Below are 201,892 nucleotides of genomic sequence, written 5' to 3'. Positions count from 1 at the left end.
GGCAATAGGTGTCTGCGGTGGCACGTTTACTGAGCTTCCGGCGTCAGGGTGGGGATGCGGCGGGCCTCCAGGCCGCTATTTCATGAAATTTCGGGCACGGAGTGCCCGCTCGATCGCTGCGGGTCCGGACCTCGACGCGGGAAGGTCAGTAAGAAGGTCGTTGTTGCGCTCACTGCTCTTTCGAGCCACCGGAAAGAGCAGTGAGCACAACAGCGATCTTTGCCAGGCTCTCGGCGGCGTCTGGAGACCTGCGGACCCCGTTCGGGCCGGCGCGGCGATCTGATCGTGGCCCGCGCCGCCTGAAGGGGGTGGTGTCGGCACTCGCGGCCTTGGGCCGACCCGCGCGAACCGGCTCCGACGGGGCGGGCAAAGCGGAGCGCCAGCGAAGTCTTTGCCTGCCCCGAGGTTTGCCCGCGGGAGCATGCGGGCCGGACCACGCCGGAAGCGGGAAGATGATCTTGTGGATTTTTGATCTTGAAGTTTAGGTTCGTCCTCGATTCAAATCCGCCTCGATCAGCCGGGCACGCCGTGCCCGAAATATCGTGATAAGGCGGCTGTCGATCCACACGCGTGGTCCACACGCGGGGATGCGACGGGTCAACACGAATGGATGTGGCCCCGGTCGCCCGGAACAACGGAGGCTCGGCCGGGGTCTGGTGGTGGATCAGGTGAGGCCGAGGGCGGCGGCGAAGTCGGCCAGGCCGGTGCGGTCGGTGTGGCCGGTCTTGGCCAGGAGGGCGGTGACGTGGCGTTCTACCGTGCGCGGGGACAGGAACAGGCGGCGGCCGATCTCGGCGTTGCCGAGGCGGGCCGCGACCAGGCCCAGCACCTCGAACTCGCGGACCGTGATGCCCCGCGCCCGCACGACCGGCGGCAGCGCGTCGCTGCCCTGCCGGTGCTGCGGCACCGGCGCGCCCACCCGGCGCAGCAGCCCGCGGCACGCCTGCGCGACCGGCGGCGCGGACACGTGGAAGAACGCCTCCGCGGTCCGCAGCCAGGACGCGGGCGCGCCCCAGCCGTCCTCGACCGCGGCCGGGACGACCAGGCGCAGCCCCAGGTGGTGGGCCAGCGGGTAGCGGACGGACAGCTCCAGGAACCGCGCGGCCGACTCCTCCGCCTCTGCCCGCGCGCCGCAGCGGCCGTGCAGGACCGCCTCGGCGAGCAGCAGGAACTGCCGGTTCCAGCCGGCCTGCACCTGCGCGGACTCGGCCAGCGCGGCGCACGCGTCCTTCCCGGAGCGGCCGGCCAGCACGGACAGCAGCAGCGCGGGGCCGTGCACGAACGACAGGTACGACGCGGGGCGCGCGGCCTCGTCCGCGACCGCGCGGTCCAGCTCGGCGGCGGCCAGGTCCGGTTCCTCGTGCAGCAGGTGCAGCACGCCCAGGCCGAAGCCGTGCACGGCGGTCGCGAGGTCGTCCTCGGCGCCGCCCGCCGCCCGGAACCGGTCCAGCAGCACGGCGGTCGCGGGCGCGTCTCCCCGGTGCGCGGTGGCGATGATCCGGATGCCGAGCGCGAGTAGCGCGGTGTGGGCCAGCCGCAGCCGCCCGGCCGTCTCCTCGCAGCGGGCCGTGGCGGCCAGCGCCGCCTCGTACTCGCCGCGGCAGATCCGGACGATCGCGGTCTCCAGCGCGATGTTCAGCGCGGTCACCACGGCACCGGCCTGCTGCGCCACCACCAGCGCGGACTCCAGGCCACGCGGGTCGGCGCCGCGGATCCCGTCGTGCGCGCCGAGGTGGTAGAGCATGGTGATCCGGTGGCTGAACAGGCCGTGTGCGACCGCGAGCGCCAAGCCACGTTCGTAGAGGCCGTCGGCCTCGTCCAGGTCCCGCAGCCGGGCGCACCGGCCCAGCATCTCCAGTGCGCCGCAGGCCACGTCCGGCTGGCCGCTGCGCTCGGCGGCCCGTAGCGCGCGGGCGGCCAGCCGTTCGGCCGCGACCCGGCGGCCGCGCGACGGGTGGCCGAACGCGAGCCGGGCCGCGACCACGTCCACGCGCGCGCTCAGCGCCGGATCCGCCGTGCGGCCGATCAGGCGCCGGACCTGGGACAATTCGCGCATGCCCCACTGCCATCGGCCGGCGGCGGCCGCGGTCCGGGCGAGACGCAGGTGCACGCTCGCGCGGCGGGCCGGGTCGGGGTGCGGGCGGAACCGTGCGCCCAGGCCGAGCGCCTCGGAGATCCGGCCGGCGTCGGCGTACCCGTCGATCAGCGCCTCGGTCAGGTCGGCCGTCAGGCTGTCGCGGACGTCGCCGTCGGCCAGCGACAGCGCGCGTTCCAGCAGCGTGACCTGGGTGGAGACGCCGCCCTGCACGGCCGCGCGCCCGGCGGCGGTCGCGAACATCCGCGCGGCCCGGTCCGGCTCGCCGGCGGATTCCCACAGCTCGCCGGTGAGGCGTTCGCCGCCGTCGATCAGTGCCGGGTCGGTCGTCTCCAGCGCCTCCGCGGCGCGCCGGGACAGCGTGGCGCGCTCGGCCGGCAGCAGCCGGTCCCGCAGCGCCTCCGCGGTCAGCGCGTGCCGGAACGCGTACTCGCCCGGCCCGCCGTCGGGCGTCAGCAATCGGGCCTCGACCGCTTCCCGCAGGCAGTCGGCGAGCGCGGCCTCGGTCAGGCCGGCGGCCAGGCCCGCGACCGTCGCCGGGAAGCGGCGGCCGAGCAGCGCGGACACGGTCAGCAGCGTCCGCGATCGGGTGCTCAGCCGGTCAGCCCTGCCGGTCAGCGTGGCGGCCAGCGTCGCCGGCACGGCGGCCGAGACCGCGCCCGGCACGAACCAGCGAGGGCCGGACCGGACCAGCGCCCGGTCGCTGACCATGCCGGCCAGCAGCTCCTCCACGTGCAGTGGCACGCCGTCCGCGGTGTCCAGCAGCCGTGTCAGCACCGGGCCGGGCACGTCCTCCGGCGGGACGTCCAGGCAGCCGGCGGCCAGCTCCCGGATCGCGCCGTCGGTCAGGCGCGGCAGCTCCAGCACGGTCGCGGACCGTCGCCGGCGGGCGGCCAGGACCAGTTCCAGCGCGGGGCCGGGATCCGGTCGGAGCGTGCCGAGCAGCAGCAACGGCTCCGGGCGGGCGTTGTCCACCAGGTAGTCGAGCACGGCCAGCGTGTCCGCGTCCGCGTCGTGCAGATCCTCCAGGATCAGCAGCGCGCCCCGCGAGTCGCCGATCCGGACGCACAGCCGCAGCACCGCCTCGGCCAGCACCACCAGCGAGTCGTCCGGGCCCGGCAGGCGTACCGACCGCAGCTCCGGCAGCAGCCGGGACAGTGCGGGGCGGTAGGGGAGCAGGTCCGGCGTGTCCGGGACACCGGTCCGGCGCAGCGCGGAGAACAGCGCCTCGCTCAGCGGCCGGAACTGCACCGCCGGGGCCGCGGCCCGGCCGCGCAGCACGCGCAGGCCGGCGGCGGTGGCCAGCAGGCCCGCCTCCGTCGCCAGGCGGGACTTGCCCATGCCGGGCTCGCCGACCACGAAGACGGCGCCGCCGGTGCCCTGCGAGGCGGCCTCGGCCAGACCGTGCAGCGTGGCCAGCTCGTCCTGCCTGCCGACCACGGCGGCGCCGCCAAGCCGCAGCCGGCCGACGGTCACCGGGTGGTCGTAGCGGGCGGTGGCGGCTGCGCTACCGCGCCGGAGCTGGCCGACCGTGGCCAGTTCGTCCTGGCCGGGCACGGCCGTGCCACCGCGCCCAAGTCGCTCGGTCGTGGCCAGGTCGTCCTGTTGGCCGGGCACGGCCGGGCCACCGAGCGGGGGCCGCCCGACCGAGGCGGCGCGCGGAGTGATCGGTGGCGCGGCGTCGAGGGACGGGTCCTGGCGCAGGACGGCGGCCTCGAGGTGGCGCAGCGGCGCGCTCGGGCCGATGCCGTGCTCGTCGCGGAGCATCATGGACAGCCGGCGGTACGTGGCGAGCGCGTCCGCCTGACGGCCGGCCCGGTACAGCGCCAGCATCAACTGGCCGTGCAGCCGCTCGTCGAGCGGATGATCCCGGATCAAGATCTCCAGCTCCGGTACGACCAGCGCATGCTCGCCACGGGCCAGCCGCGCGTCGGTCAGCGCCAGCCGCGCCCGCAGCCGCAGCCGCTCCAACGTGTCCGCCTGTGCGCGGAGCCACGGCACCTGCGCCACGTCGACCAGCGCACGGTCCCGCCAGAGCGCGAGCGCGGCGGTCAGACGGCGTACCCGCTGATCGGGGTCGGTCTGGTCGGTGCCCTGCGCGATCAACCGCTCGGCGTGCGCGACGTCGCTGCCGTCGTCGTCGCCGAACGCCAGCGCATAGCCGGGCGGGGCCGCCACGATCGACTCCCGGCTGCCCAGCACGCGCCGCAGGTGCGAGATCGTGCTCTGCAGCGTGTTGACCGCGGTCTGCGGCGCGGTGTCGCCCCAGACGAGATCGACCAGCCGCTCGGTGCCGACGACCTGCCCTCGGTGCAGTGCGAGGACGGCCAGCACGGCCTTGCGCCGCAGCCCGCGCAGCGGTCTCGGCACACCCCCGACCGTCACGTCGACGGGCCCGAGCAGCCTGACCTCCATCCCCGCCCCCGTCCCCCTGAGGCGAGAAATCTACCGGCGATGAACCGGCCACAATCGGCACAGTCACGGACCGGACTTTGTGTATTTTCCGGCGGCGGGGCCGGCACGGCCCGGGTAGGTCTGCAAAACGGGTCGCATCCGGGAAATGCGTGATGCTAGTTTTCGACGGCACCTCCCGGTGCGTGGTCCGCGGCTACTTCTGTGAAAAGGAAACGACGCCGCGGGCATGGTGAACTCGGGAGGAGCCGGCGGGTGTCCGGTGCGTAGATGTCGAGTTCTTCCACTACTAACGGGCGGGTTCCGGGTTCGAGTCCCGGTGCCGGTGTAACGACCGGTGTAGCTCAAATGGCAGAGCAGCAATGACGCGACATCGTCTCGATCTCGGGCATCCGCCGGCTTTTCCCGGTGTGAACGGGGAGCAATTCTGCAATGTCCAAGTTCAACAAGACCACCGCCCGGTCCGGCCCGCTCATTGCCCACCGTGACGCGGAGGCGGTCACCTATGAGGGCGCGATCGGCACCGCGCGCGACCTCAAGACCGAGCTGTTCCTGCTCGCGGTGGCGAACCTCGGCGTCGACACGTTCTACGAGAGCGCCGGTGCGCGTGACGACCGCTATACCCAGCTGGTACGTCAGGCGGCTGTGGCGTACCCCCGATGGACTGCTGCTTTTCTGGGTTGGCTCCGGCGTGACGCGAACATGCGCTCGGCCTCGATCGTCGGTGCTGCGGAGTACGTCCATGCGCGTCTGGCCGGTGCCGTCAGTTCTGAGGTGACGAATCGGCAGGTCATCGACTCGGTGCTGCGGCGGGCGGACGAGCCGGGCGAGCTGATCGCCTACTGGACCATGAGGCACGGGCGGGCGATCCCGAAGCCGGTCAAGCGTGGCATCGCGGACGCGATCGGGCGGCTCTACACCGAGAAGAACCTGCTCAAGTACGACACCGCGTCGAAGGGCTACCGGTTCGGCGACATCATCGAGCTGGTGCACCCGTCGCCGGTCGCGCCGTGGCAGGGCGACCTGTTCAAGAGCGCGATCGATCGCCGGCACGGCCGCGACAACGCCACCCCGGCGTCGCTGACGATGCTGCGGGCGAACGAGGTGCTGCGCGGCGATCCGGCCGGGCTCACCGACCCTGACCGGCTGGCCGAGGCGGGCATGACCTGGGAGGACGTGCTGTCGCTGGCGGGTGCGCGCGTCGACAAGCGGGTGCTGTGGGAGGCGCTGATCCCGGCGATGGGCCTGATGGCACTGGCGCGCAACCTGCGGAACTTCGACCAGGCCGGCGTCAGCGATGAGGTGGCGGCGCGGGTCATCGCGCGGTTCACCGATCCGGCGCAGGTCGCGCGGTCGCGGATGTTCCCGTTCCGGTGGCTGGCGGCGTACCGGCATGCGCCGTCGCTGCGGTGGGGGTACGCGCTGGAGCAGGCGCTCGCGGCGTCGCTTTCGCTGGTGCCGGCGCTCGACGGGCGGACGCTGATCCTGGTCGACCGGTCGCCGTCGATGTTCCCGGGCTACCACTACTCGACGTCCGCCAAGTCCGACATCAGCCTGGCAGACCAGGCCGCGATCTTCGGGTCCGCGCTGGCGGTGCGGGCGGCGGATCCGACGCTGGTCGAGTTCGGCGGCGAGTCGAAGCCGGTGGCGGTCACGGCGGGGGAGGGGGTGCTGACGCTGGTCGGGAAGTTCGGAGGCAGCAGCGGCACGGACATTCCGGGCGCGGTCCGGCGCCACTACGCCGGCCACGACCGGGTCGTCATCGTCACCGACGAGCAGACCCGGCCAGGGTGGCTGCCGTCGAACATGGCCTCCTTCGGGGGTTCGCGTGAGGCGCTCATCGACGACCTGATTCCGCGGGACGTGCCGGTGTACCTGTGGAACCTGGCGGGCTACAAGCCGGGTGTGCTCGACACCGGCACGAACCGTCATCTGCTGGGCGGGCTGACGGATCGGGCTTTCGGGATCATTCCGCTGCTGGAGCGGGGCCGGAACGCGTCCTGGCCGTTCGAGGTGCAGCCGGAGGGGTGAGTTCCGCCGGTCCGATCCCGCCCATCACCGAGTGTCACGTTCGGCGATGGGCGGGCGGTCCGTGCGTAGGTGACCGTACCCACACCGTTGTCGGCAGCAGGGCGGTGACCTGCGCAGTCGTCCCAGCCGGTGAAACGAGGGAACGCCTTCTCTCCCTCGACCGATGAACCCACTCCGTGGGCGTCACGTAGGAGGGTTTTCGTCCGGTCCGACGCAATGGGCCGGTGGCGGGGAGAGAAGGGCGGGCCACATGGCGGACAGCGGTGCATTCATGGTCCTCTGCGGGGACGGCCGTCTCGTCCCGGTCCCGGCCGGTGTGTTCTTTCACGACGGACCTATGACCCAACCGGTGGACCCGGCCGCACTCTACGACGCGGTCCAGATGCCCCGTCTTCCGCTTCTCACCACCGTGTTCGCGACCGAGGAGGCGCTGACCAGCCCGGTCGCGGTGGCGACGTTGCGGCGCGCGCTGGACCGGCTGCCCGCCGAGGCCCGCCATCGCACCGTGCTCGGCACGCTCCCCGGCGCCCGCACCGACATCGGCACGCTGCTGGAACGCGCGGACCTGTTCGGCCTGCCGGTCCACGCATCGGCGCCTGTGCGGGTGACCCCGTCCGCACGGGTCGCCGGCCTCGGTGCCGACGGTCTGGAGACCCAGGAGCAGATCCAGACGGTACGGGTCCTGCCGCGTGACCTGGCGGCGGGCCTCGAGGCGCTGCGCGCCGCCGTGACGCTTGCCGCTCGTGACGACCTCACGCCGTGGCAGCGACTGGCCGAGTGGCTGTCCGCGGTCTCGCGGATCCGCGACGAACTGCGCGTGCCGTCGTGGTCCCCGGCCGGAGCGCCGGCTGCGCCTGGGACGGACACGACGTACCAGTTGGGTCTCGGGGTGGTCTGGTCCGGCATCCCCACCGGTGTGAACCCGGCCGTGCTGTCCGGCGGGCTACGGCCCATCACGCTCGGCCGGACGCTCGGCCTGCTGGGCGCGCTGGACGGGGAACGCCTCGGCCCGGCCGCGCTGCTCGCCACGCCCGGCGCCGCCTCCCTGGTACGGCTTGCGACGCCGGGCGGGAGCCGGACCGGATGGGTCGTCGCCGACGGCGGCCGGCTGTGGTGGGCGGAGCCGCGCATCGACGGTCAGGCCGCGCTTCGCGAGCTGGACCCGGCCGCCCTCGAAGCCGACCTTCGCACCCCGGGCAGTGCGGTCCTGGCGTCCCCGGCCCGGCATCGTGCGCCGGACTCCGGCGCGCGGGCGGCCCTGGAACTGATCGTCGAACGGGTCGCCGGAATGGACGTGCCGGCCGACACCCGGTGTGAGATCCAGATCCGGGAACTCCGCGCGCTGCTGCACCCGTCGGTGCGACCGGCACGGGCGTTGGAGGAGGCGGATGCCGCCGAGGTGACGGCGCCGGCCCGGCTGCTTCCGTCCCACACCTGGCAGACGCAGGTGACCTGGGCAGAGGCGGAAGCCGCGATGCGGGAGGCGGCGCCCGGCTCGACCATGCTGTTCGTCTGGCAGCCACCGCACGGCATCGGGCACGCGTTCGCGCTGCACCGGACCGGTGCGGACATCTGGTGGCTCGAACCGGGCTCGGCCAGCCCTGCCGGTCGGGTCCGGTCGGGCCGGCCGGCGCTGGCGTCGATGCACACCCGGGCGGTGCTGATCGGCCCGGACGGCGGCGTACAGCCGATTCCGACAGCGCCGGGTGGCGGACTCGCGTCGGCACTGACGGACGCGCCGACCGGCCGGACGATCGGATACCTCGGATTCGAGGCGGAGACGCCGTTCCGGACGACCATCCCGAAGAGTGTGATCGAGGCCGACGGTGTCCAGGAACTCGCGTCGTCAGATGACCTGAGGGTCCATATCGACACGCGGGGTGAGAACTCGATCATCGAGTTGGTGTCGCCGCCGATCAACATCCTGGATGGCGAGACGCGACACCGGACTCGGGACGCTGTCCTGGCCGCGTTCCGGCGGGAGCTGAACCTGCTTGCCGACAACGCGCGCAAGCCGAACGCCAGGCCGAACCTGGAGCTCTTCTTCTCCCGGGATCGCGGATTCAGCGCCTCCGACGAGGTGGTCTCGCGATACCAGCTCAACGGCGTCCTGCCCCCGGGCCTCGGCGCAATCGACGAGCCCGACGGCGAAGATCCTCTCCGGGAGATCTATATGCAGTACACCGTCGGGGTGCCGCTGGCCGCGATGGATCAGTTCCTCGGGTTCGCCGCGCGGAATACCTGGGACGCTGAACGGGTCCCGCTCGTTACGGCGGCGCGCGGCTTCGCCATCACGCTGGCGCGGACATTCCAGCTCCAGACCGGGACGGCGGGCGCGGACCACACGGTGATCCGCGACGCCATGGAGCTTCGCGGTTTCCTCGCGATCACCTACACGAACGTAGTGGCGCTCGCCCTCGACCCGGTTCGGCACACGCAGGGGCTGCCTGAGATCCTGTCGAAGAATCACTTTCTCGCGGCCTCGCGCTTCTCAGTTGCGGCAATGCGCGGATTCCTTTCCGCCCGGGTACGAAGCTGGCTGGAGACGAACGCCACCGTCATCGCCGGCCGCTTCCTGGCCCATGCGGAAAACGCGATACCTGGGTTGCACGCGCTACGCCGGTTGCTGAACGTGCCCAGCTTCCTGCAGATGTCGGTACGACTGTCGGACAAATCGCGCCGCACGCCGGGGCACCTCCTGCTCAATGCCACGAGCCCACTGTCCGCGAACAACATGGAGTTGGACCAGGACCAGCTCTACGGAGTGCGCACCCACTTCCCGAGCTCCAGGGCTTTCCAGGACGGCGACGGGCTGGTCCAGATCGAGCTGCGCGCGTTCGGGCGGGCCGCGCGCATGGGCGTCGATGAGATCGAGCGCGACCTCCTCCGTGTCGAGGAGCACGTCAGCGAGTCGGCCAGGATGACCGCAGCGCTGACCGCGCCGCTGGCTCCGCCATCGCTGTCGTTCTCGTTCGGCAGAGGCCGGACCGAGCTCGACGACAACGGACTGCGGCAGGCGGACACCGTCGCGCAGTGGATCGTCCGGCGGAACCTATACGGCAGGAACGTCGCCCAAGCCGCCCAGTTCGACGTGGTGATCGAAGCTGGAGGAAGGAAAGCGAGCAGTGACGCCGCGACGATGCGTGCGGCCGCGGTAACCCAGGCGCTCACCACGGCCACCAGCCGCTGGCTGCGTGCGGCCGGAGTGCTGGGTGACCCGATCGCGCTCAGAAGCATCGTCCGGGGCAACGGTGCCAGTGCGAGCCCCGATCCCGTCCAGCGGCACGCCGCGAACCAGAACAACCGCCGCGCGCTGGTCTGGCTGGAACAGGCCACCGACCTCGGACCGTGGAACCTCGCGAGCACCCGCTTCGGTACGGCGCCGGACGACGGCCGGGAGCTGCCGTCCGACCACACCGGCGAATCGCTGCTCCGGGCCCACCCGTGGATCGTGGACATCAACCCCGGCCGTGAGGACGGTGGCGAGAACCTGAGCAACTGCGTCATCGCCGCGATCACGTTCGAGCTGGCCTGGCGTGAGCAGGGAGCACTGCAGGCGGCGACCACCGAGGAACTGCTCGGGATCGACCTCGTCAACTTTCACCGGCAGTCGCTGGGGCTGGCGGACGACAGGCACGAGGCGTACCGGATCCCGGACATCGCGGCGGCGGCGGAAGCCCTCAGGGCCTCCCCGGTGAACTCGCGCGTGCTGATCGCGGTCCGGAACTCCGCGAACGAGACCGGACACGTGCTCGTCGGTATCCACGACGAACGTGGAGTCTCGTTCGTCGACCCTCAGACCGGCGGGCTCGGCCGGTTACCGGCCGATGTGACGGCGCTCGCGCTTCTCCCGTTGACGCCGGGTGTGCCCGCGCCGCCGCGCTCCCGGCTCCTGACCTCGGCCGAGCTCACGCCGCTGACTCGGCCGCTGCCGGCCGCCACCGGGATCCGGGAGTTCGCGGACGGACGGCCGGTCACCCGCGTCGGCGCCGACGACGTGTTCGAGGCCGTGATCGGCAGCGCCGCGCAGCAGGGCCTGCACGAGTGGCTGCGTCCGCTCGGTGACCGGTCCGCGGCCTCGCTCCGGGACCGTCTGGCCGCACGGCTTGACGGGGAGCCGGACGTCTTCGACGAGCTCCGCGTACCGCTGGATCGGTTCCTGACGTCCGAGCAGCGCACCACGCCGGCATTCGACGCCGGGGATCCGGGGTCGGTCGCGTTGCGCTATCTGGCTGATGTCCGTCGGGAGACCGGCCGCCTGCCGTCCGCGCTCGCCGTCGTGCGGGCCGCGCTTGCCGACCCCGAGTTGCGCAGCGTGTGGACCGACGGCGTGTTGCTGCGCGCGGCCGGACTCGCGCTCGGGCTCACCGCGATCGAGGTTGACGGCCAGGACACCACCGTCGGTACGCCGCCGGCGCGCGATCAGTTGCCGCTGTACGTGCTGCGTGACCGCGACCGGTACGCCGCACTCGGCCGTGCGATCACACCGGGTGCGGCGCTGACGGAGGAGGAGACCGAGAAGGTACACGGCATGCCGGTCGAGACGCAGCGACTGCTCCAGCAGATCGCCGACCGGGAGAACGTCGTGCTGGACTTCCGCCCGACCAACCCGGAATCGGTGCGCTACCTGCGGGCCGGAGCCGCGCCCAAGCCGCAGCGGCTGAAGGCCAAGTCGATCGGTACACGGGACGCGTCGATCGGTGCGTCCGAGGCGGTACGCGGTCTGGTCGGCTCGTTCCGGCCGGTGCATCCGTCCGAGGTCGGGGCGGAGCAGCGGAAGCGGTACGAGACGATCAGCGAGGCCTGGGAGGCGAGCCGTTCGGGCGGCGACGGGGTGCGGGATCTCGGGGAGGGCCTTGTCGAGTACAACGGGCTCTACTATCTGGTCCGGCCGGGCCCCGACGCCCGCGTCACCTCGTTCGTGCCGATCGCGGCCGACCACGACCTGTTCGACATGTTCGACGCCGGCACCGGAGAGCGACTCACCGGCGAACGGTACGAGGATCTGCTGACGACGCTGAGGACGCTGAACGTCGCGGTGGAGCACGGTACACAGCTGAGCTGGGACTCCCCGGACAGTGCCGCCGTCACCCGGCAGTACTTCCAGGGCGAGGGCGTGGTGCGGATCCGGCCGTGGCCGGAGAGGCGAGACCCGGGCGGCCGGCCGTGGGAGGGCCACGAGGCACCGGCGTGGGCCGCGGAGCTACCGCCGGCGAACGTGTCCCTGGTGGACGGCGGCGGCGCTGCCTGGAGGCCCCGGCAGACGGCCCTGCCGAGGCAACAGACCCGATCGGGGCTGCCGGAGGCGCCCGCACCGGCGGTGCTGCCGGTGGAGGGACGACGCGGCTCGGTCCGCCTGGCCGACGACGGTACAGGGTCACCCGCGTCGTCGCGGCGTTCGTCGGTCTACGAGCCACAGCCGGCGTTCGGACGTCCCCCGGTACCGGACATCCGGCGAGCCTCGATCGCGGACCTGAGGCGTGCGTCGTTCGCCGAACCCGAGCCGGTGCTCCGCCGGTCTTCGCAGACCGGCTGGCCCGCGGACTCCCGGCGGGGCTCGGCCGCCTCGCTGTACCCGCCGTCGCCCGGCGCGAGCGCGCCGGGATCGGACTTGACGGAGTCGCGGACCGCGTCGCGCCGTCCCTCCGCCACCGGATGGGTCGACATGGCCGCGGCACTGGTCAGCCGCCGCCCGTCCGTGCTGGGCGGTATCAGGGCTCGGCAGCCGCTGCCGGCCTCCCCGCTGCCGCCTATCGGCCCCGGTGAGGCGATCTTCAACCCGGGCTTCACGTTCGGTACCGCCACCTCGCGGCCGGAGCCGCCCATCGCCCCGGACGCACCGGCATCTGACGCGCTCACGGCGCCGCCCCGCGCGTTCCTACGGGATGGGTCGGCGCCTTCCCGCCGCCCCTCCCTCGCGCCGCCGGTCCAGAACTCGGCCGCCGGGATGCTGGAGTTGAGCGCGCGGATCCGGCGCAGGATCGCCACAGCGGGTACGGACGTCGGCGAGGTCTACTGCGCGACCGCGGTTTCCCTGGCTCGGGACGAGTTGTTCGGCCGGCGCGGCGTGACGCTGACCCCACAGGACGGCCGGGCCCGCGACGACCTCACCGTCCGCGGCGACATGTGGGCGGGCTGGGGCACGCCGTCGACCTGGCCCCGGGCGAGCGACTGGGAGCAGATCGGCCGCCTGGTCGGCGGGGAGATCGGCCGCACCGCGTTTGTCCTGGCCGGGCGGCCCGGCTCGTACGGTCACGCATTTCTGGTCGTGAACACGGCGGACGGTGTGCTGTGGGTGGATCCGTCCGCGCACGCCGACGCGGACCGGGTGCGCTCGCACGCACAAATGACGGCGGGGGCAGGCCCGGCCGGGCTGACGCACGCGACCGGCGTCGTCGACCTGCGTGCGTGGGTGTTCGCGGCGAACGGCACTGCCGTCCCGGTTCCGGAGGCGGTGCCGATGTCCGCGCGGCCGGCCGCGGTGGCCCTGGCGCTGACTGACCCGCCCGAGCAGCGCTTCCGTGGCTCGGGGATCGAGGACGAGCAGACCGTGATGCTCTTCTTCGACAGCAAGGCAGGACGGGCCGAAGATCTGGCGAACAAGACTCTGGCCACGGCGGCGGACGGCTCCTACCGCTTCGAGGTGGAGACGAAGACGTTCTATCGTGCGGGCGGCCGGTACTACGCCACGCAGGAGCTGGCCGAAGCCACCGGGAGTGCCGTCAAGGAAGAGGTCGCCGGCATGATCGAGCGGGTCAGCGCGATCCTGAGCGCGCATCCGCACGAGGTGCATCGCGCCGCGCCGGGTCCGGTGTTCGACGCGTTCGCACGGGCGGCCGCGCGCGCCGACCTGATCGCCGGGGAGCAGGGCGCCGGTCCGGTCATGTCATTGACCGACTTCCTCGACGGGGAGGGACTGGTATTCGAGCGACTGGCCGGGAGGACCAGAGTCGGCCGCCCACCGATCGGTGACGTGCCCGGCTCGCACTATCACTACACGCACGGTGTGGTGCTGTCCGGGCTGCGGGAGTTCCTGGAGAACGTCCGGGACCATACGTGGCGTGACGAGGCGCGGGGGTATCTGACACAAGCGCACCTGAGCGACGGGCTGACGTTCGGCGACGTGCTCGCCGAACGGTTCCGGGCGTTCCTCCGCGCCGAGGGTGTCGCGCCGGTGCCGGACGAGCAGCGCGCGGTGACGGAGGTCGCCGGGTACGCCGCCCTTTTCTACGACAACTTCGCCGGCGTCGCGCACCAGGTGATCAATGAGCATGAGCTCAACAAGGTCAATATCGCGGTGCTGTCCCGGGCCGAGGCCTTCGCCGATCTGCTGGCCCTGCTGCCGGCCGCCGCGCAGGAGTTCTTCGCGCAGGACATGGCGAGGATCTGGGATCAGCTGGAGCAGACGTTCCGTACGCGGATGCCCGACTTCGACGAGCGGTATCGCGCGGAGTATGAGCTGGAGGAGACTGCGGACGTCGTTTTCGATGCCGTGGAACCCAGCGACGAATACCACCTGACGTTGCGGGAGTACGCCGAGAGCGCCTTCCGCAGCGGATCGCCGCGCGTTACGCAACGGCAGATGCTGCACGGCGTGATGAATGTGTCGCCGGACGTCGCGACGAGCGGTCTGCTGCGCCCGCACGCGGTTGTCGAGGTGCGTGCGTACGGCGCTCGCCGGGAGACAGCTGCGCAGGCCCGGCGCCACAACGCGACGCTGACCGCGCTGGCCAACCGCGCCTACGAGTCCGAACTCGCCGTTCCCGCCGTACAGCTCGCGGCCGACAGCGAGGCCTGGCTGCACCCGGGACCGGACCGTGCGCTTCGACGGGAGCCGGGCCTCGGCGCTGCCTCATCCCGGGCTGTTGCCCTGGGCGAGATCGCGGCGGGACGGGGGCATGCGCTGGTCCTGATCGAGGCCAGGGCGGTTCTGGCCCGACCCGGACGACGTACCGGCCAGGGTGGCGGCACCCCGAGCCGTGCGGCGGCCGCGCTCAGGCAGATCCTCGATGAGGCACCCCATCTGGCCCGCGACGCGATCATCGCGGTGCAGGATCTCGACGCCGAGATCAACGCGCTCCGTCACGAGCACCGGCTCACTCTCGTGCACGCGATCACACCGCCGGCCGTGACACCGTCCGGCGCTGCGGGCTCGCGCGTCTGGCGTCTGGCCACCGCCGCGAACACGGTGATCGAGCTGGGCACCGGTGAGTTGACCGCCGACCTGCTCGGGAAGGCCTTGGACGGCGCGGACGAGGCGGCCCTGGCCATCAGCCCGTTGCCGGCCGTGCTGACAGTCGGCGACTGGTCCGGTCCGGACACCGCCGGGTTGCGCGGGACGGTGGAGGCCCACGCCACACCGGGTCGGCCGGTGATCGCGGTCAACCTCGCCGCCGGTGGCGAGGACCCGACGACGGTGCTGCACAACGTCGACGAGAGGCTTCGGGCGTACCGCCGATTCGGGGTCTCGCCGGTGCTTCTGACAACCTTCGGCAGTGCGCAGACGGCGGACCTGTTCCAGCGGATCCGTGAGACGCACCGGCCGGTCGTGATCCGGCCGGTGCCGGCCGTCGTGAACACCACCTGGCAGGTTGAGCGTCCGGACGGCACGGTGGAGCTCGGCGGGCGGGCGGAGCCGGACCGAGTGCTGTTCGATCGCGCGATCTCGCTGCACGCCGTCCCGGCAGGTCCGCCGGTGGCGGGGATCCTGGCCCGGTGGCTCTTTGCCTCCGACTGGCCGGCGGCGGAGGCGTTCCAGCGCACACATCATGCGCGTCTGCGTGATCCGGAGATCGCACGGGCGCTGGCCGTGGAGGTCGAGGCCGACCCGGGGCTCGCCGTGTTCGGAGTGGCGCTGGAGCTGGCGGCGCGCCACGAGTCGCTGCCGGAGGAGCGTTTGCGGCCGGCGGCGACGATCGCGTTGGACGTGGAGCCGGTGTATGACGGGGGACCCGTACCGCCGTCGTTCGTCTTCGACTATCTCGCCACCCGCGGTGAGCGTCCGCACCGGTTCGCGATGGACGGTGTGCTCTTCCGGCTGCTGCTGGACGGTGCGATCAGCCGCGACCAGGCGATGACGCTGGTCCGCGCCACGGCTGACACCGCGGTCGACCGCGCGAACCTCACGGTGTTCGAGGTCGTCACCGCCCTCCGGGAGCTGCCGGTCGGACAACTCGGCGGCGACCCGCTGCGGCATCCGTTGATACGGCGGCTCGCGACCGTCAGCGGCTCCGGGGCGACCGGCTGCGTCCATCCGACCGACCGCACCGCATGGGTGTGGCGGATGGACGCACTCATGAACGTATTGCGGGCGGACGGGACAGGCACCGGGGCCGCCCGTGCCGACCTGTTGAACGTTGCCCTGACCACGCTGTCGAACTGCTGACGGCCGAGGGAGGTCAGGCGGGGGTACGCGGCATGGTGAGCACGGCGGCGGAGGTGAGCACCGCGGCGACGGCCACGGAGGTGAAGACCCAGGTGGAGGCGGACACGATGGTGTCGAAGTCGTGCTCGCCGGCGCCGGCCGCGATGATGCGGGTGGCGAGCGCACCGAAGATGGCGACGCCGATCGCGCTGCCGGCCGTACGCGCGAAGATGTTGACGCCCGTGACCACGCCGCGCTGGTTCCATGCGACGGAGGACTGCGCGGCGATGATGGTGGGCGGGGACGTCCAGCCCAGGCCGAAGCCGATGACGAACGTGACCCCGGCGACCGTGAGCGGGTTCGGCCAGGGCGCGACCAGGGCCAGCGCGATCGCGCCGAGCGTGGCGATGCCGACGCCCATCATGGCGGTGAAGCGGAAGCCGTACTTCAGGTAGATCCGGCCGGACGTGCTGGCGGCGAGCGGCCAGCCGATGGTGAACGCGGCGACCGCGAGGCCGGAGACCAGCGGGGCGGTCCCGATCGAGTTCTCCAGGTAGGTGGGCGCGAAGCTGGTGATGCCGGTCAGCATCGCGCCGACGCCGATCGCGACGCACGTGGTGCTGAGGATGATCGGGCGGCGCAGCAGCGTCAGGTCGATGATCGGCTCGGCGGCGCGGCGTTCGATCAGGACGAAGACGACCAGCGCGACCATGCCGATCGCGAACGTGGCGAGGCTGGGCGCGGAGAGCCACGCCCAGGCGTTGCCGCCCTCGAGGACGGCCAGGATCAGCGCGGTCAGCGCGACCGTGAGCGTGGCGGCACCGGCGTAGTCGATGCGGTGCTCGCGCTTCTCGACGGTCTCGCGGTGGGCGCGCAGCAGCATCCAGCCGGCGGCGAGGCAGAGCGGCACGTTGACCAGGAAGATCCAGCGCCACGACACGAACTGGGAGAACAGGCCGCCCATGGTCGGCCCGAGCACGGACGCGGTGGCCCAGACGCCGGCGATGTACCCCTGGACCTTCGCCCGCTCCTCGACCGTGTAGATGTCGCCGACGATCGTGACGGAGACCGGTGCGACCGCGCCCGCACCGAGGCCCTGCAGCGCGCGGAACACGATGAGCGCGGCCATGTTCCAGGCGACGGCGCACAGCACGGAGGAGATCAGGAAGACCGCGATGCCGATGAGGATGATCGGCTTGCGGCCCACGGTGTCGGCGAGCTTGGAGTAGATCGGGACCGAGACCGCCTGGGTGAGCAGGTAGACGGAGAACAGCCACGGGAACTGGTCGAAGCTGCCCAGATCCTTCACGATGCTGGGCACGGCCGTGGCCAGAATCGTGGTGTCGATCGCGATGAGCCCGGTGGAGAGCATGAGAGCCAGCAGGATCGGTCCACGCTGCGAACGCAGGCCGACGGTCGCGCCGCGGCTCGTATCAGTGGTCATAGGTGATCATCAGCCTAGACCTTGCCCTCCTTCGAGCCCCATCGGCAGGCATGCGCCTCAGGGGTAGAGGCCCGCCCGGAACGTGAACGAGACGAGCTGGGCCCGGTCGCGGGCGCCGACCTTGGTCATGGCGCGGACGGCGTGGGTCTTGACGGTGAACGGGGACACCGAGATGCGGGCGGCGATCTCGTCGTCGGTCATCGGGTTGAGCTTCTTCATGAACGCGGCCGGGACCGAGGTGTCCCTCGGCGGCCCGAACGGGTACGCCGTCGGCGGCGCGATCCTGTACCTGGTCTCCGCGTTCCGGCTGTACCGCAGCGCGCGTACGGAGAACGTCCCGGCCTGAACGATCGACCGGGTATGGTGCCGGGGCGGATCCGGTGTGGACCGGTGGCCGGACGGAGGGCAGGTCCGCCGTCAACGGTGATCCGCGGCCGGTGGCGGGTCCGAAGAATCGGGGACGTGGACACCGTGGATTCGGTTCTCGCGATCATCGCCAGCGTGGCCGGGATCATCGCCGCCGTGATCGGGATCGTGGGGGCGTCTTCTCCACCCGCTGGTGGGCGACCGCGCTGATCATCCAGGCGCTCCTGTTCCTGCTGATTGCGTCCGCCGGTGAGCTGGAGAACCTCTGACCCCGCGGGTCGCAGGCCGGACCCGCACGGCCGTCGCATCGGGGTGACCGGGCGGGCCGGAGGGGCGGGGTTTGGCTCTGGCACGGCGAAACCGGCAGGGAGGAGCGCCAGCGACGACCGGTGCCCGCGGGAGCGTGCGGACCGCAACCACCGCGTGAGCGGGAAAACGAACTGGATCTTGATCTTGGTTGATGGTTGGGAACCTCGAGAGCTTGCGGGCGGCGAACTCGATCGGCGCGGCGCGTTCAGGCGGGGCGTGCGGCTCGGGCCGCCAGCGTCAGCGCGAGCCGGCGGGGGAGCCGGCGCATGACCGCCAGGTTGACCCGGTTGATGGTGCCGGAGACGACCTCGGTGGGCGGGCGCCCGGCGTCCAGTGCCCGCATCCCGGTGGCGACCACCTGGGCCGGCGTCTGGAAGCGGACGCCCTCCTCAATGGTGCCCGAGGCGGCGAAGAATTCCGACCGGGTTGATCCGATGGTCAGCAGCAGGACCCGGACCGGCGAGTCGCGAAGCTCGTAGGCGAGCGCCTCCGTGAAACTGATGACGTACGCCTTACCGGCCGCGTACACCGCCATGCCGGGCACCGGTACGTGCCCGACCAGGCTTGCGATGTTGACGATCGCGCCGTCGCCGGCGTCGAGCACCTCCGGCAGGAACGCGCGGGTGAGGTCGGTCAGTGCCGTCACGTTGACCATGACCAGGTCGTGCACGGCGTCTTCGCCGGCCTCGGTCAGGGCGCTCGTGCCGCCGAGGCCGGCGCAGTTGATCAGGGTGGACACCCGGATGCCGCGTGCGGCGAGCGCGTCGCGCAGCGTGGCTCCGGCCCGGGGCCGGCTGAGGTCGGCGGGGAGCACGGTTACCCGCACCCCGTGGTCCCGGCGTAGCTCGGTGGCCAGTTCTTCGAGCCGCTCGGTGCGCCGGGCGGTCACCACGAGGTCGGCTCCGCGCGCCGCGAGCGTGGCCGCGAACTCCCGGCCGATTCCCGAACTGGCGCCGGTCACCAGCGCGGTCGTGCCTCGGTAGCGCATTCTTCTCCTTCGGCCGAATATTGCTCGGCCTACATTTTTTTCGTGGCTCACTTGACGGCCTCTTTATGCGTCCTGGCGTCAATAAACTGGCCGTTTGCTGGTGTCGGTCTAGGTTTTTGTCGTTCGTTTCGATCGATACCCGAAAACGGGGAACACCGTATGACCGCTCTTGTCACCACACCATTCGGTGCCACGTCGACCGCGGCCGACGTCATCGCCGGCGTCGACCTCTCCGGTCGCCGGGCGGTCGTCACCGGCGGCGCGTCCGGCATCGGGCTGACCACCGCGCGGGCCCTTGCCGGGGCCGGGGCGGAGGTCACGCTGGCCGTCCGTGACGTGGCGGCCGGCCGGCGTGCCGCCGACGAGCTCGGCGGCGCGGTGCGGGTCGCGCACCTCGACCTCGCCGACCTCGGCTCGGTCGGCGCCTTCACCGGTGACTGGGCCGGGCCGCTGCACATCCTGGTGAACAACGCCGGGGTCATGGCGACGCCCGAGGCGCGGACACGCCAGCGGCACGAGCTGCAGTTCGGCACCAACAGCCTCGGCCACTTCGCGCTCGCGGGCGGGCTGCACGGCGCGCTCGCCGCGGCCGGGAACGCCCGGGTCGTGGTGGTCAGCTCGGTGGCGCACGTCGACGCGGATGCCGACTTCGACGATCTCCACTTCGACCGCCGACCGTACGATCCGTGGGTCGCCTACGGCCAGTCGAAGACCGCCAACATCCTGTTCGCGGTCGAGGCCGCCAAGCGGTGGGCGCCGGACGGCATCACCGTCAACGCGCTCAATCCGGGTCGTATCGCGGGCACGGGTCTGGCCCGCCACGTGACCGCGCTGCCGCCGGCGGCCGATCCGACCGGCGCCACCGGGGTGTCGTGGAAGGACCCGGAGCAGGGTGCGGCCACCTCGGTTCTGCTGGCCGCCTCGCCGCTTCTCGACGGGGTCACCGGCCGCTATTTCGAGGACTGCCAGGAGGCGGGGCCGCACGTTCCCGGCATTCGCCGCGGGGTGGCCGCTTACGCACTCGACCCGGACCGGGCGGCACGTCTCTGGGAGATCTCCGCCGATCTGATCCGTTTCCAGAAACAGGGGAAAGAAAATGCTGAAAGCCACTGAGGCGGTCGACTGGGTCGATCCGGAGCGCTGGCGGAACACCTCGCCGGCCGAGCGGCTGGACCTGCTCAGGCGGGTGCGTCGCAACATCGACGCGCACTTCGACGAGCTGGTGGAGACGGACGTGCGCGCGAAGGGCTTCGCCCGCGGCACTCCCGCGCTGGCCCACCGGGAGGGCACCAGCGTCGGCACGGTCGTGGTGCCGATGGCCGCGAACGTGTCGGCCGCCATCGAGTTGTACGAGAGCCTGGTGCGCGCCCGCCCGCTGGAGCCGCTCGGGGTGACGCCGGCCGGCGAGGGCCGGTTCGACGTGCGGGTGTCGCCGCGCGGCAAGGACCGCCTGCTGTTCGGGGACCGCACCGACGTCCTGCGGGTCAAGGGCGATCCGCGCCGGGTCGGGCCGTACGAGAAGCCGGGCGGGATCATCGCTGTGCTCGGTGCGGGCAACTTCGCGTCGTCGTTCGAGGTGATCCGCGCGCTCTTCCTGGACAGCTGCGCGGTCGTGCACAAGCCGCACGCGCTGAACGAGGCCGTCGACGAGGTCTGGGAGAGGGTGCTCCAGCCGCTGGTGGACGCGCGGGCGCTGGCGTTCGTCGCGCACTCCGAGGGCCAGGCGCTGACCAAGGACCCGCGCCTGGCGAAGATCTACTTCACCGGCGGCGCGCCCACGGCGAAGGCGATCATGGAGGCCACCGACACCGAGCTGGTCTCCGAGTGCGGCGGCAACAATCCGTGCCTGGTCGTCCCGGGTGACCGGCCGTGGACGAAGAGCGAGATCCGGCACCAGGCGCTCCAGATCGCGAGCCTAACCAAGATCAACGGCGGTGCCGTGTGCGGCCGCGTCCAGACGCTGGTGACCAGCCGGAACTGGGGGCAGCGCCGCGAGTTCCTGGACGCCGTCACCGAGGCGCTGCGCGACGGGACGCCGGCGGACAGCTCCTACTATCCCGGCACCGACGAGACGTTCGCGGCGTTCCGCAGGGAGTACCCGAAGGCGCTGGTCATCGAGCCCCGTGATCTGGCCCCGTCCTCGGCGTTGCTGATGATCGAGGATGCCGGCACCGACGGCTTCGCACTGCGCAACGAGGCGTTCTCGCAGGTCATCTCCGAGGTGTCGCTCGACGTGGAGGCCACTGCCGAGGCGTTCCTGCCGGCCGCGACCGACTTCGCCAACGCGCATCTGCTCGGCACGCTGGCCGCGAGCATCATGGTCGACGAGGACACCCGGAAGGCGCACACCGGGGCGGTCGAGCGCGCGGTGAGCGACCTGCGCTACGGGGCCGTCGGCGTCAACGCGATGCCGCCTCAGGTGTGGACGAACGCGTACCTGACCTGGGGCGGCAACGAGGAAGGGCGCGAGTTCGTCTCCGGCCGGGGCAACTTCGGCAATCTCTTCGGCTACGACAACGTCGAGAAGTCCATCGTCTACAGCGGCTTCACGTCACCCGGCCACATGATCATCGACCACAAGCGGGGCTGGCGCGATCTGTCGTCGGGTCTCGCCCGGTACACGATCGAACCGACCTGGGCGCGGTTCTTCGCGCTCGCCGGCACCGTGCTGCGCGCCAGATTCCAGCGCCCCGACTTCTGAGGATCCCCATGTCCACTGCTGTCTCCACCACGACCGGTGCCCTGCGCCGGCTCTACCTCGCCCGGTGCGGCTTCGCCCTGATCTGGGCGGTCGCGCTGTTCGCTACCGGCGCGGACCTGAACCCGGTCAGCGTGACGCTGCTGGTGCTCTACCCGCTGTTCGACGTGGCCGCGGCCGTCGTCGACCTGCGGTCGTCCGGGCGGAACCCCGGGCTGTACGTGAACATCGCGATCAGCGCGCTCGCCGGCGTCGGCGTCGCGGTGGCCACCGGCTCCGGCATCCCGGCGGTCCTGCGGGTGTGGGGCGCCTGGGCGATCGTCTCGGGCCTGGTGCAGCTCGCCGTCGGAGTCGGCCGCCGGCGGCTCGGCGGCCAGTGGGCGATGATCCTCAGCGGCGGCCTGTCCGTGCTCGCCGGCGCCTCCTTCGTGGCGACGGCGGGGAGCGAGGCCACGCTGGCCAACCTGGCCGGCTACGCGACGCTGGGCGGCATCTTCTTCCTGATCTCGGCGGTACGGCTGCCCCGCGCCTGACGGTGGCGGCGACCGCCGCGTCACACTGGACGTCATGCCCATGTCCGAAGGCTCCCCGCGGGTGCAGATCCTCGGCCCGCTGCGCGTCTGGCACGACGGTGCGGAGTGTGACACCGGGCCACGCCAGCAGGCGTACCTGCTCGCGCTGCTGGCGGCGCGGGCCGGTCGCCTGGTACCCGTCAGCGAGCTGGTGGACCTGATCTGGGGCGACGAGGCCCCGGCCACCGCTGTCAACATCATCCACAAGTACATCGGCGTGTTGCGGCGGCTGCTGGAGCCGTCCCTGCCGCCCCGGGGCGTCGGAGCCTACCTGTTCCGGCGAAACCAGGGATACCTGTTCGAACCGGGTCCACCGATGCTCGACCTGGCCGACTTCCGGGATCGGGTCCGCAGCGCGGCAGCGATGTCGCGCCCGGAGGTCGCGCTGGCCCGGTACGTGGAGGCGCTCGCGTTGTGGAAGGGGCCGGCCGGCGACGGTCTCGCGCACAGCCCCGACGCGGCGCCGATCTTCGACGGGCTGAACGCCGAGTTCTTCGCCGCCTGCGTGGCCGCGGCCGACCTGGCCGTGCTCCTGGACCGGCCGGAGCAGGTGCGCCCCGCACTCGAACTGGCGGCGGCGATGGCGCCGCTGCACGAGCCGGTGCAGGCAGCGCTCATCTCCGTGCTGGGCGCGGCCGGCCGGCAGGCCGATGCGCTCGCGGCGTTCGGCGCGGTCCGGACCCGCCTGGCGGAGGAACTCGGCGTCGCACCCGGCCCTGAGCTGCGGGAGGCGCACCGGCGTGTGCTGGCCCAGACCGTGCCGCCGGCGGCCGGCCCGAGGACCGAGGGGCTGATCGGGCGCGAGGAGGAACTCGACGTGCTCCGGCAGGTGGTGCCGCCCGGCACCGGCGCGGCGCTCGTCCTGGTCGAGGGCGAGCCCGGCGTCGGCAAGACCCGGCTGCTGGAGGAGGCGGCCGCCGAGGCCGAGCGGGCGGGCGCGCTGGTGGTCCGGGGAACGTGTGTCGAGGGCGAGGGCACGCCGTCGATGTGGCCGTGGGTGCGGGCGATCGGCGTGGTCCTGCACAGCATGTCGCGCCCCGCGCGGGAACGGTGGCTCGCCGGTGAGATCGGCCGCCTGGTCGAGCCGCGGGACGACGTCGACATCGCCCGGGTGCTGCCGGACAGCGGCGCCCGGTTCCGCCTGTTCGAACGCGTCGTGGCCGTCGTCGGCGAGGCCGCGGCCCGGCGCCCGGTGATCCTGATCATCGACGATCTGCACTGGGCGGACGCGGCCTCGCTGCAGATGTTCGCCCACCTGGCGACCCGGCTGCCACCCGGCACGGCGATCCTGGGCGCGTTTCGCGACCGGGCGCCCGAGCCAGGACCGGAGCTGTCGCGCATGCTCGCCGCGGTGAGCCGGGCGCCGGGTCATCGGCGGCTGCGGCTCGGGCCGCTCGGCGTGGCCGAGGTGACCGAGCTCATTCGCCGGGAGACCGGCAAGGTTCCCGGGGTCGCCGCGGCGCGCGCCATCCATGCCCGTACCGCGGGAAATCCGTTCTTCGTCCGTGAACTGTCGCGGCTTCTGACCGACGGCGGGTCCAACAGCGATGACGCCGGCGTGCCGTCCACCGTCCTCGACGTGGTCCGGGACCGGATGACCGGGCTGGACGGCGAGGCCCGCGACCTGCTGCGGATCGCCGGTCTCATCGGGCGTGAGGGCAGCGTCGGCCTGCTCGCCGCGGTCGCCGGCCTCGATGCGGAGGCCTGCCTGGAACGGCTCGGGCCGGCGCGGGCACTCGGCCTGGTGGAGCTGGCGCCGCACGACCCGTTCACGTTCCGTTTCGCGCACGACCTGGTCCGCGAGTCGGTCGTCGCGACCACACCGGCCCACCTGATCAACCGGATGCACCTGCGCGTCGCGGACGCGCTGGAACGCACGGATCCGCACGCCGAGGCGTTCGCCGAGCGGCACGCCTACCACCTGTGGCAGGCCGGCCCGCTCGCGGATCCGGCCCGGTCCGCGAGCGCGCTGATCCAGGCGGGACGCCGCGCGACGGCCAAGGCCGCGGTGGAGGCGGCCGAGGGCCAGTTTCGCCTGGCCGTCCGGCTCGCGCGCACGGCCGGGCAGCCCGAACTGGAGCTGTCGGCGCTGGCGCTGCTCACCGCCGTCGTCGGGATGCGTGCGATGTACGTGTCGGCCACGTTCGACCTGCTGGAACGCGCGGAGCACCTGGCCCGGACGCTCGGGCGGGAACGCGAGGCCGCCGACTTCCTGTACTCGCGGTGGGCCGCCCGCGCGCAGGGTCTCGAACTCGACCTCAGCGGCCCGCTCGCCCGCCGGCTGCTCGACCAGGGCGCGGCCTCCACCGACCCGATCATCCGCGGGTACGGCCTGCACGCCTGGGGCATCCACCAGTGGGCGGTCGGCAACATCGGCGAGGCGTTCCGCCACCTGAGCTGCTCCGGCCGTGACCTGGTGACCCGGGCGGAACACCCGCTGCGGCACGACCTGCAGCTGCTGATCGCCGGCATGCTCGCCGAGACGACCGCGCTGCACGGTGATGTCGGCACGGCACGTGCCCTCGTCGACGAGCTCGAAGCCGCCGCGGGCGACGACGCGTACGTGACGACGATCTGGGCCACCTTCGCCACCCGGATCGCCGCGCTGATCGGCGACCCCGGCTGGGCGTTACGCGCCGCACAGCGCGGCATCGCCGCCGACCCGGAGTTCTCGTTCGCGTTCCTCGGCACCTATCAGCGGCTCGGCCGCTGCTGGGCACTGGCCATGACCGGCAACGATCCGGACCGCGCGGCGGCGGAGGCCCGGCAGCTGATCGACACGATGCTGCTCGATCCGCCGCGCGCCTGCGTGGCGACCTGGCATGCGCTGTTCGCCGAGATGCGGTTGTCGGCCGGCGCGCTGGACGAGGCCGAGGCCGCCCTCGACCGCGCCGCGGAACTGCTCGACACCTATGGCCAGCGGTACGCGGAGGGCCTGATCCTGCTGCTGCGGGCCCGGATCCTGCGGGCGCGCGGCGCGCCCGCCGACGTCGTGCGGGCCGCCGCGCTCCGGGCCAGGACGCTCGCGGTCGCGCGGGAAGCCCATCTCTTCGCGCGTCGCGCCGACGAATTCCTGGCCGGCTAGCCGTTTCACTCGGCTTCAACCCGTATTTCACTGACCCGGCATACGGTCCGGTAAACGTGCTATGCCGGGGGAGATCGACTGTGCTGCGCCTGCAGATCATGGGTCCGCTACGGGTCCGCCGCAGCGGTGTCGAGCTCGACGTCGGGCCTCGCCAGCAGCGTTCCCTGCTGGCGCTGCTGATCGCGCGGGTGGACCGGCCGATCAGCATGAACGGCCTGATCGAGCTGCTCTGGGGTGCGGACCCGCCGGCCAGCGCCGTGAACGTCATCCACAAGTACATCGGTGCCCTGCGCCGGGTGCTGGAGCCGGGCCTGGCGTCGCGCTCCGGCGGGTCGTACCTGATCCGGCACGACACCGGATACCGGTTCACCGCCGCTCCCGAGGAGCTCGACCTGCTGGCCTTCCGCCGGTCGGTCGCGCAGGCGAAGGAGAGCGCCGGCCAGGACCGGCCCGATGAGGCGCTCGACCACTACCTGCGCGCCCTGCGCCTCTGTCACGGGGCCGCGGGCGACAGCCTGGCCGACAGCGCCGAGGCGGCCTCGGCCTTCTCAGGCCTCGACGGCGAGTTCTTCGACGCCGCCGGTGAGGCCGCGGACATCGCCGTGCGGTTGCGCCGTCCGGCTCAGGTCATCGCGCCGCTGCGGCTCGCGGCCACGATCGGCCGGCTGCACGAACCGGTCTACGCGAGTTTGGTGCGCGTCCTCGCGGCGGCCGGCCAGCAGGCCGAGGCGCTGGAGACGTACCGCGAGATCCGCGACCGTCTCGCCGAGGAACTGGGCATCGATCCGGGCAGCGATCTCCGGGAGGCGCAGCAACGGGTGCTCGTCCCTGCGCCGGACCAGGCCGAGGCACCCGGCCCGGTCCCGCTGGTCCGCCCGGCCCAGCTTCCCCCGGACCCGCCGTTGTTCGTCGGCCGCAGGCACGAGCTGAGCGACCTGCACGACCTGGTGCGTGACCTGCGCGAGAGCCGGCGCACCAGCCCGATGACGATCGCCGTCGACGGCATGGGCGGCGTCGGCAAGTCGACCGTGGTCGCGCACTTCGCCCACCGGATCGCCGGCGAGTTCACCGACGGCGCGCTCTACCTCGACCTGCGCGGCCACGGCGACGAGGACGGCAGCGTCTCGGCCTCCGTCGCGCTGCGGTCGCTGCTGTACGCGCTGGGGCTGCGCTCGGCGGACGTGCCGGACACGTTCGAGGCGCTGCTCGGCACGTACCGGAGCCTGACCGTGGGCCGCCGGTTGCTGCTGCTGTTCGACGACGTCCGCGACGCGTCCCAGGTGCGACCGCTGCTGCCGAACTCCGCCGACAGCCTGGTGCTGATGACCAGCCGGCGACCCCTGGTCGGGCTGGCCGCGTCCGACGGCACCCGCCTCTACCGCGCCACCGTGCCGGAGCTGCCGGAGGCCCGCGAGATCCTCACGACGCGGCTGGCCGGCCCGAGGACCGGGGACGCCGCCACGCTCGACGAGATCGCCGAACTCTGCGGGCGCCTCCCGCTCGCGCTCGCGATCCTCGCCGCCCGGCTGGGCGTGCGCCCGAACCTGTCGCTGCGCGCTGTCGCCGCCGAGCTGCGGGACGGCGCCCGCCGGCTGGCGGCGTTCCACGAGGGCCGGGACGTGATCGGCCCCCGCACCGTCTTCTCCTGGTCCTACCGGCAGCTCAGCCCCGGCGCGGCCCGGCTGTTCCGGCTGCTCGGGGCCGCGCTGGCCCCGGAGATCACCCCGGAGGCCTGCATCAGCCTGTCCGGCGAGGACCCGGGCCGGACGAGGGCGGAGCTGGAGGAGCTGACCGAGGCGGCGCTGGTCGCCGAGGACGAGCACGGGCGGATCACCTCGCACGTGCTCGTCCGCGCCTACGCCCAGGAGTTGCTGGTGACGATCGACTCGGTCGCCGAGCAGCGGGCCGCGGTCGGCCGGCTGCTCCAGTACTACCTGCACAGCAGCTTCAACGCCCAGGTCGTGCTCTCGCCCGTGCGTACCCCGATCCCGCCGGCCCCGCCGGAGCCCGGCGTCGCGCCGGAACGGCCGACGACCTACCGGCAGGCGATCGGATGGTTCGCGGACAACCGGGACGTGCTCAAGGAGGCGGTACGCCTGGCCGCCGAGACCGGGTACGGCATCGTGCCCTGGCAGCTCGCGATCACCATGCAGCAGTACTTCGAGTGGTGCGGCTACTTCCAGGACTGGGACGCCGTCATGCGTCTTGCCCTGCGCGCCGCCCGCGAGAGCGGTGACGTGATCGGGGAGGCGCACGTGCTGCGCAGCCTGGCCGGCGCCCGCTGGTTCCTCGGGGCGAACGACGAGGCCCTCGACCTGCTCTCGGCCGCCCTTCGGGTCTTCGCCGACCGCGGCATGCGGCTGGAACAGGCGCTCATCCACATCAACCTCCACTCGGTCCACGCCGTGCTGGGCGACCACGAACGGGCACTGGAGTGCGCGGAGACCGCGGTCGCGCTCTGCCGCGAGGTCGGCAACGCCAAGCTGGAGATGTTCTGCCTGGCCTACCGGGGCAGGGCCTTGACCAGGCTGCGGCGGTATGACCAGGCGGCCCGGGTGCTCCAGCAGTCACTCGACCTGAACCGCAGGGTGGGGCGACGGCACGAGGAGGCGATGATCCGGGTCTACCTCGGCAACAACCTGGCCGAGCTGGGCCGCACCGGCGACGCGGCGACCGAGCTGCGGCGTGCGGTCGAGGCGGCCCGGTCGGTCGGCCAGGGCCCGTACCATTTCGAAGCCTTTCGCAGTCTTTCTGCACTGTTGCTGTCCGCGAGCGACCTCGGCGGGGCGAACGAGGCCTTCGACGGGGCGTGCGGGGTGCTGGAGACCTTCCAGGACGGCGGCCCGCGGCAGATGCAGGCGGAGTTGCGGCAGCTCGCGGCCAAGCTGCACCGGCCGCCCTCTTTATCGCGGATGGATCCGTGACCAACTGGCGATCAAGTGCGCGTCAGTACGTTCTCGCGGTGGCGGCGCCGTCCGGCCCGCCGGCGAGAGGAGTTTCCCATGGGCAACCAACTTGAGTCCCTGGAGGGCTGGGGCTTCCCGGTCCACGTGAGTCCCGGCGGCGCCGCCCGGGGCCGCGTCATCGCGGACCAGGCCGAGCGGATGGTGACCTGGCTCCGCTCGGTCACCGGCGAATTCAAGATCCCTCCGCTGTACGTCGTGGGCCGCGACGACTGGGACAGCGTGGCGGCGTTCCCGGTCTACGGCATGCCGCACGAGACGCCGGACCGCGTCGTCGTGGGCCAGGAACCCGCCGAGTTCTGGGACGTGGTCCTCGACTCGGTCGAGCCGTACCTGACCGCCGCCGACCGGGACGAGCTGCGCCGCGTCTACGGCGACCCGGTCAGCCTCGGCAGGTTCGCCGACCTGCTGGTGTCCCACGAGATCGGGCACTATCTGCACGGGCAGAGCGAGGGGACCGACCCGACGTCGTTCTGGCTGCGGGAGATGCTCGCCAACCTCGCGCTGCAGGGCTACGTCACGGAGGTCGAGCCCGCGCTGGAGGACCCGCTGCTCACCGTCGTACGGGTCGTGTGGCGCTCCACCGGATCGTCGTGGCAGTACAGCGCGCTGACCGACATGCACCACGCGGTCTCCGGCAGCGGGCCGAACTACGTCTGGTTCGAGTTCGGGCTCCAGACGCTCACCAAACGCCTGTGGCAGAGTTCGGGCGTCCTCGCCGTCCACACCCTGATCGACCTGCTGCACGGCCCGGTGCCGACCCAGGACGAGGCGATCGACGCGATCGGCAAGCTCGATCCCGAGGTCGCCGCGGACCTGCGGCGGTGGCCCGCCTTCCCGGCGAGTTGAGCCGACAGGTGCGCGGCCGGCGCCGGATCCCTGCGATCCGGCGCCGTTCTACGACACGGTGACCGCTTCCGCACGGTCGTCCGGGAGCGGTGCGGAGAGCCACAGCAGCGCGGGGATCAGCGCGACGAGGAGGCCGGTCAGGCCGACGAGGCTGATGGACGAGGCGGCGCCGATCCGGTCGGCGAGCACACCGGCCAGGAAGGCGCCGACGCCCTGTGCCGTCGCGTTCATCGAACCGGCGATTCCCATGCCGCGACCCCGTTGTTCATTGGGGAGCAGATCGGCGAAGGACGACGCGGCGACGACCGTGAGCACCGCCCAGAGGGCGCCGCTGAGGCCGAAGGCCAGGACGATCAGGAATGGGTTGCCGATCGTGAAGACCAGCAGCAGGGGTACGCACGGGGCGAGGCACACGATCGGGAAGATTCTCGGGTAGCGGTCGGCCTTTACCAGCCGGGCGAAGAAGGCCAGCGCCACCACCGCGAAAATGCCTTCCGAGGCCATGAAGATCCCGGTCCAGCCACCGTGCAGCCCCATGTCGAACACGAGCGGCGCGGCGAGGGCCTTCGGTGCGGTGAGGAATACGCCGGTCACGGTGGACAGCAGAATCGCGCGTCTGGCCGGGGACTGCCAGATGAAGGCGATGGTGGACGCGGTGCCCCCGCGCGCCCGCTCGGTCGTCGTGGCCGGGCGGGCGCGCACGAACAGGCGTACCACCAGGGCTGCTGTGGTGAACGTGAGACCGTCGACGATGAGGCAGGTCGCCGGGTCGAAGGCGGTGGCGATGAATCCGCCGGCGGCGAAGCCGACCAGCTGCCCGCCCTGGGACAGCGACTGCCGTACGGCCATGCCGGCGCCGTACTGCTCCTGCGGGAGCACGTCGCGCAGAAGTGCCAGCCGGGCCGCGGTGTAGGGCCCGCTCAGGAACGACGACGCGGCGACCAGGCAGCACAGGACGGCGAAGGGCATTCCCGGAAGGGCCATCGTCAGGACGATCGCGGCGCGCATCGCGTCGATCGCGACGGAGAGCTCACGCCGTGGCCGCCGGTCGGCCAAGGAGGAGAGCAGGAAACCGCCGGCGACGGTGGGCAGATAGGTCAGCGCATAGGTGAGTCCGCTCAGCCCGGCCGAGCGGGTCCGTTCGAAGACCAGAAGCGCGAGCGCCACCCGCGACAGTTGGTCGCCTATCACCGACAGCGCCTCGGCGACCGCGATCGCCCGGAATTCTCTGTTGCGGCTGAGAGCCATGGGACCTGACGGTTTCACAGTGGACTGAACTTTCTCTTCCGCGATTCTCGGGCCGGTTCGTGATGGCACGTTCCGCTTCACTTTCAGGGAAGTCGCGGCCTGTTCAATGAAATCTGTTCGGCCGAGCGCCCAGGCGCCATCGGCCGTCCCATCCACATCGGCGGAACACAGAGGGGGTGACCGACCATGAAGCTTGCCGACTGGTGACCTCGCTGATCGGTGTGGCCACCGCGCCAACACCATCGAGAAGGCCGTCCCGGACCCTGGTCCGGGACGGCCTTCGGCGGATCACCTCGTTCTGGCGTGCGCCTCGATGACGTCGGCCGCCCGGCGTGCCCCGCCGGTGCTGGTGCGGGGCCCGAAGCTGTCCTTCAGGACGTCCGCGATGCGGGCGTCGGCCGCGGTCCGCTCCACCAGGCCGCGAAGGCCCGCCGCGGTCAGCGTGCGGAGGTCGCCGACCTGACCGGCCCCGACCTCGGCGAGACGCTCGGCGTTGAGGCCCTGCTCGGCGGTCAGCGGCAGGGCGATCACCGGCACCTGTGCGACCAGCGCGTCCATCAGCGAGTTCATGCCCGCGTGCGAGACGAACGCGGCAGCACGGCGCAACACGTCACGCTGCGGGAACCACGGCCCGGCCTCGATGTTGGGGGCCGCCAGCGTACCCGGGTCGATGTGCTCTCCGACCGACATGATCACGTGCCAGCCGGTGTCCGCGAAGGCCTCGGCGCACAGGCGGTAGAAGTCGGGCCGGTTGCTCAGGATGCTGCCGAGCGAGACGTAGACCAGCTTCTCCGGCGTGCCGCGTTCCGCGTCGGGTGCCTCCGGGCCCACGAAGGTGAACGTGTCGTCGAAGGCGTCGCCGTCGATCTGGAAGCTGCGCGGGAGGAACACCAGCGACGGTACGGTGGCGGGGTCCCGCGGCGGCCCGGCCTCCTGGCTCAGCCGGAACGCATTCGCCCCGAACGCGCCCATCCGCGCGTCCAGCGGATCGAGCCCGTGCCGGACCATCCTGGCCCCCAGCGACACCTTCGCGTTCTCCGCGAAGTGCGGGACCACCCGGACCTCCGGCACACCGAGGTGCGCGGCCACCGACGATCCCACAAAGAACAGGCCGTCGTGACAGAGCACGTCGGGGCGGTCGGCCGACAGCGCGTCCACGACCTGCGGGGTGATCGCCCGGACGGCGTCGGCGAAGTGGTCGAGCATCTCGGCCATCCGCGTGGTGCTGAACCCGGCCTCGTCGACGATCAGATCCTCGACGGCGAGCGGGACCCTGATCGGTTCGGCGCCGGCCTGTTCCACCCGGTCGGCGGTCGCCGGCCCCGCCACGTAACGGACGCGGTGTCCACGCCCGATCAACTCGCGGACCAGAGGCAGGGTCGGGTTCACGTGTCCCACCGTGGGCGGCACCAGAAAGGCAACGGTCAAGCTCATGCGGCGCACGCTATCCACCGGTAGTGGAGATCCTCTTGACTCCCGGCCCCTGCCCGTCCACCTCGGCACCGTCACGCCACAGCCGAAGAGGTCCGAGGATGCTCAGCCGCAGGCCCGCCAACGTCGCGCTACCTCCGGGGCGTCTGGACAGTTCCGCCGCCTTTACGTCGCCAGGCCCGGCCTGGTTCACCGTGTTACCTCCGCGGTTACCTGGCCTTCATCGACGGTTTCGTTGGCGTCCCTGAACTGAGGATTTGCGGACGTCGTAAAGGAGGGCCGGCGAAGAGGAGCCCGCTATGCCCTTCCAGATCTGCGCGGACGGACGATTCATCCCGGTGCCGTCCGGGGTGTTCTTCCACGAAGGCCCGATGACGACCCCGGTCGACCTGGGGGCGCTGACCCGCGCGCTGACCGCGGACCGGGTCGCCGGCGGCGGCGCGGCGGTGTTCCTCACCGAGTCCGCGCTGGCGGATCCGGCCGTGGTGCACCGGGTCCGGCTCGCGCTCGACGACGTCCCGGAGATGGCGCGGCACGGGATGGTCCTCGGCTCGACCGAGGGCGAGACGCATGATCCGGCACGGTGGGAGACCGCGACCGAGACGATCGGGCTGCAGAAACAGGTGCCTTTTCGCGAGGGTACGCCGCGCAGCCCCCGGATCATCGGCGTGGACGCGCAGGGGCGGGAGACCGCCGGTGTGCCGGAGGCGATCCGGGTGCTGCCGCGCGCGCAGGCGGCCGCGCGGGAGACGCTCAAGGCCGCGGCCCGGCTGGCCGCGGATCCGGCACGGTCGCCGTGGGAGCGGCTGGAAACACTGCTGGCGGAGGCGTCGGCGCGGCGGGACGAGCTGGGCGTGCGGCGCACGTTCGCGGAGGATGTGCCGCAGACGGCGTACCAGATGGCGGTGGGTCTGGTGCTCCTGAACCCGGGCGTGGACCTGGACGCGCTGACGCGCGCGGTGCTGCCGCCGGCAGCGGCCGAGGTCGACGCGGTGTTCGGCGGCGGCGGCGAACGGATCGGGCCGGTGGCGCTGCACGCGCGGCTGGCGGCCGTGCCCGGCGCGTCCGCGTTGGTCCGGACCGGTGACCGGGCCCGCTGGCTGGTCTCCCGGGACGGCACCGTCTACTGGGTCGACGCGGCGCTGGACGTGGATCCGGTCGCGCGGTTCGACCCGACGGCGGACGATCCGCGCACCCGCGAGCTGACCAGGTCCGGGACCACGGTCACCGTGACCACGCCGACAGTACGGCCGGTCGCGACCGGCGTGCGGCCGGACGGGCAGGGCGGGTTCCTGGCCGACGCCGGTGGGGTCCCGGTCGAGCTGCTGATCCGCCAGGACCGCGTGGCCGGCCGGGACGTGATGGTGCTGCTCTCCGACGACGAGTGGGCGCGCCTGAGCGGGGGCGACTGGCTGCCGCCGTCGCGCGACGGGCTGCCGGTGGTCGCGGTGCACAACGAGCGTGGATACGTGCGGGTGCCGGCCCGGCGCAACGGCGTCGTCGTCGAGGTGCTGCTGGCGCCCGGCGAGCTGGCGGCCGTGACCGCGCGGCTCGGCGCCGACCAGACGCTGCTGTCCTGCGACACCGCGGTGCTGAACAGCGAATTCCTGCAGGGGTACGCGTCCGCGCTCCACGGCACGGTCCTGGCCGCGCAGGGTGATGTGCTGGCCGGGTCTAATGCGGGCAGCCCGGTCACCCGCGGCGGCGAGCCGTGGCTGCTGTTCACGGCGGAGGGCGCGGGCGAGCCGTGGGACACGCTGAACGAGGAGTACGCGCTCGACGGCTTCCGGTCCGTCGACGACCCGGAGGCGTTCCGCGCGTACGAGGCCGGCGAGCCCGGATCCGGCGTGCTGCTGCTGACGGCCGCCCAGGTGGGGGCGCGGGCGCAGGCCGCGGTCAGGGCGATCGGGGACTGGGAACAGGGTGTCGGCGACATGGACGCGCTGCGGGCGACGCTCGGCGGTGACCATGTGGCCCTCGCCCATCTGGAGAGGATCCTGAGCGGCTGGGCCGAACTCGACAGGCTCGGGAGGCGGGCCGGGGAGCTGGATCGTGGGCTCGGTTCGTCTGCTGGCTCGGCCGAGCCGGACCCGATGGCCGTGGCGAGTCTGGGCAGGGCCGTTCGGGCGCAGATCCGGAGCCACAACGACGCGGTGGAAGCGCTGCGGGACCGGCTCGGCAACCGGCCGCCGACGCTGTCGGAACAGACCGGCGCCGCGTCCGTTCCCACGGCGGCCCCGCAGCAGCCGGTGGCGGCACCCGTGGGAACGGTCGCGGAGGCTGTCCGGCAACTGTCCGGCCCGCCTGCGACGGCCGCACCGGTGACGGCAGAGCCGACGGCGGCCCTGCCAACACCGTCGGCGTCGGCGTCGGCAAGCGTGCCGGCGGCATCCGTGCGCGCGGCATCCGTGCCAATGGCATCCGTGCCAATGGCAGCTGAGCCCATTGCAGAAGGGCGAATGGCAGCCTGGCCGGCGGCGGTTGTGCCAGCGGCAGCCGGGCCGGCTCGCCAGCCCCATGGCTGGACCGTGACGCAGCTGACCGACCCGTCGGGTACGGTCCGGTTTACCCGCGACGGCCGGACGGTCGACCTGCGTGTGATCACCGGTGCGTTTCCCGAGTCCGAGCTGATCCTGGATCCGGACACCATCGCCGGCGCCCGGACCGCCGCGATTCCCGGCGCGCGACTGCACCTGCCGGACACCCTGCCCACCGATGGTCTCGCGCAGGAGCTGCTCTGGGCCGCGGAACAGGTCGACGCGGCCGGCCGCTCCCGGTTGGACCGCCGCCTCCGCCAGGTGGTCTGGAGCCGCTCACCCGCGGAACGCCTCGCGCCGGGCGGCCGCCCGCGACTGTTCCGATCGCTCGCGCCCGCGGACCGCGCCCGGGTGCGCACGCTCATCCACCTGCTCACCCCACCTGACCCGGCCGCGCGGGGCACCGACATCGCCGACGCGCTGGCCGAACTCGGCGTGCTCGGCGATCAGTCCGGCTCCGCACCCCGCGCGCAGGCCCTGGACGGCGAGCTGCGCGCCGCCGGCGTGCCCGAAGCCTCGATCCAGTTCGTCAGGGATCGCCTGTACGACACCCGGGCCGCCACCACACCGTCCGCGCTGCTGGAGTCGGCCCGGTCCGCGGCCGCGATCTTCGCCGAGACCACGCCCCGGATCATGGGCGCCGGCCTGACGAAGGAGGGCGATCACGATGTCCTGCGGCTGCGCCTGGACGGCCCGCACCCCCTCGTCGACGACGACGAGAACATCCTGCGCCTGCGCATCGTGGAGTCCCCACGGAACTGGCGGTCCCGGGACGTGGCCCGGCTCGACCTGACCGCGAAGACGCTCACGGTCAGCGGCCGGGCCGGCGACGCGGCCCTGCAGGTCACGATCGCCGGCCTGCTGGCCCGGGACCTGGTCGCCCCCGCAGTCAGGGGCCCGGTCGCACGGGGTGCAAGGGGCCCGGCCGCTGCGGCGGCTGGTGGCGTGGTCGCCCCTGGCGCTGGTGGCCTGGCCGGCTTCGGTGCCGGCGTCCCGGTCGCCTCCGGCAGCGGCGTCCCGGTCGCCTCCGGCGAGGCCGCACAGCGCGAGGCGCGCCGCCTGATGGCCGAGGAACAGGTGCTGCGCCGTCTCCGCAACGGCAGCGCGGGCCGGATCGCCCGGTGGGGGCGGGCGAAGGTCTGGCGCCTGACGCTGCACCAGCGGCTGTTCGACGCCCTGCTGGACCGCCACCTGACCGCCATGCGGGAGCACCTGCGGGAACACCGGGACGTGCTGCCGCTCGGCCTGCGCGCCGATCTGTGGGTCGCGACGCACCGGGCCACCTGGCGGGCCGATGAGGCCGCACCCCAGATCTCGGACAAGCCGGGCCTGGAGCTGCACGCGGCGCGCCGGGTGACGTCCGTACCGGTCGCCCTGATCAACACGATCGGCACCGGGCTGCTGGCCGGTCGTGCGCCCCACCTCTACGGCGCGAGCCTGGCCGGTCAGGGCGCTGCCGCGCTGCCGCAGGCCTGGTCGGACGCGGCGAACGCACGGATGAGCGCCGGCGTCGGCCCGGCGAAGGACCGGCTGACCGAGCCGGGCGCCGCCGACCCCACGTACGCGCTGTTCCGTGCGCCGGAGTGGGCGCTGCCGACCCAGAACGTGATCAAGCGGTCGCCGTCCGGTCTGGCGCAGTCGATCGCGTCGATGCTGGTGGCGGGCGGCGTCAGCGCCAAGTGGGACACCGGTGTCACGGCGCTCGGCCTGACCGTGCTGGCGAACCTGGTCCAGGCCGAGCTGGATCACGTGTTCGACAATCCCGAGGGTACGGCCGGGAAGCGCTACGCGTTCGAGCACGCCCGCACCTGGGACAAGCTGCGTAACGACAGCGTGGAGAGCGCGTACTACCGCCTCCGGGAGCTGATGAGGCGGGCCGGGACGAGCGCGCTGCACGATGCCGAGAAGGAGGCGCTGGAGGAGAGCCGCACGAAGATCAGCGACATGATGGCGGCGATCGGGCACGAGGTCGACATCGCGGTCGGTGAGATGGTGCGGCGCCGGAACAGCCCCTGGCGCGGTTCCGCGACGGCGGAGACGTTCGACCTGATCGCCCGCGGACTGGGCGACGGCAGTCCCAGCCGCACCCACAACGCGATGCGGGTGGGCGGTCAGCACGCGTCCGCGCAGCTGCCGTCGCTGGTGCTCGGCCTGCTGGCGAACAGCGCGGTCGACCTGGTGACCATGAACATCGGCGCGGCCGCGGCCAGCGGAGCGGTCTACGGCGCCGGATGGAGCGGACTCAAACGGCACGAGTTCGCCGACCTGGTCGCGATCGCCAGCTGGGACACGCTCCACCGGCTCCGGTACATGCAGGAGGCGATCGACTACCTGCTCGACGCGACGCGCGTGACCCCGGGCCCGAACGGCGCCGTTGCCCGGCCGCCGGTCGCGATCGACGAGCGGCCGGAGGCGAATCCCGCCAACTCGGTGACGTTGCGACTGACGCGCAAGATCGGCCTTCGTCGCCTGGCCGAGGCACGCGCGCAGGCCCGCGCCAACGCGAACGTCCAACGCCCCCGCGAGGTGTCCGGGACGTCGCAGATGCTCTACAAGCACGTCCCGTCGTTCCTCACGCACATGGTCGCGGCCGGCGTGATGGGCGCCGCGCTGCAGGCACCCGGTGCGGTGGTGGGCGTGGCCGTCGCCGTCGGCGGTGTGGCGAAGCTCGCGACCGGCGTGGGCGAGAACCTGCTGCGCGTGTCCGCGCCGCTGATGGCGCAGACCGCCGCGATCCAGCAGTCACGGGCCGAGACGTCGCGGATGACGACCACCCGGGACGAGATGGCCGGCGAGTTCGGGACGCTGATCGCCACCGCGGCGCGGGCTCAGGAACACATCCATTCCGCGCCGGTACGCGGCTGGACCGGGTTCAGCGGCACGGTCAGGTCGTTCCCCGGCGGCGTGACCGGCCGGTTCGGCACCGCCGTGCGCGCCACCACCCGGGCCGGTCTGCGCATCGGCGACATGACCTCCTGGAACGTGCCGCCGGCGCTGTCCCGGGCACCGGCGCCGGCCGGCCCGGTCACGCTGACACACCGCGACCGGATCGCGCTCAACGCGCTGCACGCGCTGGCCAGGGACCTGGAACACGCGCACGACCCGGCGCGGACCGCGCGCATCGACCTGACGCCGGAGGCGGTCAGCGCGGAGCTGTTCCTGGTGATGGACCGGCTCGGTCTTCGTGCGGGGCAGGACCCGGCCCGGCACCGCTGGGCGGCGGTCGTGACGGATCTGCGCCGGCGGCACGGCTACGAGATGTCGGATCAGGTCCGGGCGCTACGCGCTTCGCGGGAAACCTCGGGTCCGCCGCGCGTCGAGGCGACGGAGAACGCGGCCGAGCGGGCGCGCCAGGAGGTGCGTCTGGCGGAGTGGAAGGCGCACCAGGCGGGCTGGCAGGCGCTCCGGGCGGCCTGGGCGGCGGACCCGCTGACCGGGACGCTCTGGACGGTTGCGGCGCGGACCGAGTTCCAGCGACTGCGGATGGACGTGCGGCCGGACGGCTGGATCAAGATGTTCCCGGCGACGGGTCCTCGGTACCGGATCCGGGTGGTGGCGGGCGCGACCGGGCCGGACCTGGCACACCTGCGCCTCGCCCCGGACGACCTCTGGCACGCGATCCGGGGCAGCTTCCGCGACGACCCGCACACCCTCGTGGTCGACCCGGCGCACGTGGCCGACGAGGGGCAATTGGTGCTGATGCTGACCTGGGCCACCAGGGAGATCGAGCGTCTCCGGCTCCTCAACGGCCACCGCGTGCAGGACATCATGATCGGACCGAGGGAGTCGCTGCTCACGTACGTCCGCCCGCCGGTATCGCGCACGGGCACCGTCTCCACGCTGCAGGACGGAGGCGCTCCCGACGAGGCCCTGCCGGTGACGGCCGGGCCTCGCACGGCGGCGTTCGCCGCGGCGGGCCCCGACGCCGTCGCGCCGCCGTCGCCCATCCTGGACACGCTCGCGGCAGACGCGATCCCGCTCGCGGCAGACGCGATCCCGCTCGCGGCAGACGCGATCCCGCTCGCGGCAGACGCGATCCCGCTCGCGGCAGACACGATCCTCCCTGCGGCGGACACGAACCGTCCCACGACCGCCGCTTTCCTTCCGGCATCTGCCCTGTTCCCATCGGAGCTGCCCGAGCGCCTGCCCGAGCGCCTGCCCGAGCACCTGCCCGAGCACCTGCTCGGGCCCGCCGGCGTGCAGGCCGTTCCGCAGGCGCTCGCCGAGGCCGTCCGGAACCGAGGCGTCGGCGACGTCCCGGAGCCGGCGATCGCCCGGATGACCGCGCTGCTCCCGGCGCTGGCGTCGTCCGGCCCGGACGGGCTGGCCGCCTTCGTCGGCGGCGTCATGAACTGGGCTGACACTAGGCTGACGCCGCTCGCCGAACGGCTGGAGACCGGTTCCGGCGCCGACGTGTACCGGGTGGACGGCCCGGCCGAGACCGCGCCCGTGGTGATCAAGGTGTTTCCCGAGATGGGCCAGTTCGTGGAGGAGCTGTCCGCGCTGCAGCGGCTCGCCGACGCGGGCGTCACCGTGCCCCGGGTGCACGCGGTCGGCGCCGTCGACCGCAAGGGCACCCCGGTCGGCACGCTGGTCATGTCGTACGCCCGGGGCAGCACGCTCACCGACCTGCTTACCCGTCTCCACGATGAGGGGACCCCGCAGGCGCTGGCCGCGGTGACCGCGGCGGTCACCGCGCTGGGCCGGGCGCTGGGCGAGCTGCATCGGCAGGCCGGCCCGAGGGTGAGCGAGTCCTACCTGGACGGTCAGGTGACGTGGATCAGGCAGCAACTCGCACACCTGCTGCCGGAGAACGTGCTGACACAGACCGCGGAGCTCTACATCCGGGATGTCATGGCCGACCCTGGCACGGCCGGGCTGGTCCACGGCGACCTGCACCCCGGCAACGTCGTCTGGCACCCGGAGCACGGCATCACGTTCATCGACGTGGCCGGCGCGCACCGGTCGATCGGCGCGAACGGCACTCCGGTCGGCATGCCGGAGCGCGACGTGTCCACGTTCCTGTCCAAGCTCCGCAGCCAGGGCACCGCGCTCGGCCTGAGCATGACCGCGCAGCTCCTGCCGCTGCGCAGGGCGTTCCTCCGCGCGTACGAGGCCACCGGCGTCGAGCGCGCCGAACACGTCGTCGGCATGTACCGGGACGGGCGGCACGGCCGTCAGCTCCGCGAGAACGTCACCCAGCTCGCACCCGGCGTCGACCTGAAGGTGTTCCGGGCCGAGGTGCCGGACCAGCTCAAGCTCTCCGAGCCGGCCGCCGCGCCGAACCCGGTCGCGCTGCTCGGGCGGGCGGAGCTGCTCGGCCGCCGCTACCGTCAGCAGGTGGCCGGCCGGATCGCGACCGCGCTGATCGGGGCGGACGCGCCCGCGCGGGCCGCGATGATCACCGAGCTGCTGGACCGGTTCACCTCGGATCTCGCCGCGCTCACCGAGCGCCTCCGGGACCTGCTCGCGGCGGGCGGCGAGGCGACGCCGGCGTACCGTGGCGAGTTTTTGAAGGTCTTGGAGACCTATCGCGGCGCGCGCACCATGCTGGACCAGCTCGCGTTCGACACCGGCGACGGCGCACTGCGGCTGCCGCCCTGGGAAGACCTGGTCACCGTGCAGGCACCGCCCGCGCCGGCCGTCGCGCCGATCCTGCTCGGCGCCTGGAGCGGGCCGCCGGCCGCACGGGCCGCCGCCGACATCCGGGCGCACGCGTCGGCCGCGGGACGGCCGGTCGTCGCGGTCGACCTCGGCGGCCTGCCCGAGGTGTCCGGGCCGGTCGTGGCGGAGCTGCACCGGGTGCTGACCGGGTTCCGGCGGATGCGCGTCGCGCCGGTGCTGGTGGCGACGGAGGCCACGCGCGCGACCGGCGAGCTGTTCGCGGACATCCGCCGCGAGTTCGCGCCGACGCTGATCCAACCGGCCTCGGCCGGGTTCGACCGGGTGTGGGTGCTGCGGTCGCCGGACGGCGAGTCGCGGCAGATGGAATCCCGGCTGGAGGAGGCGATCTTCGAGGCGGCCGGGCCGCTGGCCGCGCAGGCGCCGACCCCGGTGGACGGCGTGCACCTGCCCGGCGCGCTCGGCACCTGGGCGATGTCCCGCACCTGGGCGGACGCGGCCGCGCTGCACCGCGCGCACGAGGCCGAGCTGCACGCGGACGCGGCGTTCGCGGCGCTGACGGACGCGGTCACGGCCGAGCCCGGCGACACGCGCCTGGCCGCGTTCCACACCGTGCTGGACGTGGCGCGCACGGCAGGCCGGCTGCCCGTCGACGGCGAGCCGCGACTGACACCGGTCGCACAGTCCATCCTGGACGTCGAGCCGCCACCTGCGATCGGGCCGCGTGACCCGGCCACGGCCGGGTTCGTCTACGACTATCTGTCCACGATGGGCGGACGGGCCGATCGGTTCGCCATGGACGGGATGCTCTTCGCGCTGATCATGGCCGGCGCGCTCAGCTGGGCGCAGGGCCTCTCGCTGGTACGGACCACCGCGACCACGCCGGTCGACCGCGCGAACCTGGCCGTGTTCGAGACGGTCGAGGCGCTGCTCGCGCTGGCCCCGGCGCTGACCGCGGAGAACCCGATGACCCACCCGGAGCTGCTGCCGATCATGCAGAGGCTCGGCGGCGTCACCGCGGGCGGGCGTAACCCGGACTGCCTCTCACCGAGCGACCGGGCCGCCTGGACCGGGCGGCTGGACGCGGTCCGCGACCGGCTGCGCGCCACCGAGCCGGACCGGGCCGCGCTGATCGAGACCGCCACCCACCTCCTGACCAACTGCTGACCGGAGACCCGACATGACGCTGCCGATCATTCCCCGCAGCATGGACGCGATCTGCCTCGACCACGTGGTGCCGACCGCGACCGGCAGCCACATCGTCAACGCGGCGCCGTCGAGCCTGGCCACGGACGGGCTGCTGGGCGAGGCGCTCGCGCTGCCCGCGGTGCCGGGGTACACGAACGTCTCGTTCGGGCGCGGCATGCGGGACGCGTTCGCGCTGACGGACCAGTATCTGCGCGGCATCCCGCCGGAGGCGATGGACCGGATCGTCGAACGGCCGCTGGCCGGCACGCCGATGAGCCTGGACGAGCTGGCCGCGCGCGCCGACCTGATGCGGCTGCCGGTGGAGATCCCGGTGGCACGGCTGCGGGCGACGCCGGCGACCGCGATCGACCTGCACCGCGTCCTGCACTTCGACGCGCAGGGGCGGCTCACCGCCCGGGACGGCGCGGCGATCGTCCGGGTGGTGCCGGCGGAGCCCCGGACGCCGGACCCGTACGCCACGACCGCGCCGGACGTGCGCGCGGCGGCGCTGCGCGGCGGCTACCCGAGCGCGCGAATCGTGCCGGTCGAGGAGGACAGGGTGCAGCTGGGCCTGCCGCCCGCACTCGTCGCGCACACGCACGGCGACGCGCTGCAGGGTGCCCGCCCGCTGCACGTCAGCGACCTGCCGTCCGCGCCGGTTTCCGTCGCCAGCTACGGCGACCTGCTCGCCCACATCGCCGCCGGGCCCGCGGCGCACGCGCTGGTCGAGGTACGCACGGCCGTGCCGAGCGGGTCCGACGTGCGCACGGCCGTGCCGAGCGGATTTGAGGCGCGCACGCCCGCGGTGAGCGGGTCCGACGTGCGCACGCCCGCGGTGAGCGGATCCGAGGCGCGCGCGGCGAGCACGACCGGGGCCAATGTGCGTGTCCCCGGCACGACCGAGCCCGAGGTGTTCCTGGCCGTGCATGATGCGGCCGGTGTCGCGTTCCTCGACCCGGGCACCGGCCGCGCCGCGCTCTTCCCGGCCGCGCCGGACCTGATCCGGGTGGCGGCGCTGCCCGGCGAGATGACGGTCGCGGAGCGGCTGCTCGACCTGTCCGCCGGTGGCGTGGCCACGCTGCCGATCCAGCGGCCGGCCGGCGTGGTCGCGCACCGCACGTTCGGGCCGTCCGGCCTGCGCGCGGTCGACGTGCTCGGACCCGTACCCCCGAAGATTGTGAATGTGGTGTCGTCAGCCGCCGAGGCGATCGGCCAGTCCGTGATCGTGGTCGGGCCGCAGCCGCGCACCGGGCCGTCGCGCCGTGACCTGCTCCGCGCCGAGAAGATGCTGTTCCAGCACCTGCAGAACGGGCCGGCGCCGATCGTGCTCGACTACGGCGGCGCCGGGCCGAAGCTGGCCGACATCGCGCGCCGGTGGGGCGCGCCGGTCATGCGGCAGTCGCTCGGCGGCGGGCTCGACCTGGCGCGCGCCTGGACCGGGGCCGGACCGGACGGCAGCGTCGCCGGGCCGCCGTTCACGGAGATCAACGCGGACACGCTCAAGGCGATCGGCGACCGGCAGCGCGTTCCTGCGAGTGTCCGGACCGATCCGAAGCTCGCCGCCTATCTGGCGATGACCCTGGAAGATCCCGCGGCGGTACGGGAGGCGCTCGCCGACGCCGGCACGCTCAAGACGCTGCGGGCCGGGATCGACGCGCTGCCCGCCGACCCGCAGCTGTTCGCGGCCCACACCGCGTTGCTGGACCTGGCCGACCGGCAGAGCCCGCTGCTCGACGTGGCGATCGACTACCTCGGCGAGACCAGGGGCGGCCAGGTGAGCACCCTGCCGGCCGTGCACACGGTGCTCAACCTTGAGCCGGAGGCGCGGTCCGGCGCGCTCGACGACCTCAAGAGCATCACCATGGGTACGCTCGACGACGGCGCCGGCCGGGCCATCCTCGACGCGATCCAGCTGCGGCTGAACGGCGCCGAGGCGGCCGCGGTCGAGCGCGCCGTCCACGCCCACTCGGTCTACCTGCCACACGGCGGTCGCGCCGACTTCATCCGCCGGCTCGGCGCCTGGAAGCGCGAGATGCCGGAACACGGCGCCGTTTTCGACGAGGTCGCGGTCTACGTGACCACCTGTCCGTGAGCCGGGCCCTCGGTGATCGGGGCGTCCCCCATGCTGTTCCAGCGACGTGGGGGACACCCCGATCACCCGGCGGGTGGCTGCGAAGCCGCTACCGGATCATCGGGTCGCTGTCGGACTCGGCGCCGGGTGGGGGATCGGACTGACCGGGTCCGTGTTCGGTGGCTACTCCTTCTCGTCGTCGATCCACTCGATCTCCACGCCGGGGCCCTCGTGGCCGGTCCAGGTCGCGCCGTCGTGCACGGTGACCCGGATGTCCTTCGGGCCGTCGCGCTCCTCGACCCAGCTCCACTCGCCCTTGACGACCTCGCCCTCCTTGAACCACGGATGCGAGTAGTCGCCGGTCGGCAGCGGCGTGTTGTTCGACGTGACCGGCGGCGCGTCCTGGTCCCGCTGGCCCTCCGGCAACGGTTCGCCCTCCGGCGGCAGGTCCCAGTCCGCGCCCAGCGGGATGTAGTTGTTCCGGTCGCCCTGCGGCGGTGCGAAGCCCTCCAGCGCGTCCGCGAACATCTCGAACGCCACGGCCAGCGCGGACTCGGTCTGCGCATATGCGTTTCCGGCGCCGATCAGGCCACCGGCGAACTGGCTCAGCAGCCCGATCTTCATGCCGTTCTCCGAACTCGCGCCCGGTTCGCCGAAGAAGTCCGTGATCGCGAGCATGTACTGGTTGGAGAAGTGCTCCGCGGTCGCCTTGGTCTGACCGGCCCAGCCCAGATGCAGCTCCTTCCACGCGTCGTCGATCCGGCCGAACGCGGCCGAGATGTCCAGGCCCAACTGCTTGACCCGTTTACCGGTCAGATAGAGCGAATACGGGTAGACGCTCAACATCACCGCCGCGTTGTTGTACGGCAGCTGGTCTCCTGTGGGAATGTTTCCGTGATCGGCCACATCCACCCCCTCATCCGGACGGAATACGCCACCCCAGAGCGTTCCGCCCACGCCCGGAAACGTCCACGTCCCCGAAACGGGGTCACGGTTTCCGGGTCTTGCCGACGCCCCCGCACCGGTCGCTAGCCTTCCACCGCTTCTTTCCGACTCCTCCGGACGGTGGACGATGAGCAGCTCCGACACGCCCGACCCCGGGGTCTCCTCCGTCGCCGGCCATCCGGACGGCAGCACCACCGAACTCGCGCCGGACGGCGGAATCGTCCGCCGGACCACCCCGGACGGCGTCGTCTTCAACGCGTTCGACCCGCGGCACCGGCCGACCGCCGGGCACACGGACGCGGCCCGGTTCACCATCGACTATCCGGAGGCGCCGAATGATCCCGCGGAAGGTGTCGAGTACACCCCGGACGGCCACCTATTACGGCAGCACACCGCCGACGGCGCCGTCTATGAGGCTTTTGATGCCCTCGGTCGCCCGCACCAGGGAGTCTCGGGCGATTCCCGCTTCGACATCGGCTACGGCGCCAACGGCCGCGTCATCAACACCTTCGACGACGGTACGGTCCTGGAGTACGACGGCGCCGGCCGCATTCTCCGCCATACCGCGCCCGACGGCACCGTCTACGATCTCTTCGACCCGCAGAACCGCCCCACGGCGGGTCATCGCGCCGCGGACTATTTCACCATCGATTACACGACGGATGACGGCTCGACCATTCGCTATGCCGACGGTTCAAGCGCGTCCTTCGATGCCGGCGGCGCGCTCGTCTCCCAGACCGGTCCCGCCGGATCTTCCTCAGGCGTAGCCGCCGGCACCTCCGCGGACGTGGCCTCGGAGCAGTCGTACGCGGACGGATCCTCGGCCGCGTTCGACGCCTCCGGCACGCTGGTCCGGCAGCGGACCGCGGACGGCACGGTCTTCTCGTCCTTCGACGCCGCCGGCCGGCCGCTGGTGGGGGAGACGGCGCAGGGCGAGCGGTTCACCATCGCCTACGACGCGGCCGGCGGGTCGGTGATGTCGTACGCGGCCGGCTCGTCCGCCGCGTTCGACGCCTCCGGCAGGCTGAGCCGCCAGACGACGGAGGACGGGACGGTCTTCTCGTCGTTCGACGGGGACGGCCGCCCGCTGCTGGGCGAGACACCGGACGGCGAGCGCTTCACGTTCGCCTACGACGCGTCCGGTGGCTCGGTGATGTCCTACGCGGACGGCGCGTCGGCGACGTTCACCGCTTCTGGCGCGCTCGCATCGCAGCGGCTGGCGGACGGCACGGTCTACGCCTCCTTCGACGCGGACGGCAACCCGCTCACCGGCACGACACCGGACGGCGAGCGCTTCACGATCGCCTATGACGCCAACGGCTCGGTGCTGTCCTATGCGGACGGTGCGTCGGTCGAGTTCGACGCCGCCGGTCACGTGGAGCGCCAGACGCTGGCCGACGGGACCGTCTTCTCGCTGTTCGACGGCGACGGCCGCCCGCTGGTGGGCCGGACGCCGGACGGCGACCCGTTCACGGTGTCGTACGACGCCGACGGCGGCTCGCTGATGACGTACGCCGATGGCACGTCGGTGGAGTTCGACGCCGCCGGTGTGCTGGCGCAGCAGCACCTCGCGGACGGCACGGTCTACTCGTCGTTCGACGGCGATGGTCGCCCGTTGATGGGCACGACGCCGGACGGCGACCGCTTCACCATCGCCTACGAGGATGACCACAGCTCGGTGCTGTCCTACGCCGACGGCTCCTCGGTCGAGTTCGACGCAGCCGGTCACGTGGCGCGGCAGAGGTTGGCCGACGGGACCGTGTTCACGTCGTTCGACAATGACGGAAATCCGCTGGCGGGCCGGACGCCGGAGGGCAGCCAGTTCACGGTGTCCTACGACGCCGACGGCGGCTCGGTCATGAGGTATGCCGACGGCACCACGGTCGAGTTCGACGCCGAAGGTGCGCTGGCACAGCAGCATCTGTCGGACGGCACGGTCTTCTCGTCGTTCGACGCGGACGGTAACCCGCTGACCGGTACGACGCCGGACGGCGACCGGTTCACGATCGCCTACGACGACGGCCACGGCTCGGTCATGTCCTACGAGGACGGGTCGTCCGTGCAGTTCGGCGCGGACGGCGAGGTCGAGCGTCAGACGCTGGCGGACGGGACCGTGTTCACGTCGTTCGACGACGACGGCAATCCGCTGGCGGGCCGGACGCCGGAGGGCAGCCAGTTCACGGTGTCGTACGACGCCGACGGTGGCTCGGTGATGAAATACGCCGACGGCACGACTGTCGAGTTCGACGCCGAAGGCGCACTGGAGCAACAGCGGCTGGCGGACGGCACCGTGTTCTCGTCGTTCGACGCGGACGGCAATCCGCTGACCGGCACGACGCCGGACGGCGAGCGCTTCACGATCGCCTACGACGACGGCGCCGGCTCGGTGATGACCTACGCCGACGGCGCGTCGGTGCAGTTCAACGCGGACGGCGACGTCGAACGGCAAACGCTTCCTGACGGGACCGTCTTCACGTCGTTCGACGACGACAGCAACCCGCTCGCAGGCAGGACGCCGGACGGCGAGACGTTCACGATCGAATACGACGCCGGTGGCGGCTCCACCATGTCGTACGCCGACGGCACGTTTGTGGTCTTCAATGCGGACGGTGACACGGTCCGGCAGGTGCTGGCCGACGGCACCCAGTTCACGCAGTTCGACGAGGACAGCAATCCGCTGGCCGGTAAGACCGCCGACGGCGAGACGTTCACGATCGAGTACGACGCCGACGGTGGTTCGGCCATGTCGTACGCCGGTGGCACGTGGGTGCAGTTCAACGCGGACGGCGACACGGTCAAGCAGGTGCTGGAGGACGGCACCGAGTTCACGCGGTTCGACGGCGACAGCAATCCGCTGGCCGGTAAGACGGCGGACGGCGAGACGTTCACGATCAGCTATGACGCTGATGGCGGGTCGACGATGTCGTACGCCAATGGCTCATTTGCTGTTTTCGACGCGGATGGCAACACCGTCCGGCAGACGCTGGAAGACGGCACCCAGTACACACAGTTCGACGATGACAGCAATCCGCTCGCTGGGAAAAACCCGGACGGCGAGACGTTCACGATCAGCTACGACGCCGACGGCAGCTCGACCATCTCCTACGCGAACGGCGCGTTCGCGGTCTTCGACACCGACGGCAAGACCGTCCGCCAGACGCTGGACGACGGCACCCAGTACACGCGCTTCGACGACGACAGCAACCCGCTCGCCGGCAAGACCCCGGACGGCGAGACGTTCACCATCGAATACGACCCCGACGGCAGTTCCGTCATGTCGTTCGCCAACGGCTCCTCCACCGGGTTCGACTCAGACGGCGACCTCGCGTGGCAGCTGCTCGAGAACGGCACCAGATACACCGACTTCGACGACGACAGCAATCCGCACGCGGGACGCACCGGGGACGGTGAGACGTTCACGATCGAATACGGGCCTGACGGCACTTCCGTCATGTCGTTCGCCAACGGCTCGTCGGCCACGTTCGACGCCGAGGGGAACACGGTCCGGCAGACGTCTGAGGACGGCACCGTCTTCACCGACTTCGACGCGGACGGCAACCCGCTGGAGGGCACCACCCCGGAAGGGCTGCACTTCACCACGACCTACGTCAAAGACGGCGGCTCGGTGATGACGTTCAGTGACGGCTCGTCGGCCACGTTCGGCGCGGACGGCGGGCTGACCGGGCAGCGGATGTCGAACGGCGCGGTCTACACCGCCTTCGACAGCGACAACAATCCGCTGGCCGGCCGGACGCCGGACGGCCGCGCGTTCACCATCTCCTACGACAGCGCAGGCGGCTCGGTGATGCGCTACCGGGACGGCGCGACCGCGTCGTTCGACGCGAACGGCACGCTGTTGTCGCAGCGGATGGCGGACGGCACCGTCTACACGCGGTTCAACACGGATGGCTACCCGGTGCAGGGCATCATGCCGGACGGCCGGTCGGTAATGATTACCTACAGCGACGACGGCCAGGTGATCAGCCACTTCGGCGACGGCAGCGTGGCGGTGACGAACGCGCACGGCGACCTGGTGCGGTACACCAGCGTCGACGGCAGCACGTTCACCGGGTTCGACGGCGATCGCCCGACGGTGGGCCGGACCGCGGACGGCGAGCGGTTCACGATGACCTACGACGACAGCGCGCACACGACCACGATCGTCTACGACAACGGCACCCGGGTCGTGCTGGACGCGAACGACCACCCGCTCTACCTGCGCAGCTCGGACGGGTCCGTGTTCCGGGACTTCTACCCGAACGGCCAGCCGCGGTCCGGCACCGGGCCGCACGGCGAGCACATCACGTTCACCTACGACGAGGCGTCCGGCACCACGACGGCCAGGATGGGTGGGCAGACGATCGTCTACGACGCCGACGGCAACCCGCTGCGCATGTCGACGGACGACGGCTGGGTCTTCGACACCTTTCAGAACGACAAACCCACCCGGGGGTACGACCCGGACCGCCATCGCCACTTCACCATCGACTACGGCGCGGACGGCGAGACGACGTGGCGCTACGGCGAGCACGACCTGGTCACGTTCGACCGGAACGGCAAGCCGACCTACTCGGAGTACCTGGACGAGAACGGGAAGCCCGTCCGGGTCGTCTACGCGATCCAGATCCCGCTTCTGAAGGAGACCGCGAACACCACGCAGCGGGAACGGAACACGATCGCGGCCCTGCTGACGGAGCTGATCGGTGAGGTGGACAGCGTCGACACGTTCGCGGTGAAGGTCGTGGAGAGCATGTTCCCCCACGACCTGATGCCGTTGGACCTCAAGTCCCCCAAGGACGTGGTGGTGTGGGACAGCCCGGCCGCGGACACGTACCGGGCGTACCGCGCGGCGGTGACCCAGGCCGCGGCGAATCTGCTGGGCGTGCTGGACGCCGCCGTCACCAAGCTGAACCTCACCTACGACAACTACGTCGGGTCGGAGACGCAGAACACCGACAATCTGACGCCGAAATAGTCCGCAGTTCGTCTTGAACCGGGGCAGGGGGAGCGCCGTAATCAGGGCGTCCGGGCCTCCGCGCCCGGTACACGCGCCGGCTCTGTCCGCCGGTGCGGGGACGGACCTGGAGGGGCCATGCTCACGATCGCGATCATCGACGACCACCCGGTGAAACGGGCCGGTCTGGAGAAGTTCGTCGCGGAGACGCCCGGCCTCGCGGTCGGCGCCTCCGTGCGCGCGGTCGAGGATCTGGCCGGTGACGTGCGCTTTGACGTCGCGATCCTGGACGTGCCGCTGCGGCCCGGCGGCCCGGCGCTGTCCGAGATCGAGCGCCTGGTGGCGCGCGGCCCGGTGGTGGTCAGCTCGACCTGGGAGCGGCCGCTGACGTTCGGCGCGGTGCTGCGGGCCGGCGCGCGCGGGTTCGTGGCCAGCCGTGCGGACGGCCGGAACATCGTGGCCGCGCTGATCACCGTGGGTGAGGGCGGCTTCTACGTCTGCCCGCAGCTCGCGGACCGGTTCCAGGCCGAGATGGTCCGCAGCGTGAACGAGGACCCGGCCGGCCTGGCGCCGCGCGAGGTGGAGACGCTGCGCTGGATCGCCCGCGGCCTGACGCACTCGCAGATCGCGGGCCGGATGGGCCTGACCGAGGCGACCGTGAACACCTATGCGAAGCGGATCCGCGCGAAGCTGAACGCGGGCAACAAGGCGGAGCTGACCCGGATGGCGATCGAGCTGGGCCACATGGCCGGCGAGGCCCGCCGCTTCCCGGCCGCGTAGGGGACCGCGCCGTCATGGACGAGCAGCAGCAGACGACGACGATCGCCCGACAGGGACCACCGCCTTCCCCGCACGCGGAGCGCCTGGAGTTCGTGCGCGCGTTCATCGACCACGCGCGCGCCCAGCCCAGCCCGGACCGGCTGGTGGCCCGACCGCACACCGCGATCTTCGTCGCGTCCGGCTGCGCGATCGCGGCGGTCCTGGTCGGGCTCGTCTACAGCCTGTTCACCGACGGCCGGCCGGGCGCGCAGACCACCGCGTCCGCGTCCGCGAGCCCGGGGCCGTCCACGTTCACGGCGGTCACCGGCTGGGACTGCCGGGGCGAGGAGCAGCACGTCTTCGAGGCGCGCGGGCGTACGCCGCAGTGGCAGGTCAACGCCGGTGGCGGCTGGGCGCAGGACGGCTGCCGCGGCGACTACGCGATCGTGCCGCTGAGCGGCGACAACGGCTACGACGACCCGGCCACGGTGCTGATCTGGGCGTTCACGCCCGGCACCGGCGTGGACAAGTGCGACGTGGCGGTCTACGCGCCGGCCGTGGACACCAAGGCGGTGACGCCGGCGGTGAAGGCACACTTCACGATCACGGCCGGCCGGGACGGCGACAACCTGGGCACGTTCGACCTGAACCAGGGCATCCGGTCCGGCGAGTGGCTGGAGGCCGGCTCGTTCCCGCTGTCCAACGGCAAGTTCACGGTCCGCCTCGGGAACCGGGGGAAGTCGGAGAACAGCCGCGAGCGGCTCATCGTCTCCCAGATCCGGGTCACCTGCGGGAAGGCCGACAGGTGACACAGACGGAGCGGGCGGCGCGGGTCGAGCGGGTCGGCGCCAAGGGCTGGGGCCGGCACCGGACCATCGGCGAGGCGGTCCGCGCCGCGCGGGACGGCGGGACCGTCTCCGTCGCCGCCGGCCGGTACGCCGAGTCCGTCGTGGCCGACCGGCCGGTGCGGATCGTCGCGGAAGCGGCCGGCGTGGAGATCGCACCGCCGGACGGCCCCGCGCTGGAGGTAAGGTCCGGCGCCGTCACCGTGCGGGGCGTGCGCCTGACGTCCGCGCACCGGACCCGGCCCGCGGTCACGGTCTCCGCGGGCACGCTCACGCTGGACACCTGCGAGGTCCAGGACGGGCGTGTCGAGGTGTCCGGGCAGGCGACCGTGGTCCTGACCGACTGTGTGGTCTCCGGCGCGGCCGGTGCCGGCGTGGACGTGGCCGATGCGGCCCGCGCGGACCTGACCGGCGGCGCGGTGCAGCGGATCGAGGGCGACGGGCTGCTGGTCCGCGGCGGGGGCAGAATCACGGTCTCCGGCACCGCGGTACGGCACGTGAGCGGGTCCGGCCTGCACCTGCGCGACGCGGCCGGCGCGGACGTCACGGGCGCCGAGTTCTCCCACGTGGCCGTGGCCGCGCTGCTGGCCGAGGACGAGGCGGCCGTCACGGTCCGGGACAGCCGGTTCTTCGACAACGACGGCGACGTGCTGCGCGCCACCGGCAGCGCCGCGTTCACGCCCGGCTGGTGGCCCGGCACGCTCCCGGACCGGCCGCAGCTCGACCCGCCGCCGCTCGGCGACGGCGCGCCCGGCGGCATCCGGCTGGAGCGCTGCACGGCGGACCGTACCGGCGGGACCGCCGTGCACCTGTCCGGGGCCGCGCACGCCGGCCTCGCGGACTGCCGGATCGACACGGTGACCGGCGCGGGCGTGGTGGCGAACGGCGACGCGCGGCTGGTGATGACGGACTCGCACGTCGTACGGTCCCGCAGCACCGGCCTGGCGCTGCTGGAACGCGCGCACGCCCGGATCGAGCGCTGCTCGGTCACCGACTCCGGCGCGAACGGCCTGTTCCTCGGCGGGGACTCGCGCGTGCTGCTGCGCGGGCTCGGCGTGAAGGAGACCCGGTACACGGCCGTGCACCTGGGCGGCACCGCGATCGCCACGCTCGCCGGCTGCGACCTCAGCGACACGCCGGAGTGCGGCGTCCGCGTGACCGGCCGCGCCATGGCCCGCGTCGACGGGGGCCGGGTGGACCGGGCCCGGCAGTTCGGCGTCGCGGTCGAGGAGACCGGCGACGTGCACCTCAGCGGCGTCACCGTGTCGGAGAGCGAGGTAGGCGTGCGGATCGACTCGCCGCACCGCGCGCTGATCGAGGGCTGCACCATCACCGCCATCGCGCAGACCGGGTTCGAGGTCGCGAAGGGCGCCGGCCCGACCGTGCGGGACACCGTGATCAGCGGCTGCGGCGGCGCCGGCCTGTTCGTCGACGCGGACGCCGCGCCGGTCGCGGACGGGCTGACGATCGACCGGATCGGCGGCACCGGCGTGGTCGTGTGGGCCGGCGCGTCGCCGCTGCTGCGCGCCACCGCGATCAAGAACTGCAAGAAGAACGGCCTCTACCTGGGCGCGGACGCGCGCGGCACGGCCGAGGACGTGGACGTCACCGGCACCGGCTATCCCGCGCTCTACATCGGCGCGGCCGCCACGCCGGTGCTGCGCCGCGTCCACGTGCACGACGTGGACGAGGACCTGACGCTGGTCGACGGCGCGGACCCGGTGTTCGAGCAGTGCACCGTGGACGCGGTCGGCACCTCCACCATGCCGGTCGACGGCGCGAACCCGCTGGTCCGCCGCGCGGTCGGTGCCACCCCGGACCGGCCGCGGCGACCGGCCCCGGCCGCGGACCCGGAGGCCGCCGAGACCCTTCCCGAGCTGCTGGAACAGTTGGAGCGGCTGGTCGGCCTGCACAAGGTCAAGCAGGACGTCGGGTCGCTGGTGAAGCTGGTCCAGATGGTGCAGAAGCGCCGCGACGCCGGCCTCAGCCCACCGCCGCTCTCCCGCCACCTGGTGTTCGCCGGCAACCCCGGCACCGGCAAGACCACGGTCGCCCGGCTGTACGGCCGGATCCTGCGCGCGCTCGGCATGCTCGGCAGCGGCCACCTGGTCGAGGTGGACCGCTCCGCGCTGGTCGGCGAGTACGTCGGCCACACCGCCCCGAAGACGCAGGCCGCGTTCCGGCGCGCGCTGCACGGCGTGCTGTTCATCGACGAGGCCTACGCGCTGACGCCGGACGGCTACGGCGCCGACTTCGGCCAGGAGGCGATCTCCACGCTGGTCAAGCTGATGGAGGACCACCGCGAGGAGGTGGTGGTGATCGTGGCCGGCTACCCGTCCGAGATGGTCCGGTTCATCAGCACCAACCCGGGCCTGTCCTCCCGGTTCTCCCGCACGCTCACGTTCGAGGACTACACCGCGGACGAGCTGGTCAGCATCGTGCAGTACCAGGCGGCCGACCACGAGTACCACCTCGGCCCGGAGACGGTCGAGAAGCTGCGTCGTTACTTCACGTCCGTCGTGCGCGACGAGGGCTTCGGTAACGGCCGGTTCGCCCGCGGCGTGTTCCAGCACATGACCGAGCAGCACGCGGCGCGCGTGGCGGAGCAGGTCGCGCCGACCACCGAGCACCTGACCCGGCTCGAGCCCGAAGACCTGCCCGACGTGCCCGAAGCACAGTAGGAGACCACCCTCGTGTCCCGAATCTCGTTCCACCGCCCGGCCCGGTTCCTGCCGCCGGCCGCCCCGCAGGACAAGGTGGTGCTGCCCGCGCCGCCGGAGCAGAAGCAGAGCGGCACCGGCTTCCTCAGCCTGCTGCTGCCGCTGCTGTCCAGCCTGGGCATCGCGGCGTACATGGTGTCGTACGGCAGGCCGATGCTCATCGCGCTCGCCATCATCTTCGCGGTCGTGTCGTTCGGTGCCACCATCGCGATGCGCGTGCAGAACAAGCACCTGGAACGCCGCACCGCGCTGCGCAAACGGGCCCGCTACCGGGCGCTGCTGATGGACGTGCGCACCAACGCCCGCCAGGTCGCGTCCACCCAGCGGATGCTCGGCGCGTGGGCGCACCCGGAGCCGGACCGGCTGCTGGCGATCGCGCACAGCGGCCGGCGCGTGTGGGAGCGCCGCCAGGGCGACCCGGACTTCCTCAAGGTCCGCATCGGGCTCGGCGACGCGGAGCTGTCCACGCCGATCCAGATCGGCACCCGCATCGACCCGCTCGCCGACTACGACTGGGAGTCGATGCGCGCGGCACGGCGGCTGGTCGACTCGATGAGCAAGGTCGCGGCGCAGCCGATCGTGATCGACCTGGGCACCGCGGGCGTGATCAGCGTGCTGGGCGCGCCGGAGGACACGGCCGCGATGACCCGGGCCATGCTCTGCCAGCTCGCGGTCCTGCACGCGCCGGACGACGTGCTGCTGGCGATCGAGGCGCCGGACGCGGACGGGTGGGAGTGGGCCAAGTGGCTGCCGCACACGTTCGAGCCCGGCTCCCGGCGGCGCCCGCGCGCGATGCCGCTGGTCAGCACGGAGCACGGCGGCCTGGCCGACGTGCTGGACCTGCAGCTGCGCCGCCGGGCCGAGGCGGCCGGCGCGCGACGCCTGCAGACCACGTTCGACCGTGGCGCGCCGCCGGCCCAGCAGCGGCTCGTGGTGGTGTTCACCGCGTTCGACCCGGTGTCCGAGTGGGGGCGCTCGCCGCAGCTGCGCGCGCTGCTGGAGGCCGCCGGCCCGCAGCTGGGCATCACGTTGATCTTCCTGGGCCGGCGTGAGTCGGAGGAGCCGGGCCGCGTCGACCTGCGGGTGGGCGTGACGGCCGACGGTGGCCTGTCGCTGACCGGCAGGACCGGCGGCGCGGTCACGTCCGAGCTGTCCGCGCCGGACCGGGTCAGCCTGCCGATGGCCGAGATGATCGCCCGGAAGCTGACGCCGCTGACGCTCACGGACGAGCAGGAGCAGGTGCTCGCCCGTACCGTGTCGCTGATCGAGACGCTCTTGAACGGCCGGGCGCTGGACTCCGCGCTGGGCGGGCTCTGGGAGGCACAGATGCCGCCGGAGCGGCTGCTGCGCGTGCCGATCGGCACGGACGGCGACGGGCAGAGCGTGGTGCTGGACATCAAGGAGTCCGCGCAGGGCGGCTCCGGGCCGCACGGGCTGATCGTGGGCGCGACCGGCTCCGGCAAGAGCGAGCTGCTGCGCACGCTGGTCGCCGGCCTGCTGGTCACGCACTCGCCGGAGGTGCTGAGCCTGGTCGTGGTCGACTTCAAGGGCGGCGCCACGTTCGCCCCGATGGCCGGCATGCCGCACGTGGCCGGGATGATCACCAACCTGGCGGACGACGCGATGCTGGTCGACCGCGTGCGGGTCGCGCTCGCCGGTGAGCAGCAGCGCCGCCAGCAGCTGCTGCGTCAGGCCGGGAACGTCGACTCGATCCGCGAGTACCAGCGCCGGCGCCTCAACGGCGACAACGGCATCGACGGTACGCCGCTGGAGCCGATGCCGTACCTGCTGGTCATCATCGACGAGTTCGCGGAGCTGCTCAGCGCGCACCCGGAGTTCGTGGACCTGTTCGTCCAGATCGGACGCGTCGGCCGCAGCCTCGGCATGCACCTGCTCTTCTCCACCCAGCGGCTGGAGGAGGGGCGGCTGCGCGGGCTGGACTCGCACCTGTCGTACCGGATCTGCCTGCGCACGTTCAGCGCCCAGGAGAGCCGGACCGTGATCGGCACGCAGGACGCGTACCGGCTGCCGCCGATCCCGGGCTCCGCCTACCTGAAGGTCGACGAGACGATCTACCGCCGGTTCCGGGTCGCGCACGTGTCCGCGCCGTTCGTCACGCCGGAGGAGCGCGACGCGGACGGCGCGGTCTCCACCTCGATCCTGCCGTACGACATGCGCAGCCTCGACCTGCATGAGGAGGAGGACGAGGAGGAGACGCCGGCCGTGACCGGCGACGGGCCGACCGAGCTGAGCGTGATCGTCGAGCGGCTGTCCGGGCGCGGCCTGCCGGCCCGCCAGGTGTGGCTGCCGCCGCTGCCCAAGGCCGTGCCGCTGGACGTGCTGCTCGGCCCGATCGCGGTGCAGTCCGGACGCGGCCTGTCCGCCACCATGTGGCCGGCCGCCGGAGACCTGCGCATCCCGGTCGGTGTCGTCGACCTGCCCGCCCAGCAGGCCCAGGAGCCGCTGCTGTTCGACTTCGGCGGCCCGCACGGGAACCTGGCGATCGTCGGCGCACCCCGGTCCGGGCGGAGCACGCTGCTGCGTACCCTCATGCTCGCCGGGATCCTGACCCACACGCCGGCCGAGGCGCAGTTCTACTGCATCGACTTCGGTGGCGAGACGCTGCACCCGTTCACGGCCGCGCCGCACGTCGGCGACGTCGCGGGCCGGGCGGACCGGGAGATGATCGGCCGGATGCTGGCCGACACGCGCGCGCTGATCGCCGGGCGGGAGAAGCTCTTCCGTGAGCTGGGCATCGACTCGATGGCGGAGTTCCGGTCCCGGCGCGACGCCGGGCGGCTGCCGGACGGGCTCCGCGCCGCGGACGTCTTCCTGATCGTCGACGGCTGGGGCGCGCTGCGCACCGAGATCGACACGCTCGAACCGATCATGATCGAGATCGCGTCCCGGGGCCTCGGCGTCGGCGTGCACCTGGTCCTGACCACGAACCGGTGGATGGAGATCCGCCCGGCGCTGCGCGAGAGCATCGGCACCCGCCTGGAGCTGCGGCTCAACGACTACAACGAGTCCGACATCCACCGGCGGATGGCGCAGGCCATGCCGCCCGGACTGCCCGGCCGGATGCTCTGCCCGCCCGGCGTCTACGGCCACGTGGTGCTGCCCCGCGTCGACGGCCGGGACACCGACGACGGCGTCCGCGACGCCCAGCAGGACATCCTCGCCAAGGTCGGCCCGTCCTGGTACGGCGCGACGGCCCCGCGCGTGCGCATGCTGCCGGAGACGATCGTCCGGCACGAGCTGGTCGCCACCGGCACCGCGCCGTCCGCGATCCCGTTCGGCATCGGCGAGCCGGACATCGCCACGGTCAGCCTCGACCTGGTCGAGGGCGACCCGCACTTCGTCGTGTTCGGCGACACCGCGTCCGGCAAGAGCACGTTCCTGCGGACCTGGCTGCGCAACCTCGTCGACCGGCAGACCGGCTGGGAGGCCCGCGTCGTCCTGGTCGACTACCGGCGCTCGCTGCTCGGCGTCGTCCCGGAGGAACACCTCGGCGCGTACGCCGCGGACGTGCAGACCACCAGGACGTACGCGCAGCAGATCGCCGGCAAGCTGAAGGAGCGCATGCCCCCGTCCACGATCACGCCGGACGAGCTCAAGTCGCGCAGCTGGTGGGAGGGCCCGGAGATCTACGTGGTCGTCGACGACTACGACCTGGTCGGCGGCGGTACGCAGTCCCCGCTCGCGCCGCTGATCGAGTTCGTCCCGCACGCCCGCGACATCGGCCTGCACCTGGTGCTGGCCCGGCGCACCGCGGGCGCGGGCCGCAGCGCGGTCGGCGACGTGCTCTTCTCCCGCGTCCGGGACCTGGGCGTCGGCGGCCTGATCCTCTCCGGCGACCCGCGCGAGGGCCCGCTGCTCGGCACCGAGAAGGCCGCGCCCCGCCCCGCCGGGCGCGGTGCGCTGGTCAGCCGCGGCCGGCCGGCGAGCCTGGTGCAGGTCGCGCTGGACGAGGCCGGCGACGTTCCCGCCGGGCCGGCCGCGTCGTCGGCGCGCTGAGCGGGGACACCCGAATCGGTCACTGTCGGCGTCCTGGCACCGGCTGGGACGCTGCCCTCAAACCCCGTCAACCCTGAGCAGAGGAGGACCTCATGCAGTTCGAGGTGACCCCGGAGTACGTGGCGGAGGCGGCACAGGACTGCTCGTTCGCCGCGGAGGACATCGAGACCCACCTGGGCGAGGTGCGGACCTACGTGGTGAGCCTGCGCGACCAGTGGGAGGGCACCGCGGCGCTCAGCTTCGACGCGCTGATGCACGACTTCGACGCGTACGGCGTGATGCTGCACAACGCGTTGATCAACATCAGTGACGGCCTCAAGGGCAACTTCAACAACTACGTCAGCGTCGAGGACTTCGCCAACAAGAACCTGGTCGAGGTCAACAACGAGATCCCGGGCGTCTACCTGTAAGGGAGTGCGGCATGTCCGACGTCTACAACTCACACATCAAGGTCCCGGAGACGCTGGAGGGCGCGGGGCCGTACATCAACGCGGTCTCGGCCGACGTCGTCGGTGACCTGATGCGCCTGGAAGCCAAGATCGCGCCGCTGGCCGACACCTGGCGGGCGAACTCCGCCACGTACTTCGAGGACCAGCGCCTCGCCTGGAACGTGGCGGCCGACGGGCTCTTCGGCCCCGAGGGCGTGATGGGCATGATCGCGCACGCGCTGAACGTCAACTACCAGAACTACAGCGATGCCGAACTCGCCAACGAGCACACCTGGAAGCACTAGATGGCAGACCAGCGCAGCCTCGTCACCGTCGTCGGCGCCCGCAAACGCGTCGACGTGGCGCTCCCCGCGGGCGCGCCGGTCGGCGAGTACGCGGGCCGCCTCGCCGACCTGTGCGGCCAGGACGGCCACGACGTGTTCCCGCCCGCCTGGTCCCTGACCCCGGCGGGCGGCGCGCCGATGGCGCTGGAGGACTCGCTCGCGGACGCGGGCGTGGCCGACGGCGCCGTGCTCTACCTGATCGACGTGGCCGGCGACCCGGGCGGCGAACCCGCGATCGAGGACATCGAGGAACTGGTCGCGGACCAGACCGCCGGCCTCCGCTCCACCGAACCGCCACGCGGCCTGATCGTGATCGCGCTGTCGCTGGCCTGGCTGGCCGCGACCGGCTACGTGCTGCTCCGCGCGCACGGCGGGCTCACCGCGGCGATCACCATGACGCTCGCGGCGCTGGTGCTGCTCGGCTCCTCCTGGGGGCTCCAGCAACGGCGCTCGGCCGTACCCCCGATGCTCTGCCTGGTCATGTCCTTGGCCTCGGCGGCGTGCATGGCCTCGGCCGGCGGGCTGCTGTTCGCGGAGCTGAGCCCGGCCCTGTGGTGGGTCGGCGTGATCGCCGGCGCCAACCTCGGCACCGTGATGGCGCTCGCCACCACGCCCGAGATCATCCTGTTCGCGGTCGAGCTGCAGCTGCTCGTCGCGAGCCTGCTCATCCCGCTCTTCCTGCCGCTGAAGGTGAACGCGGCCGAGGCGGCCGCCGCCACCGTGGTCGCGGCCGCGGCGCTGCTCGGCGGCGCGAAGTGGATCGCCGCCAGCATCACCGCGTGGGCCGGCCGCCCGCCGAAGTCCAGCGCGCCGATGGCCCAGGCCGTCACCGCCATGCTGATCCGCGCGCGGCGGCTGCTCACGGTCGTGATCGCCGGGCCGGTGCTCGCGCTGACCATCGCGCAGCCGGTGCTGGCGCTGTCCGGCAACTGGTGGGCGATCGCGCTGACCGTGATCTCCGGCGCGGCGCTGCTGGTCCGCGCGAAGCAGGCCGGGTTCCGCAGCGAGACGGTCGCGTTCGGCATCAGCGGCCTGACCGGCGTCTTCTCCGCGGTCGGCGCGGTCGCGCACCGGTTCGGCGGCACCGGCGGGGCCGCGATCACGCTGGCGCTGTGCGGGTTCGTGGTGCTGGCCATCGGCGTGCTGATCTCGCTGGTCCAGCTGCCGATCACGGAGTCGACCACGGACGTGTCGCTGGCCGGCGCGGCCGCGGCCGGACGGCGCTCGGTCGCGGAGGTGGTCGGGCTGTTGTGCAATCTCGCGGTCGCGCCGCTGGCGATGGGCGTGTACGGCGTCTACGGCGAGCTGATGGCGATCGGCGCGGGCATCATCCACTGAGGTGCGTCCCCCGCTCGCCGGGGGACGCACTCGGGTTCAGGTGAAGATCTCGACGATCTGCGGCGGGTCCGGGAACTGGCAGGCGTAGTCGATGTTGGCGTACGACTGGGCCGCCGAGTCCACGGACATGATGTACTGCCCGACCAGCGTGATCAGGTCGGCGCCCGCGGCCAGCAGCTGGTGCTGGTAGGTGTTGAGCTGGGTCACCTGCGCGGGAGTGGCGCCGTAGTAGTCGTCGACCTCGTCCTCGCTCCAGGGGGGTACGCCTTGATCGCTCTCGCCCTGGGTGTGCTCGATGCGCTTTCCGCCGTTGTACGGATTGCCGTCACCGCCGACGTCCGCCTCGCTGGAGACCGCGAAGATCCAGCTCTCGTCCTTCAGCACCTCGTTGCGGAACGTGGTGTAGAAGTCCACGCGGGGCCCGACGATCTTGAGCCCTTCGATCACCGCGTTGACCAGGTCACCGGTGCTGACGGCGAACGCCTCGATGTAGACGGTGTGGTCGGGCTCCTTGCCCTCGCCGCCGCCCTCCGGCGTCCGGATGGTGATCTCCGGACCGGGCATCCGGTCCGGGTCCGCCTCCGTGGGCTCCCAGTGATCCGCGAAGTCCAGTTCCGGCGGCATGACGTCGGGCGTCGGATCCTGCAACTGCTCCGGCTCTTTCTCCGCCATCCCGCCCCTCCTCGACCGACACCTGTCGCATCGTCACTCTTCAGGGCTCGGTACGTGCGGGCAACGTCCCTTTTCCGGTGACCGCCACCGGGGAGAACGTGGGCCTGTCGCGTGCCGGGTGACAGCACCTAGCGTCGACGGGGCACCTGGGGAGGTACGCACGTGGCGGACGGCGCCCTACATCCGGACCCGGCGAAGATCGATCATCTCGCCGACAGGTGGAACGAGTTCGGCAACGACCTCAACAACCTCCACGGTGCGGTCGACCTGCTCATCAACACGCGATGGAGTGGCCCGGCCGCCACCCAGTCCGACCGCGTCGGCACCGCCATCAAGGCCCGCATCACCGAGATCGTCGAGGGTTGTCACTCGATGGCCACCGGCCTGAAGGAGATGGCCGAGGAGGTCCGCAAGGCGATCCGGGCGCACAAGGCCGCGAAGCTGATCGAGCTACTGAACCTGATCCTGACCATCGTCGGCGCGGCCCTGATGATCCTGGCGCCGTTCTTCTCGATGATCGGCACCCTCGGCCGCCTCGGCCAGATCCTGACCGTGGTCGGCCGCGCGCTCAACGTCGTCGGCGACATGATCGCGTCCATCCTGAGCCGCCTCCCGATGGTGACGGCCGCGGTCGCGGAGAACATCGGCGCGTTCATCAACGGCGCGTTCTGGGCGGTCGGCATCAGCTTCGGCATCCAGGGCGGCGTCAACGCCGGCTACGGCGTGCCGTGGACGCCGGACGCGTGGAGCGAGATCTCCAACGTGCTGATCGGCGGGGCGACCGGCATCATGTTCGGCGGCATTCGACCGTACGGCTGGGCCCGCGGCCGTCCCTGGGGTCGTGCCACCTTCGACCCCTCGCAGATCAACAACAGCAACATGCCGCACGGCGTCCAGATCCCTGAGGGAGACTTCGGCGGCGCGTTACCGGCCGCGATCGGCGACGGCACGGGTCACCTCACGCCGCCGACGCTGGGCGCCGGCCCGGACCGGATCGGGTCGCCCACACCGGTCACCGCCATCGAGGGCAGCACCCGCCCGCCCTCGGTCGCCGGGATCCACGACGCCGGCGCACTGCCCGAGATGAGCTCACGCCCATCCGGCGGCGCGCTGACCGGCGGCGCCCGGACACCACCGCTGGACCACCAGAACCTCGTCGCGCTGCCGGGCCAGGACCGGGGGATCCCGCCGGTCGGCCGCCCGCAGTCGCACCTCGCCGACGGCGGCCCGCAGAGCCTCCTGCCACCGCGAAGCACCAGTCCGGACGGTTTTCCTGCCCTGCCGGAGAGCCGCCCCGGCAGCTCCCTGTCGCACCGCTCGGACGCGCCCACGCCGCACACACAGGTCCCGGGCCGGATCATGCCGGACTCACCCCGGACGCCGCCGCTCGCCGACGCCCACTCGCACGGGTCCGTCCGCGGCACGGTCCTGCCCGGTGACGCCGTCGTCGCACCGGGCGGCATCAAGGCGCCCCAGTCACCCGATGCCCCGCATCAGAGCACAGGCAAGATCCCGCAGCAGGGGTACGAGGTGGCGCTCCCCGGCACGACGAAGGCGCCGCAGGGCTCCGAGGCCGTCGTGCCGCCGGCCGGGTCGAAGCCGCAGAGCCTCGCCGCCGTGCCGCCCGCCGCGTCGAAGCCGCACGGTGCCGATGCGGTGCCGCCTGCCGCGTCGAGGCCTCCGCAGGGCGCCGACGCCGGGTCGCCCGGCACGCCGAAGGCACCGCAGGGCTCTGAGGCCGTGGTGCCCGCCGCGTCGAGGGCTTCGCAGGGCATCGACGCCGCGTCGCCCGGCACGCCGAAGGCGCCGCAGGCCCATGGGGCCGGGCCACAACGGCCGGCGGAGGCGGCGCGATCGTCGGCCTGGTCGACCGAGCCCATGAGCCCGAAGCCCGAGGCGCTGGACGCCTCCAGCCGTCCACAGGCATCATCCGCGGGAGGCCGGGCCAACCTCTTCGAGGAGTCGGCACCGCCGACACCGGTGCCGGGCCGGTCCGGGTCTGCCCAGTCGACCGTGCCGTATCTGTCGCTTGACGGGCCCAGCCAGCGGCCGTCGCCGTCCTCGTCGACGTCCTCCCTGCCGGACTCGGTGGCGCCGCGTAGCGGCGTCAAGGGCTCCGAGCCTCCGCCGCTGGGCGGCCGCGCCGGCGCGGAGATACCGAAGCCACCGGTCGTGCCGACGGCCGATGCGCCCGCGACACCGGTCAGTTCGCGCGCTGCCGACGGCCGGCCGGAGCTGGAGGCGTCCAGCGCTCCAGGCCGGGACACAGCGGCCGGAACGCGGTCGGCCGCGGATTCGCGCCTCCCGCGTCAGCCCAGGAGGCCGACGGTGGAGACGGATCCCGGCGGCTGGGCCGACCGCCGATACGACCAGTTGCGCGAGAATTACACGTATCGACTTCCGGCCCGTGATGGGTACGCCCAGGCCCGCGCCGACTTTGTCCGTGACGTGGAGGCGGTCCGGGACGGTAGATCACACCCGGACGGCACCACGATCGACAGCCTGGAGCAGAGCTTCGAGGACCGGCTGTACCGCGAGGCGGCGGTCGAACACCAGATGTTCTCGAGCAAGGCAGAGGTGCGAGCCTCCGTCACACGGTTCAACCAGGCCCGGCCGGACCTGGCCCGCTTCACGGAGGCAGTGGTCACGCGCGAGATCGTCCGGCTGCGCGAGGACATTCTCTCCGCGGACATCCCCGCGAGGGACATGTCGCTCACCTCGCCACAGGTAGAGTCGATCCGCGAGAGGTGGATCGCCGGACTCGACGAGCGCATGGTGCAGGAGGGTGACACCCTCCGGGCCGCTCATCTCGACGATGCCCCGGACACCGTGCACTCTGCCCATCTGGGCGACGACGGGCCGTTCCCCGGCTCGGCCGTGCCCCAGCAGCCGTTCGAGCGCAGCGCCGCGGCGGATCTGGGCGGCCATCGGGACTCTGCGAGCGCTCCGGGCGCAGTGCCGCCCGAGCCACCCGCCCGTCTGACGGATCCCGGTGCCTGGGCCGAAGGCCGTTACACAGAGCTGCTCAGACAGAACCGGAGCCGTGTCCCGTCCCTTCAGGGATACGCCCGTGCCCGCGCCGACTTCGTCCGTGAGATGACGGAGGTCCGCGGCGATACGTCGCACCCGGCCGACGCGGCCACCCGCGCGCGGGCCGACGAACTGGAGCGGAACTTCGGCGAGCGGCTGCACCGCGAGGCGCTGTACGAGATCCAGGTCATGGCCGGTGGCCGTGACCTGGACGCCGCCATCGCGCGGTTCACCGACGGAATGCAGGATCCAGGCGGCTTCGCCGCGCAGACGCGTGTGCGCGAGACCGCGCAGCTACGCGCGGACATCCTCGCGGCGGACGGCCCGTCCATCACGCCGACGCAGACGGTGAACATCCGCGAGGCGTGGCTCGACGGCCTCGAGACGCGCATCGCGCAGGCCGGTGAGGCGTTCCGGTCCGGTCGTCCCGTCGACCGCCCGGCCCCCGGGCACGCGGACCGCCGGCCGGATCAGCATGTCCAGGGCGCCGACGGCACGTCCCGCAGCCCTGCGCCGCGCGCGGCCGGCGTCGAGGCGCGGCGGACCGAGGCGGCCTGGGCGCACAGGCAGGACGTGCCGGGTCCGGACGGCGGTCCGGCGCCGTCCGGTGACGTGCTCCGTCGTGCGCGGGGTGATCACGCCGACGCGGTCCACGCGGAGTTCGGCAGGACGCTCGGTCACGACGACACCCCGGACAACCGCACCCTGTTCGAGAACGGCCGGGACCGGCTGCGGGAGGGGTTCGCCGCCAGGGCGTTGCGGGAGCAGCGACTCCAGGAGGTCTGGACGAGCACTGTCGAACCGGGGCTGCGCGAGCGCCTGACCAGGGCGGACGTTCCGGACAGCCGGCTGGACCGGATCCTCGGCGAGGAGTTCCAGTACTTCCGGGAGGAGCTGGCCAACCCGCTGAATCCGGCGCACGGCGACCCCGCCGTCCTTGCCGGGCGTCTGCACAACGGGATGGACGCGCGGATCACGGCCGGCAACCGAGGCCTCGGCCGGCTCGACGAGGGATACACCGAGTTCTTCACGCAGGACGTCGTCGGCCGGGTCCGCGACGGCCGCCACCTGACCGCGGAGGACATCGACGGCGCGTCAGCCACGATGCGCCCCCGGGCAGAGGCGTTGTACGACATCGCCTGGGAGCGGTCCGGCCCGTATGCGCGGGCCGCCGACGTCCGGCGGACGGTCCTGGAACGGCTCGCCCGGGAATCGGCTCCCGAGGCGGTCCGGCAGTTGCAGGTGCGCGCGGACGCGCGGACCGTAGTCGCCGAGCACCGTGCCGCGGACCTGCGGCACTTCGGGGACGCGGCCGAGACCGGCCGGCTGACGCTGCGGCCCGCGGAGCAGGCCGCGCTCTTCGACCGTGTCCACACGCGTGCCGCGCAGGAACCCGGCGACCACCTGCACGGGGCCTGGCGCGAGCGGATGGACCACGACCTGCGGGAGGCCACGGTCGCGTTCCGCCGGGAGCGGCTCGCGACCGACACCGCACCGGTGAGGCCGCGACGCGCGGGCGCCGACGGGGCGAGGACCGTCGACCTCGAGCAGCTGCCCCGGGTCGCGCGGGAGCGCGGCCGCCTGGAGCAGGAGCTGGTGCTGCGCGGCGACGACCCGGACACCGTGCTCGCCCGCAACCGGCGGCTCTGGGCGGAGGACAACCCGGAACTGGCCCCCTACCTGCACGAGCACGACGTGGAGAGCATCCGGGCCGGCGAGTACGGCCGGGACGTGCAGTCCATCCGCGACTACGCCTGGGGCCGGGGCAGCGAGGGCGTCGCCGCCCCGCGCGAGATCGGCGAGATGATCAACGCGCGGGGCACCGCGCTGCACGAGCGGTTCACCGAGCTCGCCCGGCACCGGCACTCACTGGTGCACGGTGGACCGGGTGGCCTCGGCATCACCGGTCGCGGTACGCAGCGCACGCACGAACCCATGCCGGACAACTGGCCCGGCACCGAGCGTTCCTGGCAGGAAGCGCAGCTGCTCACCCACCCCGAGATCCGCGGCCACGCGGTGGCGGCATTCCGGGTCACCTCCGCGAAGTACGCCGGCCCCCGTGGCCCGCTCGGCCGCACCATGGACCGCGCGGCGTTCGACCGGGCCGGGGTGGACTTCTTCCGCGACGCCCGGCGCACGCACGACGAGGTGCTCCTCGAGACCGGCGTGCGCGAGACCGAGGTCACCGCGTTCGAGAACCGGATGCCGGCACATCGCGACCGGCTCGCCGACGACCTGGCGCTGGCGCAGCTCAACGATCACGTGCTGGCCGCGGGCCCGGAGCATGCGCTGTTCGACGAACTGACCCCGGCCCAGCGCGAGCGCGTCCAGCAGCAGCTGCATGCGGCGCTGCGGCAGATCAGGGACGAGGTGTTCACGAAGGGCGCGGGCCAGTTCGCCCGCCGGCACGAGGAGAACAGGCACCCGATGGGGGAGTGGGACGGCCGGCTGGACGCGACCGTCGACGCGTTCTCCCGCCGGATCGCCCACGAGCAGACCTACACCGTGCTGCCCGGCCTGGCGGCCGAGGAGTTCGACCTGATCATGGGTTCGGGTACGCAGCGGACGTACCGGATCTCCGACGCCACCTACGACGCGCTGGCCGCACGGTTCCGGGACGACTACGTGAGCGGCCACCGGGAGGCGGACGGCGTCAGCCCGGCCGAGAACCGGGCCTGGCTGGCACACGAGGCCCTGCACGAGAACGCCTTCACCACCGGCCTCGACGCACTCGCCCGGCGGCATCCGGCCGAGCCCTGGGACGCCCCGTTCACCCGGGAGTCCGTCGGCGACGTGGTGCCGACCGGTAACACGCCGCTCGGCCGCGACGTCGCGCACCTGATCCCGGCCGGCTACGGCGGGCTCGACTGGGACACCGCTCCTGCCCCGGCGGTGCCCGGCCGGGGAGACGCGCCCGGCACCGCGCATCCGCTGCCCGCGGAGCGCACGGCGAGCCCGGAGGCCCAGGCCAGGTTCGATCGGAACATCGCCGACCTGACCGACGACCTGGGCCCGAAGATCGAACGCGCCGCCGAGGTCGTGCGGCTGCGGCCCGACTTCAATCGCGACTTCGACGCTGCCGTGACCGCCAGCCGTGACGCGTTCCACGGGCTGGGCGGCGAACGTCGGCACCGCGGCCTGCACGACCTGCCTGCCTCCGAGCTCGCCGCCGCACGCCACCGGATCATCACGCGTGGCAACACCGCGTTCGACCAGATCATGGACCCGGTGCTGCGCGGCGATGCGGCACCCGGATCCGGGACCTGGCAGCGGGCCGAAGGGCACTGGAAGCAGGCCTACGAGAAGCTGTGGGGCGAGTCGCGCCTGGACGCCTTCCAGCGGCACGAGATCGCCCGCCACCACCCCGACGTCGCGCGCGAGGTGCAGGTCGCGCGGAACAACGGCGCGTCCGATCGGGATCTCCGGCTCGGGGTGCGTACGTTCGTCCGCGACGTGCAGATGACCGTGGACTCGCTGGTCGCGGGCCCTTCGGGAGCCGGACGCGCCGGGACCGGGCGCACGTTCGGCGTCGACGACGCGTTCGCGCCCGGCCAGCGTGCGCGGTGGGACGCCGCCGACGTGGGTCTGCGCAGCCGCCTGCGCGAGTACCTGACCGGCGTGCCCGGCACGGCCACCGAGGCCGTGGTCGCGGCGCGGCAGCGGATCAGCCGTCAGCTGGAATCGTGGGATCACTCGCCCGGCATCGAGGGCGTGCCGGTCGACCGGCTGGCCCGCGAGACCGGCGAGCTGCGGGCCGCGGTGCAGGACGGCGTGCGGAACGCCGTCGTCGAGTCCTGGCTGCGCGGCCGGGGCGGCGCGAACACGCCGGGGCAGGGCGGGCACGCCGCCATCCGGGAGGACATCGGCGCGACGGCCGGGCGGATCACCGCGGAGCGGCTGCGCGGGTTCCTCGAGACGCACGGCGGCCCCGCGCCGCACGAGCGTGCCGCCTTCCACCGGCGGCGCGACACGATCGCCCGAGGCCTGATCGACGACCTGACGGCCACGGCCCGCCAGCCCGGCGTCACGCTGGACCAGGCTGCCGTGGATCGGATGGCGGCCGAGACCTACGACCGGCTCGCGCGGATCGAGTCCGAGCTGCGTCCCGGCCTGCAGACCGCCCGCTACTCGCCGGAGGCGGTCCGGGACGCGATCGGACGGCTGCGCGCCGAGGCCGACGCCATCAGCGGGGAGATGCCGGCCCGGGTCCGGTACGAGGAGCAGCTCACCCGCTCGCTCCGGGAGGCCGGCGACTTCTACGGCAACCTGATCGGGCACGACGGCCCGGTCCGGAGCCGCACGCTCGCCCACGACTTCGGCCACGAGTGGTTCAGGCACGTCGACGACGCGTTCGGCGGCGATGCGGCCGGCCTGACCGGGAGGCGGCCGGACCGTACCCTCGATGATCTTTCGAACGGTGTTCACGGCCGCGCGGAGGAGTATCTGCGCAACGATCCCGCGTGGACCCCTGCCCGGGTCCGCGAGATCGTGCTGTCCCGTCCGGCGCCGCCCGGCGGTGGCCTGGAGAGGAGCGACTCCGGCCTGGTCATCCACACCGGGATGGGCAACGCCGAGGTCCTCGCCTACGCGAACGCCGTGGAGGCGGCACCGCACGAGGTCCGGGTCGTACTGGCCGACCGGCACGCGGCCGGCGACGGGCTGCTCGACTACTACCTCGGTGACCTGCCGATCGCGGCCCGCCGTCACCTGCTGGTCGACATCCGGTATGCCGGCGACACCCCGGTGGCGACCGGCGTGCGTGTCGCCGACGTGTACGACGTCACGGTCATCGCGCCTGGGGAGGCCTTCGCGGGCTACGGCAGCAGCCTGCGGCTGTCCGGGCGCGGGCCGGGCGGCAGCAGGGTACCGCTGTCGTTCGCGGAGAGCGTCCACATCGTCCCGTGGGCCCGCCGGGCGGACAGCCCGGAACACTTCGGGATGACGCCGCACCCGGACGGCGGCTACGACCTCGGCGACGGCTGGACGCTCGACGTCACCCGGGACGCGAAGGGCACCCGGGGCACGCTGCGCATCGACGGCGAGTCCGAGGCGATGCCGGACGGGATCCACGCCCGGCTCACCGACCTGCGCGACCGCCTGACCGGGGCCGGTTTCGTCGAGGCGGCCGGCCCGGAGTTCACGGCACGGCTCACGGGGCCACCGAAGCCGCAGCCCAAGGACGGCCCCTGGCCGAGCGGTGCCGGCCGGACCATCGCCGACCGCTCGGTGCGGGTGAGGTGAGGGACCGGGTGGAGTCGGTCGCTGAGCAGCTCGCGCGGGATGACAAGGAGACGTGGGTCGCTCAGCAGCGTGCTCGGTGCGGGTGAGGTGAGGGACCGGGTGGAGTCGGTCGCTGAGCAGCTCGCGCGGGATGACAAGGAGACGTGGGTCGCTCAGCAGCGTGCACGGGTCCTCGCGGCCGATTCGGCGCCGCCGTCGGTGCTGAGGTCGCAGCCGAAGCCGGCCCGGACCGCGCCCGCTCCGCACGACACGCCGGACCACGGCAGCGGCCGGAGCGGATCGGACCACGGCGGGCCGAGCAGCGAGGCCGCCCGCGCGTTCCAGGCCCGGCAAGCGGCCCGGGGCAACCCTGCCGCCCTGCCTGGCCCCGAGCTCACCGGCGAACCGCCTGCCGGGGTGCACGGCGGCTATCACCGGCTGGGACTGCGCGGGCTCGCCGAGCCGGACGCACCGATGCCGACGCGTCCGGCCGGGACCGGCGACGCCGGCGCAACGCCCGGAACCGGCGGGACCCGCCGGTCCGGCCGCGGCCCGATGACGTTGGCGGACCTGGACGGGCACGTCGCGAGCAACGGACCACGCACGCGGCGCGGCGACGGGCCGGTCACCATCCGCGACCTGCTGGGCGACGACGGCCCGGCCACCGGGCGCTCGTGGAACCCCGCGGACGGCCCGATGACCTTCGCGGACCTGGACACCGGTGCCGGGAGCGGCCGGACGCCCCAACGAGGCAGCAGCCCGGCGCCGGCCGTCAAGCCGCCGAAGGCGGGCGGGGCCGACGACATGCCCGGGACCGGGCAGCTGCTCGGTGGTGAGGAGTTCGAGATCCGGGCTCAACGCCGGAAGCGCTTCGAGCCGGACCCGGCAGCAGAACCGGACGCGGCCACGAAGGCTGACGCCGGCACCAAGACTGACGCCGGCACCAAGGCCGGCACCGCGTCCACACCCGGCGCGAAGCCCCACACCACACCCGTCAAGCCCGATCCCAAGCCCGATACGCCACCCACGTTCGGCCCTCGTGACCTGATGGCCGACTACCGCGTGACCCGCACCTCGACCGGGCACGTGGTGACCGCCAGCGAGACGCCGACCCACACCACCGTGTCCTACGGTGACGCCCCCGGCTGGCGGCAGCTGACCGTGGGCTGGGACGTGAGTGACCTGCGCGTGCCCCAGCGCGTGGTCGGCAGGCTGCCGGAGAGCCAGCGCGGCAACCTGATGGTGGAAGCCCGGCTGAACCAGCGGTACACCGCGGCGGACGGGCTCTCCTACGCGGACCAGGTGCTGGTGGACCAGCACGGGCGGCCGATCGAGGGCCGGTCCGTGGTGCGGATCCCGCGAGCTCTGTTCGACACGCTGCCGGTGCCCGGCGAGCGCATCATCCCGGTGGACCGGAACGGGAACCCCACGTTCGCCGCCACCGCCGACGCGTTCCACTTCCGGCCCGACAACGAGTTCAGCAGGATGCCGGAGAACCAGGCCAGGCCGTTGGGGCTGCGCGAGGCCGAGGCGGGGACCCGCCGGTACGACATCCACAACGGCTGGCTGGTCGAGGAGTCGGACGGCGTGCTCCACTTCGGCCGGTCCGATCACCGCCCGTCGCCGGTGCGCACGGCGGACGAGGTGCTGGTGAACCACGCGGGCCTTCCGACGGGGGATCCGTTCCGGGCCACGCTGCCCTACGGCAGCGGCCTTCCGGCCGAGGTGCATACGGTGCTCCGGCAGATCCGCGAGGGCGGCGCGCGGCCGTTCGTCGCGGGCGAGATCGGCTACCGTCGTGCGGGCGCGGACCTGCCGGTCGCGCCGCAGCAGCAGCCGGTGCACCAGGCCGGGCACGCTCCGGACCCGCAGGTGACCGGCGGCGGGCACGCGCCAGGACATCAGGCGACCCAGGTCAGGGGTACGCAGTCCCGCACGATGACCGAGCTGGAATACCCGTCGGCGCACGGGCCCGCGCCGGAGCTGGGGCCGTGGGAGTCCGCGCCGGCGGAGCACACCCGCGGGCTGCGGACCGGCCACACGCTGCGCACCCGCGGCAACGAATGGGTGCTGAGCGGCCCGGACGGCCGGTACGTCCCGGATCCGCCGCGGCCGCCGCGGGCACCCGCGGACTCCGTCGTCCTGACCGTGATGCCGTCGGTGGCAGGCCGTCCCGCGCTGGCCGAGTTCGTCGCGGGCCTGCCCGCGGACGTGCAGCGCAGGCTCCTCGTGCGCATGTACGACCCCTACGACCTGACGGAGCTGCGCGGTATCGCCACCGCCGTGCTGGTGCGGGACGACGCCGACGGCGCGCGGGTGCCGATCGACGGCCCGGCCGCGGTCATCGTGCCGGTCTCGCAGGTGCCGGGCTGGCCGGTGACCGGGCAGACCGTCATCGCGTACGACGTGAACGGCCGTCCGACATTCGCCGCGGTGGGGGAGATGCTCCACATCCGGCCGGCCGGCAGCGCCTGGAACATGGATCCCGAGAATCGGGTCACCCCGCTCGGGCTGCCTGCCGTGCCCGGCACGCAGAGTCTCGACCTCGGTGAGAAAACGTGGGTGCAGGAGGCGGCCGATCAGGTCCATATCGGGCCGGAGGGCGAGTCTCCGGTGCCGAGGCCGGACCAGATCGTGGTCGGCAAGGACGGCAAGCCGTACGAGTTCGCGGTGATCACGTTGCCGGCCGGGATGGATCCGCAGGCGCCGCCCGTGCGGAATCTGCTGGACCGGCTGAACGTCGGCCGGGAGACGGACCTGTTCGGTGAGGAGCACATCGGCTGGCGCGTCGACGTACCGTCCACGGTGGACGACGCCGGTGTGCACGTGCCCGATGGGTCCACGCCCGCCCCGACGACGACCGGGACGAGCACGCACGCCGGAGCGGGTGCGGGGACGCGTACCGATGCGGGATCTTCTTCCGGCGTGCAGCCGGCCGCGGCCGCACCGGTGAGCCCGCCCAGGAGCCGGGCGACCGCACCGGACGGCGGGCGGCTCGGGACGATCGCGGCGGAGCTGACCAGGACCAAGACCGCGCTCGATGCCGCGCAGGAGGAGTTCGACGCCGCGACCGACGAGGTCGACTGGGCTGAAGCCGCGCCGGATGGGCCGGCGGCCACGCGAGCGGCCCGGGTCGTCGCGATCAACGCGGCCCGCACGCGGTACAACGCGGCCTCCGTCGCGCTGAACGTGGCGCAGGCCGCCCGCGCGTTCGCGGTGGAGCGGGAGCGGTTCTCCGGCGCGGTAGCTGTGGAGGAGGCCACGGTCCGGGAGGCGCGCGCCGAGGCGCTGACCAGGCAGGACGCGGTACGCGCGCGCGGTGACCTCCCCGAGGGCGGCGCACGGGACGCGGTGGTGCAGGCGGCCACGGCCTCGGTGCTCGCACTGCGCGCCGCCGAGCGGGAGCTGGCGCGTGTCCGGGCCCGGCTGGCGATGGCCGAGGCGGGCGCGCTGGCGCTGCGCGCGGACCGGGCCGTCGACGCCGCGGAGAACAACGTGCGCAAGGCCGAGGAGGCGCTGCGGCAGGCGCGGGCGATCCCGGCCGGCCGGACCGTCACCGCGCCGGGCGGCACCACGATGACACGGGACGCGGCCGTGCGGACGGCCACGTTCGACCGGGACGTGGCGCTGCGCCGGCTCGGCGAGACGCAGCGGATCCGCGACCTGGCCCACGCCCGGTTCAGGGTCGCTCAGGACGCGGTACGTAACCCGCGCCTGCCGCGTCCCGGCCGCGTGATCGACCCGGCGGTCTGGACGGCCGCGGCGACCGAGCCGGTGCCGGCCGTGCCCATGGCCCGGCCCGACGAGGGCGCGGCCACCGCGCACGCCCGCGCCGTCGCGGACGAGCGCCGGGCGGACACGTCCGTCGGCGCCGCACGGACCGAACGGAAACTGGCCGAGGCGGAGATCGCACGTGTCCGGCTGATGCCCGCCGGCGCCGACCGGAACGCGGCCGCGCAACGGGCCGCCGCCCGGCGCAATGCGGCCGACGGCGCACTGGAGCACGCGGTGGAACAGCGCGGCCACGCGCGGGGCCGGAAACGGGCCGCGAAGGCCGTGACCGATCAGCAGCGGGTCGTCGACGACGCGCGCACGGCCGCGATCGCGGCGGACGTGGCCTACCGGGAGGCGGCAGAGGCCGCCGCCGCAGAGGAAACGCCGCTGGCGGAGGGCCCGGTACGGGACGCGCTCGTCCGGGACGCCGACCGGACCAGGACCGTGTTGCACGAGGCCGAGGACGGTCTGGCGCTCCTGCAGGACCGGCTCCGGATGGCCGAGGCCGAGGACACGGCCGCCCGCGCACGGCACGCGGCCCGGGTCGCGCGCGCCAACGCGCGCCTCACCGCGGACGCGGTGAAACGCGCGGAGGAACTGCCCGAGAACGCCCCGGGCCGGGACGACACGGTGAAGCAGGCCCGCAAGACGGACGATCTCGCCCGGCTGCGGGCGGGCGAGGCGGCGCGGCAGGCGGAGACCGCGGAGGCCCGGTTCGGCGCGGCCCGCGACCGGGTGGAGCGCCCGCCGGCACGCCGCCGGGACCGGCCGATCGTGCCGGACTCCTGGCAGCGCGCCCACATGCTGCCGGTGAACCTGCCCACGGTGCCGCCGCTGCGCCGCGCCGGACACCGGTCACCGCAGGAGGCGAAGACACAGGCCGACCGCGACGTCCGCACCACCACCGCGGTACGCGACCGCGCGGGGATCGAGCATGACGCGGCCCTGAAGGAACGGAAGCGGGCGGAGGCGCTGCCACCGGGCGACGACCGGGACCGGGCGCTGGGACGGGCCGGGCACCGCGTGCGCGTCACGACCCTCCTGCTGCACGAGGCACGGCTGGCGCTCTCGCACGCGGAAGGCCGCTCCGCGGGCGCGCAGCAGGTCATCGACCGGCAGACCGAGGCCGACGCCGCGCGCGCCGAGGCGCTGCGGACCCGGACGGAGGACGCGGACAACCCGCCGCCCGCCGCGGTGGCGCGCGGGATCGAGGCGACGCGACAGCTGCGGCTCGCCGAAGGGCTGCTCGCCCGCGCCGAGGCGAACCTGGCGATGGCGGAGGCCGACGAGACCGCGTACCTGACCGGTGCGGCGGTGGAGCGGGCCCGCGCCAACGTCCGGAGCACGAGGGCGGCGCTGCAACGCGCCCAGGCCATGCCGGAGGACCCACCGGCCGCCACTACGGCCGGCACACCTGCTGCGCAAACGCCAGACGCGGCAACGCCTGAGGCGGGAACCTCTGCGACACCGACGGCCTCGACGGCAACGAAGGCGCCACGCCAGCCGGGCCCCAAGGAAAAGGCGCTGAAGACCGCGACCGAGGACGTGCAGCGGGCCACCCGCGAGCTGACCGCGGTGCTGAGCCGTCTGGACCTGACCCGCGGCAGGGGTGGCGTCGCGCACGACCAGGTGGCGAACCCGCGCGTCACCCGCCCGGACCGCCCACTGGACCCCACCACCTGGACACCCGCCGACACCGTGCCGGTACGGATCCCGTCGCTCCACCTGGACCCGGCCACGGTCCAGGCGCACGGCCGGCGTGCCGCGCTCGTCGAGGACGCGCTGCGGGCCGGCACGAGCGCGGAGGCCCGGACGATCGCCGCGGCGGAGGCGGCCGCCGCGGACACGGAAATCCGGACGGCCGAGCAGCAGCGCATCGCGGTGATGAGGGAACTCCGGCCGGACCTCAGTGTGGCGGCGGACTGGCGGACACACCTGCTCCTCCGGCGCGCCGACGCCCGCTACCTGGACGCGCTCCGGGACCTGCGCCTGGCCGTGTGGCGGTCGTCGCACGTGGAGAAGCGTGCGGATCTCGTGCAGGACGTCCACGACGCCCAGCGGGACCACGACCAGGCCCGGACGGCGCGTGAGGAGGCACGGGCCGCCTTCGAGTCGGCCGGCTCCGACGATGCCGCGCGGGAACGACTGGAACAGGCCTACCACACCGCGGACGAGGCGCTGGTGCGCGCCGAGGTCACGCGCGCGGCCCAGGAGGCCCGGCTGGTCCTGGCACACGGGGCCGACCTGGACCTTCAGGCCCGGCAGGCCCTGATCCGGGCCGAGGCGAACCGCCGGGCCACGCTGGCCGCGCTGAGGTCGGCCATGGAGATGCCGCGCACCCCGGCCGCCGCGGAAGAGGCCAGGACCACGGCGCTGACGGCGGCGACCGACGCGGACACGCTGGCCGCCCGGCAGCTCGGCGAGGCTCAGCAGGCCGCCCACGCGGCCGAGGTTCGTTTCCGGCTCGCCCAGGACAGTGCGCAGAACCCGCGCGTGCAGCGCACCGAGCGGCCGTTTACCGGTGAGCTGATCCGTCCGGTGCGGGTGGACGTTCCCCAGGTCGCCCCGTTGCGCGGCGAGCCCGGCGCGGCGAGCCCGGAGATCGAGGCCGGGCGCGCGCTGGAGGACGTTGCCCGCACCAAGGCCACGCTGGACCGCCTCACCACCGCGCTGGAGGCTGCGAAGGCGGCGCTGGCCAGGGCGAAGGAGATGCCGGAGGCTTCGCCGGACCGCGCCGGCGCGATCCGGCGGGCCGGCGTCAGGTCCGCCGCGATCGCCACCGCGGTCCTGGAGGCCGACCGGGCGCTGACCTTCGCACGGCACCGGGGCGCGGCCGCCCAGACCGTCCTCGACGCGCGCGACGAGCACGACCGGGCCCAGGCCGCCCACACGCTGGCGACCGACGCGTTCGAGGCGCCGGACCCGCGCACGGACGTGGAGGGGGAGGCTCTGTACCGCGAGATGCGCGCCGCCCGCCGCCGGTGGCACGAGTCCGAGCGGGAACTGGCGCTGGCGGAGGCGAAGCTCGGCCGGGAACTGGCCGTCGAGACCGCGGCCCTGGCGCGCCGGGCCGTCGAGGCGGCCGAGTCGAACGTCCACCTGATGCGGTCCCGGCTCCGGCGTGCGGCGCCCCTGCCCGAGTCCGAGACGGGTCCGCACCCGGCGGCGGTGGCGCTGCAGGACGCGGAGACCGTGCTGGCCGCGGCGGTCCGCGCCCGCGCGCTCGCCGAGCCCCGGGCCAGGATCGCGCAGGATCTGGTCGACAACCCGCGGGTACGCCGCACCGAGCGCCCGGACGCCGGCGAGGCCATGAGACCGGCCCCGGTGGACGTGCCGCCGGTCGTGTCGTTGGCCGCGCGGCCCGGCAGCACGCTGTCCCCGGCCGAGGAGGAGACACGTGCCCGCCGTGACCGGTCCCAGGCCGACCAGGCGCTGGCGACGCTCACGGCCGAGCACGACCGCGCCACCGAGGCGCTCCGGCGCGCGGAGAGCCTGCCGGACGGCGAGGAGCGGACACGTGCGGAGCGGCGCGTGCAGCGGCTGACCCGGGCCCGCCACGAGGTCGCCTGGACCGCGTCCAACGCGAAGGCGCGTGCCGAGGCCGCGACGGCGGTGCGGGAGGCGGAGCAGGCCGGACCCGGCGGCGAGGCCACGCTGCGCCGGGCACGGGCACAGCTCGCGCTGACGCTGGCGGAGGAGACGGTGCTCCGGGCCCGGCTGGCCGTGTCGATCGGCGAGTCGAACGTCGACGTCACCGAGGCGGCCCTGCGCCGCGCCCGGACCGGCGGCTCCCAGGAGCACATCACGGCCGCCACCACCGCGCGGGACCGGGCGGTCGTCGACCTGGCCGCGGCACAGCGCGCGCTGTCGCTCGCCGAGCCGCGCCTCAACCTGGCCCGGGACGCGGTCGCGAACCCGCGCGTGCCCCGGCCCCGCCCGGCCGACCCGGACACCTGGACCCCCGCGGCCGTGGAGCCGGTCGAGATCCTGCGGGTACCGCCTCTGCACGGCACCGGCATCACCCGGGCGACCACGCCCGCGGTGCCGCCCGCGCCGGACCCGGAGATGGCCGCGCTCACTGCGGGCCTTCGAGCCGGCTACGCCATGCGCCGCAGCACCCGGCGCGTGCTCATCCTGAGTGGCGACGGGCCGCTCATGATGACCGTGGGCTACCTGCCGGAGCCGCCCGGCACCTTCTGGAACCTGGTCGTGGCACCGGACGTGACCGACATGAACGTGGTCCGCGACGTGATCGCCGCGCTGCCCGCGCCGGTCCGCGCGAGGCTCATCGTGGACCTGCCGCACAATCGTGTCTACACCCTGGCCGAGGTGCGCGCGCTCGCGAACGCGCTGCTGGTCGACCCGGACCGGATCCGGACGCAGAGCCAGTCCGCACTGCGGCTGCCGCCGGACCGGTTCGCCACGCCGCCGCCCGCGAGCGCGCACGTCATCCCGGTCGACGCGGCGGGCCGGCCCACGTTCGGCGCGCTCGCCACCGCGTTCCACGTCCGGGCCGACACCGAGTTCAGCGGCGCGCGGGAGAACCAGCGCACACCGCACGGGCTGACCCCCAGGAAGGACACGCGCCGGTTGGAGGTCAAGGGCGAGGGCAACTGGGTGGCCGAGGAGTCGGACCGCATGGTCCACGTCGGGCAGGGCGACGGCTCGCCGCTGCCCACGGCGGACCAGGTGCTGGTCGATCAGGCCGGTGACCGGCTCCGGACGCCGGTCCTGTTCACGTTGCCCTACACCGGGAACAACGCTCGCCTGCCGCAGGACGTGGAGGCGTTGCTCGGCCTGATCAACGAGGGCAGGGAGACGCCGATCGGCCGGGGCGACATCGGCTTCCGGCGGCTCGGATCCGAGGTGCCGAAGGACCCGGAGACGCCGGTGACCGAGGACGGACCGCAGCTGGCCCCGCTGCAGGACGCGCCGGAGTTGCTCACCAAAGGGCTGCGCAAGGGCTATTCGCTGCGCGTCCGCGGCCGGCAGATGTTCCTCATCGCACCCGGCCGCTACACCACCGACCCGGTACCGCCACCGCCGGTGCCCCCGCACTTCTTCAACCTGGTCGTGGACGCGTCGGTGACCGACGAGGCGGCCGTGGCCGACCTGATCGCGGAGCTGCCGCCGAACGTCCGGAACCGGCTCGTCGTGGACCTGCCGCCCGGCGGCAGCTACGACATGCGGCAGATCCGCGGCGTCGCGGACCGCATCCTGGTGCAGGGCAAACCCGGAAACCGCACACCCATCAACGGCCCCTCCGTGGTACGCCTGCCGGCCTCGATGTTCCGGGACCAGCCGGTCGCCGGCCGGTACATCGTCCCGGTCGACCGCCACGGCAGACCGACGTTCGGCGCGACCGCGGACGCGTTCCACATCCGGTCCGGCCTCAACCCCTGGAGCAACGAGAAGCGAAACCAGGTCACCCCGCTCCACCTGCAGGTCGAGCCGGGCACCCGCCGCTTCACCACCGAGGAGGGCCTGGCGGCCGAGGAGCACGGCGGCATGGTCCACATCGGCCCGGCCGGCACGCCCGTGGTGCCGTCGCCGGAGCAGACCGTCGTCGGCCGGGACGGGAACCGCCTGACCCGGCCGGTCCGGATCACGCTGCCCGACGGCACGGACGTGAACGCCCCGGCGGTCCGGGCACTGCTCGACCGGATCGACCCGGCGCTCGGCGACGACGACATCGGCTTCCGCCGGGACACGTCCGCGCTGCCGGCGCTCCCGGAGCCCGACGCCGACCTGAGACGTCTGTCCGCGGGCCTGTCCGACGGGTACCGGCTGACAAAGGACGGCCTGCGGCTCCACCTGTCCGCCGACGGCGACGACGCACCCCCGCTCCTGCTGCTCCCGCCGCCGCGCAACGGCTTCTACCAGCTGATGGTGGGCCGGGGCGTGGACGTCGCGGTCATCCGCGAGCTGATCGCCGGCCTCCCGGACGACGTGAGCCGCCGCCTGGTGGTGGACCTGCCGATCGGCTACTACACCCGCGCGGACCTGCGCGCGATCGCCGATTACGTGCTGGTGGACGGCAGGTACCGGCCGATCGAGGGCCCGTCCGTGGTCCGCGTGCCGGTGCTGATGATCGACGGGCGGCCGGGCGCGGACCGGTTCCTCATCCCGGTCGACCAGAACAGCCTGCCGACGTTCGGCGCGGTCGCGACCGCGGTCCACGTCCGGCAGAGCCGCAGCGAATGGAGCCGGAATCCGGCTCACCAGAGAACACCTCACCGGCTCGACGTCACGCCGCGGACCCGCCGGTTCCGCACCGGTGACGCGTGGATCGCCCAGGAGGCGGGCGGCATGGTCCACTTCGGCGCGGAGAGCGACGGATCGCCGGTGCCCACCACGGATCAGGTCCTGGTGGACCGGGACGGGAACCGGCTGCGCGGCCCGGTCCTGATCACGCTGCCGTTCGGCACGGAGGACGTCGTGCCGTCCGTGGACGAGCTGCTGGAGGCGATCAGCGAGGGCCGCCACCGGGCGCTCGGCACGAGCGACTTCGGCTTCCGGCGCGCGAGATCCGAGATGCCGGCGACCCTGCCGGAGGACGACGAGCTCAGCGACAGCGACGAGTTCAGCGACAGCGACAGTGACAGCACGTGGGACCGGCCGGACGAGGACCGGCACCGCGCGATCTCAGGCTTCGGCGACCGGTCACCGTCCCGCCCCCGCACGCCCGGTACGCCCTCGGACACGTTCGAGGAACCTCCCGCGAAACCAGGGACGGCAGTGGACGCGCTCCACGAGCCCGCACCAGACAGAGCCGCGCAGGGATCCGCTCCGGAGATCGAGACCGATGCCGTTCCTGACACCACGCCCGCGGCCGTGCCGACTCCGGCTCCGGAGACGGCGCCCGGTCACCACGATCTGCCCGTCATCTGGCAGATCCGCCCCGCCGAGGCGCAGGGCCGTTCCCCGCGGCTGCCTCGGGGCATCGACGCGGGCGACGGCGTCATGGTCCTCGGCGATCCCGGCGACCGGTTCCGGGACCAGGTCCGCGCCGCTCACCGCGCCCTCACCGGCGCGGAGACACCGCGCGAGATCCCGCTCGTCGTGGTCGGCGCCGGCGACCACGCCATCGTCGCACGCATGCTCGGCGGCATCCTGGAGGCCTACTACGAGCTCGGCGTCCGCCCGGTCATCGCGCTCGACGACCGCATCAGCGCGGACCTGTTCCGGAACCTGATCGGCGACTACCAGGTCCCGGTGATCCAGCGTGGCCGCACGTCCGGCGGCGGCCTGGACAACCTCGGCCGGAGCTGGACCGTCCAGATACCGGACGCGCAGATCCGCACGGTGGTCCGGCACAGCGCGGCGGACGCGCTCACCGCGGCCGTGGACGCGCCGCCCAGGGACGGTGTCTACGGCGAGGTGCTCTCCGAGGAACTGCACCTGTGGCTCAGCCTCGGTGACTGGCCGGCGAAGCGGGAGTTCTTCCGCGGGCACCGCGGCCGGCTGGCCTTCCCGCGCAACGAGAACGCGCTTCGCAGCATGGCGATGCGGCGTCGGCCCCGGATCCTGGCCGATGGCCACGGGCAGGTCCGGGAGCTGCCGCCGCCGGTCACCACCGGCATCGAGGCCGGCGTGGACGCGATCGGCACCCACCAGGCGATCATGGACCTGGCCGTGGACGGCCGCGCCGAGATGGCGTTCGACTACCTGACCACGACCAGCGCGGTGAACCGGATCAGTACGATCGCCACCGAGGCGATCGCGCACCCGGAGTCGATTCCCACGCTCGTCGCGCTGGCGAACGGCGCCAACGACGACGTCACGCACGGCGCCAACGCGGCGGTGCTGGAGGCACTTCAGGTCACGCTGACCGCGGCCGACGGCGTACCCACGACGGCCAGGAATTTGATCCTGAACAACCGGATGTATCTGGCCGACGGCGAGCATCGCACCCGCTGGACCCGCCACCTCCGTGACATGTCCAAAGACATGCCGGAGAAGCGCAAGGCACAGCTCAGCGAGATCGCCAGACTGGTGATGACGTGCAACGACGAGCCGAACTGACCGGCGCACCCGCCGGAGAGGCGGGCGCGCCGGAGCCCGTTCAGAACCCGTTCAGCCCTTCACGGCCGATCACGGTCACGGCGCCGATCTGGTCGGTCACCGGCCGGAGCTGCGCCTCGGCCGCGTCCTGCATCGACGAGACGGCCTGGGTGACCGCCTCCGCCACCAGGGTCTCCAGCTCCTCCCGCTTGGCCGGGTCCAGCAGGCTCGAGTCGATGGAGACGCCGGAGACCCGGCCGTTCGCGCTCAGCCCGATGCTGACCAGGCCCTCGCCGGCCTCGCCGGTCGTCGTCATGTTCAGCAGCATGGCCTGCACCTGCGCCATCTGCTCCGCCATCTGGCGCGCGCGGGCGGCGAACTGGTCAAGGTTGTACGGCTCCACAAGGACTCCCTGTCGTGGTGCGGACGTCGGATCGGGCCTTCTACGAGCCCGGCCCGCCACCGGTTCAGGCAGGTCGCGGAGGGGGACACCTGAACGAGGGCGGTGACGGCGTCGGCGTCCGGCTGCTTGACTGTGCCGCGTCCCGAGACCCCCGCCCGGACCGTTCCCCGGTCCGAGACCTGTTCCTTGCCCCGTCGGAACGGCCCGGTTCGCCGCCGGGTGGTCGCGGACCGGCACGGCCCCGGGCGGGCCCGGGAGGAGGAGAGGCGACGATGAAGGCCCGAATCGTGCTCGCCGCGCTGATCGGCGTGGCGCTCATGCTGGCAGGCGCACCCGCGCGGGCGGAGCCGTCCGCCACCGGCAAGCACTACGTGGTCGGCCGGCCCGTGAACGGCCAGCGCGAATACCTGTACGCGATCGCGCTCAAGACGCTCGGCGACGGCAACCGCTACCGCGAGATCGTGGCGCTGAACACCGGCCGTACCCAGCCCGACGGCGGCACGCTCGGCGCCGGCGGTGAGGTCGAGCCCGGCTGGGTCCTGATCCTCCCGGCGGACGCGTCCGGCGAGGGCGTCCAGGACGGCCCGCTCCCGGTCTTCACACCGCGGGCTCGTCCCACGCCCGCCGCTGCCGAGACCGCACCCTCGCCCGACAACTCCGGCGTGATCCTGCTGTGGTGGGCCGCCGGCGTCCTGATCCTCTCGCTGGTGGGCGCGCTGCTCAACATCCTCCACAATGGAGCCCGCGCTGCCGCGACCGCCCGCGACGGTGCCGCCCCCGGCCCCGCCGATCCGCCGTCGCCTCCCGCGCCCCCGGGCTCTCCGGCCGCTGCCCCCGACGACGAGGATGCCGGCCTCGACCTGGCCATCTCCAGCACCGACGACGAGCGCACCCAGCCGGTCCCCGCCACCCGCGAGATGTGGGGCCCGCCCGCCGCCGAAACCCCACACCCCACAAGCGATCCGAGGGTACGCCCGGAGCCCTCCCCACCCGCGGCCGAGCGACCCCCCGTCCCCGCCGTGCCGCCTGCCGCCACCGCGCCGCCGCCTCCCGTGCCCGCGGCAGGTGTGCCTTCCCCGCCGGTAGCGGCCGTTCCGGAGGTCCCGCGGGTCTCTGATGCGGCTACTACCGTGTCGTTCGCGGCCGTGGCACCCGCGCGGCCCGCGGAGAAAGAGGCCGCCGCCCCGGCCGGCGAGTCCGTGTCGGCCGCGCCGATCCGGGAGTCCGTGCCGGCCGCGCCGATCCGCGGGTCCGTGTCGGCCGCGCCGATCCGCGAGTCCGTGCCGGGTGCGTCGGGACGTGATACCGCCGAGGTGGAGGCCGGCGCTACCACGGTGGTGACCGCGGCCGCGCGACCGGCGGAGTCGCCGTCCGGCACGTTCGCGACGGTCGTGCCGCGCGCGCCGGAGCCGAAGAACAGGACGTTCGCGGAGCCGGCCGTGACACCGTGGCAGAGCCGCACGCTCGTCACCGCAGGCGCACCCGCCGCCGGACGCTCCATCATGGACGTGCCGCTGCCGGACGCTCCGGCCACGCCCACGCTCACTCCTGCTCCCGCGCTCACTCCTGCTCCCGCGCTCGCGACAGCCACGCCTGTTCTGGACGTGCCCGCTCCCACCGCGCCGTTTCCAAGCCCGCCGGTCACGAACGCGCCGGTCGCAAGCCCGCCGGTCCCGAGCCCGCCGCCCGCCAGTGCGCCTGCTGCGAACGCGCCGTCCGCGAGTGTGCCGGCTGCGCACGTGCCGGTCACCGCCGCCTCCACCGGCACCTCCGGTCCGCTGCCGCCCCGCCCCTCGCCCGGCGGCCGCACCTCACCCGGCCCGAAGCCGTCCCTCCCGGAGCACGACGACCCCACCCCCGACCTGAACGAGGCGGTGCTGACGGACGAGGGCCCGGCCGGCGTGCGCCTGATCGGCGTCACGGCAACCAGGACCGCACCCGCCTACGCCTGGCTCACCGAGGACGACACCCCGATGGGCGGCACCGTTCCGCTGGTCCTGGGCCGCCGGGACGCCTGGTGGCTGCACGCCGACCTCAGCCGCGCCCCCGACGGCGTGGCGCTCACCGGCACGCTGGAGACGGTCCGTCGTCAGGCCGCCGTCTACGCCCGCCGCCTGCACGACACCGGCCACGAGGTGGCCGTGGTCGGCGACGCGCTCGGCGACGTGTTCGTCCCCGGCTTCCGCCTGGACCGGATCCCGGACCTGCCCGCCCCCGGCGCGCCGCTGCCCGCCCCGCAGGTGCTGTTCTGCGCCGAGGAGGACGTGGCCTCCACGCCCCGGATCCGCCAGCTGACCTCCGCCACCGGCGGCCGCGTCGTCCCCGTGATCCTGGGCCCGTCCGCCTCCGCCCGCTGGACCCTCCGGCTGCACGGCTGACGGCGGCCGACTGCGGCTGCGCGGTCGACCGATGCCGCACAGCTGATCGCGAGCGGTGCCCGCACCGCTGACCGCAGCTGCGGTCAGCGGTGTTCTGCGGCTGCACCGCTGACCGCGGCCGCACCGCTGACCGCGAGGCCCCGCGCGGAGCGGCCGTCAGGAGGCAGCGGCAGCCCCGGCCCGCCCGCTGCTCATCATTGGTAAATTGACTGCCCATGCCGGAAACCCGCCAGCCCACCTCGCCGCCCGCTCACCTGCTGGAGGACACACCCCGGGGCGCCGGCCGGCTGCCGCACGGCTTCCAGATGGACAGCCACGCCCACCGAGAGGGCCAACTGGTCTACGCGGCGACGGGCGCACTGGCGACCACGACCGAGCGCGGCACCTGGCTGGCCCCCGCCAACCGGGTCACCTGGACGCCACCGGGTTTCCCGCACGCCCACCGCATCTACGGCGAGACCGACGTCCGCCTCCTCGCGATCCCGGTCGTCCTGTGCCGCGAGCTGCCGGCACGCCCCGGCGTCTTCGCCGTCAGCCCCGTCCTCCGCGAAGTTCTGCTCGCGCTGACCGACCGCCCCGAGACCCGCCCCGGCGCCTACGACCGCCTGCGCGCTGTGGCCGTCGACGAACTCATCGAAGCCCCCGACCGGTCCCTGCACCTGCCCGAGCCCGACGACGACCGGCTCCGCGCCGTCACCGACCTCCTGCACGCCGACCCCGCCCACTCCGCCACCCTGGCAGAGCTAGGCCGGGAGGTCGGCGCCGGTGAACGCACGCTCAGCCGCCTGTTCCACACCGAACTCGGCATGAGCTTCCACCGCTGGCGCACCGTCCTGCGCATCCACCACGGCCTGATCCACCTCACCAACGGACTGTCCGTCACCGAGACCGCCACCGCGTGTGGCTGGTCGAACCCGACCAGCTTCATCGAGGCGTTCACCGAGATCGTCGGCCAGACCCCGGGCCGCTACCAGACAGACCTGCGTAGTCCTTCAGCGGCAGATCCTCGACCAGCGTCCCGAAGTCGACCAGATCGTCGGACTCGCGCCCGTTGACCTCGCGCGCGACCGCCTGACTGCGCAGCACGTACGCCCGGATCCCGTCCTCGTAGCGCGCGATGCCCGCCGACGGATCGTCACCCGCGGCCGCGATCTCCCCGGCCAGCACGTACGCGCCGGCCATCGCCATCGACGCCCCCTGCCCGGTGGTGAGCGAGACCGCGTAGCCGGCGTCGCCGACCAGCGCGACCCGCCCCTTCGTCCAGTGCTCCATGATCACCTGGATGCGCGCGTCGAAGTGGAACCCCGACGCGTCGCGCAGGTGCTCCAGGATCTGCGGTACGACCCAGCCCAGCCCTGCCGCCCGTTCGGTCAGCAGCCGCTTCTGCGCCGCCTCGTCGCGGTGGTCGAACGAGACCGGCTCCTCGCTCTCGAAGCCGAGATAGGCGCGCGCCGTCCCGCTGCCGTCCAGCCCGATCAGCCCCGCGCCCGCGCCTCCGTCGCCCATCAGGAACGTCTGCCACCGGTCCAGCCCGAGGAAGTTGGGGATCGTCATGATCGCCACGTAGCCGCCCATGTACCGCAGGAACGGCTCCTCCGGCCCGAACACCAGCCGCCGGACCCCCGAGTGCGCCCCGTCGGCGCCGATCACGACGTCGTACCGCGCCGTCCCCGCGTTGCCGAACTCCACGTCGATCCCGTACTCGTCCTGCGTCAGCGCGGTGATCCGGTCGTCGAAGACGAACCGCACGCCCGCCCCGCACGCGCCGTGCAGCACGTCCACCAGGTCGTCACGCAGCACCTCCAGGTCTTCCGAGTCCAGCCGGCCGCCGGTCAGTGTCCGTTCCGTACTGCGATAGATCTCCGCCCCGGAGCCGTCGACCATCGACATGCCGCGCAGCGCGGTGGTCCGCGCACGGAATGCGTCCAGCACACCCATCCGGCGCGCCACCTCGAGCGCCGGCCCGCGGAGGTCCAGCGCCTGCCCACCCGGGCGCAGCCCGGCGGCCCGTTCGACCACGGTGACGTCGTACCCGTAGCGGTCGAGCCAGTAGGCGGTGGTCAGCCCCGCCACGCTCGCGCCGGACACCAGGACCCCAGCTTTCGTCATGCCGCCACTATCGGCGCGCGGCCGCCGCTACCACCACCGGTGATCGACCGTCGGATACCGGAAACCCGCCAACCTCAGCCGACCGGATCGGGCGGCCCGGCCATGCTGGTCGGCGGTCATATCCGTCCGCGACCGGAAGGCTGCCGCCGATGAGGAATCGCCGTGGTCTCCTTCGACCGCGATGGTGAGCCGCTGCGTGTTCCCCGGGCGGACGGCTCGCTCGCCGAGGGCGTTGACCTGCGGCGACTACAGCGAACCGCGCGCACGCCGAGATCCCGCCACCCGGCCCGTGTTGCGACGCGATCCCCGGGGGCGACCGTAAGCTCATGCGTGCAGTAATGCACATGCTCAGAGCCTGCGGGGCGCGGAGTCGGCAGCGGCGGAAGAAGTGGTGAGTCGAGATGATCGTGCTGGGAGCGGCCTTGGCGGCCGGTGGTCTTCTGCTGACGGTACGGCCGTCCGCGGCGATGTCACTGGCCAGGGCGGTGTGCCGGGTGCCGACCGCGCGTGATGCTGATGCGGCCGGGTATCGGGCGAGCGGAGCGGCTATCGCCGTGATCGGCTTCGTCCTCATGGGTGCTGCCATGTTCGCCTGAGGCGAGACTATGGCAATTGGGTGCCATATGTCACTGAATTGAGACGGGATCTACCGGAGAGCGTCACCGCGGGCGGGCATGGTCTGCGTTGACCGAGGCGCCACGCGCCACGACGCCGGGAGGTTGAACGCCGTGCTGACCATGACCGACCACGCCGCCATGATCATTCGTGAGATCACTGTCGGGTACGAGGACACGACGGGGCTGAGAATCAGCCTCAACTCCGCCGATGGTGCGCTGGACGTGGCGGTGACGAGCGGCCCGGCCGTGGGTGATCAGGTGGTGCGGGAGGGCGGGGCGCAGGTGTTCGTGTCCGAGGAGGCCACCGCGCCGCTGGACGGACGGACGCTGGACGCCAGCATCGACGAGGCCGACGGCACCGTCACCTTCACCCTTACCGAACGTCACAGGTAGGAGGAACAGGATATGGGCGCCCGGATTCTGCCGGTCAGTGCCGGCAAGCCGTCCCGGGGCCGAGGCGGACGGCGCGGGCCTGTCGCGGCGGTGCTGGTGGTGCGCGGCGGGAGCTGGGTCGGCCGCCCGGCGGCGACCCGTCCCCGGTCGTCCCGCGGCCGGCCGCGCGTGGTCGCCTCCTGACCGCCGCGACGGTGGCCCGGGACTCTCTCCTCGGGAGCCGATGCCGGGCCGGTCGTTAGAGTGAGGGCATGACGGAGCAGCGGCTCAGCGCGGCTGAGGAAGAGGTCACGGACGCGCTGTTGGCTCTGAGCCGGGTGTTCGTCGGCACGGCGGCCCGTTCGCTGGCGCGCCTCGACGACGAGGTGACCCTGCCGCAGTTCCGGACGTTGGTGCTGCTGGTCTCGCATGGTCCGCAGCGCATCGCCGACCTCGCCGCCGAGCTGGCCGTCAGCTCCTCGACCGCGACCCGGATGTGTGACCGGCTGGTCCGCAAGGGCCTGGTCGCCCGGCATGTGCGCGACGACGACCGGCGGGCGGCGTGGGTCGGGCTGACCGTGCAGGGCCGGGACCTCGTCGGTGAGGCGATGGAGTTGCGGCGGGAGGCGATCGCGGATCTCGTGCGGGAGCTGGCGATCACCCGGCCGCTGAGCTTCGCCGCGGTGCTCACCGCTCTGGTCGAGGCCGCTGGTGAGGTGCCCGCGGCGGAGTGGCGCGAGCGGTGGGCGCAATCGGTGGTGCAGCCCGATTCCGCCGCACCCGCGCGGACCGCCTCGGCGCGGGACGGTCACGACGACGGCAGGACTCGGTTGGTGACCTGATCCGGGCTGCGGGTGCGGGCCCGCGCCGGTTCGTCCATTCCGGATCAGGCCACTCCTGTGCGGCGTTCGCCGAGGGACGCGAGGCTCGGAGTCTCGTGGGATGCCGATGATGTCAGCAGGGCAGACGTAGCCTCGGCGAGGTCGGCGCCGACGGCGTCCGGCGCGGGCCAGTGCGGCAGCGGCCGACGGCCCGCGCGGGCGACGAAGGCGGTCCGCATGCCCGCGGCATGAGCGCCGGCGATGTCCCAGTCGTGCGCGGCGACCATCGCCGTCCGCGCGGGATCGGTCTGCTCGGTGTCGAGGACGAGACGGTATGCGGCCGGCGACGGCTTCAGCGCCCGCACGGTCTCCGCGGAGTAGACCGCGTCGAAGAGCGGGGCGAGGCCGGCGTGGGCGAGCTGCGCGTCGACCGTCGCCTGCGGGGAGTTGGCGAGCGCCACGATGCGGTGCCCGTCGGCCCGGAGCGCGGTCAGCGTCGCCGCGACCTCGGGATGGGCGGGGAGGCCGCGCATGGTGCCGGCGACCTCACCGAGCGCGGCGTCATCGAGCGGGGTGCCGTGGGCGTCGGCGACCGCGCGGGCGCAGGCGCCGCCGATCTGGCCGAAGTCGCGGTACTCACCGGCTGCGGTGGTGGTCAGCGCGGTGCGGATGACGAGGTCGAACCAGGTCGCGCGTAGTTCGGCCGCGCCGGTGTGGCGTGCGAACACGTCGTCGAGCGGTGCGAGGTCGAGCAGGGTCTCGTTCACGTCGAACACCCACAGCATGACGCCTCCTGAAGTCGTGGTCTGTCGCACCCTACCGCCAAGGTACTATCGAAGTCGTACCTAAGGGGGACGTGTGGCGGGTGATTTCCCGATTCCCGAGATCGGCGAGGTGCGGCTGGACGACGTCCTGTCCGCACTGGCCGATCCGTTGCGCCGGGGTGTGGTGCTGGACCTGATGGGCCGCGACGACGGCGAGCATCCGTGCAGCTCGTTCACGCTGCCCAGGGCCAAGTCCACCCGGACGCATCACTGGCGGGTCCTGCGGCAGGCCGGGATCGTCCACCAGCGCGACGGCGGCAACGGCAGCTTCGTGCGGTTGCGTCCGGAGTTCGGCGCGCGGTTCCCCGGCCTGCTGGACGCGGTGCGTGCCGCCGAGCCCCCGGCTACGCCGTGAGCGGCCCACCGACCGGGCGCGGGCCACGGGGGAGGACCCCGCCCGGCCGGTGGGCCGCGGTCATCCCGTCGCCGCGACCGGCTCCGCGGCCGGGCGCTCGGCGGCACCCGACGGCAGCGACGACGACGGCGTCGACGGCGCCGAGGGCATGGTCATGCGTGCCTCCAGCGCCGGCGGCATCGACAGCCGGTAGAGCGGCATCGCCGCCGCGGTGGTGATCACGGCGACCATGACCAGCATCGAGAACACGTCCGGTGTGATCAAATTCTGTGCCAGGCCGATGTTGATGAAGATCAGGATCATCAGGCCGCGGGCGTTCATCAGGCTCCCGACGGCGAACGACTCCCGCCAGCTGAACCGGATGGTACGCAGGGCCAGCGCGCACCCCACGTACTTGCCGAGGAACCCGGCGAGCAGGATCAGGCCGAACTGCAGCAGTGCCGCCCCGCCGGCCAGCCCGCCGAGGTGCGTGTTGAGGCCGGAGAACGTGAAGAACGTGGGCAGCAGCAGCACCGAGACCAGGTCCATCATCCGGTCGTGCAGCGCCTTGCGGAACGCCGCCGTCTTCGGCATGGCAAGGCCCGCGATGAAGCCGCCGAAGACCGAGTAGATGCCGATCAGGTCGGTGGCGAACCCGGCCGCGACGACCACGATCAGCACCAGGTAGAGCCCGTCGTAGCCCAGCTTGCCGGTCTGCTGCACCCGTCGGCCGAGCGGCCGGAGCAGCCTCGCCACGACGGTCAGCATCACCAGCGCGAACCCACCGGCCATGGCCAGCGTGCGCAGCGCGTGCCCCGTCCCGGTCCCGGAGTGCAGGGCGAGCAGCACCGCGAGGAAGCACCACGCGGCGGCGTCGTCGATCGACGCGCCGAGCAGCGACAGCCGTCCCAGCCGGGTGTACTGCAGTCCGCGCTCGTAGAGGATCCGCGCCAGCATCGGGAACGCGGTGATGGACAGCGCGCCGCCCAGGAACAGCGCGAACTCCAGCCGGCCGACGTCCGGCCGGGAGAGCCGGTCGTAGAGCACCAGCGCGGCTCCGGCGCCGAGCAGCAGCGCCGGGATCATCCCGGACAGCGCCAGGACCGTCGCGTGCCGGGCGTCGCGGGCGCCGTTGCCGTCCGCGCCGTGGTCGAAGTCCGCGCCGACCAGGAACATGAACAGCGTGAGGCCGAGCGTGCTCAGCACGTAGAGCACCGGCTTGACCTCGGCTGGGAAGATCGTCTGCTGCAGGCCGGGCGCGAGCGCGCCGAAGAGCGTGGGGCCGAGCAGCACCCCGGCCACCATCTCGCCCAGGACCCTGGGCTGGCGCAGCGCGATCGCGAGCCGGCCGCACAGCGCCGAGGCCGCCAGGATCACCACGATGGCCGGCAGGACCTTGAGCACGAGCTCCAGATTCCTGTCGCCGGCCACGGTCAGTTCCGCCGCGAGCATCTCCGTTCTCCTCTCACCGCAGGGCCGACCGGGCACCGGGCCCGGTCGCCGGGATGTGCAGGGCCTCGCTCCAGCGTGGATCGTCGCCGTCGGCGACCAGCGACGTGGCGTACCGGCTGTCGAACCAGGACAGCGCGAACATCGGCAGCAGGCACCAGATCGCCACGTGCTCCAGCGGCGAGTCGCCGGTCAGCGCCGCGACGACCACGATCACGAAGACGTTCGGGTACGTCATGGCGAGGTAGTCGTCGAGTGCCTGCAGGTGATTGCGGCGGCGCAGCAGCATCGCGAGCAGGCGCAGCCCGACCGCGATCCCGATCGCGACCGGACCGTACTCGACGAAGCTGCCCAGCTCGATGCGCAGCGAGACCAGCACGATGAACGCGGTCAGGATCAGCACGGCCACGTACGCGTTGCGTTCGCCGAACTTCGCGGTCCGGATCGGCGCCCGTAACCGCAGCTGCCGGACCAGCAGATAGGCCACGACCACGATGCCGGTCGCCGCGGACGCCGCGATGGCGACCGCCCGGACTGCGTCGTCCGGGACCGTCACGGCCAGCACCACGCCGAAGCCGGCCGCGGCGGCGAGCGAGGAGAGCAGTACGTGCGCGAACGCGGGCATGATCATGCCGCCCAGGCATCGGCTGACCGTCATCGCCACCACCGAGCTCGGCGTGGCGAGGAAGACGGCCACGATCGCGGCCGTGCGGTGCTGCTCCGGGCCGAGCCAGGCCACCACGCCGGCGGCCAGGACCGGCAGGCCGAGATAGCGGACCACCGTCGTGCGGATGATTCCGGGATCGGTGAGGAACTCGCGGGCCCGTTCCAGCTCGATCCGGCACATGGTGATCACGCTGGCCGCGACGAGCAGAGCCAGCAGCAGGTACGGCGAGGCTGAGAACCGCAGCCCGGCCAGATTCCCGAGCAGGCCCGCCGCCAGGCCCAGGCAGAAGACCAGCGGATGGTTGACGACGATCCAGTCGTAGAGCATGTTCCGGTGCCGGTTCTCCGTGCGCACGTACCGGTGGATGCGGTCGCCGTGCAGCAGTTGCGAGTTGGGCAGTCGCAGATCGAAGGCGTCGGCTTCGGTACGGCCGAGGATGAAGCGGCAGATCAGCTCCACCACGTACTTGTGCGAGACCACGCAGACGGTCTCGCCCCGCCGCAGCGCGGGCAGCAGCTCCTCGTCGTAGAATTCGCGGACCCGGCCGGCGAACTCCGCCGCGGTCTGCCCGCCGGTCATGGTGTCGCTGTCGCCGTTCATCGCCCGCTCGTACTCGGCCACGCCGTGCCGGCGCTGCAGGATGGCCTTGCACTGCAACGTGTAGCTGCCGAAGTCCCGCTCCATCAGCCGTTCGTCGAGCACGATCCGCGGGTCCGTAGCGGCGTCGGCGCCGAAGATGATGTCCGCGGTCTCGGACGCGCGGGCCAGCGGTGAGACGTAGATCCGGTCGAATCCGGTCCGCCGCCCGTCATCGGCGGCCTGGCGTGCCTGTGCCCGGCCGAGGAAGGTCAGCGGCGCGTCCCGGGTACCGGCGATGCGGTGCACGGAGTTGCAGGTGGACTCGCCGTGGCGGACCAGGTACAGATTCTCGAACAACTCGGTCATGCCACCTCCCGGGACGGGCGGACCTGTGTGGCGTACTGCGAGCGCCACTCGGCCAGCTGGGTGATGTCGCACATGGTGTAGGCGACGTGCCGCTCGACCAGCACGGACATCAGCGTCGCCGCCCGGCGCGCGCGGGCCGGGTCGATGCCCTGCGCCGTGAGCGTGGCGGTGAGCGCGTCGAGGTCGTCCTGGATCGCCTGCCGGTGTTTGGCGCGGTCCGAACCCGTCCTCGAGGTCAGGTAGGTCCGCAACGACGGGATCAGCGTGCCCTCGGCGTACGCCCGGATGTCCTTGATCTGTTCCTCGCTCTCGATGCCGAGACGGCCGGCGAGCCGGTCGACGCCGTGCCCGAGATCCCGGTGCGCGCCCTCCGCGACCGCGCCGTAGTCGGCCTCGCCCTCGTGCCGGACCCGGCGCAGCAACTCCAGGGCGGTGTCGAAGCACTGGTTGCGCAGCGTGCCGATGCTGAACACGAACGCACCCAGCCGTCCGCGCCGGGTGGTCTCGTCACCCTGGCGCATCGGGCCCACGCAATAGAGGTTCTCCGCAGGGTGGCCGTCGGCGTCGACGAGCTGACCATGTTCGCCGACCTCCACACCGCGGAAGGTGCGCTCCTGGGGAACCGCCAGCCGGTGCCGTCCCACCAGGCGGCTCCACAGCGGGTGCCGCACCCGCGAGCAGCATCCGCACGTCGCCGGGCGGGAGGCGTTGCAGCAGCTCGATGACGTACGGCTCCCAGGCCTTCATCACCCGTTCGGCGAACACGCCCTCGTCGCAGCCGACGCCGGCGGTCTCGCGCAGGTGCAGGTACTCGGCACGGACGCCGGCGACGACGGAGCCGGCGGTGAGCGTCTCGTCGTCCAGGAACGGTGGGCGGCGTACCGACCAGATGTCGTGCTGGTGGTCCGCCGGGTATGTGCCGTGCATGTGCCCGCCCCGCGAGACGATCGTGATCTGGCCTCGGTGCCCGGCGCCGACCAGCGACACCACGGTGTCGAAGGCGGACAGGGCGGAACCGACGATCAGCACCGGCGCGTCCGGGTCGAGGGCGTCGAACACGGCGCGGGCACCGGCCGCGTACGGGTCGGCCACGAACCGGGCCGAGCCCTGTACGCGGTGGTAGAACGGCCGGTACACCGGTTCGAGGTGCCCGGTGGCCAGCACCACGTGGTCGGCGTTCAGCGTGGCCGCCGTGGCCTCCGGATCGGCCGGTGTGTACTTGAGGACGAATCCGTCGCCGCGCGGCGTAAGGTCGATCGCCTCGCCGTGCAGCAGCGTCAGCTCGACGCCCGGCTGCGCGTCGGCGGCCGCGCCGTGCAGCCGCTCCTTCAGGTACTGGCCGTAGATGCGGCGGGGAACGACGCAGCTGACGCCGAAGACGTGGTACTTCCAGCGCTGCGGCCAGCCGGTGCGGTCGGCCTCCTCGTTTGCCCACTCCAGGAAGTCCTCCGGCCGTTCCCGCCCGAAGGTGATCCGCCCGGCCTGGATGTTGAGCATGTGGTCCCAGGTGGTGCCGGTCTCGCCGAACGCGATCCCGCCGTACCGGGAGCCGTCGTCCCGTTCGAGCAGGCAGATCTCCATCGGTGTGTCGGCGAACTGAAGCAGCCTGGTCGCGGTCAGCGTGCCGGAGAACCCGCCGCCGACGACGACGGTCCGCCTCCTGGGTTGATCGTGGTACGCATGCATGGCCTGTCCTCCGTCGAGATGGATGGATCGACGCCTTCGGCCCGCACTACCGGACGTGATTAATGACGCCGTAACCTTTGCGCAACAAACACGTCGGGGAATGCGTTCGAGCCGTTGCACAGCGTCGGACGAAAGAGCGACCGAGCGTGCAGATCATGGACGTTCCTGGATGCATTCATATTTGACGGCGGCGGTTATTGCCTTGACATCGGCGAATGCGGGCGGGATCCTGAATTGGTCGTTCCAGGATTGGGGTGACTTCTGTCCATGGCGCTCCACGGGGGAGGACCGGACTGTGCTGCACCCGCCCGATCCGAGGCAGGCTCGGACCATCGACGACTTCATCGTCGCTCTACGCCTGCTCAAGTTATGGTCTGGCAACCCATCCATCACGCAGATCGCGCGTGACGTCTGCCGGCTCTGGCGGGCCGCAGGACGACCCGATACGGAACTACCGGCCCGGTCGACCGTCGGCAACTGCTTCCTGACCGGCAGGCGGCGGCCGAATCTCGACCTCCTGGCGGCGGTGATAAACGTTCTCGCCGATGACGAGAACACCGCCACCCAATGGATCGGCGTTTTGCGCACAATCATGCAGGACGCGCAGGCCTCGGAACGCGTGAGAATAGACCACCGGATCCCGGTTGACATACCTGGCCAGATATCTCGGCGGCGAGCCGGTCAATGGGCGTTGCCCGGCGCGCACCAGGCCGTGCTCTTCACGGGGATGCCCGGCGCCGGCAAGACCACCGCCGCGGTCCAGCTCGGCCGGCAGGTGCTCGACGCGGCAGGCGGCAGGCGGCGAGTCCTCTTCGCGCACCTCCGCGGCCTCCACGACGGACCTCCGGCAGCACCGGACGCGGTCCTCGCGGAGTTCCTCCGGCTGCTGGGCATCCCCGCCGAATCCATACCCCACTCGCTTCACGCGCGGGCCGCCCTGTATCAGCGGACGGTGTCCGGCACCGGCGCCATGGTGGTGCTGGATGACGCCACGGACGCCGAACACGTCCGCGACCTGTTGCCGCGGACGCCCGACACCAGGGCCATCATCACCGCACGGCGCGGCCTCGATGGGCTTCCGGGCATTCACACCGTGTCGTTGCCGCCGTTCTCCCGAGGCGAGGCGCGAGACCTGATGCACGCCGTGACTGGCGATGATCCGCATCCCGACGCGGTCGGCCGGATCAACGACACCCTGGGCGGGCTGCCGCTGGGCCTCGCAGCCGTCGCGGAGCACATCCGGCAGCACCCGCACTGGCATCCGGACGACTACTCCGCCGAGGCCGTCATCGACATCGCGATGGAAGGCGGGGTCCGTGCCAGTCTCGCTCGCGCCGACCGTGAGCTGCCGGCTGACCTGCGCCGGCTGCTCCGCGTGCTGGCCCTGTATCCCGGGCCCGGATTCGGTGCCTCATCCGTCGCCGCGCTCACCGATCTGCGCCTGACGCCGGTCAGGGTTGGACTCGACGAACTCGTGGCCCGGCATCTGCTGCACACCGACGGAGCCGGCCGGTACGACCTGCATCCACTGGCGCGCCGGTATGCGGAGGAGCGCCTGCGCCTCGACGAGCCGTTCAGCTGGACGCTGCGGGCCCGTCAGCGCCTCGATCGGCACCAGGCCACCAGGCCGGCTCGTCCGGTGGCTTCCGGCCTGAGGCAGACGGCGCTCTCATGCTGAGCCGGCGGCATCGAGGAGTGCCGCTGGCCGGGGCCCGCCGAGCATGAGCAGGACACCGTCCACCATGGCATCCAGCTCCTGCGGATCCGCACCGGCGCGTGAGCGCACGTTGATGCCGTAGGCCATCAGCGCCAGCACGCCGGCCGCGTCCGCCGGCGTGAGAGCACCGGACAGCTGCCCGAGACGATCGGCGTCGGTGAGCGCCGCCAGCAATGCCCTCTGCAGCCGCTCGTGGTGGCTGTCCAGAATCTCCCTGACGTGTACGTCCTCGATGTCCCCGGCAGCCTGCGCGTTGGAGGCCAGGCAACCCCATCGGGCGAATTCACCGGTGGACCGCACCGCGATGAGCCGCACGAAGAACTCGCGGACGGCGGGAAGGCCCCGGCCGTCCGCGGCCAGCCGGTCGAAATTGGGCACGGACCGCTTCTGCAGGTAACTGCGCAGAGCGGTGACGTAGAGCGCCTGCTTGTCACCGAACGTCGCATACAGACTCGACCGGCTGACACCCGTCGCATCCACGATGTCCTGAACGCCGGTGGAGACCACCCCGTCCCGCCAGAACAGGCGGACGATCGTCTCCAAGGCGGCGTCCGGATCGAAGTGCTTGATATCAGGCACGTCTATACTGTGCCAGGCTCAGGGCTGCGTTCCAAGACGTCGGTGCGCGTGTCAGAGGCTGACGAACGGGCGATGATCCGATACGGCCAGCCTGGTGAAGAAGCTGATCATGTGCACGACGGCGCGGGCCAGTAGCCGGACGGGAACCGGGCGCCGGGAATCGTAGGCGACGCTCCAGAATGCGGGGATTCGTTTCATGCCCGCAGAATCCCTTTCCCTCCCGGACGGGTGCCACAATCCTGGACAATCCTGGACGCCGCGCCGCTGCCGAGGACCAGTCCCTCGACCGGGCAGCCCGCGACCGCCGGCCTCGGCCAGGCCGACGGCCCGGGATCTACACGGCGTTGCGGTGGAGTGCCGCGTGAAGACCGTCGTCGTCGCGTGCGCCCTCCCATTGGACGGAGACGCCACTTCCGGTCTCGGCCGCGGCGGCGGCCGACGGGTCGGTTCCGGGCAGCACCGGCAGGTTGGTCACGAGGAGGAATCCACCGTCGAGCCCGGAGTCGCGGGCCTGGTCTGCGGCCCGCTGTACGTCACGGAGCCCGATCGCCGTCCCCATCCGGCTCTTGATCCTCACGTTGACGACCCCGTTGCCGACCCGCACCCGGGCATCCACACCGTGCAGGCCCGGCCGGGCGGGCCAGCGCCGTTCGATGGAGCCGCCAACTCGCTCGATCGCCTCCAGTACCGCATCCGCGTAAGCGGTCTGTGCGGAGTGCCGGAGCCGGGAGGACGGGGCCATGGACGCGACGGCCTCGGCGACGGCGACCGCCACCTCCGGCGGCTGCTCCCTGATCGCACGATCGGCGATCGACGCGGCCTGCTGCTCCAGCAGGGCGAATTCCACACTGCTCTCACCGTGTGTGATGCGGCTGAGCGGGGTCCCCTGGATCCCCAGCAGGAGCAGCCCCGCGCCGATGATCAGGAGCACGCCGGTGCCGACCTGGTTGGTGGAGCGGAAGACGGCCCAGACGCCGGCCGCCTCCATCGCGAGCCCGAGGAGCACCGCCGCTGTCCGGGCGGTCATCGGAATCGGCTGGGCGGGCGGGCGGTCGCCGGCCGGGACCATGTCACGAGCGGGATCTTCCACCGGTTGAACAGTCACGGCGAGATCCTAGGAGCAGCCCGGAACGACGTCACCTGCGGCGTCGATCGCCGACGTGGCGGATGAGCCGTGACCTGCCCGGACGATCGTGCAGCACCGGTTGGCAGGCGGGTGCAACCGTGGTCAGGCACCGCGACCGTCACTGTTGTCCACTCCGTGGTGTCAGGCCGTCCCTGCGGGCCGGCAGCAGCTCGTACGTGAGCACGTCGTCGAGGATCAGCGACCTGGACCCCGGCTCGCGGAGGCCAGGCGCGCACGGTGGCTGCGATAGAGCCGGGTCCCGATCGGGCGACCGGCATGCCAGACGACGGCGGGCACTGCGGCGCGCAGGAGCCGGGCCTGCTCCTCGCTCGCTCCGTGCAGGGCCATGCCCATCATCAGCAGACGCTGCGCGAAGGTCACCTTGCCGAAGGACGCCTCGACGGTCGCCTTCCATTCGCGTTCGGTCAGGTGGCGATCGATGAGCGGCAGGATCTGCTCCTCCTCCAGCGCCAGATGCTCGTACAGCGCCGGCAGCAGGCGCTCCGCGACGACGGCGACGGCATCCCGGTCGGTGGCGTCGGCGGAGGCCCGCCAACGCCGGCCGCCTGCGGTGAGCGCCTCGAGCTCTCCATGGATGAAGGCGTGCTGCCGGTCCATCGTCTCGATGAGCGGTGCGATGTCATCGGGGCAACGCTCCCGCAGCCGTGGCCACACGTGGTCGTCCTCGCTGGTGTGATGGGCGTGCAGGAAGCCGACCATCATCAGGACGTGACCGGCGACCACGGCGGTGCCGTTCTCGTCACGCGCCGGCACGCCGGCGATCAGCCCGGGTAGAGCGCTGAACTCCCGCCGCATGGCGTCGTGCGCGCCGATCATGTCGCGGCTGTCGGCCATCTTCTCGTTGTGCATGGAAGCAGCTTCGACGCCGTACCTTGCAAACCGCCTACAACAGGGATACGGCGCGGCGGACGCGCCGTTTGCCGCCGTCGGTGGCATCGGCTTACATGGTGCGGTGCTGACGTTTGCGGTGCTGGGTGCGTTGGAGGTCCGTTCGGGCGATCAGCCGGTCGATGTCGGTGGCAGGCTGCCCCGCAGGCTGCTGGCGATGCTGATCGCCGCGGAAGGGCGGCCGGTCCCGGCGGACAGCTTGGCTGAGGGACTCTGGGGTGACCGCCGGCCACGCGATCCCGGAGGCGCCCTGCAGGTGTACGTCTCCCGGCTGCGGCGGGTACTTCCGGGCACGGCGTTGCAGCGATCCGCCGGTGGCTACCGGCTCCTCGGCGCCGACACCGACGTCGAGCGGTTTCGCGGCCACCTCGTCCGCGCCCGTGCGTTGGCGGCCGGTGGCCGCTGCGCCGAGGCGCACGAGGCCTTCGACGCGGCGCTGCGGTGGTGGCGCGGGATCCCGTACGAGGATCTGGCCGATGACGAGTCGACGACCGCGGTCCGCGCCGCCCTGGTGGAAGAGCGCGACAGCGCCCAGGAGGAGGGCGTCGCGGCGCTGCTGGCCACCGGCGACCACACCGGCACGGTGGCCATGCTCGAGCTTCTGGTGCACGCCGCTCCGTACCGCGAACGCCGTTGGCAGCTGCTGGCGCTGGCGCTCTACCGTGCGGGACGTCAGGCCGAGGCCCTGAACTCGGTACGCCGGGTCCGGACCCTGCTGGCCGAGGAGCTGGGTGTCGACCTCGGACCGGAGTTGCGGCAGCTCGAAGGCCGGATCCTGACGCAGGACCCGACCCTGGCGGACATCGGCGTCACGGCCGCGACGCCCGGTGATCGTCCGCTGTCGTCGTTCATCGGTCGTGACGCCGATCTGGCCCTGCTGGACCGTCTCGTCGGCACACATCGGCTCGTCACCGTCGTCGGGCCGGCCGGGTCGGGCAAGACCCGCCTGGCCGTGGAGTGGGCCGGGCGTGACGCCGTCGTCCGGCTTGCCGACGTGGCCGATCCCGCCCACCTGGTCTCGGCGGTCGCCGCGGGGGCCGGCATCACCGGGTTCGCGGAGGACCCGTACGACGCGCTGATCAAGCGGCTGCGCCTGCGCGGAGGACCCCTGGTGCTCGACAACTGCGAGCACCTCGCCGGTGAGGTGGCCCGGCTCGTCGTCGATCTGCTCGATCGGATTCCCGCGTTGCGGGTGGTGGCCACGAGCCGCAGCCCGCTCGGCGCCGACGGTGAGCACACCCTGCCGCTCGGGACACTGGCTGTCGAGGATGCCGTGACGTTGCTGATCGATCGCATCCGCGCGGGCCAGCCCGGCTGGTCGGAGCAGGACGCCGACCGCCGGGATCTGCGTCGTCTCGCCGACGCGCTGGACCGGCTGCCACTGGCCCTGGAACTGGCGGCGGCGCGGGTACGGACCCTCGGGGTGCGGGCACTGATCGAACATCTGGACGACCGATTCACCGTGCTGGGCCGGATCCCGCACGGCACGATGACCCCGCACGCGACGTTGCAGGAGGCCGTCGCCTGGAGCTTCGAGCTTCTCTCCGGTGACGAGCGTGGCCTCGCGGTGCGGCTCTGGCCGTACGAGGGTGGCTTTCCCCTGGAGGCCGTGGCCGCTGCCGGGCTCGGCGCGCTCGTCTCGCTGGTCGAACAGTCCGTGGTCACTGCCGAGACCGGCGGCGGCACGGCGCGCTACCGGATGCTGGAGACGATCCGGGCGTACTGCCGGTCCGTGGACGGAGATCCGGCGGCGACCCGGGCCGCCCACGCCGCCTGGGTCCGCGAGCTGGTCGTCCGGGCTGCGGGCGATCTGCAGGGCGTCCGGTCCGCGGCCACGATGGCGATGCTCCGTCTGGAGTTGCCGAACCTTCGCGCGGGCCTCGCGCACGACCTGACGCATGCCCCGGTCGAGGCCTTGCGTACGGCCGCGCGGCTCATGTGGTTCTGGATCCGTAGTGGCCTGCTCGCGGAGGGTGGCCGGATGCTGGCCGCCGCCCTGGCCGCCGCGCCGGACGCCCCGCTCGGCGACATCGTGCGGGCCCAGGCCTCGTCGGCGGGCCTGTTGTACTTCACCGGCGACGTCACCACGGCGCGGCGCATCCTGTCCGAGGCGTTCCTGGCGGTGGGCCCGGAACCGGGGCATCGCAGCCTGCTCGCCGAGGTCCGCTACTACCAGGCTCTGGTCCAGCTGCCGGGAGGCGATCCGGCGATCGCGCTGACCGCGTCGGCCGAGGCGCACGCCATCGCCACCGAGACGCAGACCTCCTGGCTGATCGCGGCCACCGAAATGGCGTGGGGCGCCGCCCTGGTCATGGCCGGCCGGATCGCCGAAGGCCGGCACCGGTTGCGGGCCGCCGTGCACCTCGCCGACGCCTCCGGGCGGGTCTGGACGGCAGCGCTCAGCGAGCTCATGCTGGCCCAGACCCTGGTCGACGCAGGGGACGGCGAAGCGCTGCCGCTGCTGCGGAACTCGCTGCGGCGCTTCCTCGACGAAGGCGACCTGAGCAACCAGCTGGCCGTCCTGCACAACGGGGCCCTGGCCCTGGACGCGGCCGGGGATGCGGCCGGCGCCGCGCTGCTCCGCGACGTCGTCCATTCTCACCAGGCGCGCAGCGGCATCCGCCCGGCCGGCACCTACCTCCAGCCGATCGTGCCGGACGGCTGGTACGAAGGCGCCCCGGCCGCACAGCCGCCGACACTCGATGACGCCGTCACCGTCCTCACCGCACCGGGGCGCGCTGTCTGACGGTTGCAACCTGGCGGTTCGGGCATGTGGCCAGGATCCGGGGCGAGCCGGTCCACGGCCCGCGCAACGTCGGCACCCTCTCCTGCCGAGGCGCGTCTCGATGCGCATCGGTATCGGACCATCCGATCATGTCCGTGACGTCCACGCCCGGTGATCCCGCCCGGCCCGTCGCGCAGAGCCGGAACACCGCCCCGGAACGCGCCGCGCGGCGTTCGGCTGCACGTCGCCACGGGTGCCGAGGGTCAGGATCAGAACCTTCATGCGCGCACGATCACATCGTGCCGACCAGGATTCCCGGCTCACCGACCGACAGTGTCCGCCCGGAGCTGCCGCCACGGGTACGCCGCGACGGCGTGAGAACCGGTTTGTCAGGCAGCGCTTGTGGAGGAGCTGTGGACGCCGGCCGGATCGGGCGGCCCGGCCAGCAGACTCGCGCGCAGCAGCTGGTCGCGGACCGGCAGCGCGTGTCGCACCCGGGTCATCCGCGCGGCCAGGCCGGCCACCCGGGCCAGGCGCTGGGTGATCGGGCGGCGCTCCCGGTCGTACCCCGTGAGGCCGGTCTGGATTGTCGGGTGTGTGCGAACGCAAGCGGCGAGCGTGACCGCGTCGATGATGGCCTCGCAGGCGCCGCGGCCGAGGTCCGGCGTCATCGCGTGCGCTGCGTCGCCGATCAGCGCGACGCGTCCGTGCACGAAGGACGGCAGTGGCGGCGTGACGTACACGTCGTGGCGCAGCACGGTCCGCTCGTCGAGTGCCTCCAGGACGCCGCGCACCGGATCGGCCCATCCGCCGAACAGTCGTCGCAGCGCCGCGACCTCCCGCCCGGGGCTGAAGCTGCGCTCGGGCGCGGGTGCGGTGGCGAACCAGTTGGTCCGCCCGCCCTCCTGCGGTGTCACGCCGAACTTGATCCCGCGCCCCCACACCTCCGCGAACGTGTCGGTCGGCCTGTCGTCGACGACGCCGCGCCACGCGGTCCCGCCGGAGAAGCGCGCCGACACCCCGAAGATCTTCTCGCGGGTACGGCTGAAGACGCCGTCCGCGGCCACCACCAGCTCCGCGTCGACGTCGGCGTCGGCCGTCTCGCCCGCGCGCAGCTCCGCCCCGGCCCGTGCGGCGGCCCGGTGCAGGATGCCGAGCAGCGCGGGGCGGGAGATCAGGTGCACGTCGTCGCCGGTGCGCCGCCGCAGCCGGTCCATGTCGAGCGTGACGATGCGGGAGCCGTCCGGCCGCAGGAACGCGCCGGCCCGCTGCGGTCTGCCGACGGCTCGCACCTCGTCGCCGACGCCGATCGTGTCCAGCGCGCGCAGCGCGGACGGCCACATCCCGAGCGCGGTGCCGGTGACCGGCGGCGCCGCATCCCGTTCGTGGACCGTGACCCGCCGGCCGTCGCCGCGCAGCGCGATCGCCGCCGTCAGCCCGCCGATGCCGCCACCGATGATCACCGCGTGTCTCGTCATGCTCTCGACCGTACAACATCTGTAGTTGATTTACTACGCCCGTAGTGATCGGCTAGGCTGGGCGCGTGCCGTCCCGTCAAGAGCAACTCCTCGACGCCGCCATCGACGTCCTCGGCACGCAGGGGACACGCGCGCTGACACACCGGGCCGTCGACGCGGCCGCCTCGATGCCGGCCGGCTCCGCGACGAATTACTTCAAGACCCGCGACGCGCTGGTGAGCGCCGTCGTCGCCCGCTTCGTCGCGCGGGACCGGGCGGCCTGGCAGGCGATCGCCGGATTCGTGCAGCCCACGTCCGCGGATGGGCTCGCGGCCGCGCTGACCGGCTACGTCCGGCGCGCGCTCGGGCCGGAACGCGCGGTGACCGTGGCGCGCTACGCACTGTTCGTCGAGGCCGCACTGCGCCCCGAGCTGCGCGCGCCGCTCGCCGTGTCAGCCCAGGAGCTGCGGACCTGGGCGTCCGACCGGCTGCGCGCGATCGGCTCGGCCGACCCGGACCGCGAGTGTGCCGCGCTCCTCGACTACGTCGACGGCCTGCTCCTGCACCAGCTGTCGTTCCCGGGGCCGCCGGAGGCGCTGGAGCCCATGATCACGCGGGCCGTGCACGAGCTGTGCCCGACCGTCACCTCCGGCTGACGCACGTCACGGGCAGGTCTCCACGAAGATCGCCACCTGCTCGAAGAGCGCGCGATGCTGCGGGCTGCGACGGCTCAGATCCTGCAGCTCACGGATCCACCCGGTGCGCCCGCTGCGCGGCAGGTAGGCCGAATGCTGGTGGATCACGCGCTGTACCTCCTCCAGCGGCGCCCCCTCGACACCGGCCGTGATCGCGCCCAGGATCGCCCGGCCGGCCCCGTCGTCCAGCGGCCCCTTCGTCAGGTCGATCAGGTCGGCCAGGCCCTCACCCCGGGTCTCGGCACCCCTTTCCAGCAGCGACGGTACGGCCGAGAGCGCCGACTTCCCGGCCCCGAGGTAGTCGTAGGCGGCCTCGGCCAGCCCCGCGTCACCGCGCCCGTCGATGCGCAGGATCGCGGCCCACCCGGCGAACAGGTCCGGCTGCGTGGCCAGCCCGGTGACCGAGAGCGTTCTCAGGGCTGAGCCGTGCGCGGCCAGGATGTCCCGGATCGCGGCCACGTCGTCCAGCGGCGTGGACAGCAGATCGGCGAGCCGCTCGTCCACCTCCACCGGCCGTGGCGCCCGGGTGCGACCGGCACGTGCCACCGCGGTCAGGAGATCGCCGGTCACGGCCGGCGACGGCGGCGCGACCTGCCGCCCGCCCGGGTCCCGGGCCACCCACGGGTTGTCCAGGTTCAGGCCGAACCCGCCGGAGCCGAGCGCGGCACGCGGCTGCTGGACGGTCGCGAAGTCGTAGCGGTCCAGCAGCGCGGTGACCGCGGGCGGCGGGTCGCCGCGGACCACCACGATCGGCGCCGGACCGCCCGCCCGCTGGTTGCGCTGGTGCTGGAAGAGCAGCCACTCCAGCCGATGGAGCTGACCCGGCGACGGCGGCGCGGACGGCCGGTCCGTGGCGATCAGCACCACCGGCGCGTCCACCGCGGACGCCGCGGCCGCGATCCGGGTCAGGAAACCGCTGGTCAGCGCGCCGGCGCGGCCCACCACGTCGACCGTGCGCCCGGTGTCGCCGAGCGGGATCGGGTGGACGCCGGCGACGTGCCGGATCGGGCGCAGCCGCGTGCCGCCCGGCCGGCGGGCCGCGATCTCGCCGATCCAGGCGGTCAGGTCCGTGCCGTCCTCGACCGGGTGGAGCGTGATCCGGTCCGGGGCGGCCGGCAGGAGCGCGGCGCCGCCGGTGGCCGGGTCCAGCACGGACAGCCCGGTGTGGTCGTGGACCGCGAGCAGGACCGCGTCACCGGCCGTCACGAACGCGCGGGCCCCCGGCCGGTCCAGCGCCGCCAGCAGGTCACCGTAGCCCGCGACCGGCACACCGGCCGTCTCCGGCAGGTCGCGGGCGTCGAGCGGGCGGCGCAACCCGGCCAGCGCGACGCCGTGCGCGTGGGCGGCGAGCGCGGCGGGCAGCCCCAGGCGCACGCCGCCGTCGCCGTCGAGGACCACCCGCGCCGGTGGGTACGGCATGGTCAGCACCGCGGCCAGCGCCTCCGGGCCCGCCTCGGCATACGCCCCGGTCGCCCGGTGCCGGGCCGGCGTGACCCAGAGGATCTCCGCGTCCGCGACCGTGGTCAGCTCCCAGGCGGCGGTGAGACCGATCAGCCGGGCCGGGGCGATCGGCGGCTCGCCCGCCGGTGACGGCCGCAGGTCCGCGCGGGCGATCTCGATCGGCAGGCCGGCGAGGTCGGCGCGCGCCGCGGCCTGGAGCAGCGTCAGGCCGTGCGGGTCCAGCGGCCGGAGCACGACCCGGTCCGCGGCCTCGGCGGGCAGGCCGCGCAGGTACTGGAACAGCACGGCGCGGCCGCGGTTGCCGCGCGGGCCGTCCGCGCCGGCCAGCCCCGCGTCGATCTCCGCACCGAACGACACGTAGGTGTGCCCGGCCCGGCCGGGCATCGTGGCCAGCCGGCGTACCCGCGGATCGGTGTTGCGGGCCGAGATCGGCTCGGTGTGGACGTGGACGCCGCTGCGGGTCGGCAGGACGTGGTCGACGCAGATCGCGGCCTGGTGCCGCGGCGAGAGAGACAGTTCCATGCGGGTCCGTTCAGCAGTTGGACAGCGTGTAGGTGATCGCGTCGAGGACCGCGGCGCGCTCGCGTTCGACCGGATCCGGCGACGCCCGGAGCCGGTCGCGGAGGAAGTCCAGCCGGCCCACCCAGGCGGTCCGGTCGATCGGGTCGAGGCAGTCCTCCCGGAGCGTCCCCGGCCGTACGCCGGTCACCCGGCCCACCCGCGCGGTGAGCTCGCCCAGCAGCGCGGCCGCGTCGTCGAGCAGTCGGGCGCCGGGCGCCAGCATCAGGTCCGCGACCACCTCGAAGATCCGCGCGTTGGCCCGGTCCAGCGCGTTCACGGCGGCGGTCCGGGCCAGCGACGTGGTCTCCCCGGGGGTGAGCTGACCGGCCACCATCAGCTGGAAGAGCAGACCGTCCATCCGGAACCGGTCGCGGCGCGCGCCACCGGCGGAGGTCAGGTAGTCGTAGACGAACGTGGCCGGTGCCGGGCCGTGCACGGCCGCGTCGTAGGCCGGCTCGACCTCCAGGAACGACACGGCCGCGGGCGTCAGCCGGGTCTCCGGCACCCCGCCGGCCCGGTCCGCCATCGACAGCGCGGTCAGGAAGCCGGGCAGTCGCGGGTCGTCCGGGTACCGCTCGACGATCGCCCGCAGCTGGTCCAGGACGTCACCGGTCCGCAGCGCCACATCGTGTTCCCGCTGGTACGCCTCTGCCGCGGCCCAGTCCGGGCGGGTGAGCCACTCGGCCAGCGGGCGGATCTGCCGCAGGCCGGGTGCCGGTTCCGGCGGCGCGACCGCGAACATCTCCGGATGCGGTGCCGCGGCCTCGGCACCGGACCAGGTGGCCCGCCACACCCGGGAGAAGACGTCCATGCCCTCCTGCACGACCGGCACGTTCCAGGCGCGGACGACCTCGGCGAACGCGTCGCGCGTGACCCGGGTGCCGAGCGTCGCGGCCACGATCGGGGTCTCGCCCAGCCACGCGTGGCCGCGCAGCGTCCGGTCGAGCCGGGCGACCGCGTCGAGCGCGGCCTCCTGGCTGCCACCGAGGTGGATCGCCACGACCGGGCCGCCGGCCGCGCCGCGTACCGCGTGCTGGATCCGGTGCAGTGTCTTTTGCGCGTCCGCGCCGGTGAAGTCGCCGAGCGTGTGCACCTGCCGGTCCAGTCCGGCATCCGGTGCGGACACCGCACCGGTGATCGGCGAGGTGTCCACGCCGGTGCCGGGGATGCCCATGAACCGCAGCCGCACGCCGGGGCCGGGACGGGGCGCACGTGCCCGCGCACCGGTCTGCGGATCGTAGAACGCGACACCGTCGTGCGGGCCGTGCCCGGCGCGGGCCGGCGCGACACGCGTGGCCAGGAAGACGTGGCTCTGCCGGCCCGGTCCGCCGGCCGCGATCACCGTGCCGGTCGCGCCGGTCTCGCGGAGCGCGGCCGCCACGGTCGCGGTCCCGCCGACGTCCAGCATCGGGCTGCCGGCCCAGGAGGGCAGCAGGGACACCTCGGTCGCGACCGACGGCAGGGCCTGGTAGCGGCGGCCGGGCTCACGCATCTGGGAGACGGCCGCGATCGTCGCCAGCACGCAGTTCGTGGTCCCGCCCGGCCCGTTGATGTCGCGCAGCCGCGGGAAGCGCTCCAGCAGCAGGTCCACGTCCCGCTGCGTGCCCACCGGCTCCCAGTCCGACATGTCCGGTCCGGCCGCGCCGCTCGCCAGCCGCTCGTCGTCGGTGACGGCCGCCGCGGGCACGGTGCCGGCGATCTGCACCGCCCGGGACCAGGCGTCGGCGAAGTTCCGGTCAGGCAGCTCCGTCACGTCCCGGCCGTGGTAGAGCGCCCAGCCGGACACCTCGCTCATCGCGCGCTGGAATCCGTGCTTGCCGTCCTCGTCGCCGTGCTGCCGTACCTGGGCGAGCACCCAGCGGCCGGTGGCCTCGGCCAGCCGCTGCGCCGCGACCCGATGGTCGTCGCCGATCAGCGCCACCCCCCGGTCGGCCGGGAGCGAGTCCAGTTCCCGCCGGATCATGGCGGTGGTGCGCCCGCCCACCCGCGGCCCGGCGCCGGTCGTCGCGCCCCGGCCGATCAGCGCGACCCACCCGGGCAACACCGGCACCTCCCGGGCCGCGCGGTGGTCCGCCTCGGTGGTGTTGTCGCTGCCCAGGAACCGGCCCGCCGGCACCTCGTGCGAGGACCGCAGGTCGGACAGCGGGATGCGCACCTGCACGGTGGCCGCCACGTACACGGTCGACGTCACCGTGTCCGACTCGTGGACGCGTCTGGCCAGACCGGCCACCTTCTCGAAGGCGGTGGCGATTCCCCGGCCCACCCGGCCGAAGCCCCGCCCGACCGGGCCGGGAATAGCGCCGAGCGTGCTGCTCACCAGCCCGCCGAGCGTCCGGCCGGCACCGGTCAGCGTGTCGGCGATCTCGGCGACCGCGCGCGGGGTGGTGCCGGTGACCTCGTACAGCACGTCCCGCTCGCGCAGCACGTGCGGGACCTTGGCCTGCGGTGCGCCGTCCTTGTCCGGGGCGAGGCGCTGGCCGCGCCGGTCCGCGTGCGACACGCCCGCGGCCGAGCTGATCCGTTTGCCGCCCTCCACGGACAGGCCCGGGTAGATCGCGTTCAGGATCGTCTGGTTGCCGGGCGCGCCGCCGTACTCCGGGCGCACCGAGTAATAGCCGCCGCCGTCGGCGTCGCGGCGGGAGAGACCGCCTTTCTCGCCTCCGTCCACGGGCCGGAGGAACGACTGCATCGGCGCGAGGGACAGGTTGAAGAGCTGCGTCGTGCTCGCGGACGCGGTGGTGCCGGACGCGTAGATCGGGAAGTACTCCATCACGGCCGGCGCGAGCTCGGTGGGCGTGAACGGGACCGCCCGGCCGTGCTCGTCGAGCACCCGGTCGGACAACACGCGCCACGGGCTCGCCCGGACCGGCTTGATGTCCAGCGTCAGCTCGTGCGCCAGGCCCCAGGTGTGGTTCAGCAGCGTGTGCCGTACCCCGCCGCGGCTGGTCAGCGCGTACGCGTTGCCGCCGCCGACCTCGCTGTCCAGGAAGTCCTGCAGGTCCGGCAGGTAGGCGGTGGGCAGCACGGCCGCGGCCGCGTCGGCCAGCTCGTGCGCGGCGCTGAACCGGTTGACCCGGAACCGCTCGTTCAGGCCGTCGAACGGCTGCCAGCGGCCGATCTCGTCCGCCCTGAAGTGCGTCCGCCCTCCGGCCGCACGCACCATCTGTTCGTCGTCCGGCGCACGCGTGAACGCCTCCGGCGGCGCGGTGGTGGGAAGCACGGTGGCGGCGGCGCGTACCGGGGTCTGCCGGAACAGGGTCGGCAGGCGGTCCTGCTCGGCCGGCGGCTGCGGGGCCAGCCGCTGCCTGGTGCCGTCCTCCCTGAGGAACTCCAGCGTCACGTTCGCCGGCCGCCACCGCGGTGCCGGCGCCGGGGCGGCACGGCCGGTGGCGGCGGTCCACGCCGCGCTGACGCCCGCGAACGATATCGGCAGAGCCACCGACGGCAGCCACTCCTTCATCGGCGTCACCGTGACCCGCACCGCGACCTCCATCGGCACGGTGGCGCGGGCCACGTTGCCGGCGGACTTCACCGCGGGACGGTTGACCTGCTGGTCGCGCTGGGTGAAGCCGCGCTGGTGCTGCCGGCGCGCCTCGACCGACCCTGTGCCGCCGGTCAGCCGCAGCTTCTTGTCCGGCTTCGGCCTCGGGTGCGCGGTCGCCGTGAGCACGCCGTCCAGATTGGACCGGCTCTGGCCCTGCGAGCGCTGCCGGTGCGTACCCGACAGGTGGTAGGCCTCCAGGTCCGCGCCGTCGACCGGGGTGCCGTAGAGCTCGGTCGGGTGTGCGGTCGCCGGGGCGCCCCGGTAGCGCGCCGCGGGCCGGGCGATCGTCTCCACCTCGGCCACCACCTGGCCGTAGCCGGTGTCGACCACCTGGGACACCCGCCCCAGGCGTACCGGCGCGTCGGTGTCGCCCGCGCTGAAGAACCGGCGGACGCCGGTGCGCGTGCCGATCGACGAGGTCAGCGTGCTGATCGCCTCGTAGAAGCCGGCCGTGTAGGTGGCCGAGCCCGGCGTCAGCACGCCCGGCAGCTCGCGGGTGACCGCCGCCACGGCGTCGTCGAACAGCGCACGCGCCGGGTCGTTCAGCCGGACGTCGAGCACGGACGTGTCGCCCAGGCCCTGCCGGGCCGAGATCCGGCGCGGCAGGTAGCGGACCTCGGTGCCGGCCGGCGGCGCCGCGCCCGGCACGGGGAACAGCGTGTTCTTGGCATCGATGATCGCCTGGCGCAGGTCGGCCGGCAGATTCCGGATGAAGGTCCGGACCGGCCGGCCCTGGTCGTCGCGGTCCCCGACCTGCAATGGGCGCTGGTCCCCGGCCGGCCAGGTCCGCTCCAGCTCGTGCCAGATCGTGGCCAGGTCGTTGATGCTCACCAGAGCCTCGATCGCGTCCGGCACGTCCAGCGCGAACCTGCGGGACTCCGCCGGGTCCCGGCCGACCGCGGACGCGGCGCTCAGCACCGGGTTACGCGCGCCGAACGTCGCGGTGCCGACGAACGTCACCGGCACCGCGATCGAGTACACCGGCAACTCGTAGTCGTTGACCCGGTAGTCGCCGCCGAGCGCGGTTCTCGAGTCGCCCTCCCCGCGTCCCCGCGACACCCGCGCCTGCCCGCCGCCGGCGCCGTGCGCGCCGGAGAGCCCGCCGCCGCCACTGCTCGTGCGGTTGACGTCGTGCTGATGACCGAGCTCGTGGCCCTCGTGCAGCTGGGTGCCGTCCTCCACGTAGGTGTCCCGGTTCGCGCCGTCGCGCACCGGCAGCAGGCGTGGCAGGCCGCTCACGTACCCCTGAAGCTCGTTGCGCCCTTCCACGTCGGAGACCGCGCCCGGCTCGAGCGGCTGCTCGGTGACGTGTGACCCGCGCATGACCTGGTCGATCACGGCGATCAGCCGGGCCTCACTGAGGAACACCCGCCGGGCCTGCGCGGACATCGTCGCCTCGCTGCCCGGGGAGTTGCCGAACAGGCCGGGGAAGAACCGGGTGCCGTAGATCCCGTGGGTCAGACGATGGAACTCGCTGTTCAGTCGTGCGGAGCCGCGTACGCCGCTGACGCCGGACAGGTTCGGCAGCGTCGGCCCGGACGCCAGCCCGATGCGATCGATGTCCTCGAACGCCCGCAGCGCGAGGGGAGCGCGTACCTGGGGCTGGTCGAGCACCCTCATGTCCGGGATCCACGCCTCGACCGTGGCCGTCTGCCCGGGGCCGTCGCCGACCCGGTAGCGGGCGAACGGCGTGTCCGCGCCGGCCCGGTAGATCTCCGCGTTCAGGTCCATGGTGACGGTGAACTTGTGCACCGGCTGGCCCGCGCTGCTGGACAGGATCACCGACCGGGCCCGCGCCTGCCCGCTGATCGAGCTGACCGTGTCCTCCGCCGCCACCCCGATCGGTGTGCCGCTGATCGAGGCCGTGTTGAGCACGTGCGGGGGAATGTTCTTCTCGAGGAACTCCGGCACGTCCTCGGGTTTCAGGCCCTCCGGGATGGCCGGCGCCTTGACCAGCGGGACGTTGCCGGACAGGTCGGCGGTCCCGCGCTTCGAGGTGACGTGCTGCCGGACCGTCTCCCGCCGCATGAACGTGTCCACCGAGACGTTCATCCGCAGCTCGGGCGTGCTGCCGCCGTGGACCGGTGGCGCGCCGGCCACCTGACGCGCCGTGTAGTGCACCCACACCTGGTCGGTGCCCTGCTTCCCGTACGGCACCCAGAGCCCGGTGCCGCGCAGCTCGTCCGCGTACGCCTCCCGGTAGAAGCTCGTGCTGGTGTCCAGGAAACGGCGGAAGTTGATCGCCTGTGTCTCGTCGCCGGCACCGTCCCGGGCGAGATAGCCCTCGGCCATCAGCTTCTGCCGCACCCAGTCGTCCACGCCCACCGCCGCGGCGCCCCGCTCCTCGTCATTCACCGGCGGGCCCGGCCGGAAGAAGGAACCGGGCATCCGGAAGCTCGGGTCGTCCGGGTCCGGGGCCCGGGTCGGCGCGGACAGCGTCAGGTTCTGGTAGACGACCATGCCCGGCGCGTCACCGTCCACCACCCCGGCCGGCGGATGCAGCGCCGTCGACGCGCCGGTCGGCGTGTACCGCAGGTACCGGACCCGCGCGCCCGCCCGGTTGATGGCCCGGCCGTCCCATTCGTCGCGCTTGCTGCTGTCACCCGGGGTGAGCAGCTCAAGGGTGTAATGGATGTCCAGGTCGGCGACCATGCCGCGCTTGACCCTGCCGTCCCAGGTGTCATCGGTGTCGCGGCCGGCCCGCAGGCCACGGCCCAGGTCCGAGCTGGTGCCGGTGTTCGTACCCTGGACGACGGCCCGGCCGATCGCACCGCCGAACGAGAAACCCATCCAGCCGTACGTACCGGCGGCCGTGGTCTGCTCGATCGGCTTCCAGATCTTGGTGGCGCCCAGGTTCCCGCCGAACTCGAGGCCGTACCGCGACCGGGCCGTACCCCGCTCCTGCATCTTGACCTGGTGATAGATGCCCATCGTGTTGTACGTGCTCTGGGTGACGATCCGGCTCCCCACGCCCTCGGTCGGGACCGCCTTCAGCCGCAGGACACCGATCTCGTTCCCGTCGACGTCTCGCAGCGGGTTGGACAGCAGACCCTCGCGCCGCAGCCGGAGCAGGCTGGAGTGCGTGTTGCCGAAGCCGCTGAACTCCAGCACCTCACGCTGCGAGTCCGGGTCGAGCCGCAGGCCGTCGTTACCGGCAAGCCCCGGCAGGCGGCGCAGGATCTCCGGGCCGACCGAGCCCGGATCGTGGAGCGAGTCCAGCGACATCATCGCCTGGCTCAGCTGTTCGGCGTTCGGCAGCGCGGTGGGGTCGGCCGGCGGCCGGGGCACCGCGATGTGGTCGGGAAAATGCACGACCACCGGCGTGCGGACCGGATCGTCCGCCGGGGCGGCCCGCACCGTAGGCAGGTCGGCGGCAGGCTCGACCGACGCCCTCCACCCCACCGTGTACGAGTGCGCGTGCCCGGACCCGCGCATCCGTTCCAGCGTGCCCTGTCCCATGCCCAGGTCCACGGCCGTCGTCCGGGTGGACCGCCCGGCCGTGTACCGCGCCGTCCCGCCCACGTTGAGCACCCGGAACGGCCCCTTGGTCAGCGGCACGAACCACGGCAGCGTCACCGGCACGTCGCGGAAGTTCGACGACTGCTGGCCGGAGACGTTCGACGACGCGTGGTACTTGAGGCTCTCCGCCTGGATCATCGGCGACGTCGGGTGGTCCGGCAGCACGTCCGGCTGGTTGTCGCGGGTCATCGTGGCCCACAGCGTGACCCGCAGCGCGTGCGCGCCGGTGCCGATCACGCGCGTGCTGCCGGAGGTGCCGATCGCGCCGGCCAGGTCGCCGACCAGCGCGATCTGCGTGGTCATCCGGTCGACCTCCTCGCGCAGCGCGTCCCGGTGCTCCGCGTCGGCGACGGCCTCGACGTGCCGGCGGACCAGGTCCCGGACGTGGTCCGCGTCGTCGGACTCGATCAGCACCTCGGTCCGTACACCCAGATAGCTGTGCGCGCTCCCGTCGAACCGGGTCAGGTCCCGATCTTCCGGCGGCCGGAACGCGGCGTCCTCCGCGACCGCCACCGCGTGCTGGTCCGTTAGCTCCCGTTCGGCCTCCCGGGCTGCCGTCAGCCGGCCGAGGAGTCCGTCGAGCACCGTCTCCAGCTCGGCCGGAAGCGGGTGATTCTCGTAGGCCTGCTGAGCCGCCCGCAGCTCCGCCTCCGCCAGAGCTGCCGCGGCCTCGAGCTCGGTGAACAGCGCCAGCCGAGTCCGGGCGTTCTTGGCCTTGAACTCGCGCAGCGACGTCTCGCCGACGACTGTTTCGATCTCCCCGTTGATCCGGTTGATCTCGCTCTTGTCCGGCTCCGGCCCCTGGCTCGCGCCGAACTGCTGCAGCGCGTTCTGCCATGCGGTGTGGGCAGCGGCCAGGTCCTGTCGCAGGTCAACGAGCCTGCGGTTCGCCCGGTCCGGCGCCGCCACCTGGTCGCGCAGCTCCTGCAGATTCTCGGGCAACCTCTGCAACAGCGCCTGATGGGCTTCCGTCGCGGTGCGAAGCCGGTCGTTCGCGTCCTGCGCGGCCGTGATGAGCCGCTGGTGGTCGGTCAGCGCCGTCAGCGCCGCCGCGGTCTCCTCCACGGCCCGCGCGGCTTGCGTCTCGAGCGCACTACCGCGGGCTGCGGCCGCCTCCGCCAGCTGCATCAGCCGGGCGGACGTCGCTCCCGCCGGTGGGACCACCTGGGCCGGGGGAGCGGGCACCGGTCCGGCCACCGGAGCCAGCGCCTGCGCCGCGAACCCGGCCAGCCGCGCGTACTGCTCGGGATCCCGCATGCCCGCGACGTCCGCCGCGCCCGGATCGACCGGCCGCGAATCGCGCACCGCCGCCGGAGTCCGCCGCGGCGCCGCCTCGATCGGCGTCACGTCCACCCCGGTCCCCGGAATCCCGACGAACCGCAGCCGGGACGGCCGCAGTGGCGCCGCCGCGCGAGCGTCCGTCTGCGCGTCGTAGAACGCGACGCCGTCCATCGGATCCGACGGGTCGGCGATCGCCGTCACCCGCCGCGCCACGAACACGTGACCTGGCTGCCCGCGCTCCGCGTCCACGACGACCAGCCCGGTCGCACCGGGTACCGGCAGCGCGGCGGCGATCGTCGCCATCCGGTCGGTGTCCAGCATCGTGCCGCCGTCCACCACGGCCGTCAGGATGCTCACGTCGCTGACCACCATCGGCACGGCCCGGAACGCCTGCCCCCGGTCCAGCATCTGCGACACCGCCGCGATCGAGGAGATCACGCAGTTGGTGAGCCAGCCCGCGTCCGCGGCCGGATCGCGGTCCGCGTTGAGGCCGCTCAGCTCCGGGAACTGCGTGCGCAGCAGGTCCACCGCGTCGGCCCGGCCCACCGGCTGCCAGCGTGTGAGCGTCGCGGCCAGGCCCCGCGGCAGCACCCGTGCGAACGCGCCGTCCGCCGCCGGGCGCCCCTCCTCGTTCACCCGCACGACCCGCGCGGACGGCTCCATCCACGGCCGGTACGGCACGCTGACCGGCACGCCGACGCTGTCCGCCGCGTCCAGCCAGAGCGTCAGCGCGTCCGGTTCGCCGGGGACCGTGGCGATCCGCGCGGTCTGGTCCGCCGGCAGGTCGTCGATCACCCGGCGTACCGCGGCCAGCGCGTCCGGGTCGGCCAGCGCGTCCCGGCTCAGGAAGATCGCCGGCCCGGCCTCTCGCGGCGCCTGCATGGCGTGGGCGAACGCCACCAGGTCGATCGGCACGTCCATCCCGTACGGATGGAAGTACGCGCCGCTCCCGGTCGGGATGAGCCGCCCGTCCGGGCAGAGTGTCCCGGGGTCGAAGACCAGCGTGCCGGCCAAACCGCCCTCCCTCATCGGGGCAACGGAGTGACGTAGGCCACCCGCACCCCCGATGACGACCGAGTGTCAGGATCGGTTCACCGTAAGTTTGTTAACAATTCCATCTCATCAGATCACCGGAATGTCACGCCGGCGGACTATCCCGGCGTCGCGACAGATACGCCACCTCCGCGCTGTTCCCCGCCAGCCCGATCGCCCGGTCATACGCCGCCCGCGACTCCGCACCCCGCCCCAGCCGCCGCAGCAGATCGGCGCGCGTCGCGTGGAACGCGTGATACCCCGACAGCCCCGCCTCCAGCCGATCGACCGCCGCCAGCGCCACCTCCGGACCGTCCAGCTCCGCCACCGCCACCGCCCGGTTCAGCGCCACCACCGGCGACGGATCAAGGCCCACCAGCAGGTCATACAGCGCGACGATCTGCGACCAGTCCGTGTCCCGCACGTCCCGCGCCGACGTGTGCACCGCATTGATCGCCGCCAGGATCTGATAGCGCCCCGGCGGCACCCCCGACGCCAGCCGCTCCCGCATCAGCCGGTGCCCCTCCGCGATCAGCGCCGCATCCCACGCGCCACGGTCCTGCTCGTCCAGCGTCACCAGCTCACCGCCCGCCGACACCCGCGCCGTCCGTCGCGCCTCGGTGAGCAGCATCAACGCCAGCAGCCCCGCCACCTCGCCGTCCTCCGGCAGCAGCACCCGGATCAGCCGGGCCAGCCGGATCGCCTCCGCCGTCAGATGCGCGCGCACCGGATCGCTGTCGGGCCCGCTCGCCAGGTATCCCTCGTTGAACACCAGGAACAGCACCGCCAGCACGCCGGACACGCGCGCCGGCAGATCCGTCGCGCCCGGCACCCGATAGGGGATCCGCGCCGCCTTGATTTTGGCCTTCGCGCGCGTGATCCGCTGCCCCATCGCGGTTTCCTGCACCAGGAACGCGCGCGCGATCTCCGGCACGGTCAGCCCGCCGATCATGCGTAGCGTCAGCGCGATCCGGGCCTCCATCGCCAGCGCCGGGTGACAGCAGGTGAAGATCAACCGGAGGCGCTCGTCGTCGATCGGCCCGGGAGGCTCCGGCGGACTGTCGTCGTACACCATCTGCGCCTCTCTCTGCTTGTCATCCCGCTTGTTCTCGCGCCGCAGCCGATCGATCGCACGCCGATTCGCCGTCATGGTCAGCCAGGCCGCCGGATTCGGCGGCACACCGTCCCCCGGCCACCGCTCCACCGCGACCGCGAACGCCTCCGCCGCCGCCTCCTCCGCCACGTCCAGATCACCGAACCGCCTGGTCAGCCCCGCGACGATCCGGGCCCACTCATCACGGTGGGCCCGGACGATCGCCTCCGCGACGCTCACTCCCCGAAGAACGGCCGGACCTCGATCCGCCGGTTGCAGGCGCGCGACCCCTCCGCCCCGAGCTTGAGCGCCACATCCAGATCCGGCGCCTCGATCACCCAGAACCCGGCCAGGTACTCCTTCGTCTCCGCATACGGCCCGTCCGTGACCAGCGGTTCCCCGTCCCCGCGGTTGTCGATCACCGTGGCCGTGCTCGGCCAGTTCAGCCCACCGGCGAACACCCAGTGCCCCTCCGCCCGCAGCCGATCGTTGAACACGTCGATCGCCGCCATCTCCTCCGCCGGAGCCAGCTCAAACGTGTCGTGAAGCACCGAAAGCAGATACTGCATCGCACCCATCTCCTTGCTCGTCCTCAGGCATCTTTCACCCTGCCAACGAACACCCCCACCAGGATCCGACACCCCACCCCACAAAATCTTTCCCTGGGTACGCGTCCCCGCGCGACGATGCGCTCCGTGCCCGACGACGTCGACGTATCGTGCGGCAAGGCCGCGGCCTTGCCGACATCTCGCTGTTCCAGCACACCTGGCGGCGCACATCACCAGGGCCGGCGTCGCCGAGCTTTAGTCCGTCAGCCGATCGTCAGTCGCTCGATCAGCGCGACCGCGTCGTGCTCGGCATATACCTTGGCCAGCCGCTCGACGTTCTCGCGGATTCCGTCGTCGGTGAGCAGGGTGGTCACGGCCGAGGCCACCACGGACGGGGACGGCGTGGCGGTGCCGAGGTCGGCGCCGAGGCGGTGGTCGGCGATGCGGGCCGCGTTGGCGGGCTTGTCCTCGGTGGTGCCGGCCACGACGACCGGGACGCCGGCCGCCAGGGACTGGTGCAGGCCGCCGGCGCCGCCGTTCGTGACGAACACGTCGGTCAGCGGCAGCAGCCGGTCGAACGGGATGTAGCGGGAAACGCGCGCGTTCGCCGGGATCGGGACCGAGATCGCCTCCGGGTCCCGGCCGCCCAGCGCGACCACGACCGTGACGTCCGCGTCCGCGAGGCCGGTCAGTGTCGGCTCGACCAGCTGGGACAGGTCGCTGTTCATGAACGTGCCCTGCGTGACGGCGACGACCGGGCGTGAACCGTCCAGGTCGGACCACCACTCCGGCGGCGTCCAGTCGTCGCTGTCCGCGACCGGCAGTGAGCCGACCAGGTGCACGCTCGGCGGCATGTCGTCGCGGTGGAACTCGAAGCCGGGCACGGTCAGGATCGCGGTCGCGTCCGGTGCGAGGAAGATGGCGTCGAGCAGCGGCGCGACCTCGCCCTCGGCGCCGAGCTCGTGGAGCAGCTCGCTCATCCGGTCCCGTACGGTGCCGAGCGCGGACGCGAACTCCTCGTCCGCCGCGCGCTGGTCCCCGCCGGGCCGGACCGGCACCATGCCCATTCTGCCGGGGTTCTCGCCGTAGACCAGCGGCATCACGCTGACGGCCGCCCACCGCCGCGGCCGCGGGCCGGGCGCGCCCATCCCGATCGGGAACGCGCCCAGGAACAGGTTGTTGGTGATCAGGTACTGGTCCGGGTCGCGTTCCAGGATCGCCTGCAGCGACCGGTACTGGTCCGGTGCCGGCTCCACGAACAGGTGGATCCAGTCGAACGCGATCTGCCCGGCGCCCGGCGGCAGCCCGGACTCCTCCCGCGCGGCCATGAACTCGGCCATGCCGGAGTCCGCCTTCCCGCGCAGCGCCACGAACGTCAGCCCGGACCGTTCCGCCGCGTCCCGGAACTCGCTCCCGGCCAGCACGGTGATCTCGTGCCCGCGCGCGGCGAGCAGTCGTGCCAGCCGCAGCATCGGCAGCGTCTCACCCGGAATCGGCGGCGTCGCCACCACAATCTTCGCCATGCTCAGCACCGTCTCCCGTCGCACCCCAACAGCGACTGTCCAATCTAGACAGAAAAGCCACCATTGGTATTACGGGATTCTGTGAGAAAGTCGGTATTGCCCGGGAAGGGACGTTCATCTATGGTTCGCGGCGACTGGCCCAGCAGCCGATCGAGACAGAAGTCCAAGCCCGCCTCGAGGTGGTCGGCGGAGCCGGTGGAGATGAGCACGCTGACGCCGCCCTGGATCGCGGTGATCACGGCCGCGGCGGTCCGGTCCGCGTCCAGCGCGGGATCGGCCTCGCCGGCCGCCTGCGTGCGCTCGATGCCGGCCTTGATCGAGTCCTGCAGCTGCCGGATCAGCTGCGCCGTGACGGCCTGTGCGGCCGGGCTGTGCCGTCCCACGTCCGCGATCAGCACGCCGAGCGGGCACGGCAGCCCCCTGGCCGACGCCGCACGGGCCCACGCGGACATCGAATCCCGCACGACCACCGGCAAACTGTTGCTGTTCCCGTAGACCGAGGAGTGGCCGGTGGAGCTTCGACAGCTCGAGTACTTCGTCGCGGTGGCCGAGGAGGGTGGCTTCACCCGGGGCGCCCGGCGGGTGCGCGTCGCCCAGTCCGCCGTGTCCGCCACCATCCAGAAGCTGGAGCGGGAGCTGGGCCTGCCGCTGTTCGTCCGCGAGGCCGCCGGCGTCACGCTCACCGACGCCGGGGCCGCGCTGCTGCCCGAGGCGCGCGGGCTGCTCAGCGCGGAGCGGCGGGCCCGCGACACCGTGGACCAGGTGCGCGGCGGCCTGCGCGGCACGATCCGGATCGGCACGCTCACCTCGATCGGCGTGCGCCCGGCGTCCCGGGGGCTGCTCGTGGTGGACCTGCCGCTGGTGCTGGGCCGGTTCCACGTCACGCATCCGCTCGTCACGTTCCAGCTGCGCACGTCGCCGCGCGGCACGGCCGGTCACCTGGAGGCGATCCTCGCGGACGAGCTGGACCTGGCCATGGTCGGCACGGTCCACCACCCGGACGGCGTGAAGCTGCACCACCTGGGCGCCATCCCGTGGTGCTTCGTGTGCCCGCGCCGGCACCGGCTGGCGGACGCCACGTCGGTGAGCCTGGAGGATCTGGCGGACGAGACGTTCGTCGACTTCCCGCCGGGCTGGGGCAACCGGACCATGACGGACCGGGCGTTCGCCGCCGCCGGCATCGTGCGGAACGTGCCGTTCGAGGCCGCGGACCAGGAGACCGCGCTCGGCCTGGTCCGCAACGGTCTCGGCGTCACGCTGGCGCCGCGGGCCGGCAACGAGGACGAGGAGGGCATCGTGGTGATCGACATCGCGGACGAGACGATCCGCCTGCCGATCGCGATGGCCACCGCGAGCGACCGTCCACTCGCGGCGGCCCCGTCCGCGCTGCTGTCCGCCATCCTGCGCGCGGCCGTCCGCCAGCAGGCCGCCGCCGCGCCCCGCCCGTGAGAAACGGGCCTCAGGCGTTGACGGCCGCCAGAATGCCGGTGCCGTAGTGCTTGGTGGTCGCGTTCTCGACGCCCACGAGGATGTCGACGATCTCGAAGTAGTGGTCCCAGAACGGCGTCTCGCGCAACGCCTCGATGACCAGCTGGAAGGCGTCGTGATCGCGTGCCTCCCAGACCCAGATGTCGGTCACGCGGGCCGTGTAGAACTCGGTGTCGAAGTATCGCCACCGTACGTCCTCGGCCCTGTCCTTGATGGCGGGCAGAACGCGTTCCTGGAAGGCGGCGACGCGCTCCGGCACGGACAGTTCCAACCAGGCGCGATTGGTCTTGAGCAGGATGAACGCCGTGACGGCGGGCTCGAAGTCGGACATGGAAGATCTCCTCGCATGGTGCTGGACGGCGGTCGCGTTTCGGTTCACCGTGTACCGAAACCGTAGACAATTTCGGGACACGGTGTCCAGTAATTCGGCGGGGTAATAACTAGTCAGGCTGTCTCGCTACCATGGCGGGATGATCGAGGCGAAGGGCCGCGGTGGCCGGCCCCGCAGCGAGCAGGCGCGCCAGGCCGTCCTGTACGCGGTCGACGACCTGCTCCTCGAGGTCGGCTACGCGGCCCTGACCATGAAGGGCATCGCCGAGCGGGCGGGCGTCGGGCGGCAGACGGTCTACCGCTGGTGGTCGACGAAGGCAGAGATCCTCTTCGAGGCGAGCATGGACGACGCCGAGGAGGAGCTCGCCGTCGCGCCGTCGCGGACCCCGCTGGCCGAGATCACGTCCTACCTCGACGCGCTGGTGCGCTTCCTCACCCGCTCGCCGGCGGGGGCCGGCTACCGCGCGCTGCTCGCCGCCGCGCAGCACGATCCGGCGGTGAGGGAGTTGATCGCGACGAGGGACGTTCTCGGCGCCAGTGCGAGCGCCGTCCTGGATCGCATCGACCCGGACCGGCCCGCCGACGATCACGCGGCCGACCGGCTGATCGGACCGGCCTTCTTCTGGATCATGAGCGGGCGCGACCCGGCGCGGCTCGACACGCACGAGCTGGCGCGGAGCTTCCTCGGGTCCGGGAAATCCTGACGGTAGCCCGGGTCAGAGGTCGCCGAGGAGCGCCTTGACGACCTCCATGAGCTGTTCGCGCAGCTGATCGGTGGGCAGGTCCTGGTAGTGGTCGGAGAGCATGACCAGCGGTCCGAAGACCGCGCCCAGGGTGCTGCCGAGCCGGACCCGGACCCGCGGGTCGAGTCGCGGATCGGCGAAGAGGGCTGCCAGCTTCGTGTTCTGCTGCGCCATCCGCGCGCCGAGCTCGGGGTCGTCGGCGAACAGCGTGTGGAAGACATCCTCGTTGCGCTCGAGGACGACGAGCATCTCCCGGTGCCGCAGGGCGATGTCGATGATCTGGGGCAGAGCCCGCTGCCAGGCGCCCGGGTCGGTGCCGGCCACCACCAGCCGGTCGGACGCCTCGGTGAGCACGTCCAGGGCCCGGCCGACGACCGTGCGGGCGATGTCGCCCTTGGCGTGGAAGTGGTGGTACACCGCCGCCTTGCTGACGCCGAGCCGATCCGCGATGTGCCGCAGCGACGTGCCCTGGTAACCCTGCCGGGCGAACAGGTCGATGGCGACGTCGACGATGCGCTCGCGCATCGGCTTGAGGGCGGGGCTGGCGGCGGTCACGGCCACAGGGTATAACTTGCCGATCGACAAGACACTGCTTGCCGATCGGCAAGGGCGCGCCCTTGACCGCGATGCTGAGGGGTCGATCGTGAAGAGTCGTCTGCTCGACCGTCTGCTGGTCGCCGCCCAGGTCCACGCGATCGAGTCGCCGGGGCCGCGGATGCGGCTGGTCACGCTGACCGGGCCCCACCTGGCCGGACTCGACTGGGAGCCCGGCCAGCACGTGCGACTGCAGGTGGCCGCCGGGCCGGCCGCCGTCGACTGGCTGGTGGGCATGCTGCGCACCTACACGGTGTGGAGCTACCACGACCGGACCATGCAGCTCGTCGTCTTCGACCACGGGGACGGGCCCGGCGCCCACTGGGCCCGGACCGTCCGGCCGGGCGACGAGCTGCTGCTGATGAAACCGCAGGGCACCTTCGTCACCGCCGCTGCTCCGTACCACCTCTTCGCCGGGGAGGAGACCGCCCAGGCCGCCTACGGCCCGATGCTGCGGGCGCTGCCGCCCGGCACCCGGGTCTTCGGCGCCCTCGAAGTCGACTCGCCCGAGGAGCGCCTGGACCTGGGGCCGGGCACGAATCTGGAGTGGAGCTATCGCCGGGGGCGCTCGGCCGCCTCCTCCGAGACCCTGGTCGAGGCGGTCCGCCGGCTGGAACTGCCCGAGGAGCCCGGCCATGCCTACCTGGCAGGGGAGGCCCGGACCATCCAGCTGGTCCGGCGCCACCTGATCGAGGAGCGGAACTGGCCGCGCCGCAACGTGCTCACGAAGCCGTTCTGGACCCCGGGCCGCAAGGGCATGGACTAGCGGGTCAGGCCGCCGGCGGGATGTTGTGGTTGATCCGGAAGAGGTTCCGGGGGTCGACGGTGGCCTTGATCCGGCGCAGCCGCGCGTAACTGTCCGCTGTGTAGGCACGGGCGACCGCGGGGAGTTCCGAGTCGTACCCGGTGAGGAAGTTGATCTGGGTGTGGCCCGTCGCCCAGGGGGAGAACGCCTTGACCACGCCCTCCAGCGCCGGCCGGAACTCCTCGCCCATGCCGGGCGCGCCGACCGCGGCCGCGAACAGCTGGAAGCCGCCGCTGCGGTGCGGGACCGCGGAGGGCGTGCGCGGGGCGCGGGCGAGCGCGCCGCCGAGCTGGCGGATCTCGACCATGAGCACGGGCAGGTCCGCGCCCGGCCCGGCGACCGCGACCAGCGCGTCCGCCGCCTCCTGCGGGAAGTCTGCGAGCTCGGCCGAGGCCTCGTAGGTCGGCAGCGGGTCCACCGGGTCCGCATGGATGGCCGCGATCCCGGTGAACGGCATCTCGGCCACCGCGTCGATCAGCAGCGGCGCGGCGGCCCGCAGCCCGGCGATCAACGGTGCACCCTCGTCGGCGGTGCCCAGGTAGGCGATGCGCACGTGCACGGTGAATCGGCCACGCAGCGGCTCCGGGACGAACGGCGCCGGCGGCAGCCGCAGGAACGCGATCGACGCGGTCAGCTCCTCCGGCGCGCCGTCGATCAGCGCGCGGTAGGCGGCGACGACCTCGGCCGCGTGCTCACCCGGGAAGAACAGCCCGCCGCCGTAGAACCGGGTGACCGGGAACAGCGCGATCGTGAGCGAGGTGACGACGCCGAAGTTGCCCTTGCCGCCGCGGATCGCCCAGAACAGGTCCGGCGCGGTGTCCGCGTCGACGCGGCGCACCTCACCGTCCGGCGTGACGATCTCGGCGGCCAGCACGTGGTCGGCCGCGTAGCCGTGCGTGCGGCCGAACGTCGGGCTGATCCCGCCGCCGAGCGTGAAGCCGACCACGCCGACGTTCGGCGAGGAGCCGGCCATCGGCGCGAGCCCCTCCTCGGCCGCGGCGTCGACCAGCGCCTGCATCTCGACGGCCGCGCCGACCGTGGCCGTGCGGGCCTGCGCGTCGATCGTGACGCCGTCCATCCGGCGCACGTTGATCAGCACCGCCCCGTCCGCGGACACGAACGCGCCGTGCCCGGTCGCCACGACCGCGACCGGCAGATCCTGCGCGGCCGCGAACCGGACCGCCGCCTGCACATCGGCGACGCAGGTCGCACCGACCGCGACGACGGGCCGGTGGGGGAGCGCGAGGTTCCACGTGGCGGTCTCCTCGGCGTAGCGGTCGTCGCCGGGCGACAGCACCGGCCCGACCACCTGCGCGGTGAGGCGGTCAAGGTCCGTGGAATCGATGGTCATGTGATCCTCCTGTGTGGTGATGACCCAACGATCCCGGCCGTACGGTCCGCCGCCGAACGACGTTGACGCTGACCGCCATCGCGATCCGCGATGGGGTTGGGAGCGTGCCCTCGACGCCCGTCGATGTGCCCGGTTGGCACGACTAAAGTGCCTTAAAAGCAAAAAGGACCATTCGTCGGTGTACGCGACTGGCGCTCAACCCCCGCACAGGTTCGTAAATGCCGCGCCAGCCGGGCGCCCCGAGACCGCCCCTGCAGGTTCGAAAATGCGAGCGCCCGGTCTTGACGATCCGCCTGCTCGTGGCCACGCTGTCGCCTCATCGGCAAATGAACTACTTACGAACCTGGTTCGTGGATCGGGGCTTTCTGATGAACGTCCGGAGGTACGTCGCCGCCGGGACCGCCATGGTCCTTGCTGCCGCCCTGACCACCGGTTGCGGTGGTGATTCCGGGGCGGACGGCGGGGGCGAGCTGGTCTTCGCCAACTGGCAGTGGCTCGAGCCCGGCCGCGGCGAGCAGCTGTGGACCGCGGTGAGCGGCTACCCCGACGCCACGCTGAAACAGCAGGCGATCGCGCGCAAGGACTACGAGAGCACGCTCAAGACGCAGATCGGCGCGCGCGGCGGCCCCGACATCCTGATCATCCCGGACACGTTCCTGCCCGAGCTGGCCGACGCGGGCGCGCTCGAACCGCTGGACGACGTGCTGGACGACGCCGGGAAGTCCGCGCTCAACGCCACCAACGAGGCCGGCAAGTACGACGGCAAGCAGGTCGGCTACGCCTGGGAGATCGTCAACTACGCGCTGTTCTGGAACACCTCGATCCTGGACCAGGCCGGGGTGCAGCCGCCCACGGACATGCCCGGCCTGGTCGCGGCCGCGAAGGAGATCAAGGCCAAGACCGGTAACCCGGGCTTCGCGGTACGGCACCAGATCAACGAGGAGGCGCCCTGGTGGATCGACTTCTCCAACTGGACGTACGGCTTCGGCGGCGCCTGGTCCAAGGGCGGTCAGCTCACCATCGACAGCCCGGAGAACATCGCCGCGGTCACCGCGTTCCGTGACATGTACGCCAGCGGCGCCATGGCGGTCGGCGACGACGCGTCCACGTTCCGCTCCAAGTTCAAGGCCGGCAACGTCGGCATGATGATCGACAACAGCTCCGCGCTGGCCACCATGGTCACCGGCAACGACAAGGTGCCCAGCACCGGCGTCGGCGCGAGCGCGCTGCCGTTCCCGGTCAAGGCCAGCAGCCAGGCCGGGTTCTTCGTCGGCATCAACACGTTCTCGAAGAACAAGGCCGCGGCCAAGGACTGGCTGCGCTGGTTCTACACCGCCCCGGCGCAGCAGCAGGCCGCGGCCGCGCTCGGTGCCAGCGTGCTCGGCACGGACGCGAAGCCGCCGGCCGAGTTCGTCACCGCGAACCCGTGGGTGCCCACGTTCCAGGCCCAGGCCGCGACCTCGGCCGACGCCGTGATCGACGGCTTCGAGACGGCCACGCCGCTGATCCGGCACGCGGTGCTGACCGAGGTCGAGAAGGTGCTGGTCGACGGCGACGACCCGGCCACCGCGCTCGGCCGTGCCCAGGAGGCGGCGGAGAAGCTGCGGTGAGGCGCGCCGATCGATTCGCCCCCTACGTCTTCGCCGCGGCCGCGGCCCTGTACCTGCTCGTCTTCACCGCCTGGCCGCTGCTGGACGGGGTGTGGCTCTCCTTCACCGACACCCGGCTGCTCAACCCGGCGGGCGGCGAGTGGATCGGCACGGACAACTACACGGCGCTGTTCGAGGACGCGCGGTTCGCCGGCACGCTCGGCGTCACGCTGATCTACAGCCTGGCCACGGTCGCCGGCGCGCTGCTGATCGGCACGGCCGGCGCGGTGCTGCTGGACAGGGCGTTCCGCGGGCGTACCGCGCTGCGGGCGCTGCTCACGCTCCCGTGGGCAGCGCCGACCGTGGCGGTCGCGCTGATCTTCGTGTGGATGTTCAACACGGACGACGGCGTGTTCAACCACGTCACCGAGGCGGCCGGGCTGGGCCGGCACGGCTGGCTCACCGCGTACGCGCTGGCCACCGTCACCGCGGTCTCCATCTGGAAGGTGTTCCCGTTCGTGATGCTGGTGGCGCTGGCCGCGCTCCAGTCCGTCCCGAAGGAGCTGGTGGAGGCCGCGGTCGTCGACGGTGCCGGCCCGGCCACCGTGTTCCGCAGTGTGACGTGGCCGTTCCTGGTGCCCACGCTGCGCGTCGTGGCGCTGCTGATGACGATCTGGTCGTTCCGGCGCTTCGAGATCATCTGGCTGCTCACGCAGGGTGGCCCGGTCGACCGCACCACCACGCTCGTGATCGACGTCTACCGCACCGCGTTCCTGGAGTCCGACCTGGGCCGGTCCGCCGCGACCGGCACGGTCGGCCTCGGGCTCTCCGCGATCGCCACCGTCGTCTACGCGCTCGTCGAACGGCGTTCCGCCAGAAAGGACCTGGCATGAGGGTACGGTTCATCGTGCTCGCCGCGCTGGCCGTGGTCGCGGGCTTCCCGCTCTACTGGATGGTGGTCACCGCCACCCGTACCCAGGATGAGCTCTTCGGTGGTGATGTGCACTGGCTGCCGGACATGACCCGGCTCGGTGACGCGTTCACCGCGGCCGCCTCCGGGGCGCCGATGCTGCGCTGGCTCACCAACAGCGCGTTCGTGGCCGCCGGAACGACCGTGCTCAGCCTGGTGCTGGCCGTCCTCGCGGCGTACGCGCTGTCCCGCTTCTCCTGGCGCGGCAAGGGCGTCTTCGGTTTCGCGCTGTTCGCCACGCAGATGCTGCCCGAGGCGCTGATCGTGGTCCCGCTCTACGCGATCTTCCTGACGCTCGGCCTGCTCAACAACCTGTGGGGCCTGGTATTGGGCAACACCGCGTTCGCCATGCCGGTCGCGGTCTGGATCATCAAGACCGCGATGGACGGCGTGCCCCGGGAGCTGGAGGAGGCGGCCGCGCTGGACGGCTGCTCCCGCTACGCGATGCTGCGCCGTATCGTGCTCCCGCTGACCGCGCCGTCGCTGGCGGCCGCGGCCGTGCTGGCGTTCTTCGACAGCTGGAACGAGTTCCTGCTGGCCAACACGTTCATGGTCGACGAGGAGAAGTGGCCGGCGTCGAAGGGCCTGGCGTCGTTCGTGGGGGAGTTCGTCACGCCGCTGCCGACGGTGATGTCCGCCGCGCTGCTGTTCACGCTGCCGGCCGTGGTGTTCTTCCTGCTCGTGCAGCGGCACATCGTGGCCGGGCTGACGGCGGGGGCGGTCAAGGGCTGATCATCGGGTCAGGCATGATCGTCTGATGTCGACGGTGTTCGTGGTTCGCCGATGAGCAGGGCGGACCTGGTGAGCGTGTGGAGCCGCGGGTGGGCACGGGCTCGCGGCATCCGCGCGGTGGAGAACATCCCGGGCGGTTTCCGGTTCGACGTCGGCCGTCCCGGGCACCGCGTCCGGTACGTCCTGCACACCTGGGAGCCGGCCTATCTGCGCGAGATCGGCCGGCACATCGTCACGCCCGGCACCTGGCTGAAGATCGACGGCAGCGCGGACGACCTGCGCGCGGCGCTGGGGTCGCAGTGGCGCATGTTCGAGACGCACTATCTGATGTCCGCGCCGCTGTCGGCCGGTCCGGCTGCCGTGCCACGGTCCTACCGGGTCGAGGTCGAGGCGGACCAGTCGCGCGTGGTCACCGCGACGGTCGTGGACCGCACCGGCGCCGTGGCCGCGTCCGGCCGTCTCGCTCCGGCGGGTGGCTTCGGCGTGCTCGATCAGGTCGAGACGGATCCGGAGCACCGGCGCCTCGGGCTCGGCACCGCCGTCGTCCAGGCGCTGAGTGATCATGCGGCCCGGCGTGGTGTGCGGTTCGGCATCCTCGCCGCGACCGACGACGGGCATGCGCTCTATCGCGCGCTCGGATGGACCGCGCATACGGAATTGGCGAGCGCTTTCATCCCGGAATCCTGACCGTATTCGCATTGCTGCGGTGAATCCGCGATGGTGCCTCCGAACTGCGCGGGGACGCTTATTCTTCGGTGCCGGTTTTCCGTTCTGAAGGATTGACTCTGCGTTCCCGCTCCTCGGCCGGAATCCTCGGAGAAGCTTTTCCCACGAAGCGCGTCCGGACTTCCCCAAGTTCCTGTGATTTCTGGATATATCGGACGTGGATACCCGCGTCTCAACGTTGCCGCGATTCCCATCCCCGCGCTCACCGCAACACTCCGTGACTGAGACGATCCTCACAGTAGCTCCACCGTGCCGCCTATTGCCTACAGTGGATTCCGTGGTTTATGAGCCAAAGTTCAACAACCCGGCATTGCCTATTGTCATTTGATAAGAGTGCGCGCGATGATCTCCTGCGGATCGCGCCCGGAACCACCCGGACCGGTCGGAAGGGATGCGCCGTGAAGAAAAAGAACGATGGTCCCGAGCTGCCCGGCGAGGGTGACACCGACTATGCGCGCTACATGCGCACCGATGTCCTGCTCGGCCTGCAAAGGGGCCCCGAAGAGGTCATTCACCGCGATGAACTGCTCTTTCAGGTAACCCACCAGTCGACTGAGCTGTGGCTCAAGCTCGCCGCTTCCGAACTGACCGAGGCGATCGCCCGGATCAACGCGGGCGAGCCGTCCGCGGCCGAACTGCTGCTCGCCCGCGCGACGCACACCGTCCGGCTCGTCACCGACCAGCTCGACATGCTCGGCTACCTCCGGCCGGAGGACTTCCAGGCGATGCAGCCCGCGCTCGGCAACGGCTCCGGTGCGGAGTCGCCGGGCTGGAAGCAGACCCAGACCGCGGGCCGCCGGCTCGGCCTGGCGTTCACCGCCTACCTCAACGACCGCGGCACCGACCTGAAGGCGGTCTACGCCGGGGAGCCGTCCGACCCCGCGTACCGTCTCGGTGAGGCGATGGTGGACTTCGACGACCGCGTGTCGAACTGGCGCGTGCGCCACTACAAGCTCGCGATCCGGGTCGGCAGCCACGGCGGCATCGGCACCGCGGGCAGCCCGTCCGGCATGCTCGCCAAGCTCATCGACTACCGCTTCTTCCCCGAGCTGTGGGAGGCGCGCACGCAGCGCGCCCTGGTCAGCCGATGAACACGGAGACGCTGCGCGCCGAGTTCCCGGTGCTGGACACCGCGGTCTACCTCGCCAGCAACTCCACCGGCGCGATCCCGCGCGGCGCCGAAGCGGTCCTGACCGGCTACTGGGACACGCTGCGCACCTGGCGGGACAGCGCCTGGGACGGCTGGCACGACGGCCTGGACACCTACATCGCCGGGCTGTCCGCGTTCATCGGTGCGGCGCCGGGCAGCGTGGCCGTCGACGCGAACCTGAGCACGCTGCTGTCCCGCGTCGCCTCCTGCTTCGACTACGAGGCCCCGCGCAACCGGGTCGTCACCACCGACCTGGAGTTCCCGACCATCCCGTTCATCTGGAACGCGTTCCGCCGCTACGGCGCCGCGCCGGACGTGGTCGGCTCCGGCGGCCCGCACATCGACGAGGACGAGCTGCTGCGCCGCATCGACGAGCGCACGCTGCTCGTCTGCGTGCCGCACGCCAGCTTCTCCTCCGGCGCCACCATCGACCTGGACCGCCTGGTCAAGCACGCGCACAGCGTCGGCGCGCTGGTGATCGTCGACGCGTTCCAGAGCGTCGGCATCATGCCGATCGACGTCACCGCGCTCAACGTGGACTTCCTGCTCGGCGGCGCGCACAAGTGGATGTGCGGCGTCGGCACCGCGTTCCTCTACGCCCGCCCCGACCTGCTGCCCGGCCTCGCACCCGCCGCGACCGGCTGGCAGGCGGGCGACGTCGCGATGACGTTCCAGCCGTCCAGCGACTACGCCCCCGACGCGCGCCGGCTCGGCGGCGGCACCCCGTTCCCGCTCACGTCGCTCATCTCCCAGGTCGGCCTGGACCTGCTCAGCGGCATCGGCATCGAGGCGATCCGCGCGCACTCGCTGCGCTGCACGGACCGGATCCTCGCCCGCGCCGACGAGGCCGGCTTCCGCGTGGTCAGCCCGGTCGACCCGTACCGTCGCGGCGGTGTGGTCTGCCTGGACATCCCGGACGGCGAAGCCGTCAAATACAAGCTCGCCGACCGCGACCTGATCTGCAGCTGGCGCAACTACCTGCGGATCGGCCCGCACATCTACAACACGCTGGACGAGATCGACGTGTTCATGGACGCGCTCGTGGAGGTGACGCGATGACCGAGCTTTCGCCGCGCGCGCTGCTGAGCCTGCTGTTCCACGGCTCCAAGGCCGTCGACGTGGTGACGACCGCGCTGGAGACCGGCCTGCTCGACGCGCTCGAGCCGGGCCCGGTGAGCCTGCGCGACCTCGCCGCCCGCTTCGGGATGCAGCCGCTGCGCCTCTACAAGTTCCTGGACTGCCTGGAGAGCCTCGGCTTCCTGGAGCGGGACGAGCCCACGGACGACATCAACGACACCAGTTATCGCGCCGTTCCCGGGCTCCGTGACGCCGCCGCGGCCACCGTCGGCCCCGCCTCGATCGAGCGCGACCGTGACACGTACCCCTGGCAGCGCCTCCACGGCCACCTCGACGACACGCTCCGCGGCGATCTGAGCCTCACCGAGGACGACTTCTCCTGGCCACCGAAGACCGAGGAGCAGACCGAGTCGTTCGAACGCAGCATGACCGTCGGCCTCGGCCCGGTCCTGGAGACCTTCGACCGGCACGCCGACCGCCTGTGGTCCGGCCGCCGCCGCTTCCTCGACGTGGGCGGTGGCGCGGGCCGGCTCGCGGACCATGTGCTGAGCAGCGCGCCCGGCCTGCACGCGGACGTCTTCAACCTGCCGCCGGTCGCCCCGCTGGTCGAGGAGACCCGCAAGAACTCCGCCCACCCGGACCGCCTCGGCTTCGTCCCCGGCGACTTCTTCGCCTCACCGCTCCCGACCGGCTACGACGCCATGTCCTTCGTCCGCGTCCTGCACGACTGGCCGACGCCGGACTCCCGGCGCCTGGTCGAGAAGGCCTACGACGCGCTTCCGCCGGGCGGCCTGCTGCTGATCTGCGAGGAATTCCGCACCCCCGACCGCCTCGCCGTCCAGTTCTTCTGGTCCTACTTCCTCATCGGCGCCGACTCCGCGGTCAGCCGCCTCCGCGAAGCCACCTTCTACACGACCCTCCTGGCTGCCACCGGCTTCACCGGCATCGAGATTCTCCCGGGGCCGTGGGAACTGGTCGTCGGCCACAAGCCCGCCTGACCATCAAGATCAAGATCCAGTTCATTTCCCGCTTCCGGCGTGGTCGCGGTCCGCATGCTCCCGCGGGCACCGGTCGTCGCTGGCGCTCCTCCCTGCGGGTCCCGCGTCGCGCGGCAGAAAACCGCATGAACCCCGACGGGCCGCTGGAGCGAGCCCCGATCCACCCGCGATCACGGTGGACTCACCACGGCGTGCCGGTCAGAGCCGGGCGGCGGCGACCGCGCGTGCGGGCAGGAACCGGCCGGCCGTCGCGGCGCCCGCGGTGGTGACGACGACCAGGCCGTCGCTGCAGATCGCGAAGCCCGCCTCCACCGCGATCAGGCCGAGGAAGGCGCGGTCCCGCAGCAGCGTCCCGATCCCGTTCGGCGTGATCTCGCCCGGCGTCCTCGCCGCCCGGGAGGCGGGAAGGCGCATCGGCAGTGCCCCGGCGATCAGGAAGCTGACCACATTGCCGGCGATGGCCAGCTGGAAGAGGCCGGGCGAGCCGTGGGCCACGAGCAGCCCGCCGGTCAGGGCTCCGAAGCCGACGCCGGCGGCCTGCAGCATGCCGGTCACCGCGAAGAGGCGCTCCCGCCCACCGGCGGGAACCGGCTGCGCCGCGAGCATGGTGAAGAACGTCGACCAGAAGACGCGCAGGCCGGCGGCGGTCAGCACGAAGGAACAGGCGATCGCCCAGGGTTCGCGTGGTCTCATCCGGTGCACCGGCGGCGCAATCCGGTTTCTTCAGGCGGGCCCCGCGTCGTCGGCGCGCCCCGCGGCTGCGGTCCTGTGCACGGCGTTGCGCGGCCCGTTCGGGGTGTGCGGAACCGGCCACGGATCCGCCGGCCGCGGGAGCGCGCGGAACCGGACCACGCTGGAAGCGGGAGATGAATGAGATCTTGATCTTGATCTGCCTGCCGGTCCCGAGCCAAGATCGGGGTGGGTGGAGGCGATAGGGACTACCTATCATGTGATGGGGCGAAATTTCGGGACATAGCGGGCCGTTGGCCGGCAGTGGGCGCTGGCAGCTCTACGGGCGGCGCGGGGCGACCGGGGCGGAGAGGCCGGCGGTGAAGAGCCGGGCGTCGACCTCGTTGAGGGAGAGTTTGAGGGCGCCCAGGGCTACGGCGTCGGCGCCGAGGGTGGAGGCGCGGACCTCGGGCATGCGGAGGCAGAGGCGTTCGAGCTCGTGGCGCAGCGGGGCGAGCAGGAGGTCGGCGGAGCGGGAGAAGCCGCCGCCGATGATGACGACCTGGGGGTCGAGGGTGAGGACGAGGGCGGCGGCGCCGATGGCCAGATCCTTGACGTAGCGGCGGACGGCGGTGACGGCCGGTTTGTCGCCGTTGCGGGCCGCGGTGAAGACCCAGGCGGCGGCGTCGTCGGCGGTCACGGTGGCGGGGATGCCGGGGCAGTTCTGCAGGTGGGCGGGGGCGTCCAGCCAGCGGACCTGTTTGAGCGCGCCGATCTCGCCGGCCGCGCCGCCGAAGCCGCGGCGCAGGACGCCGTCGATGATCAGGCCCGCGCCGGTACGCAGACCGGCCAGCAGATAGACGATGTCGTCGGCGTCGGCGGCGGCGCCCTTCCAGCGTTCGGCGAGCGCGGCCAGCTTGCAGTCGTTCTCGATCTGGATCGGGCAGGCGAAGCGGGTGCTCAGGTGGGCGGCGAGGTTGACGCTGGTCCAGCCGGGCAGCGGGGACGAGAAGCTGGTCAGGCCGGAGGCGTCGACGGCGCCGGTGACCGCGACCGTGACGGCCCAGATGTCGCCGGGGGACTTGCCGGCCTCGGCCAGGCAGGTGTCCAGGAGCGTGTCGAGGGCGGCGAGGCGGGTGGCGGGCTCGGCGTCCGGGTCGACGGCGTGGCGGACCGTGTGGACGATCGTGCCGTCCAGGTCGGCGAGCAGCGCCAGTATCTTGTGGACGCCCACGTCGACGCCGATGACGTAGCCGGCACCGGCCCGGAATCGGTAGCGGCGTGCGGGGCGGCCGACCGCGCTGTTCGTGCCGGGTTCGAGCACGCTGGCCCAGCCGTCGGTCACCAGGCCCTGCGCGATCACGTCGACGGCGGGGCGGGACAGGCCGGTGCGCTGGGACAGCTCGGTGACGGTGGACGGCGGGTGGTCGCGCAGCGCGCGCACGATGCTCAGCGAGTTGAGCTCACGCAGGCGTGAGAGGTCGACGCCGCTGGTCACCGGTTCTGCCACGCCCCGCATAATACGCTTTGATCTTTACAAACCCTCGCAGGCGGTGCGCCATGGACCGATGGTGTACCGTTCGGTAAAGACTGTACCGATCGGTAAAGGGGACCACGATGATCAGGCCGCCGTTCACCCGCGAGACCGCCGTCCAGAAGGTGCGGACGGCCGAGGACGCCTGGAACGGCCGCGATCCGGCGCGCGTCTCGCTCGCCTACACGGAGGGCAGCCGGTGGCGCAACCGCTCCGAGTTCGTCACCGGGCGGGCGGAGATCGTCGCGTTCCTGGACGCGAAGTGGAAGCGTGAGCACGAGTACCGGCTGATCAAGGAGCTGTGGGCGTTCGCCGATGACCGGATCGCGGTGCGGTTCGCCTACGAGTGGCAGGACGACGCCGGGCAGTGGTTCCGTGCGTACGGCAACGAGAACTGGCGCTTCGACGCGGACGGCCTGATGGCGGAGCGGCACGCCAGCATCAACGACGTGCCGATCGACGAGACCGACCGGCGCTTCCACTGGGACCGGTCGGGCCCGCGCCCGGCCGACCACCCCGGCCTGACCGACCTGGGGCTGTAGGTGGGCCGCGTGGTGCGGGACCGGGCCGACGCGATCCTGGCGCTGGCCGAGATGTTCCGCACCTACGGGTTCGAGAGCGCCAGCCTGGCGACCATCGAGAAGCACACCGGGCTGGGCCGGGGGAGCCTCTACCACTTCTTCCCCGGCGGCAAGAACGACATGGCCCGCGCGGTCCTGGACGAGGTCGGCGCCTGGTTCGCCCGCGAGGTCTACGCGCCGTTGCGCGAGGACGGGCCGCCCGCCGCGCGGATCGAGGCGATGTTCACGGCCACCGGGGCGTACTTCCGGTCCCGGCACCTGGTCTGCCTGTTCGGCGCGATGGCGATCGGCCGGGAACGGGAGCGGTTCGGCGACGAGATCCGTGGCTACTTCCGGGACTGGATCGACGCGCTGACCGTGCCGCTCGAGCAGTCCGGCGCCCGGGAGGCCGGACTGCTCGCCACCGACGTCGTGGGCGGCATCCAGGGCGCGCTCGTCCTGGCCCGCGCGCTGCACGACGACGACCTGTTCACCCGGTCGCTCGACCGGTTGCAGGCTCAGGTGATCGGATAGGCCTGTGCCTCCGGCGTGACGGCGGGCGTGAAGTCGACCTCACGCCCGTCGATCGTCCACGTGTACCGACCTCGACGCCGCACGTCCGGGGAGGCCACGAGGTAGTCGGTCATCCGGGACAGTTCGGTCTCGGTGAGCCAGCTCGGCGGGTCGGAGACGGCCCGGAAGCGGGTGATGTCGGCCAGGTCGCGCAGCCAGGAGAGCTGCCGGTCGGTGAGCAGGTTGAGGCGGCTGCGGAAGTAGATGACGTCCGGGTCGACCTCGGTCAGCGGCGCCTGCCAGATCCGGTGCAGCGTGTTGACCACGGCGTTGCGGGCCATGGCGTCGGACGGGTCGTCGCTGGCGTAGTTCTGCCACATCGGCGCGACGTCGGGCCCGCTGCGCAGGCCGTCGAGGATGCCCAGCGACGGCAGCAGGAGCGCGCCGCTGCCGAGCAGGTAGACGTCGTCGCCGGCCACCTCGCGGATCAGCGCGAGCGCGTCGCGGTAGCTCTGCTCCCGCTCGCCGTCACGGACTCCTGGCACGGCCCCCGCGTTGATGAAATCAAGCTTCAAATACTTGAATCCCCATCGGTGTACGACGCGGTGCGTCAACTCCGCGAGATGGTCCCGGGTGTCCGCGCGGGACAGGTCGAGCGCGTGATACCCGGTACCCCAGTTGTGCCCGGCGATCACCGGCGCGCCCTGGGCGTCGCGCAGCAGCATGTCCGCGTGCCCGGCGGACGGCAGCGTGATGAACGGCGCGATCCACAGCCCGGCCGTCATCCCGGCGTCCGTGATCCGGTCCGCCAGCGCCCGCATGCCGGACGGGAACTTGCCGTTCGGCTCCCAGTCGCCGACCGACCGCTCCCACCCGTCGTCGACCTGCACCACGTCGAACGGCAGCCCGCGCAGGTCGTCGACGTCCTTGGCGAGCTGCTGCTCCGTGATTCCCTCGTAGTAGGCGTACCAGGAGCACCACACGTTCCCGGCCCGCCGATCGCTGCTGCCCAGCCGAGCCGAGAGCTGCCGGGTGTACGCCGCGAACACCTCCTCCTCCGGCCCGCGCGCGACGAACCAGGGGGCGGCGCCGGATTCGTACCATCCGGCGATCGTGTCCTGATCCGCCCGCAGCCGCGGGACGCCGAGGCCGAGCGCGCCGAGCAGCAGCACGGTGCCGTCGCCGGCGTCGAGCGCGGCCACGGCGGAGGAGTGGTGCCGGGCCGGATCGTCCCAGACGTCGTCGTCGGCGGTGACGCGCCGCTGCGGGTTCGCGATCCGCAGCGGCGCGTCGCTGAGCCGCCGCCAGCCGCACGGGCTCCAGGAGTTCTGCCCGTGGCGGTAGAACAGGGCATCGCCCAGTCCGTGCAGCAGCGCGACGCGGCCGGGCGGCAGGATCAGGCCCCCGTCGGCTGCCTGCGGATCGCCGGGGCCGTCGAATTCGAGCGCGAGGGTACGGCCGGCCAGCTCGATGAGCAGTGCCATTGATCTCCTTACAATCACTTGAAGAGTGCGTTGACCTGGTCGTTGGCCTTCTTCAGCGCGGTCGCGGAGTCGGTCTGGCCGCGCACCGCGGACTGGATCGCGCTCTGCACGATCGTGCTGATCTCGTTGCCGTGTTCCGTGATCGGCAGGAAGTACGTGCCGCCGGGCGCGGCCGCCTCGTCCACGTACACCTGCACGTCCCGGCCCTTGGCCTGGTGCGCGGCGATCGCCTTGTCCGTGCCGGACGCGATCGCCGGGAAGACGACCGCGTTGCCGCCGACGATGTCCTGGCAGGCGGGCGAGGCGAGGTAGCTGACCCACTTCCAGGCCTCGTCCTTGTGCGGAGTGCCGGCCCAGATCGCGTCCGACAGCCCGTTGATCGCAGTTTTACGGCCCTGCGGCCCGACCGGCAGCGGCGCGTAGGCGAATGTCACCTTGGCGGAGTCGCCCAGGTAGCTGTTGATCATCCAGGAGCCTGCGGTGGTCATCGCGCCCTTGCCCGCGTTGAGCAGCGCGTCGTTGCTGAGCGTGGACGCCTTGTCGAACGACGGGCTGTAACCCTTGGCGATCAGGGACCTGAACCAGTCGATGGTCTGCGCCAGCTTGGGATCGTCGTACCGGTAGGCAGTGCCCCACGGGTTCTGGTCCAGGTAGGTGAAACCGTTGCTGGCGGCCAGATTGCCCCAGCCGTTCTGGCCCTGCGAGCCGTCCGCCCACTCCGGCAGGTAGCCGTAGGTGGCGACCCTGGTCTTGTCGAACGCTGGGTCGAGGCCGTTGTGACCGTTCGCGTCGACCGTGGCCTTCGCGATGACCTGCTCGAACGTGCCGCCGTCCGTGGGGTTCCAGGTCAGCGTCGTGAGCGCGTCCGGAGATATCCCCTGCGCCGCGACGTGGTCGGTGTTGTAGACCAGCGCCATCGTGTCCCAGTCCTTCGGCAGGCCGTAGCGCTCGCCGTCCTTCGTGAACAGCTCCGCCAGCCCGCCCTGGTACTGCGTGAGGTCGATCTTCGACGCGTCGACGTACGGCTGGATGTCCAGGATCTGGTGGGCCGCGACGAACTGCGGGTAGTACGAGCCCTGGTTCGTCCACACGTCCGGCGCCTCACCGGCCGCGAGCTGGGTGGTGAGGTTCTGCCAGTACGTGGTCCACGCCGACTGGGTGATCTCGACCTTGATCGTCGGGTTCGCCGCGGTGAACGCGTCCGCGCAGGCCTGGTAGGACGCCTTCTGGTTGTCGTCCCACAGCCAGTAGCTCAGGGTGACGTCGCCGCTGCTTCCGCCGGCGTTGCCACAACCGGCCAGGAGCGTCAGGGACAGCAGCGCCGCCCCGGTCACACGCTTCATAACGGTGCCTCTCTATTTGTTTCCGGTGAAATTGAGGGACTGGACCAGACGCCGGCCCATCAGGAGCAGCAGGACCAGCACCGGCAGGACGGACAGCGTGGACGCGGCCATCAGCCCGGTCCAGTCCGGCTGCGTGTTCGGCGACTGCTGCAGGAACACGCCCAGTGCCACGGTGACCAGGCGGTTCTCCTCGCCGCGGCCGACCAGCAGCGGCCAGAGGTAGTCCTTCCAGGCCCACACGACGGTGGTGAGCCCGATCGTGATCAGCGGGCCGCGGCTCATCGGCAGCGCCACCCGCCAGAAGATGCCCCACGGGCCGTTGCCGTCCAGGATCGCGGCCTCCTCCACCTCGCGCGGCAGCGACAGGAAGAACTGGCGCAGGAAGAACACGGCGAACGGCGTCATCAGCACGGTCGGCGCGACCATGCCGGCCATCGTGTTCATCAGACCGAGCTCCTTGACCAGCACGAAGTTCGGCAGCAGCGTGAAGATCGGCGGGACCATCAGCGCGGCGATCAGGATGCCGAAGACCAGGTCGCGGCCGGGGAAGCGCAGGCGGGCGAAGGCGTACCCGGCCATCGCGCAGAACATGGTCTGGAACCCGGCGATCAGCACGCAGTAGACGACGGAGTTGACCAGGTAGCGGGCGAAGTCGACGCGCGCGCCGGACCCGCCCGCGGCGCGTGCCTCGGCTTCGCTGGTCAGGCCCAGGATCCGGGCGAAGTTGATCAGTGTCGGGTGCTGGGGGAGCAGCCCGGCGTTGTCGGTGTAGAGGTCGGCCGCGGGCGTGAGCGCGGTGCGGACCATCCACCAGAACGGGAAGATCGTGAGGATCACGACCACGGCCAGCACGGTCCAGGCGAGGATGCGTTTCATGCCAGGTCCGAACTGGACGCGCGCAGCAGGCGCATCTGGATCGCGGTGAGCACGCCCAGGATCAGCGCGAGGCAGATGGCGGCGGCCGCGGCGTACCCCATGTTGAAGTAGTTGAAGGCCTGCTGGTAGATGAAGTAGTAGATGACCCGGGTCGCCGACACCGGGCCGCCCCTGGTCGCGACCGCCACCGTGTCGAAGATCTGGAACGACCCGATCAACGAGATCACCAGAACCATCGCGAGTACGGGCCGGAGCAGCGGAAGCGTGATCGCGCGGAACATCCGCGCCTCGCCGGCGCCGTCGATCGCGGCGCTCTCGTAGAGATACGACGGGATCTGCAGCATGCCGGCGTAGAGCAGCAGCGCGGTGTACCCGGTGTAGGCCCAGGTGTTGACGGCCGCGATCGACGGCAGCGCCCAGGCCGCATCCGTGAAGAAGCCGACCGGGCTCAAACCGAGCGCGGTGATCAGGTGGTTGACGAAGCCGAGGTTCGTGTCCAGCAGCCACACCCACAGCAGGCCGACCGTCACGTTCGGGACCAGCCAGGGCAGCAGCAGCGTGGCGCGCAGCACGAGCGAGCCGGTCAGCCGGTGCATGAGCGCGGCGATGCCGAGCGCGAGCAGCGTCTGCGAGCCGATGTTGAGCACCACGTACCAGCCGGTGACCATCAGCGAGTTCCAGAACTCGGCGTCGCCGGCGAGCCTGGCGTAGTTGTCCGTGCCCACGAACGCGGGCGTGTTGATCAGGGAGTAGTCGGTCACCGAGTACCAGAGACCGCGGACCGCCGGGTAGCCGTAGAAGACGGCGAACCCGACCAGGACCGGTAACAGGAACCACCATGCCGCGCGACGGTCGTCGCGCCGTGTCGTCGTGCTCATCGATCGCCCCAGATTTGTGCCGGGCGGGCCTTGCCAGCCGTCCCGCTCTCGAATAATGATGTGGTCCTTCGAAATTTTGTCAACACCTCTTCGTAATCCACCGATGATCTGTCGCTTGGCATCTGTCGTTTGGAGAGTGGGATGAGAACGAGCAGAATCCTGGCCGCGCTGCTGGTGGGCGCGGTGTTGTGCGTCGGTTCGCCGGCCGCGGCCGCCCCGCCGGCACGCCCGTCCGCGCCGGCCGGCCCGGATCCGGCGTTGCAGGCGCACCCGCTGACCGCGGCGCCGGGCCCGCTGGACAACCCGCTGAAGGGCTGGGCGACGTTCTACTCGCCGGGCGCGAACCAGAACGGCGGCTATCCGCACGCGCTGACCTGGGGATACTTCGGCCTGTCCGAGATCATGAAGAACGCGTCGAACTGCGGCACCTACGACTGGTCGATCATCGACGGGATGCTGGCCGAAACCGCGACCTACGGCAACCAGGCCGCGATCCGGATCTACCTGACGTATCCGGGCGGGACCGGCACGCATCCGGCCAACGCGATCCCGGCCTGCTACAACGGGAACGTGGCGATGCGGCCGGACACGTACTGGAACGTCACGCACCCGGACTACGACAGCGCGTTCCTGAACACGGCGCTGCGGAACTTCATCACGGCGTTCGGCGCGCGGTACGACGGGGATCCGCGGCTCGGGTTCGTCCACATGGGACTCGTCGGGCTGTGGGGCGAGTGGCACACCTGGCCGTACGACACGGACACCGCGGACGGGCTGCCGAACTACATGCCGACGGACGCGAACGGCGCGGCGCTGATCGCGGCGTACGACAGCGCGTTCAACAAGACCAAGATCGAGCTGCGGTACCCGGGAGCGGCCGGCGGCGCCGCGAACAGCCGCGACATCGGCTACCACGACGACTCGTTCTGCTTCCGGGAAGGCTCACCGCTGCAGGGCGTCACGCTGCCGGTGTCGATGGGCGGCGCGTCCTACGGCCAGCTCCAGCGCACGCTGGACGCCGGCGTGGAGAACAAGTGGATCACCAGCTCGATCGGCGGCGAGCTGCGGCCGGAGATCCAGTCGACCGCGTTCCAGTCCTGGCCGAACGGGTCCGGTGCGGTCGACAACCTCAAGGCGTGCATCGAGCTGTCGCACGCGTCGTGGATGATCAACGAGGGTAGCGGCGGATACTCGTCGTCGGACGCGAACGTGGCCGCGGCGGTCCGGCTGATGGGCTACAACCTGACGGCCGACAACGCGTACTACAAGAACACCGCCTCCGGCACGACCAACGTCGGCGTGGCGATCAGCAACACCGGTGTGGCGCCGTTCTACTATCCGTGGCAGGTCACGCTCGGCCTGCAGAACAGCGCGGGCACGGTGGTGAAAACCTGGGACACACCCTGGGACCTGCGCACGGTCCAGCCCCGGACTCTCCGCGACTTCCCCGACTGGGGCACCGGCGGCGGCCACCGCGACTTCGGCTACTCGCAGTATTTCCAGACTTCTGTGGATTTGTCAGGCGTGGCGTCCGGCGGCTACCGGTGGGTGCTGCGAGTCAAGAACCCCCTGGAAGCGGTCAACGCCAGCGCCGCGAAGAAACTGCGCTTCGCCAACACCACCCAGCAGACCGACGGCTGGCTCGGCCTCGGTGACGTCACGGTCGGTAGCTCCTCGTCCGTCTCCTACGAGGCCGAGGCCGCCGGCAACACGCTCACCGGCGGCGCGCTCGTGGCGTCATGCTCCGGCTGCTCGGGCAGCGCGAAGGTCGGCTACCTCGGCAACGGCGCCACCCTGACCTTCAACGGCCTGGCCGGCGGCACCCGCACCGTGACCGTCTACTACGCGTCCGCGGTCACCCGCACCGCCACGATCAACGGCCAGCCGATCACCTTCCCGGCCACGGCGGGCTGGGAGTCGGTCGGCGCGGTCACCACCACGGTCAACGTGGCCGCCGGCACCATCACCGTCGCCAACCCGTCCGACTGGGCCCCCGACATCGACCGCATCACCGTCAGCTAGCTTTCCACGCACATCCGACCGGCCGGGTCGCGACACCTGGCCGGTCGTCGCCGATCAGCGGTAGCCGGATCCGTTGTTCTTGACGGCCAGGCCCCGCGCTCCCGGCACCACCACCTGTCCGTCGGTGACGAGCATGAAGCGCTCCAGGCCGGGGACGAAGACGTTGACCACGGCCAGGTTGTCGGTGACGTAGTGGTCGCGCTGCAACGGCGTGAGGCCGCGCCTGGTGAGGGCGTCGACGAGCGCGTCGAAGTGGCCGGCGGTGGTGTCCGGTGCTTCCGTGTCCCGGTACGGCACCAGCGTGGCGTCGGCCAGCCGGGTGCTGAAGTCGCTGCGGTAGCAGGCCTGGAGCGCGGGGTAGGGCGTCGTCCAGTCGTGCCGGACCGGTGACATGGCGGCGAACGCGGAGTGGACGGTGCCGAGCGAGGACGCCAGGTGGACCTGGACCAGTTCGCTCACCGCACGGGCGATCGCGTAGTGGCGGGAGAGCGAGGCGCCGCAGCCGCGGACCCGGGCAGGTTCGCCGTCCGGTGCGGGCAGGTAGGCGAGGATCGACGGCACGCCCAGGTCGGTGGTCATGTCGATCAGGTACAGCCGCTGACCGAGGATGGTCTCCGCCGCGGACACCAGCGCGGCGAGGTCGTCCGGCAGCGTGCGCGGCGCGATCAGGACGAGCGGGGACCGCCACCGGCCCAGGAACTGGTCGATCAGCAGCAGGGAGAGCGCGTCCCGCTCGATGGTCTCGTTGAGCGCGTGGACCGCGGCCTCGACCGGGTCGGTGCCGGCCGCCCACCCGTTGTTGCAGGAGTAGCGGCTCACGCCGGTGTAGTCGTAGTGGTCGCCCAGGCTCTCCCGCAGCGCGTCGGCGCCCTCGTCGAGGTAGTCCGGCACGGACAGGAACAGCGGCACGTCGACCTCGGCGCCGCTGCTCACCGCCCGGAACGGAAGGCACCCCATCGGCCCGTCGGGCAACTCCCCGAGCAGACCGAGCGCCACGTCCTGCCGCAGCGTCACGTCGCGGGAGATCTCATGTGCGGCGCGCAGCGTCGTCGCGCTGTTCGGGAGGCCTTGCAACCCACTCAGGTGGTGCTCCAGTGCCTCGAAGATCGCGCCGACCTGCGCCGCTGCCGAACCGCCCTTGCCGAGTCCCAGCCCGCTGGGCACCGGGTCGTCGCCGCGCCACAGCGTCGCGGTCCACACGGCGGGGTCACCGTCGAGCACCGCGGTGCAGTCCGCGCGGAGATCGAGCTCGGCCACCGCTGCCATACCCCGCAGGTGGGCCTCGGGCAGGCTCAGCGCCCGCTCACCGTCCTGGACCACCAGCTCCGTCTGGGACATCACTGCACCTCCGACAGTACGAACCGGGTGGGCCGGGCGGGTGCGCCGCCCGGCCCGGTGACGTCGACTCAGGCGGCGGATTCGACCGTTTCCACCTCGGAGTCCCGGTCACGCTCGGTCAGCTCGTCGAGGATCCGCTGCTCGGTCTCGGCGAGTTCCGGCTTGTCCTTCTGTGCGCGGTAGATCGCGTCGTGCAGTCCCATGTGCAACCTCCAACATCGAGCGTCGAACGGAGCCTTGGTCCGAGCTTCGGGCACGCCGATAGAAATCAGATGCACGGTGGATATATCCGCAGTCAGGCGCTCACCTCCGTACCCCCGTTGCCCCTGCTCGTGGGTCTTTGTGACGTGCGCGGTGCGTGACCGGGCCGGGCACGGGCTCGCGAACGGCCGGATCCGCCGGACTCCGGTTTGCCAGAATGGCGACATGAGGGTGGATTCGCAGAACACCGTCGATGCGATCTGACATGGACTCCCTTCGCTTCAACCTGCTCGGCGTCGTGCGCGGACGCCGGGGCGCCGTCGACCTCGACATGGGCAGTCCGCAGCAGCAGGCGCTGCTCGCCGTGCTCCTCCTGCGGCCGGGCCGGCCGGCGAGCGCGGCCGTGCTGATGGAGGCGCTGTGGGGCGACGACCCGCCGGTCACGGCCACGAAAAACCTTCGCACGTACGCGTGGCGCTGGCGCAAGGTGCTGGAGAACGACGCCGCCGAGCCCCGGATTCTGACCACGGTCGGTGACGGCTACCGCCTGGAGGTGCCCGAGGACGCGGTCGACGTGCGGCACGCCGAGGCGCTGGCCCGCCACGCCCGCCGGACCGGCGACGCGAGGAGCGCCCGCGCGATGCTGGCCGAGGCGCTCGCGCTCTTCCACGGCGAGCCACTGGCCGGCGTGCCCGGCCCGTTCGCTGAACGGCAGCGGCGCCGGCTGAACGAGCTGCACCTGGACCTGCTGGAGGCGCGTCTGGCACTGGACGTCGACCTCGGCCGCGCCGCCTGGTGCGTGCCCGAGCTGCGCACGCTCAGTGACGAGCACCCGCTGCGGGAAAGCCTGTCCGTGCTGCTCATCCGGGCGCTGCACGCCAGTGGCCGGCCGGGGGAGGCCGCCGCGGTGTTCCCGGCCGCGCGCCGCCGGATCGTGGACCGGCTGGGGCTGGAACCCGGCGCCGAACTCGCCGACGCCCACCGGCGGCTCCTGGTCAGCGACGCGCCCGTCCCGGTGCCGCGCAACGAGGAACCGGTGCTGCGACCCGCTCAGGTCCCGGCCACCACCGCGGACTTCATCGGTCGCGAGACCGTCGCCCGGCTCATCACCGACGCGCTGAGCCTGCCCGGCCGCGGCTCGTTGCCGATCGTTGCCGTGGCCGGGATGGGCGGTCTCGGCAAGACCACGCTGGTACGGCACGTCGCCCACCGGCTCGGCACGCGCTACCCGGACGGTCAGCTGTACGCGGAACTGAGGGGCAGCAACGGCCTGCCGGCCTCGCCGCAGGACGTCCTGGACGGCTTCCTCGCGGCGCTCGGCGTGGAGATCGTCCCGGACTGCCTGGACAGCAGGTCGGCGCTGTTCCGCTCCGCGACGCACGACCGCCGGCTGCTCGTGGTGCTGGACGACGCGCACAGCCTCGCGCAGCTCACCCCGCTGCTGCCGGGCGCCGCGACCTGCGGTGTCCTGGTCACCTCCCGCTCCCGGCTGGCCGGTTTGAACGGCGCCGTGCACGCCGATCTCGACGCGTTCGACGAGGCCGAGGCGATGGAGCTGCTGAGCCGGGTGATCGGCCACGACCGGGTGGCAGCCGAGCGCGAAGCGGCACGGGAGCTCGTGGTGGCCTGCGGACTGCTGCCGCTGGCGGTCCGCATCGTGGCAGCAAGGCTGGCGGCCCGGCCGGGCTGGTCGATCGGCACGTTGCGTGACCGGTTCACCGGCGGGCGCTGGCTGGGCACGCTGCGGGCCGGTGATCTGGACGTGACCGCGACGTTCCTGGCCAGCTGGCGGCAGCTGAGCACGGAGCAGCAGCGGGCACTGGTCCGGCTGGCCTTCACCGACGTGCCGGACTTCGCGCTGCCGGTCGCGGCGCGGATGCTGGAACGGCCGGAGCCGGACAGTGAGGATCTGCTGGAGGGGCTGGTCGACCTGGCGTTGCTGGAGTCGGCTGCCGTGGGGCGCTACCGGCTGCATCCGCTGGTGCGGTCGTTCGCGCTCGCCCAGGACATCGGGGAGATCGCCGCCTTCCGGGGGAGACCGCCTGCCGGAAAGCCCTGACGTCTCCTGGCCCACGACATCCTGACCGGGCCCGGCCTGCCGGAGACCGCACGTCAACTCGCCCTGTGGCCCGGCTGGACGCCGGAAATGGCTGGAGGCGGCCGCCGGCTCGTTGCTAGGGTCGGCCCATGGTCACCCGCTGAGACATTTCGTCCCGAAGCGTGCGGTTCGCCCCGCCCGCTTCCGGTGTCATGCCCTCGTCTCAGTAGATCGGTGTCCGACATGTCAACTATTTCATCTTTACCTGGCGTCGCGCCGTTACTCCCCGCGCTACCGCGGAGATCCGGGAACCGGTGCGGAACACCGCGTCTGGCGCTCCGGCGGCCGGACCGTCTCGAGGTCCGCTACACCCGCCGGCCACCGGCCCGGCCGATCCTCCCGCAGCCCGACACGGTCCCGCCGTGGCACACCCGGGGCCGGCGCCGACGCGGCCGGGACACCCGTCCCGGCCCGCGCCCGTCCGTCGCCCGTTCGAGATGGCCGATCCGCGCGCTGGGCGCCCGCCGCCGCGGCTACTGATCGGGGATCACGCAACGATCGATGTGGTGACGACGGCGAGCACGGCCGCGACGGTCAGCGCGGCGAACCACCGCCGCCGCTGCCCCTGACGGACGTGGCTGCCGCGGCGGCCGTGCAGGTCGGACATCCGGACCAGGCGTTCGAGTTCGTCTGTTGACGTCATGAGCGTCAACCTATGACCGGACCACGGCCGTCCGCGTGAGCCGCCGTACTCAGTCACGCTACGTGTCACGGCCTGGAGGTGCGCTGACCGGCACAGGCCGGTCAGCGCACCGGCTGGACGATCTCGGTCTCCCACAGTGCCGGGTCCGGCTGTTCGCCGGGGTCGGTCAGGTAGGTCTCCCAGGGGGCTCCTGCCGCGGACAGATCCTGGTCGCGCATCCACTTCTCGATCTGCTGGTACGACTCGGGCAGGCTGTCGTACGGGCCGCGGTGGATGGTCACGGCGGCGCGGCCGGCGGGGATGACGATCGCCTCGATGCCGTCGGTGAGCGCGGTGGACGGGGGTTCGACGACGGTGATGCCGCCCTCGATGACGAGCGAGCCCATCCCCACCTCGGGGTAGCGGGCGAACGGCGGGCCGGCGACGGCCAGGCCGTGGCGCTGGGCGTAGTCGAACACGGCGGGCAGGCTCTCGGAGAGCGCGGTCGCGATCTCGTCGCGGGTGACCCGGCGGCGGATCACGAGCGCGTGGGTGGTGGCGAGGTCACGGATCGAGATGTCCAGGGGCACGGCGGGTTTCCTATCACTGAGACTGATGCGGTAGAGGCTGATGCAGGGGGCGGCCGCGCCGAGCGTCGAGGCGTGCGCGGTGGCGATGTGCCGGCCGGGCACGGTGAGCCCGCGGGTGCGGTAGCTTCGCGGGCTGCGGCCGAACCGGCGGGTGAACGTCCGTGTGAAGACCTCGTGGCTGCCGAATCCGTGGTCGAACGCGATCGCCGACACCTGGCGTTCGCCGCTCAGCAGGTCGCCGGCGGCGCGCGCGAGTCGTACCCGCGTGGTGTAGGTCTTCGGGGTTTGACCGGTCAGGCGTCGGAGCTTGCGGTGCAGGTCGAACCGCGACCGGTGCGCCCACCGCGCCAGGGAGGCCAGCGAGACGTCCTCGCCGGGCCGCGAGTTGGCGACGGCGAGGAGTTCGAGTAGCTCACGGGTTTGCAACGGCACGATCGGACGGTACCAATCAGGCGCCGCCGCCGCTTGACGGTTCTTGCGCGATGACGCTGTCCGGTGAAAGCGTCATGCCCGATCGGCAGGCGGGTTCCGCGTCTTGCCCGCCGTGCGCGGTCTCGGGACGCCGTCGACCGCGGTGCAGAGTCCGTACAGGCGCGCGTGGGTGGTCCAGCCGTGGACTGCCCCCTTCCCGGCGAGCGGGAAGGGGGCATACGGGATCAGACCGGTTCGATCCAGAGGGTGCGGTAGCGGACGTTGGCGCCGGGGTCGCCGTGGTCCTGGAAGCGGATGGGGAGAGGGGCGGCGGATTCGGCGGCGCCGTTGCCGGTGGGGCCGTCGATGGCGATGTTGTTGTGGACCGTCACGCCGTTCCAGACGACCGTGACGCGGGCGTTCTCCGTCTTCGTGGTCCCGTTCCAGCGGGCCGCGCGGAACGTGATGTCGTAGGTCTGCCAGGTCTCCGGCGCGGTCGATGCGTTGGAGGTGGGGATGGCCTTCTGGTAGATCGCGCCGCAGTCGTCGTTCGCCGGGGAAGCCTTGCCGAACGAGTCGAGCACCTGCAGCTCGTACCGGTCCTGCAGGTAGATGCCGCTGTTCGCCCGTGCCTGGCCGGTCACGTCGGCGGGCAGGTTGGGCAGCCAGAACTCGGCGTGGAGCTTGAAGTCGCCGAAGTTCTGCTTGGTGCGGATGTCGCCGCCGAGTACCTCGGCGGAGCCGCCGGAGACCGGCCAGGTGACCGCGCTGCCGTCACCGTTGCGGAACGCGCCCAGGTGTGAGCCGTCGAAGAGCGTGACCCGGCTCGGGCCGTTGAGCGTCCAGCGTTGCTGCGCCACGTCGGCCCAGGTCCACAGCTGCACGGCGCTGCCGTCCGCGCTGGCGCCGCCGGCCACGTCGAGCACCTTGCCGGACTGCGGGTTGAGCAGTGAGCCGTTCGCCTGGGCCCGCCAGATCTGGGCGCCGCTGTTGTTGCAGGTGTAGAGCTGCACGCGTGTGCCGTCCGCGGTGCCGGAGTTGGAGATGTCCAGGCACTTGCCGAGCGCGCGCAGCGTGTCACCGTCGCGGGTCCAGCTCTGCGCGGTCGAGTTGTTGCACGTGTAGATCTGCACCTTGGTGCCGTCCGCGATGCCGGCATTGTCGACGTCGAGGCACTTGCCGCCGATGCCGGTGACGGTGCCGGTGCCGGAGGCGGCGACCTGACCGGACCCGACCGTCAGGCTGTCAAAGTTGAGATGGCCGGTGTCGCCGGTGTCGACGCGGTAGGAGACCGCGTTGGCGCCCGCACGAAGCGTCACCGAGTCGGCGAGGGCGGCCCAGGTGTCCCAGTTCGCCGTGCTCGCCAGGCTGACCTGTTTGATCCGCACCCCGTTCACGTACAAGCTGATGGTCTTGGTCATTTGTGAGGGGTTGGGCCCGTTGCTGTAGCGCAGCGAGATCGGATAGGCGCCCGCCGACGGCACGTTGACCGTGAACGTGGTCGCCGCCCCGGCCGCGCTGTGCCCCGCCGAGAACCCGCCGCCGGTGTATCCGGTGTGGTCGGTCGCGAACGACGTGCTGCCGGACAGCCCCGACCACTCCGCCTCGACCAGCGTGGACTTGAGCGTCGTCCCGTCCGCAAGGCTGTTCAGCGTGTACCACGCCTCCGTGCTCCACAGTGACGCGCCGGACGACGACGTGAACGGCCGCGGCGACCGCACGTGCACGACCCGGCCGGGCTTGAGACCGTTCAGCTTGAGCGTCACCTTGAGCCGATCCGTGGACAGCGTCGCGGACGCGACCGTCAGCGACTCCTCGTCGATCTTCGGGCCGCCGTAGTCCGGCGTCGGGACGTAACGCCACTGCTCCGCGCGGTACCGGGCGGCCAGCGACGCAGCGGTGGCGTCCGAGACCGGCTGGGTGTACTCCAGCTCGAAGCCGCCCGCGATCGCGCGCATCGCCTTGATGTCGAAGACGCTGGTCCCGTTCGGCACGAGTTTCTGCAGGCCGTAGGTGAGTTTGCCCTCCTGGCCCCAGTTGCCGCCGGCGCCGAGGCCGCCGACGTAGAGCGCGCCGTCCGGCCCGATGCTGGTGCGCAGCACGCCCATCTCCAGGCCCTGCGTCAGGCGGAAGACCGCGCCCTGGTACTGGCCGCCGACCTTCTCCAGGTAGCCGCGCTGCAGGCCGCCGTAGGTGACGTCGCCGAAGAGCATCTGCCCCGCGTACGGCCCGTCGGTTAGCATCACCGGCGTGCTCGGCGAGTTCGCGATCTCGTTCTGCGGCAGCCACAGCACCGGCTGGGTGACCGGCTGCTGATCGAACGGCCCGTCCGGGTTGGTGTAGTGGCCGAAGAACCGATCCTGCTTGATCTGCACCAGCTTGGACGACGGCAGCCAGCCACCCTGGTTGTCCAGCACGAAGATGTCGCCCTCAGGCCCGAAATTCAAGCCATTGGGGGTACGGAGTCCGCCTGCCACGTACTGCACCGCGCCCGTCGACCGGTTGATCTTCAGCGTGGTGCCCCGGTTCGGCGAGCCCTGCGGGTCCGTGGTCGCGCCGCCCAGGTTGATCGACACGGAGAGGTTCAGGTAGAAGAACCCGTCCTGGTAGAGCAGCCCGAACGCGAACTCGTGGAAGTTCCCGTCGAACGGCCAGGTGGCGACGCGGCGGTACTGGTCGATCTGCCCGTCGCCGTTGGTGTCGTTGAGCTCGGTCAGCTCGTGCTTCTGCGACACGTAGATCTTGCCGTCGACGATCTTCAGGCCCATCGGCTCGCGCAGCCCGGTCGCGATCCGCTGGTAGGTGACCTGCGGGTTCGCCCCGGTCACGCCGTTGAGGATGTAGACCTCGCCGACGCTGGTGTCACTGCCGCCCCAGGTCGCGATGGCCAGCCGGCCGTCCGGGAACCAGTCCATGGCGCTGACCTGCGGCTGGAAGCCGGAGGGCCGCAGGTTCTTCAGCGTGTAGCCCGGGTGCACGCTGGTCAGCGGCAGGCCGTCGCCGGGACTGTCACCGGCGGTCTCGCACTCCTTGCGGCCGGGCGCGGTAACCCTGACGACGCCGGAGTCCGTGCTGAGCGCGCTGTTCGGCACGACCGCGAACGCGCTCGCGCCCGGTGGCCGCCATTCGAGCGTGAGCTGCTGGCCGCCGCCGCGCTCGAAGAAGTCGATGTGCAGCGAGTGGTAGCCGGTGGCGAGCGTGACCGTGCCCTCGACCGGCGTCGGTCCGTGCGCGCCGTCGTTGTTGATCAGGGTGGTGTCGTCGATCGTCAGCCGGGAGCCGTCGTCGCTGGTGAGGCGGAACGCGTACGCCCCCGCGGTGGTGATGTTGATGTTGCCGAGCACCTCGGACTGGAAGTTGTCCTCCAGCCCGAAGTCCGCCGCCGTGGTCCAGTTGATGGTGGGCAGCAGCTTGTCGACGTTCGGCGTCTGCCCCGGTTTGAGCACGCAGAGCGTGTCGCGCGCGGTCTGCAGGTCGTAGGTGCGCAGCGTGACGCCGGGCTCCTGCGGGGGAGGTGCGGCACTGGCGGGGAGGGCGGGCAACAGGCCCGCGATAGTGGCGGCGGCGAGCAGCACGAGCGGTGTTTTTGTCATGCGACCGTCCAGACCTCGACGTAAATCGATGTCTGAGACCGTAGGCCGCTTTTGTTCGCGCGTCCATAACTTTGGTACTTCTATTCAAAAGTAGGTTTACTGTTCCACCGAAGCGGTCGCGGGCCGACGCAGCCGCCGCCGGAAGCGCAGCGGGGACTCGCCGATCTCGCGCTTGAACGCGGTACTGAACGCGCTCTCCGACAGATAGCCGAGATGGGCGGCCAGCGCGCTGATCGTGATCTCGGTGTCCCGGAGCGCGCGCTGGGCGTGCATCATCCGCCAGCGGCTCATATACGCGACCGGCGGCATCCCGGCCACCGCCCGGAACCGCTCGGCGAACGACGTCCGGGACATCGACGCGGCGCGGGCCAGCTCCTCGAGGCTGGGGCGGGCGGCCGGCTCCGCGTGCATGATGGCCAGCGTGGGACGCAGCTGCTCGTCGGTGGAGACGCGCAGCCAGCCGGGCGGCAGGTCGGCCTGGTGCATGTAGGCGCGCAGCAGCTCGAGGACGAACAACTGGCCGTACTGCCGGATCGCGAACGCGGACCCGGCGCGCTCCAGCAGCAGCTCCTCGAAGAGCGGCTCCAGGACCCGGCGCAGGCCGGGCGCGGCCGGCGAGTCCGCGCGGATGTGGCCGATCGGCGGCAGCGCGGGCGTGAGCAGCGCGTCACCGGCCGGGTTCAGGTCCACGTGGCCGCCGACCAGGATGTCGTCCGCCTCGTGGGCGGCGCCGAGCATGGTCAGCACGTCGGCGTCGGCCTCCCGGAGCATCCGGCGGGGAGCGTCGTCGCCGGTCACGCTCTCCAGCTGGATCCAGGACCGGTTGTTGATCACGGCCACGTCGCCGGCCTCGACCACGATCGGCTCGGGGATGCCGTCGGCGGAGATCCTGGCCCGGCCGCGCATCGCGGCGATGAACTTCAGCGGCGACTCCACCTCGGTCCGGGGCGCGGTCCAGGCGCCGCTCACCGCGGCGCCACCGGATATCACGCCGTTCACCTCGACCAGGTCGAGCACGTCGGAGAGATGATCGTCCGTACGCGCGCGAAGAAAATGCGGATTCACAGACATTCACGGTACGCCGCCGAATTCCCTAGGCTGAACGACATGGACATAACGGTCAACGGAACGGCGGTCGCGCCGCCGGACGACGCGCGCGTCTCCCTGCTCGACATGCTGCGCGATCACCTGCACCTGACCGGCACCAAGGTCGGCTGCAACCAGGGCGCCTGCGGCGCGTGCACGGTGCTGATCGACGGCCGGCGGGTGCTGTCCTGCCTGACGCTCGCCGCGCAGGCGGCCGGCCGCGAGGTCACCACGATCGAGGGACTGGACCCGCACCCGCTGCAGGCCGCATTCGTGGAGCGCGACGGGCTGCAGTGCGGCTACTGCACGCCGGGCCAGATCTGCGCGGCCGCCGCGATGATCGACGAGGTGCGCGCGGGCGTGCCCAGCTACGTCACCGCGGACCTGAGCGCGGAGAGCGTGCCGTTCTCGCGCGACGAGGTGCGCGAGCGGATGAGCGGCAACCTGTGCCGGTGCGGCGCGCACAACGGCATCGTCGATGCGATCCTCGAGGTCGCGGACGGGAGCACGGTATGAACCCGGTGCAGTACCGGCGCGCGGAGTCCGTCGAGGACGCGTTCCCGGGCGCGCAGTGGCGCCTGCTCGGTGGCGGGACGAACCTGGTCGACCTGATGCGCAAGGGCGTCGAGCACCCGGCCGGGCTGCTGGACGTGACCGGGCTGTCCGAGGAGATCGCGGCGTCGGACGACGGCGGCCTGGTGATCGGCGCGGCCGCCCGCAACAGCGCGGTCGCGGCTCACCCGCTGGTCCGCCGCCGCTATCCGATGCTGGCCCGCGCGATCCTGGCCGGCGCGTCCGCGCAGATCCGCAACATGGCCACGGTCGGCGGGAACCTGATGCAGCGCACCCGGTGCGCCTACTTCGCGGACGCGGCCGGCTCGCGCTGCAACAAGCGGGCGCCGGGCAGCGGCTGCGACGCGATCGGCGGCTTCACCCGCTACCACGCGATCTTCGGCGCGTCGCCGGAGTGCGTGGCCACGCACCCGTCGGACATGGCCGTGGCGCTGGCCGCGCTGGATGCCCGGGTGAACGTGGCCGGTCCGGGCGGCACGCGGACGATCCCGCTCGCGGAGTTCTACCGGCTGCCCGGCGACCGGCCCGACCTGGAGACCACGCTCGGCGCGGACGAGATCATCGTGTCGGTCGCGATGCCGGCGTCACCGTTCGCGGGCGCGTCCGCCTACCGGAAGGTCCGTGACCGGGCCAGCTACGCGTTCGCGCTGGTCTCGGTGGCCGCGGGCGTGACACTGCGGGACGGCGTGGTGGATGACGTCCGGATCGCGCTCGGCGGTGTCGCGGCCCGGCCGTGGCGCGCACTGCGAGCCGAGGAGACGCTGCGCGGCACCCGTCCCACGGACGAGGCGATCGACGCGGCGATCACGGCCGAGCTTGCCTCCGCCGAGCCGCTGCCGGGCAACGAATTCAAGATCGAGTTGGTACGCCGCACGACCGTCGCGGTCCTGTCCGAGCTGAGGGGAACGCCGGCATGAGTGAGCTTGCGAGTGAATCATGGGCTCAGTGCTGTAGCTCATGCCGGCGGGGGAGCGAAGCGGGGGAGACGGGCATGAGTGAGCTTGCGAGCGAATCATCGGCTCAGTGCTGTAGCTCATGCCGGCGGGGGAGCGAAGCGGAGGAGACGGCATGAGCAGGGTGCAGAATGCGGCGATCTCCTCGGTGCGGACCGTGCTGGGCTGGGTGCCGGACCGGTGGTTGCCCAGCGGCAGCCCGGACCCGCTGATCGCGCGCCAGCAGGAGATCGGCCGCCCCACGTCCCGGGTGGACGGCCCGCTCAAGGCCTCCGGCCGGGCGCCGTTCGTGACCGAGACCGTGCTGGCCGGTCAGACCTACGCCACACTGATCCACAGCACGATCACCCGGGGCCGGATCCTCCGGCTGGACTCCACCGCGGCCGAGGCCGCACCGGGCGTGCTGCTGGTCATGACGTACCGGAACATGCCGAGGCTCGGCATCGTACCGATGGCGAGCCTGACCAACCTGGGCGCGGCCGGCAACAGCGCGCTGCCGATCATGCAGGACCCCGAGGTCCGGTACAACGGGCAGGTCGTCGCGGCCGTCGTCGCGGAGACGCAGGAGCAGGCCGACCACGCCGCGACGCTGGTCGAGATCGACTACGCGCAGGAGCCGGCCGCCACCCGGTTCGAGGACGCGAAGGCCGGCGCGCGCACGCTGACCAGCATCCTGATCGAGCGCAACCATGTCTCGGTCGGCGACGCCGAGCGCGAGCTGCGGTCCGCCGTGCACGCGGTGGACAACGTCTACCGCACGCCCCGGCACAACCACAACGCGATCGAGCTGCACGGCGTGGTCGCGGCCTGGGACGGCGACGCGCTGCTGGTGCACGACAGCACGCAGGCGATCGTGCCCACCGCGAACGCGCTGGCCTCGCTCTTCGGCGTGGCGAAGGAGAAGGTGCGGGTGATCTCGCCGTACGTCGGCGGCGGGTTCGGCGGCAAGATGATGTGGGACCACCAGGTCGTCACGGTCGCGGCCGCACGGCTGGCCGGCCGTCCGGTGCGGCTGCGGCTCACCCGGGAGGGCGTCTACCGGATCATCGGCGGACGCAGCCCGGCCGAGCAACGCGTGGCGATCGGCGCGGATGCGGACGGCCGGTTCGCCGCGATGATCCACACCGGGTACTCCGTGATGCCGCCGTACGGGCGCTTCCCGGAGCAGTACACGCTGGGCACCCGCGCGGCGTACCGGTCGAAGAGCTTCGAGATCATCCAGCGGCACGTGGACCTGGACATCGTGCCGAACACGTTCATGCGCACGCCCGGCGAGACGATCGGCGCGTTCGCGGTGGAGAGCGCGGTCGACGAGCTCGCGCACGTGATGGACCTCGACCCGGTCGAGCTGCGGCTGCGCAACCTGCCGGACCGGCACCCGCTCAGCGGCCAGCCGTTCTCGCAGCACGCGGTGCACCAGGCCTGGACCGACGGCGCGGAACGGTTCGGCTGGTCGCGGCGGCAGGCGAAGCCGGGCACGGTGCGCGACGGCGAATGGCTGACCGGCCTCGGCTGCGGCGCCGGCAGTTTCCCCTACGCCCGGATGCCCGGCGCGAACGTCCGGCTCACGCTGCGCCGCGACGGCTCGGCCGAGGTCTCCACGGCCGCGCACGAGATGGGCATGGGCACCGCCACCGTGCAGGCGCAGCACGCGGCGGACCGGCTCGGCCTGCCGCTGGAGCAGATCACGGTCACGCTCGGCGACTCCGCGCTGGTCGCGGCGCCGATCGCGGGCGGTTCCTCGCAGACCGTGTCGCTCGTGGCCGGGCTGTCGGCCGCGGCCGACGACCTCCGCGACGAACTGCTGCGCCTGGCCGGCCCGGACAGTCCGATCGCCGGGCTGAAGGCCGCCGAGGTCCGCCTCGCCGACGGGGGACTGGTCAGCGTCGCGGACCCGGCCCGGCACGACGGCTACCGGGAGATCCTGGCCCGAGCCGGCCGCGACGAGGTGACCGTGACCGCGGCCGGGAGCCCGCCGCTGGAGATGCTGAAGTACTCGATGCACAGCTCCTCCGCGATCTTCTGCGAGCTGCGGGTCAGCGCCGTCACCGGCGAGGTGCGGGTGGACCGGCTGCTGGGCTCGTTCGACTGCGGCACCATCCTCAACCCGAAGACCGCGGCCGGCCAGCTCCGCGGCGGCATGATCATGGGGCTGGGGTCGGCGCTGACCGAGGAGACGCTGTTCGACGAGCGCACCGGCCGGATCATGAACCCGTCGCTGGCCGACTACCACATTCCCGCGCACCTGGACGTGCCGCCGATCGAGGTGATGTGGACCGGCATCCCGGACCCGCGCACCCCGATGGGCGCGCGCGGCATCGGCGAGCTCGGTACGCCCGGCGTGGCCGCCGCGATCGCGAACGCGGTCTTCAACGCCACCGGCAAACGCGTCCGGGAGCTGCCGATCACGCTGGACAAGCTGCTGTGAAAGACATCGCCGCGGGCCTCGCGGCCTGGCGGGCGGCCGGGGTCCGGTTCGCGATCGCGACCGTGGTGCGGACCTGGAAGTCCGCGCCCCGGCCGCCCGGCGCGTCGATGGCCGTCTCCGAGACCGGCGAGGTGCTCGGCAGCGTCTCCGGCGGATGCGTGGAGGCCGCGGTCTACGAGCTGGCCAGGTCCGTGCTGGACACCGGCGTACCGGTGACGGAGACCTACGGCGTGGCCGACGGCGACGCGTTCGCGGTCGGGCTGACCTGCGGCGGGATCATCGAGGTGCTGGTCCAGCCGGACACGGACCTTCACGATCAGACCATTGCGGCGGTACGCCAGGGGCGCGCGACCGCGATCGCGTCGATGCTGGAACCCGGCGACGGGTTCGGCAGGCGCCTCGTCGTACCCGCTGATGCTGATCTTGAAGGTTTTGATCGTGTGGTGGCGGACCAGGCCGCAGGACTGCTGGCGGCCGGGTCCACCGGCGTGGTCGCGTTGGGCGCGGAGGGCCGGCGCGTGTTCGTGCAGTCGTTCGCGCCACCACCCCGCATGATCATTTTCGGGGCGATCGACTTCGCGGCCGCGGTCGCGAGGATCGGCCGGTTCCTCGGCCACCAGGTCACCGTCTGCGACGCCCGCCCGGTCTTCGCGACCCGGGCGCGGTTCCCGGACGCGGACGAGGTGGTGGTGCGCTGGCCGCACGAATATCTGGAGTCCACCGAGGTCGACGAGCGGACCGTGATCTGCGTGCTCACCCACGATCCGAAGTTCGACGTGCCGCTGCTGGTGGGCGCGCTGCGGTCACCGGCACGGTATGTCGGCGCGATGGGCAGCCGGGTCACCCACGACGACCGGCTGCGCCGGCTGCGCGAGGCCGGCCTGCCGGAGGAGGCGCTGGCCCGGCTCTCCTCCCCGATCGGCCTGGACCTCGGCGCCCGCACCCCGGAGGAGACCGCGGTGTCCATCGCCGCCGAGATCATCGCCGCCGAGTGGGGCGGCTCCGGCCGCCGGCTGACCGACCTGGACGTGCCGATCCACCGCTGACGGTCAGGGAGCCAGCAGGGCGGAGACGCGCGGATGGTCGGACAGATTCAGCGGCGCCGGGCACCGGCCGAACACTCCGTCGTACATGATGGGCGCGAACGCGCCGGTCATGAGGATCAGTTCGATGCGATCGCCGCAATGGTCGGTGTCCAGCCCGGTGCCGGGGTCGCGGGCGACCACGCGCCAGGCCGTGCCGTAGGCGTCACGCAGCGGGCCCTTCGGCACCGCCAGGTCGTCATTGCCGTTGAAGTCGCCGATCACGATGACCGGGCCGGCGAACGGCTCGACCAGGGTCCTGCGGATCTGCGCCGCCTGGGCCGCTCGCCAGGCGGTGCGGTCGAGGCCCTGCTCCGCGAAGTCTGCGGAGAGGTGGGTGTTCACGATCCGTACGCCGCGCCCGGCCACCCGCACCGTCGCGGCATGGAGGTGCACCTCTCCGCCACAGTTGATGCCCAGCACACAGCCGGGTTTGTCCCCGACGAGCTGCACGATGTCGGTGAGTTCCCACCGGGAGAGGAACCCGAGGCCCGGATAGGCGGCGTGGTACGGGAAGCCCGCCTTCTCCGCGAGCTGCCGGACCTGGTCGTCGCCGGCCTCCTGCACAGCGACGATGTCGAAGTCCACCAGGGCGGCACCGAGCTGGTCCAGCCGTTCGGCGAAGGTGCCGAGCCCGCCGGTGGCGGCCGTCGCCTCGGCACCGATGATGTTGAGATTGGCGACGTGGAGCGTCCCGCTCCGGAACCGCAGCACCGGCGAGGTGACCGGCGCCGACGCGTCCTCGAAGACGGCGGTGGCCACCAGTTCGCCGGCGAGCGTCCCGGTGGAGGCTTGCCCGCCGCAGATCCGCCGCTGTTCACCGGCGCCGAGGTTGAGCTGCCGGACCGCGTTGACGGACGGCGCGGTCGCCGCCGGATCCGGGCCGACGTCGACGACCTGCTCGACGATTCGTACCGGATCGGCCTGGGCGTGGCCGCAGCCCACGGAGAACCTGCCGGTCAGACGCAGGGAACGCACACCGCCGGTGCTGCTCGCCGCCGCGACCACCACCGGTTCGCCACCGGGTGGGAAGACCGACCAGCTGCCGACCGGGTTCACCGTGGCACCGAGAACCTCCAGCGTCACGTCGTGGCTGGACGGCCGGATCGGCCCGGAACACGCGGAGGACACCGCGGCGACCAGAACAGCCACCGCGAATGCTGTCGCTCGGCGGGCTTTCACACTGTCAAGCCTAGAGACGTGGTGACTGAAAGTAGTTGTCGAATCATCGACAGTGGTATGTCGACCGCGGCAGGGCTGGCCGAAATCCTGAGCGAACTGAGCCTTGCCCAACGGACCAGCGCGGCGACCTTCTGAGAATCAGGCCGGTGACCGGCACTGAGGCGGCACCCGGATCGGGTGCCGCCTCAGTGATCAGACGGTGATCGAACCGGTGGCGTAGGTGAACCACTCGTCGTAGCGGCAGTCGTGGTACGTCACCTCGGCGAACACCCTCTCCTGGCCAGTCCCCCTGTTCAGGTACATGTTGGGCTGGAAGAAGTCGGCGAAGATCCCGGGGGGATTGTCTCCGGCTACGGGAGAGCCGGGCCGGAGCGCGACGTACCCACGGAAGTTCGACGAGCTGGCGCTGCTGTCGCGCCACATGGCGGCGAACATGGCCCCGCCGTCCGGGCAGCCGAGAATGGCGTCGGCGTCGGCCTTGGACATGTAGCGATCGAAGCCGACCTGGACGTTGTAGCTGACCTCATTCGTCGGGTCGAGCCACAGGCAGGCGTTGTAGACGTTGACCTTGTAGCCGCAGAACGGCCCGATCGCGGCCGAGGCCGGTGCGGCGGTCGCGGTGAGCAGGCCGGCGGACATCAGTAGCGCGGCGACGGCACCCACGATGCGGGTACGCCGGGTGGCCACGCCGCTCACCAGGGCCGCCACGATCGTGCTTCGTACTCCAGTGCTGAGCATGTCTTCCTCTCATCGCTTTCTCGGACCCGTGCTCCTGATGCCGGGCCGGTCTGCGGTCGAGAAGATCTGTCCGGGTGTCTGTCCGGCGATGTTTGCGGACGTTCTTCGGACAGTGCGTTGTCGCATGTCGACAGAGGACGGACGATGTCCGGACGGGTTCGTGCTGGTGAGCCTGGGGGAGAGCGCGGGAGGTGTCGATGGATGGCGTCGTGGCGGATCGGGTCGATCCGGTGAAGGACTTCGCGACCCGGCTGCGTCGGTTGCAGCTGGAAGCCGGCGGCCCTTCCGTGCGTGATCTCGAAAGGTTGACGAGCAAGCTCGGCACGCCGTTCACGCGTGGCACCATTCAGGACAAGCTGACCGGACGGTCCGCGGCGACGTGGGAGTTCGTCGAGGCGTTCGTGCGGGCGTGCGCGTTGCACGCCGGTGCCGGTGAGCCGGAGCTGCGGCCGTGGCGGGCGTGGCACACGACGATGGTGCGGGACGTGGCGGCCGCCCGCGCGGGGCGCCGGCGTGCGACCGCGCTGGAGGTCTGCCCGTACCGGGGGCTCGAGGTCTTCACCGCGGAGCATGCCGAGTGGTTCTTCGGCCGTGCGGTCGCGGTGCAGCGGGTCCTGGCCGGATTGGCGACTCACCGGCGGGGAGTCCTGCTGCTGGGGCCGTCCGGGGCGGGGAAGTCCTCGCTGGTGCGCGCCGGCGTACTGCCGGCGCTGGCGGCGGGTCAGTTGCCGGGCAGCGACCGGTGGATCCCCGTGGTGACTGGTGCGGGAGACGACCTGATGGGTGCGCTCGACCGGATCGAGCTCCCCCGGACAGGCAATGACGAGGCCGGCTCCAGGCAGCGTGTTCTGCTGGTCGTCGACCAGTTGGAGGTGTTGCTGACCCCGGGTTCCGCAGGCGGGCAGGACCAGGACCGGCACGAGGTCATCGACCGGCTCGCCAGCATCGTCGGCAGGCCGGAGCTGACCGTGCTGTTGATCATGCGGGACGACTTCTACCCCCGGCTGGCGGCGATGGCTCCCGAGCTGCTGGAGGCGATAGCCGCGGGATTGGTCAACGTGCCGGCGACGTTGAGCATCCAGGACCTGCGCGACATCATCATCAGGCCGGCCGAGGCGGTCGGCGTCGAGTGCCAGGACGACCTGGCCGAGCGGATCATCGCCGATGTCCTGGCCACGGATCCCGGGGCGGTCGTCTCCCGGCAGGCTCCGGTCACGGTGCTGCCGCTGCTGGAGCTGACCCTGGAGCAGGTGTGGCAGCGGCGTAGCGAGGGTCGGCTGACACACGAGGCGTTCCAACGTACCGGTGGCGTCGCGGGAAGCCTGACCGCCTGGTGCGATGCCGTGCTGGGCCAGCTGTCGCCCGCCCGGCAGCAGGTCGCGCAGCGGCTGCTCACGGCCTTGGTGCGCCCGGCCGATGACACCCACGGCGTGCCGGCCGTCCGGCAGCAGGTGCCGCTGAGCACGTTGCGTGAGCTGGCCGCGGTTGCCGGACCGGCGGCCGCCGGCGAGCCGGGCCGGATCGTCGACGAGGTGCTCGGCGTGCTGACCGACCACCGGCTGGTGACGACCCGGACCGTACAGCAGGCAGGGCCGTCCGATGGCCAGGCTGGTGTGCCGGTCGCCGAGCTCGTCCACGACGCCCTGATCCGCGACTGGGGCGCCCTGCGCGGCTGGGTCGATCAGGATCACCGTTTCCAGGACTGGCTGCGCCGGGCCGGGGAGCAGCACGTGCTCTGGGCCGTCCGTCGCGATCCGGGGGACCTGTTGCACGGGACCGAGTTGGCGGAAGGCGTGGATTGGGCGGCGCGGCGCCGGTTGCCGGAGGCCGCCGCCGCCCTGGTAGCCGCCAGCCGGCAATATCAACGCTCGGGTGTCCGCCGGGCCCGGCGCCTGGCCACGGTCCTGGCCTCCTTGCTCGTGGTGGCGATCGCCGCCACCGGGCTGGCCCTGGGACAGCGGCAGACCGCGGTCACCGCCCGGCAGGAAGCGGTGTCACGTCAACTCGCCGCACAATCCGTTGCACTGATGGATGTCGACTTCGATCTGGCTGCCCGGCTCAGCGTGCAGGCATACCGGACCAGCCCCACCCACGAGGCGCTGAGCAGCCTGTACGCCGCCATCGCCCGCCCGCTGCGGCGCACGCTCACCGACCACACCGAGATCGTGACGTCCGTGGCGTTCAGCCCTGACGGGCGCATGCTGGTCACCGCCGGACTCGACGGCACCCGGCTACGGGACATGGACACCGGGCAGACCCGCTCCATCCCGACCGGTGCCGTGATGGCCTCGGTGTTCAGCCCGGATAGCCGTACGCTCGCCGCCGCGGGCGTCGACGGCACGGTGCAGGTGTGGGACGTGGCCACCGGTCAGGTCCGCGGCACGTTGCCCGGCAGCAGCGGCCACGTGCTGTCTGTGGTGTTCAGCCCGGACGGTCACACCCTGGTCACCTCCGGCGTCGACGGTCAGGTCCGCCTGCGGGACGTGGCCACCGGGCAGACCCGAAGCACCCTGACCGGTCACACCGGCCCCGTGTCGTCGGTGGCGTTCAGCCCGGACGGGCGCACCCTGGCCACCGCAGGAGACACCACGGCGCGGCTGTGGGATGCAGTCACCGGGCAGACCCGAAGCGTCCTGACCGGTCACACCGACTCCGTCTTGTCGGTGGCGTTCAGCCCGGACGGGCGCACCCTGGCCACCGCCGGCGACGACGGCACGGTGCGATTGTGGGATGCGGCCACCGGGCAGACCCGGACCATCCTGTCCGGCAGCGCCCAGTGGCTGGCGTTCAGCCCCGACGGGCGCACCCTGGCCGGCGGCAGCAGCCAGGCCACCACGCGACTGTGGGACACGGGCACCGGGCAACCCCGGCTCACCCTGCCCGGCGGCATGTTCTCGGCGGCGTTCAGCCCGGACGGGCACACCCTGGCCACCGGGGGCAGCACCGGTACGGTGCGGCTGTGGGAGGTGGCCGGCGAGCAGCCGCGCACCACCCTGACCGGCCACGCCGACCGGGTGAACGGGGTGGCGTTCAGCCCTGACGGGCGCACCCTGGCCACCGCCGGCAACGACGGTACGGTGCGCCTGTGGGATGCGGCGACCGGGCAGACCCGTAGCACCCTGACCGGCAGCGCGCAGGGGGTGGCGTTCAGCCCGGACGGTCACACCCTGGCCACCGCCGGCAACGACGGCACGGTGCGCCTGTGGGATGCGGCCACCGGGCAGGCCCGAAGCACCTTGACCGGACACACCAAGGCCGTGCTGACGGTGGCGTTCAGCCCCGATGGGCGCACCCTGGCCACCGGCAGCATCGATGGCTCGGTGCGGTTGTGGGACGCGGCGACCGGGCAGACCCGTAGCACTCTGGACGGTCGCGCGGCCGCGCTTGCGTTCAGCCCGGACGGGCGCACCCTGGCCACCTCCAGGATCGAAGACACGCGAATCTGGGATCCGGCCACCGGGCGAACCCGGTTCACTCTGCCCGGCCACGCGACGTCGGTGGCGTTCAGCCCGGATGGACGTGCCTTGGCCGTCGGCGGCTGGGACGGCACCGTGGGACTGTGGGACGTGGCCACGGGACGAGCCCGAAGCATCCTGACCGGCCACACCGACGGCGTGACAGCGGTGGCGTTCAGCCCGGACGGGCGCACCCTGGCCACGGGCAGCAACGACCGCACCATCCGGTTGTGGGACACGGCCACCGGGCCGACCCGCACCACCCTGACCGGCCACACCGACAGCGTGAACGCGGTGGCGTTCAGCCCCGATGGGCGCACCCTCGCCACCGCCGGCAGCGACCGCACCGTCCGGCTGTGGGCCGTCACCCTGCCCACCCCGGCCGCCGCGATCGAGCTGATCTGCCAGGCGATCGACCGGAGCCCCACCAGCCGGGACCGGGCAATGTCCCCACCACTGAATCAGCCCGGGGCAGGCGGTTGCGCCTGAGAACCCACGAACGTCGGCCAGATGTCGGTGAGTCAGATCGGGGGGCGGTGCAGGCCCTGCGGGGGGACGAATGTGGTGGCGCCGTCGACGCCGCGGCCGTGCGGGGCTGCCGGGCATCGGCAGGATCGGTGCGGTCCGGTCGAGGGCCTGGATCTGGGTTTTCTCGTCGACGCACAACACCACGGCCCGGCCGCGGCTCGTCCAGCAGCCCTTCGAGCCGGTCGGCCGCGAACCGGTTACGCCACTTCGTCACCGTCGGCGTCAGGGCCGGGGACGTACAGCGAGACCGTGGTGCCGGTGCCGAGGGTGGAGATCACGGTGACGTGGCCGCCGTGGGCCCGGACGATGGCCTGGACGATGGCCAGACCCAGGCCTGAACCTCCGTAATCACGGCTCCGGCTGGCCTCGGCGCGCCAGAAGCGGTCGAACAGCCGGGGGAGGTCGTCGGACGCGATGCCCGCGCCGTCGTCGGCGACGTCGAGGCGTACCCAGGAGTGCTCCTGGTGGATCGTCAGCCTGATCTGGGTGCCGGCCGGGTTGTGCTGCACCGCGTTGCCGACCAGGTTGCGGAGCACCTGCTGCAGCCGGGCGGTGTCTCCGGGCACCGTCGCGCCGTCCGCTGGTGCGTCCAGGGTGATGGTGAGACCGGAGTAGATCACCCGCGCGTCCTCGACGACGCTGTCCGCCAGCGCCGCGAGGTCGAGCGGCCGACGATCGAGCGGCCTGCCGGTGTCCAGCCTGGCCAGCAGCCCCAGCTCGTCGACGAGCAGCCGGATGCGGCCCACCTCGTCCTCGATCCGGGCGACGGCTGGCTCCAGGTCCGCGCCGCCGAGCCCGCCCTGCCGGTAGAGCTCCAGCCAGCCCGAGATGGTGGCAAGCGGGGTACGCAGCTCGTGTGAGGCGTCGGCGGCGAACGCCCGCGCCCGGTCCTCCGCTCGGGCCTGCGCGTCGAACGCCCGGTTGACCGCAGCCGCCAGCAGGTCGGTCTCGGCCCCGCGGTCCGAGACCGGCAGCCGCTCACCGCGCGAACCGGCGGCGATGGCGTCGGCGGCCTGCGCCATCTCGGACAGCGGTCGCAGACCGATCCGCAGTACGACGACGGCCAGCGCCATCAGCACCACCACGCCGGTCAGCCCGATCGCCGTCATCGTCCCGGCGTACCCGATGATGGTGTCCCGGTCGACGCTCGGGTCGTTCACCAGGATCAGCCGGGCGACATCGTCGGTCTCCCGGTCTTCGTAGGTCATCCGCATGCCCGGCGTGGGTACGAGCACGGCCACCACGTCGTCGCCGGTCTCGATGATCTGGCCGGCGGCGGCTGTACTCGCGAGCCGGGCCAGCTCGTACTCCCGCCCGGCGCTCGATCCGATGGCGAACAGGATGTCGCCGTCCCGGTCCTGGCCCATGATGCCCAGCGGCGGGCCGAGCATGGTCTCGAACTGGTCGGAGTTGATCGTCTGCGGGCCGGCCCCGATCAGCTCGGTGATCCGCCGTTCATCGTCGCGGAGCTTGTTCACCGAGCGCTCCGCGATGTAGTCGTTGACCAGGAACGCGGTGACGATGCCGCTGGTGGCGAGCGCCAACACGAACAGCATCAGGAACCCGGCCAGCAGTCGCCCGCGGATGCCCGCCTGCCATCGGCGCATCATCGGCGCAGCGTGTAGCCGACACCACGGACGGTCTGGATCAGCGGCTGGTGCCCCTCGTCGATCTTGCGGCGCAGGTTGGAGATGAACCGCTCGACCACGACCGAGTCGCCGCCGAAGTCGTACTGCCAGACCGACTCGAGGATCTGTGCCTTGGAGAACACCTGCCCCGGGCGGGTGATCAGCAGGCGCAGCAGCTTGAACTCGGTGGGTGACAGTTCGATCCGCAGCCCGTCGCGACGCACCTCGTGGCGTTCCGGGTCCAGGGACAGGCCGTGGAAGCTCAGGGCCGTACCGGCGGGCGCCGCCGTGCCGCGCAGGCGACGCAGCAGCGCCTCGATCCGCGCCCCGATCTCGACCACGCTGAACGGCTTGACCACGTAGTCGTCGCCGCCCAGCTGCAGTCCGCGGACCCGGTCCTCGACCGCGTCCCGCGCGGTGAGGAACAGCACCGGCACCCCGATCGATTTCGACCTCAGCATGGTGAGGAGGTCGAAACCCGTTCCGCCTGGCAGCATCACGTCCAGCACGATGATGTCCGGCAGGCTGGTCCGTACCTGCTCCAGCGCCTGCGGGATGTCGGCGGCGACGGCCACCTCGTACCCGGCGAAGCGCAGCGCGGACTCCAGCAGTCCTCGGATCCCGGGGTCGTCGTCGACCACAAGCACGTGGTCAGGGCGCTCGGTGCTGTCCATCTGACTCCTCCTGAAGGCTTTAGACGACGAGCGCGGACTCGCGAGTGGGAGCCTCGGTCCTCTCGGCGATCTCGCGGCCCTCGACGTCGACCGCCGGCACCACCCGGTCCAGCCAGCGGGGCAGCCGCCAGGCCCGGTCGCCGAGCAGTTCGAGCACCGCGGGCACCAACGTCAGCCGCACGACAAAGGCATCGACGAGTACGCCGAAGGCGAGCGCCAGCGCGATCGGCATGACATTGGGGTCGTGCGAGAAGAGGAAGCTGGCGAAGACGGTGATCATGATGACCGCGGCCGCCACGACGACCCGTCCGGCGTTGCGGCTGCCGGCCCGGATCGCCTCGTGCGCGTCGCGGTGCCGGGCGTAGTGCTCACGCATCGCCGAGACCAGGAACACCTCGTAGTCCATCGCCAGTCCGAAGAGGACGGCCATCACGATGATCGGCGCGAAGCTCGGCACCGGGCCCACCAGCGGCACGCCCAGCGGCCCGGCCAGCCAGCCCCACTGGAAGACCGCCACCATCGCCCCGAAGGCAGCACCCACCGACAGCAGGAACCCGGCGGTGGCCTTCAGCGGGATCGTCCAGGACCGGAACGCGACCAGCAGCAGAAGCAGGGACAGTCCGACCACGACGATCGTGAACGGGAGCATGGTGCCGTTGATCTGGGCCACGGCGTCCAGGCCGACCACGGTCAGTCCGGTCAGCGCGACATAGTCGCCGGTCCGGTTCGCGATCGGGATGAGTGCGGTGTCGAGGTCGCCGACCAGTGCGTTGGTGGCGCTGTCCCGGGGGCCGGTGGCAGGCACGATCTGAATCAGCGCGGCCTGCTTGTCCTCGGCGATCAGCGGGCCGTTGACCTCGGCGACGCCGGGCATCGCCGACGCCGTGTCGATGACAGAGGCCGCGGTAGCGTTCAGCTCGGCGACGGAGCCGCCCTCGACGATGACGGCCAGCGCGCCGTTGACACCGGGGCCGTACGCGTCCGCGATCAGGTCGTATACCTGCCTCGGCTCGGAGTCCTTCGACGCGGAGCCGTTGTCGTTGAGCGCCAGCTGAAGCTGCACCGTCGGGGCGGCGATGACCGCGAGGCCGAGCACCGCGGCCACGGCGACCGTGCGCGGACGCCGGATCACACCGTCTACCCACCGGGCGGCGAGCCCGACCTGTTGCGTGTCCAGCTCACGGCGGGCGGCCCGGGAGTTCGGCTTCGGCCGCAGCCGCTCACCGGCGAGTGACAGGACGGCGGGCAGCATGGTCAGCGCAAGCACGACCGCGATGGCGACCGCACCGGCCGCCGCCAGGCCCATCGAGGTGAGCATCGGCACCCCTGCGAGGGTGAGGCCGGTCAGCGCGATGATCACGGTCAGGCCTGCGAAGGTGACGGCGCTGCCCGCGGTCGCGGTCGCCATCGCCACCGACTCCCGGACCGTCGCACCCCGGGTCAGCTGCGCCCGGTGCCGAGACACGATGAGCAGTGCGTAGTCGATGCCGACTGCGAGACCGAGCATGATCGCCAGGGTGAGCGCGTTCTGCGACACGTCGAACACGTTGGCGGCCAGCAGGGTGCCGGCGGCAGTGCCGCCCACGCCGAGCGCCGCGGTCAGCATGGGGATGCCGGCGGCCAGCACAGAGCCGAACGTGACCAGCAGGACCAGCAGCGCCACGCCGAGGCCGATCGTCTCCGGGGTACCGAACGGCTCGAGCTCCTCCTCGAAGGCGTCGCCGCCGAACAGCACCCGCCCGCCGTCGCCGCCGAACCGCTGGTCGTAGGTGTCGCCGGCGGCCCGTACCGCCTCCTGTAGTTCCGGCTCGACCTCGGTGCCGGTCGGCAGGTCGAACCCGATGGACGCGACCGCGATCCGGCCGTCACCGGAGACGTCCTGCAGCGGGTCGCCCACCTCGGCGACCGGGTCGACGCCGTGCAGCTCCTCCAGCACGGTCCGCATCTGCTGGACTACCGCCTCGTCCGTGATCTGCGCGCCGTTGGGTGCGACGAACAGCACGGTGCCCTCAACGCCGGCGGCGCCGGGATAGTGCCGGTTCAGCTTCTGCAGCGCGGCTTCCGCCGGGGACCCAGGAATTGAGTGGCCGGGCGCGAACGAGCCGGCGAATCCGATCATCAGGCCGAGCCCGGTGGCCAGCACGGCCAGCGACGCCCCCAGAACGATAAGTCGGCGACGGGCCGCGAGGGCCCCGATTCGATACAACAGTGCAGCCACCGGAGTGCCTTTCAGACAGGACTTCTAGGACCTGCTCAGCCTCGCTTCAGACCTTGACGGCGAGCCCCCGTCGTCCTTGACGGCTTCTTGAGGGTTGGAGAGCTTCGCCAAGTTCTCCAGAGCCGGTGCCGACCGGGTACGAACGGTGTGGAGCGCCTCGGCCACCCCCGGTTCCGCGACGTGTGCCCGGATGCCGGACGCGATATTCAGCCGGGAGTGCTGGACCCAGCGCTGGACATCGGGGGCCTGGAGCCACCGGGTATGCGCGAGCATCGTGTCGCGCCGGGAGCGGATCCAGTCGTCGGCCGTGATCGGGTACCGGCTCGGAGGGCTGAGCGTGTTCTTCTCGGCCGTGTCCTCACGGGTGGACTCGATGTACCCGATCAGCGCCGCGTTGAACGACAGGCTGGACGCCTGGACGGGCTGGATCGTGATCCGGCCCGCCTCGAAGACCGGCCGCGGGTCCGGCGTCGCCAGCGCGGAGGCTGTGCAGTCGATATGGAGCGGTCGGCCGTGGACACGGACCTCGCGGTCGTCGAGGACGATCCGGTCCCGGGCGATGCGCCGGACGCGTCCGCGGACCACCCGGGTGATCCGGCGCAGCATCTCGATCTCGGGCACGCTCACGGTCGCGCCGCGGAACACGGCCGGCTCATACCCCGGGTCGAGGCGGGTGAGATGTCCGCAGCTCTCCAGCCGCGCGAAGAGGTCGGCGGCGGAGGTCGCGTCCGCGGACGCCTCGACGCTCGCCGCGTACGAGATGAGATAGGAGCCGACCTGGTCCCTGGCCTGCACCGTCTCTCGCGGCATGATCCAGGGGTCGCGCGGCCGGACCCACGTGATCACGTCCGGGTCGACGCCGTGGCCGAGCAGCCACAGGCAGGCGTCCATCGCGGTCTTGCCGCCGCCGAGTACGACATAGCCGTTCGCCGTGCCGTCCGCGTGTACCAAGTCGTTGATCGGAATGCACCGTGCGTCATCGTCGACGGCGAACGAGCGGCGGTGAGTGGCGGGGATCGCGCCCTCTGCGTACCGTGCGTCGACGATGCTCCGCCGGACCGTCACCTCACGCACGGTGCTGGTCAGCCGTGACACCACGGAGACCCGCTCACCGTCGACCCGGCAGTCCGACATCGGTGCGAAGGTCACCTGCCCGGAGGGCAGGAAGTGCTCCTCCATCACCGCCTGGAAGTAGCCAAGAACCTCGAGCCCGGTCGCGCGCTCGTACATGCCGGTCTCGTCGATCCGGTCGGCGCCCAGGTTCCGCGAGCCGACGCCGTAGTAGGCCGACGGCTGGTGCAGCCGGACGAAGGGGTAGGTGTCGTTCCAGTGGCCGCCGGACGCGTGCCGCCGGTCGACGATCAGCACCGAGTGGTCCGTGCCGCCTATCAGTGCGTCGGTGAACGCCATCCCCGACGCCCCCGCGCCGATGACCAGGTAGTCGACCTCTGCCGGCGAGTGACTCATCCGTAACTCCTCTGACGGTAGCGGCCGGTATCCCAGCACAATACTCACACTGTCCAGATTCAGGGTCGGGCGCACCCCGAGAGGTACGGATCGGAGCTCGGTTGGTGCGGACGCCGCACCCACGCCTGCAACGGCTCACGCTCGTCGCGGGTAGGCACGATGGGCACGGCTATCGGAGAGGGCCCCGGCCCATGAGCTCGGGCTCCATGGCCGCACCTGTCTACCGGACGGCCCGTCACCCGGCGGGTGTCCGGATCAGACTGAAACGCTCCTTTAACACCTCGACTGGTCCACTGGTCGCGACTCAACCAGGAATGGAGCATTCGATGAGGTATCGGTCCGCGGTGCTGGGCGCCGCGACGGCTCTGGCTCTGGTCGCGGGGCAGGGGTTGGCGGGCGCGGCCGGCGGGGATCCGCTCGAAAGGTTCTACGGTCAGGCGGTCGACTGGCAGGAGTGCCAGGACCCGGTGCTGCCGGAGCCTCCCGAAGGCGGAATCATCATCGATCCGTGGGCCGGGCTGTGGCACCTGATGGACTGTGCCCTGGTGACGGTGCCGGTGAACTACCGCGATCCGGCCGGTGGCACGTTCCGGATCGAGGTCAGCCGGCTCAGGGCGACCGACCCGGCCCGGCGCAGAGGCGTGCTGCTCCTCAATCCCGGCGGTCCGGGCGGTGGCGGACTCAGCATGCCGCTGGGCGCACGCGAGATGGAGATCGCGAAGCACTTCGACCTGATCGGCTTCCAGCCGCGCGGAGTCGGTGACGCCTCGGCCCTCACCTGTGAGGTGGTGACCGACACCCGGCCACACACCAGCCGCCCTACCGATGAGCAGTTCGCGCTCTACACCGCGTACGCCCGCGCCCGAGAGGACGCGTGTCAGCGGGCCGGCGGGGCGAACCGGCCGTACATCAACAGCGCCAACACCGCCCGCGACATGGACGTCATCCGCGCGATCCTCGGCGAAAGGAAGATCAACTACCTGGGTTATTCGTACGGCACCTATCTCGGCGCGGTCTACGGCAGCCTGTTCCCCGCGCGCCTGCACCGCAGCGTGCTGGACTCCTCGGTCCACCCCGGCTGGTTGTGGCGGGAGCAAGGTCTCCAGCAGTCGGTGGGCGTCCGGTTCAACGTCGATGAGTGGGCCGCCTGGGCCGGCGACCGTGACGCCACCTACCACCTCGGCGCGAGCCGGGAGGAGGTGCTGGAGGCCACGGAGGCCCTGGCCGCGCGGCTGGCCGACCACGCCGTGCCGCTGACCATCGACCGGCCGGAGGGCTGGCCGGCGTACTGGCCGAGGCAGATCGACCGCAGTGAGCTGGACAGGTTCCTCGCGGTGAGCGCGCAGACCCGGCCGATCTGGGACGTGATAGCCGAAGTGATCGGGGAGCTGCGCCGGGCTGCCGAGGACGGTTCCGCGCTCTCCGCCGACGCCGGTGCGGCCGTCGGCGCGCTCCGTGAGCCGCCGCAGGTCGACAGCGGAGTGTACGAGACCGTCACCTGCGAGGCGGACTGGCCGGCCGACCTGGACACGTATTACCGGGACATGCGCAGTTACCGGGATCGTTACCCGTACTGGGACTTCAACGGCAGTGGTGTGGTCGGCGCCGCGCCGACCACCTGCACCTTCCGCTCGTTCACCCCGCCGGAGCCGCTGGTTCCCCTGGCACGGCACGGATATCCGGCCGGCCTCGTGATCCAGGCGGACGGCGACCCGGCCACCCAGTACCGGGGCGGCCCCGCGATGGCCGCGGCCCTCGACGACCGGCTGATCACAGTCCGCGACAGCGGCGAGCACGGGCACTTCGGCGCCAACGCCTGTGTCGACGCTGCCGTCAACGCCTACCTGATCAACGGCGTCCTGCCGAGCCCGGGAGCGGAGTGTGCCGCCGCGCCGCGCCCGGATGTACCCGCCGGCGTGTCGGCTGACATGTCTGCCGACGCGGCACCGGGTGTGACCAAGGAACAGCGTGTCCGGGCCGGCACCGAGCGGCGTTCCATCTGGCAGCCGCCGCGAGCCTGATGATCGTCCATCCGCACCGCCGACCGCCGCCGTACCGCGGCGGCGGCCGGCGGACCGCTGGTCACGAAACGGGTCAACGTCTGCTCGTGCCACCCGGCACGCCCCGAACGTGTCGCTGCCGGGCGGCGTCTCCGCTGTATGGCCGCTTCCGTACCGATCGTTGACTCGACCCATGAGATCGAACCGCGACTGGGTACGCGGGCGCTCGCTGACGCGGCTCTGGCCGAAGCCGGACAGCGCCCCGGCGTGTGGTGGGTCGGCGAGGACACTGCCGCCGACGGGGCCACGGCGTCGCGGCTGTGGTCGGTGCCGGGACCGCGGCGGTCACGGTGTTCGCGCCCCGCCGGAGAGCGTGCGGACCGCGGCGGCGGTGGTGCGGCGGGCGGTGGCGGCGAGGCTGGCGATCGCGTCGTCGGGGGCGAGGCCGCACAGGTCGGTCAGCGTGAAGACGGACTCGGCGCTGATGACGAGCGCGAGGTCGCGTACCAGCTGATCGATCTCCGGATGCCTGGCGAGACCGGACGTGGCGATCCACGGTGCCAGCGCGTGCTCGATCAGCGCGAAGCGCTGCGCGGGGCGGGTCTTGGCGATCGCGGGCTTGGCGATCGCGGACGCGACGACCGCGCGGACCGCGCCCTGCCGGCGGATCACCGACCGGCCGAGGATCTCGGCGGCGTGCCCGATGCGCGTGACCGGGTCGTCGTCGCCGTCCGTGGCGGCGCGCAGCAGCGCGACCTGGTCCTCGACCGCGACGGCCGCGCGCAGCAGCGAGACCAGGTCGGGGAAGTAGCGGTAGGCGGTCGCCTCGGAGACGCGCGCCGCGGCCGCGATCGCCGGCATCGTGATCTCCGTGCCGGCGTCGGTGAGCTCGCGGGCGGCCGTGATGATCGCCGACCGGGTGCGTTCCATCTGATTCGTGCGCGCGGCCATGAGCACACTATATCGCGAAGAGAGTTCAGTATCTTCGTGAGAGTCGACTCGCATGAAGGTGTATGGTTCCGCTGTCGGAGATCACCGGACAGGGGAGGCAGCATGCACAAGGTGTCGGTCGTCGGGCCGGACGACGGCGAGCTCATCGTCAACGGGCCGTCGCGGATCCGGATCCTGGAGGACGGCAGCAGCACGAACCACCGGCTCGGCATCGGCGAGATCACGGTGCCGCCGCACACGCCCGGCCCGCCGCAGCACCGCCACGCGCAGCACGACGAGGGCTTCTACGTGCTGTCCGGCAGCGTGCGGTTCACGGTCGGGGAGGACGAGCACGACGCGCCCGCGGGCACCTGGGTGATGGTCCCGCCCGGCGCGCCGCACACGTTCGCGAACGTGACCGGCGAGCCCGCGGTCATGCTGAACACGTTCACACCCGATCAGTACGTGCAGTACTTCCGCGACCTGGCCGACATGGTGGCGTCCGGCCGGCAGCTGACCCACGACTCGGTCACGACGGTCTGGACGAAGTACGGCACCGAGCCGTCCACCGAGTACGCGCCGTAGTCGCGCTGCGCGAGGCGACAGCTCAGGGCTCCGGCGGGCCGACGCCGATCTTCCGGTCGCGTCGACCCGCCGAGGTGCGCCAGCCGTGGCGATCTGGGTGCGACAGACGGTCGGGCTTCCACAGCGGAGCCGGTCCGAGTCATCGCTGCCGACCACGTGCACGATCGCCCAGGGCCGGTGGCGGTCGCCTGCCCACACCCGCCGCGCCATGGCCAGGACTTGTACGCGCCCGGCCCGGCTCGGGCGTCAGAGGATGATCGGTGAAGCTGAACGGCACGTTCAGGCGGCACGAACGAGGGCGGGTCGCACAGCGGCCGTAGGCACCCGGCGGCCGGTGTCAGCCGCCGGCCGCAACACGCCTTACGCCCACATGTCGTGGGTGATCTCGGCGAGCTGGACGGATCTCGCCGTGGGGCGGCCGTCAAATACTGCCTCCTCCACCGTGCCCTCGAATCAGGCCTAGAACCGCGCAACCTCTTGCGCGGCTTCGAGAATGCGGTCATTCGCGCCGGTTCTTTCGTGTTCCCGCGTCCGCTGTGCGTGTGCGCGTCGGCTGACGGCGATTGAACTGCCGATCGGCTACTCGATGGGACACACTTGGCGCACAGCTGCGGCACGCGTCGTGGACCGCGCGGGGGAGAAGCGATGAGCCCGAGCCGTAGCGGGCGAGGCAAGCCGATCAGCCAGCAGAGGTGGCCCGCTCCAGGCCCGTGGGTGTGCCGCCGCTGTCGAGGATCCCGGCGGCGGCACATCACCGGTCGGCGTGCGCGTCGGCCGGACGGAGGGCCAGAGCAGAGGGGCCGGCGTGCGCTTGTCGTCACCGCGCACCGACCCCGACGGGCGGGGGATTCTGACGTGGTGGTCACCCACAGGGCCTCATACTTCATCCGCAGCGACACCGCGCTCAACCCGTGCGGCGTCGACTGATGACGGCCGGTCCCGCAAGTGTTGTTCATGATCCCGCTGCGGCGCGCGCTGGTCACGGACGCGACCGAGCTGCCGTACTCGGAGAGCGCGGCCGCCGCCAAGATCTCCCGCGCCGGCGAGCGAGCCCTCCGGTAGCCTGCTGCCCGCCGCGGCCGTGGTCGCCTGCGGCGCCGTGTGGAAGGTGCTGATCGGCGTCGTCCAGGTCATCATGGGTGTACGGTCGAGGGCGCCGCCCGCGTCGCCGTCACCGGCCTGTCGCTGGCACTGGTCGGCGTCGGGCTCATCGTCGGCCTGGAACTCTCCGCGCTGATGGTCGCCGGCGGCCTTCTCGGCGCCGTGCCGCGCCGCACGGCCACCCGGTGGGGGAGCGACGCGGCCGAGGCGGCCCAGGGCCGGGCCGTGCTGCTCTGCGCCGGGCTGATCACCGGGGAGGTGCTGATCGGTGTCTGCCTCGCGGCATTCCTCCTCGCGATCGCCGGGAACTTCTGGTTCTCCGCCACGCCCAGGTCCGTCAGGTGCGGCGTGGCCGCGACGCACCCGCTGACATCACTCACACGAGTACGGACGGTCCTGCTCGCCGGTGCGCTTGATGGCTTCGAGGTTGTCGAGGTCCCATCCGTAGGCGGGTGCGGGCTCGGACAGGACCCCGATGGTGCGGTACGGCTCCTCGGCGGTGCCGAGACGAGTCACGCGCTGCTCACCACGGACGACGGAGACGACGTCGAGACCCCATTCGTAGGTGCCGGCGCAGGCCTCGGCCCAGATCTCCACCATGGCCGGGTCGTCGCGGGTGACGTGGAACGTCGTGCCGAGCTCACCGCCGGCCGGGGGCGGCTCCTCGGTATCACGCATCTCCTCGGGACCCTGCAGACCCATGTCCTCCATCGAGGGTTCGTCGAGATCGAGGCGGAAGACGCGGTTGTACGAGTCGCCGCAGCCGCCTTCCGGGCTCCAGATCCACATCGGCTGGGTGTTCGTGCGCCGGAAGATGACCGGCCGCAGGTTGACGATCTCCACGGTCGAGTCGTCGGTGACGGTGAGGCTGAAGCGCAGGAACCCGCGCCCGAAGACCGCGCCGCCCTCCTGGGCCAGCCGGATCCGGAGGTCTTCGCCGCGGACCAGTCGTACCGTGCGCGGGTCCGGGCCGTCAGAGAAGACCGCGACCGCGGTCGCCGGGTCGCAGCCGTGCGCGGTCGGCCAGGTCGCGTTGACCGCGAGCGGGTTCAGCGGCGCGGACGGACTGGGCTCGGCCTGCTCGATCCGGCAGTTGACGCAGTTGTTGCTGCCGTCGTGGATGCCGACGTTGCCGCTGCCGCTCTGCTGGAACGACGGCTGAGGCTCGCCGGCCTGGCGCTGGGCGTAGAGCACGGTCAGCCCGACGGCGAGGACCCCGGCGATCGCGCCGATGCCCTGCAGCCAGCGCGAACGCAGCAGGCGGCCGACGGGGTGCGCGGGTGCTGTTGGCTGGCCCATGCCGCATCATTCTTCGAGCCCGCGACGCGGCATGCATCGCTCGTCCGGTCGCGCTCGCGTCGACAGTGGAGCGGACCTGACGGCTGATCGTGGACGTGGGGCACCCGAACGGCGGGCCCCGGCGGCGCCTCCGCACCTCGCTGAACCGGGCCGGGACCCGCGCCGGGTGCATTCCGAGGCTAGGCCTGGCCTCCGGAAGAACGCGGGACCGGTTCTTCCGTCAGCGCCGTTCTCCGGGCATCTCGGCATCGCTGTAGATCCCGGCGCTGATGTCCTCGATGAGGGCGGGGCCGGTGGGCCGCCAGCCGAGACGGGACCTGGTCAGCGCGCTCGACGTCGGGCTGTCCAGCCCGGCCAGCGGCGCCAGCAGGCCGAAATGGTCCGTCGCCCTGCTCTCCGTGGGCAGCCCCAGACGTGTGGCGATCGCGGCGGCGATGTCCCGGAACGCGATGCCCTCCTCCGCGACCGCGTGCAGCGCGGATCCGGCCGGTGCGGATTCCACCACGAGCCGGAAGAGCCGGGCCGCGTCGTGGCGGTGGACGGCGGGCCACCGGTTGGCGCCGTCGCCGACGAACGCGGACACGCCGGTCCGGCGCGCGAGGCCGGCGAGCAGGGCGACGAGCCCGCGGGTGTCGCCGTCGCCGTGGACGGTCGGCGCGAGGCGTACCGGCGTAGATCACCGCGTCCGCGGCCGCCCGGCACCGTGGTGATCGCCGCGCACGGCGACGTCGGTGTCGATGACGCGGTCGAGCTGAGACAGACCCTGGTCCACGTGGTTCGTAAGACCCGCCCGCTGCGGCTGGAGGTGGCGCTCGCCGACGTCGGCGCCATCGACTCGATCAACATCGGCACCCTCGCCGCCGTGTGCGCGCTCGCGGACGTGCATCACGTCGCGGTCTTCCACACCAACCCGTCCGGCCCGCTCGCGTTGCTGCTGACCACGGCCGGCGTACCCACGCACCGCATCCACCCGTAGGACCGCACCGCTCACGTGGTGGCGAGGACCATCGCCAGCCGCCCGGTGCGGGCTTTCTTCGCCTCGTACATGGCGGCGTCGGCGCGGGCGATCAGCGCCTCCGCCGGCATCGCGCCGGCGGGCGTCCAGGCGACGCCGATGCTGGCCGCCGGGCGCAGCACCTCGCCGCCGGCCTCCAGCGTGGCATCCTCGAGCGCGGCGACCAGGTTCTCGGCGATCAGGCGGGCGCGGTCCGAGCCGGCGACGGGGGCGCAGACGACCACGAACTCGTCGCCGCCGAACCGGCCGACGACATCGGTCTCCCGCACGGACCGGCGCAGCCGCTCGGCCACGAACGCGAGCAGGCGATCACCGGTGGCATGGCCGAGACGGTCGTTGACGTCCTTGAACGAGTTGAGGTCGATGAACATCACCGCGACCCCGGAGCCGGCCTGCCGGTGCAAGGACTCCTGCAGCGCGGCGAGCGTCGACGCCCGGTTGAGGCAGGCGGTCAGCGGGTCGTAGGTCGCCTGATGCATGAGCTCCTCGCGCAGCCGGGAGTCCTCGGTGATGTCGCTGAGGCAGATGATCGCGCCGGTGACCACGCCGGCGTCGGTGGTGAGCGCGCGCAGGCGGGCACTGATCCGGCGCAGGCCGGCGGTCGTGTGCCGGTAGCCGTACTCGATGTCCCGGTCGCCGTCGCCGGCCAGCACCGCGGTGATCGCATCGTCGACGACGTCCTGGTCCGCGGGCAGCGTGTGAGCGAGGTGGGTGTCGGCGAGCAGGTCGCCGACCCGGGCGCCGCCGGTCTCGGTGACCCGCTGGTTCTGGTAGACGATCCGCCGGTCGGCGTCGATCTGCAGGACCCCCAGCGGCAGGCTCTCGGTCAGCCGGCGCAGCAGTTGCTCGTTGGCGCGCAACGCCTCGTGCGCGGCCATCTCGTCGGAGATGTCCAGCATCTCGGCGAGGACGTGCGGCCGGTCCGGGTCGTCGAGGTGGCGGTAGTTGGTGATCTCGAACCACACCACCGTGACGTCGCGGTGCAGGTGCCGCAGCCGCACCCGCCGGGCCGCACCCGACGGCGCGGACATCAGGTCGAGCCAGCTCGCGATCGCCCGGTCGCGGTCGTCGGGATGGACCAGGTCCAGTGACCGGGTCTCCAGCAGTTCCGCGGGCGTCCAGCCCAGCAACATTTCGATGCCGGGGTCGGCTGCCACGATCCGGGCCGTGGCGTCCTTCCGTACCGTGATCATTCTGGGTGTGATCGGCTTGTGGTCGAGCATGGCCGTGCCGATGTCGCCGCGCATGCCGGTGACGAACCCGAGATAGACCCCGTGACGGTGGGTCACGTCGACGAAGGTCAGGGTGACCTGCTGGTCGGGGGAGCTGAGCGGATGCACCTGGCAGCTCGCCGCGCCCTCGGACAGCATCCGGTACCAGGCGGTCGTCACCGTCTGCTGCTCGCCGCGGACCACCAGGTCGAGCGCGGAACGAGCACCCTCGACCACCCGGTGCCCGGCCAGCTCGACCGAGTTCGGCATCGGCACCAACAGCCCGTTCTCCCCGAACGCGAAGAAGTAGCCGTCCGGGTGTTCGGCCAGCGCATCGGCCAGCACCGTGTCGCGCGCGGACTCGGCCGTTCCCGTCTCGTGAGCCACGTCGTGCCTATCGGCACGCCGCAGACCAATCCAAGGCTTCCGGGGGTACGGTCAGCGCGCTCGAAGTCCGGGCGGACTCCGAGGATCCCGACGAGCGCCCGGTGCCGACATGCAGCGTCCTCGGGCCGGCGGCGTTCACGATCGGAGCCCGGCACGAACACGCAGTACCGGCTGGACGGGCCGGCGGCCCGGTGGTATCCGGGCACGCCGTATCCCATGCACGTGCGGTGGAACGCCGGCACCACGGTCCGCCTCGACGGGAACCTGAAGGTGGTCGGATTCACCGGTTACCCGGACTGACCGCGCGCACCGACGGGCCACTCCGCTTTCCGGGCGGCTTCGGGAGGGATTCGACGCTGATCTCATCACCGTCGACGGCAACCCACTGGATGACGTGTCACCGCTCGCGGGTCCCGGCTACGTCACCGGTGTCTGGCGTGGTGGCCGGAGGGTGAAGGGTCAGCCCGCGGCCGGGGTTGTCGTTCCGGCCGTTGCGGGCGTGCTGAGACTGATGGCGGACGGATTGGGCACGGTCGAGAGATCCGTGCCCCATCCGGTATTTCCGGGCACCGGTGCTACCCGTACTGATCCGACTCGTCCGGTGGGCTGCTGATGTGTGTCTACGGTCTGCGGAATGTGCGGCAACCGGGAGGCGATGGGATGAGAGCGCTGCGTGGGCTCGTAGTGGTGACGACGCTGGCGGCTGTGCTGGTGATGAATGTGTCGGCGCAGAGCAGCGCCGCAACCGACCCGGTGATCACGGTGCGGACGGCGGTGGCCGTGGGCGCGGTGCCGGCCGACTTCCTGGGCGCCAACCACCGATACCCTCTCGACGGGTACGGCGTGTGGGACACCGCCGGTGACCGGCCCGATCCGGGCGCGGTGGCCAGGACGAGGGCGGCGGGTGTGCGGATGCTGCGCTGGCCCGGCGGCACGGTGGCGAACACGACGCTGTGGAAGGGCACGATCGGCGACAGCCGGGTCTGCCAGCGCGACGGCCGGGTCCAGGATCTCGGCGATGCGGCGAACCCGGCGGACGACGTGCTGATCGGGCAGTACCCGGCGTACGGGCTGGTCGAGCACCTGCGTTTCGCGGCCGCGGTCGGCGCGCAGACACAGATCATGGTGCCGATGGCGATCGGGACCGCCACCGACGCGGCCGACCTGGTCGAATATCTGAACACGCCGGCCGGGGACGGGATCAACCCGAACGGTGGCGTCGACTGGGCGGAGCTGCGACCGGACGACCACCCGCAGCCGTACGGCATCACCCGGTGGGAGCTGGGCAACGAGAACTACCACGCCGGCCAGCGGTACTGGATGTCGCAGGACACCGACGAGGCGCTGCGGCAGTACATCACGGGCGGCAGCCGGCGGATCGAGAACGAGAGGCTGGGGAAGCTGTGTGGCGCGGCCACCGGGCCGGTCGCCAGTGACGGCACCGCGCACCAGGTCTTCGACCTCAACTATCCGACCGCCGACCCGGGCGACTTCGTGCTGCGGGCCGGCGGAACGACCTGGACCCGGGTCGGCTCGCTGGACGGCGCGTCCGCGTCCGCGACCGTGTTCGTGCTGAACGAGTTCCGGGGCACGGTGACGTTCGGTGACGGCACGCACGGGGCGATCCCGCCGAAGGGCACGAGCCTGGTGGCGTCCTACACCTCCACCCACAAGGGGTATGTGGAGTTCCGGGCCGCGATGCGCGCGGTCGACCCCGGCCTCGAGGTGTGCGCGTCCTGGGGGCGGGCGACGTTCGCGCCCGCGTTCGAGCGGCTGAAGGGGAACGCGATCCCGGCCGGGAGCAGCTTCGACTGCCTGACCACGCACCCGTACACGCACTTCAGCGGCGGTGGCATGGCCGACTGGGACTCGATCGGGGAGGCGCACGACTGGCAGATGATCGGCGCGGCCGACGCGGTGCGGAAGTTCGAGGCCATCCGCGCGTCGGCCGGTGGGAAGAGCGTGGCGATCTCCGAGTCCGGCGCGCTGTGGGGGCCGGACGGCGGTGGCGCGTATCCGCAGTACACGTTCGCGATGACGCACGCGCTGTACCTGGCGTCGCAGTGGATCGACTGGCTGGAGCTGGGCGTGCCGTGGGTGCAGGCCAACGACCTGAGCAGCGAGGGCATGTATACGCTGCTCGGCCGCAGCGGCACCGTGGTCTCCGCCGAGGCCCGGGTGCGGGAGGCGGTCACGCCGGTCTTCGCCCCGGGCGGCCGGCGGCTGGCGAACTCCGTCGCCGGCAATCCGAGACGGTCCACGGACCGGCCGGAGATGTGCGACGGCGCGGGCACACCCCAGGACCTGTGTGCCGCCGGGTACGACAAGCTGGCCGTGACCGCGGTCCGGGCCGCGGACGGCACCGTGCACGTGATGGTGGTCAACCGGTCGCCGCTGCCCGCCGAGACCATCCATGCCCGGATCGCGCTCGACGGCTTCACCACGGACGGGCACGCGGCTGTCCGGCAGGTCGCGCCGCCCCGCTTCGACAGCGCCAACACCGCCGCCGCACCGGACGCGGTCACGCTGCACACCTTCTGCCGTGCGGTCGCGGCCCACGGTCTCGACGTCGACCTGCCGGCCCACTCGGTGACCGTCTTCTCGATGAGCCCGGACGGAGGCCCTGTGACCTGCTGATCCGTACCGCTGAAGGTGCTGTGAAGGTTTGCTTGAGAGCCGCTCCGGAGACTGAAGGCGTGGATCAGGTGCAGGTGTCCGTGTACGCCACGGACGCGGTCAGCCACGCCGGGCTCGTCGCCCTGCTGGCACAACGACCGGAGGTAACCGTTCTCGCTCCGGACGAGCGGGCCAGAACCGAGGTGCTGGTCGTGCAGGTGGACCGGCTCAACCCGCGCACGATCACGCTGCTGCGCACGTTCGCGGACGAGATCGGCGCGCCGGTCGTGCTGATCACCGGCGGGATCACCGAGACGGAGCTGCTCACCGCGGTCTCCTGCCGGGTGGTGGCGGTGCTGCCGCGGCACACGGTCGCGTCGGACAAACTGGTCGGCGGCGTGCTCACCGCACACGCGGGCGGCGGCGTGATGTCGCCGCCGCTCGTCGGTGAGCTGCTCAAACACATCGAGCGGGTGCAGCGGGAGGTGCTGTGGCCGCACGGGCTGAGCGCGTCCGGGCTGCTGCCACGCGAGGTCGACGTGCTGAAGCTGATGGCCGACGGGCTGGACACGGTCGAGATCGCGGAGAAGCTGGCCTACTCCGAGCGGTCGGTCAAGAACATCATCTACGGGCTCACGCAGCGTCTGGGGCTGCGCAACCGCCCGCACGCGGTCGCGTACGCGCTGCGTGCCGGCATCATCTGACCGAAGGGACTCTCCTGTGCGTGCACGTATGGTGCCGGCCGTGGTGGCGGCGCTGATGCTGACCGGCTGCGGCCAGGTCTCGGTGGGCCCGCCGGCCGCGGAGTCGTCGCGCGGTGCGTCACCGGCCGAGGCCGGAACCGAGGCCGGGGCCGAAGCCGGGACCGAGGCCGGAGCCGGTGCGGGCTCGCTGGCGCAGGCCGGGACGAACATCGTGTTCGTGCTGGCCGACGACCTGTCGATGGACCTGCTGCAGTACATGCCGAACGTGCGGAAGCTGGCGGAGGACGGCACGTCGTTCTCGAACTACGTGGTGACGGACTCACTCTGCTGCCCGTCCAGATCATCCATATTAACCGGCAAATTTCCGCATAACACGGGAGTGTTCACGAACACGGCGCCGGACGGCGGGTTCGGGGTGTTCAAGGACCGCGGCAACGAGCGGTCGACCTTCGCCACGTCGCTGCAGAAGGCCGGCTACCGCACCGCCATGCTGGGCAAGTACATGAACGGCTACCAGCCCGCCGGTGGGTACGTCCCGCCGGGCTGGAACGAGTGGGCCGTCGCCGGCAACGCCTACGGGCAGTACGACTACAAGCTCAACGAGAACGGCACCGCCAGGGACTACGGTGACACGCCCGCGGACTATCTCACCGGCGTGCTCTCCAGGAAGGCCTCCGCGTTCGTCGAGGCCCAGGCCGCGGCGGGCCGGCCGTTCCTGATCGAGGTCGCCCCGTTCTCGCCGCACGCGCCGTACACGCCGGCGCCACAGGACGAGGACGCGTTCCCGGGGCTGACCGCACCGCGCGGCGCGACCTACGACACGCTGCCGGAGAACCCGCCGCCGTGGCTGGAGGGCCGGACCCGGCTCGGCGACGGCGAGATCAAGAAGATCGACGAGGCGTACCGCAAGCGTGCCCAGGCCGTGCAGTCGGTGGACCGGATGGTCGGCGCGCTGCGGCAGACGCTCACCGACGCGGGCGTGGCGGATCGGACCGTGGTCGTGTTCAGCTCCGACAACGGCTACCACCTCGGCGACTACCGGCTGACCGCGGGCAAGCAGACCGCGTTCGAGACCGACGTGCACGTGCCGCTGATCGTGGCCGGCCCCGGCGTCCGGCGCGGCGCCACCGTGGACCGCACGGCGGAGAACATCGACCTGCGACCCACGTTCGAGCAGATCGCCGGCGTGCCGGCATCCGCGGACACGGACGGGCGCAGCCTGGTGCCGCTGCTGCGGAACGGCACCACGGACGACTGGCGCAACCTCGCGCTGATCGAGCACCACCGCCCGGCCGCCGACCCGGACGATCCCGACGCGCAGACGCCCGCGGCCGGGATCCCGCCGTCGTACGCGGCACTGCGCGCGCCGAACTACACGTTCGTGCTGTACGAGGGCGGCGCGATGGAGTTCTACGACCGGGTCGCCGATCCCGCGCAGCTGCACAACAGGATCAAGACGATGAGCGAGGACCAGAGGCGGAAACTCAAGGCCTCGCTGGCCGCGCTGGTCGCCTGCGCGGGCACCGAGGCGTGCTGGGCAGCGGGCAAGGCGTGACGGGGAACATGATCGTGAGCAGCACGGTGTGGGAGCAGATCCGGGGCCGGATCGAGGGCGGCGACGCGACCGGGCTCGCCACGCTGATCGCGGGCCTCGGCGTCCGGGACCTGGCCGAGCTGACCGCGCACCTCGACGGGTACCGTCCGCCGTACCAGCCGATCGCACCGGTGCCGGAGCTGCGGTACACCGGCCGCCGATGCGCGTGCGGGCAGGCGGACGAGGGCGTGTGCGAGTACCGCCGCCGGCACGAGGAGGCGTCCGGCGCTGCCGCCGTGGTCAACGACGCCCGGACGAGCGCCGCGCTGCTCGCCGTGGTCGCCTGCGCACCGTCGGCCGACGACGCGGTCCGGCTGCTGCACCGGCCCGCGGACCTGCCGGGCTTTCAGTCCGCGCTGCCCGGTATCGTGCCCGGCCTGCGGCGGGCGCGCGGCAACGCCTGGTGCGCGGCGCTCGCCCGTGCGCTGGAACGCCGCACCCGCCCGCGGACCCAGACCGTGCCGTGGGCGTTCACCGAGGCGCTGCTCCGGGCGACCGGCGCGGGAGCACCGGGCACGCCCGCGGCGGTGGCCCAGTTCGTCCGGGCGGAGCGGGACACGCCCATCGGCGAGGATCCCTGGTGCGACGACGTGCTGCCGAAACTGTTCGACGACGACGTGGTGGCGGACGCGTTCGCCTCCTCGCGGTGGCCGGCCGCGCTGCCCGGACTGGCCGCGACCGGCCGGGTCGACCGGGCATGGCTGATCGCGCGCTGCCTGCTGCGGCTCGAGGCCGGCGGCCGGACCGGTGTGCAGCGGGCCTGCCTCGGCGTGCTCCGCGACCTCGCGCCGACGGCGGGGGAGCTGGCGGCGCATACCGGCACGCTGATCGGGCTGCTGTCCTCCCCGGTGTCCACCGTGGCGGGATTCGCCTATGCGGCGCTCCGCGAGGACGACCGCACCGACCGGCTGGCCGACATCACCCGGGCCATGCTGAGCCGGCCGGAGCGCACGCTCGTCCGCGCCCACCTCACCTACCTCGACCGGCTGCGGCCGATGCCGGTCGACGACCTGATCGACGAGCTGATCACCGGCCTGCACCACCCGGTGCCGGAACTGGCCAGCCGTACCCTCGAAACGCTGTTGACCTGCTCTTCCGGTCTTTCCGACGCCTCCCGGGAACGGCTCGCCGCGGAGATCCCGGCCCTCGACGGCCCGGTCGCTGCCCGGCTCGCGGCCGTGCTCGGTGCCACCGCGGCCGCACCGCCGCCGAGACCGGTGCTGGGCGCGTTCGCGCCGCCCGCCGCGATGCCGCCTCCGCTGAGCCTGGACGAACTCGTCGACGCGCTGACCGTCATGAAACACCGGCGCGGTGGCGATCCGGTGCGCCACGAACTGGTCCTCGCCGGCCTGGTCCGGGCCGCGCACGGCGACCGCGACCGGGCCGCCCGCGCGCTGGAGCCGCTGATCACCCGGGACTGGTACTCCGGCTACTGGCCGACGCTGCTCGCCGCCGTCTGCGGCCGCGCGCAGCGGTTCCAGCACGCGGAGATCGACCGGTTCGACGTGCCGCTGAGCGCGTTCGTGAAACGCCGTTACGAGGAGCTCATCACCCGCCTGATCGACGCGCCGCCACCCGTGCTGCTCGCGACGCCGGACACGGTCGCGGGCCACCTAGACCCCGGCCGGCTCCTGGCCCGCCTGCGGGCGGGCGGCCCGCACCTCGACCACGACCTCACCCAGGCCCTGCTGCGCCTGCCGCGCGAGATCGACCCCGCCGTGCGCCGGGAGGCGGCCACGCTCACCTCACCCGCCGGCCGCCGGCTCGCCGAGTGGCCGGGCGCGATCCCGCCACGCACCCGGATCGAGGAGACCGACGGTGGGCCCCGGATCGCGGTCCTGGACCCCGGAACGCTCCCGCCGGAGCTCGGCGACGAACGCACCAACCGGCAACGGGGGTACGACCACCTCGTGCACGACCTGACGCTGTGGCCGATGATCACCCCGTCGCACCGTGAGGTCGCGGCCGCGCACCTGCAGCCCTACGTCGCGTTCGCCTCGCGCCGGGGAGACCCGGGCACCGCGTTCCTGCCCGGCCTCGCCGCCGCGGACGGCCCGCCCGGACCGGCCACCGCGTCGATCCTCGCCTACACGCTGACCGAGCGCCGGGCGAGCACCCGCATCGCCGCCGGGGACCTGCTGATCACGCTCGCGACCCGGCCCGGCGGGGACGCCGGCGGGGTGGGGGAGGAACTGGGCGCCCTGGCCGCGTCCGGCCGGGTCGTGCTGCGCCGCGCCGTGGAGCCGCTGGCCGAGGCGCTGCGGGCGGGCGCGCACGACGCGGTCCGGCAGGTCGTGTTCGGCGTGCTGCCATGCCTGCCACCCGGGAAGGCCGTTCCGGGGCTGGCCGAGTTGCTCACGCTCGCGGCCGAGGCCGTCCGGGGCGGTGGTCGCATCGGTGCTCCGCCCGGCCTCGACGTGCTCGCGGCCCGGCCCGGAGACAGCAGGCTCGCCGTCGCCGCTCGCGATCTCGCAGCGCTGGTCAGGGCGGCGGAGAGCTGAGCGCCGGACCTTTTCCGCACCGCCCGGCGCCGGGACCGCCGGCTCCGCTGCCAGCGGCTCCGGCACGCTCTCCCCGGCGTACCGGACCCGGCGTTCAGAACGGCGTGACCCCGTAGGCGGCGAGGCGGTCCGTCAGCCGCCGGACGTCCGTTGCCGCGGTCACGCGCGCGTAGCGGGCCAGCGCCTCCCCGCCGTACCGTGCCGCGTCGTGGGGCTGTCGTGCCGCCGCCAGCAGCACGGCCGCCTCCTCCAGCGCACCCGCCTCCTCCACCGGACGCCCCCGCTTCCCGAGCGCGCCCGCCGCTTCCAGCACCCCGCCCGGGTCCGCCCCGACCAGCGCCCGGCAGTAGGACGCCGCGATCTCCGTCGAGGGCAGCCCGGCGAGATCGTGCGCCACATCGGACTGTCCACTGCCGAGGGCCAGCCGCACCGCCCGGGGCAGCCACTCCCCGCGCCGGCCCGCGAGCGCCGGATCCGCCGTCAGCAGCGGCTCCAGGCAGACCAGCGCCGCGGCCGGCCCTTCCCGCACCTCCGCCGCCCAGGACCGCGCGACCGCGAGGAACCCGGTCTGCTCCGTCGTCGGCGGCGCCAGCCGCTGCGTCCACTCCAGGTAGGCGGCGGCGAGCACGGGGTCGTTGCGGCGGGTCGCGATCAGGGACGCGACGCCGAACAGCGTGGCCAGCGTGGAACTCTGCCACGCGACCGGGTACTCGCCGGGCAGCGCGCCCACCTCCGCCTCCACCTCGGCGAACGCGTGATCCCACCGCCCGGCACGGTACGCGAGCGTGGCCGCGGACGCATGCGGCGCGCCCGGCAGCCCGTGCCGGACCGCGAGCAACCCCGCGTCCCGGACGTCCCGGCCCGCGTCGTCGAGCCGGTCCAGCCACTGCAACGTGGCCGACCGGTTGTCGAGCAGCGTCACGTGCAGGTCGGGCGGAAGACCGGGCAGCGCGAGCGCCTCGTCCGCGAGCGTGAGCGCACGCCGGTCCGCGTGCCGGATCGACGCGACCATCCACCGGGTCTGCAGCGAGACTCCCGGTGCGTCGCCGGGCTGCCGGGCGCGGCGTTCCGCCAGGTCGAGGTCGTGAGCGGTGCGCAGGGCGGTACGCCGCAGCGTGACCAGCAGCCGCCGGTGCCGGACCCGCCAGTCCGCGGGCGTCTCCGGGTCCGCGGCCGCCACATCGAGCAACGCGGTCGCCCCGTCCGGGTCACCCTGGCGTATCCGGACGGAGGCGAGGATCTGGCGCAGCTCGGCCCGGTCCGCCGGATCGCCGGTCAGGGACAGCGCCTCGACGGCCTCGGACTCCGGCATTCCCTCGTGGCGCAGGTCGAGCCGGGCCAGCGCGACCAGCAGCCGCCCCCGTTCCCGCGGCGTGGGCAGCCCGGAACGGAGTGCCTGCCGGAACAGATCCCGGGCCGGGCCGGGGGACTCGGCGGCCAGGTCGTCGCGCCGGCCGGCCAGCCAGGCGACGGCCCATCGCCCGTCCGCGGGCAGGCCCCCGGCGGCCAGGTGCGCCGCGACCCGGCCGGCCGGCACGTCGTCCCGGGCGGCGAGCATCTCGGCGGCGCGGCGGTGCCGGGCCGTGCGTACCGCCGGCGGGGCCTGCTCGCGGAGCACCTGCCGGACGTACGGATGCTGGAAGACCAGGTCCGGGCCCTCCTCGGCGAGCACGCCCGCGGTCAGCGCCACCTCCAGGTCGAGCGCCACGTCGAACGCGGGCCGGTCCAGCAACGCGATCACGTCCGCGACCGGGAACGGCGACGCGAGCAGCGCGGCCGCGGTCAGCACGTCGCGCATGTGGCCGCCGAGCACGTCGACGCCGGCCAGGATCACCTCGTCCAGCGTCTCCGTGCAGCTCCCGGCCGCCACGAGGTCCGCGACACCGCCGGAGATCCGCAACTCGCCCCGTCGCCGCATCAGGTCGATGCTCTGACGGACCATCAGCGGGTTCCCGACCACCCACGGCAGCCGGGACTGGATCCCCGGGCCGAGCGGCGCGCCGGCCGCGAGCGCGATCAGGTCCCGCAGGTCAGGTCCGGTCAATTCCCGCAGGGTGAGCACCTGCCCGTGCCGGGCCAGGATCTCGTGGCGCATGCCGGTCACCCGGGCGTCGCCCGGATCGGGACGGGCCGTGCCGATGAACAGCAGCGGCAGGCGGCGGGCCGCGGCGAGCAGGCGCGCGACGAACGACGGCATCGCCGGATCGGCCCACTGCAGATCCTCGACGGCCAGGATCAGCGGGCCCGCGGCGCACAGCTCACGGATCCGGGCCATCGGGTCCTCGTCGCCGTCGAGCGCGAGCGCACGACGGACCACGCCCAGCGCAGCCCCGGAGTCACGCTCGTCCGCGCGGGCGCGGGCGAGACGGACCCCGGACCCCAGGGACACGTCCAGCAGCGCGGTCTTGCCGATGCCGGGCGGGCCCTCCAGCCACAGCGCGCCGCCGTGCCCGGCCGCCACGGCCTCGACGAGCTCGCGGATGCGCGTCAGCTCGGCGGCCCGGCCGACGAGCGGTGGCAGCGGCGCGGCCGTGAGCACGCCGGGCGGCGGCGAGGACCGGGCCAGCGCACGGTCGTGCAGCGCGGTCAGCTCCGCGCCGGGCGCGGCACCCAGCTCCGCGTCGAGCACCCGCCGGGCGTCCTGGAACACGTTCAGCGCCTCCGCGTGCCGGCCGGCGCGGCCGAGCGCGCGCATCAGCAGCCCGTACAGCGGCTCGTGCAGCGGATGTTCGCGGACCAGCACGGCCAGCTCCGCGACGGCCCGCTCGTCACCGAGGTCGAGCAGGATACGGGCGTGCTGCTCGGCCGCGGCCCGCCGCTGCTCCGCGAGCCGGACGCGCGCGTACGCGAGACGCCCGCCGGGCAGCCCGGCGAACGCGTCGCCCTGCCACAGCGCCAGCGCCTCGCCGTACCGGGCCGCCGCCCCGGGCAGATCTCCGTCCGCGTGCCGGGCGGCCGCCCGCGCGCACAGATCCGTGAACCGGTCCGTGTCCAGCCCGCCCGGCGGCACACGCAACGTGTATCCGGCCGGTCCGGAGTCCAGGTGGGCGCCTGCCCCGGCCCGGCGCAGACCCGACAGATACGTGTAGACGACCCCGGACGCGGTCGCGGGCGGGGACCCGTCCCAGAGCGCGTCGACCAACTCGGCCCGGCTGACCGGCCGGTTCGCGTGCGCGGCGAGCACCGCGAACAGCGCGGTGGGCCGGGCGGCACCGAGCGTGATCTCCCGCTCGCCGTCCCAGGCCCGGACCGGCCCGAGCACCGCCACCCGCAACCCGGTCACCGGCGCCCGGTCTCCGTCCGGCCCGGCACGTGGGTCTCCGTGAGGTTGCCGGTGAGGACGGGCCGCAGCCGATCCAGCAGGTCGCGGAACCGGTCGAGCCACGGGCCGGGGGCACGCCGGGCGCCGAGCACCCAGCGGGCCACCTCCGCGGCCTCGTCGTGGCGGCCGGTGCGCTCGTGCGCGGACGCGAGCAGCCAGCGCATCTCCGCCTCCAGCTCGGGGTCGGCGGCGCGGGCCGCGACCCAGCCCGCGTCGTCCGCCGCGTCGCCGCCCTGCCGGTGCCGCAGCCGGGCCAGCGCGGCCGCCAGCGCGAGCCGCAGCTCCGCCGGCAACGCCTTCCCCGTGCGTGCGGCCGAGAGCAGATCAGTGGCGCCAAGCGGCGAGTGTTCCGCGATCGTGGCGGCATGGGTCAGCAGCCACCGGCCGAGCCGCTCGTCGAGAACGACCGGGCCGGCCCGCAGCTGCGCGGCCACCCGGTGCGGTGCCGCGCCCGTGCCGATCAGCGTCTCCGCGAACGTGCGGTGCAGCGCCGTGCGTACCGTGGCCGGGGTGTGATCGTGCAGCACCCGGGCCAGCACGCGGTGCCGGAAGGTGGGCACGGCGCCGGACTCGGTGAGCAGACCGGCGTCACGTGCGGGAATGAGCAGCTCACGGGTCTCCGCCTCGGTCCGGCCGGTGACGGCGGCCAGGTCGGCGAGCGTGCCGCCGTCACCGAGGAACGCGACCGCGCGCAGCAGACGCCGGGTGCCGTCCGGGAGCGAGGCGAGATGCGAGTCGACGGCCGTGGCCTCGCCACCGCGGGCGAGCGCGTGCAGGTAGTACGGGTTACCGCCGGCCTCGGACACGATCCGGCTGACCGCCGCGTCGTCGGGCGAGGTCTCGGCAACGCTGCCGATCAGCTCGCGGGCCGCGGCGGCGCTCAGCGGCGACAACGGGATCACTCCCTCCCAGCCCAGTGGCGCCAGCGCGTCCCGGTCCGGCCGGGCGGCCGCCACCAGCAGCAACGGGACCTGTCGCGTCGCCTCCTGCAGCCGCGCCCACGCCTGCCTCGTCTCCGGCACCGCCCGGTGCAGGTCGTCCACGACCAGGATCAGCGGACCACCATCAGGCGACGGCAGCGGCGCGGACGCCAGCGGGTCGATCCACTCCACGCGGCAGCCGGCCGGCAGGCCGTCCCGCAGCACGGCCTCCAGCAGCGCGGTCTTGCCCATGCCGGCCCCGGCCTCGATCCGCACGGTCGCGCCGAGCCCGCCGGCCAGGTCCGCGGTGAGCTGCCGCAGCAGCCGCTCCTCGGCCCCACGGCCGAAGAGCCTCACCCCGTGCGCGGGTACGCGAACGGCGTGCCGATCCCGGCCACCGCCGGCGATCCGGGCATACAGGTCACGGAGCGCCGGTCCCGGCTCGGTGCCGGTCCGGTCGAGCAGCAACCGCGCCAGCCGCTGGTAGGCCGCGAGCGCCTCGGCCCGTTGCCGGTCCGCGTGCAGCGCCGTCATCAGGAGCCCGCACAGGTTCTCCTGGAGCGGGAAGGCGTCCAGCAGGTCCCGCAGCGTGCCGATCGCCTCCCGGGGCCTGCCCAGCGCGATCAGCAGCGTTGCCCGCCGTTCCACCGCGCCGAGCCGCAGCTCGGCCAGCCGGGCGCGGTGCATGGCAGCGAACGGGCCGGGCAGCCCGGACAGCGCCTCGCCCCGCCAGAGCGCCAGCGCCTCGTCCAGCGCGGCCAGCTCCGCCGCGTGATCACCGGCGCCGCGCAGGTGACGGGCACGTTCGTGCAGCGCCTCGAATCGCGATACGTCGATGTTCGCCGGAGCTACGTGCAGCCGGTATCCGGCCCGTGAGCCGCTGATCCGCTCGGCGCCGAGCGCCTTACGCAGGCCGGAGACGTACGTGTATACGTTCCCGGTGACGCTGGGCGGTGGCTCGTCGCCCCAGACCGCCTCGATCAGACCGTCCAGCGGCACGACGCGATCCGTCCGGAGCGCGAGCACGGCCAGGACCGCGGCACGGTGCGCGGAGCCGAGCGGCAGGCTCGTGCCGTCCCGCGACACGTGGACCGGGCCGAGGAAGCCGATGTCGATCGTCATCGTCCTCGCCGTTCGGATCGCAGGGTCATCGACCGGGTACGGCCGATCCTGGGCGGCGCCGGCAGTGCCCGGCCGGATCCCGTCGGTGGCGGGCTCGGCGGCAAGCGATGTCCACGCAAACCTCCGCTCCTGCCGCAGCAGGAGGCAGGCTGCCACGCCCGTCCCGCCGATGTCAACGCGCCCCCGACCGCCGTAGCGGCCCTGCCTGCATCCGTGCGGCCGCGATCGCGCCGGGAACACCGCGCAGTCCCGCCTCCTCGCCCGAAGGTCCGCCGCCGGTTCCCCGGGGTCTGGAGGCGGGGTTCCGGCGATCTTCGGCGGATGTGCCCGATCGTGCAGCCGGCCTGCCCTCACGGCCCCCCGCGGTTTCGGTGATCGCGCCACGGGAACGGCTGTGCTCATGCGTATGCGAAATCGAGTGTTCGTCGTCTCGTCCGCGTTGCTGATGCTGGTGCCGAGCGCCTGCGGACCCGGCGACCGGCCCCAGGCCGCCCCGCCCGTCACCGGGTCCACCGGACGGCACGCAGGTCGGCTCCCCGTTCAGGCGCATCGACGGCCCCGCGAACTACGTCAACCTGTTCCCGCGCGGCAACGCCTGGACCGAGCTGCTGATCCCGGACACCGGCGCCGCCGCCTGCACCCCGACCGACGTGCGCGGCCTGCGCGTCTACCCGCCGGACGAGACCGCCGCCGTCTTCGTCGACGCCCCCATGAAGGCCTGCGCCGACGAGGGCAAGGGCCTCGGCCAGGTCAAGCCGCTCGTGCAGTAGGCCCGCACGAACGGACAGGAGGGCCGTCCGTCACTCACGATCAGCCCGGTCGGTCGGGATCGGGTGTCCCACGGACGGCCGTCCGCTCGTACTGCCTGCCTCGCAGCTCAGTGGCGCGGGAAAGCGTCCCGGGCGCGGGCGGTGAACGTCTCGACGTCCCGGGGATCCGGCGCGGTCCCGGTGCCCAGCATGGCACTCTGCAGCATCGGGCCGAGCGCGCCGGGGTGCCGGCGCATGTCCGCGAGCTGGATCGGCTGCACGATCGAGTGGATGTGCGCCGGCCGCCCGTCGGTGTGCGACCACTGACAGACGTACACCTGGACCGGATCGGTCAGCGACGAGACGGTGGCCGCCGCGTCCCGGAGCAGGACACCCCACTCCCCGGACTCGACATCATCAAGATCCGCCGCGTGTACGACGTGCCGGCGAGGCACCACGGCCAGCGTGCCCAGCCCGAATCGTCCGAGCACGTGCATCACCACCCAGCGCTCGGTCTCGTGGACGGTCCCGCCCGGGATCGGCGTTCCGCCCTCGAGCATGAGGCACAGTGGACATTCGCTGCTCATTCAGCGGCCTTTCGACAGCAACACGCCGGCGAGTCCGGCGGGCACGGGTCAGACGAGTATGGCGTCCACGACGATCGGCACCGCGCCCGACGCCGTCGAGATCGGGTAGCCGGCCGTGGCGGTCTCCACGTGCGACGCGAACGCCTCCTCGTCGAGGCCCGGCACCACGGCCTCGACGGTCAGCCTGATGCCGACGATGGCCGGCCCGTCCCCGATCGTGACCGACGCGGACGTGGTCACCGTGTCCGCCGTGAATCCGGCCCCAGCCAGCACCTCGGCCAGAAACATCGAGTAGCACCCGGCATGCGAGGCCCCGATCAGCTCCTCCGGGTTCGTCCCCTCGCCCTGCGCGAACCGGGACAGGAACGTATATCTGCCTTCGAAGCTGCCGGAGCCGAGCGCGACGATTCCCGAACCGTTCCTGAGATCACCGGACCAGACTGCATATGAGGTACGCGTTGGCATACCCGCAGTCTCGAACGCCGCGCCCGCACCGTCGAGCCGATGCGTTCGTTCGTGTGCCTTGTCTGACCTTTGAGGCAGCCATGGGAATACCGGGTGGCTGCGGGCATCACGCGCCGGGGCCGGGACCTGCCTGTCGCAAGGACGCGGGCCAGGGTCAGCATCACGGCGATCGGCACCGTTTCTCGCCGCGGAGGGAGCCGGGCGCACACCGACGTGGCGGGGAAGCCGGCCTCGGCCGGCAGGTGCGGAGAGGTTCGAGGAGACGGCGGAGCGCACCGGCCGGTACGGTCCGGTGCGCTCCGGTCAGCTCAGTCCTACGGCGTCTCCGGCAGCAACGTCATGTCGGCTCGGGCGACAAGATCGCCGATCTGCTGGAAGCGGCTCATGTCCCAGACCGGTGGCGTCCGACCGGGCTGCGGGTCGTCGCCGGCCTGGATGAAGAAGTCCTCGAACCCGCCCGGGGTGAACAGGAACAGCGTCCGTACCGGCCGGTCGATGATGTTCTTGAAACGGTGCCGGTGGCCGCGCGGAACGAAGACGAAGTCCCCCTCCTTGCCGGTGAACGTCCGGTCGCCGTCGAGGAACTCCAGCTCGCCGTCGAGAATGAAGAAGGCCTCGTCCTCGCCGCCGTGCACGTGCGCGACCGGTCCGCCACCGGGCGGCACGATCGCGTCGATGAAGGACAGCGAACCGCCGGTGTCGGCCCTGGTGGCCTTGATCGTGTACTCGTCCCCGGACATCCACTTGACCAGACCCTCACCCGCCGGCACGTGCAACGGGCGCGCCGCCGGGAGAGCGGGCGTACGGTCGCTGATGTCGAAGCTCATGCGGTTTCCTCACTCCGGGTGTGCAGTAGTGCGGCCGAGCCGCGGAGGACAGCGGTGTTGCCGTCGCTCCAGATCGGTGTCAGCCGCAGTGCGGTGACCCGCCACCGGTCCGTGCGCCGCAGCGTGGCGTGCATCGCGACGCCGAAGTGGTACAGCGGCGCACCCGGAACGCCGGGCCGGGCTACCCACACGGTCTCGTTGAACATCACCTCGGCACGGTCTCCATCGAGGTCCGTGACGATGCCGGTCAGGATGTGCTGCGAGGTGGTGCCGTCGAGCCCGTCGCGCCAGCGTCCGATGAGGCTGTCGCGGTCGACCGTGCGCGAGAGGGCGTCCGGCGTCGTCTCATGGGTGACGTCGATCCGGTCGGCCAGCAGCCCGGACAGGGCTTCCCAGTCACTCCGGTCCTGGCACCAGGCCATCCGGTGCAGGACGTCGGCGATGGCGGTGCGGTCGTCGATCATGAAGCCATCGTGGAAGCACGTGAAGGAGCCTTCCAAGCAGCAGGACCTTTCGGGCATCGACCGAGCCCTTCCGGCCGTGATCAGCGAATCGCCCGGCAACCGTCAGACGGCCGGGCGCCGCGGGCCGGCGTCCCGGCGTGCGGCGCGCAGCGCCCCGAGGTACTTCGGCAGCTCCACGGCGGCCTCGGCGAGGCGGCCCGGGGCCAGTAGTTCGCCGAACCGCGCGTCGATGAGTTCCTGGGAATGCTGCCATGTGGACGAGGGCGGAGACCGTCACCTTCGCCCCCGCATACCACCGCGTGGCAGCCGGCGCGATGCACGACCGTGGAGGTAGGTGCCGGTGACCTTGAGGTACCGCACGTGCCCCTCCGGGCAGTCCGGTATCCGATCCATGGCATGCCGCGGTGTCCTTGCGTGGGGTGTCGGGGCACGGTGGAGCGCTTGCCCCGATCCGGGTGCGCGCGAGGGAGTGAACGATGTCATCGGTCCGGAAGATGCTGCTCGTCGTCGGTGGTCTGCTGCTCCTGTCAGGGACGGGGGCCTGCGCGGGCGTCCCCGCTCAATCTGAGAACGCGGTCCCGTCCGCATCGGCGGGTGGCGTGGTGCCGTCCGCGCCGGCGGGTGGCGTGGTCCCGTCCGCATCGGCGAGTGGTGGGGCCGCGAGCCCGGCGAATGCCTCCGCGGAGCCCTGCGGTGTCGACCACCTCATGCCGGAGTTCGTCGCGCCGGCCGGTGGCGGAACGGCCGGCGTCCAACGGGCGACCCTCCTGTTCACCAACAAGGCAAAGAAGGCGTGCGCGGTGCGCGGCTTCCCGGAGCTGATTTTCATCGGGAAGAGAGGCTACGAAGGGGTGGGCAGCCCGTTCCGGCATGTGCGGGGTGGCACGCCGGAGAGCATCCTGCTGGAGCCCGATGACCAGGCCTATGTCACGCTGCTGATCCCCGACCCCGGCGTGGCGGGACCCGGCTGCGTACCCGTCGAGAGCCAGGGGATCGCGGTCGCGCTGGCCGGCACCGGCGACCGGAAGGTCTATGCGGAGCGAGCCGCGATCGTCTGCGCGGCCGAGGGCACAGGGGTCGCCGAGGTCGGCTTCTTCGTCAAAACCGTTGCGGAGTAGCGCAGGCCGTCGTGACGTCCGGCGCGTCGATCCATGCCACCAGCTGCCGTACCCATTATTCGAAAGGCGTGTCATGTCCGGTAGTCGTGCTCTGGTACTCGGTGGCGGTGGCGTTGTGGGCGCCTCGTGGGAGGCCGGGCTCATGGACGGCCTGCGCGCAGCCGGAGTGGCGGTGGACGAGGCGGACACCGTGATCGGTACGTCGGCAGGTGCCCTGGTCGGCGCATGTATGAGAACGCCCGCTGCGTCGATCGACGTATTCACGGCGGTGGACCGATTCCGGCGGGTGCTGGGTTCCGGCCATGCGGGAGCGTTGACCGCGCTGAAGTCGCTCATGACGAACGGCGGCGTGGAGGCTGTCCGCGACAGTACGGCGCAGATCGTCTCGGAGCAGAACTATCTGGGTGTGATGGCGGTGCTTGAGGGCCGCCCCTGGCCGGACGGCTTCCGCTGCGTCGTCACGAACGTGGACACCGGCGAGCAGGAGGTCCTGGACCGGGCCTCGGGAGTCGACGTGCACAGGGCCGTCACCGCGAGCTGCTCGGTGCCGCTGATCTGCCCGCCCATCACGGCCGGCGGACGCCGCTGGGTCGACGGCGGGCTGGAGGACATGCTCAATGCCGGCCTTGCCGTGGGACACGACCGTGTGCTGGTCGTGTCGTGCTACCCGTTGACACGTGCGGATCCCTCGAACGAGGCCGTCCTGAACGGGCTCGACGGCCTGAGGGCCACCGTCGGCAAGGTCGTCACCGTCGAGCCCGGTGCGGACCTGCTCGCCCTCGCCGGCCCCGACGGCATCAACGTTCTCGACGGCCGGCTCGCCTCGGCGGCGTATGCGGCCGGCCGTAAGACCGGAGCCGGGCAGGCCGACCGGATCGCCATGGTCTGGGCTCGTTCCGGGAGATCGACGCCGTCTCGGCGGCGCTGACGCCGGCTTCAGCGGGGAGTCCGGCACCGTGGGACCGCGACCATCGGCCGGAAAGCAGCCGGCCACGTTCCTCAGAGCGCCCGCACGTCAAGACCGGAGAACGTGACCGTGTACGGCGGGGCCTTGGCCGCGTCCGTGGTGGTGATGCCCAGCAGGAACTGGCCGCGGTCGGGTCCGCCGTCCGGCAGCCGTACCTCGCCGATCACCTGGCCGTCCCGGGAGACCTCCACGACGTGGCCGCGGACCGTCATCACGATCCGCACCTCCTCGCCCAGCCCGATCGGCTGCGTCAGGTCGAGGCTGCCGATCAGTGTGCGGCCCTCCGGCTCGCCGTGGGCCACCGAGAGCGCCAATTGGCACACCCGCAGGCTGTGGCCGGTGTGCGTGGTCTCGGACCAGTGGAACCAGGCCACCGCGCAGCTGCCACGGGCCAGCAGGGAGAGGGTGACCTCGACCGCGAAGTCGCCGGTGATCTCCTGCCGGGGCCCGGCGCACTGATACAGGCCGGGCGTCTGGCGCTCGGCGGTGAGCCGGTCCTTGACCACGCATCGTCCGTTCTTGCCCGGCGAGTCGACGTTCTGCCACAGGCCGGGCGCGGTGAGCGGGTCCTGGAGGATGGTCTGCACCGACGGTGACGGTATGGCAGCGGGTGGCGTGGCGCCCGGCGCGTCCGGGCGCAGCAGCAGCCCGGCCGCGGTGGTGCCGAGCACCAGGACCAGCAGGCCGGCCAGCAGCGCGGGCCACGACCGGCGTCGTACCGGCGCGGCCGGCTCGTCGTTCATGACCACGGTGGGCGCGCCCTGCTCACCCGTGGCCGGTTGCGGGTGGAGCAGCAGGTCGACCAGTTCGCGGGCGGCCGGCCGATCCGCCGGATCCTTCGCCAGCGCGCGTTCCACCAAGCCGCGCAGCGGCTCCGGCAGTCCGTCCAGCCGGGGTGTGCCGGTCAGGATGCCGGCTGCGGTGGCGGTCGGTGAGTCGCCTTTGAACGGCGTCCGGCCCAGGCCCGCATACGCCACCACGCAGCCCCAGGAGAAGACGTCCGAGGCCGGGGTGAGCGGTGTGCCCAGGTCGCCGGTGAGCCGTTCCGGCGCCATGTAGGCGACCGTGCCCAGCACCTGATGCGCCTCGGTGAGCCGGGTGTCACCGTCGAGCGCTGCGGAGATGCCGAAGTCGATGACCTTGGGGCTGCCGGGTGCCAGCAGCACGTTCTGTGGCTTGAGGTCGCGGTGAATCACGCCGGCGCCGTGGATCGCGGCCAGCGCCGTGGCCACGCCGACCGCCACCGAGTGCAGGTTCGCCGCTTTCAACGGGCCCCGGTCGCGCACCACCTCTGCCAGCGACGGGCCGTCGACGTACTCCACGACCAGATACGGCGGGTCGTGTTCCAGGTCCGCGTCGAGCACCTCGGCCGTGCAGAACGGGGGCACCTGGCGCGCACGACGCACCTCGGCGGCGAACCGCGCCCGGAACTCCGGGTCGTCGGCCAGCGTCTCGCGGACCAGCTTGATCGCGGCGTACTCGCCGGTGGAGCTGCGGCCCAGGTAGACCACGCCCATGCCGCCGGCACCGAGCCGCCCGGCCAGTGCGTACCTGCCGATCTGTGCAGGATCGTCGATATGGAGCGGACTCACGCGGTATGCGGTGTCCACGAACTCCCCGACCCTCCGAGCCTCTTTTATCCGATATGTTCGCCAATTGTCAGCCTGGTCAGGCTGACATGCGCAGATCGGGACTGTCAACGAGGCTGCCCCTCGGCGCGCGGCTCCATGCCCCGCCGGCCACGGTGATCGTCCTGAACGGCTTGCCCGTGCCGTGCGGATCTCACGGCACGGATCGTCGACCGGCGGAGGGTGATTGCTGGATCCGTTGCGGATCCGCCGCCCTCAGTACGTCGTGGCGGCCTTCCACGCGCGGTAGTGCCGCTCGGGGGCGTCGACGAAGGAGACGTGGCGGGGACGCCAACCGAGCAATCGGTGCGCCTTGGCGCTGGTGACGAGCTCGTCCTGGTCGGCGGCGATGTGCATGATGCCGCCGTCGTCCGCGGGGGCCAGCATGATCTCGCCGGTCCATCCCGCCGCCCGGACGGCGGTGCGCTGCATCTCCAGGGCGGTCAACCGCTGGTCGTCGGCCACCATGAACGCATCGCCGTCGAACGCGGACGGGTCGTCGAGGATCCGGACGTACACGTCGGCGAGGTCGTCGACGTGGACCCAGCTCCAGCGTTTGGCGGGGTCGCCGTAGAAGACGGGGCCGCCGTTCTCGGCCGCGGCGAACCACCGAGCGGTCATCGAGGTGGTCGCCGGCCCGCCGTAGATGAAGCCGGGTCGTACGACGGTGTGCGGCAGGCCGCTGCTGGCGAGTTCCTTCTCCAGGAGCAGGCGGAAGCCGAGTGGGCTGTCCGGGTCGCCCTGGGTGGCCTCGTCCATCAACGCCGACCCCGTCCGGCCGAACACGGAGATCCCGGTGGTGTAGACAAGATGTCGTCGCCGTCCGTCGCGCTCCCTGGCGGCGGTGATCTCGGCGAACAGGATCCGGTCGGTGCCGGTCGGGTCGTGCGGGTCCATGCACAGGTGCACGACCGCGTCGGTGCCGGTCAGGTGGTCGCGCCAGGTGTCCGGTTCCGCGAGGTCGCCACTGACCGGGAGGACCTCGGCGGCGGTCAGCGCCTGGGCCGCGGGAGTGCCGACGTTCCGGGTCAGGCCGAGGACGGTGTGTCCGGCGCGGGCCAGGGCGGCGGTGACGTGGCGGCCGGTGTAACCGGTGGCGCCGGTGACGAGGATCTGCATTACGGTGCTCCGTGGTGGTCAGGCTGCGGGGGCGGCGAAGAAGCGGGCCAGTCGCTCCGCGGTCCAGCGGGGGTTGTCGGCGGCGAAGGTGTGCGCGGCATCGGGCACCAGGTCGGCGTGGACGTCGGTGGCGGCCCGCCGGGCGCCGTCGAGCAGGATCTGCTGCGGCAGGCCGAATTCGCCGTTGAGAACCAGCACCGGCATGCCGAGCGGGCCGGATGCGCGTGCGGCGCGCCCGTCGTCGACGAGGGTGACGTAGCGTGCGAAGCCACCGCGCATGGCGTCCGGCGCGGTGTAGGCGCGCAGCAGGTCGGCGCGGTCGGCGTCGGTGATGCCGCCGCGGCTCATCATCGACCAGAACCGGGACAGGTACTGCGCTTCCCTGCCTGCGGTGAGGGCCGCGGCGAGCGTGCTCTGGGCGTGGAAGCCGAAGTGCCAGGAGCCGCCGGTGGCCGGATTCATGTGGTCCTCCAGGCCGTAGCCGGGCAGGTACGCCTCGCTGAGCACCAGGCGTGTCACCTCGTGCGGGTAGGTCTGTGCCCATGCGTGGGCGGTCATGGTGCCGAGGTCGGTGCCGACCACGTACGCCTGCGGGTGTCCGAGATGGTGCAGGAGCTGGTGCAGATCCTCGGCCTCGTCCCGCTTGGTCCAGTGGCCGGCCGGGATCGTCGAGTCGCCGGAGCCGCGCAGGTCCGGTGCGATCACGGTGAATCCCTGCGCGGCCAGCAGCGGGATCAGGGCCCGCCACTCGATCCAGGTGAACGGCCATCCGTGGACGAGAACCACGGCGGGCCCGGTGCCTGCGGTGACGTAGTGCAGGCGGACGCCGTTGACGTCGGCGCGGGCGTGGTGCACGGCAGTCCTCCAAAATGATTGCTTGATTAAGCAAGTGTCAACGTACTTGCTTGCCCGATCAAATACAATGTGGCGGTGACTCCCGATACCGGACCACCGCCGCTGTCCACTGACGAGTTCCTGGTCTGGCAGAGCCTGGGCCGGCTCGTGCATGCCCTGCCCCGCGTGCTCGATGACGACATGTCACGCACCGGCGTCACCATGTCCGAGTTCGCGGTGCTGCTGATCCTCAGCAGGACACCCGAGCGCCGCGCCAGGATGTCCGCGCTGGCCTCCGCCGCCGGCCTGACCCCGTCGCGCATCACCCGGGTCGTCGACGACCTCTCCAAGCACGATTTGGTACGCAAGGAGCGCCACAGCCGGGACAGCCGCGTCAGCGACGCCGTGCTCACCGACGCCGGCCTCGCGGCGATGGAGCGGGCCCAGCCCGCGCACCTGGCCAGCGCCCGCCGCCGCGTCATCGACCGGATCCCGGCCGCACTGATCCCCGACCTCGCGCGGACCCTCGCCGAGCTCGCCGACTCCCTCTCCCCGCAGCCGCGCGACACCTGAGCCTCGGACCGCCCACCTCCGATGCCGGCCTCGCGCCCCGCATACCGCGAGGGCTCCGGGCAGCGGTGCCCGCCCGCGGACCGCGCCCTGGGCGAGCTCGACCAACGGCCGGGGCGTGCTACTCGCGGGAATCGCGGTACGGAAGGCGACGAGTGACCCGCGGTCGTGCCCGTCGACGGCGAACCGGTCGTGGAGGAGGCGGGACATCAACGCGATGATGTCTGGGAGTTCGTCAGGGGCCCGGGGACGACCGCGTTTCCGCGGGCCGGCACGTGCAGAGGCCTTCGTTTTGTCCGGGGCCTTTTTCGAGGCGGTGTTTCGTCCCGAGGTCATCGCTGACGTGACTGTTCCGAACATCGGTCCCCGGCACCCGGCCATCCGGGGAGGCTGCGCGCGCAACGGTGTGATCGTGCCGTTGCGCGCGCACTCTCCGACCGGGTTCTAGCTGGACGGGATGAGCCATTGCTGGTCGAGGGTTCCGTTGCACGGGCTGAGCCATGCGCCGTTGCCGATCCAGGCTCCTCCGGCGCGCTCAAGGCACCTGTTGCCGGAGAGCTGGGATTTCACGCCGGTGACCGCGCCGGGTACGGAGGTTGTGGGTACCCAGCTCTGGCTGCTGCTGGTGTTGCACGGTGATTGGATGGTCTGGATGTGGCCGACGATTGCCGGGCCTGCGGCGTTGAGGCACAGGCCGCTGCCGTTGTTGACGTAGGCGGGTCCGGACCGGGTCCAGCGCTGGATCGGCGACCCGTCGCAGGCTGCCTGGACGATCAGCACTCCAGGGCTGATCGATGCGTTCTGGGGCTGGAGGCAGGTGGTTTGCATCGGGTTGCTGATCTGGTCGGGGTTGGCGGCCAGTGCCGGCCCCGGAAACGCCAGGACGCTCGTGGCGAGCGCGGCGATGCTGCCGAGCACGGCCAGAAATAGTCGCCTTCTCATGGATTGTTCCTCCCGTAGGTGACAGGTGGCGGGTATGGCGGAGGGGCTGACGGTGCTGGTCCGCCACGCCGCTGCCCGTGGGGTTCCGGTACGGGCGAATTCGAGCGCGAACGTACCCGCGGAGGGATCTGGGTCTACCAGCGTGTAGCCGCGCTGCTTGAGTGTGCCCGGGTCGTCGAGCGCGGGCACCCACACCCGGATCCAGGCGGTCGGGAACACGTCGAGGTCGCGCAGGAAGTCCGGGGAGGACAGGTGCACGCGGTGGCCTCGTCGAGCAGCACGATCGGCGCGCCCTTGAGCAGCGCGCGGGCGATGGAGACCCGCTGGCGTTCGCCGCCGGCCGCCCCGCGGACGCGGGTCTGCCAGCCGTCCGGCAGCCGGTCGGCGATCTCGTCGACCCGTGCGGTCCCGGCCGCCTCCCGCCACTGCGCCGGGGCGGCGTCGGGCCGTCCGATCAGGATGTTCTCCTGCGGGAGGCGATGGGCGAGCCGGGTGTGCCGGGCACGTGGTGGCGCGACAGCTCGACCTCGTGCTCGACGGCACCAGCGCACCGCCGGCATGATCGGCAGCCTCTCCCACCTGATCCGCGGCAATCACCGCCGCCGCGATCTGGCAGCGGCTGCACGACGAACACGACGCCACACCGTCCTACCCCGCCGTCCGCACCTACATCACCAAGACTCATCGATGAGACACCAGCAGTCCCGGCCAGTCGCCAACTGCGAACGCGCCGCCCCTTGCCGCGACGGAGGAAGCGACCATCCGGCTTCTGCACTGGCGTCTCTCGAGATCCGCGTTCTGACGGCTGCCGCCCACGACGACCAATCGACCGAAGCCCTTGATCAGCGACGCGAACGAGTCAACGAGATCGCGGACAGCTGCCACGACCTGACCCGATTGCTCGGCCCTCACCGCCGCGACAACCTGGCCGACGGGCTCCGCCAGCACTGGCGATCCGCCGGAACCCGCCAACGACGCTGGCTGCAAGCTCGCTTCGATCAACTCGGATACGACCACGGCCGGCTCACCGAACTCACGCCCGAGACGCCGCCACTTCTGACGAACACCGACTCGTGATGCGAAGATCACCCCGGCACAATCGGGGAGGTCAAAGCAGCCATGGGGACCTGGGACGTCAGCCCGTTCGGCAACGACGACGCCGCCGACTTCGCCTTCGAACTCGACGACGCACCAGCACACACCCGCATCGAAATGATCGGCGCGATCCTCGAACGCGTCGCTCATCCAGCCGACGATGACCCCCGGCTCTCGGACGCCCCGCGAGCCGTCGCCGCCGCAGCACTGATCACCGCGCAATACCCAGGCGGCACACCCATCACCTCGGGTTACGGCCCGACCGCCCCGATGCCCGAGTTCCCGGCCTATCTCCGGAACCTCGCCATCGACGCCCTCGACCGCGTGATCACGACTCCCACCTGGCTCGCTGAGGCCTGGGGTGCGACACCCGACGGCCCGGCCTGGCGCCGAACCATCTCTGAGCTGCGCAAAGTCCTCGACCCACCGCAACGCGAATCACTCTTCGGCCTCTAACTACCCGCCCCGCAGACACGGTTCGCTGGCAAAGACCGCGCGTCGGACATCCTTCATGGGCACTGGGACACAGTTCACTGGCAAAGACAGTGGTCAGCAGAGGAACGAGGGTGTAGGGGGCTGGTTCTGTCGGTGAATGTCAGCGCCAGGTGCAGGTGACGTCGAGCGCCGCCGGATTTCGGTGCAGGTCCGTGTCGGGGAGTTTCAGCGCCACCTGTCTGGACCTGTCGGACGACCGTGCCCGCCGATCGACCGCGATCCCGCCACCGGCCCGGTGACCGACCGGACAGCCAGATGGCTGGACGCGAGAGCGATGCTGATCCGGATGATGCTTACCGACCCGGCGGCATTCCACAGACTCGCCGCCGACCCGGCGCGCGCCGGGCAGGTCGTGCCCGGTGCCCTGCCCGCCGACCTCGACCTGCTGATCGGTGACCCGGCACGGGCCAAGGACGGCTACCTCACCCACCTCGCGGTACAGCCTGACCATCCTGGAGCGTGGGCCGGACTCGCCCTCGCCCTCCGCGCGCTCGGCAACCCCGGGCCGTCCTGCTGTCGCGGCGACCGGAACTGATCCGGGCCGTCGCCCGCGCGCTGGCCCGGTCGATCCGGCCGCGTTGACGACGTGGATGTTCGCAGCGCTTCCCGCCGCCGTCCCGGATGCCGACGCGATGCCCGGAAGGAACACGCCATGACGTCCGGCCACCTGCGGAGGCGTCGTCGAGCGCGGCCGTGATCTCGGCGGCGAGGCCGCTGGCGCTCACCGCCGATGCCGAGTCCGCCGTCGGCGACTCCGGCGGTCACTCGACGCGTCTCGCCGCTCCCGAGCGGCGCTGGCCGGTCATCGACGCCGCGACCGAGGCGAGGCGCCCGTGGTACCACCACCTCACCGACGAGTTCCTCGCCGCCGCGGAACACCTCACGGCGATGAGCGCGCTCGAGGCCGCCCACGACACCGCCATCGCTGCGGTCTGCAGAACGGCGTCCGCATCGGTATGCCGGTACGGTGTCCACCTGCTGCTCCCGCCCGACTTCGTCGTCCTGATCCTGGAACGCGGGCGCGACGACGAGCCCGGCCTGCTCCGTGCCAGCGCCGACACCGACGTTCTGGACATGGTCCGGCCTTGACCGCTTTCCTGGCCGAGATCGAGTGAGCCGTAGGCGGCATTCCACATAGGCTCTGCTGCGACATCCCTGCGTCGTAGGAGTTCGTGTGTCCGCTTTCGTCGTCATCGATCTCGACGTTACCGACCCGGTCGGCTTCCAGGAGTACGGGCGGCAGGTGGTGCCGATGATCGAGGCTGCCGGTGGCCGCCGGGTCGCGGCCGGGGGTCCGCTCGTCCTGGAGGGCGACTGGGCGCCGTCCAGAGTGGTCGTCTACGAGTTCCCGGACCGGGAGGCTGCGCAGCGGTTCTGGGACTCGCCCGAGTATCGGCCGTTGAAGGAGCTGCGCCGGCGGCATTCGACGGTCAAGGTCATCGTCGTGGACGGCCTCAGCTGACGACCAAGATCAGAATCAAGGGCGGGACGCAGCGGTACGCCGGCGCGTCCCGCACCTCCCGGCCGTACCCTCGGCGGCTCTTGATGGTTGGTGATCCTGGAGGCCCGTCAGGCGATCAAGTATGTGCCGGTCATGTAGACCGCCAGCAGCAGGGCGTGCAACGTCATGCCGACGGTGAGCACGAACCGGTCGACGGGCCGCCAGGCACCCATCCGGGCCAGGACCAGGACGATCGCGACCGCTTCCATTGCGTACCGGGGTGCCGACTGCAGCGCCCGGCCGCCCACCTCCGTCGACAGCACGAGAGCGAGGCTGAGCGCCGAGTATGCCACCAGGTAGAGCTGGTCGGCCCGGAATCGGAACCGGCCGGTCACGCACAGGGCCAGCAGGATCACGGCTGCCAGCATCGAGCCGGCGTCGATGATCGTGCCCAGGGTGCGTGGGCCCAGCCACCCGTCCAGCTGCCCGGCCGCGATTAGCCACGCCGAACAGTGACTCGTTGTAGCCGATGAACAGGAAGAAGCCCATCGGGGACGCGGTGAGGTACCAGACCGCCCGGTGAACGCCGGGTAGCCGGGTCCGCCGACCGGATATCCGGCCTCGGCGATGCGGACGTAGTGCAGCGCGTCCCACTGGGTCCAGTTCAGCACGGTCGACGGGCTCAGTGCGGTGACCGCGAGACGGATCGTGGTGGCGGCCAGCCACGCGGCGAACGCGGTGCCGAACGCGGCCCGCCACGGCGAGCCGGTGCCGGCCGGCGCCCGGTTCAGGGCGGGAGCGGTGATGGCGATTGCAGGGCGCCCAGGAACATCGTCACCACGAGCATCGACGACCAGCCGGGGACCACGTCGCCGCGCAGGTAGGCGGCCAGCACCCCGGCACCGAGCAGCGCGCAGACGACGATGCCGGTGCCGCCGAGCCAGGTGGCGATGCGTAGTGGCGCGGCGGAGAAGCCGGTGATGCTGTCGAGGGCGAGCCGTGCCATCTTCGCGATCGGGTATTTGGAGTGGCCGGCGGCGCGTGGTTGCCGGGTGTAGGTCACCTCGCCGGTGGGCAGGCCCAGCCATGGGACGAGCAGGCGGTAGATCGGCGGGTGCTCGCGTAGTTCGGTGAGGGCGTCTACCGCTCGGCGGCTGAGCAGCCGGAAGTCTCCGGCGTCGGTGGGTATGTCGGTGCCGGCCAGGCGGCGGACGAGCCGGTAGTACAGCCGGGCGGTCCAGCGTTTGAACGGGGTGTCGCTGCTGCGGTCCGCCCGGATGCCGTGCACG

129 protein-coding genes and 2 pseudogenes are annotated in these 201,892 nt (G+C 72.3%); 65 read left to right on the top strand and 66 right to left on the bottom strand.

Annotated elements, in window-relative coordinates; translation table 11 throughout:
• Window positions 1–664: 664 nt before the first annotated feature.
• On the bottom strand, window positions 665–4,510 hold the full coding sequence (locus tag OP04_RS56545; protein WP_051799293.1) for a BTAD domain-containing putative transcriptional regulator: 3,846 nt from the start codon (window positions 4,508–4,510) through the stop codon (window positions 665–667).
• A gap of 429 nt (window positions 4,511–4,939) precedes the next feature.
• On the opposite strand from OP04_RS56545, the gene OP04_RS29135 reads away from it, so the two are divergent.
• Together OP04_RS29135 and OP04_RS29130 are read left to right on the top strand one after the other, a co-directional pair.
• Window positions 4,940–6,538, top strand: a complete 1,599-nt coding sequence (locus OP04_RS29135; RefSeq protein WP_033343050.1) for a TROVE domain-containing protein — start codon at window positions 4,940–4,942, stop codon at window positions 6,536–6,538.
• 337 nt (window positions 6,539–6,875) lie between these two features.
• Window positions 6,876–15,923 carry a hypothetical protein gene (locus tag OP04_RS29130; RefSeq protein ID WP_033343049.1) on the top strand — a complete coding sequence of 3,016 codons (9,048 nt, stop codon included), beginning with the start codon at window positions 6,876–6,878 and terminating at the stop codon, window positions 15,921–15,923.
• A gap of 13 nt (window positions 15,924–15,936) precedes the next feature.
• On the opposite strand, the gene OP04_RS29125 is transcribed toward OP04_RS29130, so the two are convergent.
• Together OP04_RS29125 and OP04_RS52115 are read right to left on the bottom strand one after the other, a co-directional pair.
• Window positions 15,937–17,346: an MFS transporter gene (locus OP04_RS29125; RefSeq protein WP_033343048.1), complete on the bottom strand. Its 1,410-nt coding sequence runs from the start codon at window positions 17,344–17,346 to the stop codon at window positions 15,937–15,939.
• Between the two features lie 57 nt (window positions 17,347–17,403).
• On the bottom strand, window positions 17,404–17,547 hold the full coding sequence (locus tag OP04_RS52115; protein WP_332309687.1) for a LuxR C-terminal-related transcriptional regulator: 144 nt from the start codon (window positions 17,545–17,547) through the stop codon (window positions 17,404–17,406).
• Window positions 17,548–17,563: 16 nt separating this feature from the next.
• Between OP04_RS52115 and OP04_RS56540 the strand changes: the two genes are divergently transcribed.
• Entirely contained in the window at window positions 17,564–17,692 is a 129-nt protein-coding gene (locus OP04_RS56540) for a hypothetical protein (RefSeq protein WP_269746715.1), read from the top strand.
• A gap of 534 nt (window positions 17,693–18,226) precedes the next feature.
• Here the strand turns inward: OP04_RS56540 and OP04_RS29110 are convergent.
• Window positions 18,227–19,009 (bottom strand): SDR family NAD(P)-dependent oxidoreductase, encoded by a 783-nt coding sequence (locus OP04_RS29110; RefSeq protein WP_033343046.1) that lies wholly within the window; start codon window positions 19,007–19,009, stop codon window positions 18,227–18,229.
• A gap of 159 nt (window positions 19,010–19,168) precedes the next feature.
• Between OP04_RS29110 and OP04_RS29105 the strand changes: the two genes are divergently transcribed.
• The 6 genes from OP04_RS29105 to OP04_RS29080 all read left to right on the top strand — a co-directional run bounded on the left by OP04_RS29105 (window position 19,169) and on the right by OP04_RS29080 (window position 29,176).
• Window positions 19,169–20,122 (top strand): SDR family NAD(P)-dependent oxidoreductase, encoded by a 954-nt coding sequence (locus tag OP04_RS29105; RefSeq protein WP_051799292.1) that lies wholly within the window; start codon window positions 19,169–19,171, stop codon window positions 20,120–20,122.
• A complete protein-coding gene (locus tag OP04_RS29100; protein WP_157240511.1) occupies window positions 20,106–21,710 on the top strand; it encodes an aldehyde dehydrogenase family protein in 1,605 nt (534 codons plus the stop codon). The genes OP04_RS29105 and OP04_RS29100 overlap by 17 nt, the downstream gene beginning before the upstream one ends.
• Window positions 21,711–21,718: 8 nt before the next feature.
• Window positions 21,719–22,240: a hypothetical protein gene (locus OP04_RS29095; RefSeq protein ID WP_033343045.1), complete on the top strand. Its 522-nt coding sequence runs from the start codon at window positions 21,719–21,721 to the stop codon at window positions 22,238–22,240.
• Between the two features lie 34 nt (window positions 22,241–22,274).
• Window positions 22,275–25,364, top strand: a complete 3,090-nt coding sequence (locus tag OP04_RS29090) for an ATP-binding protein (RefSeq protein WP_033343044.1) — start codon at window positions 22,275–22,277, stop codon at window positions 25,362–25,364.
• A gap of 80 nt (window positions 25,365–25,444) precedes the next feature.
• Complete coding sequence (locus OP04_RS29085; protein ID WP_232323775.1) at window positions 25,445–28,288, top strand: AfsR/SARP family transcriptional regulator; 2,844 nt, start codon at window positions 25,445–25,447, stop codon at window positions 28,286–28,288.
• A gap of 78 nt (window positions 28,289–28,366) precedes the next feature.
• Window positions 28,367–29,176 carry a hypothetical protein gene (locus tag OP04_RS29080; protein ID WP_033343043.1) on the top strand — a complete coding sequence of 270 codons (810 nt, stop codon included), beginning with the start codon at window positions 28,367–28,369 and terminating at the stop codon, window positions 29,174–29,176.
• A gap of 48 nt (window positions 29,177–29,224) precedes the next feature.
• Here OP04_RS29080 and OP04_RS29075 read toward each other — a convergent pair whose 3' ends face one another.
• Together OP04_RS29075 and OP04_RS29070 are read right to left on the bottom strand one after the other, a co-directional pair.
• Window positions 29,225–30,580 carry an MFS transporter gene (locus OP04_RS29075; RefSeq protein ID WP_198154020.1) on the bottom strand — a complete coding sequence of 452 codons (1,356 nt, stop codon included), beginning with the start codon at window positions 30,578–30,580 and terminating at the stop codon, window positions 29,225–29,227.
• A 132-nt stretch (window positions 30,581–30,712) separates the two neighbouring features.
• Window positions 30,713–31,858, bottom strand: coding sequence for a macrolide family glycosyltransferase (locus tag OP04_RS29070; protein ID WP_051799291.1), 1,146 nt, complete (start codon window positions 31,856–31,858; stop codon window positions 30,713–30,715).
• Window positions 31,859–32,154: 296 nt separating this feature from the next.
• Between OP04_RS29070 and OP04_RS29065 the strand changes: the two genes are divergently transcribed.
• Together OP04_RS29065 and OP04_RS29060 are read left to right on the top strand one after the other, a co-directional pair.
• Window positions 32,155–41,181, top strand: coding sequence for a phosphotransferase (locus OP04_RS29065; protein WP_033343041.1), 9,027 nt, complete (start codon window positions 32,155–32,157; stop codon window positions 41,179–41,181).
• A 13-nt stretch (window positions 41,182–41,194) separates the two neighbouring features.
• Window positions 41,195–43,294, top strand: a complete 2,100-nt coding sequence (locus tag OP04_RS29060; RefSeq protein ID WP_033343040.1) for a hypothetical protein — start codon at window positions 41,195–41,197, stop codon at window positions 43,292–43,294.
• Window positions 43,295–43,456: 162 nt separating this feature from the next.
• On the opposite strand, the gene OP04_RS29055 is transcribed toward OP04_RS29060, so the two are convergent.
• Window positions 43,457–44,179, bottom strand: coding sequence for a hypothetical protein (locus tag OP04_RS29055; RefSeq protein ID WP_033343039.1), 723 nt, complete (start codon window positions 44,177–44,179; stop codon window positions 43,457–43,459).
• 166 nt (window positions 44,180–44,345) lie between these two features.
• Between OP04_RS29055 and OP04_RS29050 the strand changes: the two genes are divergently transcribed.
• From OP04_RS29050 to OP04_RS29015, 8 genes are all read left to right on the top strand, one after another.
• Entirely contained in the window at window positions 44,346–49,193 is a 4,848-nt protein-coding gene (locus tag OP04_RS29050; RefSeq protein WP_033343038.1) for an RHS repeat domain-containing protein, read from the top strand.
• A gap of 117 nt (window positions 49,194–49,310) precedes the next feature.
• Window positions 49,311–49,952, top strand: a complete 642-nt coding sequence (locus OP04_RS29045; protein ID WP_033343037.1) for a response regulator transcription factor — start codon at window positions 49,311–49,313, stop codon at window positions 49,950–49,952.
• 14 nt (window positions 49,953–49,966) lie between these two features.
• Complete coding sequence (locus OP04_RS53690) at window positions 49,967–50,740, top strand: hypothetical protein (RefSeq protein WP_033343036.1); 774 nt, start codon at window positions 49,967–49,969, stop codon at window positions 50,738–50,740.
• Window positions 50,737–53,457, top strand: coding sequence for a right-handed parallel beta-helix repeat-containing protein (locus OP04_RS29035; RefSeq protein ID WP_033343035.1), 2,721 nt, complete (start codon window positions 50,737–50,739; stop codon window positions 53,455–53,457). The genes OP04_RS53690 and OP04_RS29035 overlap by 4 nt, the downstream gene beginning before the upstream one ends.
• 12 nt (window positions 53,458–53,469) lie before the next feature.
• Window positions 53,470–57,513 carry a type VII secretion protein EccCb gene (eccCb, locus tag OP04_RS29030; RefSeq protein WP_051799290.1) on the top strand — a complete coding sequence of 1,348 codons (4,044 nt, stop codon included), beginning with the start codon at window positions 53,470–53,472 and terminating at the stop codon, window positions 57,511–57,513.
• Window positions 57,514–57,605: 92 nt separating this feature from the next.
• Window positions 57,606–57,923: a WXG100 family type VII secretion target gene (locus tag OP04_RS29025; protein WP_033343034.1), complete on the top strand. Its 318-nt coding sequence runs from the start codon at window positions 57,606–57,608 to the stop codon at window positions 57,921–57,923.
• An 11-nt stretch (window positions 57,924–57,934) separates the two neighbouring features.
• Window positions 57,935–58,246: a WXG100 family type VII secretion target gene (locus OP04_RS29020; RefSeq protein ID WP_033343033.1), complete on the top strand. Its 312-nt coding sequence runs from the start codon at window positions 57,935–57,937 to the stop codon at window positions 58,244–58,246.
• Entirely contained in the window at window positions 58,247–59,623 is a 1,377-nt protein-coding gene (locus OP04_RS29015) for an EsaB/YukD family protein (protein ID WP_033343032.1), read from the top strand.
• Window positions 59,624–59,659: 36 nt separating this feature from the next.
• Here OP04_RS29015 and OP04_RS29010 read toward each other — a convergent pair whose 3' ends face one another.
• A complete protein-coding gene (locus OP04_RS29010) occupies window positions 59,660–60,295 on the bottom strand; it encodes a hypothetical protein (protein WP_033343031.1) in 636 nt (211 codons plus the stop codon).
• 162 nt (window positions 60,296–60,457) lie between these two features.
• Here OP04_RS29010 and OP04_RS29005 point away from each other — a divergent pair, with 162 nt between their 5' ends.
• Window positions 60,458–68,566 (top strand): hypothetical protein, encoded by an 8,109-nt coding sequence (locus OP04_RS29005; RefSeq protein WP_033343030.1) that lies wholly within the window; start codon window positions 60,458–60,460, stop codon window positions 68,564–68,566.
• Window positions 68,567–68,665: 99 nt separating this feature from the next.
• The gene (locus OP04_RS29000) at window positions 68,666–80,344 is read left to right on the top strand and encodes a hypothetical protein (RefSeq protein WP_157240509.1); all 11,679 of its coding nucleotides are present in this window, start codon (window positions 68,666–68,668) and stop codon (window positions 80,342–80,344) included.
• Between the two features lie 40 nt (window positions 80,345–80,384).
• Here the strand turns inward: OP04_RS29000 and OP04_RS28995 are convergent, their stop codons facing one another.
• Window positions 80,385–80,726, bottom strand: coding sequence for a YbaB/EbfC family nucleoid-associated protein (locus OP04_RS28995; RefSeq protein ID WP_051799289.1), 342 nt, complete (start codon window positions 80,724–80,726; stop codon window positions 80,385–80,387).
• 272 nt (window positions 80,727–80,998) lie between these two features.
• On the opposite strand from OP04_RS28995, the gene OP04_RS50245 reads away from it, so the two are divergent.
• The gene (locus OP04_RS50245; RefSeq protein WP_051799288.1) at window positions 80,999–83,104 is read left to right on the top strand and encodes a hypothetical protein; all 2,106 of its coding nucleotides are present in this window, start codon (window positions 80,999–81,001) and stop codon (window positions 83,102–83,104) included.
• A 215-nt stretch (window positions 83,105–83,319) separates the two neighbouring features.
• Window positions 83,320–84,159, top strand: coding sequence for a helix-turn-helix domain-containing protein (locus OP04_RS28980; RefSeq protein WP_085066851.1), 840 nt, complete (start codon window positions 83,320–83,322; stop codon window positions 84,157–84,159).
• On the opposite strand, the gene OP04_RS28975 is transcribed toward OP04_RS28980, so the two are convergent.
• A complete protein-coding gene (locus OP04_RS28975) occupies window positions 84,041–85,213 on the bottom strand; it encodes an FAD-dependent monooxygenase (protein ID WP_033343026.1) in 1,173 nt (390 codons plus the stop codon). The genes OP04_RS28980 and OP04_RS28975 overlap by 119 nt on opposite strands.
• A gap of 401 nt (window positions 85,214–85,614) precedes the next feature.
• Here OP04_RS28975 and OP04_RS28970 point away from each other — a divergent pair, with 401 nt between their 5' ends.
• From OP04_RS28970 to OP04_RS28960, 3 genes are all read left to right on the top strand, one after another.
• Window positions 85,615–85,809: a hypothetical protein gene (locus OP04_RS28970; protein WP_033343025.1), complete on the top strand. Its 195-nt coding sequence runs from the start codon at window positions 85,615–85,617 to the stop codon at window positions 85,807–85,809.
• A gap of 132 nt (window positions 85,810–85,941) precedes the next feature.
• Window positions 85,942–86,223: an iron-sulfur cluster assembly accessory protein gene (locus OP04_RS28965; protein ID WP_033343085.1), complete on the top strand. Its 282-nt coding sequence runs from the start codon at window positions 85,942–85,944 to the stop codon at window positions 86,221–86,223.
• 251 nt (window positions 86,224–86,474) lie between these two features.
• Window positions 86,475–87,044 carry a MarR family winged helix-turn-helix transcriptional regulator gene (locus OP04_RS28960; protein ID WP_051799286.1) on the top strand — a complete coding sequence of 190 codons (570 nt, stop codon included), beginning with the start codon at window positions 86,475–86,477 and terminating at the stop codon, window positions 87,042–87,044.
• Between the two features lie 44 nt (window positions 87,045–87,088).
• On the opposite strand, the gene OP04_RS28955 is transcribed toward OP04_RS28960, so the two are convergent.
• A complete protein-coding gene (locus OP04_RS28955) occupies window positions 87,089–87,808 on the bottom strand; it encodes a haloacid dehalogenase type II (protein ID WP_051799285.1) in 720 nt (239 codons plus the stop codon).
• Between the two features lie 73 nt (window positions 87,809–87,881).
• Between OP04_RS28955 and OP04_RS28950 the strand changes: the two genes are divergently transcribed.
• Window positions 87,882–88,202: an ArsR/SmtB family transcription factor gene (locus OP04_RS28950; protein ID WP_198154018.1), complete on the top strand. Its 321-nt coding sequence runs from the start codon at window positions 87,882–87,884 to the stop codon at window positions 88,200–88,202.
• 60 nt (window positions 88,203–88,262) lie between these two features.
• Here OP04_RS28950 and OP04_RS28945 read toward each other — a convergent pair whose 3' ends face one another.
• From OP04_RS28945 to OP04_RS28930, 4 genes are read right to left on the bottom strand one after another with little or no spacing between them, the layout of a single operon-like run.
• A complete protein-coding gene (locus OP04_RS28945) occupies window positions 88,263–89,633 on the bottom strand; it encodes a cation:proton antiporter domain-containing protein (protein ID WP_051799284.1) in 1,371 nt (456 codons plus the stop codon).
• Window positions 89,634–89,646: 13 nt separating this feature from the next.
• Window positions 89,647–91,242: a histidine phosphatase family protein gene (locus tag OP04_RS50240; RefSeq protein ID WP_051799283.1), complete on the bottom strand. Its 1,596-nt coding sequence runs from the start codon at window positions 91,240–91,242 to the stop codon at window positions 89,647–89,649.
• The gene (locus OP04_RS28935; RefSeq protein WP_157240507.1) at window positions 91,239–91,763 is read right to left on the bottom strand and encodes a hypothetical protein; all 525 of its coding nucleotides are present in this window, start codon (window positions 91,761–91,763) and stop codon (window positions 91,239–91,241) included. The genes OP04_RS50240 and OP04_RS28935 overlap by 4 nt, the downstream gene beginning before the upstream one ends.
• Window positions 91,750–92,928, bottom strand: a complete 1,179-nt coding sequence (locus OP04_RS28930; protein ID WP_033343023.1) for an FAD/NAD(P)-binding protein — start codon at window positions 92,926–92,928, stop codon at window positions 91,750–91,752. Before OP04_RS28930 ends, OP04_RS28935 begins: the two co-directional genes overlap by 14 nt.
• A 295-nt stretch (window positions 92,929–93,223) precedes the next feature.
• On the opposite strand from OP04_RS28930, the gene OP04_RS28925 reads away from it, so the two are divergent.
• Window positions 93,224–94,606 carry an ATP-binding protein gene (locus OP04_RS28925; RefSeq protein ID WP_157240504.1) on the top strand — a complete coding sequence of 461 codons (1,383 nt, stop codon included), beginning with the start codon at window positions 93,224–93,226 and terminating at the stop codon, window positions 94,604–94,606.
• Here OP04_RS28925 and OP04_RS28920 read toward each other — a convergent pair.
• The 4 genes from OP04_RS28920 to OP04_RS28910 all read right to left on the bottom strand — a co-directional run bounded on the left by OP04_RS28920 (window position 94,598) and on the right by OP04_RS28910 (window position 97,220).
• The gene (locus OP04_RS28920; RefSeq protein ID WP_051799281.1) at window positions 94,598–95,224 is read right to left on the bottom strand and encodes a TetR/AcrR family transcriptional regulator; all 627 of its coding nucleotides are present in this window, start codon (window positions 95,222–95,224) and stop codon (window positions 94,598–94,600) included. The two genes, OP04_RS28925 and OP04_RS28920, sit on opposite strands and share 9 nt — an antisense overlap.
• 51 nt (window positions 95,225–95,275) lie before the next feature.
• Window positions 95,276–95,422, bottom strand: coding sequence for a hypothetical protein (locus OP04_RS54860; RefSeq protein ID WP_198154017.1), 147 nt, complete (start codon window positions 95,420–95,422; stop codon window positions 95,276–95,278).
• A gap of 136 nt (window positions 95,423–95,558) precedes the next feature.
• On the bottom strand, window positions 95,559–96,329 hold the full coding sequence (locus OP04_RS28915; RefSeq protein WP_157240502.1) for a hypothetical protein: 771 nt from the start codon (window positions 96,327–96,329) through the stop codon (window positions 95,559–95,561).
• Between the two features lie 216 nt (window positions 96,330–96,545).
• Complete coding sequence (locus tag OP04_RS28910; protein ID WP_033343021.1) at window positions 96,546–97,220, bottom strand: hemerythrin domain-containing protein; 675 nt, start codon at window positions 97,218–97,220, stop codon at window positions 96,546–96,548.
• 103 nt (window positions 97,221–97,323) lie between these two features.
• Here OP04_RS28910 and OP04_RS28905 point away from each other — a divergent pair, with 103 nt between their 5' ends.
• Window positions 97,324–100,005, top strand: a complete 2,682-nt coding sequence (locus OP04_RS28905; RefSeq protein WP_198154016.1) for an AfsR/SARP family transcriptional regulator — start codon at window positions 97,324–97,326, stop codon at window positions 100,003–100,005.
• Window positions 100,006–100,373: 368 nt separating this feature from the next.
• Here OP04_RS28905 and OP04_RS28900 read toward each other — a convergent pair whose 3' ends face one another.
• Window positions 100,374–101,462, bottom strand: a complete 1,089-nt coding sequence (locus OP04_RS28900; RefSeq protein ID WP_051799280.1) for an FAD-dependent monooxygenase — start codon at window positions 101,460–101,462, stop codon at window positions 100,374–100,376.
• A gap of 65 nt (window positions 101,463–101,527) precedes the next feature.
• Between OP04_RS28900 and OP04_RS28895 the strand changes: the two genes are divergently transcribed.
• Window positions 101,528–102,097: a TetR/AcrR family transcriptional regulator gene (locus OP04_RS28895; RefSeq protein ID WP_033343020.1), complete on the top strand. Its 570-nt coding sequence runs from the start codon at window positions 101,528–101,530 to the stop codon at window positions 102,095–102,097.
• A gap of 6 nt (window positions 102,098–102,103) precedes the next feature.
• Here OP04_RS28895 and OP04_RS28890 read toward each other — a convergent pair whose 3' ends face one another.
• The 6 genes from OP04_RS28890 to OP04_RS28865 form a co-directional block, all read right to left on the bottom strand.
• Window positions 102,104–104,119, bottom strand: coding sequence for a hypothetical protein (locus tag OP04_RS28890; RefSeq protein WP_033343019.1), 2,016 nt, complete (start codon window positions 104,117–104,119; stop codon window positions 102,104–102,106).
• A gap of 10 nt (window positions 104,120–104,129) precedes the next feature.
• Window positions 104,130–113,531, bottom strand: a complete 9,402-nt coding sequence (locus OP04_RS28885; RefSeq protein ID WP_198154015.1) for a hypothetical protein — start codon at window positions 113,529–113,531, stop codon at window positions 104,130–104,132.
• 109 nt (window positions 113,532–113,640) lie between these two features.
• Entirely contained in the window at window positions 113,641–114,867 is a 1,227-nt protein-coding gene (locus tag OP04_RS28880) for an RNA polymerase sigma factor (RefSeq protein WP_033343017.1), read from the bottom strand.
• Window positions 114,864–115,196 carry a YciI family protein gene (locus tag OP04_RS28875; protein WP_033343075.1) on the bottom strand — a complete coding sequence of 111 codons (333 nt, stop codon included), beginning with the start codon at window positions 115,194–115,196 and terminating at the stop codon, window positions 114,864–114,866. Before OP04_RS28875 ends, OP04_RS28880 begins: the two co-directional genes overlap by 4 nt.
• Window positions 115,197–115,438: 242 nt before the next feature.
• Window positions 115,439–116,698, bottom strand: coding sequence for a nucleotide disphospho-sugar-binding domain-containing protein (locus tag OP04_RS28870; protein WP_157240500.1), 1,260 nt, complete (start codon window positions 116,696–116,698; stop codon window positions 115,439–115,441).
• Window positions 116,699–116,742: 44 nt separating this feature from the next.
• Window positions 116,743–117,096 (bottom strand): hypothetical protein, encoded by a 354-nt coding sequence (locus OP04_RS28865; RefSeq protein WP_198154014.1) that lies wholly within the window; start codon window positions 117,094–117,096, stop codon window positions 116,743–116,745.
• A 112-nt stretch (window positions 117,097–117,208) separates the two neighbouring features.
• Between OP04_RS28865 and OP04_RS28860 the strand changes: the two genes are divergently transcribed.
• Entirely contained in the window at window positions 117,209–118,147 is a 939-nt protein-coding gene (locus tag OP04_RS28860; RefSeq protein ID WP_033343016.1) for a LysR family transcriptional regulator, read from the top strand.
• Between the two features lie 10 nt (window positions 118,148–118,157).
• Here the strand turns inward: OP04_RS28860 and OP04_RS28855 are convergent, their stop codons facing one another.
• Entirely contained in the window at window positions 118,158–118,517 is a 360-nt protein-coding gene (locus OP04_RS28855; protein ID WP_033343015.1) for a darcynin family protein, read from the bottom strand.
• A gap of 139 nt (window positions 118,518–118,656) precedes the next feature.
• Between OP04_RS28855 and OP04_RS28850 the strand changes: the two genes are divergently transcribed.
• Window positions 118,657–119,220 carry a TetR/AcrR family transcriptional regulator gene (locus OP04_RS28850; protein WP_033343014.1) on the top strand — a complete coding sequence of 188 codons (564 nt, stop codon included), beginning with the start codon at window positions 118,657–118,659 and terminating at the stop codon, window positions 119,218–119,220.
• A 12-nt stretch (window positions 119,221–119,232) separates the two neighbouring features.
• On the opposite strand, the gene OP04_RS50235 is transcribed toward OP04_RS28850, so the two are convergent.
• Entirely contained in the window at window positions 119,233–119,814 is a 582-nt protein-coding gene (locus tag OP04_RS50235) for a TetR/AcrR family transcriptional regulator (RefSeq protein ID WP_232323774.1), read from the bottom strand.
• An 88-nt stretch (window positions 119,815–119,902) separates the two neighbouring features.
• On the opposite strand from OP04_RS50235, the gene OP04_RS28840 reads away from it, so the two are divergent.
• Window positions 119,903–120,619, top strand: a complete 717-nt coding sequence (locus OP04_RS28840; protein ID WP_198154013.1) for a siderophore-interacting protein — start codon at window positions 119,903–119,905, stop codon at window positions 120,617–120,619.
• 4 nt (window positions 120,620–120,623) lie between these two features.
• Here OP04_RS28840 and OP04_RS28835 read toward each other — a convergent pair whose 3' ends face one another.
• The gene (locus tag OP04_RS28835; protein WP_033343013.1) at window positions 120,624–122,009 is read right to left on the bottom strand and encodes an FAD-binding oxidoreductase; all 1,386 of its coding nucleotides are present in this window, start codon (window positions 122,007–122,009) and stop codon (window positions 120,624–120,626) included.
• Between the two features lie 326 nt (window positions 122,010–122,335).
• On the opposite strand from OP04_RS28835, the gene OP04_RS28830 reads away from it, so the two are divergent.
• From OP04_RS28830 to OP04_RS28800, 7 genes are all read left to right on the top strand, one after another.
• On the top strand, window positions 122,336–123,619 hold the full coding sequence (locus OP04_RS28830) for an ABC transporter substrate-binding protein (RefSeq protein ID WP_198154012.1): 1,284 nt from the start codon (window positions 122,336–122,338) through the stop codon (window positions 123,617–123,619).
• Complete coding sequence (locus tag OP04_RS28825; RefSeq protein ID WP_033343012.1) at window positions 123,616–124,491, top strand: carbohydrate ABC transporter permease; 876 nt, start codon at window positions 123,616–123,618, stop codon at window positions 124,489–124,491. Before OP04_RS28830 ends, OP04_RS28825 begins: the two co-directional genes overlap by 4 nt.
• The gene (locus OP04_RS28820; RefSeq protein WP_033343011.1) at window positions 124,488–125,300 is read left to right on the top strand and encodes a carbohydrate ABC transporter permease; all 813 of its coding nucleotides are present in this window, start codon (window positions 124,488–124,490) and stop codon (window positions 125,298–125,300) included. The genes OP04_RS28825 and OP04_RS28820 overlap by 4 nt, the downstream gene beginning before the upstream one ends.
• A 51-nt stretch (window positions 125,301–125,351) precedes the next feature.
• Window positions 125,352–125,987, top strand: a complete 636-nt coding sequence (locus tag OP04_RS28815) for a GNAT family N-acetyltransferase (protein ID WP_033343010.1) — start codon at window positions 125,352–125,354, stop codon at window positions 125,985–125,987.
• A gap of 437 nt (window positions 125,988–126,424) precedes the next feature.
• Window positions 126,425–127,117: a tryptophan 2,3-dioxygenase family protein gene (locus OP04_RS28810; RefSeq protein WP_033343009.1), complete on the top strand. Its 693-nt coding sequence runs from the start codon at window positions 126,425–126,427 to the stop codon at window positions 127,115–127,117.
• Complete coding sequence (locus OP04_RS28805; RefSeq protein ID WP_033343008.1) at window positions 127,114–128,235, top strand: aminotransferase class V-fold PLP-dependent enzyme; 1,122 nt, start codon at window positions 127,114–127,116, stop codon at window positions 128,233–128,235. Before OP04_RS28810 ends, OP04_RS28805 begins: the two co-directional genes overlap by 4 nt.
• Window positions 128,232–129,251 (top strand): methyltransferase, encoded by a 1,020-nt coding sequence (locus OP04_RS28800; protein ID WP_033343007.1) that lies wholly within the window; start codon window positions 128,232–128,234, stop codon window positions 129,249–129,251. The genes OP04_RS28805 and OP04_RS28800 overlap by 4 nt, the downstream gene beginning before the upstream one ends.
• Before the next feature lie 198 nt (window positions 129,252–129,449).
• On the opposite strand, the gene OP04_RS28795 is transcribed toward OP04_RS28800, so the two are convergent.
• The gene (locus OP04_RS28795; RefSeq protein WP_157240495.1) at window positions 129,450–129,944 is read right to left on the bottom strand and encodes an MFS transporter; all 495 of its coding nucleotides are present in this window, start codon (window positions 129,942–129,944) and stop codon (window positions 129,450–129,452) included.
• A gap of 316 nt (window positions 129,945–130,260) precedes the next feature.
• Window positions 130,261–131,430, bottom strand: a complete 1,170-nt coding sequence (locus tag OP04_RS28790; RefSeq protein ID WP_198154011.1) for an ROK family transcriptional regulator — start codon at window positions 131,428–131,430, stop codon at window positions 130,261–130,263.
• 107 nt (window positions 131,431–131,537) lie between these two features.
• On the opposite strand from OP04_RS28790, the gene OP04_RS28785 reads away from it, so the two are divergent.
• Together OP04_RS28785 and OP04_RS28780 are read left to right on the top strand one after the other, a co-directional pair.
• Window positions 131,538–131,996: a nuclear transport factor 2 family protein gene (locus OP04_RS28785; protein WP_033343004.1), complete on the top strand. Its 459-nt coding sequence runs from the start codon at window positions 131,538–131,540 to the stop codon at window positions 131,994–131,996.
• A gap of 9 nt (window positions 131,997–132,005) precedes the next feature.
• On the top strand, window positions 132,006–132,548 hold the full coding sequence (locus OP04_RS28780) for a TetR/AcrR family transcriptional regulator (protein ID WP_198154010.1): 543 nt from the start codon (window positions 132,006–132,008) through the stop codon (window positions 132,546–132,548).
• On the opposite strand, the gene OP04_RS28775 is transcribed toward OP04_RS28780, so the two are convergent.
• From OP04_RS28775 to OP04_RS28760, 4 genes are read right to left on the bottom strand one after another with little or no spacing between them, the layout of a single operon-like run.
• Window positions 132,533–134,011, bottom strand: a complete 1,479-nt coding sequence (locus OP04_RS28775) for a glycoside hydrolase family 36 protein (RefSeq protein WP_033343002.1) — start codon at window positions 134,009–134,011, stop codon at window positions 132,533–132,535. The two genes, OP04_RS28780 and OP04_RS28775, sit on opposite strands and share 16 nt — an antisense overlap.
• Window positions 134,012–134,025: 14 nt before the next feature.
• The gene (locus tag OP04_RS28770) at window positions 134,026–135,354 is read right to left on the bottom strand and encodes an ABC transporter substrate-binding protein (protein WP_033343001.1); all 1,329 of its coding nucleotides are present in this window, start codon (window positions 135,352–135,354) and stop codon (window positions 134,026–134,028) included.
• A gap of 12 nt (window positions 135,355–135,366) precedes the next feature.
• Complete coding sequence (locus tag OP04_RS28765) at window positions 135,367–136,230, bottom strand: carbohydrate ABC transporter permease (RefSeq protein WP_033343000.1); 864 nt, start codon at window positions 136,228–136,230, stop codon at window positions 135,367–135,369.
• Window positions 136,227–137,108 (bottom strand): carbohydrate ABC transporter permease, encoded by an 882-nt coding sequence (locus OP04_RS28760; RefSeq protein ID WP_051799276.1) that lies wholly within the window; start codon window positions 137,106–137,108, stop codon window positions 136,227–136,229. Before OP04_RS28760 ends, OP04_RS28765 begins: the two co-directional genes overlap by 4 nt.
• Window positions 137,109–137,249: 141 nt before the next feature.
• On the opposite strand from OP04_RS28760, the gene OP04_RS28755 reads away from it, so the two are divergent.
• A complete protein-coding gene (locus tag OP04_RS28755; protein WP_033342999.1) occupies window positions 137,250–139,130 on the top strand; it encodes a DUF4832 domain-containing protein in 1,881 nt (626 codons plus the stop codon).
• A gap of 54 nt (window positions 139,131–139,184) precedes the next feature.
• Here OP04_RS28755 and OP04_RS28750 read toward each other — a convergent pair whose 3' ends face one another.
• Together OP04_RS28750 and OP04_RS56535 are read right to left on the bottom strand one after the other, a co-directional pair.
• Window positions 139,185–140,468, bottom strand: coding sequence for a YcaO-like family protein (locus OP04_RS28750; protein WP_033342998.1), 1,284 nt, complete (start codon window positions 140,466–140,468; stop codon window positions 139,185–139,187).
• A 68-nt stretch (window positions 140,469–140,536) separates the two neighbouring features.
• Window positions 140,537–140,671, bottom strand: a complete 135-nt coding sequence (locus OP04_RS56535; protein WP_269746713.1) for a hypothetical protein — start codon at window positions 140,669–140,671, stop codon at window positions 140,537–140,539.
• 263 nt (window positions 140,672–140,934) lie between these two features.
• Between OP04_RS56535 and OP04_RS28745 the strand changes: the two genes are divergently transcribed.
• A complete protein-coding gene (locus OP04_RS28745) occupies window positions 140,935–142,728 on the top strand; it encodes an AfsR/SARP family transcriptional regulator (protein ID WP_051799275.1) in 1,794 nt (597 codons plus the stop codon).
• A gap of 526 nt (window positions 142,729–143,254) precedes the next feature.
• On the opposite strand, the gene OP04_RS53680 is transcribed toward OP04_RS28745, so the two are convergent.
• From OP04_RS53680 to OP04_RS28730, 4 genes are all read right to left on the bottom strand, one after another.
• Window positions 143,255–143,410, bottom strand: coding sequence for a hypothetical protein (locus OP04_RS53680; protein ID WP_157240493.1), 156 nt, complete (start codon window positions 143,408–143,410; stop codon window positions 143,255–143,257).
• Window positions 143,411–143,511: 101 nt separating this feature from the next.
• A complete protein-coding gene (locus OP04_RS50230; RefSeq protein ID WP_051799274.1) occupies window positions 143,512–144,411 on the bottom strand; it encodes a helix-turn-helix domain-containing protein in 900 nt (299 codons plus the stop codon).
• 224 nt (window positions 144,412–144,635) lie between these two features.
• Window positions 144,636–147,983 (bottom strand): family 16 glycoside hydrolase, encoded by a 3,348-nt coding sequence (locus OP04_RS28735; RefSeq protein WP_033342997.1) that lies wholly within the window; start codon window positions 147,981–147,983, stop codon window positions 144,636–144,638.
• A gap of 96 nt (window positions 147,984–148,079) precedes the next feature.
• Window positions 148,080–149,048 carry a helix-turn-helix transcriptional regulator gene (locus tag OP04_RS28730; RefSeq protein WP_033342996.1) on the bottom strand — a complete coding sequence of 323 codons (969 nt, stop codon included), beginning with the start codon at window positions 149,046–149,048 and terminating at the stop codon, window positions 148,080–148,082.
• Window positions 149,049–149,090: 42 nt separating this feature from the next.
• On the opposite strand from OP04_RS28730, the gene OP04_RS28725 reads away from it, so the two are divergent.
• The 4 genes from OP04_RS28725 (at window position 149,091) to OP04_RS28710 (ending at window position 154,069) form a co-directional block, all read left to right on the top strand.
• The gene (locus OP04_RS28725; RefSeq protein WP_033342995.1) at window positions 149,091–149,585 is read left to right on the top strand and encodes a (2Fe-2S)-binding protein; all 495 of its coding nucleotides are present in this window, start codon (window positions 149,091–149,093) and stop codon (window positions 149,583–149,585) included.
• The gene (locus OP04_RS28720) at window positions 149,582–150,559 is read left to right on the top strand and encodes an FAD binding domain-containing protein (RefSeq protein WP_033342994.1); all 978 of its coding nucleotides are present in this window, start codon (window positions 149,582–149,584) and stop codon (window positions 150,557–150,559) included. Before OP04_RS28725 ends, OP04_RS28720 begins: the two co-directional genes overlap by 4 nt.
• A 151-nt stretch (window positions 150,560–150,710) precedes the next feature.
• The gene (locus OP04_RS28715; RefSeq protein ID WP_033342993.1) at window positions 150,711–153,023 is read left to right on the top strand and encodes a xanthine dehydrogenase family protein molybdopterin-binding subunit; all 2,313 of its coding nucleotides are present in this window, start codon (window positions 150,711–150,713) and stop codon (window positions 153,021–153,023) included.
• Entirely contained in the window at window positions 153,020–154,069 is a 1,050-nt protein-coding gene (locus OP04_RS28710; RefSeq protein ID WP_033342992.1) for an XdhC family protein, read from the top strand. The genes OP04_RS28715 and OP04_RS28710 overlap by 4 nt, the downstream gene beginning before the upstream one ends.
• 3 nt (window positions 154,070–154,072) lie before the next feature.
• On the opposite strand, the gene OP04_RS28705 is transcribed toward OP04_RS28710, so the two are convergent.
• Complete coding sequence (locus tag OP04_RS28705) at window positions 154,073–155,257, bottom strand: endonuclease/exonuclease/phosphatase family protein (protein WP_033342991.1); 1,185 nt, start codon at window positions 155,255–155,257, stop codon at window positions 154,073–154,075.
• Between the two features lie 222 nt (window positions 155,258–155,479).
• A complete protein-coding gene (locus tag OP04_RS28700) occupies window positions 155,480–156,025 on the bottom strand; it encodes a hypothetical protein (RefSeq protein ID WP_157240490.1) in 546 nt (181 codons plus the stop codon).
• Between the two features lie 209 nt (window positions 156,026–156,234).
• Here OP04_RS28700 and OP04_RS28695 point away from each other — a divergent pair, with 209 nt between their 5' ends.
• Window positions 156,235–159,969 carry an nSTAND1 domain-containing NTPase gene (locus OP04_RS28695; RefSeq protein WP_051799272.1) on the top strand — a complete coding sequence of 1,245 codons (3,735 nt, stop codon included), beginning with the start codon at window positions 156,235–156,237 and terminating at the stop codon, window positions 159,967–159,969.
• Between the two features lie 236 nt (window positions 159,970–160,205).
• Here the strand turns inward: OP04_RS28695 and OP04_RS50225 are convergent, their stop codons facing one another.
• From OP04_RS50225 to OP04_RS28675, 4 genes are read right to left on the bottom strand one after another with little or no spacing between them, the layout of a single operon-like run.
• On the bottom strand, window positions 160,206–161,618 hold the full coding sequence (locus tag OP04_RS50225; protein WP_157240488.1) for a sensor histidine kinase: 1,413 nt from the start codon (window positions 161,616–161,618) through the stop codon (window positions 160,206–160,208).
• Entirely contained in the window at window positions 161,615–162,310 is a 696-nt protein-coding gene (locus tag OP04_RS28685) for a response regulator transcription factor (protein WP_033342989.1), read from the bottom strand. The genes OP04_RS50225 and OP04_RS28685 overlap by 4 nt, the downstream gene beginning before the upstream one ends.
• Window positions 162,311–162,329: 19 nt before the next feature.
• The gene (locus tag OP04_RS28680; protein WP_033342988.1) at window positions 162,330–164,528 is read right to left on the bottom strand and encodes an MMPL family transporter; all 2,199 of its coding nucleotides are present in this window, start codon (window positions 164,526–164,528) and stop codon (window positions 162,330–162,332) included.
• A gap of 24 nt (window positions 164,529–164,552) precedes the next feature.
• On the bottom strand, window positions 164,553–165,995 hold the full coding sequence (locus tag OP04_RS28675; protein WP_051799269.1) for an NAD(P)/FAD-dependent oxidoreductase: 1,443 nt from the start codon (window positions 165,993–165,995) through the stop codon (window positions 164,553–164,555).
• 326 nt (window positions 165,996–166,321) lie between these two features.
• Here OP04_RS28675 and OP04_RS28670 point away from each other — a divergent pair, with 326 nt between their 5' ends.
• Complete coding sequence (locus OP04_RS28670) at window positions 166,322–168,016, top strand: alpha/beta fold hydrolase (RefSeq protein ID WP_198154009.1); 1,695 nt, start codon at window positions 166,322–166,324, stop codon at window positions 168,014–168,016.
• A 324-nt stretch (window positions 168,017–168,340) separates the two neighbouring features.
• Here the strand turns inward: OP04_RS28670 and OP04_RS28665 are convergent, their stop codons facing one another.
• Entirely contained in the window at window positions 168,341–168,946 is a 606-nt protein-coding gene (locus OP04_RS28665; RefSeq protein WP_033342987.1) for a TetR/AcrR family transcriptional regulator, read from the bottom strand.
• 102 nt (window positions 168,947–169,048) lie between these two features.
• Between OP04_RS28665 and OP04_RS28660 the strand changes: the two genes are divergently transcribed.
• The gene (locus OP04_RS28660) at window positions 169,049–169,510 is read left to right on the top strand and encodes a cupin domain-containing protein (RefSeq protein ID WP_033342986.1); all 462 of its coding nucleotides are present in this window, start codon (window positions 169,049–169,051) and stop codon (window positions 169,508–169,510) included.
• Window positions 169,511–170,643: 1,133 nt separating this feature from the next.
• Here OP04_RS28660 and OP04_RS28655 read toward each other — a convergent pair.
• From OP04_RS28655 to OP04_RS28645, 3 genes are all read right to left on the bottom strand, one after another.
• Window positions 170,644–170,991 (bottom strand): hypothetical protein, encoded by a 348-nt coding sequence (locus OP04_RS28655; protein ID WP_033342985.1) that lies wholly within the window; start codon window positions 170,989–170,991, stop codon window positions 170,644–170,646.
• Window positions 170,984–171,910: a hypothetical protein gene (locus OP04_RS28650; RefSeq protein WP_033342984.1), complete on the bottom strand. Its 927-nt coding sequence runs from the start codon at window positions 171,908–171,910 to the stop codon at window positions 170,984–170,986. The genes OP04_RS28655 and OP04_RS28650 overlap by 8 nt, the downstream gene beginning before the upstream one ends.
• Before the next feature lie 220 nt (window positions 171,911–172,130).
• Window positions 172,131–172,493, bottom strand: coding sequence for a Rossmann-fold NAD(P)-binding domain-containing protein (locus OP04_RS28645; protein ID WP_051799268.1), 363 nt, complete (start codon window positions 172,491–172,493; stop codon window positions 172,131–172,133).
• Window positions 172,494–172,553: 60 nt separating this feature from the next.
• On the opposite strand from OP04_RS28645, the gene OP04_RS28640 reads away from it, so the two are divergent.
• Window positions 172,554–172,886, top strand: a complete 333-nt coding sequence (locus OP04_RS28640) for an STAS domain-containing protein (RefSeq protein WP_051799267.1) — start codon at window positions 172,554–172,556, stop codon at window positions 172,884–172,886.
• Between the two features lie 11 nt (window positions 172,887–172,897).
• Here OP04_RS28640 and OP04_RS50220 read toward each other — a convergent pair whose 3' ends face one another.
• Window positions 172,898–174,523 (bottom strand): diguanylate cyclase, encoded by a 1,626-nt coding sequence (locus tag OP04_RS50220; protein ID WP_051799266.1) that lies wholly within the window; start codon window positions 174,521–174,523, stop codon window positions 172,898–172,900.
• Between the two features lie 660 nt (window positions 174,524–175,183).
• On the opposite strand from OP04_RS50220, the gene OP04_RS28630 reads away from it, so the two are divergent.
• From OP04_RS28630 to OP04_RS28615, 4 genes are read left to right on the top strand one after another with little or no spacing between them, the layout of a single operon-like run.
• Window positions 175,184–177,160 (top strand): hypothetical protein, encoded by a 1,977-nt coding sequence (locus OP04_RS28630; protein WP_157240484.1) that lies wholly within the window; start codon window positions 175,184–175,186, stop codon window positions 177,158–177,160.
• Window positions 177,161–177,219: 59 nt separating this feature from the next.
• On the top strand, window positions 177,220–177,843 hold the full coding sequence (locus OP04_RS28625) for a helix-turn-helix transcriptional regulator (protein ID WP_033342982.1): 624 nt from the start codon (window positions 177,220–177,222) through the stop codon (window positions 177,841–177,843).
• 16 nt (window positions 177,844–177,859) lie between these two features.
• Window positions 177,860–179,398 carry a sulfatase family protein gene (locus tag OP04_RS28620; RefSeq protein ID WP_232323773.1) on the top strand — a complete coding sequence of 513 codons (1,539 nt, stop codon included), beginning with the start codon at window positions 177,860–177,862 and terminating at the stop codon, window positions 179,396–179,398.
• A gap of 14 nt (window positions 179,399–179,412) precedes the next feature.
• Entirely contained in the window at window positions 179,413–181,938 is a 2,526-nt protein-coding gene (locus tag OP04_RS28615) for a hypothetical protein (RefSeq protein WP_157240481.1), read from the top strand.
• A gap of 94 nt (window positions 181,939–182,032) precedes the next feature.
• On the opposite strand, the gene OP04_RS28610 is transcribed toward OP04_RS28615, so the two are convergent.
• Both OP04_RS28610 and OP04_RS48630 read right to left on the bottom strand, forming a co-directional pair.
• Window positions 182,033–185,221, bottom strand: a complete 3,189-nt coding sequence (locus tag OP04_RS28610; protein WP_063746703.1) for a BTAD domain-containing putative transcriptional regulator — start codon at window positions 185,219–185,221, stop codon at window positions 182,033–182,035.
• The gene (locus tag OP04_RS48630; RefSeq protein ID WP_051799265.1) at window positions 185,218–187,302 is read right to left on the bottom strand and encodes a BTAD domain-containing putative transcriptional regulator; all 2,085 of its coding nucleotides are present in this window, start codon (window positions 187,300–187,302) and stop codon (window positions 185,218–185,220) included. Before OP04_RS48630 ends, OP04_RS28610 begins: the two co-directional genes overlap by 4 nt.
• Window positions 187,303–187,829: 527 nt before the next feature.
• Here OP04_RS48630 and OP04_RS52100 point away from each other — a divergent pair.
• A pseudogene (locus tag OP04_RS52100) lies at window positions 187,830–188,072 on the top strand (DUF4232 domain-containing protein); the annotation flags it as partial.
• Window positions 188,073–188,179: 107 nt separating this feature from the next.
• Here the strand turns inward: OP04_RS52100 and OP04_RS28600 are convergent.
• The 5 genes from OP04_RS28600 to OP04_RS53675 form a co-directional block, all read right to left on the bottom strand.
• Window positions 188,180–188,611: a hypothetical protein gene (locus OP04_RS28600; protein ID WP_157240477.1), complete on the bottom strand. Its 432-nt coding sequence runs from the start codon at window positions 188,609–188,611 to the stop codon at window positions 188,180–188,182.
• 75 nt (window positions 188,612–188,686) lie between these two features.
• On the bottom strand, window positions 188,687–189,103 hold the full coding sequence (locus OP04_RS28595; protein WP_033342978.1) for an OsmC family peroxiredoxin: 417 nt from the start codon (window positions 189,101–189,103) through the stop codon (window positions 188,687–188,689).
• A gap of 314 nt (window positions 189,104–189,417) precedes the next feature.
• Entirely contained in the window at window positions 189,418–189,930 is a 513-nt protein-coding gene (locus OP04_RS28590; protein ID WP_051799264.1) for a cupin domain-containing protein, read from the bottom strand.
• On the bottom strand, window positions 189,927–190,394 hold the full coding sequence (locus OP04_RS28585; RefSeq protein WP_033342977.1) for a nuclear transport factor 2 family protein: 468 nt from the start codon (window positions 190,392–190,394) through the stop codon (window positions 189,927–189,929). Before OP04_RS28585 ends, OP04_RS28590 begins: the two co-directional genes overlap by 4 nt.
• 559 nt (window positions 190,395–190,953) lie before the next feature.
• Window positions 190,954–191,103, bottom strand: a complete 150-nt coding sequence (locus tag OP04_RS53675; RefSeq protein ID WP_157240475.1) for a hypothetical protein — start codon at window positions 191,101–191,103, stop codon at window positions 190,954–190,956.
• Between OP04_RS53675 and OP04_RS50215 the strand changes: the two genes are divergently transcribed.
• Together OP04_RS50215 and OP04_RS28575 are read left to right on the top strand one after the other, a co-directional pair.
• The gene (locus tag OP04_RS50215) at window positions 191,102–191,512 is read left to right on the top strand and encodes a DUF4232 domain-containing protein (protein ID WP_051799263.1); all 411 of its coding nucleotides are present in this window, start codon (window positions 191,102–191,104) and stop codon (window positions 191,510–191,512) included. The genes OP04_RS53675 and OP04_RS50215 overlap by 2 nt on opposite strands.
• Window positions 191,427–192,440 (top strand): patatin-like phospholipase family protein, encoded by a 1,014-nt coding sequence (locus tag OP04_RS28575; RefSeq protein ID WP_157240473.1) that lies wholly within the window; start codon window positions 191,427–191,429, stop codon window positions 192,438–192,440. The genes OP04_RS50215 and OP04_RS28575 overlap by 86 nt, the downstream gene beginning before the upstream one ends.
• Before the next feature lie 71 nt (window positions 192,441–192,511).
• Here the strand turns inward: OP04_RS28575 and OP04_RS28570 are convergent, their stop codons facing one another.
• The 3 genes from OP04_RS28570 to OP04_RS28560 form a co-directional block, all read right to left on the bottom strand.
• Window positions 192,512–194,071 (bottom strand): serine/threonine-protein kinase, encoded by a 1,560-nt coding sequence (locus tag OP04_RS28570; protein ID WP_033343055.1) that lies wholly within the window; start codon window positions 194,069–194,071, stop codon window positions 192,512–192,514.
• A gap of 252 nt (window positions 194,072–194,323) precedes the next feature.
• Window positions 194,324–195,226, bottom strand: a complete 903-nt coding sequence (locus OP04_RS28565; protein ID WP_033342976.1) for an NAD-dependent epimerase/dehydratase family protein — start codon at window positions 195,224–195,226, stop codon at window positions 194,324–194,326.
• Between the two features lie 18 nt (window positions 195,227–195,244).
• Entirely contained in the window at window positions 195,245–196,081 is an 837-nt protein-coding gene (locus OP04_RS28560) for an alpha/beta fold hydrolase (protein WP_051799260.1), read from the bottom strand.
• A gap of 75 nt (window positions 196,082–196,156) precedes the next feature.
• Between OP04_RS28560 and OP04_RS28555 the strand changes: the two genes are divergently transcribed.
• On the top strand, window positions 196,157–196,633 hold the full coding sequence (locus tag OP04_RS28555; RefSeq protein WP_051799294.1) for a MarR family winged helix-turn-helix transcriptional regulator: 477 nt from the start codon (window positions 196,157–196,159) through the stop codon (window positions 196,631–196,633).
• Window positions 196,634–197,074: 441 nt separating this feature from the next.
• Here the strand turns inward: OP04_RS28555 and OP04_RS57010 are convergent, their stop codons facing one another.
• Together OP04_RS57010 and OP04_RS57005 are read right to left on the bottom strand one after the other, a co-directional pair.
• Complete coding sequence (locus tag OP04_RS57010; RefSeq protein ID WP_085066838.1) at window positions 197,075–197,548, bottom strand: RICIN domain-containing protein; 474 nt, start codon at window positions 197,546–197,548, stop codon at window positions 197,075–197,077.
• 158 nt (window positions 197,549–197,706) lie between these two features.
• Entirely contained in the window at window positions 197,707–198,132 is a 426-nt protein-coding gene (locus OP04_RS57005; protein WP_085066837.1) for an ATP-binding cassette domain-containing protein, read from the bottom strand.
• A 127-nt stretch (window positions 198,133–198,259) separates the two neighbouring features.
• Here OP04_RS57005 and OP04_RS53670 point away from each other — a divergent pair, with 127 nt between their 5' ends.
• The 5 genes from OP04_RS53670 to OP04_RS28525 all read left to right on the top strand — a co-directional run bounded on the left by OP04_RS53670 (window position 198,260) and on the right by OP04_RS28525 (window position 200,624).
• Window positions 198,260–198,649, top strand: a complete 390-nt coding sequence (locus OP04_RS53670) for a hypothetical protein (protein WP_157240471.1) — start codon at window positions 198,260–198,262, stop codon at window positions 198,647–198,649.
• A gap of 42 nt (window positions 198,650–198,691) precedes the next feature.
• Window positions 198,692–199,123, top strand: a complete 432-nt coding sequence (locus tag OP04_RS28540; protein WP_033342974.1) for a DUF4259 domain-containing protein — start codon at window positions 198,692–198,694, stop codon at window positions 199,121–199,123.
• 325 nt (window positions 199,124–199,448) lie between these two features.
• Window positions 199,449–199,697 (top strand): hypothetical protein, encoded by a 249-nt coding sequence (locus OP04_RS28535; RefSeq protein WP_157240468.1) that lies wholly within the window; start codon window positions 199,449–199,451, stop codon window positions 199,695–199,697.
• 158 nt (window positions 199,698–199,855) lie between these two features.
• Window positions 199,856–200,251 (top strand): hypothetical protein, encoded by a 396-nt coding sequence (locus OP04_RS28530; RefSeq protein WP_033342972.1) that lies wholly within the window; start codon window positions 199,856–199,858, stop codon window positions 200,249–200,251.
• A gap of 85 nt (window positions 200,252–200,336) precedes the next feature.
• Window positions 200,337–200,624, top strand: coding sequence for a DUF1330 domain-containing protein (locus OP04_RS28525; protein WP_033342971.1), 288 nt, complete (start codon window positions 200,337–200,339; stop codon window positions 200,622–200,624).
• 107 nt (window positions 200,625–200,731) lie between these two features.
• Here the strand turns inward: OP04_RS28525 and OP04_RS53665 are convergent, their stop codons facing one another.
• Both OP04_RS53665 and OP04_RS54850 read right to left on the bottom strand, forming a co-directional pair.
• Complete coding sequence (locus tag OP04_RS53665; RefSeq protein WP_157240466.1) at window positions 200,732–201,274, bottom strand: hypothetical protein; 543 nt, start codon at window positions 201,272–201,274, stop codon at window positions 200,732–200,734.
• A gap of 116 nt (window positions 201,275–201,390) precedes the next feature.
• Window positions 201,391–201,892, bottom strand: a pseudogene (locus OP04_RS54850) (glycosyltransferase); the annotation flags it as partial.

Source organism: Catenuloplanes japonicus (assembly GCF_000717135.1).
GTDB classification, from domain to species: Bacteria; Actinomycetota; Actinomycetes; order Mycobacteriales; family Micromonosporaceae; genus Catenuloplanes; species Catenuloplanes japonicus.
Note: the sequence above shows the minus strand (reverse complement) of the source record. Positions and strands in the feature narration are given on the sequence as shown.

What these genes read in the sequence shown, in the direction of transcription:
- OP04_RS56545 (WP_051799293.1), bottom strand. Translation starts at nt 4,510, where the DNA reads ATGGAGGTCAGGCTGCTCGGGCCCGTCGACGTGACGGTCGGGGGTGTG.
- OP04_RS29135 (WP_033343050.1), top strand. Translation starts at nt 4,940, where the DNA reads ATGTCCAAGTTCAACAAGACCACCGCCCGGTCCGGCCCGCTCATTGCC.
- OP04_RS29130 (WP_033343049.1), top strand. Translation starts at nt 6,876, where the DNA reads ATGACCCAACCGGTGGACCCGGCCGCACTCTACGACGCGGTCCAGATG.
- OP04_RS29125 (WP_033343048.1), bottom strand. Translation starts at nt 17,346, where the DNA reads ATGACCACTGATACGAGCCGCGGCGCGACCGTCGGCCTGCGTTCGCAG.
- OP04_RS52115 (WP_332309687.1), bottom strand. Translation starts at nt 17,547, where the DNA reads ATGACCGACGACGAGATCGCCGCCCGCATCTCGGTGTCCCCGTTCACC.
- OP04_RS56540 (WP_269746715.1), top strand. Translation starts at nt 17,564, where the DNA reads ATGAACGCGGCCGGGACCGAGGTGTCCCTCGGCGGCCCGAACGGGTAC.
- OP04_RS29110 (WP_033343046.1), bottom strand. Translation starts at nt 19,009, where the DNA reads ATGCGCTACCGAGGCACGACCGCGCTGGTGACCGGCGCCAGTTCGGGA.
- OP04_RS29105 (WP_051799292.1), top strand. Translation starts at nt 19,169, where the DNA reads ATGACCGCTCTTGTCACCACACCATTCGGTGCCACGTCGACCGCGGCC.
- OP04_RS29100 (WP_157240511.1), top strand. Translation starts at nt 20,106, where the DNA reads ATGCTGAAAGCCACTGAGGCGGTCGACTGGGTCGATCCGGAGCGCTGG.
- OP04_RS29095 (WP_033343045.1), top strand. Translation starts at nt 21,719, where the DNA reads ATGTCCACTGCTGTCTCCACCACGACCGGTGCCCTGCGCCGGCTCTAC.
- OP04_RS29090 (WP_033343044.1), top strand. Translation starts at nt 22,275, where the DNA reads ATGCCCATGTCCGAAGGCTCCCCGCGGGTGCAGATCCTCGGCCCGCTG.
- OP04_RS29080 (WP_033343043.1), top strand. Translation starts at nt 28,367, where the DNA reads ATGGGCAACCAACTTGAGTCCCTGGAGGGCTGGGGCTTCCCGGTCCAC.
- OP04_RS29070 (WP_051799291.1), bottom strand. Translation starts at nt 31,858, where the DNA reads ATGAGCTTGACCGTTGCCTTTCTGGTGCCGCCCACGGTGGGACACGTG.
- OP04_RS29065 (WP_033343041.1), top strand. Translation starts at nt 32,155, where the DNA reads ATGCCCTTCCAGATCTGCGCGGACGGACGATTCATCCCGGTGCCGTCC.
- OP04_RS29060 (WP_033343040.1), top strand. Translation starts at nt 41,195, where the DNA reads ATGACGCTGCCGATCATTCCCCGCAGCATGGACGCGATCTGCCTCGAC.
- OP04_RS29050 (WP_033343038.1), top strand. Translation starts at nt 44,346, where the DNA reads ATGAGCAGCTCCGACACGCCCGACCCCGGGGTCTCCTCCGTCGCCGGC.
- OP04_RS29045 (WP_033343037.1), top strand. Translation starts at nt 49,311, where the DNA reads ATGCTCACGATCGCGATCATCGACGACCACCCGGTGAAACGGGCCGGT.
- OP04_RS53690 (WP_033343036.1), top strand. Translation starts at nt 49,967, where the DNA reads ATGGACGAGCAGCAGCAGACGACGACGATCGCCCGACAGGGACCACCG.
- OP04_RS29025 (WP_033343034.1), top strand. Translation starts at nt 57,606, where the DNA reads ATGCAGTTCGAGGTGACCCCGGAGTACGTGGCGGAGGCGGCACAGGAC.
- OP04_RS29020 (WP_033343033.1), top strand. Translation starts at nt 57,935, where the DNA reads ATGTCCGACGTCTACAACTCACACATCAAGGTCCCGGAGACGCTGGAG.
- OP04_RS29015 (WP_033343032.1), top strand. Translation starts at nt 58,247, where the DNA reads ATGGCAGACCAGCGCAGCCTCGTCACCGTCGTCGGCGCCCGCAAACGC.
- OP04_RS29010 (WP_033343031.1), bottom strand. Translation starts at nt 60,295, where the DNA reads ATGGCGGAGAAAGAGCCGGAGCAGTTGCAGGATCCGACGCCCGACGTC.
- OP04_RS50245 (WP_051799288.1), top strand. Translation starts at nt 80,999, where the DNA reads ATGAAGGCCCGAATCGTGCTCGCCGCGCTGATCGGCGTGGCGCTCATG.
- OP04_RS28980 (WP_085066851.1), top strand. Translation starts at nt 83,320, where the DNA reads ATGCCGGAAACCCGCCAGCCCACCTCGCCGCCCGCTCACCTGCTGGAG.
- OP04_RS28975 (WP_033343026.1), bottom strand. Translation starts at nt 85,213, where the DNA reads ATGACGAAAGCTGGGGTCCTGGTGTCCGGCGCGAGCGTGGCGGGGCTG.
- OP04_RS28970 (WP_033343025.1), top strand. Translation starts at nt 85,615, where the DNA reads ATGATCGTGCTGGGAGCGGCCTTGGCGGCCGGTGGTCTTCTGCTGACG.
- OP04_RS28960 (WP_051799286.1), top strand. Translation starts at nt 86,475, where the DNA reads ATGACGGAGCAGCGGCTCAGCGCGGCTGAGGAAGAGGTCACGGACGCG.
- OP04_RS28955 (WP_051799285.1), bottom strand. Translation starts at nt 87,808, where the DNA reads ATGCTGTGGGTGTTCGACGTGAACGAGACCCTGCTCGACCTCGCACCG.
- OP04_RS28945 (WP_051799284.1), bottom strand. Translation starts at nt 89,633, where the DNA reads ATGCTCGCGGCGGAACTGACCGTGGCCGGCGACAGGAATCTGGAGCTC.
- OP04_RS50240 (WP_051799283.1), bottom strand. Translation starts at nt 91,242, where the DNA reads ATGACCGAGTTGTTCGAGAATCTGTACCTGGTCCGCCACGGCGAGTCC.
- OP04_RS28935 (WP_157240507.1), bottom strand. Translation starts at nt 91,763, where the DNA reads ATGCGCCAGGGTGACGAGACCACCCGGCGCGGACGGCTGGGTGCGTTC.
- OP04_RS28930 (WP_033343023.1), bottom strand. Translation starts at nt 92,928, where the DNA reads ATGCATGCGTACCACGATCAACCCAGGAGGCGGACCGTCGTCGTCGGC.
- OP04_RS54860 (WP_198154017.1), bottom strand. Translation starts at nt 95,422, where the DNA reads ATGAAACGAATCCCCGCATTCTGGAGCGTCGCCTACGATTCCCGGCGC.
- OP04_RS28910 (WP_033343021.1), bottom strand. Translation starts at nt 97,220, where the DNA reads ATGCACAACGAGAAGATGGCCGACAGCCGCGACATGATCGGCGCGCAC.
- OP04_RS28900 (WP_051799280.1), bottom strand. Translation starts at nt 101,462, where the DNA reads ATGACGAGACACGCGGTGATCATCGGTGGCGGCATCGGCGGGCTGACG.
- OP04_RS28890 (WP_033343019.1), bottom strand. Translation starts at nt 104,119, where the DNA reads ATGGAACTGTCTCTCTCGCCGCGGCACCAGGCCGCGATCTGCGTCGAC.
- OP04_RS28885 (WP_198154015.1), bottom strand. Translation starts at nt 113,531, where the DNA reads ATGAGGGAGGGCGGTTTGGCCGGCACGCTGGTCTTCGACCCCGGGACA.
- OP04_RS28875 (WP_033343075.1), bottom strand. Translation starts at nt 115,196, where the DNA reads ATGCAGTATCTGCTTTCGGTGCTTCACGACACGTTTGAGCTGGCTCCG.
- OP04_RS28870 (WP_157240500.1), bottom strand. Translation starts at nt 116,698, where the DNA reads ATGGCGAAGATTGTGGTGGCGACGCCGCCGATTCCGGGTGAGACGCTG.
- OP04_RS28855 (WP_033343015.1), bottom strand. Translation starts at nt 118,517, where the DNA reads ATGTCCGACTTCGAGCCCGCCGTCACGGCGTTCATCCTGCTCAAGACC.
- OP04_RS28850 (WP_033343014.1), top strand. Translation starts at nt 118,657, where the DNA reads ATGATCGAGGCGAAGGGCCGCGGTGGCCGGCCCCGCAGCGAGCAGGCG.
- OP04_RS28835 (WP_033343013.1), bottom strand. Translation starts at nt 122,009, where the DNA reads ATGACCATCGATTCCACGGACCTTGACCGCCTCACCGCGCAGGTGGTC.
- OP04_RS28830 (WP_198154012.1), top strand. Translation starts at nt 122,336, where the DNA reads ATGAACTACTTACGAACCTGGTTCGTGGATCGGGGCTTTCTGATGAAC.
- OP04_RS28820 (WP_033343011.1), top strand. Translation starts at nt 124,488, where the DNA reads ATGAGGGTACGGTTCATCGTGCTCGCCGCGCTGGCCGTGGTCGCGGGC.
- OP04_RS28815 (WP_033343010.1), top strand. Translation starts at nt 125,352, where the DNA reads ATGAGCAGGGCGGACCTGGTGAGCGTGTGGAGCCGCGGGTGGGCACGG.
- OP04_RS28805 (WP_033343008.1), top strand. Translation starts at nt 127,114, where the DNA reads ATGAACACGGAGACGCTGCGCGCCGAGTTCCCGGTGCTGGACACCGCG.
- OP04_RS28800 (WP_033343007.1), top strand. Translation starts at nt 128,232, where the DNA reads ATGACCGAGCTTTCGCCGCGCGCGCTGCTGAGCCTGCTGTTCCACGGC.
- OP04_RS28795 (WP_157240495.1), bottom strand. Translation starts at nt 129,944, where the DNA reads ATGAGACCACGCGAACCCTGGGCGATCGCCTGTTCCTTCGTGCTGACC.
- OP04_RS28785 (WP_033343004.1), top strand. Translation starts at nt 131,538, where the DNA reads ATGATCAGGCCGCCGTTCACCCGCGAGACCGCCGTCCAGAAGGTGCGG.
- OP04_RS28775 (WP_033343002.1), bottom strand. Translation starts at nt 134,011, where the DNA reads ATGGCACTGCTCATCGAGCTGGCCGGCCGTACCCTCGCGCTCGAATTC.
- OP04_RS28770 (WP_033343001.1), bottom strand. Translation starts at nt 135,354, where the DNA reads ATGAAGCGTGTGACCGGGGCGGCGCTGCTGTCCCTGACGCTCCTGGCC.
- OP04_RS28765 (WP_033343000.1), bottom strand. Translation starts at nt 136,230, where the DNA reads ATGAAACGCATCCTCGCCTGGACCGTGCTGGCCGTGGTCGTGATCCTC.
- OP04_RS28760 (WP_051799276.1), bottom strand. Translation starts at nt 137,108, where the DNA reads ATGAGCACGACGACACGGCGCGACGACCGTCGCGCGGCATGGTGGTTC.
- OP04_RS28755 (WP_033342999.1), top strand. Translation starts at nt 137,250, where the DNA reads ATGAGAACGAGCAGAATCCTGGCCGCGCTGCTGGTGGGCGCGGTGTTG.
- OP04_RS28750 (WP_033342998.1), bottom strand. Translation starts at nt 140,468, where the DNA reads ATGTCCCAGACGGAGCTGGTGGTCCAGGACGGTGAGCGGGCGCTGAGC.
- OP04_RS56535 (WP_269746713.1), bottom strand. Translation starts at nt 140,671, where the DNA reads ATGGGACTGCACGACGCGATCTACCGCGCACAGAAGGACAAGCCGGAA.
- OP04_RS28745 (WP_051799275.1), top strand. Translation starts at nt 140,935, where the DNA reads ATGGACTCCCTTCGCTTCAACCTGCTCGGCGTCGTGCGCGGACGCCGG.
- OP04_RS53680 (WP_157240493.1), bottom strand. Translation starts at nt 143,410, where the DNA reads ATGACGTCAACAGACGAACTCGAACGCCTGGTCCGGATGTCCGACCTG.
- OP04_RS28735 (WP_033342997.1), bottom strand. Translation starts at nt 147,983, where the DNA reads ATGACAAAAACACCGCTCGTGCTGCTCGCCGCCGCCACTATCGCGGGC.
- OP04_RS28725 (WP_033342995.1), top strand. Translation starts at nt 149,091, where the DNA reads ATGGACATAACGGTCAACGGAACGGCGGTCGCGCCGCCGGACGACGCG.
- OP04_RS28720 (WP_033342994.1), top strand. Translation starts at nt 149,582, where the DNA reads ATGAACCCGGTGCAGTACCGGCGCGCGGAGTCCGTCGAGGACGCGTTC.
- OP04_RS28715 (WP_033342993.1), top strand. Translation starts at nt 150,711, where the DNA reads ATGAGCAGGGTGCAGAATGCGGCGATCTCCTCGGTGCGGACCGTGCTG.
- OP04_RS28700 (WP_157240490.1), bottom strand. Translation starts at nt 156,025, where the DNA reads ATGCTCAGCACTGGAGTACGAAGCACGATCGTGGCGGCCCTGGTGAGC.
- OP04_RS50225 (WP_157240488.1), bottom strand. Translation starts at nt 161,618, where the DNA reads ATGATGCGCCGATGGCAGGCGGGCATCCGCGGGCGACTGCTGGCCGGG.
- OP04_RS28685 (WP_033342989.1), bottom strand. Translation starts at nt 162,310, where the DNA reads ATGGACAGCACCGAGCGCCCTGACCACGTGCTTGTGGTCGACGACGAC.
- OP04_RS28675 (WP_051799269.1), bottom strand. Translation starts at nt 165,995, where the DNA reads ATGAGTCACTCGCCGGCAGAGGTCGACTACCTGGTCATCGGCGCGGGG.
- OP04_RS28670 (WP_198154009.1), top strand. Translation starts at nt 166,322, where the DNA reads ATGAGGTATCGGTCCGCGGTGCTGGGCGCCGCGACGGCTCTGGCTCTG.
- OP04_RS28665 (WP_033342987.1), bottom strand. Translation starts at nt 168,946, where the DNA reads ATGGCCGCGCGCACGAATCAGATGGAACGCACCCGGTCGGCGATCATC.
- OP04_RS28660 (WP_033342986.1), top strand. Translation starts at nt 169,049, where the DNA reads ATGCACAAGGTGTCGGTCGTCGGGCCGGACGACGGCGAGCTCATCGTC.
- OP04_RS28650 (WP_033342984.1), bottom strand. Translation starts at nt 171,910, where the DNA reads ATGGGCCAGCCAACAGCACCCGCGCACCCCGTCGGCCGCCTGCTGCGT.
- OP04_RS28630 (WP_157240484.1), top strand. Translation starts at nt 175,184, where the DNA reads ATGAGAGCGCTGCGTGGGCTCGTAGTGGTGACGACGCTGGCGGCTGTG.
- OP04_RS48630 (WP_051799265.1), bottom strand. Translation starts at nt 187,302, where the DNA reads ATGACGATCGACATCGGCTTCCTCGGCCCGGTCCACGTGTCGCGGGAC.
- OP04_RS28600 (WP_157240477.1), bottom strand. Translation starts at nt 188,611, where the DNA reads ATGCTCGAGGGCGGAACGCCGATCCCGGGCGGGACCGTCCACGAGACC.
- OP04_RS28595 (WP_033342978.1), bottom strand. Translation starts at nt 189,103, where the DNA reads ATGCCAACGCGTACCTCATATGCAGTCTGGTCCGGTGATCTCAGGAAC.
- OP04_RS28590 (WP_051799264.1), bottom strand. Translation starts at nt 189,930, where the DNA reads ATGAGCTTCGACATCAGCGACCGTACGCCCGCTCTCCCGGCGGCGCGC.
- OP04_RS28585 (WP_033342977.1), bottom strand. Translation starts at nt 190,394, where the DNA reads ATGATCGACGACCGCACCGCCATCGCCGACGTCCTGCACCGGATGGCC.
- OP04_RS50215 (WP_051799263.1), top strand. Translation starts at nt 191,102, where the DNA reads ATGCCGGAGTTCGTCGCGCCGGCCGGTGGCGGAACGGCCGGCGTCCAA.
- OP04_RS53675 (WP_157240475.1), bottom strand. Translation starts at nt 191,103, where the DNA reads ATGAGGTGGTCGACACCGCAGGGCTCCGCGGAGGCATTCGCCGGGCTC.
- OP04_RS28575 (WP_157240473.1), top strand. Translation starts at nt 191,427, where the DNA reads ATGCGGAGCGAGCCGCGATCGTCTGCGCGGCCGAGGGCACAGGGGTCG.
- OP04_RS28565 (WP_033342976.1), bottom strand. Translation starts at nt 195,226, where the DNA reads ATGCAGATCCTCGTCACCGGCGCCACCGGTTACACCGGCCGCCACGTC.
- OP04_RS57005 (WP_085066837.1), bottom strand. Translation starts at nt 198,132, where the DNA reads ATGCCGGCGGTGCGCTGGTGCCGTCGAGCACGAGGTCGAGCTGTCGCG.
- OP04_RS53670 (WP_157240471.1), top strand. Translation starts at nt 198,260, where the DNA reads ATGAGACACCAGCAGTCCCGGCCAGTCGCCAACTGCGAACGCGCCGCC.
- OP04_RS28540 (WP_033342974.1), top strand. Translation starts at nt 198,692, where the DNA reads ATGGGGACCTGGGACGTCAGCCCGTTCGGCAACGACGACGCCGCCGAC.
- OP04_RS28535 (WP_157240468.1), top strand. Translation starts at nt 199,449, where the DNA reads ATGATGCTTACCGACCCGGCGGCATTCCACAGACTCGCCGCCGACCCG.